This window comes from Pseudomonas sp. MYb185 (assembly GCF_002979975.1).
Lineage (GTDB): Bacteria > Pseudomonadota > Gammaproteobacteria > Pseudomonadales > Pseudomonadaceae > Halopseudomonas.
In genome coordinates this window covers 120860-351545 of record NZ_PCQD01000004.1, presented here as the reverse complement: position 1 = coordinate 351545, position 230686 = coordinate 120860, and the positions used below count along the sequence as shown (strand labels likewise).

213 protein-coding genes and 6 tRNA genes (2 of these 219 cut by a window edge) are annotated in these 230686 nt (G+C 62.0%); 85 read left to right on the top strand and 134 right to left on the bottom strand.

Translation table 11 applies throughout. The annotated features are described in order from the left end of the window. From CQ007_RS08555 to CQ007_RS08515, 9 genes are all read right to left on the bottom strand, one after another. Positions 1–795, bottom strand: partial view of an FAD:protein FMN transferase gene (locus tag CQ007_RS08555; RefSeq protein WP_105645278.1) — the 5' portion only. Its footprint begins 228 nt before the window's first position; 795 of the gene's 1023 nt are visible here — the first part of the coding sequence; its start codon is at positions 793–795; the stop codon falls past the left edge of the window. Between the two features lies 1 nt (position 796). After that, complete coding sequence (gene nqrF, locus CQ007_RS08550; protein WP_105645101.1) at positions 797–2023, bottom strand: NADH:ubiquinone reductase (Na(+)-transporting) subunit F; 1227 nt, start codon at positions 2021–2023, stop codon at positions 797–799. A gap of 10 nt (positions 2024–2033) precedes the next feature. Beyond that, a complete protein-coding gene (gene nqrE, locus CQ007_RS08545; RefSeq protein WP_105645099.1) occupies positions 2034–2642 on the bottom strand; it encodes an NADH:ubiquinone reductase (Na(+)-transporting) subunit E in 609 nt (202 codons plus the stop codon). Then, a complete protein-coding gene (locus tag CQ007_RS08540) occupies positions 2642–3316 on the bottom strand; it encodes an NADH:ubiquinone reductase (Na(+)-transporting) subunit D (protein WP_177424311.1) in 675 nt (224 codons plus the stop codon). Before CQ007_RS08540 ends, nqrE begins: the two co-directional genes overlap by 1 nt. Beyond that, complete coding sequence (locus tag CQ007_RS08535) at positions 3313–4104, bottom strand: Na(+)-translocating NADH-quinone reductase subunit C (RefSeq protein ID WP_105645095.1); 792 nt, start codon at positions 4102–4104, stop codon at positions 3313–3315. Before CQ007_RS08535 ends, CQ007_RS08540 begins: the two co-directional genes overlap by 4 nt. Further along, a complete protein-coding gene (locus CQ007_RS08530; protein WP_105645093.1) occupies positions 4097–5308 on the bottom strand; it encodes an NADH:ubiquinone reductase (Na(+)-transporting) subunit B in 1212 nt (403 codons plus the stop codon). Before CQ007_RS08530 ends, CQ007_RS08535 begins: the two co-directional genes overlap by 8 nt. A 3-nt stretch (positions 5309–5311) precedes the next feature. Then, entirely contained in the window at positions 5312–6649 is a 1338-nt protein-coding gene (locus CQ007_RS08525; protein WP_105645091.1) for a Na(+)-translocating NADH-quinone reductase subunit A, read from the bottom strand. Between the two features lie 322 nt (positions 6650–6971). After that, positions 6972–8411, bottom strand: a complete 1440-nt coding sequence (locus CQ007_RS08520; RefSeq protein WP_177424309.1) for a glyceraldehyde-3-phosphate dehydrogenase — start codon at positions 8409–8411, stop codon at positions 6972–6974. A 123-nt stretch (positions 8412–8534) separates the two neighbouring features. Further along, a complete protein-coding gene (locus CQ007_RS08515; RefSeq protein WP_105645087.1) occupies positions 8535–9515 on the bottom strand; it encodes a TerC family protein in 981 nt (326 codons plus the stop codon). Positions 9516–9739: 224 nt separating this feature from the next. On the opposite strand from CQ007_RS08515, the gene mfd reads away from it, so the two are divergent. Next, positions 9740–13225 carry a transcription-repair coupling factor gene (mfd, locus tag CQ007_RS08510; protein ID WP_105645085.1) on the top strand — a complete coding sequence of 1162 codons (3486 nt, stop codon included), beginning with the start codon at positions 9740–9742 and terminating at the stop codon, positions 13223–13225. Positions 13226–13657: 432 nt separating this feature from the next. Here the strand turns inward: mfd and nagZ are convergent, their stop codons facing one another. The 3 genes from nagZ to CQ007_RS08495 all read right to left on the bottom strand — a co-directional run bounded on the left by nagZ (position 13658) and on the right by CQ007_RS08495 (position 15923). After that, entirely contained in the window at positions 13658–14644 is a 987-nt protein-coding gene (gene nagZ / locus CQ007_RS08505) for a beta-N-acetylhexosaminidase (RefSeq protein ID WP_105645083.1), read from the bottom strand. 36 nt (positions 14645–14680) lie between these two features. Then, on the bottom strand, positions 14681–15163 hold the full coding sequence (locus tag CQ007_RS08500; protein WP_105645276.1) for a L,D-transpeptidase: 483 nt from the start codon (positions 15161–15163) through the stop codon (positions 14681–14683). A gap of 79 nt (positions 15164–15242) precedes the next feature. Beyond that, positions 15243–15923 carry a TetR/AcrR family transcriptional regulator gene (locus CQ007_RS08495; protein WP_105645081.1) on the bottom strand — a complete coding sequence of 227 codons (681 nt, stop codon included), beginning with the start codon at positions 15921–15923 and terminating at the stop codon, positions 15243–15245. A 172-nt stretch (positions 15924–16095) separates the two neighbouring features. Here CQ007_RS08495 and lexA point away from each other — a divergent pair, with 172 nt between their 5' ends. Continuing rightward, the gene (gene lexA / locus CQ007_RS08490) at positions 16096–16704 is read left to right on the top strand and encodes a transcriptional repressor LexA (RefSeq protein ID WP_105645079.1); all 609 of its coding nucleotides are present in this window, start codon (positions 16096–16098) and stop codon (positions 16702–16704) included. An 11-nt stretch (positions 16705–16715) separates the two neighbouring features. Further along, complete coding sequence (locus CQ007_RS08485) at positions 16716–17198, top strand: SulA-like leucine-rich domain-containing protein (protein ID WP_105645077.1); 483 nt, start codon at positions 16716–16718, stop codon at positions 17196–17198. A 51-nt stretch (positions 17199–17249) separates the two neighbouring features. Here the strand turns inward: CQ007_RS08485 and CQ007_RS08480 are convergent, their stop codons facing one another. The 7 genes from CQ007_RS08480 to CQ007_RS08450 form a co-directional block, all read right to left on the bottom strand. Further along, complete coding sequence (locus CQ007_RS08480; RefSeq protein WP_105645075.1) at positions 17250–17489, bottom strand: hypothetical protein; 240 nt, start codon at positions 17487–17489, stop codon at positions 17250–17252. Positions 17490–17565: 76 nt separating this feature from the next. Continuing rightward, entirely contained in the window at positions 17566–18069 is a 504-nt protein-coding gene (locus CQ007_RS08475; protein WP_105645073.1) for a DUF6586 family protein, read from the bottom strand. 11 nt (positions 18070–18080) lie between these two features. Next, positions 18081–20699 carry a type I DNA topoisomerase gene (topA, locus tag CQ007_RS08470; RefSeq protein WP_105645071.1) on the bottom strand — a complete coding sequence of 873 codons (2619 nt, stop codon included), beginning with the start codon at positions 20697–20699 and terminating at the stop codon, positions 18081–18083. A gap of 97 nt (positions 20700–20796) precedes the next feature. Beyond that, complete coding sequence (locus CQ007_RS08465; RefSeq protein ID WP_105645069.1) at positions 20797–21015, bottom strand: DUF1653 domain-containing protein; 219 nt, start codon at positions 21013–21015, stop codon at positions 20797–20799. Positions 21016–21416: 401 nt separating this feature from the next. Beyond that, positions 21417–22595, bottom strand: a complete 1179-nt coding sequence (locus CQ007_RS08460) for a VWA domain-containing protein (RefSeq protein WP_105645067.1) — start codon at positions 22593–22595, stop codon at positions 21417–21419. A gap of 14 nt (positions 22596–22609) precedes the next feature. After that, positions 22610–23455 (bottom strand): MoxR family ATPase, encoded by an 846-nt coding sequence (locus CQ007_RS08455; protein ID WP_105645065.1) that lies wholly within the window; start codon positions 23453–23455, stop codon positions 22610–22612. A gap of 124 nt (positions 23456–23579) precedes the next feature. Further along, positions 23580–24659 (bottom strand): DUF748 domain-containing protein, encoded by a 1080-nt coding sequence (locus CQ007_RS08450; protein WP_371919809.1) that lies wholly within the window; start codon positions 24657–24659, stop codon positions 23580–23582. A gap of 102 nt (positions 24660–24761) precedes the next feature. Between CQ007_RS08450 and cysK the strand changes: the two genes are divergently transcribed. The 4 genes from cysK (at position 24762) to CQ007_RS08430 (ending at position 28827) form a co-directional block, all read left to right on the top strand. Then, entirely contained in the window at positions 24762–25736 is a 975-nt protein-coding gene (gene cysK, locus CQ007_RS08445; protein ID WP_105645063.1) for a cysteine synthase A, read from the top strand. Positions 25737–25821: 85 nt separating this feature from the next. Further along, a complete protein-coding gene (gene aceK, locus CQ007_RS08440; RefSeq protein WP_105645061.1) occupies positions 25822–27567 on the top strand; it encodes a bifunctional isocitrate dehydrogenase kinase/phosphatase in 1746 nt (581 codons plus the stop codon). A 272-nt stretch (positions 27568–27839) separates the two neighbouring features. Next, positions 27840–28046 (top strand): cold-shock protein, encoded by a 207-nt coding sequence (locus CQ007_RS08435; RefSeq protein WP_105645060.1) that lies wholly within the window; start codon positions 27840–27842, stop codon positions 28044–28046. A gap of 202 nt (positions 28047–28248) precedes the next feature. Further along, positions 28249–28827, top strand: a complete 579-nt coding sequence (locus CQ007_RS08430) for a TetR/AcrR family transcriptional regulator (RefSeq protein ID WP_105645058.1) — start codon at positions 28249–28251, stop codon at positions 28825–28827. Between the two features lie 7 nt (positions 28828–28834). On the opposite strand, the gene CQ007_RS08425 is transcribed toward CQ007_RS08430, so the two are convergent. Beyond that, positions 28835–29200 carry an MFS transporter gene (locus tag CQ007_RS08425; RefSeq protein ID WP_105645056.1) on the bottom strand — a complete coding sequence of 122 codons (366 nt, stop codon included), beginning with the start codon at positions 29198–29200 and terminating at the stop codon, positions 28835–28837. Between the two features lie 66 nt (positions 29201–29266). Between CQ007_RS08425 and CQ007_RS08420 the strand changes: the two genes are divergently transcribed. After that, positions 29267–31288: a S9 family peptidase gene (locus tag CQ007_RS08420; RefSeq protein WP_105645054.1), complete on the top strand. Its 2022-nt coding sequence runs from the start codon at positions 29267–29269 to the stop codon at positions 31286–31288. An 89-nt stretch (positions 31289–31377) separates the two neighbouring features. Then, positions 31378–33777, top strand: coding sequence for an endopeptidase La (gene lon, locus CQ007_RS08415; protein ID WP_105645052.1), 2400 nt, complete (start codon positions 31378–31380; stop codon positions 33775–33777). A gap of 49 nt (positions 33778–33826) precedes the next feature. Here the strand turns inward: lon and CQ007_RS08410 are convergent, their stop codons facing one another. Continuing rightward, the gene (locus CQ007_RS08410) at positions 33827–35710 is read right to left on the bottom strand and encodes a FimV family protein (protein ID WP_105645050.1); all 1884 of its coding nucleotides are present in this window, start codon (positions 35708–35710) and stop codon (positions 33827–33829) included. A gap of 268 nt (positions 35711–35978) precedes the next feature. On the opposite strand from CQ007_RS08410, the gene cmoA reads away from it, so the two are divergent. Beyond that, a complete protein-coding gene (gene cmoA, locus CQ007_RS08405; protein ID WP_105645048.1) occupies positions 35979–36719 on the top strand; it encodes a carboxy-S-adenosyl-L-methionine synthase CmoA in 741 nt (246 codons plus the stop codon). After that, entirely contained in the window at positions 36716–37687 is a 972-nt protein-coding gene (cmoB, locus tag CQ007_RS08400; protein ID WP_105645046.1) for a tRNA 5-methoxyuridine(34)/uridine 5-oxyacetic acid(34) synthase CmoB, read from the top strand. Before cmoA ends, cmoB begins: the two co-directional genes overlap by 4 nt. Positions 37688–37693: 6 nt before the next feature. Here the strand turns inward: cmoB and CQ007_RS08395 are convergent, their stop codons facing one another. The 4 genes from CQ007_RS08395 to CQ007_RS08380 form a co-directional block, all read right to left on the bottom strand. Continuing rightward, complete coding sequence (locus tag CQ007_RS08395) at positions 37694–38488, bottom strand: acyl-CoA thioesterase II (protein ID WP_105645044.1); 795 nt, start codon at positions 38486–38488, stop codon at positions 37694–37696. A 73-nt stretch (positions 38489–38561) separates the two neighbouring features. Further along, entirely contained in the window at positions 38562–39272 is a 711-nt protein-coding gene (locus CQ007_RS08390; RefSeq protein WP_105645042.1) for a hypothetical protein, read from the bottom strand. Next, the gene (locus CQ007_RS08385; protein ID WP_105645040.1) at positions 39259–40287 is read right to left on the bottom strand and encodes a DUF697 domain-containing protein; all 1029 of its coding nucleotides are present in this window, start codon (positions 40285–40287) and stop codon (positions 39259–39261) included. The genes CQ007_RS08390 and CQ007_RS08385 overlap by 14 nt, the downstream gene beginning before the upstream one ends. Continuing rightward, positions 40284–41642: a YcjX family protein gene (locus CQ007_RS08380; protein WP_158256744.1), complete on the bottom strand. Its 1359-nt coding sequence runs from the start codon at positions 41640–41642 to the stop codon at positions 40284–40286. The genes CQ007_RS08385 and CQ007_RS08380 overlap by 4 nt, the downstream gene beginning before the upstream one ends. A gap of 67 nt (positions 41643–41709) precedes the next feature. Here CQ007_RS08380 and CQ007_RS08375 point away from each other — a divergent pair, with 67 nt between their 5' ends. Then, positions 41710–42111, top strand: coding sequence for a TM2 domain-containing protein (locus tag CQ007_RS08375; RefSeq protein WP_105645036.1), 402 nt, complete (start codon positions 41710–41712; stop codon positions 42109–42111). A 42-nt stretch (positions 42112–42153) separates the two neighbouring features. On the opposite strand, the gene CQ007_RS08370 is transcribed toward CQ007_RS08375, so the two are convergent. Both CQ007_RS08370 and rnd read right to left on the bottom strand, forming a co-directional pair. After that, positions 42154–42447, bottom strand: coding sequence for a YcgL domain-containing protein (locus CQ007_RS08370; protein WP_105645034.1), 294 nt, complete (start codon positions 42445–42447; stop codon positions 42154–42156). Then, the gene (gene rnd, locus CQ007_RS08365; RefSeq protein WP_105645032.1) at positions 42444–43598 is read right to left on the bottom strand and encodes a ribonuclease D; all 1155 of its coding nucleotides are present in this window, start codon (positions 43596–43598) and stop codon (positions 42444–42446) included. Before rnd ends, CQ007_RS08370 begins: the two co-directional genes overlap by 4 nt. A gap of 243 nt (positions 43599–43841) precedes the next feature. On the opposite strand from rnd, the gene CQ007_RS08360 reads away from it, so the two are divergent. Beyond that, positions 43842–45278, top strand: a complete 1437-nt coding sequence (locus CQ007_RS08360; protein ID WP_105645030.1) for a methyl-accepting chemotaxis protein — start codon at positions 43842–43844, stop codon at positions 45276–45278. Positions 45279–45327: 49 nt separating this feature from the next. Here the strand turns inward: CQ007_RS08360 and CQ007_RS08355 are convergent, their stop codons facing one another. Continuing rightward, positions 45328–45621, bottom strand: coding sequence for a ComEA family DNA-binding protein (locus CQ007_RS08355; RefSeq protein WP_105645028.1), 294 nt, complete (start codon positions 45619–45621; stop codon positions 45328–45330). A 249-nt stretch (positions 45622–45870) separates the two neighbouring features. Here CQ007_RS08355 and CQ007_RS08350 point away from each other — a divergent pair, with 249 nt between their 5' ends. After that, complete coding sequence (locus CQ007_RS08350) at positions 45871–46872, top strand: response regulator (protein ID WP_256582237.1); 1002 nt, start codon at positions 45871–45873, stop codon at positions 46870–46872. 27 nt (positions 46873–46899) lie between these two features. Further along, positions 46900–47883 (top strand): diguanylate cyclase, encoded by a 984-nt coding sequence (locus CQ007_RS08345; RefSeq protein WP_105645026.1) that lies wholly within the window; start codon positions 46900–46902, stop codon positions 47881–47883. Here CQ007_RS08345 and CQ007_RS08340 read toward each other — a convergent pair. From CQ007_RS08340 to leuC, 16 genes are all read right to left on the bottom strand, one after another. Then, positions 47880–49094, bottom strand: coding sequence for an O-succinylhomoserine sulfhydrylase (locus tag CQ007_RS08340; protein ID WP_105645024.1), 1215 nt, complete (start codon positions 49092–49094; stop codon positions 47880–47882). The two genes, CQ007_RS08345 and CQ007_RS08340, sit on opposite strands and share 4 nt — an antisense overlap. Before the next feature lie 18 nt (positions 49095–49112). Continuing rightward, on the bottom strand, positions 49113–50618 hold the full coding sequence (gene purF, locus CQ007_RS08335) for an amidophosphoribosyltransferase (protein ID WP_105645022.1): 1506 nt from the start codon (positions 50616–50618) through the stop codon (positions 49113–49115). Positions 50619–50677: 59 nt separating this feature from the next. After that, complete coding sequence (locus CQ007_RS08330; protein WP_105645020.1) at positions 50678–51160, bottom strand: CvpA family protein; 483 nt, start codon at positions 51158–51160, stop codon at positions 50678–50680. 151 nt (positions 51161–51311) lie between these two features. After that, positions 51312–51908 carry an SPOR domain-containing protein gene (locus CQ007_RS08325; RefSeq protein ID WP_105645018.1) on the bottom strand — a complete coding sequence of 199 codons (597 nt, stop codon included), beginning with the start codon at positions 51906–51908 and terminating at the stop codon, positions 51312–51314. Continuing rightward, entirely contained in the window at positions 51905–53185 is a 1281-nt protein-coding gene (gene folC, locus CQ007_RS08320; protein ID WP_105645016.1) for a bifunctional tetrahydrofolate synthase/dihydrofolate synthase, read from the bottom strand. Before folC ends, CQ007_RS08325 begins: the two co-directional genes overlap by 4 nt. Further along, positions 53185–54102 (bottom strand): acetyl-CoA carboxylase, carboxyltransferase subunit beta, encoded by a 918-nt coding sequence (gene accD / locus CQ007_RS08315; RefSeq protein ID WP_105645014.1) that lies wholly within the window; start codon positions 54100–54102, stop codon positions 53185–53187. Before accD ends, folC begins: the two co-directional genes overlap by 1 nt. Before the next feature lie 46 nt (positions 54103–54148). Continuing rightward, positions 54149–54952 (bottom strand): tryptophan synthase subunit alpha, encoded by an 804-nt coding sequence (trpA, locus tag CQ007_RS08310; protein ID WP_105645012.1) that lies wholly within the window; start codon positions 54950–54952, stop codon positions 54149–54151. A gap of 10 nt (positions 54953–54962) precedes the next feature. After that, positions 54963–56180 (bottom strand): tryptophan synthase subunit beta, encoded by a 1218-nt coding sequence (gene trpB / locus CQ007_RS08305; RefSeq protein WP_105645010.1) that lies wholly within the window; start codon positions 56178–56180, stop codon positions 54963–54965. Further along, positions 56173–56793 carry a phosphoribosylanthranilate isomerase gene (locus CQ007_RS08300; protein WP_105645008.1) on the bottom strand — a complete coding sequence of 207 codons (621 nt, stop codon included), beginning with the start codon at positions 56791–56793 and terminating at the stop codon, positions 56173–56175. The genes trpB and CQ007_RS08300 overlap by 8 nt, the downstream gene beginning before the upstream one ends. Before the next feature lie 56 nt (positions 56794–56849). Next, complete coding sequence (truA, locus tag CQ007_RS08295; RefSeq protein WP_105645006.1) at positions 56850–57704, bottom strand: tRNA pseudouridine(38-40) synthase TruA; 855 nt, start codon at positions 57702–57704, stop codon at positions 56850–56852. 3 nt (positions 57705–57707) lie between these two features. Then, a complete protein-coding gene (locus tag CQ007_RS08290; protein ID WP_158256743.1) occupies positions 57708–60431 on the bottom strand; it encodes a FimV/HubP family polar landmark protein in 2724 nt (907 codons plus the stop codon). A gap of 214 nt (positions 60432–60645) precedes the next feature. After that, positions 60646–61665 carry an aspartate-semialdehyde dehydrogenase gene (locus tag CQ007_RS08285; RefSeq protein WP_105645002.1) on the bottom strand — a complete coding sequence of 340 codons (1020 nt, stop codon included), beginning with the start codon at positions 61663–61665 and terminating at the stop codon, positions 60646–60648. A 94-nt stretch (positions 61666–61759) separates the two neighbouring features. Continuing rightward, on the bottom strand, positions 61760–62872 hold the full coding sequence (gene asd, locus CQ007_RS08280) for an aspartate-semialdehyde dehydrogenase (RefSeq protein ID WP_105645000.1): 1113 nt from the start codon (positions 62870–62872) through the stop codon (positions 61760–61762). A gap of 80 nt (positions 62873–62952) precedes the next feature. Beyond that, positions 62953–64032 carry a 3-isopropylmalate dehydrogenase gene (gene leuB / locus CQ007_RS08275; RefSeq protein WP_105644998.1) on the bottom strand — a complete coding sequence of 360 codons (1080 nt, stop codon included), beginning with the start codon at positions 64030–64032 and terminating at the stop codon, positions 62953–62955. Between the two features lie 22 nt (positions 64033–64054). Further along, complete coding sequence (gene leuD, locus CQ007_RS08270) at positions 64055–64702, bottom strand: 3-isopropylmalate dehydratase small subunit (protein WP_105644996.1); 648 nt, start codon at positions 64700–64702, stop codon at positions 64055–64057. Next, on the bottom strand, positions 64699–66132 hold the full coding sequence (leuC, locus tag CQ007_RS08265; protein ID WP_105644994.1) for a 3-isopropylmalate dehydratase large subunit: 1434 nt from the start codon (positions 66130–66132) through the stop codon (positions 64699–64701). Before leuC ends, leuD begins: the two co-directional genes overlap by 4 nt. Positions 66133–66280: 148 nt before the next feature. Between leuC and CQ007_RS08260 the strand changes: the two genes are divergently transcribed. Both CQ007_RS08260 and CQ007_RS08255 read left to right on the top strand, forming a co-directional pair. Then, entirely contained in the window at positions 66281–67177 is an 897-nt protein-coding gene (locus tag CQ007_RS08260; protein ID WP_105644992.1) for a LysR family transcriptional regulator, read from the top strand. Between the two features lie 88 nt (positions 67178–67265). Continuing rightward, positions 67266–67805, top strand: a complete 540-nt coding sequence (locus CQ007_RS08255; RefSeq protein ID WP_105644990.1) for a glycine zipper 2TM domain-containing protein — start codon at positions 67266–67268, stop codon at positions 67803–67805. Between the two features lie 667 nt (positions 67806–68472). On the opposite strand, the gene CQ007_RS08250 is transcribed toward CQ007_RS08255, so the two are convergent. Then, positions 68473–69369: a LysR family transcriptional regulator gene (locus CQ007_RS08250; protein ID WP_105644987.1), complete on the bottom strand. Its 897-nt coding sequence runs from the start codon at positions 69367–69369 to the stop codon at positions 68473–68475. Positions 69370–69473: 104 nt separating this feature from the next. On the opposite strand from CQ007_RS08250, the gene CQ007_RS08245 reads away from it, so the two are divergent. Further along, positions 69474–70247 carry a ferredoxin--NADP reductase gene (locus tag CQ007_RS08245; protein WP_105644985.1) on the top strand — a complete coding sequence of 258 codons (774 nt, stop codon included), beginning with the start codon at positions 69474–69476 and terminating at the stop codon, positions 70245–70247. Positions 70248–70291: 44 nt separating this feature from the next. Here the strand turns inward: CQ007_RS08245 and CQ007_RS08240 are convergent, their stop codons facing one another. From CQ007_RS08240 to aroC, 4 genes are all read right to left on the bottom strand, one after another. Next, positions 70292–71056 carry an SDR family oxidoreductase gene (locus CQ007_RS08240; RefSeq protein ID WP_105644983.1) on the bottom strand — a complete coding sequence of 255 codons (765 nt, stop codon included), beginning with the start codon at positions 71054–71056 and terminating at the stop codon, positions 70292–70294. After that, positions 71053–71238 (bottom strand): hypothetical protein, encoded by a 186-nt coding sequence (locus tag CQ007_RS08235; protein WP_105644982.1) that lies wholly within the window; start codon positions 71236–71238, stop codon positions 71053–71055. The genes CQ007_RS08240 and CQ007_RS08235 overlap by 4 nt, the downstream gene beginning before the upstream one ends. Before the next feature lie 24 nt (positions 71239–71262). Next, positions 71263–72417, bottom strand: a complete 1155-nt coding sequence (locus CQ007_RS08230) for an MFS transporter (protein WP_105644980.1) — start codon at positions 72415–72417, stop codon at positions 71263–71265. A gap of 74 nt (positions 72418–72491) precedes the next feature. Continuing rightward, positions 72492–73583, bottom strand: a complete 1092-nt coding sequence (gene aroC / locus CQ007_RS08225) for a chorismate synthase (protein WP_105644978.1) — start codon at positions 73581–73583, stop codon at positions 72492–72494. Between the two features lie 175 nt (positions 73584–73758). Between aroC and CQ007_RS08220 the strand changes: the two genes are divergently transcribed. The 3 genes from CQ007_RS08220 to CQ007_RS08210 are packed head-to-tail and all read left to right on the top strand — an operon-like array spanning position 73759 to position 75968. After that, a complete protein-coding gene (locus CQ007_RS08220) occupies positions 73759–74526 on the top strand; it encodes a sulfite exporter TauE/SafE family protein (RefSeq protein ID WP_105644976.1) in 768 nt (255 codons plus the stop codon). Positions 74527–74581: 55 nt separating this feature from the next. Then, a complete protein-coding gene (locus CQ007_RS08215) occupies positions 74582–75355 on the top strand; it encodes a hypothetical protein (protein WP_105644974.1) in 774 nt (257 codons plus the stop codon). Positions 75356–75395: 40 nt separating this feature from the next. Continuing rightward, the gene (locus CQ007_RS08210; RefSeq protein WP_105644972.1) at positions 75396–75968 is read left to right on the top strand and encodes a Smr/MutS family protein; all 573 of its coding nucleotides are present in this window, start codon (positions 75396–75398) and stop codon (positions 75966–75968) included. Between the two features lie 112 nt (positions 75969–76080). Here CQ007_RS08210 and CQ007_RS08205 read toward each other — a convergent pair whose 3' ends face one another. From CQ007_RS08205 to CQ007_RS08190, 4 genes are all read right to left on the bottom strand, one after another. Beyond that, on the bottom strand, positions 76081–76842 hold the full coding sequence (locus CQ007_RS08205) for an SDR family oxidoreductase (RefSeq protein ID WP_105644971.1): 762 nt from the start codon (positions 76840–76842) through the stop codon (positions 76081–76083). A 111-nt stretch (positions 76843–76953) separates the two neighbouring features. Next, positions 76954–78054 (bottom strand): tRNA 2-selenouridine(34) synthase MnmH, encoded by a 1101-nt coding sequence (gene mnmH / locus CQ007_RS08200; protein ID WP_105644969.1) that lies wholly within the window; start codon positions 78052–78054, stop codon positions 76954–76956. Continuing rightward, complete coding sequence (gene selD, locus CQ007_RS08195; RefSeq protein ID WP_105644968.1) at positions 78054–79091, bottom strand: selenide, water dikinase SelD; 1038 nt, start codon at positions 79089–79091, stop codon at positions 78054–78056. Before selD ends, mnmH begins: the two co-directional genes overlap by 1 nt. Before the next feature lie 80 nt (positions 79092–79171). Then, positions 79172–80188, bottom strand: coding sequence for a patatin-like phospholipase family protein (locus CQ007_RS08190; RefSeq protein ID WP_105644966.1), 1017 nt, complete (start codon positions 80186–80188; stop codon positions 79172–79174). Positions 80189–80282: 94 nt separating this feature from the next. Here CQ007_RS08190 and CQ007_RS08185 point away from each other — a divergent pair, with 94 nt between their 5' ends. Then, positions 80283–82727, top strand: a complete 2445-nt coding sequence (locus CQ007_RS08185) for a penicillin acylase family protein (RefSeq protein ID WP_158256742.1) — start codon at positions 80283–80285, stop codon at positions 82725–82727. A gap of 150 nt (positions 82728–82877) precedes the next feature. Here the strand turns inward: CQ007_RS08185 and CQ007_RS08180 are convergent, their stop codons facing one another. From CQ007_RS08180 to CQ007_RS08155, 6 genes are all read right to left on the bottom strand, one after another. Next, on the bottom strand, positions 82878–83714 hold the full coding sequence (locus CQ007_RS08180) for a DUF4892 domain-containing protein (RefSeq protein ID WP_105644962.1): 837 nt from the start codon (positions 83712–83714) through the stop codon (positions 82878–82880). A 113-nt stretch (positions 83715–83827) separates the two neighbouring features. Then, positions 83828–84688: an alpha/beta hydrolase gene (locus CQ007_RS08175; protein WP_105644960.1), complete on the bottom strand. Its 861-nt coding sequence runs from the start codon at positions 84686–84688 to the stop codon at positions 83828–83830. A 98-nt stretch (positions 84689–84786) separates the two neighbouring features. Next, a complete protein-coding gene (locus tag CQ007_RS08170; protein WP_105644958.1) occupies positions 84787–86454 on the bottom strand; it encodes an AMP-binding protein in 1668 nt (555 codons plus the stop codon). A gap of 29 nt (positions 86455–86483) precedes the next feature. Then, positions 86484–86957, bottom strand: coding sequence for a phosphohistidine phosphatase SixA (sixA, locus tag CQ007_RS08165; protein WP_105644956.1), 474 nt, complete (start codon positions 86955–86957; stop codon positions 86484–86486). Next, positions 86954–87505: a DUF4389 domain-containing protein gene (locus tag CQ007_RS08160; protein ID WP_105644954.1), complete on the bottom strand. Its 552-nt coding sequence runs from the start codon at positions 87503–87505 to the stop codon at positions 86954–86956. Before CQ007_RS08160 ends, sixA begins: the two co-directional genes overlap by 4 nt. Further along, on the bottom strand, positions 87502–88560 hold the full coding sequence (locus tag CQ007_RS08155) for an NAD(P)H-dependent glycerol-3-phosphate dehydrogenase (protein ID WP_105644952.1): 1059 nt from the start codon (positions 88558–88560) through the stop codon (positions 87502–87504). The genes CQ007_RS08160 and CQ007_RS08155 overlap by 4 nt, the downstream gene beginning before the upstream one ends. Before the next feature lie 181 nt (positions 88561–88741). Between CQ007_RS08155 and CQ007_RS08150 the strand changes: the two genes are divergently transcribed. From CQ007_RS08150 to fabB, 6 genes are all read left to right on the top strand, one after another. Next, complete coding sequence (locus CQ007_RS08150) at positions 88742–89626, top strand: hypothetical protein (protein WP_105644951.1); 885 nt, start codon at positions 88742–88744, stop codon at positions 89624–89626. Further along, positions 89623–91524 carry an ATP-binding protein gene (locus tag CQ007_RS08145; RefSeq protein WP_105644949.1) on the top strand — a complete coding sequence of 634 codons (1902 nt, stop codon included), beginning with the start codon at positions 89623–89625 and terminating at the stop codon, positions 91522–91524. The genes CQ007_RS08150 and CQ007_RS08145 overlap by 4 nt, the downstream gene beginning before the upstream one ends. 148 nt (positions 91525–91672) lie before the next feature. Next, positions 91673–92623: a class I adenylate-forming enzyme family protein gene (locus CQ007_RS08140; RefSeq protein ID WP_371919808.1), complete on the top strand. Its 951-nt coding sequence runs from the start codon at positions 91673–91675 to the stop codon at positions 92621–92623. Then, positions 92620–93249, top strand: coding sequence for a class I adenylate-forming enzyme family protein (locus CQ007_RS19360; protein WP_371919807.1), 630 nt, complete (start codon positions 92620–92622; stop codon positions 93247–93249). The genes CQ007_RS08140 and CQ007_RS19360 overlap by 4 nt, the downstream gene beginning before the upstream one ends. A 286-nt stretch (positions 93250–93535) precedes the next feature. Beyond that, positions 93536–94051 (top strand): 3-hydroxyacyl-[acyl-carrier-protein] dehydratase FabA, encoded by a 516-nt coding sequence (fabA, locus tag CQ007_RS08135; RefSeq protein ID WP_105644947.1) that lies wholly within the window; start codon positions 93536–93538, stop codon positions 94049–94051. An 11-nt stretch (positions 94052–94062) separates the two neighbouring features. Next, on the top strand, positions 94063–95280 hold the full coding sequence (gene fabB, locus CQ007_RS08130) for a beta-ketoacyl-ACP synthase I (protein WP_105644945.1): 1218 nt from the start codon (positions 94063–94065) through the stop codon (positions 95278–95280). A gap of 42 nt (positions 95281–95322) precedes the next feature. Here the strand turns inward: fabB and CQ007_RS08125 are convergent, their stop codons facing one another. Beyond that, positions 95323–96525: a Bcr/CflA family multidrug efflux MFS transporter gene (locus CQ007_RS08125; RefSeq protein WP_105644944.1), complete on the bottom strand. Its 1203-nt coding sequence runs from the start codon at positions 96523–96525 to the stop codon at positions 95323–95325. Positions 96526–96653: 128 nt separating this feature from the next. Then, positions 96654–96887 carry a DUF2789 domain-containing protein gene (locus CQ007_RS08120; RefSeq protein WP_105644942.1) on the bottom strand — a complete coding sequence of 78 codons (234 nt, stop codon included), beginning with the start codon at positions 96885–96887 and terminating at the stop codon, positions 96654–96656. A gap of 136 nt (positions 96888–97023) precedes the next feature. Here CQ007_RS08120 and CQ007_RS08115 point away from each other — a divergent pair, with 136 nt between their 5' ends. Next, positions 97024–97530: an ankyrin repeat domain-containing protein gene (locus CQ007_RS08115; protein ID WP_105644940.1), complete on the top strand. Its 507-nt coding sequence runs from the start codon at positions 97024–97026 to the stop codon at positions 97528–97530. A 9-nt stretch (positions 97531–97539) separates the two neighbouring features. On the opposite strand, the gene cadR is transcribed toward CQ007_RS08115, so the two are convergent. Then, on the bottom strand, positions 97540–98001 hold the full coding sequence (gene cadR / locus CQ007_RS08110; RefSeq protein ID WP_105644938.1) for a Cd(II)/Pb(II)-responsive transcriptional regulator: 462 nt from the start codon (positions 97999–98001) through the stop codon (positions 97540–97542). Positions 98002–98077: 76 nt separating this feature from the next. Between cadR and CQ007_RS08105 the strand changes: the two genes are divergently transcribed. From CQ007_RS08105 to CQ007_RS08095, 3 genes are all read left to right on the top strand, one after another. After that, complete coding sequence (locus CQ007_RS08105; RefSeq protein ID WP_105644936.1) at positions 98078–100261, top strand: heavy metal translocating P-type ATPase; 2184 nt, start codon at positions 98078–98080, stop codon at positions 100259–100261. Positions 100262–100329: 68 nt separating this feature from the next. Continuing rightward, on the top strand, positions 100330–101988 hold the full coding sequence (locus CQ007_RS08100) for a VRR-NUC domain-containing protein (RefSeq protein ID WP_105644934.1): 1659 nt from the start codon (positions 100330–100332) through the stop codon (positions 101986–101988). Continuing rightward, positions 101985–104294 carry an ATP-dependent DNA helicase gene (locus CQ007_RS08095; protein WP_105644932.1) on the top strand — a complete coding sequence of 770 codons (2310 nt, stop codon included), beginning with the start codon at positions 101985–101987 and terminating at the stop codon, positions 104292–104294. Before CQ007_RS08100 ends, CQ007_RS08095 begins: the two co-directional genes overlap by 4 nt. Here the strand turns inward: CQ007_RS08095 and CQ007_RS08090 are convergent. From CQ007_RS08090 to CQ007_RS08080, 3 genes are all read right to left on the bottom strand, one after another. Next, complete coding sequence (locus tag CQ007_RS08090) at positions 104273–104515, bottom strand: hypothetical protein (protein ID WP_105645270.1); 243 nt, start codon at positions 104513–104515, stop codon at positions 104273–104275. The two genes, CQ007_RS08095 and CQ007_RS08090, sit on opposite strands and share 22 nt — an antisense overlap. Positions 104516–104629: 114 nt before the next feature. Next, on the bottom strand, positions 104630–106321 hold the full coding sequence (locus tag CQ007_RS08085; protein ID WP_105644930.1) for a metallophosphoesterase family protein: 1692 nt from the start codon (positions 106319–106321) through the stop codon (positions 104630–104632). A gap of 68 nt (positions 106322–106389) precedes the next feature. Then, complete coding sequence (locus CQ007_RS08080; RefSeq protein ID WP_105644928.1) at positions 106390–107280, bottom strand: DMT family transporter; 891 nt, start codon at positions 107278–107280, stop codon at positions 106390–106392. Between the two features lie 189 nt (positions 107281–107469). On the opposite strand from CQ007_RS08080, the gene CQ007_RS08075 reads away from it, so the two are divergent. The 3 genes from CQ007_RS08075 (at position 107470) to CQ007_RS08065 (ending at position 109722) form a co-directional block, all read left to right on the top strand. Then, positions 107470–108597, top strand: a complete 1128-nt coding sequence (locus CQ007_RS08075; RefSeq protein WP_105644926.1) for a mechanosensitive ion channel family protein — start codon at positions 107470–107472, stop codon at positions 108595–108597. Positions 108598–108682: 85 nt separating this feature from the next. Continuing rightward, the gene (locus tag CQ007_RS08070; RefSeq protein ID WP_158256741.1) at positions 108683–109138 is read left to right on the top strand and encodes an META domain-containing protein; all 456 of its coding nucleotides are present in this window, start codon (positions 108683–108685) and stop codon (positions 109136–109138) included. Positions 109139–109266: 128 nt separating this feature from the next. Next, positions 109267–109722 (top strand): VOC family protein, encoded by a 456-nt coding sequence (locus tag CQ007_RS08065; RefSeq protein ID WP_105644922.1) that lies wholly within the window; start codon positions 109267–109269, stop codon positions 109720–109722. 16 nt (positions 109723–109738) lie between these two features. Here CQ007_RS08065 and CQ007_RS08060 read toward each other — a convergent pair whose 3' ends face one another. Continuing rightward, positions 109739–110359 carry a LysE family transporter gene (locus CQ007_RS08060; RefSeq protein WP_105644920.1) on the bottom strand — a complete coding sequence of 207 codons (621 nt, stop codon included), beginning with the start codon at positions 110357–110359 and terminating at the stop codon, positions 109739–109741. Positions 110360–110528: 169 nt separating this feature from the next. Here CQ007_RS08060 and CQ007_RS08055 point away from each other — a divergent pair, with 169 nt between their 5' ends. From CQ007_RS08055 to CQ007_RS08045, 3 genes are all read left to right on the top strand, one after another. After that, positions 110529–110789, top strand: coding sequence for a YebG family protein (locus CQ007_RS08055; RefSeq protein WP_105644918.1), 261 nt, complete (start codon positions 110529–110531; stop codon positions 110787–110789). A 205-nt stretch (positions 110790–110994) separates the two neighbouring features. Then, positions 110995–111546, top strand: coding sequence for an RcnB family protein (locus CQ007_RS08050; protein ID WP_105644916.1), 552 nt, complete (start codon positions 110995–110997; stop codon positions 111544–111546). 578 nt (positions 111547–112124) lie between these two features. Further along, positions 112125–113279, top strand: a complete 1155-nt coding sequence (locus tag CQ007_RS08045) for an NnrS family protein (protein ID WP_105644914.1) — start codon at positions 112125–112127, stop codon at positions 113277–113279. Positions 113280–113289: 10 nt separating this feature from the next. On the opposite strand, the gene CQ007_RS08040 is transcribed toward CQ007_RS08045, so the two are convergent. The 5 genes from CQ007_RS08040 to CQ007_RS08020 all read right to left on the bottom strand — a co-directional run bounded on the left by CQ007_RS08040 (position 113290) and on the right by CQ007_RS08020 (position 116145). After that, positions 113290–113751, bottom strand: a complete 462-nt coding sequence (locus tag CQ007_RS08040; protein WP_158256740.1) for a DUF2147 domain-containing protein — start codon at positions 113749–113751, stop codon at positions 113290–113292. 34 nt (positions 113752–113785) lie between these two features. Then, complete coding sequence (locus tag CQ007_RS08035) at positions 113786–114403, bottom strand: TPM domain-containing protein (protein WP_105644909.1); 618 nt, start codon at positions 114401–114403, stop codon at positions 113786–113788. Between the two features lie 19 nt (positions 114404–114422). After that, a complete protein-coding gene (locus CQ007_RS08030; RefSeq protein WP_105644907.1) occupies positions 114423–115154 on the bottom strand; it encodes a YgcG family protein in 732 nt (243 codons plus the stop codon). After that, positions 115151–115759 carry a LemA family protein gene (locus CQ007_RS08025; protein ID WP_105645268.1) on the bottom strand — a complete coding sequence of 203 codons (609 nt, stop codon included), beginning with the start codon at positions 115757–115759 and terminating at the stop codon, positions 115151–115153. The genes CQ007_RS08030 and CQ007_RS08025 overlap by 4 nt, the downstream gene beginning before the upstream one ends. 77 nt (positions 115760–115836) lie before the next feature. Beyond that, a complete protein-coding gene (locus tag CQ007_RS08020) occupies positions 115837–116145 on the bottom strand; it encodes an antibiotic biosynthesis monooxygenase (RefSeq protein WP_105644905.1) in 309 nt (102 codons plus the stop codon). Between the two features lie 118 nt (positions 116146–116263). Here CQ007_RS08020 and CQ007_RS08015 point away from each other — a divergent pair, with 118 nt between their 5' ends. The 13 genes from CQ007_RS08015 (at position 116264) to CQ007_RS07955 (ending at position 127500) form a co-directional block, all read left to right on the top strand. Then, positions 116264–116518, top strand: a complete 255-nt coding sequence (locus tag CQ007_RS08015; protein ID WP_105644903.1) for a GlsB/YeaQ/YmgE family stress response membrane protein — start codon at positions 116264–116266, stop codon at positions 116516–116518. 154 nt (positions 116519–116672) lie between these two features. Continuing rightward, entirely contained in the window at positions 116673–118721 is a 2049-nt protein-coding gene (gene metG, locus CQ007_RS08010) for a methionine--tRNA ligase (protein ID WP_105644901.1), read from the top strand. Between the two features lie 51 nt (positions 118722–118772). After that, positions 118773–119357: an electron transport complex subunit RsxA gene (rsxA, locus tag CQ007_RS08005; protein WP_105644899.1), complete on the top strand. Its 585-nt coding sequence runs from the start codon at positions 118773–118775 to the stop codon at positions 119355–119357. 2 nt (positions 119358–119359) lie between these two features. Then, positions 119360–119929, top strand: coding sequence for an electron transport complex subunit RsxB (gene rsxB / locus CQ007_RS08000; protein ID WP_105644897.1), 570 nt, complete (start codon positions 119360–119362; stop codon positions 119927–119929). Continuing rightward, entirely contained in the window at positions 119929–121665 is a 1737-nt protein-coding gene (rsxC, locus tag CQ007_RS07995) for an electron transport complex subunit RsxC (RefSeq protein WP_105644895.1), read from the top strand. The genes rsxB and rsxC overlap by 1 nt, the downstream gene beginning before the upstream one ends. Further along, positions 121665–122738 (top strand): electron transport complex subunit RsxD, encoded by a 1074-nt coding sequence (rsxD, locus tag CQ007_RS07990; protein WP_105644893.1) that lies wholly within the window; start codon positions 121665–121667, stop codon positions 122736–122738. Before rsxC ends, rsxD begins: the two co-directional genes overlap by 1 nt. Beyond that, positions 122735–123388 (top strand): electron transport complex subunit RsxG, encoded by a 654-nt coding sequence (rsxG, locus tag CQ007_RS07985; RefSeq protein WP_105644891.1) that lies wholly within the window; start codon positions 122735–122737, stop codon positions 123386–123388. The genes rsxD and rsxG overlap by 4 nt, the downstream gene beginning before the upstream one ends. Continuing rightward, positions 123381–124097, top strand: a complete 717-nt coding sequence (locus CQ007_RS07980) for an electron transport complex subunit E (RefSeq protein ID WP_105644889.1) — start codon at positions 123381–123383, stop codon at positions 124095–124097. The genes rsxG and CQ007_RS07980 overlap by 8 nt, the downstream gene beginning before the upstream one ends. A gap of 2 nt (positions 124098–124099) precedes the next feature. Next, the gene (gene nth / locus CQ007_RS07975) at positions 124100–124735 is read left to right on the top strand and encodes an endonuclease III (protein ID WP_105644887.1); all 636 of its coding nucleotides are present in this window, start codon (positions 124100–124102) and stop codon (positions 124733–124735) included. 107 nt (positions 124736–124842) lie between these two features. After that, positions 124843–125025 carry a PA3496 family putative envelope integrity protein gene (locus CQ007_RS07970; RefSeq protein WP_105644885.1) on the top strand — a complete coding sequence of 61 codons (183 nt, stop codon included), beginning with the start codon at positions 124843–124845 and terminating at the stop codon, positions 125023–125025. Positions 125026–125135: 110 nt separating this feature from the next. Continuing rightward, entirely contained in the window at positions 125136–125354 is a 219-nt protein-coding gene (locus CQ007_RS07965; protein ID WP_105644883.1) for a DUF2061 domain-containing protein, read from the top strand. Between the two features lie 80 nt (positions 125355–125434). Next, entirely contained in the window at positions 125435–126730 is a 1296-nt protein-coding gene (locus CQ007_RS07960; RefSeq protein WP_105644880.1) for a serine/threonine protein kinase, read from the top strand. Continuing rightward, positions 126727–127500: a VacJ family lipoprotein gene (locus tag CQ007_RS07955; RefSeq protein ID WP_256582236.1), complete on the top strand. Its 774-nt coding sequence runs from the start codon at positions 126727–126729 to the stop codon at positions 127498–127500. Before CQ007_RS07960 ends, CQ007_RS07955 begins: the two co-directional genes overlap by 4 nt. A 64-nt stretch (positions 127501–127564) precedes the next feature. Here the strand turns inward: CQ007_RS07955 and CQ007_RS07950 are convergent, their stop codons facing one another. Beyond that, positions 127565–128014: a YcgN family cysteine cluster protein gene (locus tag CQ007_RS07950; protein ID WP_256582235.1), complete on the bottom strand. Its 450-nt coding sequence runs from the start codon at positions 128012–128014 to the stop codon at positions 127565–127567. A 1-nt stretch (position 128015) separates the two neighbouring features. Next, positions 128016–128279: a glutaredoxin family protein gene (locus tag CQ007_RS07945; protein WP_256582234.1), complete on the bottom strand. Its 264-nt coding sequence runs from the start codon at positions 128277–128279 to the stop codon at positions 128016–128018. A 125-nt stretch (positions 128280–128404) separates the two neighbouring features. Between CQ007_RS07945 and CQ007_RS07940 the strand changes: the two genes are divergently transcribed. Beyond that, a complete protein-coding gene (locus CQ007_RS07940; RefSeq protein ID WP_105644876.1) occupies positions 128405–129736 on the top strand; it encodes a deoxyguanosinetriphosphate triphosphohydrolase in 1332 nt (443 codons plus the stop codon). 123 nt (positions 129737–129859) lie between these two features. Here the strand turns inward: CQ007_RS07940 and gloA are convergent, their stop codons facing one another. From gloA to CQ007_RS07910, 6 genes are all read right to left on the bottom strand, one after another. Then, complete coding sequence (gloA, locus tag CQ007_RS07935; RefSeq protein ID WP_105644874.1) at positions 129860–130252, bottom strand: lactoylglutathione lyase; 393 nt, start codon at positions 130250–130252, stop codon at positions 129860–129862. A gap of 167 nt (positions 130253–130419) precedes the next feature. Next, a complete protein-coding gene (locus CQ007_RS07930; RefSeq protein WP_105644872.1) occupies positions 130420–131637 on the bottom strand; it encodes an argininosuccinate synthase in 1218 nt (405 codons plus the stop codon). A gap of 122 nt (positions 131638–131759) precedes the next feature. After that, positions 131760–132608 carry an OmpA family protein gene (locus CQ007_RS07925; protein ID WP_146114551.1) on the bottom strand — a complete coding sequence of 283 codons (849 nt, stop codon included), beginning with the start codon at positions 132606–132608 and terminating at the stop codon, positions 131760–131762. A gap of 60 nt (positions 132609–132668) precedes the next feature. Continuing rightward, a complete protein-coding gene (locus CQ007_RS07920; protein WP_105644868.1) occupies positions 132669–133916 on the bottom strand; it encodes an FAD-binding oxidoreductase in 1248 nt (415 codons plus the stop codon). Positions 133917–134122: 206 nt separating this feature from the next. Continuing rightward, the gene (locus CQ007_RS07915; RefSeq protein WP_105644867.1) at positions 134123–134929 is read right to left on the bottom strand and encodes an AadA family aminoglycoside 3''-O-nucleotidyltransferase; all 807 of its coding nucleotides are present in this window, start codon (positions 134927–134929) and stop codon (positions 134123–134125) included. Then, complete coding sequence (locus CQ007_RS07910) at positions 134926–135798, bottom strand: PhzF family phenazine biosynthesis protein (protein ID WP_177424314.1); 873 nt, start codon at positions 135796–135798, stop codon at positions 134926–134928. The genes CQ007_RS07915 and CQ007_RS07910 overlap by 4 nt, the downstream gene beginning before the upstream one ends. Before the next feature lie 181 nt (positions 135799–135979). Between CQ007_RS07910 and pyrC the strand changes: the two genes are divergently transcribed. From pyrC to CQ007_RS18920, 7 genes are all read left to right on the top strand, one after another. Beyond that, positions 135980–137014: a dihydroorotase gene (pyrC, locus tag CQ007_RS07905; protein WP_105644865.1), complete on the top strand. Its 1035-nt coding sequence runs from the start codon at positions 135980–135982 to the stop codon at positions 137012–137014. Between the two features lie 54 nt (positions 137015–137068). After that, positions 137069–137713 carry a ribonuclease T gene (rnt, locus tag CQ007_RS07900; protein WP_105645260.1) on the top strand — a complete coding sequence of 215 codons (645 nt, stop codon included), beginning with the start codon at positions 137069–137071 and terminating at the stop codon, positions 137711–137713. Between the two features lie 137 nt (positions 137714–137850). Beyond that, complete coding sequence (locus tag CQ007_RS07895; protein WP_105644863.1) at positions 137851–138825, top strand: TAXI family TRAP transporter solute-binding subunit; 975 nt, start codon at positions 137851–137853, stop codon at positions 138823–138825. 68 nt (positions 138826–138893) lie between these two features. Further along, on the top strand, positions 138894–141482 hold the full coding sequence (locus CQ007_RS07890; protein ID WP_105644861.1) for a TRAP transporter permease: 2589 nt from the start codon (positions 138894–138896) through the stop codon (positions 141480–141482). A 14-nt stretch (positions 141483–141496) separates the two neighbouring features. Further along, positions 141497–141925 (top strand): universal stress protein, encoded by a 429-nt coding sequence (locus tag CQ007_RS07885; RefSeq protein WP_158256739.1) that lies wholly within the window; start codon positions 141497–141499, stop codon positions 141923–141925. Positions 141926–142378: 453 nt separating this feature from the next. Next, the gene (locus CQ007_RS07880; protein WP_105644857.1) at positions 142379–142609 is read left to right on the top strand and encodes a DUF2442 domain-containing protein; all 231 of its coding nucleotides are present in this window, start codon (positions 142379–142381) and stop codon (positions 142607–142609) included. A gap of 274 nt (positions 142610–142883) precedes the next feature. Continuing rightward, positions 142884–143231: a tetratricopeptide repeat protein gene (locus CQ007_RS18920; RefSeq protein ID WP_158256738.1), complete on the top strand. Its 348-nt coding sequence runs from the start codon at positions 142884–142886 to the stop codon at positions 143229–143231. A gap of 272 nt (positions 143232–143503) precedes the next feature. Here the strand turns inward: CQ007_RS18920 and CQ007_RS07870 are convergent, their stop codons facing one another. The 7 genes from CQ007_RS07870 to CQ007_RS07840 all read right to left on the bottom strand — a co-directional run bounded on the left by CQ007_RS07870 (position 143504) and on the right by CQ007_RS07840 (position 150788). Further along, entirely contained in the window at positions 143504–144826 is a 1323-nt protein-coding gene (locus CQ007_RS07870; RefSeq protein WP_105644853.1) for a DEAD/DEAH box helicase, read from the bottom strand. Positions 144827–144925: 99 nt separating this feature from the next. After that, positions 144926–145585, bottom strand: coding sequence for a methyl-accepting chemotaxis protein (locus CQ007_RS19355; protein ID WP_371919814.1), 660 nt, complete (start codon positions 145583–145585; stop codon positions 144926–144928). A gap of 1014 nt (positions 145586–146599) precedes the next feature. Then, positions 146600–147562, bottom strand: a complete 963-nt coding sequence (locus tag CQ007_RS07860; protein ID WP_146114550.1) for a hypothetical protein — start codon at positions 147560–147562, stop codon at positions 146600–146602. A 37-nt stretch (positions 147563–147599) separates the two neighbouring features. Then, positions 147600–148538 carry a hypothetical protein gene (locus CQ007_RS07855; RefSeq protein ID WP_105644847.1) on the bottom strand — a complete coding sequence of 313 codons (939 nt, stop codon included), beginning with the start codon at positions 148536–148538 and terminating at the stop codon, positions 147600–147602. A 1-nt stretch (position 148539) separates the two neighbouring features. After that, on the bottom strand, positions 148540–148989 hold the full coding sequence (locus tag CQ007_RS07850) for a hypothetical protein (protein ID WP_105644845.1): 450 nt from the start codon (positions 148987–148989) through the stop codon (positions 148540–148542). Positions 148990–149000: 11 nt separating this feature from the next. Continuing rightward, positions 149001–150164 (bottom strand): hypothetical protein, encoded by a 1164-nt coding sequence (locus CQ007_RS07845; RefSeq protein WP_105644843.1) that lies wholly within the window; start codon positions 150162–150164, stop codon positions 149001–149003. A 24-nt stretch (positions 150165–150188) separates the two neighbouring features. Continuing rightward, a complete protein-coding gene (locus CQ007_RS07840) occupies positions 150189–150788 on the bottom strand; it encodes a penicillin-binding protein activator LpoB (RefSeq protein ID WP_218278849.1) in 600 nt (199 codons plus the stop codon). A gap of 379 nt (positions 150789–151167) precedes the next feature. Between CQ007_RS07840 and dusA the strand changes: the two genes are divergently transcribed. Beyond that, positions 151168–152190 (top strand): tRNA dihydrouridine(20/20a) synthase DusA, encoded by a 1023-nt coding sequence (gene dusA, locus CQ007_RS07835; protein WP_105645258.1) that lies wholly within the window; start codon positions 151168–151170, stop codon positions 152188–152190. Positions 152191–152710: 520 nt separating this feature from the next. Further along, positions 152711–153661, top strand: a complete 951-nt coding sequence (gene tal / locus CQ007_RS07830) for a transaldolase (RefSeq protein WP_105644839.1) — start codon at positions 152711–152713, stop codon at positions 153659–153661. On the opposite strand, the gene rssC is transcribed toward tal, so the two are convergent. From rssC to CQ007_RS07815, 3 genes are all read right to left on the bottom strand, one after another. Then, on the bottom strand, positions 153650–154135 hold the full coding sequence (gene rssC / locus CQ007_RS07825) for an anti-sigma factor antagonist RssC (protein ID WP_105645256.1): 486 nt from the start codon (positions 154133–154135) through the stop codon (positions 153650–153652). The two genes, tal and rssC, sit on opposite strands and share 12 nt — an antisense overlap. After that, positions 154135–155325 (bottom strand): PP2C family protein-serine/threonine phosphatase, encoded by a 1191-nt coding sequence (locus CQ007_RS07820; RefSeq protein WP_105644837.1) that lies wholly within the window; start codon positions 155323–155325, stop codon positions 154135–154137. Before CQ007_RS07820 ends, rssC begins: the two co-directional genes overlap by 1 nt. 180 nt (positions 155326–155505) lie before the next feature. Continuing rightward, positions 155506–156231, bottom strand: coding sequence for a VacJ family lipoprotein (locus tag CQ007_RS07815; protein WP_105644835.1), 726 nt, complete (start codon positions 156229–156231; stop codon positions 155506–155508). A gap of 231 nt (positions 156232–156462) precedes the next feature. Here CQ007_RS07815 and CQ007_RS07810 point away from each other — a divergent pair, with 231 nt between their 5' ends. After that, positions 156463–156741 (top strand): DUF4404 family protein, encoded by a 279-nt coding sequence (locus tag CQ007_RS07810; RefSeq protein ID WP_105644833.1) that lies wholly within the window; start codon positions 156463–156465, stop codon positions 156739–156741. A 39-nt stretch (positions 156742–156780) separates the two neighbouring features. Here CQ007_RS07810 and queF read toward each other — a convergent pair whose 3' ends face one another. The 3 genes from queF to CQ007_RS07795 all read right to left on the bottom strand — a co-directional run bounded on the left by queF (position 156781) and on the right by CQ007_RS07795 (position 159553). Next, positions 156781–157614, bottom strand: a complete 834-nt coding sequence (queF, locus tag CQ007_RS07805) for an NADPH-dependent 7-cyano-7-deazaguanine reductase QueF (protein WP_105644831.1) — start codon at positions 157612–157614, stop codon at positions 156781–156783. Positions 157615–157841: 227 nt separating this feature from the next. Beyond that, positions 157842–158618 carry an ABC transporter permease gene (locus tag CQ007_RS07800; protein WP_371919813.1) on the bottom strand — a complete coding sequence of 259 codons (777 nt, stop codon included), beginning with the start codon at positions 158616–158618 and terminating at the stop codon, positions 157842–157844. 2 nt (positions 158619–158620) lie between these two features. Next, positions 158621–159553 carry an ABC transporter ATP-binding protein gene (locus tag CQ007_RS07795; RefSeq protein WP_105644827.1) on the bottom strand — a complete coding sequence of 311 codons (933 nt, stop codon included), beginning with the start codon at positions 159551–159553 and terminating at the stop codon, positions 158621–158623. A gap of 176 nt (positions 159554–159729) precedes the next feature. Here CQ007_RS07795 and CQ007_RS07790 point away from each other — a divergent pair, with 176 nt between their 5' ends. Together CQ007_RS07790 and CQ007_RS07785 are read left to right on the top strand one after the other, a co-directional pair. After that, positions 159730–161043, top strand: a complete 1314-nt coding sequence (locus CQ007_RS07790; protein ID WP_105644825.1) for an MFS transporter — start codon at positions 159730–159732, stop codon at positions 161041–161043. A 169-nt stretch (positions 161044–161212) separates the two neighbouring features. Continuing rightward, entirely contained in the window at positions 161213–163645 is a 2433-nt protein-coding gene (locus CQ007_RS07785) for an acyl-CoA dehydrogenase (RefSeq protein ID WP_105644823.1), read from the top strand. 306 nt (positions 163646–163951) lie between these two features. Here CQ007_RS07785 and CQ007_RS07780 read toward each other — a convergent pair whose 3' ends face one another. From CQ007_RS07780 to CQ007_RS07740, 9 genes are all read right to left on the bottom strand, one after another. Next, complete coding sequence (locus CQ007_RS07780; protein ID WP_105644821.1) at positions 163952–165745, bottom strand: ABC transporter ATP-binding protein/permease; 1794 nt, start codon at positions 165743–165745, stop codon at positions 163952–163954. A 115-nt stretch (positions 165746–165860) separates the two neighbouring features. Continuing rightward, on the bottom strand, positions 165861–167210 hold the full coding sequence (locus tag CQ007_RS07775) for a hypothetical protein (RefSeq protein WP_105644819.1): 1350 nt from the start codon (positions 167208–167210) through the stop codon (positions 165861–165863). Positions 167211–167475: 265 nt separating this feature from the next. After that, complete coding sequence (locus CQ007_RS07770; protein WP_105644817.1) at positions 167476–170589, bottom strand: efflux RND transporter permease subunit; 3114 nt, start codon at positions 170587–170589, stop codon at positions 167476–167478. After that, positions 170586–171644 (bottom strand): efflux RND transporter periplasmic adaptor subunit, encoded by a 1059-nt coding sequence (locus CQ007_RS07765; protein WP_105644815.1) that lies wholly within the window; start codon positions 171642–171644, stop codon positions 170586–170588. Before CQ007_RS07765 ends, CQ007_RS07770 begins: the two co-directional genes overlap by 4 nt. An 84-nt stretch (positions 171645–171728) precedes the next feature. Continuing rightward, positions 171729–172550: a dienelactone hydrolase family protein gene (locus tag CQ007_RS07760; RefSeq protein WP_105644813.1), complete on the bottom strand. Its 822-nt coding sequence runs from the start codon at positions 172548–172550 to the stop codon at positions 171729–171731. Between the two features lie 585 nt (positions 172551–173135). Continuing rightward, positions 173136–175040 carry a molecular chaperone HtpG gene (gene htpG, locus CQ007_RS07755; RefSeq protein WP_105644811.1) on the bottom strand — a complete coding sequence of 635 codons (1905 nt, stop codon included), beginning with the start codon at positions 175038–175040 and terminating at the stop codon, positions 173136–173138. A 104-nt stretch (positions 175041–175144) separates the two neighbouring features. Continuing rightward, complete coding sequence (locus CQ007_RS07750) at positions 175145–176137, bottom strand: hypothetical protein (protein ID WP_105644810.1); 993 nt, start codon at positions 176135–176137, stop codon at positions 175145–175147. A gap of 35 nt (positions 176138–176172) precedes the next feature. Next, positions 176173–176610, bottom strand: coding sequence for a PaaI family thioesterase (locus CQ007_RS07745; RefSeq protein ID WP_105644808.1), 438 nt, complete (start codon positions 176608–176610; stop codon positions 176173–176175). Further along, positions 176607–177071 (bottom strand): PaaI family thioesterase, encoded by a 465-nt coding sequence (locus CQ007_RS07740; RefSeq protein WP_105644806.1) that lies wholly within the window; start codon positions 177069–177071, stop codon positions 176607–176609. Before CQ007_RS07740 ends, CQ007_RS07745 begins: the two co-directional genes overlap by 4 nt. A gap of 134 nt (positions 177072–177205) precedes the next feature. Here CQ007_RS07740 and CQ007_RS07735 point away from each other — a divergent pair, with 134 nt between their 5' ends. Further along, the gene (locus CQ007_RS07735; protein WP_177424306.1) at positions 177206–177562 is read left to right on the top strand and encodes a hypothetical protein; all 357 of its coding nucleotides are present in this window, start codon (positions 177206–177208) and stop codon (positions 177560–177562) included. A gap of 69 nt (positions 177563–177631) precedes the next feature. On the opposite strand, the gene CQ007_RS07730 is transcribed toward CQ007_RS07735, so the two are convergent. The 11 genes from CQ007_RS07730 to sdhC all read right to left on the bottom strand — a co-directional run bounded on the left by CQ007_RS07730 (position 177632) and on the right by sdhC (position 191286). Then, positions 177632–178369: a DUF599 domain-containing protein gene (locus CQ007_RS07730; RefSeq protein ID WP_105644804.1), complete on the bottom strand. Its 738-nt coding sequence runs from the start codon at positions 178367–178369 to the stop codon at positions 177632–177634. 19 nt (positions 178370–178388) lie between these two features. Next, entirely contained in the window at positions 178389–179699 is a 1311-nt protein-coding gene (gene brnQ / locus CQ007_RS07725) for a branched-chain amino acid transport system II carrier protein (protein WP_105644802.1), read from the bottom strand. Positions 179700–179851: 152 nt separating this feature from the next. Further along, positions 179852–180733, bottom strand: coding sequence for a succinate--CoA ligase subunit alpha (sucD, locus tag CQ007_RS07720; protein ID WP_105644800.1), 882 nt, complete (start codon positions 180731–180733; stop codon positions 179852–179854). Beyond that, positions 180733–181899, bottom strand: a complete 1167-nt coding sequence (sucC, locus tag CQ007_RS07715; RefSeq protein ID WP_105644798.1) for an ADP-forming succinate--CoA ligase subunit beta — start codon at positions 181897–181899, stop codon at positions 180733–180735. Before sucC ends, sucD begins: the two co-directional genes overlap by 1 nt. Positions 181900–182103: 204 nt before the next feature. Continuing rightward, positions 182104–183540 carry a dihydrolipoyl dehydrogenase gene (gene lpdA / locus CQ007_RS07710; RefSeq protein WP_105644796.1) on the bottom strand — a complete coding sequence of 479 codons (1437 nt, stop codon included), beginning with the start codon at positions 183538–183540 and terminating at the stop codon, positions 182104–182106. Between the two features lie 93 nt (positions 183541–183633). Further along, complete coding sequence (gene odhB, locus CQ007_RS07705) at positions 183634–184866, bottom strand: 2-oxoglutarate dehydrogenase complex dihydrolipoyllysine-residue succinyltransferase (RefSeq protein WP_105644794.1); 1233 nt, start codon at positions 184864–184866, stop codon at positions 183634–183636. A 35-nt stretch (positions 184867–184901) separates the two neighbouring features. Then, positions 184902–187739 carry a 2-oxoglutarate dehydrogenase E1 component gene (locus CQ007_RS07700; protein WP_105644792.1) on the bottom strand — a complete coding sequence of 946 codons (2838 nt, stop codon included), beginning with the start codon at positions 187737–187739 and terminating at the stop codon, positions 184902–184904. Between the two features lie 307 nt (positions 187740–188046). After that, positions 188047–188751 (bottom strand): succinate dehydrogenase iron-sulfur subunit, encoded by a 705-nt coding sequence (locus CQ007_RS07695; RefSeq protein WP_105644790.1) that lies wholly within the window; start codon positions 188749–188751, stop codon positions 188047–188049. Between the two features lie 11 nt (positions 188752–188762). Beyond that, complete coding sequence (gene sdhA / locus CQ007_RS07690; protein ID WP_105644788.1) at positions 188763–190535, bottom strand: succinate dehydrogenase flavoprotein subunit; 1773 nt, start codon at positions 190533–190535, stop codon at positions 188763–188765. Next, positions 190535–190906, bottom strand: a complete 372-nt coding sequence (sdhD, locus tag CQ007_RS07685) for a succinate dehydrogenase, hydrophobic membrane anchor protein (protein WP_105644786.1) — start codon at positions 190904–190906, stop codon at positions 190535–190537. Before sdhD ends, sdhA begins: the two co-directional genes overlap by 1 nt. Continuing rightward, positions 190900–191286, bottom strand: a complete 387-nt coding sequence (sdhC, locus tag CQ007_RS07680) for a succinate dehydrogenase, cytochrome b556 subunit (protein WP_105645254.1) — start codon at positions 191284–191286, stop codon at positions 190900–190902. The genes sdhD and sdhC overlap by 7 nt, the downstream gene beginning before the upstream one ends. Before the next feature lie 350 nt (positions 191287–191636). On the opposite strand from sdhC, the gene gltA reads away from it, so the two are divergent. Beyond that, on the top strand, positions 191637–192911 hold the full coding sequence (gltA, locus tag CQ007_RS07675) for a citrate synthase (protein WP_105644784.1): 1275 nt from the start codon (positions 191637–191639) through the stop codon (positions 192909–192911). Between the two features lie 74 nt (positions 192912–192985). Here the strand turns inward: gltA and CQ007_RS07670 are convergent, their stop codons facing one another. After that, positions 192986–193237, bottom strand: a complete 252-nt coding sequence (locus tag CQ007_RS07670; protein ID WP_105645252.1) for a YkgJ family cysteine cluster protein — start codon at positions 193235–193237, stop codon at positions 192986–192988. Between the two features lie 82 nt (positions 193238–193319). On the opposite strand from CQ007_RS07670, the gene CQ007_RS07665 reads away from it, so the two are divergent. Further along, positions 193320–193661, top strand: coding sequence for a DMT family protein (locus tag CQ007_RS07665; RefSeq protein WP_105645250.1), 342 nt, complete (start codon positions 193320–193322; stop codon positions 193659–193661). Here the strand turns inward: CQ007_RS07665 and CQ007_RS07660 are convergent. Then, a complete protein-coding gene (locus tag CQ007_RS07660; protein WP_105644783.1) occupies positions 193645–194517 on the bottom strand; it encodes an NAD(P)-dependent oxidoreductase in 873 nt (290 codons plus the stop codon). The genes CQ007_RS07665 and CQ007_RS07660 overlap by 17 nt on opposite strands. Before the next feature lie 128 nt (positions 194518–194645). Between CQ007_RS07660 and CQ007_RS07655 the strand changes: the two genes are divergently transcribed. Next, entirely contained in the window at positions 194646–194927 is a 282-nt protein-coding gene (locus CQ007_RS07655) for a pyrimidine/purine nucleoside phosphorylase (RefSeq protein ID WP_105644781.1), read from the top strand. Between the two features lie 288 nt (positions 194928–195215). Here CQ007_RS07655 and CQ007_RS07650 read toward each other — a convergent pair whose 3' ends face one another. After that, the gene (locus CQ007_RS07650) at positions 195216–195647 is read right to left on the bottom strand and encodes a thioesterase family protein (protein ID WP_105644779.1); all 432 of its coding nucleotides are present in this window, start codon (positions 195645–195647) and stop codon (positions 195216–195218) included. A 143-nt stretch (positions 195648–195790) separates the two neighbouring features. On the opposite strand from CQ007_RS07650, the gene CQ007_RS07645 reads away from it, so the two are divergent. Beyond that, a complete protein-coding gene (locus tag CQ007_RS07645; RefSeq protein WP_105644777.1) occupies positions 195791–198043 on the top strand; it encodes an Orn/Lys/Arg decarboxylase N-terminal domain-containing protein in 2253 nt (750 codons plus the stop codon). 8 nt (positions 198044–198051) lie between these two features. Here CQ007_RS07645 and CQ007_RS07640 read toward each other — a convergent pair. From CQ007_RS07640 to CQ007_RS07615, 5 genes are all read right to left on the bottom strand, one after another. Beyond that, positions 198052–198146 (bottom strand) — tRNA-Sec (locus tag CQ007_RS07640). 14 nt (positions 198147–198160) lie between these two features. Continuing rightward, positions 198161–200020: a selenocysteine-specific translation elongation factor gene (selB, locus tag CQ007_RS07635; RefSeq protein WP_105644775.1), complete on the bottom strand. Its 1860-nt coding sequence runs from the start codon at positions 200018–200020 to the stop codon at positions 198161–198163. After that, on the bottom strand, positions 200017–201402 hold the full coding sequence (selA, locus tag CQ007_RS07630) for an L-seryl-tRNA(Sec) selenium transferase (RefSeq protein WP_105644773.1): 1386 nt from the start codon (positions 201400–201402) through the stop codon (positions 200017–200019). Before selA ends, selB begins: the two co-directional genes overlap by 4 nt. Before the next feature lie 49 nt (positions 201403–201451). Beyond that, positions 201452–201991: a UGSC family (seleno)protein gene (locus CQ007_RS19295; protein ID WP_305888512.1), complete on the bottom strand. Its 540-nt coding sequence runs from the start codon at positions 201989–201991 to the stop codon at positions 201452–201454. Further along, positions 201988–203427, bottom strand: a complete 1440-nt coding sequence (locus CQ007_RS07615; RefSeq protein WP_105644767.1) for a thioredoxin family protein — start codon at positions 203425–203427, stop codon at positions 201988–201990. The genes CQ007_RS19295 and CQ007_RS07615 overlap by 4 nt, the downstream gene beginning before the upstream one ends. A gap of 280 nt (positions 203428–203707) precedes the next feature. On the opposite strand from CQ007_RS07615, the gene CQ007_RS07610 reads away from it, so the two are divergent. From CQ007_RS07610 to CQ007_RS07600, 3 genes are all read left to right on the top strand, one after another. After that, positions 203708–204826, top strand: a complete 1119-nt coding sequence (locus CQ007_RS07610) for a helix-turn-helix transcriptional regulator (RefSeq protein ID WP_105644765.1) — start codon at positions 203708–203710, stop codon at positions 204824–204826. 173 nt (positions 204827–204999) lie between these two features. Next, positions 205000–206121, top strand: coding sequence for a DUF1624 domain-containing protein (locus CQ007_RS07605; protein ID WP_105644763.1), 1122 nt, complete (start codon positions 205000–205002; stop codon positions 206119–206121). A gap of 66 nt (positions 206122–206187) precedes the next feature. Next, positions 206188–207477, top strand: coding sequence for an OprD family porin (locus CQ007_RS07600; RefSeq protein WP_105645248.1), 1290 nt, complete (start codon positions 206188–206190; stop codon positions 207475–207477). Here the strand turns inward: CQ007_RS07600 and CQ007_RS07595 are convergent. Next, positions 207474–208895, bottom strand: coding sequence for a carotenoid oxygenase family protein (locus tag CQ007_RS07595; RefSeq protein ID WP_105644761.1), 1422 nt, complete (start codon positions 208893–208895; stop codon positions 207474–207476). The two genes, CQ007_RS07600 and CQ007_RS07595, sit on opposite strands and share 4 nt — an antisense overlap. After that, positions 208888–209406, bottom strand: a complete 519-nt coding sequence (locus tag CQ007_RS07590; protein WP_218278847.1) for a DoxX family protein — start codon at positions 209404–209406, stop codon at positions 208888–208890. Before CQ007_RS07590 ends, CQ007_RS07595 begins: the two co-directional genes overlap by 8 nt. Positions 209407–209466: 60 nt before the next feature. On the opposite strand from CQ007_RS07590, the gene CQ007_RS07585 reads away from it, so the two are divergent. Next, entirely contained in the window at positions 209467–210045 is a 579-nt protein-coding gene (locus tag CQ007_RS07585; protein WP_105644759.1) for a TetR/AcrR family transcriptional regulator, read from the top strand. 54 nt (positions 210046–210099) lie between these two features. On the opposite strand, the gene CQ007_RS07580 is transcribed toward CQ007_RS07585, so the two are convergent. The 5 genes from CQ007_RS07580 to CQ007_RS07560 form a co-directional block, all read right to left on the bottom strand. Next, positions 210100–210175, bottom strand: a tRNA-Ala gene (locus tag CQ007_RS07580). 40 nt (positions 210176–210215) lie between these two features. After that, a tRNA-Glu gene (locus CQ007_RS07575) sits at positions 210216–210291 on the bottom strand. Between the two features lie 104 nt (positions 210292–210395). Then, a tRNA-Ala gene (locus CQ007_RS07570) sits at positions 210396–210471 on the bottom strand. Positions 210472–210554: 83 nt separating this feature from the next. Next, on the bottom strand, positions 210555–212042 hold the full coding sequence (gene gltX / locus CQ007_RS07565) for a glutamate--tRNA ligase (protein WP_105644757.1): 1488 nt from the start codon (positions 212040–212042) through the stop codon (positions 210555–210557). 45 nt (positions 212043–212087) lie between these two features. Continuing rightward, complete coding sequence (locus CQ007_RS07560; RefSeq protein ID WP_105644755.1) at positions 212088–213017, bottom strand: LysR family transcriptional regulator; 930 nt, start codon at positions 213015–213017, stop codon at positions 212088–212090. Positions 213018–213119: 102 nt separating this feature from the next. On the opposite strand from CQ007_RS07560, the gene CQ007_RS07555 reads away from it, so the two are divergent. The 5 genes from CQ007_RS07555 to CQ007_RS07535 all read left to right on the top strand — a co-directional run bounded on the left by CQ007_RS07555 (position 213120) and on the right by CQ007_RS07535 (position 218532). Then, positions 213120–214151, top strand: coding sequence for an HlyD family secretion protein (locus tag CQ007_RS07555; protein WP_105644753.1), 1032 nt, complete (start codon positions 213120–213122; stop codon positions 214149–214151). Further along, positions 214144–215685 carry a DHA2 family efflux MFS transporter permease subunit gene (locus CQ007_RS07550; RefSeq protein WP_256582230.1) on the top strand — a complete coding sequence of 514 codons (1542 nt, stop codon included), beginning with the start codon at positions 214144–214146 and terminating at the stop codon, positions 215683–215685. The genes CQ007_RS07555 and CQ007_RS07550 overlap by 8 nt, the downstream gene beginning before the upstream one ends. Positions 215686–215812: 127 nt before the next feature. Beyond that, on the top strand, positions 215813–217096 hold the full coding sequence (locus tag CQ007_RS07545; protein ID WP_105644749.1) for an FAD-binding oxidoreductase: 1284 nt from the start codon (positions 215813–215815) through the stop codon (positions 217094–217096). Positions 217097–217230: 134 nt separating this feature from the next. Next, positions 217231–217602 carry a PA2779 family protein gene (locus tag CQ007_RS07540; protein WP_256582245.1) on the top strand — a complete coding sequence of 124 codons (372 nt, stop codon included), beginning with the start codon at positions 217231–217233 and terminating at the stop codon, positions 217600–217602. A gap of 3 nt (positions 217603–217605) precedes the next feature. After that, positions 217606–218532: a PA2778 family cysteine peptidase gene (locus CQ007_RS07535; RefSeq protein WP_105644745.1), complete on the top strand. Its 927-nt coding sequence runs from the start codon at positions 217606–217608 to the stop codon at positions 218530–218532. A 4-nt stretch (positions 218533–218536) separates the two neighbouring features. Here the strand turns inward: CQ007_RS07535 and CQ007_RS07530 are convergent, their stop codons facing one another. Both CQ007_RS07530 and CQ007_RS07525 read right to left on the bottom strand, forming a co-directional pair. Next, positions 218537–219196, bottom strand: coding sequence for a glutathione S-transferase family protein (locus CQ007_RS07530; RefSeq protein ID WP_105644743.1), 660 nt, complete (start codon positions 219194–219196; stop codon positions 218537–218539). A 24-nt stretch (positions 219197–219220) separates the two neighbouring features. Further along, positions 219221–219991 (bottom strand): hypothetical protein, encoded by a 771-nt coding sequence (locus CQ007_RS07525; RefSeq protein ID WP_105644741.1) that lies wholly within the window; start codon positions 219989–219991, stop codon positions 219221–219223. A gap of 329 nt (positions 219992–220320) precedes the next feature. On the opposite strand from CQ007_RS07525, the gene CQ007_RS07520 reads away from it, so the two are divergent. The 4 genes from CQ007_RS07520 to ada all read left to right on the top strand — a co-directional run bounded on the left by CQ007_RS07520 (position 220321) and on the right by ada (position 223667). Further along, a tRNA-Glu gene (locus tag CQ007_RS07520) sits at positions 220321–220396 on the top strand. Positions 220397–220412: 16 nt separating this feature from the next. Beyond that, positions 220413–220488 (top strand) — tRNA-Gly (locus tag CQ007_RS07515). 255 nt (positions 220489–220743) lie between these two features. Then, positions 220744–222492 (top strand): Na+/H+ antiporter, encoded by a 1749-nt coding sequence (locus CQ007_RS07510; protein ID WP_105644739.1) that lies wholly within the window; start codon positions 220744–220746, stop codon positions 222490–222492. 98 nt (positions 222493–222590) lie between these two features. Continuing rightward, on the top strand, positions 222591–223667 hold the full coding sequence (gene ada, locus CQ007_RS07505; protein WP_371919804.1) for a bifunctional DNA-binding transcriptional regulator/O6-methylguanine-DNA methyltransferase Ada: 1077 nt from the start codon (positions 222591–222593) through the stop codon (positions 223665–223667). A 39-nt stretch (positions 223668–223706) separates the two neighbouring features. Here the strand turns inward: ada and dsbG are convergent, their stop codons facing one another. Continuing rightward, a complete protein-coding gene (gene dsbG / locus CQ007_RS07500; protein WP_105644737.1) occupies positions 223707–224510 on the bottom strand; it encodes a thiol:disulfide interchange protein DsbG in 804 nt (267 codons plus the stop codon). Between the two features lie 2 nt (positions 224511–224512). Beyond that, complete coding sequence (locus CQ007_RS07495; protein WP_105644735.1) at positions 224513–225352, bottom strand: TlpA disulfide reductase family protein; 840 nt, start codon at positions 225350–225352, stop codon at positions 224513–224515. Positions 225353–225633: 281 nt separating this feature from the next. On the opposite strand from CQ007_RS07495, the gene CQ007_RS07490 reads away from it, so the two are divergent. The 3 genes from CQ007_RS07490 to CQ007_RS07480 all read left to right on the top strand — a co-directional run bounded on the left by CQ007_RS07490 (position 225634) and on the right by CQ007_RS07480 (position 228517). Continuing rightward, positions 225634–226215: a PadR family transcriptional regulator gene (locus CQ007_RS07490; RefSeq protein ID WP_218278845.1), complete on the top strand. Its 582-nt coding sequence runs from the start codon at positions 225634–225636 to the stop codon at positions 226213–226215. 9 nt (positions 226216–226224) lie between these two features. Then, positions 226225–227037, top strand: a complete 813-nt coding sequence (locus CQ007_RS07485; protein ID WP_105644733.1) for a siderophore-interacting protein — start codon at positions 226225–226227, stop codon at positions 227035–227037. 151 nt (positions 227038–227188) lie between these two features. Then, complete coding sequence (locus CQ007_RS07480; RefSeq protein ID WP_218278844.1) at positions 227189–228517, top strand: MATE family efflux transporter; 1329 nt, start codon at positions 227189–227191, stop codon at positions 228515–228517. A 3-nt stretch (positions 228518–228520) separates the two neighbouring features. On the opposite strand, the gene arcC is transcribed toward CQ007_RS07480, so the two are convergent. The 3 genes in view from arcC to CQ007_RS07465 are tightly spaced (at most 15 nt apart) and all read right to left on the bottom strand, a layout consistent with a single transcriptional unit that may run on beyond the window. Next, the gene (gene arcC, locus CQ007_RS07475) at positions 228521–229435 is read right to left on the bottom strand and encodes a carbamate kinase (protein ID WP_105644729.1); all 915 of its coding nucleotides are present in this window, start codon (positions 229433–229435) and stop codon (positions 228521–228523) included. Between the two features lies 1 nt (position 229436). After that, positions 229437–230438 (bottom strand): ornithine carbamoyltransferase, encoded by a 1002-nt coding sequence (argF, locus tag CQ007_RS07470; RefSeq protein ID WP_105644727.1) that lies wholly within the window; start codon positions 230436–230438, stop codon positions 229437–229439. 15 nt (positions 230439–230453) lie between these two features. Continuing rightward, on the bottom strand, positions 230454–230686 hold the final stretch of the coding sequence (locus CQ007_RS07465; protein WP_105644725.1) for an arginine deiminase. Its footprint extends 997 nt past the window's final position; only the last 233 of its 1230 coding nucleotides appear in the window; the start codon falls outside the window, past its right edge; the stop codon is at positions 230454–230456.

Sequence of the window (230686 nt, the reverse complement as noted above, 5' to 3'; positions counted from 1 at the left end):
CGGGTCGAAGGTGTGCGAGTACCGCTGCCCTTCGTGCTCGAAGTAGTTGCGGTAATCACCAGAGGTGGAAACGCCATAGCCGCGCAGGGGCAATACCAGCTGCGCGACCCGGCTTTCGTCCCGGGGCTCCTCCACGGCAATGCGCCAGGGACTCCCCCCCGGCTTCTGGCCGTCAGCCTTCAGTTCCCCGGTAAGCTCCACCATATAGTCTTTGATGCCCATGGCCATCAGACGTTCGGCTACTTCGTCGACCATATAGCCGGCAGCAATGCCACTCACATCCAGTTCCAGCTGGGTGTCCTTGCACAGTTGCCGGCCACGGATATGCAGATGCTCATGTCCGGTGCGCGCCATGGCCTCGGCCAACTGCCGCGGGTCCGGCACCTGCTGTGAGCCAATATCCCCATGAAACCCCCACAAGTGCATCAGCGGCTCCAGGGTCAGGTCAAAGCTGCCACCACTGTCCTCATGCAGCTGCTGCGCCAACAGCACCAGATCCAGGATCGGTTGCGGCATCTCCTGGCAGGTGCCCGCCGGTGCCGCATTGAAGCGCGACAGGTCCGAGTCGGGGCGCCAGGTGGAGGCGATACTTTCGAACTCCTCCAGCATTTGATCGATCAGGGTCTTGACCTCGGCTGGCGGCGGCGTTCCTTCCCCCCCCACCCATTTGATCGAATAGGTACTGCCCATGGTCGGACCGTAGATCTCGGCCACCGGCTCTGCAGAATTGAAACAGCCCGTCAGGGCTGCTGCCAAGGCAACAGCACCGACGGGCCAGAAAAGCCAACGCAACATATCAGCCGCCAAAGTCATCGAGCAGGATGTTCTCGGGTTCAACCCCCAGTTCCTCCAGCATCTTGATCACCGACGCGTTCATCATCGGCGGCCCACACATGTAGAACTCACAATCTTCCGGGGCCGGGTGGTCCTTCAGATAATTCTCGTACAGCACATTGTGGATGAAGCCGGTAGGCCCCTCCCAGTTGTCTTCGGGCAGGGCATCCGACAGCGCCAGATGCCACTCGAAGTTCTCGTGCTCGGACGCCAACTTATCGTACTCATCGACATAGAAGGCTTCTCGCAGCGAACGTGCACCATACCAGAAGGACATCTTGCGCGTGCTCTTGAGTCGCAGCAACTGATCCAATATGTGCGAGCGCATCGGTGCCATACCGGCGCCGCCGCCGATGAACACCATCTCCGCATCGGTATCCTTGGCGAAGAACTCACCGAAGGGCCCATACACGGTGATCTTGTCGCCCGGCTTGAGGCTGAATACATAGGAAGACATGATGCCCGGCGGGATATGATCCTGACCTGGCGGGGGGGTAGCCACACGTATATTGAACTTGACGATCCCCTTCTCTTCCGGGTAATTGGCCATGGAGTAGGCGCGGATCACCGACTCATCGACCTTGGACACATAGCGCCAGATATCGAACTTGTCCCAATCGGGATGAAATTCAGGCTGAATATCGAAATCCTTGTAGTGCACCGTGTGAGGCGGGCATTCCAACTGTACGTACCCACCAGCGCGGAAATCCACGTTCTCGCCTTCCGGCAGGCGCAGCGTCAGCTCCTTGATGAAGGTCGCCACGTTGGGGTTGGATTCAACCACGCACTCCCACTTCTTGACCCCGAATACCTCTTCCGGGACCTTGATCTTCATATCCTGCTTGACTGGTGTCTGGCAGGATAGACGCCAGCCCTCCCGGGCTTCGCGCTTGTTGAAGTGGCTTTCCTCAGTGGCCAGCATCTCACCGCCACCACTTTCCACCATGCATTTGCACTGGGCACAGGTACCGCCGCCACCGCAAGCCGAAGAAAGGAAGATACCATTATCCGCCAGGGTGCCCAGCAACTTGCCCCCCGCCGGCACGGTAATGGTTTTCTCGCCGTTAATTTCAATACTGACATCGCCACTGGAAACCAGCCGGGTACGGGCCAGCAGAATAATTACCACCAGCACCAGCACGATGCCAGTGAACATCGCGATGGGTAGCAATAAATCAAGAATCGACATGTCCGCTCCCTTATAGTTGCACGCCGGAGAAGGACATAAAGCCCAACGACATCAAACCCACAGTAATGAAGGTGATACCCAACCCCTGCAGCCCTGCTGGCACATCACTGTACTTGAGCTTCTCTCTGATGGCCGCCAGCAGCACGATGGCCAGTGCCCAGGAAAAACCGGAACCCACCCCATAAACGACACTTTCGCTGAAGTTATAATCGCGCTCGACCATGAACAAGGTGCCGCCCATGATGGCGCAGTTCACGGTAATCAAGGGCAGGAAGATCCCGAGCGCCCCATATAGCGCAGGAATGTACTTGTCCATGACCATTTCCATGATCTGCACAAGCGCCGCAATCAGGCCGATATAGCACAGCAGACCGAGGAAGCTCAGGTCTGCGTCTGGCAACCCGGCCCAGCTTAGAGCGCCGTCCCGAAGCAGATAGGTGTAGAGCAGGTTGTTAGCCGGTACGGTAACTACCTGAACCACCAAAACGGCAATCCCGAGCATGAGCGCTGTCTCGACTTTCTTCGAGATAGCCAGGAAGGTACACATGCCGAGGAAGAACGCCAGGGCCATGTTCTCGACGAACACGGCCTTCACGAACAGACTGATATAGTGTTCCATCAAAAGGCCTCCTTGTTGGATACCTGTGGAGCCATCTTGAAGTCCGGTTTCTCCACCTGCTCCCTCTTCCAGCTGCGCAGCGCCCAGATGAACAGGCCGATCAGGAAGAACGCCGAAGGCGGCAACAGCAACATACCATTGGGCTGATACCAGCCACCGTTATTGACCGTGCTGATGATTTCATAACCCATCAGCGTGCCGGCACCGAACAGCTCACGCACGATACCCAAGCCAATCAGCATGGCGCTGTAACCCAGGCCGTTGCCAATGCCGTCGAAGAATGACAGCACCGGCGGGTTCTGCATGGCGAAACCTTCGGCGCGCCCCATGACGATACAGTTGGTGATGATCAAGCCGACGAACACCGACAGCTGCTTGCTCAGGGCATAGGCATAGGCCTTGAGCACCTGATCCACCACGATCACCAGCGAGGCGATGATCACCACCTGGACGATCATGCGGATCGCACTGGGGATCTGGCTGCGGATCATCGAGATGAACATGCTGGAAAAACCGGTCACCAGCGTCAGTGCGATACTCATCACCAGCGCGGTCTTCAGGTTCGAGGTGACCGCCAGCGCCGAGCAGATGCCGAGGATCTGCAGGCCGATGGGGTTGTTGTTGAAAATCGGGTCCAGCAGGACCTGTTTGATTGTCGGCTGTGACATGCTCAAGCCTCCCCTGCACGCAGGTTATCGATAAAGGGACCGAAGCCATTCTCGCCCAGCCAGTACTCCAGCAGGTGGTTGACTCCGTTCACGGTCAGCGTGGCTCCCGCCAGCCCATCGACCTGATGATGGGCATTCGGACTGCCGGAATCGACACTGCTTTTGAGTATCCGGATGGCCAGCTTGCCGTCTTCGCTGAAGATCTGCTTGCCGGGCCACTGGCCACGCCAGTTCGGGTTGTCCACCTCGCCGCCGAGACCGGGGGTTTCGGCATGCTGATAGAAGCCGAAGCCCTGTACGGTATTGAGGTCGGCGCGCAGGGCCAGGAACCCATGCAGTGTGGACCACAAGCCGTAGCCGCGGACCGGCAGAATCAGGGTCTCCATCTGTCTGTCGGCATCCTCGACGATGTACGCCACGCTGTAGTTCTCGCGGCGGTTGATCGAGGCGATATCCTCGCTGCCAGACAGGTTTTTCGACAACGCCGGGTCCTTGGCAGCCCGCAGCGGATCAAAGGTATCGGCATCGAACTCATCGCTGAACCGGCCGGTTTCCAGGTCGACCAGACGAGCGACAATACGCTCATCGAACAGCGCCTTGATCTCAGCGCCGGACATCGACGCATCCCCCAGGCCTGCAATGGCCAGGATGTTGCGTTGCTTATCCAGCAATGCGTTTTCGATCTGCGTCGGGCGCAGCGCAACAGCCGCCCCTGCCACCAGTACGGAACAGACCAGGCACACCAGCAGGGCAACGACCAGCGTGCGGACGGTGGATTCTTTCTGACTAGACATGGCGTGCCAGCCTCCGCTTGATATTAGCCTGGATGATGAAATAGTCGATCAGCGGCGCACACAGGTTGGCAAACAGGATCGCCAACATCATGCCCTCGGGGAAGGCCGGGTTGACTACCCGGATCAATACCACCATGACTCCGATCAGACCACCGAAGATCCACTTGCCGAGGTTGGTCATCGACGCCGAGACCGGATCGGTTGCCATGAAGATCATGCCGAAGGCGAAGCCGCCGGTGACCATGTGCCAGTACCAGGGCATGGAGAACATGGGATTGGTCTCCGAGCCGATGGCATTGAAGACCATGCTCAGACCGATCATGCCGATCATCACCCCGGCGACGATGCGCCAGGAGGCGATCTTGGTCATCAGCAGCACCGCACCGCCGATGAAGATGGCCAGGGTGCTGGTTTCGCCGATAGAGCCCTGCATGGTGCCGATGAAGGCATCCATCCAGCTGAGCCCACCGTTGACCAGCGCATCGACGCCGCCAGCGCCAGCCATGCTCAGCGCAGTGGCGCCACTGAAACCATCCACTGCGGTCCAGACTGCATCACCGGAAATCTGCGCCGGGTAGGCGAAGAACAGGAAGGCGCGACCGGTCAGCGCCGGGTTGAGGAAGTTCTTGCCGGTACCCCCGAAGATCTCCTTGCCGATCACCACACCGAAGCTGATGCCCAGAGCCACCTGCCACAGCGGAATGCTCGGCGGCAGGATCAGGGCGAACAGTACCGAGGTGACGAAGAAGCCTTCATTGACTTCATGCCTGCGCACGGTGGCGAACAGAACTTCCCAGAAACCACCGACGACGAAGGTCACCACATAGATCGGTACGAACCAGGTCGCGCCATGGATGATATTGTCCCAGATGCTGCCCGGGTCGAAACCCGCCAGCATGCCTATGATCGCGAAGCGCCAGCCATCCTGGGCAGCCAACAGCTCCGGATTGACCGCAAGCACACTGTTGGCCTGGTAACCGACGTTCCACATGCCGAAGAACATCGCCGGGAAGGTACACAGCCAGACGGTGATCATCATGCGCTTGAGATCGATGCCGTCGCGCACGTGGGCGGTGGTCCTGGTTACGCTGGCCGGTTTGTACAGAAAGGTGTCGAGCGCCTCGTACAGCGCGTACCACTTCTCGTGCTTGCCGCCCTTTTCGAAATGGTGCTCGATCTTGTCAAGAAAACTACGCAGCCCCATTGATCAACCCTCCCTTTCGATGTGCGTGAGATTGTCACGCAGAATCGGGCCGTATTCGTATTTACCGGCACATACGTAGCTGCACAACGCCAGGTCCTCCTCGTCCAGTTCCAGACAGCCGAGCTTCTGCGCCATGTCGGTATCACCGACGATCAGCGAACGCAGCAGTTGGGTGGGCAGGATATCCAGCGGCATGATCTCTTCGTAGTTGCCGACCGGGACCATGGCGCGAGGACTGCCGTTGGTACTGGTGGTGAAGTTGAATAGCCGCGACGGTGAGAGCTTGGAAATGAAGATATTCAGGATCGAGTGCTTGTCGGTACCGGCACGCAGATAATGCAGCAGCTCACGCTGGGTGCCTTCCAACAGGACGGAGACCTGCAGGTGGTATCGGCCAAGAAATTGCGCTGCACCTCGCGCCAGGCGACCACCGAGCACCGACCCGGAGATGATGCGGTTGTTGCCCGCCTTCATCTCACCAGCAGTCAGCTCGGCCAGGTTCGCACCCAGCACGGTACGCAACAGACGTGGCCGCTCAACCTGGGGGCCACCGAGGGCGACTACCCGTTCGGCCGACAGGTGGCCGCTGGTGAACAGGCGGCCCACCGCGACGACATCCTGATAGTTGATATGCCACACCTGGCGACTCTCGCTGACCGGATCGAGCATGTGGATATGGGTACCCACCAGGCCGGCCGGATGCGGCCCGGCAAAGCTTTCAGTGCGGACACCCGGAATGCTTTCACCGGGAATCGCCGCACCCTCGGCCTTGCACAACCAGATGCCGGCCAGACGCGACAGTACCTTCAGGCCGTTTTCGAAATCAACGCCATACCCTTGCAGCACCACGGCCGGATCGGCCGACAGCGGATGCGTGTCGATGGCAGTGACGAAGATCGAGGACGGCGTGGCATCCACCGCAGGGACTTTGCTGTAAGGTCGTGTACGCAGGGCGGTCCACAATCCGGAACGGATCAGCTTGTCACGCACCAACTGGGCGTCAAGACTGTCCAGACTATCGGCGGCATGACTGCCAAAGTCGATGGAGTCACTGCCCTCGACGTCGATCACCACCGACTGCAGCACGCGCTTCTCGCCCCGGTTCAAGGCGCTGACCACACCACTGACGGGTGCGGTATAGAGCACACCGGGGGTTTTCTTGTCACTGAACAGGATCTGCCCTGCCTGTACCCGGTCGCCGACCTGCACTTCCATCGTAGGTTTCATACCTTGGTAGTCGAAACCGATGACCGCAACGCTCCTGACGGGACGTGCGTCCTCGATGCGTTGTTCAGGTGAGCCGGTGATTGGCAGATCCAAGCCCCGCTTGATCTTTATCATATGAATAGCCTGATCACATGTGGAATTTGTGAAGGGGCAATGGCGGTGCCTGGAGCACTAATGCACTCCGCTGAACTTAACAGGAGAAGAATCAGACGATGCAGCCACGACCCTGATCGAAAAATCCTGCCAAGTATAAAGATCATGGCCTTTTAAAGCTACTCGGAAGGTGCTTTTTTCGGGTTTCTACGCGGCATAGTGTCGCAGCGCCAGACAATCCCCTGGCAACATGGAAAGTGGCGTTGCAGAGCGATTCTGCCGGCAGAACTGGCGTCAACAAAAAAGGCGCCGAAGCGCCTTTTTTGATTACCACATATTACACCTACGCCGGGAATGCCGGAGGGTTGACGCCCGCCATATCTTCCAGAATGCGTACTACCTGGCAGCTGTAACCGAACTCGTTGTCATACCAGACGTACAGAATGACCCGGTTGTCGTTGCAGATGGTCGCCTCGGCATCCACTACACCAGCATGCCGCGAGCCGACGAAGTCGGTGGACACCACTTCCTGGCTGTTGGTGAAGTCGATCTGCTTGTGCAGCTCGGAGTGCAGGGCCATATAGCGCAGATAGTCGTTGACCTCCTCGCGATTGGTCGACTTCTCCAGATTCAGGTTCAGAATCGCCATGGAAACGTTTGGCGTGGGCACCCGAATGGCATTACCGCTGAGCTTGCCGGCCAGCTCCGGCAATGCCTTGGCCACCGCCTTGGCCGCACCAGTCTCGGTGATGACCATGTTCAGCGCGGCGCTACGGCCACGGCGGTTGCCCTTGTGGAAGTTGTCGATCAGGTTCTGGTCGTTGGTGTAGGAGTGAACGGTCTCCACATGCCCATTGAGGATCCCGAACTTGTCGTTGATCGCTTTCAGCACCGGCACGATGGCATTGGTGGTGCAGGAGGCGGCCGATACGATCTTGTCTTCCGGGGTGATCCAGGCATGGTTGATGCCATGCACGATGTTCTTCAGGCTGCCCTTGCCCGGCGCAGTCAGCACTACCTGGCTCACGCCCGGGCACTTGAGGTGCTGGGACAGGCCGGCTTCGTCGCGCCATACACCGGTATTGTCGACCAGAATGGCGTCCTGGATACCGTAGGCGGTGTAATCGATGCTGGCCGGATCACTGGCATAGATGAACTGGATCTGGTTGCCGTTGGCGGTCAGCGTGTTGTTCTCTTCATCGAGGGTGATGGTGCCCTGGAAGGAGCCGTGTACCGAGTCGCGGCGCAGCAGGCTGGCGCGCTTGGACAGGTCGTTCTCCGCACCCTTGCGAACCACTACCGCGCGCAGGCGCAGACCATCACCGGCGCCAGCCTTCTCGACCATGATGCGAGCCAGCAGACGACCGATGCGACCGAAGCCGTAGAGCACGACATCGCGCCCCTCCCGCTTCTCACCCTTGTGGCCGATGACACTGGCCAGTTCCCGACGCAGGAAGGCGTCAAGATCATCGCCCCCTTCCTTCTGGAACTTGACCACCAGGCGCGCCAGATCGATGGAGGCCGGCCCCAGATTCAGGTCCAGCAGCGCCTTGATCACCGGAAAGGTATCGTGCACTGACAACTCGCTGTCATCGATCTGACGGGCAAAACGATGGGACTTGAGCAGGCTGATGACGGAGCGATTGACCAGACCACGGCCATAGATGGAGGTGACCACATTGTGTTCACGGTACAGACGTCCAATCAACGGGATCATCGCTTCGGCGGTCGCTTCGCGATCGGTCCAGTTATCCAGACATTGCTCGTATTGGGCTTGAGTCACAGTTTTTCCTTCCAGGTCTTGGGAACTAAGAGGGCCGTTATTATGCGGCGAGCTGCTCTGGTAGGCAATCATCCGATGGCTAACGGAGCCCGGCGCACGGCCGGAGCTCCGCCAACCTGTCGCTCAACTGGCCGATTTGCGCGTACTGTACAGGGACAGCAGCACGCCGCCAGCCAGCAGACCGAAGGTCACTCCCAGGGACACACCGGCATGGATATTGATGTCCAGACCGTGCGCCAGGATCTTGCAGCCGATGAAGATCAGCACCAGGGCCAGGGCATATTTCAGGTAGACGAAGCGGTGCATCAGCGCAGCCAGGGCGAAGTACAGCGAGCGCAACCCGAGGATGGCGAAAATATTTGATGTATAAACGATGAACGGATCCTGGGTGATGGCGAAGATCGCCGGCACGCTGTCCACCGCAAACACCAGATCGGCCAGCTCGATCAGCACCAGTGCCAGAAACAGCGGCGTGGCGAACAGCACCACCTTGCCGGTCTTGTCCGGCAGGCGTACGAAAAAGTGCGAACCATGCAAGTCGTCGGTCACCCGGAAATGTCGACGGATAAAGCCGACCATGCGGTTCTGCGACAGGTCGGCATGCTCCTCCTGGTCCTTGCTGAGGAACATCTTGACCCCGGAGAACAACAGGAACACACCAAACAGATACAGAATCCACTCGAACTCCTGCACCAGCGCCGCACCCAGGCCGATCATGATCGCTCGCAGCACGATCACCCCGAGAATGCCCCAGAACAGCACCCGGTGCTGGTACAACCGGGGAATGCCGAAGAAGCCGAGGATCATCGCCATGACGAACACATTGTCCATGGACAGCGACTGCTCGATCAGAAAGCCGGTGTAGAACTCCAGCGCACTGGCCGACCCTCGGTCGAACCAGACCCAGACGCCGAACAGGATGCCCACGGTGAAGTAGCCGCTGTACAGCAACAGACTCTCGCGCACCTCGATCTCGTGATCCTTGCGGTGCAGTACACCCAGGTCGAAGGCGAGAATGGCCAGAACGATGGCCAGGAAGGCGAACCACTGCCAGGCGGCGGTTCCGAGAAAGGGGGTGGTCAGAAATGAGATCAGTGGCTCCATGGGGCCCTCCGGTCAAAGTTAAGAATCAACTTATGACTCCGACATCACGGTGGGACCAACCACCGCCAGAGGGGCCCGGCGTCACGCGGCAATCATGATATAGCTGCCTCATTCCTCTGACAAGCGCAGGCACGGCAAGGTCCGATAAAAACAGGGCAATCCCCACATGGATCGGTACATGGCGTTAAACTGTGCGTTTTGCGTAACAAGATAAGCTCAATTGCATGCCTGACAATTCCATTCTGTTCGCCGCCCCGCAGCACAAAGCCTCTGGCAACAAGTCCGCCTGGGGCAATCTGCCGGCGGCAGCACGCGCTCTGGCCATAGCCGAAGCGGCGTTGCAATATCCGGGCCTGAGCCTGGTCATCACCCGCGACACGGCCATGGCCGACCGCCTGGAGCAGGAACTGCGCTTCTTCGCCCCGCACCTGTCGGTCGCCAGCTTCCCGGACTGGGAAACCCTGCCCTACGATCGCTTTTCGCCGCATCAGGACATCATTTCCCAACGCCTGCAGACCCTGTACCGCCTGCCGCAGGTCGAGCGTGGCATTCTCGTGGTGCCGATGATCACCCTGCTGCACCGCATTCCACCACGCCCGTTCCTTGGCGGCTCGGTCCTGATGCTGGAAGTCGGCCAGAAGCTGGATATCGACAGCATGCGGCAGAACCTGGACGCCGCCGGCTACCGCTGCGTCGATACGGTCTACGAGCATGGCGACTATGCAGTGCGCGGCGCCCTGCTGGATCTGTTCCCCACCGGCTCACGGCTGCCCTACCGTATCGACCTGTTCGACGAAGAGATCGAAACGCTGCGCACCTTCGACCCGGAAACCCAGCGCTCCATCGACAAGGTCGAGAAGATCCATCTGCTGCCGGCGCGCGAGTTCCCCCTCGACAAGAGCGCCCTGACCGGCTTTCGTGCCCGTTTTCGCGAGCGTTTCGACGTCGACCATCGGCGCTGCCCGATCTATCAGGACCTCAGCGACGGACTGGTACCACCCGGCATAGAATACTACCTGCCGCTGTTCTTCGAGGAACTCGGCACCCTGTTCGACTACTTGCCGGACAATACCCAGCTGTTCAGCCTGCCCGGTATCGAAGACAGCGCTACCCAGTTCTGGGTCGATGTGCGCAACCGCTACGAGGAGCACGGCATCGACCCGACCCGGCCGTTGCTGTCACCAGCGGAACTGTTCCTGCCGGTGGAGGAAGGCTTCGCGCTGATCAAGCGCTACCCGCGCATCATCTGCCACGACACACCCCTGCCGACTGGCGCGGGAGTAACCAACTTCGATTGCAGTTCACCGCCGGAGCTGCCGCTGGATAACAAGCAGGAACGTCCGCTGCAGCAACTGGAGCGGTTTCTCGAGGACTTCCAGGGCCGTTCGCTATTCGTCGCCGAGACCGCCGGCCGGCGGGAAGCGCTGCTGGAGCTGCTGGCTCGGATACCGCTCAAGCCTGAACCGGTGGACAGCTGGAGCGCCTTCGTCGACAGCGATATCCGCTGCGGCATCACCATCGCACCGGTAGACCAGGGCCTGCTGAGCAACGACCCGGCCATCGCCCTGATCGCCGAAAGCCAGTTGTTCGGTCAACGGGTGATGCAGCGCCGACGCCGGGGCAAGACCACCGACCTTGGCGACACCATCATCCGCAACCTGACCGAGCTGCGTGAAGGTGCGCCGGTGGTGCATATCGATCATGGCGTGGGCCGCTATCACGGGCTGGTCAACCTGAGCGTGGAGGGTCAGCAGGCGGAGTTTCTCAAGCTCGAGTATGCCGACGAAGCGACGCTGTATGTGCCGGTCGCCAACCTGCACATGATCGCCCGTTACTCCGGGGCCGAGGATGACAACGCACCGCTGCATCGGCTGGGCTCCGAGCAGTGGCAGAAAGCCCGGCGCAAGGCGGCGGAAAAGGTCCGCGACGTCGCCGCCGAACTGCTCGACGTCTATGCCCGCCGGGCGGCACGCAAGGGTTACAGCTTCAACGATCCCGATCAGGACTACCAGACCTTCGCCGAGGCCTTTCCCTTCGAGGAAACCGCTGACCAGCAGGCTGCCATCGATGCGGTGATCAAGGACATGACCAACAGCCAGCCGATGGATCGCCTGGTGTGTGGCGATGTCGGCTTCGGCAAGACCGAGGTAGCGATGCGCGCCGCCTTCGTCGCCGTGCACAGCGGCAAGCAGGTGGCAGTGCTGGTGCCCACCACCCTGCTCGCCCAGCAGCACTACAACAGTTTCAAGGACCGCTTTGCCGACTGGCCGGTGAAGGTCGAGGTGATGTCACGCTTCAAGTCCGCCAAGGAAATCAAGCTCGCCACCCAGGAGCTGGCCGACGGCAAGGTCGACATCATGATCGGCACCCACAAGCTGCTGCAGGGTGATGTGCAGTTCCAGGACCTGGGGCTGGTCATCATCGACGAGGAACACCGTTTCGGCGTGCGTCAGAAGGAACGCCTCAAGGCGCTGCGCAGCGAGGTGGATATCCTCAACCTGACCGCGACCCCGATCCCCCGCACACTGAACATGGCCATGACCGGCATGCGCGACCTGTCGATCATCGCCACCCCACCGGCGCGGCGGCTCTCGGTCAAGACCTTCGTCATGCAACAGCAGCCGGCCGTCATCAAGGAGGCGATCCTGCGCGAGCTGCTGCGCGGCGGCCAGGTGTACTTCCTGCACAACGAAGTGGAAACCATCGAAAAATGCGCCGCTGACCTGGCCGAACTGGTGCCCGAGGCACGGATCGGCATCAGTCATGGGCAGATGCCCGAACGGGCGCTGGAGCAGGTGATGCGCGACTTCTATCACCGCCGCTTCAACATCCTGGTGACCTCCACCATCATCGAAACCGGCATCGACGTGCCCAGCGCCAACACCATTATCATCGAGCGCGCCGACAAGTTCGGCCTGGCCCAGCTGCACCAGTTGCGCGGCCGGGTCGGGCGCAGCCATCACCAGGCCTATGCCTACCTGCTGACGCCGGCCGGGCGCAAGCTCACCGGCGATGCGGAAAAGCGCCTGGAGGCTATCGCCGCAGCCCAGGACCTGGGCGCCGGCTTCACCCTGGCCACCCATGACCTGGAAATCCGCGGCGCCGGTGAACTGCTCGGCGAAGGCCAGAGCGGACAGATCCAGGCGGTCGGTTTCAGCCTGTACATGGACATGCTGGAACGGGCGATCAAGGCCATTCAGCAGGGTAAGCAACCGGAGCTGGAGAACCCCTTGAGCCGCGGCCCGGACATCAACCTGCGCTTGCCGGCACTGATCCCTGACGATTATCTGCCAGACGTGCATGCCCGCCTGACGCTGTACAAGCGCATCGCCAACGCCGGCGACGATGAAGAGCTGAAGGACCTGCAGGTGGAGATGATCGACCGCTTCGGCCTGCTGCCGGAGCCGGTGAAGAACCTGTTCCGGGTTACCTCATTGAAACTGCGCTGTACCCCCCTGGGCATCAGCAAGATCGATGCGGGACCGGAGCATGGGCGGATCGAGTTCGCCGCCGACACCAGCATCGATCCGCTGATCCTGATCCGCCTGATCCAGGACAGTCCGCAACGCTACCGCCTGGAGGGTGGCAGCACATTGCGTTTCAGCGCCCCCATGGGCGCGCCTGGTCTGCGCCTGAATACGGTCGAGGCCCTGATCGAGCGGCTGCAGCAAGCGCCCGCCGCCCCCAACGGCAAAGGAAAACGCCGATGAGGCTTTGATATGCCGGAATGTATCGTCCGATCCGCTCAACCCGGCAATGACTGGGTTGAGCGGCGGCACTTGGATTTGATTGGAGCTTGCGGCGGGTTCCGCGTAGGACCGCGCTGACCGGCAGCCATTGCAGAACGCGCACCCCGCCATCCATGGCGCTCGTCTACGGCCATCCCTGGCCGCAGACGGTTCTGCAATGGCTGCCGGCCAGCACGGCCTGCGACCTCGGAGCTGGTGCTGGTGCTGGTGCTGGTGTTATACCGAGTACAACGTCGCTGTCTTCACGCGCTCGCGCGCAACAACTCGAAACAAGGCTTCCCCAGCTTTGCACGTACCAAGGAGGGTCGAGTTCCATCTCGACCCAAGGGGGGGCGTGGGACACCGCCAGTCAGGATGAAACCCCGCACTCGAACGGCGGTGCCGGCTTTTCCGTTACAGCAGTCCGGCGCCCTGCACCAATTCGACCGACTGCCGCCAGCGCGGCTGAGCCTTGTAGTCCAGCCCCACCACACGCCGGGCCAGCATTCGCTGCGCCCGCAGCGAGGGCTGCATGCCAATGCGCTGGGCATGCAGCAGTGCCTGCTCGGCAGCCGCCCGATCATTGCAGACCAGCAGCATGTCGCAGCCCGAGGCCAGTGCCGCGTCGACCCGCTGCGCCATATCACCCACCGCGTGGGCGCCGGCCATGGTCAGGTCGTCGCTGAAGATGACACCCTCGAAGCCCAGCTCGGCACGCAGAATATCCTGCAGCCAGCGCCGGGAGAAGCCTGCCGGCAGGCTGTCCACGGCCGGATACACCACATGCGCCGGCATGATGCCATCCAGCAACGGCGCCAGCGCTGCGAACGGCTGGAGGTCCGACTGGCGGATATCCGCTTCACTGCGCTCGTCTACCGGCAGGTCGGTATGCGAATCCGCCTCGGCCCAGCCGTGGCCGGGAAAATGCTTGCCGGTGGCGGCCATGCCGGCCTGGTGCAGCCCATCGATATAGGCCCTGGCCAGGCGACTGACCTGCTGCGGGTCACCACCCAGGGAACGGTCACCGATTACCTGGCTGCGACCATGATCCAGATCCAGCACCGGCGCGAAACTGATATCGATGCCGCAGGCGAGCATTTCCGTGGCCATCAGCCAGGCGGCCGCTTCGGCAACGGCAGCGACATCTTCGGCGCCACAGCCGGCAATCCGCCCCAGTGCCGGTAGACGCAGCACCTCGCGGCGCAGGCGCTGTACACGACCGCCCTCCTGGTCGATGGCGATCAGCATTTCCGGGCGCAACGCGCGAACACTGCGTACCAGCTCACGCACCTGGGCCGGGGATTCGGTATTGCGGGCGAACAGGATGAGGCCGCCGACTTCGGGTTGTCTCAACAGCTGGCGGTCTTCCGGGGTCAGCCAGGTACCGGCCAGATCCAGCATCAATGTGCCTTGGGTCAAAGGGTGTGCTCCATCAGATTATTCGATGACCACGGCGCAGCCCGCCGGGGTCATATCAAAGAGGGTCAGCATGTCGGCATTGCGTAGACGTATGCAGCCATGGGACAGCGGAATGCCCATCGGCTGATCGTCGCCAGTGCCATGCAGATAGATATAGCGACGCTGGGAATCGCGGTCACCACCGCGATTGATCCCCGGCTCCTCGCCACAGAGCCACAGGATGCGGGTCAGAATCCAGTCCCGCTGCGGGTTGGCGGCGGCCAGTTCGGGGGTCCACAACTCACCGGTCGGACGCCGGCCAATGAACACCGTCCCCGACGGCAGGCCATCGCCGATGCGTGCACGCACCCGATGCCGCCCCCGGGGAGTGCAGCCACTGCCATTCAGCTCACCCGGCCCGTTCTTCGCTGTGGATACCGGCCAGGCACACACCTGCCGACCGGCTTGATAGCCGGTCAGCCATTGCCTATCGATGGATATGTGGATCAGGTCCAGTTGCATGCTCAGCTCCGCCGCAAAGGCCACACGATAGCGGATCAGGGGGCGCGAGGTAAGCCCCGGCTACGATCGACACTGCCGGCTATAGTGCCTGCAGCGTATCCTGGCCTTGTCTCGTGGTCTCCGGGGTGAGCGCACCGGCGCGCATACCCGCCGCCAGGAAGGGCACCATCTGCCGCAGCACTTCTTCGGTACTGGCCCGCTCGCCGCATTCAGCTTCGGCGATCGCCTTCAGCGCTTTCATGCTCGACAGGGTGAAGGCCGCGCTGCCCAACATGAAGTGCACCCGCCAGAACAGTACCGCCGGCGGCAACTCCGGCGAGCTGCGCAGCACCAGCTCCATGTAACGCTTGAACACCTTGCCATAGACTTCCGCCAGGTATTTGCGCAGATGCCCCTGACTCTGGCTGAACGCCAGCCCCAGCAGGCGCATGAAGGTAGACAGGTCATGGCCGCTGCGCGGCTTGACCGCCAGTACCAGGCGCACCAGCATTTCCAGCAGTTGTTCCAGGCTCTGCTCGGGAATGCCGGCCTGCTCGTTGCGCTCGAGCTCCTGCTCCAGGCTGCTGACGAAAGGATTGAGAAAACGGGTGAACACCGCCTGGATCAGGGACTTCTTCGAACCGAAGTGATAGTTCACCGCCGCCAGGTTAACCCCGGCCTTGCTGGTGATCAGCCGCAGCGAGGTTTCGGCGAAACCCTTTTCGGCAAACAACTGCTCTGCAGCATCCAGAATGCGCTCGACTGTTTCAGACTGTGCCACAGATAACTCCAGGAAAAACACATGTGTTTGAAACATACGTTTCAAACGGACTCACTGTCAACTCCGACGTTTTACCACACAACGGCTGCGCTGCAAACGGTAGCTGCGGGCTTGCCCTTGGCCTCAAGCTGTATATAATCACAGTCACTGTATAAAAACACAGGCAGATAAAATGCAGAAACTCACAGCACGGCAACAGCAGGTACTTTCCTTTATCAGGGAATACATGAGCAGCAATGGCTACCCACCTACGCGGGTGGATATTGCCAGGGAGCTGGGGTTCCGCTCACCCAATGCCGCAGAGGATCACCTCAAGGCGCTGGCCCGCAAGGGCGCGATCGAGATGATTCCCGGCGCATCGCGTGGCATTCGCCTGCCTGCGGACAACGAAGCGCCCGACGACGACAGCCTTCCGGTCATCGGCCAGGTCGCCGCCGGCGCCCCCATCCTGGCACTGGAAAACATCGAAAATCACTGCAAGATCGACCCGGCATTCTTCAGCCCGCGCGCCGACTACCTACTACGGGTACGCGGCATGAGCATGAAGGATATCGGCATTCTGGATGGCGACCTGCTGGCGGTGCATCGCACCAGTGAAGCCCGTAACGGCCAGGTGGTGGTCGCCCGCATCGACGACGAGGTCACCGTCAAGCGCTTCCATAAACAGGGACGCAAGGTGTCGCTGATCGCCGAGAACCCCGAGTTCGCCCCCATTGAAATCGATCTGGGTGAACAGGAATTGATTATCGAAGGTTTGAGCGTTGGCGTGATACGCCACTGAAGGAGTACGCCATGCAGTATGCGCGAAACGAAGGTTCAGCGGTGCAACCCGATCTGTTGCATCAGGCCGTGATGTCTTCCCGTCTGGGTATGCGCAAACTGGCCCCGGCCCGCCTGCCGGAATGCGAGCCGGACGAAAATGCCGGATTCAGCGAAATAAGCCTGAACGGAGCGCCCCGCCAGTGCCTGCAATGGTTGGCTCCGGTACTGCGCGATCTGAGCCAGGCCAATACCCCAGGCTGGCTGAGCCTGATCGACCCGCCCCTGCCGGTCAGCCAGAAATGGCTGCGCGCCTCGGGCCTGGACCCACAGCGCATACTCATCATCCGCCCCAAGCACGGCATGGACGCACTCAAACTCTGCTGCGAGATACTCGAACTGGGCTACAGCCATACCGTGGTCAGCTGGCTGCCGTCGTCACCACGCACCAGCCACCGGCTGGACATGGCGGCACAGAGAGGTCATTGCGCCAGCCTGAATATTCGCATGGGGTAGTCAGACACCGGCCGGGCAAAAACAGAACAGTCGGGCGAACGCCCGGCTGGATCAGTGCAATACGCGCTGCTGGTCAAACTCCAGATCCGGATCTTCATCCATGATCTGTCCGGCCATCTGCATGCCGGCGCCGATCATGGCCTTGGCCACCTCGACGTAGTTACCCTGTAGAAAGTCTCTGGCTTCCTCGGAGAATTCGATGGTCAGCAGCGGCTTGCCCTGCTCATCCGGCCGGCGCAACGCGACCGTGCCATCGGCAAGCTCTATGATCTCGAGAAAGGGTGAAGGCATTTCGCGTCTCCTGTCAGTCAAGCCGCGCAGTGTACCACAGCAACAGCGCCAAACCCGACTGCAGGGTCAGTTGCCGCTACCACTCCTGCATGGCCTGACGGTAACGCTCGATCTGCGCCGCCAACGCATCCAGCGCCGCTTGCGCCTCGTCGATGTCCCAGTGCCCCGCAGCGGCCGCAGTGCTGGCAATCAGCTCGGCACCTGCCGTTTGCACGACGCCCTCGGCGGGCGACAGCAGGTGCTGCCAGGCCCGCAGCAGGCCCGCCAGCCAACTGGCCTCATCCGCAGCCAGCTGCACCAGTTCTCCCAGCTCCGGACCCGGGAAGCGTTCGACCACATCACTGCCAAGCACCTGCTCAACGCTGCGCGCATCCAGCAATGGCCAGCGATAACCCTCGGCCACCTCATGAATCAAGGCCAGAACGGCGCGGTAGGCATGAAAGATCACATGCTCCCGGTGATAACGCTCCTGGGTGACGGAGCCCACGCCTGACGCGCCTGCTGCCGCCTCCCACGAAGCCAGGGCAAGACGGGCAAATGACAGAGCCTGGTTGGTGCGGGTATACACTTCATTCGCCATATCGCCTCCGCTCAGCGCTTGCCCTTGCGCGCGTCATCCACCACCCATCCCTTGCCGTCATGGAAAGCGCGCCAGCCGCTGGGTTTGCCGTCGATTTCACTCTGCACGTACTGTTCCTTGCTCTTGCGGCTATAGCGCACCACCGTTGGATTGCCGTCCGGATCGGCCACCGGCGCCTCCAGCAGGAAATGGTATTTGGGGTCGATCGCCTCGGCGTGGGGCAGCAGCTCCTTGACCAGTGGCGCGCGGGTCTCCCGGTTTTTCGGGAACTGACTGGCAGCGAGGAACAGACCGGATGCACCGTCGCGCAGTACATAGACGTCATCCACTTTCTCGCAGCGCAGCTCCGGCATCAATACCGGATCCATCTTCGGCGGCGCCGCCTCACCACTCTTCAGCAGCTTGCGGGTATTCTTGCAGGCACTGTTGGTGCAGCCGAAATACTTGCCAAAGCGCCCGGTCTTGAGCTGCATCTCACTGCCGCACTTGTCGCACTCAATCACCGGCCCATCGTAGCCCTTGATCTTGAACTGGCCCTCTTCCACTTCGAAGCCGCTGCAATCGGGGTTGTTACCGCAAACGTGCAGCTTGCGCTGCTCATCGACCAGATAACTGTCCATCGCCGTGGAGCAGATCGGACAACGGCGCTTGGCCCGCAATACCCGGGACTCGCCCTCCTCGTCATCGGCCGCCACCTCGTTGCCGGGTACCAGGTTCACGGTCGCCTTGCAGCGTTCCTTGGGTGGCAAGGCGTAGCCCGAGCAGCCGAGGAAGACGCCAGTGGACGCGGTGCGGATCATCATCGGGCGACCGCATTCGACGCAGGGAATGTCAGTCAGGGTCGGCTGGTTGGCGCGCATGCCCTGGCCTTCGACTGTTGCTCCGGCTGCCTCAAGCTTCTGCCTGAAATCAGCGTAGAATTTGTCCAGCACCTCTTTCCACAGCGTCTCCCCCTGGGCTACGTCGTCCAGCGACTCCTCCATGCGCGCGGTGAAGCTGTAGTCCATCAGGTTCGGGAAACTTTCGTTGAGTCGCTCGGTAACGATATCGCCCATTTTTTCGGCATAGAAGCGGCGGCTGTTCAAGGTGACGTAGCCGCGCTCCTGGATGGTGGAGATGATCGAGGCATAGGTCGAAGGCCGACCGATGCCGCGCTTTTCCAACTCCTTGACCAGGCTGGCTTCGGAGTAGCGCGCCGGCGGCTTGGTGAAGTGCTGTTTCGGATCGAGCTTGACCAGATCGAGGACATTGTCCACCTGCATATCCGGCAGCACTTCGTCCTCCCCCCCTTTGCCCAGCGGCGGCAGCACCTTGGTGAAGCCGTCGAACTGCAGGATGCGACCGCGCGCACGCAATTCGAAATCACCCGCCTGCACACTGATGGTGGTGGAAAGATACTTGGCCGGCGGCATCTGGCAGGCAACGAACTGGCGCCAGATCAGCTCGTACAGACGCTCGGCATCACGCTCCATACCCTTGAGTTCAGTGGACTTGAGCTTCACTTCTGACGGCCGGATCGCTTCGTGCGCTTCCTGGGCGTTGGCCTTGCTGCCGTACACATTCGGCGACTCGGGCAGATACTGGCTGCCGAAAGTTTTCTCGATGTAACCCCGGGCCATGCTTACGGCATCGGCAGACAGGTTGGTCGAATCGGTCCGCATATAGGTGATGTAGCCCGCTTCATACAGCCGCTGGGCCATCATCATGGTCTTCTTCACGCTGAAGCCCAGGCGCGTACTCGCTGCCTGCTGCAGAGTGGAGGTAATGAACGGGGCGCCGGGCTTGGTACTGGTCGGCCGGGCATCACGCTTGACCACCTTGTAGCTGGCACCTTGCAGTTGCGCCAGCGCCTGGTCGGTCTGCTGCTTGTTCAGCGGACGGAAGGTTTCGCCATTCTCCTTGACCACTTCGAAGCGCACCGCTTCGCTCTTGGGCGTGGTCAGGTTGGCGTGCACTTCCCAGAATTCTTCCGGAATGAAGGCGCGGATCTCGCGCTCACGATCCACTATCAGCTTGACCGCGACCGACTGCACGCGGCCAGCGGACAGGCCGCGGGCGATCTTCTGCCACAGCAGCGGTGAGACCATGTAGCCCACCACCCGATCGAGGAAGCGGCGCGCCTGCTGGGCGTTGACCCGGTTCATGTCCAACTCGCCAGGCTCGGAGAAAGCATCCTGGATGGCTTTCTTGGTGATCTCGTTGAACACCACGCGGCGATAGCGGCTATCGTCACCGCCAATGGATTCGCGCAGGTGCCAGGCGATAGCCTCCCCTTCGCGGTCCAAGTCCGTTGCGAGGTAGATGGTGTCGGCTTCCTTGGCCAGGCGGCGCAGCTCGTCGATGACCTTTTCCTTGCCCGGCAGGATCTCGTAGTGCGCCTTCCAGCCGTTTTCCGGATCAACGCCCATACGGTTGACCAGTTGCATCTTCGCCTTGGTCTGCTTGTCCACTTCCGGTGCCGCCGAGGCAGCCTTGCGTCCCTTGGGTTTACTGTCGGTCTTGCTGCTGCCGCTGGTGGGCAGGTCGCGGATATGTCCGATACTCGACTTCACCACGAAGTCATTACCAAGATACTTGTTGATTGTCTTGGCCTTGGCTGGTGACTCCACAATGACCAGTGCTTTTCCCATGGGTAAAGGTATTCCTCAATCAAAAAATCCAGTTCGCCCTGCGGGCAAAGGGGCTGGGCTGCTGCTCGAAGCGGCGGACAGCCCGGAGGGCCAGAGCCTACACGTCTTCGCTGATAAAGGTAAAGCGTGGATGTGTTTTGCCGCCTACCTCTATCTCTTCGGTAAACATGTCCAGCGGCCGCACCCACAGATCGAAATCGCCGTACAAGGTACGATAGACCACCAACTGTTCCCCGGTTTCGGAATGGCGTGCAACATCAATGACTTGGTAGTCCCTACCTTTATAGTGGCGGTAGCGGCCGGGCTTCAGGGGCATATGATTTGCTCTGTTGGTGCCTGTGTCATGCGTGGTGGAGTGTCGGCGGTTGGTGGCTGTTGGCTCAGTGCAAGGACGGCGCCTGTCGACTGGCTCTGGTGGACACGCCGCAAGTACGTCCCTGTAGGCTCGTTGATGGCATCCCTGCCATCAAACGGTCCACCAGAGCCAGTCGCCAAACTCCGCCGATGAGTCTGTGCACATTGCAGGTTTCCCCTCCGCCACACCGACATTTCCAGCAGCGTTTGCCGGGCGGGTCAGGCAGACCGTCGGTTGTCATGGATGACAACCGCGAGCCTACATGGATGTACTTGCGGCGTGTCTGCATGGCCCGACCGGCAAACGCGGCCACTCAGATCATCAGCAACAGACCAACAGCGGCGCCAGACCACCGCAACAACCTACTTGCTCAGGTACCGCATCCCCTGCTCCAGCCCCTCCAGCGTCAGCGGATACATGTGGTCCTCCATCAGATCCTGGATGATCCGCGTGGAGGTGGTATAGCCCCAGGCATCCTTGGGATAGGGGTTTATCCAGATCATCTTCGGATACTTCTCCCGCAGGCGGGTGATCCAGACATGACCGGCCTCTTCGTTCCAGTGCTCCACGCTGCCACCAGGCTGGGTGATCTCGTAGGGCGCCATGGCCGCATCGCCGACGATCACCACCTTGTAGTCGGGCCCGTACTTGTGCAGCAGATCCATGGTCGGCATGCGCTCGTTGGTGCGACGCATGTTGTCCTTCCATACCGACTCGTAGATACAGTTGTGGAAGTAGAAGTATTCCAGGTGCTTGAATTCGGTACGGCAGGCCGAGAACAGTTCCTCGCAGACCTTGATGTGCGCATCCATCGAGCCGCCGATATCGAACAGCAACAGCAGCTTCACCGCGTTGCGCCGCTCCGGTCGCATCTGGATGTTCAGCAGGCCACCGTCACGTGCGGTATGGTCGATGGTGCCATCGATATCCAGCTCTTCGGCAGCGCCGGTGCGGGCGAATTTGCGCAGGCGGCGCAGCGCCACCTTGATGTTGCGCGTGCCCAGCTCGACCTGATCATCCAGGTTCTTGTACTCGCGCTGCTCCCAGACCTTGGCCGCTCGCCCCTGGCGCTTGCCGGCATCGCCGACACGAATGCCCATCGGGTTGTAGCCGCCGGAACCGAAGGGGCTGGTGCCGCCAGTACCGATCCACTTGTTGCCGCCGGCGTGACGCTCCTTCTGCTCCTCGAGGCGCTTCTTGAACTCCTCGATCAGCTTGTCCAGCCCGCCCAGCGACTTGATCTGCTCGCGCTCCTCGTCGGTCAGCAGACGCTCGAATTCCTTGCGCAGCCAGTCCTCGGGAATCAGCGCCTCGAGCAACTCGTTGAGGTCCTGCAGGCCATTGAAGTAGGCGCCGAAGGCCCGGTCGAACTTGTCGAAGTGACGCTCGTCCTTGACCATTACCGTGCGCGCCAGGTAATAGAACTCGTCCATGTCGGCGAACACGACATGGTTCTTCAGCGCATTGATCAGGTCCAGCAGCTCGCGTACCGATACCGGTACCTTCGCAGCGCGCATTTCATTGAACAGACCCAGTAACATAGGGCGTACCCCCGTTAACGGTTCTGCCGACGCGTCATGAATGCCAGACGTTCCAGCAACTGGACGTCCTGCTCGTTCTTCACCAGTGCGCCATACAGCGGCGGAATGGCCTTGGTCGGGTCGCGATCACGCAGCACCGCCTCGGGGATCTCATCGGCCATCAGCAGCTTGAGCCAATCGACCAGCTCGGAAGTGGACGGCTTCTTCTTCAGGCCCGGCACCTTGCGCACGTCGAAGAAGATATCCATCGCCTCGCTCAGCAATTCCTTCTTGATGCCCGGATAATGCACATCGACGATGCGCTGCATGGTCTCGCGATCAGGGAAGGCGATGTAGTGGAAGAAGCAGCGGCGCAGGAAGGCGTCGGGCAATTCCTTCTCGTTGTTGGAGGTGATGATGATGATCGGGCGCTGCCTGGCCTTGATGGTCTCGTTGGTCTCGTAAACGTAGAACTCCATCTTGTCGAGTTCCTGCAGCAGATCGTTGGGGAACTCGATATCGGCCTTGTCGATTTCGTCGATCAGCAGGATGGCACGCTCCTCGGACTCGAACGCCTCCCACAGCTTGCCCTTCTTGATGTAGTTGCGCACATCATGCACCTTGTCCACGCCGAGCTGCGAGTCGCGCAGACGGCTGACCGCATCGTACTCGTACAGACCCTGGTGGGCCTTGGTGGTGGACTTGATGTGCCAGGTGATGAGCTTGGCGCCCATGGATTCGGCCAGCTGTTCGGCGAGCATGGTCTTGCCGGTGCCCGGCTCACCCTTGATCAGCAAAGGGCGTTCCAGGGTGATGGCGGCGTTTACGGCGAGCTTGAGGTCGTCTGTAGCGACGTACGACTGGGTACCTTCGAACTTCATGGGGAATTCCTTGAGCCAGACCCGGCCCGGCCGGGTATTCAAATCAATAAACAGCCCAGGACTATAGCTTGCGCCCCGATTGGGTGTAAACGCACAGGGAAGATTCAGTCAATGAATGACAAAATCATTCCTCTTCTTCCAGTTCCAGCGCGCGCTCGAAACGGGGAGTGAATGCCTCGACAAAGGCATTGCGCAGAATGGCGATAAAGGCCTGGAAAGCGCTGGTCTCGGTATTGTCCAGGCTGCCGGACAGCTCGATGCGGGTAGCGAACTGATCCTTGCGCTGGTTCTGCAGCACTTCCTGGCCACCATGCACGATGGCTTCCCACAGGCCACGGAAGAAGCCCTTGTCCTCATCGCGGATGTCCTGGTCCATATCGAAGACATCGACATTGCGCAACAGCGGCTGCACGTAACCGTCGAGCTGACGTTCACGCACCTCCAGCTCCATGGTCAGGTCACCTTCACCGGCACGAAAGTCGAACTTGCCATAGGCCGAGGCAAAGTCGTTGATCCGCGTCAGGTCCAGGCCCAGCATGCGGAACTGCAGGTCGGCGTCATCCACCCGCCCCAGCGGATCGAAATAGGCCCTGGCCTCGATCGGCGCATGGTCGAGGAAGTCCGCCGTGCCGTTCATGCTCGCACTGCGCTCGCCTTGGGCGTCCGGTGCATTGGTCAGGTTGCGCACCGTCATCTGTACCGCGCTGGCGTTGACGTTGACCTGGGGGTCACTGGAGAAATTGCGAAACGATACCGTGCCGTTGTGTACATTCACCTCGTTGAGGCGTACCGGCACCATATCCTCCAGCTGCGCGCGCCAGTCGACACCTTCACCGGTCTGTTTCTGCTCCTGGGTGTCACCATCGACGAAGTTGAGTTCCGGCTGGTGGAGGTCAACGACACCAATCAACACCCCTTCCTTCCACAGCGCCCGCATGCGGATGGCAATATCCATGCTCGGCACGCTGAGGAAAGGCACCTGAACGCTACCATCGGTCTTGGTGATCTCCAGTCCGTTGATGCGATAGGCGCCATTCCACCAGGTCATGTCCACATCTTCTATGTGGCCACGGTAGTCACCCATGTCGGCAAGCTTGTCGTTCAGGAACTCGCGCACCAGCCAGGGCAGCATCAGGTGCAGTATGATCAGCAGCAGCGCCAGCACCACCGCCGCCAGCAGGGAAATGCGCATGGTCTTGTTCATATTTAAAGGGACTGACTCACCCGGCGGTAGTTCCACCGATTGACGCCCCCTTGCGCCGGGCATAGGCTGATTCCCCGCAGGCACATTACAAGGAGCCAACCCATGAGCCATGTTTTCGCAGATTATTCGCAGTCCATCGGCAATACGCCGCTGGTGCAGATCAACCGCCTCGGCCCGCAGGGCGTGACCATCCTGGCCAAGGTCGAGGGGCGCAACCCCTCGCATTCGGTCAAGTGCCGCATCGGCGCCAACATGATCTGGAGCGCAGAGTCCCGAGGCCTGTTGAAGGAAGGCATGACGATCGTGGAACCGACCTCGGGCAATACCGGGATCGGCCTGGCCTTCGTCGCTGCCGCTCGCGGTTACAAGCTGATTCTGACCATGCCCGCTTCCATGAGTCTGGAGCGGCGCAAGGTGCTCAAGGCACTGGGTGCCGAATTGGTACTGACCGAACCGGCCAAGGGCATGAAGGGTGCGATCGAAAAGGCCACGGAAATAACCCAGGCCGCCCCCGACACGCATATTCTGCTGCAGCAGTTCGAGAATCCGGCCAACCCGGAGATCCATGAGAAGACCACTGGCCCCGAGATCTGGAACGATACCGACGGCAGCATCGATGTGCTGGTATCCGGCGTGGGTACCGGCGGCACGCTGACCGGAGTGTCGCGCTATATAAAGAACACCCGCGGCAAACCGATCACCGTGGTCGCCGTCGAGCCGGTGCTGTCGCCGGTGATTTCCCAGGCGCTGGCCGGCGAGGAACTCAAGCCGTCACCGCACAAGATTCAGGGCATCGGTGCCGGCTTCATCCCGGGCAACCTGGACCTGAGCCTGATCGACCGGGTCGAGCTGACCACCGACGAGGAAGCCAAGGATATGGCTCTGCGCATCATGCGCGAGGAAGGCATCCTCTGCGGCATTTCCTCCGGCGCGGCCATGGCTGCTGCGGTACGCATGGCCGAGGAACCGGAAATGCAGAACCGCACCATCGTCGTCATCCTCCCCGACTCCGGCGAGCGCTACCTGTCCACCATGCTGTTCAGCGACCTGTTCACCGAGCAGGAACTGGTGCCCTGAGGGTCCAACCGCCAGTACCGACCCGCCTGGTCGGTACTGGCACTTCCGTCATCCTCTCTGACTGGCTATCCTGAGCACACCCGATATGCTACAGGTTGCCCCCATGCCCGATACCGCCGCGCACGTTGCCCAACGCCTGCTGGATGCCTTCGAAGACTACCGTACGACATTCCGCGATCTGACCCAGGGCGCCCGCGCCCGGTTCGAACAGGCTCAGTGGACGGAAATACAGGAAACCTCCACTGCCCGCATCAACCTGTATGACGAACGCATCTACGAGACCAAGCACCGGCTGTCAGCCGACCCGCAATGCCGCGACATTCTCGATGCCGACCGCTGGCCAGCGATCAAGCATGCCTATATAGAGCTGATTGAGGATCGTTTTGACGACGACCTGGCGGAAACCTGGTTCAACTCGGTGTTCTTCAAGATGCACCGGCATGACCAGATCAGTGATCGCACCATGTTCGTGCACAGCACCAGGCCGCCGGTACGCAAGCCGTCGCGGGTGCAACTGACCCGTGGTTTCATTTCCGGTGGCTGCCTGACCAGCCTGGCCCGTCAGGTCCTCGACGAATATGCCTTCGATGCACCCTGGGCGGATTTCGAACGTGATTGCCAGCTGATCGTCCAGTGTCTGCGGCAGGGCCTGCCGGATTGGGCACAGCTGGATCACGGGCTCACCGTGGAACTGATCCAGCCGGTGTTCTATCGCAACAAGGGTGCCTATCTGGTGGGCCGGGTGCTGAGCCAGGGCGAGCAGTGGCCTTTCGTGCTGGCCCTGGTGCACAAGGATAATGAAGGTATCAGCGTCGATACCCTGATCACCGATGAGTCGGAAGTCTCCATCATCTTTTCCTTCACCCGCTCCTACTTCATGGTCGATGTCGTCGTGCCGGCGGAGATGATCGGCTTTCTCAAGCGCCTGCTGCCCAGCAAGCAGATTGCCGAGCTCTACACCGCCCTGGGCTTCTACAAGCAGGGCAAGTCCGAGTTCTACCGTGCGCTGATCGACTACATGGCACGCAATCCCGAGGACAGGTTCGTCATGGCCGCAGGCGTACGCGGCATGGTCATGACCGTATTCACCCTGCCGGGCTTCAATACCGTATTCAAGATCATCAAGGACAGGTTCGCGCCATCCAAGCATGTCAGCCGCGCCACGGTGATCGAAAAATATCGCCTGGTGAAACGCCATGACCGCGTCGGGCGTATGGCCGATACTCAGGATTTCGCCGACTTCCGCTTCGCCCGTGACAGTTTCGAGCCCGAGTGCCTGCAGGAGCTGCTTGAGGTGGCACCGTCCATGGTGGAACTGCAGGGCGACAGCGTGCTGATTCGCCAATGCTGGACCGAGCGGCGCATGACGCCCTTGAACATCTACCTGGAGACCGCCAGCGAGTCCCAGACCCGCGAGGCACTGCTGGACTACGGCCTGGCAATCAAGCAACTGGCGGCAGCCAACATCTTCCCCGGTGACATGCTGTTGAAGAACTTCGGTGTCACCCGCCATGGCCGGGTGGTGTTCTATGACTACGATGAGATCAGCTACCTGACCGAAGTCAACTTCCGCCATATACCGGAGGCCATGTATCCGGAACAGGAAATGGCTTCCGAGCCCTGGTATTCGGTCGGACCGAACGATGTATTTCCCGAGGAGTTCCCGGTGTTTCTGTTCGCCGACGTACGCCAGCGCCGACTGTTCGCGCAGATGCACGGCGAGCTGTTCGATGCGGACTACTGGAAGGGGCTACAGCAGCAAATCCGCGACGGCAAGGTGATCGACGTGTACCCCTACCATCGCCTGCAGGACAAGGCTGTCGAGGCCTGAAAACGGGCCTTTAAAATTATCCGACGAAAGGCGTGCTATTTCCGCAAACTGACGTATACTGAATTTCGTTCGTTTAGCTCCGGCATCGATAAAAGTATTAACTTGACTTGATCGGTATTACGGGGCAAAGTGGGCGCGTAGGTTTTCAAGAGATAGAGTAGTAGGCTGCAAGCGCACTTTCAGTACGTAAGTTTGTCATTCTCGCAATCTTTGATTCCCACGCTTTAATTGAGCATTGCTCAAGTATTTCAATTTGATAGGAATTATCTGAAATGGCAACTGGTACAGTTAAGTGGTTCAACGACACCAAAGGCTTCGGCTTCATTACTCCGGACGGCGGCGGTGACGATCTGTTCGCCCACTTCTCCGAAATCAAGGTTCAGGGCTTCAAATCCCTTGCCGAGAACCAGAAGGTGTCCTTCGACATCACTACTGGTCCTAAGGGCAAGCAAGCTGCGAACATTCAGATCATCAACTAATCCTTGATGTCTGAACAGAAAACCCGGCCTCGGCCGGGTTTTCTTGTATCTGTCCTCCTCCCAGCCCGCCCGGGGCAAAAATCACTCGCCTGCACCGCCCCGACGTCGTACCCTATGCTGCAATGACCCGAGGGCGACAGAGTCATTCCATCCATTCTGTTCGCAACCTCTATCCAGACGTCCAGATCATGAGGTTCTCGCAGTGGACAGCACCAACCAGAAACAGAGCAATTCACTTCACCTGAGCCTGTTCCGCGCCGCGGAAGCCATCGTCAGCGAACTGGGTGCTTCCCAGCTGACCTTCGCCACCCTGAGCGAGCGCACCGGCGTTGATGAAGCCACCCTGAGCACCCTGTTCCCCAACCGTGAAGCATTGCTGACAGCGATGATCGAACATCGCCTGGAGCGCTTTCGCGTGCGCTGGGGTGCCTATGAAAGCGTTCTGCCCGATGAGCCCATGCGCGAACTCAAGGCATTGCTACTGAGCAACATGAGCGAGTCCACCGAGGAGAAGAACCTGGACTCGGCGATCTTCGCCGCTGCGGCGAGCAACCCGGCGCTGCTGCAGACCACCTCGGACGATGTCCAGGGGCTGTTCGACATTCTCGAGAAATCACCACTGGGGCTGGCTCAGGCCGCCGTGCTGTTCTTCTCGGTGCGCGGCTACCGCCTGTTCGAGCAGGTCGGCATCTGCCCAATGACCGATAGCCAGCGGACCGAGTTCCAGGAGCAGATCATGCGCCTGGCGCGCATCATGTACGAACAAAAGAACGAAGAGTAAGACCCGTTCAGGCCGCGGAGCTGCTCCGGCCGCTCCGCCAGTGCCGCCAACCCAGGCGCAGGCAGGCAAAACCGATGTAGGCCAGCGCAGCCAGCGCCATCACCAGGACCAGCTCGCCCAGCAACTTGCCGGCATTCTCTCCGCTACCCAGCAGCGTATCCAACGCCAAACCGATCACCGCTGGTGCCAGCCACGGTTCGAGTGGATCGATCTGCGCCGGGGTGAACAGGATCACCGCCATCACCAGCCACAGCGGCTCCCGAATGAACCACCACCCGACCCAGCGGGTCAACTGTGTCCAGACCAACCAGCAGCAGGCTGCAGCGGCAAGGTAAATCATCCACACTGTCTGGTATTCCGCCTCGTTGAACATGCTGGTGCCCGGTTGCCAATGAACGAGCGGCTATAATAACTTTTTTGTCCCTGGAGTCCTACAACCATGCCCCCATCAACTCGCCGTGATGCGACGCCTGATCCCTATGCCTGGCTGGAACAGCGCGACCGCGACGAAGTGATCAGCCACCTGAATGCTGAAAACAGCCATACCGAACAATGGCTGAGCAGTCACAATGACCAGCGGGCACTGCTGTTCGAGGAAATCCGTGGACGTATCCGCGAAACCGATCTGTCGCTGCCCGCTGTGTGGGGACCATGGCTGTATTACCAGCGTACCGAAGCCGGCGCCGAGTATCCGCGCTCCTATCGCTGCCCGCGGCCGGAGGATGGCAGCCTCGAGACCGATCCAGACCACGAGGAATTGTTGCTGGACATGAACGAGCTGGCCGGCGACGGCTTTCTGCAGCTCGGCGACTTTGCCATCAGTCCCGACCATCAGTGGCTGGCCTACAGCCTCGACCGCCAGGGCGATGAAGTGTACTGCCTGTATCTCAAGCATCTGGCCAGCGGCAATATCAGCGAGTTGCCACTGGATCAGGCCGACGGCAGTCTGGTGTGGGCCAACGACAGCGTCACCCTGTTTGCCATCAGCATGGACGAGGCCTCACGCCCGGCCACGCTCTGGCGCCTGCAACTGGGTACCCCGCCGGTGCGTGTCTATCACGAGGCCGACCAGCGCTTCTATCTGCATGCCTACCGTAGCAGCTCGGAACAGTGGCTGATCCTGGCCAGCGACAGCAAGAACACCAGCGAGGTACGCGTGGTCTCAGCCGATCAGCCGGCGGCGGACTGGCAACTGCTCAGCCGCCGCAGCAGCGGCCACGAATACCATGTCGACCATGGCCCCCAGGGCCTGCTGATCCGCAGCAACGACCGCGGTGAGAACTTCGCCCTGTACCGCACCGACCCATGTCACCCGTTGCGACCGCACTGGGAACTGCTGATCGATGTGGACCCGCAGCGCACGCTGGAACATTTCAGCGTGCAACAGCATGGCCTGCTGCTGCATTACCGCGAGGCAGGACTGACCCGACTCGAGGTACACCCGGTCAATGGCGATGCCTATGAGGTGAGCATGCCCGATGCGGTTTACAGCCTGCACGTGCAAGGTGGAGAGGAATATGTCAGCGAGCACATCCGCCTGCGTTACGAATCGCTCAACCGCCCTGCCCAGGTGCGTGCCCTGCACCTGGCCAGCGGCACCCAGAGCATTCTCAAGCAGACCCCGGTCGAGGGGCACTTCGATGCCGACGACTATGAGGTGCGCCGCGAATGGGCCAGCGCCGCGGACGGCACGCGCATCCCCATCAGCCTGGTCGGGCGGCCGACGGCCCTGGCTTCGCCCGCCCCGCTCTACCTGTATGGCTACGGCGCCTATGGCGCCAGCATGGACCCCTGGTTCTCCCATGCGCGCCTGTCATTGCTCGACCGTGGCTGGGTGTTCGCCATCGCCCATGTGCGCGGCGGCGCGGACATGGGCGAGGCCTGGTACCAGCAAGGCAAGCTGCAGCACAAGAGCAACACCTTCAACGATTTCATCGCCTGCGCCGAGCACCTGATCGACCAGCAGTACACCGACAGCAGCAAGCTGGTGATTGCCGGCGGCAGCGCCGGTGGCCTGCTGATCGGCAACGTCATCAACCAGCGGCCCGAGCTGTTCGCCGCCGCGGTCGCCGACGTGCCCTTCGTCGATGTGTGGAACACCATGAATAACCCCTCTCTGCCGCTGACCATCGGCGAGTACGAGGAATGGGGCGACCCGAACGAGCCGGCAGTGGCCGAACGAATCAGGGCCTATGCGCCCTATGAGCAAGTGCGCGAGCAGGCCTACCCGGCGATGTTCGTGACCAGCGGCTATCACGACATGCGTGTGCAGTACTGGGAGGCGGCCAAATGGGTGGCCAAGTTGCGCCACAGCAAGACCGATGACCGTCCGCTGCTGTTGCGCACCCAGATGAGTGCCGGGCACGGCGGCGCCAGCGGCCGCTACCAGTCGATGAAGGAGCTGGCCGAAGAGTACAGTTTCCTGCTGGCAGTCATCGGAGATCACGGCCAACCACAGTAGCCAGCCGGCCCGCCGCTGTCTCAGCCATTGAAATCCCCCATCGCAGGCACCACCTTGGTATATACGACAGTTCACACAAAGGGTGCTTCATGACTGATCACGACGCCGTGCCGGACTACATTGAGCAGGACCGGACCGGCCAACCCGGAACCGGGCTGGTGCTTCCCAGCCAGCGGCTGCCGGAAAAACTGTATCTGCTGCCCATCAACAATCGCCCGTTTTTCCCCGCCCAGGTCATGCCGGTAGTGGTGAATGAGCAGCCGTGGTCGGAGACCATCGAGCGGGTCGCCAACACCCCGCATCACGCCCTGTCGCTGTTCTGGGTAGATACGCCGTTGCCAGACAGCGGCGAACTGGATCCGGCGCAATTACCGAAGACCGGCTGCGCGGTGAAGATCCACCAGGCAGTGAGGGAGGATGGCAAGATCCAGTTCATCGCCCAGGGACTCACCCGGGTACGCATCAGCCACTGGCTGAGCCGCAAACCGCCCTATCTGGTGGAGGTCGAGTACCCCGAGTCCCCCAGCGACGAGCGTGACGAGGTACGCGCCTACGCCATGGCGCTGATCAACTCGATCAAGGAGCTGTTGCCACTGAACCCGCTGTACAGCGAGGAGCTGAAGAATTATCTGAACCGGTTCAATCCGAACCAGCCTTCCCCGCTGTCGGATTTCGCCGCCGCGCTGACCTCGGCCAAGGGCAGCGAACTGCAGGATGTGCTCGACACCATTCCGGTGCTGCGACGCATGCAGAAAGTGCTGGTACTGCTCAAGCAGGAAATCGACGTGGCCCGTCTGCAGGGCGAGATCAGCGCCGAGGTCAACCGCACCATCAGCGAGCAGCAGCGCAAGTTCTTCCTCAAGGAGCAACTGAAGGTCATTCAGAAGGAACTGGGCCTGTCCAAGGACGACCGCACCGCTGACATCGAGCAGTTTCGCGAGCGCCTGGTCGGCAAGCAGCTACCCGAGGCGGCACAGAGCAAGATCGACGAGGAGCTCAACAAGCTGTCGATCCTGGAAACCGGCTCCCCCGAGTACGCCGTCACCCGCAACTACCTGGATTGGGCCACGGCGATGCCCTGGGGCCTGACCCATTCGGACAAGCTCGACATCCAACGCGCCCGTCGCATTCTCGACCGCGATCATGACGGTCTGGAGGACGTCAAACAGCGCATTCTGGAGTTCCTCGCCCTGGGTACCTTCAAGGGCTCGGTCGGCGGCTCGATCATCCTGCTGGTCGGCCCACCTGGCGTGGGCAAGACCAGTATCGGCCACTCCATCGCCGAGAGCCTGGGGCGCCCGTTCTTCCGCTTCAGTGTCGGCGGCATGCGTGACGAGGCGGAGATCAAGGGCCACCGGCGCACCTATATCGGCGCCATGCCGGGCAAGTTCGTCCAGGCCCTCAAGGAGGTCAAGGTGATGAACCCGGTGATCATGCTCGACGAGATCGACAAACTCGGCAGCAGTCACCAGGGCGACCCGGCATCGGCCCTGCTGGAAACGCTGGATCCGGAGCAGAACAGCCAGTTCCTCGACCATTACCTGGATCTGCGCCTGGATCTGTCCAAGGTGCTGTTCATCTGTACCGCCAATACCCTGGACAGCATCCCCGGCCCATTGCTCGACCGCATGGATGTAATCCGCCTGTCAGGCTACATCGCCGAGGAAAAACTGGCCATCGCCAAGCACCACCTGTGGCCACGCCAACTGGAGCGTGCCGGTTTGCGCAAGAGCCAGCTGCGCATCACCGACCGCGCCCTGCGTCAGGTGATCGAGGGCTATGCCCGGGAGGCCGGGGTGCGCAACCTGGAGAAGCAACTGGCCAAGCTGATACGTAAATCGGTAATGAAGCTGCTGCAGGAGCCAGACCAGAAGCTGGGCATCAAGCCGGAGAACCTGCCCGAACTGCTCGGCGCGCCGGCATTTCGTACCGAGAAGACCCTCAAGGGCGTCGGTGTGATCACCGGACTGGCCTGGACATCCATGGGTGGGGCGACCCTGCCGATCGAGGTCAACCGCGTGCATACGCTCAATCGCGGCTTCAAGCTCACTGGCAAGCTGGGTGAAGTGATGAAGGAGTCGGCAGAAATCGCCTACAGCTACATCTGCGCCCACCTCAAGGACTTCAAGGCCGACACCCGGTTCTTCGACGAGGCCTTCGTGCACATGCATGTGCCGGAGGGCGCCACGCCCAAGGATGGTCCCAGCGCCGGGGTCACCATGGCCAGTGCGCTGCTGTCGCTGGCGCGCAACCAGGCGCCGAAGCCAGGCATCGCCATGACCGGCGAGATCACCCTCACCGGCCAGGTTCTACCGGTGGGCGGTATACGCGAGAAAGTGATCGCCGCACGGCGCCAATCGATCTTCGAGCTGATCCTGCCGGAAGCCAACCGCGGCGACTACGAGGAATTGCCCGACTACCTGAAACAGGGCATGACCATCCATTTCGCTTCGCGCTACGGCGATGTAGCCAAGGTGCTGTTCGCCTGAACGCACGAGGGCGGCCCGCAGGCCGCCCTCGTATTTTCCCCAATAGCCATCAATTGCTGCCGCGGGAGTCCGCTGACGGGGTGAAATGGCCGGCGAACGCCTCGTCCAGCTCCCCAACCTCGGGAAAGTCATTGAGATTGCTCTCGAACGGTTCCTCCACCGCAGGTTCACCGCCAACATGGCGCTTGGTATTGTCGCTATCCAGTTGCTCGATCAGATCCCAGTCCGCATCCAGATCGAAACTGTCCAGATCCAGCGCAGCGACATCCGCAGCCTCATCCGGTATGGCCACCGACGGCTCCTGCACCGGCTCGACCTGAGCCTGCTGCCTGGTCCGGACCTGTTCCAGCTGCGGGAAGCGCGCCTTCAGTTGATCGACCCGGGCCCGGTCACCACCCAGCTCCAGCACCACCGCCTGCTGCTCGGCAAAGGCCACCGCGTCCCCCAGCTCGGCCAGTACCGCCAGTTGGCGCTGACGCAGATCGACACGCTGGGGCTCGGCACTGATGGCCTTGTCGAGCATGTCCCGCGCCTCAACCAACCGGCCATAGGTGATGTACAGCTCCACGCCTTCCAGTGGATCAGCGGTCTTGCTGCCGGGGATGGTAACCGGCTGTGGCGCCGGGCTGGCAACAGGAACCACCAGCTCTGTCTCCAGGCCACGGCGCAGCCGCAGGAGAATGGCCCCGGCCAGGACGACCAGCAATGCCAGCAACGCCGGCCACCAGTTCATGATCGAGCTGCGCGGCTCACCCGCGGCCGGTGCGGCTTCCGCTGCGGACATGCTGCTCTGGAGCGCGCCGGCAACCACTGGGCTGTCGCTGCTGGCCGCCATCACGCCTGCCTGTGGCGGCGCTACGGAGAACCGGTCGGCCTCCCCCACCTCAGTTTGGGGCGCCGCAGCTGCCAGCTGCAGCTGCGCATCGCGCGCCCGACGCATCACATCGAGCTCAGCCTGCAGGCTGGCAATCTGTCGGTCACGGGCATCGAGCTCGGTCAATAGAGTATTGAAACGCGACTCCAGCACGCCCAGGCGATTCTTCAGTTCCTCATTTTCCAGTGCCGTGGCCTGCAGCAGGGGTTCTTCGATACGCAGGCGATCCTGCTGATCCGGCAAGGCAGTTGCCGGCGCCGCATCCGGCGTGACCGCTGCGAGCCTGGTGCTGCCTGGCGTCGTCTGCCCCGCGGATGCGGCTGCCGGTGACGCACCGACCTGCTGCGCGGTGGGCAGCGTCAGCGTCTGGCCGGTGCGTAGCCGATCGATATCGCCATCGATGAAGGCCGCCGGATTGAGTGCACGGATGGCCAGCATCTGGGTGCGTACCGGCACCGAGCTGTCGGCCCGGGTCGACGCGGCGATCGCCCACAGGCTATCACCAGCGGCGGTCTGATACCGGCCCGCCCCTGGTTGCGGCTGCAACGTCGGCAGGCTCGGCTGGGGCCGTGGCTGCGCCGGCGCGGAAGACACCGGCGGCGCAACCGCCGCCGGCATGGACGCTGGAGTGACGGTGGTCGCCAGTATCGGCGTCGGCTGGTACAGGGGCGGGTCCAGCAACAGGGTGTATTCCCGCAGCAACAGGCCACCGGGGCGATGCAACTGCACCAGGAAGTTGAGGTAGGGCTCGTTGACCGGCCGGCTGGATTCGACGCGCACTGCCAGTTGCTGATTCAGCATGACCGGGGTGAAACGCAGATCGGTGAGGAAATGGGGTCGTTCGATACCCACCCGGGCAAACGCCTCGGCATCCGCCAGGGAAATACGCACATCGGCAGGTGTCAGCCCCTGGGCACCATGGAGAGTGATAACGCCTCTGAGCGGCTGGCTCAGCGCCGATTCCAGTTGCAGCTCCCCCAGCCCCAGGGCATGACTGGAGCCGGCATAGAGGGCTGCCAGTGAAGCCATTCCCGCGATTATCTGGCGATGGACGTCCATTTCAGCCTTCCTTGTGTTGATTGATGTCTGCCGCTCAGAGTTGCCGGAGCAACCTTCAGAGATCGGGCGAGCGCATTAGCCATTATTATGCCACCACAGATCAGCTGTGCGAATACGGCTCCAGCACATTATCGTCAAATAAATCACGAATTTCCTGGCAAAAGCATAACAAGGTCATTTTATTGACAAACGGTCGCCGATGCCCGAGCAACTCAAGTCCGATGCATTGATGTAAAATGACGTTTTGCCGATTCAGCTGGACCTCCCCATGACCGATGTAGACAAGCTGTTCGCAGCGCCGCTGCCGCAGGTAAGCGATTTTGTTTTCGATCACAACGTGGCGCGGGTGTTTCCCGACATGATCAAACGCTCGATTCCGGGCTACCCGACGATTGTGGAAAACATCGGTGTCATCGCCGCCCAATATGCTCAGCCGGATACGCTGATCTATGACCTGGGCTGCTCGCTGGGCGCGGCGACACAATCCATGCGCCGCCATCTGCGCAGCGAGGGCTGCCGGATCATCGCCGTGGACAATGCCGAAGCCATGGTCCAGCGTTGCCGCGAGTACCTCAGCGCCCAGGACTCGATGACCGAGGAGCTGGTACCGGCAAGCGTGGTGCAGGGGGATATTCTCGAGGTGGAATTGCAGCCGTGCTCGGTGGTGATATTGAACTTCACCCTGCAATTCATCGCCCCGCAGCATCGACTGGCAGTGCTGAGCCGCATACGCGATGCGCTGCTGCCCGGTGGTGTGCTTATCCTCTCGGAGAAATTCCGTTTCGCCGAGTCGAACGTGCAGCATCACCTGGAGCAGGTGCATTACGCCTTCAAGCGCGCCAATGGCTACAGCGACCTGGAAATCGCCCAGAAACGCAGCGCCATCGAGAATGTCATGTTGCTGGACACTCAGCAGGCGCACCTCGAACGGCTGCAGGCTGCCGGCTTCAGCCAGGCCTACACTTGGTTCCAGTGCCTCAATTTCGGTTCGATAATGGCCCACGCGTGATCGATTACTCCCCTCTCTACCGCGAGCTGAGCGGTACCCCCCTGGAACATTGGCTGGATGACCTGCCGGCCGCCCTGCAGCAGCGCCTGGAGCAGGCCCGCCGGCATGGCGACTTGCCCCGCTGGCAGGCTTGCCTGGAGCAGTTGCCGAACCAACTGCCAGGCACGCTCGATATGCGCAGCGGCGTGCACATCGGCCAGCGCGATGACCTTGATAGCCAGCAACAGCAGGATCTGCTGGCGGCACTGCAGGGACTGCATCCCTGGCGCAAGGGGCCCTTCGAGTTGTTCGGCGTGCATATCGATACCGAGTGGCGTTCGGACTGGAAGTGGCAGCGGGTGTCGCCGCATCTGGATCTTGGCGGCAAGCGGGTGCTGGATGTCGGCTGCGGCAACGGCTATCACATGTGGCGCATGTGGCAGGATGGCGCCCGGCTGGTCATCGGCGTGGACCCGAACCTGCTGTTCCTGACCCAGTTCGAAGCCATTCGCCGCTACCTGCCGGATGCACCTGTATGGCAGTTACCCTTCACTTTGGAAGATCTGCCCGAGCCCAGCGCCGGCTTCGACTGTGTATTTTCCATGGGGGTGCTGTATCACCGCCGCGCACCGCTGGACCACCTGCTGCAGTTGAAAGCCTGCCTGCGCCCTGGCGGTCAATTGGTGCTGGAAACCCTGGTGATCGAGGGCGATGAACAGCAGTGCCTGATTCCCGAGGACCGCTATGCGCAGATGCGCAACGTCTGGTTCCTGCCGTCGGTAGCCATGCTGGAGCGCTTTCTGCGCCGCTGCGGCTACACCGATGTACGCTGCGTCGATCTCAATCGTACCAGCGTAGAGGAGCAGCGCAGTACCGAATGGATGCGGTTCCAGTCATTGCCGGAGTTTCTCGATCCGGCCAATCCGGCGCTGACCTGCGAGGGATACCCAGCGCCATTGCGCGCCACCGTGCTGGCGACGCGCCCCTAGGGCCTGTCAGCCGAAGACCGTGACGGTCTGCCGGCTGATGGCCACCAGTTGGTCGGCCTGATTCCAGATCATCGCCGAGGTATGGCCGTAGCCGTCCCGGGCGTATTCCACCTCGGCGCGGTATTTCAGCCAGTCGGTGTTGGCGATGACCGGCTGGGGCTGGATGAACTCGATGGTCCAGGTCAGCGAACTGGCCGGCACACGGCGCTGCAGATGCGGCAGGATTGCCGGCGGCCAGACGTCCACCAGCCCCAGGATGTGCGCCTCATGGATTTCGCCCTCATCCCCGGCAAAGCGCATCCAGCCACCCATCTCCCGCTTGCGGCTGTTGCTGAAAGGCAGGTCGCCAATCCCCCAACGGGTTTCGAAGTGCTGCAGAAAGATCGGGAACAACCCTTCGATATAGGGGATCTGGGTGCACTCCTCCGGCGCCTTGATGAGCGGTGCCGGTTCGGCATCGACCGCCACCGCGGATTCGCGCGAAGCGCCGAAACTGCCCTGCACCACGCACATCACCTCGCCGTTCTGCGTGGCCATGCCGAGCATCTGGGTCACCGCCTTGCCCTGGCGCAGCACCCGGGCCTCGACCTGCATCTCCACCTCGGTGGCCACCGGGCCAACGAAGGTAATCGCCAGTGAGCGCACCGGGCGCTCCGCTCCGACCTTGGCACGCATGCCCTCGTATACCAGTGCCGCCACCAGACCGCCATAGCCAGCGCGCCCCTGGGCCCAGTCAGCAGGCAGGGTGACGCTATTGTCAGCGGAATCGGCAAGAGCAGCGAGAAGATCAGCGAAGGTCATGGATTTGTCTCTGAAATCAGGATGTTGCCATCATATGGCATCCACTGGGCCAGGCAAGCCCGGCACGGAAGCATCAGGACGATGAATATTCCGTCATGTTCGCGCGGTCCAGCCGCAGCCCGCAGATCCAGCCCAGCGCGAACCACCCCGGCGGGATGTCCGGCCAGTCATCCTCGCCCAACCCGGCCAGATCGAAACCGGCTACACCGGCGCGCGCCAGCAGCCGCTGCTGCCACCACCCCAGGCAGGCGCCAGCCCCCGGCGCATGCCGGTTGGCCATGTCGGTACGCAGGCGCATCGGCAGGGATTCGAACAACAGCGCGTCGATGGCCGGGAAGATTTTCCGCTCGTTGTCGAGATAGGCCGTACGGGCGGCCGGCTTCAGTTCCAGCAACTGGGCGAGGGTTTCGAGCTGCGCGGCATATTCGCGGTGGCTGTGCAGCGGATCCAGCCGCTGGCGCCAGTCGAGCTGCAGGCGCTCTACCGCCTCGGCCAGACTCAGCGCACCGGCCGCAGGTGCGTCCAGCAGCGTGCCGAGCAATTGCCGCTGCTGCAGCGGCAACTCGCCCAGCAATAGCGCCAGCTCCGCCGTACTGGAGCCTGGCTGTGGCAGCCAGCGGCTGGCGTTGCCCTCGGGCAGTTGCTGCATGCGCTGGCAGCGCGCCGGCCAGCTGGCCGGCAGCAACTGTTCGCGCAGCTCCAGCCATTGCTCCTGCAGCTTGTCCTTCTGTCCATTGAGCCAGCGCTCCAGCTGCCAGCGCCGACGCGATTTATGCCTTGTCATCCGTTACCTTGCCCAAACGATCCCTGATGCCCTGGATGATGCCACGGTTATCCTCGGCCAGCATATCCCGGTTCGCCAGAGGTGACGCACGGCACAGATCCAGGGTGAAATGGCCGAGCCGGGCGCTGTACAGGCCGACACCGACCCCCTGCCCGACCCGCGCCGCCAGTTTTTCCAGCACCCCCGACAACAGGCTGTCGCTGAGTGCACCTATGGCCATTTCGGTGCCGCCGGCCAGGGCGATATTGCGCAATACATGCCGGGCCAGGCGCCAACTGCTCAATTGGCTGATCGGCAGTCCATAACATATGGCGATGCGCTGCATCATGCGGATATTGCGCCATACCACCAGCAACAGGTCGACGGTTACCCAGGGGCTGGTCGCCACCAGCAGCCCGGTACCCACCGCATCCCGCTGCAGCAGGCGCCGCGCCTGCAGATCCAACGGCTGGTAGAACAGCAGGTTCAACCGCCGGCTGACCTCCTCAGCGGTATGTGACGCATCCAGATCGGCGCAGGCCGCAATCAGCCGCACCGCCAGCGGGGTATCCGCATACAGCGCCTGCAGACGGTCCAGCCAGTCCACTGCCAGACGCTCGCGTGGGTCGGCGAGTGCTGCCTGCATTTCCAGTCGCAGCTGTTCCAGATCGGTCAGACGGGCGCGCTGGCGGCGAATATCCCACCAGGCCTTCAATCCGGTCCCAGCCAATGCCAGTCCAGACAGTCCCACCAGCGCTCCGGCTACCGGCTGCCAATGCCAGGCCGCCAGCGTCCACTGCCCCCACTCGTGGGCCGCCGCACCCAACACCACGGCCAGCAGTAGCTTGCCCAGGCGACTCGGCCAGCGGCTGCGTGGGGGCGCATTGAGCAGCCCCGGCTCGGGCAACTCGACACTCAGCACCTGCTCATGGCCACTGAGCGTCGCTTCACCGAGAATCCGTGTACGCTGCAAGGCTTCCTCGCCCAGCGGCTCGTCCATGGTTTCCAGGATTCGGGTCTTCTGCTGCTCGCTCATAGTGTGTGGCCCTCCACCATCCAGCCGATCAGCTCATCCATACGGTAATGTGGAAACGGCTCGTTGCGATGCAGTCCGGCAGGCGGACGCAGATCCAGCAACTCCGGCCCGGCGACCTGCAGATCCAGCGGCAGGTGCTCGGGAATCCCGCCCGGCTGATAGCGAACCCAGCCGCTCTGGCCCTGCAGCCCGGCAACCAGTGCGTCACCCTCCTGGCGGGTGGCACGTACCGCCGCCAGCGGGAAGCCCCTGACCTGCACCCCGCCGTGACGCACCTCGGACAGACTATCGGTGAGCAGGTCTTCCAGGCACTGCTGCACTGCCCGCTGCTGAGCCGGCGCCACCTGGTCGACCTTGGTCGCACATACGGCCAGACGGCTGATACGCGGCTGCCAGAAGCGGCTGAGCAGACTGTTGCGCCCATGCCGGAAGCTTTGCAGAACCGACTCCAGGGCCGCTTTCAGATCCGTCAGCGCAGCCTGGCCGGCATCCATCGGTGCCAACATGTCGACCAGCAGTATCTGCCGATCCAGCCGGCTGAAGTGCTCATCATAGAAGCCCTTCACCACGTAGTCCCGGTAATAGCGAAAGCGCGCCTCACATTCACTCCACCAACTGCCGGCCTCACCCCGGGTGTGGCGGTTGGCCGAAAGCAGCGGTACGAATAGCAGCATGTCAGCGGCGATACCGCTGCCCGGCAGCAGGAAGCGCCCAGGCTGATTGCGCGACAACCCGGCCTCACTGCGGCTGCGCTGCAGAAACTCGGTCCAGGCTCCGGTCAGACGTTGCAGTTGTCCGACATCCTGGGGCGCCAGCGGATCGATCGCCGCCAGCTCGTCACGCAACGCCCCGGCAAGGCTGCGCCGCGGCTCGGCATCCAGCCAGTCACGCATCTGCTCGCACCAGTGCCCATAATCCAGGCCCAGCAGCGGTAGATCGAGCAGCCACTCGCCGGGATAATCCAGTATCTCGATCCGCAGTGCGCGAGTCTGTTGCAGTCGTTTCAGCAGACCGGTCTGGCGAAAGCGCAGGTCAATCACCACCCGCGACAGATCACGGGTGGACGCCGGCCAGCTGGCCGGCTCCCCAGCCAGCGCCTGCAGAGCCTCGATATAGGCAAACGGCTGTTCGACGCCATCGCGTTGCCAGCGCACCGCCTCCAGACGGTCGAAGGGCCTGCGGCGCGCCAGCAGCCCGCGCTGATGATTTTCCAACTGGTTGATCAGGCCGGTAATGAAGGTAGTCTTGCCCGCCCGACTGAGCCCGGTCACCCCCACCCGCACATGCTGTGTGCCCAGGCTCGTCGCCTGCTGCCGCAACTGTGCGAGCCACTGCGGGTTTTTAATTCCTGCCATGCAGGGCACTCCTGAGGTCATTCATGGTCTATGGGCAGTATTGCACAACCGGGACAGAGGATATCCAATGGCATACGCAGACACACACAGCAAGGCGGTAGGCTACCTGCTGTGGATTTTCGGTTTCATGGGTGCCCACCGTTTCTATTACGGCAAACCCTGGACCGGTACCCTGTACTTCTTCACCCTCGGACTGTTCTTCATCGGCTGGATCGTCGACCTGTTCCTGATCCCGTCCATGGACCGGCAGGCCGACCAGCGCTTTCGCAGCGGACGAATCAACTTCAACCTGACCTGGATTCTGCTGACCTTTCTCGGCGTGTTCGGTGCCCATCGCCTGTACATGGGCAAATGGATCACCGCGATCATCTATTTCTTCACCGGTGGCCTGTTCCTGCTCGGTGTGCTGTATGACTACTGGACACTGAACGAGCAGATCTCCGTGAAGAACATGGAGAAAGCCTGGTAATCAATGGCTGCGGCGGCAGCCCGAAACAGGCACCGCCGCGTCTCATACCGGATCGTTGCGGGTCAGCAGCTCATCCGGCAGATGCACGATCCAGTCTTCCGCCTGCGGCGGCATCTGCAGGTGATAGCCCTGGCTCTTCAGGTTGTCCAGCACCTGCAGAATATCTTCCCTGGCCAACTTGCGCTGCTCGGTAAGCACCATGTCCATGGCATGCTCGGGTTTGCCGAAGAGTTTCAGCAGCGCTTCCGGGACTTCGCTGACACCCTTCTCCCGGGGCACGTACAGATACATGCCCGGCTTGCGCGGGCTGCGATAGATCGAGCACAACACCTTCATGCGGACTCTCCCTTGCTGGCAAACTGGTTCGCCAGTGCCAGCAGTTCCTCACCCATCAGCTCGCGACGCCAGCCGGTCAACTCGTCCGGCAGACGGTATGGCCCGCATGGATAGCCGGTGCGGACCATGGCTTCGAGCACCTTCTTGCGCAACATGATCTCACTGGCCATACCCAGCCGGTCGGCCTGTCGCTGTCCGACCTTGCGCAGGGTCTTGAGCAGTCGATTGGCATCAGCCGGCAAAGGTTCCGGCAGGGGCTGTGGCCACTGGGCCTCCGGCACCGCCTGCCCCTGACGGATCAGGTCGAGGATGGTCTGGCCATCCTGGCGCACAGTGCGCGGGTGCATATCCTCGAACCGTGCCAGTGCCTGCAGCGAGTCGGGCTGACGCTGCGCCAGCGGGCACAGGGTCGCTTCGCGCACCAGGCGATTGCGGGCCACATCACGCTGACGTGCCGCACGCTCCCGCCAGTCACAGAGCACCTGCAGGATAGCCAGTTCGGCGGGCTTGAGTCGCCAGGCCTGCTTGACCCGACGGTAAGCCTGTGCCGGCTCCACCATTACCTGGGCGGCAGCGACCAGATCGGCGGCATCCTCCAGCAACCACTCGGTCATTCCCGCTTCCGCGAGGCGCGGTGCCAGCAGTTGGTAGATCTGCGCCAGATGCACGGTATCGTCGGCGGCATACTGCAGTTGCCTGGCGCTCAGCGGACGTTGCAACCAGTCGGAGCGGGTCTCGTCCTTTGGCAGTTCAATGCCCAGCAAACTGCTGACCAATCGTGAATAGGACATGGAAAAGTCCATGCCCAGGTAGGCGGCAGCCAGTTGAGTATCGAACAGGGGGGCGGGCAAGGCGCCACACAGATGCTGGAACACTTCCAGATCCTCACTGCAGGCATGCAGTACCTTGACCACGTTGGGGCTCTGCAGCAGCGTTACCAGCGGGGACCAGTCGGTAATCGCCAGCGGATCGATCAGGAAGGCACGCTCGCCGTCGCCGATCTGGATCAGGCCGGCGATGGGGAAAAAGGTTTCGGTACGGACGAATTCGGTATCGACCGCGACGAAGGGCAATTGCAGCCATTCGCGACAACAGTCTGCCAGAAGGGAGTTCTGGTCGATGATCAGAGGTTGGGCCTCGGGTGGCGTCATAAAATATCGGTTCCTTAACTGAGCCTGACAGGCTCCAAGGGGAAGTATAACCGAGCCGCTCACCGCCGCGAGCTGCAACTTTCGACCAATGTGCGCAACACCCGATTTTGTCCCACATGGCGGATCACCACACGGATTTCGTCGATGGGGGGTCAAGATTGATGGACGTCAACCGATACAGAGTCTGAGGACGTATAATCTGCGCGGCCGCAATACGGCTTGCGAGGCAACCTAGGAGCCCCCATGGAGTTTTTTCAGCATTTACAGCTCAAGTACAAGTTCTGGGCTGTCAACAGCGTCACCTTTGTCAGCACCGTATTGCTGGTAGTGGTCGCTCTCTGGGTGGAGCAGGACCGGATTCATCTGGTGCGCCAGGACCTGGCCCGGGACATGGTCCAACTCCTGCCCACGGATGCAGCGCCCGCGGGGTTACGCTGGCTGAATGCACCCTCTGCCGGGAATGCCGCGACCAGCTCTGCAACCTGGATTCCGGCAAGCGAGCTCGGCACTTCTGCAGCAAACGATCTGAACGGTGCCTGGGCGATCCAGCGTGAAGGCCAGGCCCGGTTGCTGGGGGTCGAACGGCAGGCATATCTGCCATTGCTGTTCGAACGCGCTCCGCTGTATGCGCTGGTAGTGCTGGTATTGATGCTCGGCGTGCTGGCCGTGTCCCAATTGCTGATCTCCTTCATCACCCGAAACATCCGCGCGCTGCGCGATGTCATGCTGACCGTCCAGGAAACCGGCGATCTGACCCTGCGCGCCAGGGCCACCTCTCGCGATGAGGTCGGCGCCATGGCCCAGGCATTCAATGCCATGCAGACCGCTCAGCAGGAGGTGGTGGGCACCGTACGCCTTGCCGCCAGCCAACTGGAACAGGGTACCGATGAAATGGCCCGACTGATGAGCGGGGTCAAGGATGGCATGGTGACCCAGCAAGGCGAGACCGATATGGTCGCCGCCGCGGTCAATGAAATGAGTGCCACCGTGCAGGACATTGCCGGCAATACCGCGGTGACCCGCGATCAGTCGTCCCAGGCCGATGCCCTGGCCCGCGAGGGCCGCGACCAGGTGGTCCAGGTCAGCCAGACCATCACCGGCCTGGCCACCAGCATCGAACGCTGTACCCAGCACATGCAGAAACTGGAAGGTCACAGCCAGGAAATCAGCGGCGTGGTTCGAGTGATCCGTGATATTGCCGAGCAGACCAACCTGCTGGCGCTCAATGCCGCCATCGAAGCGGCACGGGCAGGCGAATCGGGGCGCGGTTTCGCGGTTGTCGCTGATGAGGTCCGTGCCCTGGCCCAGCGGGTCCAGAACTCCACCGATGAAATCCAACGGATGATCGAGGCTCTGCAGGGTGGCACCCATGACGCGGTAGCGGACATGCAGGATAGCGCACGGCTGACCCATGAATCAGTCGAGCAAGTGGAACAGGCTGGGTATTCGCTGGCGGAGATTACCGCCTCGGTCAGTCAGATAAGCAACGGCAACAGCGAAATCGCATCCGCGGTCGAGCAACAGAGCGTGGCCGCCGAAGCCATCACCCAGAGCGTTATCCAGATCCGTGATGTCACCGAGCAGACGGTGATGCAAACCGTGCAGAGCGCCACCACCAGTGAGCAACTGGCAGCCCTGGCGCACCAACTCAATGCTGCCGTCGGCCGCCTGAAAACCTGAAGACAGGTCCGGGGCCCCATCCGTCTTACCGGCTGGGGCCCCATGGTCATTACTGCAGAACAATACGCTCCCGGTTTCTTTCAATGGTCGCCGGGCCGACTCCCTTGACCACGGCCAGTTGGTCAACCGATTCGAACGAGCCATTCTCCTGCCGATAGGCAACAATGGCCTCGGCCTTGGCCAGCCCGATTCCCTTCAGCGTTTCAGCGATTTCCGCAGCGCTGGCATCGTTGATATTGACGGTCACCAGCGGCTCGGCTCCAATCTCGGCAAACACCGGCGTGGCGAACCAGGCAGACAGGCTTAGCAGTACAGCGGCAACAATGGTTTTCATGGATTTCATGGTCTTTCTCCCTTTGAATGAATTGCCGCACATCAAGGGAGAAAACCTCAACCAGTCGACTGACAACGCGCTTCCCTGCGGCGTTGCCCAAGCTACCCAGAAGCTCCGCGCAACAAAAGCCTCTGCTGTCATATATGTGAAAAACGTCTCACAAAGCGGGCACACTCTGCCCATATCGAGGTGGCATCTCGGCCCGCCCAATGTCATTATGCCTTCACCTCGGATCGGGACACGAAAAGGATAGCCCCTGTGGACGATGCCATACCGCTGCTGGTATGTGACGACTCGAACATGGCCCGCAAGCAGCTGATTCGCTGCCTGCCGGCCAACTGGCCGTTCCGGGTCAGCCAGGCGGACAACGGCCTGTCCGGTCTGCAGGCGATTCGTGACGGGCGCGGCCAGATCGTCCTGCTCGACCTGACCATGCCCGAACTGGATGGCTTCGGCATGCTCGCCCGCATGCGCGAGGAAGGCCTGCAAGCCGACGTCATCGTTATCTCCGGCGACGTTCAGGAAGAAGCCATACGCCGTGCCAAGGCGTTGGGTGCAAGGACCTTCATCAAGAAGCCGGTGCAGCCGCCGGAGCTGGAAGCCGCCCTGCTCGGCCTGGGCAGAGGCTTGCCGCCAGCCTCGAGCGCAGCCCCGACACAGCATCATCCCCTGCCCTTGGTCAATTTCCGTGATGCCTTCCGCGAGGTGGCAAATATAGCCATGGGCCGCGCCGCCGAATTGCTGGGCCGGGTGCTCGATGTTTTCATCCACCTGCCGATCCCCAACGTCAACATCCTCGAAGTAGGCGAACTGCAGATGGCCCTGGCCGATGCCCAGGGAAACCAGCACGTCTCGGCCATCTGCCAGGGCTACATCGGCAGCGGCATCGCCGGTGAAGCGCTGCTGATCTTCCATGACGCCGAGATCAGCGACGTGGCCAGCCTGCTGAACAACCGACTGGACAGCAGCTCGCGCCTGGAACTACTGCTGGACCTGGCGACCATCATCATCGGCGCCTGTCTCAATGGCTTGTCCGAGCAACTTGGCATGCAGCTGTCACAGGGGCACCCGCTGGTACTCGGGCAGCATTGCACGATCGACGAGCTGATCCGACTCAATCGCCCACGCTGGAAACGGACTCTGGCGGTGGAAATCAGCTATGCACTGGAAAACCATGACATTCAGTTCGATCTGATGCTGCTGTTCACCGAAGATTCGGTACCCAGGCTGCAACAGAAGATCGAGCTCCTGATCAATTGAATGCGATGCACGAGACGATGAGCCGCCATGTCCACCCTATTTGATATCAGTGAACTGCACTGGCTGCTGGACGTGGTCCAGAGCATCGATGTCGGTGTGGTGGTACTGGATCGGGACTACCGTGTCCAGGTCTGGAACAGTTTCATGGAAAACCACTCGGGCAAGCCGGCCAGCCATGTCTCTCAGCAATCGCTGCTCGACCTGTTTCCGGAGATCGACCGCCCCTGGTTTACCCACAAGGTCGAGACTGCCCGCATGCTCGGCACCCGCGCCTTCACCATCTGGGAACAACGTCCTTATCTGGTGCGTTTCAAGAGCTATCAGCCGATCACCGGGCAGGCGGACGAGATGTACCAGAACGTTACCATACTGCCCCTGCGCACGGTCAGTAACCAGTCAGACCATGTCTGCCTGATCATCTATGACGTGACCAATGTGGCGATCAACAAACTGCAGCTGGAAACCGCCAATACCCAACTGCAGGAGCTGGCGCTGCGCGACGGGTTGACCGGGTTGCTCAACCGTCGCCACTGGGAAAGTTGCCTGGAACACGAGTTTGCCCGGCATACCCGGTATAGCAGCCCAGCCAGCCTGGTGATGTTCGACATCGATCATTTCAAGTGTCTCAATGACACCCATGGCCACCGCGCCGGTGACGAGGTCATCCGCCGGGTGGCCGGAATGACCCGGCAGATGGCGCGCGAGACCGACTATGCCGGCCGCTATGGCGGTGAGGAATTCGTCGTGCTGCTGCCTGATACCGACCTGCAGGGCGCCGGTCAGTTCGCCGAACGCCTGCGCACTGGCATCGCGCAGTTGAACATCGAGCATGAGGGGCAGACGCTGTCATGCACCATCAGCGTCGGCGTAGCCTGCCTGCACAGTGACATGCCGGGCTACAACATGCTGATCGAGGAAGCCGACCGCGCCCTGTATCAATCCAAGGCCGGTGGCCGCAACCGGACCACCCTTGGCATAGCCGGGGAGCGGGTTCCCCGGACCCAGGCCTAGCGGGTGGCGTCCAGCCCGCGCTGCAGATCGGCGCGCAGATCGTCGACCTCTTCCAGACCGACCGCCAGACGAATCAGCCCTTCGCGAATACCCGCCGCCTCGCGCGTCTCTGCGCTCAAACGGCCATGGGTAGTGCTGGCCGGATGGGTGATGGTGCTCTTGGCATCGCCCAGGTTGGCGGTGATGGATACCAGGCGCGTGGCATCGATAAAACGCCATGCCGCCTCGCGCCCACCGCGGACTTCGAAACTGACCACGGCGCCGAATGCCGACTGCTGTGACCTGGCCAGCTCATGCTGCGGGTGACTGGGCAGGCCGGCATAGTAGACGTGCTCGACCTCCGGCTGCTGCTCCAGCCATTCGGCCAGTTGCTGGGCCGATGCGCAATGCGCCGCCATGCGCAGGCGCAAGGTTTCCAACCCCTTGAGAAATACCCAGGCGTTGAACGGGCTCAGACTCGGGCCGGCGGTACGCAGAAAACCGACCACTTCCTGCATGTGTTCCTTGCGGCCAGCCACCACGCCGCCCAGGCAGCGGCCCTGACCATCGATGTACTTGGTCGCCGAATGGATGACGATATCCGCTCCCAGATCCAGCGGCTTCTGCAGCGCCGGGGTACAGAAACAGTTATCCACCGCCAGCAGCACACCCTGCTCCCTGGCTACTGCCGCCAGACCACGGATATCCACCAGCTCGGCCAGCGGATTGGACGGCGACTCGACGAAGAACAGTCGGGTGTTGGGCTTGCAGGCACCACGCCACTCATCCAGATCGGCCAGGGTGACGTAGTCCACCTCGATACCGAAGCGCTGGAAATACTTGTCGAACAGGCTGACGGTCGCACCGAATACACTGCGCGATACCAGGATATGGTCACCGGCGCTGCACAGGCTCATCACCGTAGCCAGGATCGCCGCCATGCCGGACGCCGTGGCTACCGCCTGTTCGGCATTCTCCAGCGCGGCGATCCGCTGCTCGAAGGTACGCACGGTCGGGTTCATGTAGCGGGAATAGACGTTGCCGGCACGCTCACCGGCAAAGCAGGCAGCCGCGTCAGCGGCGCTGCGGAATACATAACTGGAGGTCAGGAACAGGGCCTCGCCATGCTCGCCCTCCGGTCCGCGCTGCTGCCCGGCGCGCACCGCCAGGGTATCGAATCCGACGTCATCCAGATCGCTGTCCAGACGCCCCGCTTGCCATTCAGATGTCATCTACGCCTCCCTGGTGACTCAGTTGTTGTGCAGGCCGATGACCGCATTGTCGACATTGGTCAGCGCCTTGGCCGCATCATTGCGCGATTGCTCGATCCTGCCCAGATATGCCTCGTTGATATCGCCGGTCACGTACTCGCCGTTGAATACCGAACAGTCGAACTCGGTGATCGCCGGGTTGCCCTCGCGCACCGCCTCGACCAGGTCTTCCAGATCCTGATAGATCAGCCAGTCGGCACCGATCAGCTCGGCCACCTCGTCGGTGGTGCGGTTATGGGCGATCAGTTCGTGGGCCGATGGCATGTCGATACCATACACATTGGGGTAGCGTACCGCTGGCGCGGCCGAACAGAAATAGACGTTCTTCGCTCCGGCTTCACGGGCCATCTGGATGATCTGCCGGCAGGTAGTGCCACGGACAATGGAGTCATCCACCAGCAACACGTTCTTGCCGCGGAACTCCAGCTCGATGGCATTGAGCTTCTGGCGCACCGACTTCTTGCGGGCCGCCTGGCCGGGCATGATGAAGGTACGGCCGATATAACGGTTCTTGACGAAGCCCTCGCGGAACTTGACGCCCAGGTGGTTGGCCAGCTCGACCGCCGAAGTACGACTGGTATCCGGGATCGGAATGACCACGTCGATGCCATGTTCGGGCCGCTCGCGCAGGATCTTCTCCGCCAGCTTCTCCCCCATGCGCAGCCGCGCCTTGTACACCAGCACCCCATCGATCATCGAGTCCGGGCGAGCGAGATAGACGTGTTCGAAGATGCAGGGCGAATACTTGGGATTCTCGGCGCACTGGCGGGTGAAGAGTCTGCCATCCACGGTGATGAACACCGCTTCGCCGGGGGCCAGATCGCGAATGGTCTCAAAACCCAGTACGTCCAGCGCCACACTTTCCGACGCGATCATGTACTCGACGCCATTGTCGGTATCACGCTTGCCGTAGACGATCGGACGAATGCCGTTGGGGTCACGGAAACCGACGACGCCATGCCCGGTGACCATCGCCAGCGCGGCGTAGCCGCCGCGGCAGCGGTTGTGCACCGCGCGCACGGCCTTGAAGATATCCTCTTCGGTCGGCTTGAGTTTGCCCTCACCGGCCAGCTCGTGGGCGAAGACGTTGAGCAGCACCTCCGAGTCGGAGTTGGTGTTGACGTGACGCAGATCCGATTCGTAGATCTCCTTGGACAGCTGCTCGACGTTGGTCAGATTGCCGTTGTGCGCCAGAGTGATGCCGTAGGGGGAGTTCACGTAGAACGGCTGCGCTTCGGCCGAGGTCGACGAGCCGGCGGTCGGATAACGCACATGGCCCAGGCCCATGTTGCCGACCAGCCGCTGCATGTGGCGTTGATGAAAGACATCCCGCACCAGGCCGTTGTCCTTGCGCAGAAACAGACGATCATTATCGCAGGTCACGATGCCGGCGGCGTCCTGGCCGCGATGCTGCAGGACGGTCAAGGCATCGTAGAGCGCCTGATTGACGTTCGACTTGCCTACTATGCCAACAATGCCACACATGGCTAATCACCTTCTTTCGTTGAAATGGAAAACACCGGCAGCGGCGGAACGCACCGGCATCAGCGACCGAAGAGCCCGAGAATGAGATTCTTTGACCAATCCGCCACAAGGAGAAAATGGGGAATAAGTGTCGATTCGCGCCACCAGGTGTCTGCCTCCACGGGAGCCAGACTCAGCAGGCCGACGGCCACGACCACCAGCAGCGCACCACGCGCCGCACCGAAAACCATACCCAGAAAACGATCGGTACCGGTCAGCCCGGTCACCAGCACCAATTGCCCGATCAGATAATTGATCAGGCCACCCAGAATCAGGGTCAGCACAAACAGAATGGCGCAAGCCGTAATGACACGAATGGATGGGGTGGCGATGTAGTCGACCAGCAGGTCCGCCAGCGCACCACCGAACAGCCAGGCTACCAGCCCGGCGATGACCCAGGTCAGCAGCGACAGCGCTTCCTTGACAAAGCCCCTGGTCAGGCTGATCAGAGCGGAGACGGCAATTACAGCGATTATCGCCCAGTCAACGCCGGCTAATGTCACGGTCAGGCACCCAATAACGAAAAGCGTATTCTAACAGAGGCAAGTGCCACATCGAAACAGGCAATCTGTACCAACAGCATTACTTAACACCGTCATCCCTCGCCTTCACGAAGGGTGACGGGTATAGAGAGCGGCCAAGGCGCCGTTCGGCTCAACGTGCCCCTGTGCTGGCATCATGGGCCACGACCAGCCCCTTGCTCTTGTGCCGCCGCTCCAGTTCGTCACGCACCCGGGTGGCGCCGTCGCGACTGGCCAATGGACCGACGTAGACGCGCACGATGGTCTTGCCGCCAGACTGCGCAGAGCGGGTATAGGCGTTGTAGCCCTGCTCCGCCAGCGTCTTGCGGAAGCTGTCGGCATTTTCAGCACTGGAGAAGCTGGCCAGCTGAATCACCCAACCTCCCGCTGCTGGCACGCTGGCTGGCGGCTCGGGCTCGGCGGCTGGCGGTGGGGCTACCACTGGCTCACTGGCCAGCGGTTCTGCCGGCTCGTTCAACACAGCGGTGGCTGGCGGCGCGGTGTCTTCCAGTGCTGGTGGAGGAATCTCCGGGACCGGCGCCGGCTCGGGAAGGGTCGGCGGCAGCGCCGCAACGATGTCGGTATCATCAGGCACCGGCGTAGCGGGCACCTCCACTTCGACCTGTACGGTCTCATCCTGTCCGGATAGCAGCATCGGCAGGAAGATCACCGCCGCCACCACCAGCACCAAGGCACCAATGATGCGCTGCTTGAGGCCTTCGTCCATCATTTGTCTCCGCTGGTTTGAGCATTCAGCCAGAGTATGGCCTCAGAGACGCAGAAAAACGACCCGAAAATGACGATTTCCACGTCCGCGGGCGTATCGTCCAGCTGTCGGGCGATGGCATCGCCTATGGAGGCACAGGCCCGCGCCGGTTCGCCAGCCGCCTGGAGATCAGCGGCCAGGGACTCTGCATCACGGCTGCGCGGGGTCGGCAGGGGCGCCACCGCCCAGGAACGGAAGTGGCCGCCCAGGGGCTGGAGAATGCCCTGCAGATCCTTGTCCGACAACAGGCCGAATACCGCATGACGGTAGCCAGGCTCGCTGTGCAGGTGTGCGGCCAGGAAGGCCGCCGCCTGCGGATTGTGACCGACATCCAGCAGCAACCTGCGCGCCTGCCCCTTCCACTGCACTGTCCGACGGTCCAGGCGGCCCGGCACGAAAGCTGCCACCAGGGCAGCAAAAATCTGTTCATCGGGCATATCCAGGCCGGCGGCCCAGAAAGCCTGCACTGCCGTGCACAGGTTGTCACGCGGCAGACGCACCGGTGGCACATCGATAGACCGGCGCTGCCGCTCATCCACGCCGAACAATTGCCAGGCGCCCTGCTCGCCCTGTCGCCAGCCGTAATCCCTGCCCCGCTGCAGCATGCTGACCTCGAGCTGCTGCACCTGTGCGGCAAAGCGTGGCGGCACATCGGTTTCCGAACACACCAGCATGCCCCCGTGACGCAGTATGCCGGCCTTCTCGTAACCTACCGAATCACGCGAATCACCCAGATAGTCGCTGTGATCCAGGCCGATACTGGTGACGACCGCCACATCGGCATCGACGATATTCACCGCATCGAGACGTCCACCCAGGCCCACTTCCAGCACTACGGCATCCAGTCCGGCGCGCTTGAACAACCACAATGCGGCCAGCGTACCGAACTCGAAATAGGTCAGGGAAATATCACCACGGGCCTGGTCGATGGCGGCAAAGGCCTGGCACAGATCGGCATCACCGACCGGCTGGCCGTCGATACTGACACGTTCGTTGTAGTGCACCAGGTGCGGTGAGGAGTAACAGCCGCTGCGCCGACCGGACTGGCGCAACAGACTGTCGAGGGCGGCGCAGGTGGATCCCTTGCCGTTGGTCCCGGTCACGGTGAACACCAGCGGTGCCGGGTTGGTGATGGCCAGGCGTGAAGCCACTTCGGCCACCCGCCCCAACCCCATGTCGATTTCCGAGGGATGCAGCCCTTCGAGCCGCTGCAGCCAGGCGGCCAGATCCAGATTGCGCATCAGGCCTGGCCAGCCAGTTCCTCGCCTTCGCCCGGCACATCGGCATCGCTGACGACCGGTGACGGCTGGCTGGTCAGCATGGCCAGGATCGACGCCAGGCGGTCACGCATTTCGCTGCGCGGGATGATCATGTCCAGGGCACCGTGGTCCAGCAGGAATTCGCTGCGCTGGAAGCCCACCGGCAGTTTCTCGCGCACGGTCTGCTCGATAACTCGTGGCCCGGCGAAACCGATCAGCGCATTCGGCTCGGCCACGTTGAGATCACCGAGCATCGCCAGGCTGGCCGATACGCCACCGTATACCGGATCGGTCATGACCGAGATGAAGGGAATCCCCTCTTCCTTGAGACGCGCCAGCACCGCACTGGTCTTGGCCATCTGCATCAGCGAGAACAGCGCCTCCTGCATACGTGCACCACCGGAGGCCGGGAAGCATACATAGGGGATGCGCTCACGCAGGGCGACTTCGGCACCGCGCACGAAACGCGCACCCACCACGCTGCCCATGGAGCCGCCCATGAAATTGAACTCGAAGGCGCTGGCCACCAGCGGCATACCCTTGAGGTAGCCCTGCATCACCACCAGCGCATCCTTCTCGCCGGTTTCCTTCTGCGCGGCAGTCAGGCGGTCCTTGTATTTCTTGGTGTCGCGGAACTTGAGCTTGTCGACCGGCTCCAGTTCGGCAGCAATTTCGCTGCGCCCATCGACATCGAGGAAGATGTCCAGGCGGCGGCGCGCATTGATGCGCAGGTGATGGCTGCACTTGGGGCAGACATCCAGATTTTTTTCCAGCTCCGGACGGTACAGCACCGCGTCGCAGGAAGGACACTTGCGCCACAATCCTTCAGGCACACTGCTCTTCTGCGTCTCGGAACGCACGATGGAAGGAATCAGTTTATCCACCAGCCAGTTGCTCATTGCCAATCCTTATCTGTTGTCTGCTTTGACCAATATGTCCGATCGCTCAGCGATCCATGGCTGCCCGCATGTCGCGGATGACCGCGGTGATGCCGGCGCGGGCCTGCTCCAGGTCACCGACATGCGCGGCAATCTGACGGACCAGTACGGAGCCGACCACCACACCATCGGCCACGCCGGCTACCGCAGCGGCAGAGGCACCGTCACTGATGCCGAAACCGACGCCGATCGGCAGGTCGGTGACGCTGCGCAGCTGCTCCAGTTTTTCTGCTACCTCGGTGACGTTCAAAGCAGCCGATCCGGTCACACCTTTGAGTGAAACATAATAGACATAGCCACTGGCATGCTCGCAGATTTTGCGCGCACGCTCGAGGGTGGTGGTCGGTGCCAACAGGAAGATGCAGTCCAGACCGTGCTGGCGAAACAGCGGCGCTACCTGCTCGGCTTCTTCCGGCGGCAGGTCCACGGTCAGCACGCCATCGATACCGGCCTCGGCCGCCTGTTCGGCGAACGCCTGGTAGCCCATCCTCTCGATCGGATTCAGGTAACCCATCAGCACCACCGGCGTGGTCTGATTGGTGACGCGGAACGCACGCACCATGTCCAGCACATCGCGCAGACTGACGTTGTGCGCCAACGCCCGCTCCATGGCCAGTTGAATGACCGGGCCGTCGGCCATCGGATCGGAGAACGGCACGCCCAGCTCGATCACATCGACACCGGCCTCGACCAGTTCATGCATCAGCGGCAGCATCATTTCCGGGCTCGGGTCACCCGCGGTGACATAGGGAATCAGCGCCTTGCGGCCTTCGGCCCGCAGCGCAGCGAAACACTGTTCAATTCGGCTCATGTCTGGTCCTTTAAATGCTGATGCCATCGATGCCAGCGACGGTATGAATGTCCTTGTCACCGCGACCGGACAGGTTCACCACGATGATCTGGTCCGGGCGCATGGTCGCCGCCAGCTTCATTGCATAGGCCACCGCATGGCTGGATTCCAGTGCCGGCATGATGCCTTCTACGCGGGTCAGCTCGCGGAAGGCCGCCAGTGCTTCGGTATCGGTAGCGTCAACGTAGTTGACCCGGCCGATATCCTTCAGCCAGCTGTGCTCCGGCCCGACGCCGGGATAGTCCAGGCCGGCGGACACCGAATGGGTTTCAATGATCTGGCCATTGTCGTCGGCCATCAGGTAGGTGCGGTTGCCGTGCAACACACCCGGCTGGCCGGCGGCCAGCGGCGCTGCATGGCGGCCGGTCTCCAGGCCGTCACCGCCTGCCTCGACACCGTACATGGCGACATCCTGATCCTCGAGGAAGGGATGGAACAGGCCGATGGCATTGGAGCCACCGCCCACGCAGGCCACCAGCGCATCGGGCAGACGCCCGGCCTGGGTCAGGCACTGCTCACGGGCCTCGCGGCCGATCACGCACTGGAAGTCGCGTACCAGCTGCGGGTAAGGATGCGGGCCGGCCACGGTGCCGATGATGTAGAAGGTGTCATCGATATTGGTCACCCAGTCGCGCATGGCTTCATTCATCGCGTCCTTGAGCGTCTTCGAGCCGGATGTCACCGGAATCACCTCGGCGCCGAGCAGCTTCATCCGGTACACGTTCAGCGCCTGGCGCTTGACGTCCTCGGCCCCCATGTACACCTGGCACTTCAGACCCAGACGGGCAGCCACCGTGGCGGTGGCCACGCCATGCTGGCCGGCACCAGTCTCGGCGATGACCCGGGGCTTGCCCATGTGCTTGGCCAGCAGCGCCTGCCCAATGGTGTTGTTGACCTTGTGCGCGCCGGTATGGTTCAGGTCCTCGCGCTTGAGCCAGATCTGCGCCCCACCGATCTTGGCGCTCAGGCGCTCGGCGAAATACAGCGGCGACGGACGGCCGACATAGTGCGCCAGATCGCGATCGAACTCGGCCTGGAATGCCGGGTCCTGGCTCAGCTTGCTGTACAGCGCCTGCAGCTCTTCGAGCGCGTCCATCAGCGTCTCGGAGACGAAGCGACCGCCATAGGGGCCAAAATGGCCGTACTGGTCGGGCACGCTCGTGTAATCGATAGGGGTTGAATCAGACACGCTTCACCTCTTGAATAAAAGCGTTGATTTTGGCGACATCCTTGATTCCCCTGGCGGCCTCGACACCGCCGCTGACATCCACCGCCCAGGGCGTGGTGAGATCGATGGCCTGGCGAACATTGTCCGCTTGCAGGCCACCGGCCAGAACCAGCGTCCAGTTGCGCTGGGCAGGAATCATGGACCAGTCGAAAGTCTCTCCGGTGCCACCCGGCACACCGGGTTTATAGCTGTCCAGCAGGATGCCACTGGCTCCCGGCCAGCGGCCGGCCAGCGCGTCCAGGTCATCCCCTGCCCGCACCCGTACGGCCTTCAGATAGGGACGCACGAACCGCTGGCAGAATGCCTCCGGCTCATCGCCATGGAACTGCAGCATATCCAGCGGCACCTGCTCCAGCACCCGTCGGATGGTCTCTTCGCTGGCATCCACGAACAGCCCGACACTGGTAACGAAGGGGGGCAGCGCCTGCACGATGGCCCTTGCCTGCTCGATGCTCACTGCCCGCGGGCTGGCAGCATGGAATACCAGGCCGATGGCATCCGCCCCCGCCTGCGCAGCCGCCAGTGCATCCTCGATGCGGGTGATGCCACAGATTTTGACACGCGCCATAGACAAGCCGGACACCTTGAATAATCAAAGCAGACGATAGTAGCAGATCAGGCTGCGGGACGTCAGTCCAGCTCGTTGAGCGGCGCCAGAAAATGTGGCCCCATATAGCGCTGGGGCAGTTCGAAGTGATCAGCGTAGGTCACATCCACCAGGTACAGACCGAACGCCGGAGCGGTCAAACCGCCGGTGTGGCGATTGCGGGCGTGCAGGATTTCCGCTGCCCATTCGATCGGCCGTTCGCCACAGCCGATCTGCATCAGCACCCCGGCAATATTGCGCACCATGTGATGCAGGAAGGCATTGGCACGAATATCCAGCACGATGAACTTGCCGAAGCGAATCAGCTTGAGGTGATGGATGGTCTTGACCGGCGACTTGGCCTGGCAGGCGACCGCCCGGTAGGAGGTGAAATCGTGCTCCCCGACCAGTACCTGGGCCGCTTCCTTCATGCGTTCGATATCCAGCGGCCGGTAGTTCCAGGTGACCTCGCGCCCCAGATGCGCCGGCCGAACCGGATCGTTGTAGATCACATAGCGATAACGCCGGGCCATGGCGGAAAAGCGCGCATGAAAATCCATGCCCACCGGCTTGGCCCAGACGAAGCTGATATCGTGCGGCAGGTTGGCATTGGCGCCATGGAACCAGTTCGTCGGCTCACGCCTGGCGCTGCTGTCGAAGTGGATGATCTGGCAGGAGGCATGCACTCCGGCGTCCGTGCGCCCGGCACAGAACAGTTGAACGGGATGGTTGGCCACCCGCGACAACGCCTTCTCCACTTCCTCCTGGATACTCTTCACACCCGGTTGCTGGCGCTGCCAGCCGCGGTAGGCGGTGCCGCTGTATTCCACGCAGGCAGCCACCCTTGAAACAACAGCGGCCGCCCCGGAGGCGGCCGCATCTTCAGTCTTACTGCTCATGTATCAGCCAAGTTGCCCCATCATTTCACGCGCGTCCTGTTGCTGCTGTTCAGTCCCTTCCTCCACCACTTCGGCAAGGATATCACGCGCGCCTTCCTCATCGCCCATATCGATATAGGCGCGAGCCAGATCCAACTTGGTGGCGCATTCATCGGTATCCGACAGGAAGTCGAAATCTTCATCCAGACCATCGGCGCTCATCGGGCCCTCATTGGCGGTGGTGGCAAATCCGACATTGCCGGTATCCTGCTGCTCGAGCCCCTGCTCGGCCTGCATGGCCGTCTGCAGTTGCGCCTCGAAGCCGGCCAGGTCATCGTCGGTCAAGGTGAAGCTGTCGTCCTCTGTCGGCGCCACCGGCTCGATATCGCCAGCAGTCTCGCCCGGCTGCTGGGTATCAGCCAGGCCCATGGCCTCGAACTCGGCCAGCAGGTTATCCGCCTGCAGCTCGTCATCGAGGTTCAGGTCGAAATCATCTGTCGATGCTTCGGCCAATGGCGATACATCCAGCGGTTGCTCCGTCTCGAGCAGCTCAGGCGACGTATCGAGGGCGGCTTCCAGGTCACTCGCAGCCGGTGCGGGCAGCTCCTCGTCCAGGTCGAAATCCAGATCGAAGCCGATCTCCTCCCCGGCGTCGCCAGCCAGGGACGCAGCGGTTTCCTCTTCCAGTCCGAAGTTGCTGAAATCGAACTCTTCAGCCTCGCCATCCAGTAGCGCGGGCTCCTGCGCGCTGGCAGCCGCATCGGCAACCAGTTCCTGCGGATCGTCAAGCTCATCCTCTTCGGCGGCTACGCCGGCGTCCAGCAACGCGGCACCGGTCATCAGACCAGCCGCCATCAATGGATAGCGGGCATGCATCATTTCAACCGCAGCACCGTCCACGCCCAGACTGCGCAAGGCCTGTGCCTGCTCGGAATATCCCTGGAGGTTCTCCCGCAGCGCCTCGACTTCCATCATTTTCAGACGCAGATCAGTACGCTCTGGCTCCTGGTCGATGGCTGCCTGCAGCACCTCGGCCGCTTCATCCAGCTTGCCGTAGGCGATCAGTGCATCCGCCTCGGTCAGCGGGTCCCGGGCAATGTCCATATCCTGCGGCGCTTCGTCCTGCACGTCTGCCAGTGCCACGTTGAAATCATCGCCCTCATCGGCTGCCGTCTCCTGGATGGCCGACTCGGCCATGAAGCTATCGGCCGCCTCGGCCTCGCGCCGGGCATTGCGCCGGGCGATGGCCATCAGGATCAGCAACAGCATCAGCAGCGCGACCGCGCCGGTGCCGAACAACAGGCTCTGATTCTGCATGAATCGCTGCAGCAACGCCTCGGGCGAGTTGCCGGCGCTCTGCTCGGCACTCGGTGCGGTCGGTGTCGGCGGCACCGGAGTGGAGCCATTGTCCGCAGGTGGCGGCGGCGCTTCGCTGGCTGGAACCACAGGAGGCACTACGGCCACCTGTTCGTTATCGTCATTGGCTTCTTCGTCCCCGCCGCCGGATTCGGCATCGGAATCGGCCGCGACCTCGTCGCCAGGCAGGCTATCGGCATCCACCGGCTGCTCAGGCGAGTCGAGGGCAATGACCTCGTCAGCCGCGGGATTCTCTTCCGGTACCGGCAGGATGTCGGGCAGCTCGTCGTTGCCGCTCAATTCCTGCTGCAACGCTGCCAGTTGTGCATCCTTCAGCTCCAACAGGCGCTGCAGCGTTTCCAGCTGGCCCTGGATATCCGCCAGACGCTCGTTGAGTTCGGTTTTCTCACGTTCGGCGGAGTCCAGTTGCTCCTTGGTCCGATCCAGCGCATCGCGCAGGCCGCCGTTCTGGCCCTCGGCCGAATCGGTGTTGTTGTCGCTGGCCTCATCCGCGCCGGCCACCAGGCGCAGGGAGTCCTCGTTCCGACTCTGCGCAGGTGCCGCGCCGGCAGTACTGCGCTCACGCGCATCCAGTTGTCGCGGTGCCGGCTCGGCAGTTGGCTGGCGGTTTTGCCAGGCCGCAGTCTGGCTGCTCACTTGCGCCACCGCATCGGCGCGGTTGCGCACAGCCGCCTGCTCAGCCGTGGGCAGGGTCAGCGTCTGTCCGGCCTTGAGATTGTTGATGTTGTTGCCGATGAAGGCGTTGGGGTTCAGGTCCTGAATCGCCAGCATGGTCTGATGCACGCTGGCACCCTGCGGGCGACTTTGCAACGCGATTGCCCACAGGGTATCGGCGCGACTGGTCTGCCATTGCCCGTCTGCCGACGTGGCTGGCTGGGCGGCTGGCGCAGCCCGACGGACCGGAGCGCTGGCGGCCGGTGCCGAGGCAGGCGCGCTTGCGGAGGGACGGTTCAGCGTACCGGAGGTGGTCGAAGCCGGCGGGGTTGCCGCGGCGCTGGCGGTGATCGGGGTGGGCTGGTACAGCGGCGGGTCCAGCAGCAGAGTGAACTCGCGCAGCACCCGGCCTGAAGGCCAGCGTACCTCCATCAGGAAGTTCAGGTAGGGTTCCTTGACCGGGCGACTGGAAGTCACCTTGATGAAGGCCTTGCCGTCCGGCCTGACCATGGGGGTAAAGGTCAGGTCGGTCAGAAAGAACGAACGGTCGATGCCGGCCTTGCCGAAGTCATCAGGCGACGCCAGCACCGAGCGTATTTCACTACTGGTCAGATCGCGGACCTGCAGCAGCTCAATTTCGGCATCCAACGGCTGATTCAGGGCTGACCGCAGGTTGATTTCCCCAACCCCCAGCGCCTGGACCATATTGGATGACATCAGGGCACTAGCTGCGGCGACAGCCAAAACCAGTTTGCGAACCATAGCGAAGATCCTTTGCTTTTATCGTTTACACGCGTCCATGAACCCCATCACCGCACTACCGGCCTGGTGATATCGCCGGCAACCGGCAACCTGAAATCAGTCGAGCTCAAAATCAGTGTTTGCCCGGAAATACCTGACCTGTCTGTTACAAATCAGCAGCAAGTATCGATTACAAATAGTCTTTTATCAATAACTCGGCGACAGCAAGACTGTTAAGTGCGACACCTTTCCGAAGATTATCAGACACGACCCACAAACTGATACTGAGCGGATCAAAAGAATCCTGACGCAGGCGCCCCACCCAGACCTGGTCACTACCGGTGGCATCACTGACCGGTGTCGGATAGCCGCCAGCCGCCGGCTTGTCGAGCAATTTGACGCCCGGCGCCTTGCGCAGCAGCGTGGCGGCGCGCTTGGTGGTCAGCGGGTCACGGGTACGAATCTGCATCACCTGGGCGCTGCCGAAGAAAGTCGGTACCAGAACGCAGGTAGCCGATACCGGCAGCTGCGGCAGCGCCAGAATCCGGCGGACATCATCGGCCAGGCGGCGTTCTGCCGGGCTGCTGCCGTCCTCCTCCACCTCACCGATACGCGGAATCAGGTTGAAGGCAGCCTGCTTGTCGAATGCCCCCTTCTCCGCCGGCTGGCCATTGAGCAGACGACCGGTCTGCAATGCCAGGGCCTCGACCTCGTCATTACCCTGGGTCGACATCGACTGGTAGGTCGCCACGGTGACCGACTGCAATCCAGCCTGCTCAATCAACGGCTGCAGGGCAACCAGCGTCTGCACGACCTGGGCGTCGGGACAGGCAACGATACCGCGCTGGCGCGCGCCCTCCAGCGCCTGTGGGTTGACCTCGGCAACCACCAGCGGCACCTCCGCCTCATGGCGGAATGCACCACAGGCATCCACCACCAGGCAGCCGGCGGCAACGGCGGGCTGCGCCCAGTCAGCAGCCAGTTGCGCATCGGCGAACAGCACCAGAGCGACCCGGGAAAAGTCGAAGCGCTCGAGCACTTCCACCCGCTGGCTCTGCCCCTTGAGCATGGGCCGCCCACCAGCGCGTTCCTCGGTATCCAGCAAGTGGATCTGCCCGAAGGCAAAATCCTGCTCATCCAGCACATTGAGCAGCGCTTCCCCTACCAGGCCACTCATTCCTACCAACGCCACATCACGGGTCTTGCTCATATAGGGACTTCCCAAACGAATCTGAATCTACAAAAAGCAAGGGGCATCCCCGCCAGGCGGGGATGCCCCTCATCATGTCACCAACCGGATCGGCTCAACCCTCGAGCAGAATCCGCAGCATGCGCCGCAGCGGCTCAGCGGCACCCCACAGCAACTGGTCGCCGACGGTAAAGGCCGACAGGTACTGCGAGCCCATATTGAGCTTGCGCAGACGGCCAACCGGCACCCGCAGGGTCCCGGTCACGGCAGTCGGAGTCAGGTCACGGACGCTGGCTTCCTTCTCGTTCGGTACCACCTTGGACCAGGGATTGTGCGCATCCAGCATGGCTTCGATATCCGCCAGCGGGACATCCTTGTTCAGCTTGATGGTCAGCGCCTGGCTGTGGCAACGCATGGCACCGATACGCACGCAGATGCCATCGACCGGGATCGGACGGCCGCTGCGACCGATGATCTTGTTGGTCTCGGCCTGGGCTTTCCACTCTTCGCGGCTCTGGCCATTGGGCAGTTGCTTGTCGATCCAGGGGATCAGGCTGCCGGCCAGCGGCACACCGAAGTTCTCCGCCGGAAAGCTGTCATCCCGCAGGGTCGCTGCCACCTGGCGATCGATATCCAGGATGGCGCTGGCCGGGTCCGCCAGCGGGTCGGCAACCGAGGCGTGGATCGCGCCCATCTGATTGATCAGCTCGCGCATGTTCTGCGCACCGGCGCCACTGGCAGCCTGGTAGGTCATGGCGGTCATCCACTCGACCAGGCCGTTCTCGAACAGACCACCCAGCCCCATCAGCATCAGGCTGACGGTGCAGTTGCCGCCGACGAAGGTCTTGATGCCATCACGCACGGCCTGGTCGATATTGCGGCGGTTGACCGGGTCAAGCACGATGACCGCTTCGTCTTCCATGCGCAGCGCCGAGGCAGCGTCGATCCAGTAGCCCTTCCAGCCTTCGGCCCGCAGCTTGGGATAGACCGCATGGGTATAGTCCCCGCCCTGGCAGGTAATGATGACATCCATCAGCTTGAGGGCTTCGAGGTCGTAAGCATCCTTCAGCGCGGGAATGTCCTTGCCGATATCAGGACCGGTGCCACCCACATTGGACGTGGTGAAGAAAACCGGATCGATGGAGGCAAAGTCATTCTCCTCACGCATACGTTGCATGAGCACCGAACCCACCATGCCCCGCCAGCCGATCAAACCAACTTGTTTCATAACTGCAGACCCCCATGGGGTGAAAATTCTCGACAGACTGTACCCGGCAACGCCGGGTACAAATTAAGCAATGCGACAGACTACAGGTTTTTCAGTGCTGCTACCACGGCATCACCCATTTCCCGGGTGCTGACCTGTTGGCAACCTGTCGCCATGATATCACCGGTGCGCAGGCCCTGATCCAGCACCTGACTGACGGCCTTCTCGATGGCGTCCGCGGCGGCGGTTTCAGCGAAGCTGTAGCGCAGCATCATGGATACCGACAGGATGGTTGCCAGCGGGTTGGCGATGCCTTGCCCGGCGATATCCGGCGCGCTGCCATGGCAGGGCTCGTACATGCCCTGGTTCTGCGCATTCAGCGAGGCCGACGGCAACATGCCGATGGAACCGGTGAGCATCGAGGCCTGGTCGGACAGAATGTCGCCGAACATGTTGTCGGTGACGATCACGTCGAACTGCTTGGGCGCCCGCACCAGCTGCATGGCGGCGTTATCGACGTACATGTGCGACAGCTCGACGTCCGGGTAATCCTTCGCCACCTCTTCCACCACTTCGCGCCACAGCTGACTGGATGCCAGCACGTTGGCCTTGTCCACCGAGCACAGCTTCCTGTTGCGCAGGCGGGCCATGTCGAAACCGACGGTGGCGATACGGCGGATCTCGCTTTCGCTGTAGGGCAGCGTGTCGTAGGCCTGGCGCTCGCCATTGTCCAGCACCCGGCGCTCGCGTGGCTGGCCGAAGTAGATGCCACCGGTCAACTCACGGACGATGAGGATGTCCAGGCCGGACACCACTTCCGGCTTGAGCGTGGAGGCCTCGGCCAACTGCGGATACAGCAGCGCCGGACGCAGGTTGCCGAACAGACCCAGCTGCGAGCGGATCTTCAGCAGCCCGCGCTCGGGACGCAGCGCCGGATCAATGCTGTCCCACTTGGGACCGCCGACCGCACCCAGCAGGATGGCGTCGGCCTGACGTGCCCGCTCCAGGGTCTCATCGGCCAGCGGCACGCCATAGCGATCATAGGCGGCACCGCCGAGGTCGTCGTAGCTCAGCTCCACGCCCAGTTCAAACTTGTCGCTGGTCAGCTGCAGTACCTTGACCGCTTCGGCAACGATTTCCGGGCCAATGCCGTCACCCGGAAGAATCAGAATGTTTTTCATGGCTTTCCTTGAATAAAGGTCTTCACTTGATGGCGTCAAACAGCCAGGGCTGTACCTGGCGGTGGCGCTGCTCGAACTCGCGGATGGCATCAGCGTCCTGCAGGGTCAGGCCAATGTCGTCCAGACCGTTGAGCAGGCAATGCTTGCGAAACTCGTCGATCTCGAAGCTGTAGCTCTTGCCGTCCGGTCGGGTCACGGTCTGCGCCTGCAGATCAACGGTCAGTTGGTAGCCTTCCTGCGCTTCGGTCTGCTGGAACAGATCATCGATATCTTCTTCAGGCAAAACAATGGGTAACAGACCATTCTTGAAGCTGTTATTGAAGAAAATATCGGCAAAGCTGGGAGCCAGTACCGCGCGGAACCCATACTCCTCCAGAGCCCAGGGCGCGTGCTCACGACTGGAGCCACAACCGAAGTTCTCCCGCGCCAGCAGTACGCTGGCGCCCTGGTAGCGCGGCTGGTTGAGGACGAAATCGGGGTTCAACGGACGATTGCTGTTGTCCTGTCCCGGATAGCCTTCATCCAGATAACGCCACTCGTCAAACAGGTTGGGGCCGAAGCCGGTGCGCTTGATCGACTTGAGAAACTGCTTGGGAATGATCTGGTCGGTGTCCACGTTGGCCCGATCCAGCGGCGCTGCCAAGCCGGTGTGTGTAGTAAAGGGCTTCATGCAGTCGCCTCCTCTGTGAGCATGTCACGCACGTCTACGAAATGACCGGCGATCGCCGCCGCTGCCGCCATGGCCGGGCTCACCAGATGGGTACGCCCGCCATTGCCCTGACGACCTTCGAAGTTGCGGTTGGACGTCGAGGCGCAATGCTCGCCCGGCTGCAGACGGTCGGGGTTCATCGCCAGGCACATGGAGCAGCCCGGGTCGCGCCATTCGAAGCCGGCCGCCTTGAAGATCAGATCCAGCCCCTCACGCTCGGCCTGCTCCTTGACCAGCCCGGAGCCCGGCACCACCATCGCCTGCTTGATACTGGCCGCCACCTTGCGCCCCTTGGCCACGGCGGCCGCTGCGCGCAGATCCTCGATCCGCGAGTTGGTGCAGGAGCCGATGAACACCCGGTCCAGCGCGATCGAGGTGATCGGCTGATTGGCTTCGAGGCCCATGTACTGCAGCGCGCGCTGATAACCGCTGCGCTTGACCGCATCGACCTGTTGCTGCGGATCGGGGACGTTGGCATCCACCGCCACCACCATCTCCGGCGAAGTGCCCCAGGACACCTGCGGCTTGATCTGCGCCGCATCCAGTTCAACCACGGTGTCGAACTGCGCATCGGCGTCGGATACCAGTTCCTGCCAGGCAGCCACGGCCTTGTCCCAGTCCTCGCCCTTGGGTGCGTAGGGGCGGTCCTTGACGTAGGCGATGGTCTTCTCGTCGCAGGCCACCAGGCCAACGCGAGCGCCCGCTTCAATAGCCATGTTGCACACGGTCATGCGCCCTTCCATCGACAGGCCGCGAATCGCCGAGCCGGCGAATTCGATGGCATGGCCATTGCCGCCCGCGGTACCGATCTTGCCGATCACCGCCAGCACGATGTCCTTGGCGGTGACGCCAAAGCCGAGTTCACCTTCGACCAGGACCAGCATGTTCTTCATCTTCTTGGCCACCAGGCACTGGGTAGCCAGCACATGCTCCACTTCGGAGGTGCCGATACCGTGTGCCAGCGCACCGAAGGCACCATGGGTGGCGGTATGCGAGTCGCCACAGACGATGGTCATGCCGGGCAGAGTCGCGCCCTGCTCCGGCCCGACCACGTGGACGATACCCTGGCGGCGGTCGGTCATCTTGAACTCCAGGATGCCGAAGTCGCGGCAGTTGTCATCCAGCGTGGTGACCTGCAGTTTGGAGACCTGGTCCTCGATCCCGGCGACACCAGCGGCGCGGTTGTCGGTCGGCACGTTGTGGTCCGGCGTGGCCAGGTTGGCGTCGATGCGCCAGGGCTGACGAGCAGCCAGGCGCAAGCCTTCGAAGGCCTGCGGCGAGGTCACTTCATGCAGCAGATGGCGGTCGATGTACAACAGGGCCGAGCCATCATCCCGTTGTTTGACGAGGTGGCTATCCCAAAGCTTGTCGTAAAGCGTCTTGGCGGACATGCTTGTCTCCTGAATCGGGCTATTGGCCGTCCGTCACGGCGATATGCCGGCGGACAGCTTCTTCTGATCACGATTCGATGGTAAGAGCTGGCCAACAATAAAACAAATTCATTATATTCATGCATTGGATAACCAACAGGAATCCGACATGGATACAGCCAATTTCGATGCCTTCCTCGCCGTGGCCGCCACCGGCTCCTTCTCGCGAGCGGCGGAACAGCTGCATCTGACCCAGCCGGCGGTGAGCAAGCGCATCGCCACACTGGAGCAGCAGCTCAACGTGCGGCTGTTCGATCGCATCGGCAAGCATGTCGACCTGACCGAAGCCGGCCGCGCGCTCAAGCCCCGCGCCGAGCTGATCATCAATGCGCTGAACGACACCCGCCGGGCACTGGGCAACCTGTCGGCGACCATCCAGGGCCGTCTGCGCCTGGCGACCAGCCACCATATCGGCCTGCACCGCCTGCCACCGATATTGCGCCGTTTCACCAAGGCCTACCCCGGTGTGGTGCTGGATATCCAGTTCCTGGATTCCGAGGTGGCCTATGAAAAAGTGTTGCACGGGGAAATCGAACTGGCAGTGATCACCCTGGCTCCCGAGGTGGAAGCGCCGATCGTCGCCACCCACATCTGGGACGACCCGCTGGAGTTCGTAGTCGCGCCGGAGCATCCGCTGGCCGACGCGCAGCGTGTTCAGCTACGGCAACTGGCAGCCTATCCGGCAGTATTTCCCGGTACTACCACCTTCACCCACCGGGTGGTCAACCAGTTGTTCGAGCGGCACCAGATCAGCCCGCAGATCAGCATGAGTACCAACTATATGGAGACCATCAAGATGCTGGTCTCCATCGGCCTGGCCTGGAGCGTGCTACCGCGGACCATGGTCGATTCGCAGGTTCGCGTGCTGCAGATCCCCCGGACCCGACTGGTACGCGCACTGGGCTGCATCCACCACAGCGGACGCACCCTGTCCAATGCCGGACAGGCGCTCATCGCCCTATTGCAGGATGAGGCCGGCTACCCGGCCCTGCACATGAAAGACTGAACTTGTGCATGGCGCTGTGGTCCCAGCGTTACCACTTGCGGGTTGCCGCAGCAGATCAATACGTCACACTGGAAGTCAGGGAATCACCATGAACAAGTCAATGTTGTCAGGTATCGTCATCGGCGCAGTTGTAGCCACTGCCGGAGGGGCCATTGCCGGATACAACGCACTGTCCGACAAGACACCCACCCATGCCGAGGTGCTCAACGTTGTCGAACTCAAGGAAAACGAGCGCATTCCCCGCGAGGTCTGCGAGCAGGTTGCCGTGACCCGCCAGAAGCCGGTCCAGGATCAGCATCAGGTGCTGGGCAGCGTGGCTGGCGCAGTGATTGGCGGCGTGCTGGGTAACCAGGTCGGCGGCGGCTCGGGCAAGAAAATCGCCACGGTAGCCGGCGCAGCCGCTGGCGGCTATGCCGGTAACAAGACCCAGGAACGCATGCAGCAGAACAACACCTACACCACTACCGAACAACGCTGTAAAACCGTATATGACAGCAAGGAAAAGGTCGTCGGTTATCAGGTCGATTACAGCATCGGCGACGAAACCGGCAGCGTACGCATGGACCGCCACCCCGGTAACCGGATTCCGCTGCAGGATGGCCAGTTGGTGCTGAGCGCCAACCAGTAACGCCCCGCCCCCCAGCCGCAGCACAACGGGTTGTCGAGCGCCCGCTCGACGACTCGGCAAATCCGACAAGATCGGCATTCCCCCCGGCGTAGCGCAGGCGCGCTACACCCCGAGAGCAGGGTTGTCGAGCACCTGCTCGACGACTGCGGCCAACCCGACGATATCAGCATTCCCTCCCCGCGTAGCGCAGGCGCGCTACACCCCGGGAACCAGGTTGTCGAACGCCTACTCGACGACCGCGGCCAACCGACGAATCAGCATTCCCTCTACAGCGTAGCGCAGGCGCGCTACACCCCGAGAGCAGGGTTGTCGAGCACCTGCTCAACGACCGCGGCCAACCCGACGATATCAGCATTCCCTCTACAGCGTAGCGCAGGCGCGCTACACCCCGAGAGCAGGGTTGTCGAGCACCTGCTCAACGACCGCGGCCAACCCGACGATATCAGCATTCCCTCCCCGCGTAGCGCAGGCGCGCTACACCCCGGGAGCTGGGTTGTCGAGCGCCCGCTCGACGACCGCGGCCAACCCGACGATATCAGTCCTCCCTTCCCGGTCATTGCGAGGAGCAGGGGGCGGCCATCCGCCGACGCGGCAATCCATCCAGTACCAGCCGCAAACCCGAACCCATGGATTGCCACGCCACTGTGGCTCGCAATGACATTGGGGTTCAAAGCAGGGATTCCGGCTCCTCCTCCCGGCACAACTCCAGCCAGCGGCGCATACCGGCGCTGATGAACTTGTTGCGATGCCGCACGAAATACAACCCCCGTGTGAAATCCCTGTGCGGTACCGGCAGCGGCACCAGGGTGCCTCGACGAAAGGCGTCACCCAGCGTGATCGTCGACAGACAACCAATCCCCAGCCCCGCCTCCACCGCCCGCTTGATCGCCTCGGTATGCTGCAACTCCAGCTTGATGTTCAGCTGCGGTAACAAGCCGTGCAGCGCCCACTCGAAATTCTGCCGGGTACCCGAGCCCTGTTCCCGGACTATCCACTCCGCCTGCACCAGGTCCTCATCCGTCAGCCAGGGCTTGCCCGCCAGCTCATGATCCGGTGCACAGAACACCACCAGTTCATCATCCCGCCAGTACAGCATCTTCAGATCGGGATGGCGGGTTTCGCCCTCGACCAACCCCAGATCCAGCTCGAAATTGGCCAGTTTGCGCACGATGCTGGAGGTGTTGGCCACCTCCAGCTCGACCCGCGCCCCCGGCTGTTCCAGCATGTAGCGGGTCATGATACCGACCGCGATATAATTGCCTACGCTCATGGTCGCCCCGACCCGCAGGTGACCCAGCTCCTCATGCCCCGCCAGCGCCGCTTCCAGACCTCGGGCCTGCTCCAGCAACGCCTGGGCCTTGGGCCGAATGCCCTGACCCAGCTCGTTGAGCTGCAGGCGCTTGCCGACCCGATCGAACAACTGGACATTGAATTGCCCTTCCAGGTCGCGTAACGCACTGCTCACCGCCGACTGCGACATCGCCAGGCTCTCTGCGGCGCGGGTCAGGTTTTCATGGAACGCAGCGGCAAGAAAAACTTCCAGCTGGCGGAGGGTATATTTCATTATCGGTTTTTCCGGATATATAAATAAAAATAAATCACTTAACCGCTAGATTAGCCAAGCATTAGAATGGCCGCAATTTCGAGGATCCCGACTGGAGGGAATAGATGTCCAAATTCAAAACCGAGCGTGTTCTCAGCGTCCACCACTGGACCGACACCCTGTTCAGCTTCAAGACCACTCGTGATCCGAGCCTGCGCTTCAAGAACGGTCATTTCATCATGATCGGCCTCGAAGTCGAAGGGCGCCCGCTGATGCGTGCCTACAGCATCGCCAGCCCGAACTATGAAGACACCATGGAGTTCTACAGCATCAAGGTGCCGGACGGCCCGCTGACCTCGCGCCTGCAGCACATCAAGGAAGGCGACAACATCATCGTCAGCAGCAAGCCGACCGGCACCCTGGTGCTGGACAACGTACTGTCCGGCCGCAACCTGTACCTGCTGAGCACCGGCACCGGCCTGGCGCCCTTCATCAGCATCATCCAGGACCCGGAAACCTACGAGCGCTTCGACAAGGTCATTCTCACCCACGGCTGCCGCTGGGTCCGCGAACTGGCCTACCAGAAGCTGATCACCGAGGACCTGCCGAATCACGAATACTTCGGCGAGCAGGTGCGCGAGCAACTGATCTACTACCCGACCGTGACCCGCGAACCCTACCGCAATGAAGGCCGCCTGTCGGACCTGATGACCAGCGGCAAGCTGTTCGAGGACATCGGTCTGCCCAAGCCGAACCTGGAAGATGACCGCTTCATGCTGTGCGGCAGCCCGGCGATGCTCAAGGATCTGACCGCCATCCTGGATGGCTGGGGCTTCGAGGAATCCCGTCAGGGCATCCAGGCGCACTACGCCATCGAGCGCGCCTTCGTCGAGAAGTAAGCACTTCCCCGGGCCGGCAGCAGTTGCCGGCCCGCTGTCCTTCCCTATTCGCGATAGATCATCTGCCGGCTCATGCCCCCATCGGCGACGATATTCTGGCCGGTGATGAAGGCCGCCGCCGGGCTCAACAGAAACGCTACCAGCTCACCGACATCCTCCGGCTGCCCTACCCGACCGACCGCATGCTGTTCATGATCGATCTGGCGCAATGGGTCGCTGGCCTGCACGGTCTCGGGGCGGGTATCGATCCAGCCGGGGCTCACCGCATTGACCCGCACCTCCGGCCCGAGGCTGACCGCCATGGCATGGGTCAACGCCACCAGCCCACCCTTGCTCGCAGCGTAGGCCTCGGTATTGGACTCCGACTGCAGCGCCCGGGTCGAGGCGATATTGACGATGGCGCCGCCACTGTCACGCAGCAGACCCAGGCATTGCCGGGATACCAGAAAGGGACCGGTCAGATTGACGCCCAGCACCCGGTTCCAGCTTTCCAGCGTGAGCTGCCCCAGCGGGCCGCTGTCCGGGTCGGCCAGTCCGGCATTGTTCACCAGACCATCGAGCCGCCCGAAATCCCCCTCGATCTGTTCCAGCGCGGCCTGCACGCTGGCCTCGTCGGCGACATCCAGCGGCACGAACTCGACGGTACCCAAACGCGCCAGTTCCTCAGCGGCAAGCAGCCCCTCGGCCTCGTCCACATCCCCCAGCACCACCGACCAGCCGGCACGCAGCAGACTGGCGGCAATGCCCTTGCCGATACCCCGCGCCGCGCCGGTAATCAGCGCCACCCGAACCTCGTGCTGTTGGTTCATGTGCGCCTCGGCCCCCTGCCCAGCCAGATGGCCCAGCCGAGCAGCGGCAGCAACGCCACCAGAGCAATCCAGCGCGCCTTGGCACTGCGCGTTTCACCGCTCTGGGCAATGCTGCTGATGGCGCTCAGTGCCATCAGCAGCAGCACGAAGCCGGCGATCACGATAATGAAATTGGTATTCATTCATTTACCTCCCGGTGCAGCCCACTATAGACCATCGACGAGCCGGCCCGGCATCCGCCACACCAGCAGAAACGCAGCCAGCGAAGCGGCAAGACTGGCCAGGGCGAAGGTCCAGCCAGTGCCCAGGGCATTCCAGCTGTAGCCGGAGTACAGGGCACCCAGCGCACCGCCGCAACCGGCCAGCGTCGCATACAGCGCCTGGCCCTGCCCCTGCTGCCGCTCGCCGAAGCTGCGCTGCACGAAGTGGATTGCCACTACGTGGAAGCACCCGAAGGTGGCCGCATGCATCAGTTGGGCAAACGCCAGCAGCACCAGTTGGTCAGCCAGCAGACCCAGCAGCAGCCAGCGCACCGCCGCCAACAGGAAGCTGCCAATCAGCAGTTGCTTGAGCGAGAAGCGTGCCAGCAGCCGACTCATCAGCATGAACAGGATGATTTCCGCCACCACGCCCAGCGCCCACATCGCACCGATCAGCACCCGGCCATAGCCCAGCGCCTCCAGATGCAGGGTCAGAAAGGTGTAGTACGGGCCGTGGGACAGTTGCATCAACGCCACGCAGAGAAAGAATACCGGCACCCCGGGCCGCCACAGCTGGCCGAGAAAACCCGCTCTCAGCGCCAGCTCGGGACGCGAGGCGACCACCGGGGCCGGCGGCACCAGCAGACTGCAGAAGAAGATCCCCAGCATGATGGCCAGCATGACCTGCGGATAGATGTCCGGGCTGTATCTGTCCAGCAGCAGGCCAAGCACCACCACGGTGACGATGAAGCCCACCGAGCCCCACAACCGGATCTGACTGTAGCGCGCCGACTGCGTACCCAGGTGCGCCAGGGTGATGGTCTCGAACTGTGGCAGCACGGCATGCCAGAAGAAGCTGTGCAGGGCCATGATCAGCGCCAGCCACAGATAGTCCTGGCGCCAGAGGATGGCGCTGAAGGTCAGCGCGGTGAGCAGCGCACCGAGCCGCACGATCAGCAACCGCTGCCCGCTGCGGTCCCCCAGCCAGCCCCACAGGTTCGGCGCCAGGCAGCGCATCAGCATGGGAATGGCGATCAGCTCGCCAATCCGCGCCGCGGAGAACCCCAGGTGATGGAAATACAGCGACAGGAAAGGAGCCACACCGCCCAGCAGGGCGAAATAGCAGAAGTAGAAGCCGGAAAGACGCCAATAAGGCAGCATCTCAGCGCACCCTGCGTCGAGGGTGGCACAACAGATGTACCACCCTATCGATACCGGCGCTCACCGGAGCTGAATCAGAGCTGACCCAGTACCGGGGTATCGACCCGTACCTCAGCGTTCTGCGCACGATGACGCAGCAGGTGATCCATCAGCACCAGAGCCATCATGGCTTCGGCGATCGGCGTGGCGCGGATACCGACACAGGGATCGTGCCGACCCTTGGTCACCACCTCGACCGGATTGCCAGCCACATCGATGGAGCGGCCCGGCGTGGTGATACTGGACGTCGGCTTGAGCGCGAGATGCGCCACGATCGGCTGACCGGAGGAAATGCCGCCGAGCACGCCACCGGCGTTGTTACCGAGAAAGCCTTCGGGGGTCAGCTCGTCCCGGTGTTCGGTGCCACGCTGACTGACCGAGGCGAAGCCGGCGCCGATTTCCACGCCCTTGACCGCATTGATGTTCATCAGCGCATAGGCCAACTCGGCATCCAGTCGATCGAACACCGGCTCGCCCAGCCCCGGCGGCACACCGTCGGCAATCACGGTGATCTTCGCCCCGACCGAGTCCTGGTCACGGCGCAGCTGGTCCATGTAGGCCTCCAGCTCCGGCACCTTGTCCGGGTCAGGACTGAAGAAGGCGTTCTGACCGACCGCCTCCCAGCTCTTGAAAGGAATCTCGATCGGCCCCAACTGGCTCATGTAACCGCGCACGCTGATGCCCTGGCTGGCCAGGTACTTGCGCGCAATCGCCCCTGCCGCCACGCGCATGGCGGTCTCGCGGGCGGAGGAGCGACCGCCGCCGCGATAGTCACGGATACCGTACTTGTGGTGATAGGTGTAATCGGCATGCGCCGGGCGGAACAGATCCTTGATCGCCGAGTAATCCTTGGACTTCTGATCGGTATTGCGGATCAGCAGACCGATCGGACAACCGGTGGTACGGCCCTCGAACACACCGGACAGGATCTCCACCTCGTCCGGCTCCTGGCGCTGGGTGGTGTGCCGGCTGGTTCCGGGCTTGCGCCGGTCAAGATCGAGCTGCAGATCGGCGGCGGACAGCTCCAGCCCGGGTGGACACCCATCGACAATGGCGACCAGGGCCGGGCCATGGCTTTCGCCGGCGGTGGTGACGGTAAACAGGGTGCCAAGGGTATTTCCGGCCATGCGTGCCATCCAGTGTCAAGTAAATGAAAGCGAGCAGTATAACCGCCGACCGGCAACGGTGACAGCCCGTGGTGGCAGCGGCCAGCCCCTTGCAATGATCAGCGAGCCGCCAGCGGCATACTCATTTAGACTGGGCGCAGAGCGCAACCATGAACTGCCTACCCGGAGCTGACAGATGCAGGCATTGCTGGACCTTTTACTCCCTGCCACCCTATCACCGCTGACCGCCGCAGCACTGGTGGCGGTATCGGCACTCACCTCGGCGATCACCGCCTCGCTGGGTATCGGCGGCGGCGTGCTGCTGCTGGCGATCATGGCCGTCGCCCTGCCACCGGCGGCGATCATTCCGGTGCATGGCATGGTGCAGCTGGGCTCCAATGTCAGTCGTGCGGCACTGACCCTGCGCCACATCAATCTGCGCCTGATCGCCTGGTTCGCCCCCGGCGCGCTGCTCGGGGCCTGGCTCGGCAGCCTGTTTCTGGTCGACCTGCCACTGCCACTGATTCAATTGTGCATTGCCGGTTTCATTCTGCTGCTGTGCTGGGGACCACCTATTCCGGCCATCGCCACCGGCCCGGCGGGTACCCTGCTGGCAGCGGCGCTCACCACCTTCATCAGCCTGTTCGTCGGTGCCACCGGGCCATTGGTGGCGGCCTTCGTCAAGCAGCAGCAACGGGGCGAGCGCTTTTCCACCGTGGCTACCTTTGCCAGCGCCATGTGCCTGCAGCATGCCCCCAAGGCATTGATCTATGGCGCCGCCGGCTTCATCTTCGCCGACTGGCTGGGTTTGATTGCCGCGATGATCGCAGCGGGCGCTCTGGGCACCTGGGTCGGCCTGCGGCTGCTCAGGCGCCTGAGCGATCACCGCTTCACGCTGGTTTTCAATACCTTGCTCACCTTGCTGGCCTTGCGTCTGATCTGGCAGGCATGGCAAAGCTGGTAATATTCAAGAATTCCGGCAACCGGCCGATAACGGTGTATTCAGCAAGGATCACCCGATGAGCGAAGAACAACCCCACAGCACGACACCGGACCCGGCCCCGCCGCGGGACCCGTTCGTCCATGCGCGGCCATCTGAGTTCTACTGGATCCAGCTCAAACCGGTATTCAAGGGCCGACTGATGCTGCATGGCGAGCGGCTGGCACAGATCGCGGTGACCCATGAGCGGGTGGCCAGCCTGGAGTTGTTGCGCCTGCAACTGCGCATCGAGGACGAAAGCGTCCCGCCGGGAACCAACTTCATGGAACTGCTGATCGACCACAAGCATCAGCGCGTACGCTTCGGCCCGCTGCAGGGGCTGCGGATATTCCCACCCCAACGCGGGATCGCCGGCTTCATGCTGGCCCAGTTGATCGACTGGGCACAGCGCAAGTTCGCCAGTTACGCGGTAACGCCGATCATGCTGCAGAGCAATGAGGTACCCAGCGAGGAAGCCCGGCAGATGCGAGAACGCCTGCTCAAGCGAGCTGGCTTCCATCTGAGCTACAACGACGATGCCCGCACCGAGGGCAAGGCCCAGGCCAACCGGGTCAGCGACCTGATCGCCAGCTGGAACACCGAGCGGGTACAGCGGCTGCATGTCGGCGAAATCCTGCATCAACTGCGCGACCAGGAAACCCTCAACCGTCAGCAACAGGCACAGTTGACCACCCTGCAGGCGAGCCTCGACGAATACAAGCGCAACGACATAGGTCACCGCTTCGCCATCGGCTGCCTGATCGTGTTCTCGATCTTCCAGGCACTGATGCTGCTCTGGGTGGTACTGCGCTGATAAACTACCTGCCTGTTCAATCACGCACGACATTACACCCATGACTCAGGACAGCAACGACGCCGACGACCTGGAGCTGTTCCGCCAGGCCACCCAGGGCGCCAGACCGATCAGCCATGACCGCGCCGATACCGGCAAGCCACGCAGCGACCGCGCACAGTTGCATGCCCGGCGCCAGCGCGCCACACAAACACAGAATCAGCTGCGGGTCGATGGCCTGTCTGACCAGTTCGTCATCGATGTGCTGCCTGAAGAAGAACTGGCCTGGGCCGCCAACGGCGTGCAGGAAGGCCAACTGCGCAAGTTGAAAAGCGGACAGATAGCCTTCGATGGCAGTATCGATCTGCACGGCATGAATGTGGACAAGGCCCGCGAGCTGCTGTGGGAGTTCATCGCCGAAGCGACGCGCATCGAGGTGCGCTGCGTGCGCGTCACCCACGGCAAGGCCCAGCGCAAGGACGGACGCACGCCGATCCTCAAGAGCCACGTCAACACCTGGCTGCGCCAGCACGACAGTGTGCTGGCGTTCACCTCCTGCCTCCCGCGCCATGGCGGGACCGGCTCGGTCTATGTATTGCTGCGCAGGAACATGCTCGAAGGTCGGGACGACTAGAGACGTCTTGCCACGGCTCCCCCTTGGGGGTGTAGCGCGCCTGCGCTACGCCGGCAACGCCGCTTCCACCCAACCCTGTCGTCGCGCAGGTGCGCGACAACCCAGGCATGAATCAGTACGCGGTCTTGCCGCCATCGACCGGCAGCGCAACCCCGGTGGTGAAGGAAGCGGCCTCCGAGCACAGGTAGAGCACCGCAGCAGCGACCTCCTCCACCATGCCGATCCGCCCTACCGGATGGATGGCGACGGCGCTCGCGGCCTTGCGCGGGTCACCCGCCACCGCGCGGCGGAACATATCGGTATCGATGACGCCGGGGCAGACCGCATTGATACGCACGCCCTGCTTGCCATACCCCACCGCCGCCGACCGGGTCAGACCGAGCACCGCGTGCTTGCTGGCACTGTAGACACTCATGTTCGGCGCGGCCCCCAGCGCAGCGACCGATGCGGTGTTTACGATGGCGCCTCCGCCATGCTTGAGCATCAGCGGGATCTCGAACCGCATGCATTGCCAGACGCCCTTGACGTTGACCTCCATGATGCGGTCGAACACCGCTTCGTCACCGTCAGCCAGCCGGCCCTGCTCGATATCGATACCGGCATTGTTGAAGGCGCAGTCCAGCCGGCCATGGTCGGCCTCGATCCGTTCGATCAGCGCCTGGACCTGCGCGCTATCTGTCACATCGCAGGCAAGGAACAGGGCATCGCCACCCGAGGCCCGAATATCGCTGGCGACAGCCTCGCCACCCCCGGCATCCACATCGGAGACGATCAGGCGGGCGCCCGCCGCTGCAAAGGCCTGCGCGGTCGCTTTGCCGATCCCTGCTGCCGCGCCGGTTACCAGTACCACCTTACCGGAAAAATCATTGGCCATGCTTGCCGCTCCTGAGCCTCAACGGGGCGGTCCATTCCGCCCTGATGCCTGGAGCGTAGCAACCTGCAAAGCCGGGACTCCAGCAAAGTCAGGCCTGTTATTCACACATCATCACATTCGCTTATGCCGCAGCCAATCGATGACCGCCTGCTGGTCGCCGCTGAATACCACCCGGGCTTCCTTGCTCTGACGCTGATAGGCATACATCGGGTCGTAGTAGTGGGTCAGCAATTCCTCGATCCAGGCGCGGTGCGCCTGCACCTCGCCGCTGCGTTGCTGGATATCCAGGGCCTCACTCATCAGCCCTTGAAGCTCCTGGTGACGGTCACCACCAAGGCGCTTGTAGATCCGCTGCAGGCTTCCCAGCAGGTATTCCGAGAAAGCATCGAAGGCAGCCTGCGGGTCATCCGGGTGGATGGCATTGAACTCCGCCTGCATGTCGATCACGTAGTCGCCAAGGATGCGCGTGACCCGGTTATCCAGTGGGTCCTCCAGCCATACCAGCGGTGCGGAACGCATGGCATGGAACAACGCCAGGGGAACCGAGCAACTGCCGACCATGCGCCCTTCATCCTCCAGCACCAGTTGCCCTGTCCCTTGGGCACGCCGCCGGAGTACATCTATCGCCAGGCGATTCTCGAAGTCGATCTGGGTAGGCTGCGGCGTGGCATGGCGCCCGAAGCTCGAGCCACGATGATGGGCACAGCCCTCCAGGTCCACGCCGTTATCCAGCGCGCTGATGACCTCCGTCTTGCCGGTACCGGTCATCCCGGCCACCAGTACCAGCGGGCAGTCACGCACCGCCTCGTCGAGGCTGTCGATCAGGTAGCGCCGCATGGCCTTGTAACCGCCGATCACCCGCGGGTACTCGACCCCGGCCTCGGCCAGCCACTGCTGTACCAGCTGCGAACGCAAACCACCGCGAAAGCAGTACAGGTAACCGTCGGGATGGGCCTCGGCAAAGGCCTTCCAGGCGGCGATACGCGCCTCTTTCAACGGGCCACTGACCAGCCGGTGCCCGAGGGCGATGGCCGCCGCCTGGCCATGCTGCTTGTAGCAGGTACCGACCCGGCGCCGCTCCTCATCATCCATCAGCGGTCGGTTGATGGTCTGCGGAAACGCACCCTTGTTGAACTCGATCGGCGCCCGCACATCCATCATCGGCACACTGTTCAGGAACAGTCGGCGGTAGTCGTCGGTGTCGGGGCGCATCAAACCACCTCGACCCAATGGCCGCCCCGGTGTTCCAGCAGCTCGCCGATCGGCTGCAATTGCAGGCCCTGTTCGGCGGCGATGGCGAGGAACGCCTGTTCCCCGGCCGGGTCGACCGCGACCAGCAATCCGCCACTGGTCTGCGGGTCGCATAACAGGTTGCGCCACGGCGCCGGCATATCGGCCAGCTTGTGGCCGTAGCTGGCGAAATTGCGACCGGTGCCTCCGGGCACACAGCCGGCATCCAGATAGTGTTCGACGCCCCGCAGGCGCGGTACCGCCGCTTCCTGCAGTCGCGCCAGCACACCCGAGCCTTCAGCCATTTCCGCCAGGTGGCCGAGCAGACCGAAGCCGGTAACGTCGGTCATCGCCTGCACCGCATCGAGCTGTGCAAAACGGGCGCCGATACGGTTGAGCTGGCACATCAGGTCGCGCGCCACACCGGCATCTTCCGGGCGCAGCTTCTTCTGCTTTTCAGCGGTGGTGAAGATACCGATACCCAGCGGCTTGGTCAGGTACAGGCGTGCCCCGGCACGGGCGGTATCATTGCGCTTGAGCTGCCGGCGCGTTACCTGGCCGGTCACCGCCAGACCGAAGATCGGCTCCGGAGCGTCGATGGAATGGCCGCCGGCCAGCGGCATCCCGGCGTCGGCACAGACTGCGCGGGCACCGGCCATGACCTGCGCCGCCACCGAAGCCGGCAGCAGGTTGACTGGCCAGCCAAGGATGGCGATGGCCATCAGAGGTGCGCCACCCATGGCATAGATGTCGCTGATGGCGTTGGTCGCGGCAATACGGCCGAAATCGTAGGGGTCGTCGACGATCGGCATGAAGAAATCGGTGGTGCTGACAATGCCGCGCTCGTCATCCAGACCGAATACCGCTGCATCATCGCGACTGCCATTGCCGACCCACAACTGCGGGTACTCGGGCATCGGCTGGCTGCTGGCCAGAATCTCGTCCAGCACCTGGGGGGAAATCTTGCAACCGCAGCCTGCACCGTGGCTGTATTCGGTCAAACGCACTGTATCGGCCATGCCTGTCTCCGGGTTGAAACTCAGCCCGGCATTCTAACAGACCCGAGAGTCTGTTCCCGTTTCATCGCCCTCTATCCGTGTCATCCTTGATGCCTCTTGTTACGCCCCTCGAACCGATCCAGCGTATCACTGGCCACCATGCGGCCCAGCTCGATCAGCTCAGGGGCGCGCTGGAACTCGAAGAACCGGCACAGACGCTTGGGCACATCGAACACCACATCCGGCGGGTAGCCGGCGATCTTGTACTTGGTCAGCGAGGCCTGCATGGTTTCGAAGGACAGGTTGACCAGCTCCAGCATGCTCGCCGGGCCGACCTGGATATCCGTGCTCACCGGCTGCTCCTCATCCTCCTGGCGGTGGGCGGCTGCCTCGGCGGGTGACAATTCTTCGCTCATGTAATCCAGCTTGCGCTGCTTTTCGCCCTCTTCCTCCTCTTCGGCGTCATGCCAGCTGAGCAGGCTGCGCAGCCGCAGCGAGTCCATCCACTGTTCCAGCTGGTGACGAATCGGCGCCGGTCGCGGGATCACCGGCAGCACATAACCGTTACTGTGGTTGGCATTGAGGTTGACCGCCATGATCAGGTCACAATGCGCCGACACCACCGGGATGATCGGCAGTGGGTTCAACAACCCGCCGTCGACCAGCACCCGACTGCCCTGGCGTACCGGCGAGAACAGGCTGGGAATCGCCGCCGAGGCGCGCATCGCCTCATGCAGGCTGCCCTGCTGAAACCAGACCTCCTGCTGGTTGGTCAGGTCGGTGGCCACCGCGGTGAAGGGAATGCGCAGGTCCTCGATATTCACTTCGCCGAGAATCTCGCGGATACGCCCGAAAATCCGCTCACCGCGGATCGCCCCCAGATTGCCGAAGCCGAAATCCAGCAGGCGCAGTACATCCAGATAGGCCAGCCCGGAGACCCATTCGCGATACGCCTGCAGGCCGCCCGCGGCATAGATGCCACCGACCACCGCCCCCATCGAGCAGCCGGCGATGCATTCGATGGAATACCCGCGACGCTCGATTTCCTCGATCACACCGATGTGGGCATAGCCCCTGGCTCCACCGCTGCCAAGCACCAGCGCTACGCTTTGCGCCATTTTCACCTCTCCATATTCAATGCCGATTGACGTCGGACCGCTCTCTCAGCATGATGCCCCGGTTCAGTCATCATTCTCTGCTACAAGGCCAACCGTGATCCAGCGTCGCACCCTCTTTCGTCTGAAAATTCTCGCTGCCCTGCTCATCACCGCCATTGCCCTGGCTGCCTTGGGCCATTGGGTTCTGCATACCGCCGAAGCCCAGCGCAGCGGCACCTTGCGCCTGAAGGGCCTGCAGCAGGAGGTGGCGGTGTATTTCGACGCCTGGGGCGTGCCGCATATCGACGCGCAGAACGATACCGACGCCTACCGCGCACTCGGTTACCTGCACGCCCAGGATCGGCTGTTCCAGATGGATATCCTGCGGCGCATCGGCGGTGGCCGGCTGTCCGAACTGTTCGGCCAGGAGACCTACGCCACCGACAAGTTCTTCCGCACACTGGGCATCAGCCGCTACGCCAGGCAATATGCCGAGCATCTGGAGAACAATGCCGAGCGACCCCATGTACAGGCGCTCAAAGCCTACCAGGACGGTATCAACCAGTATATCGACCAGGGCCGCACACCGGTGGAGTATCGTCTGCTGCTGACCCGACCGGACTACTTCGCGCTGGAGGATATCGCCCATGTGATGGGCTATATGGCCTACTCCTTCGCCGAGGCATTCAAGACCGACGCGCTGGTCGACCATGTACGCGGCACGCTCGGTGAACGCTATGTGCAGGATCTGGTGCCCGGTGCCCCGGAAGCGCCGCCACCGCGCAAGTCCGCCGCGCCACAGACCACGGCGAGCCTGTTGCAACCGCTGCTGGAACAGTTGGCCCAGGTGCAGGCGCAACTGCCCGCCGGGCAGTTCCATGGCAGTAATGCCTGGGTAGTCAAGGGCGCCCTGAGCATCAGCGGCCGGCCTCTGCTGGCCAACGACCCGCATATCGGTTTCGCTGTTCCGGCGGTGTGGTATGAAGCCCACCTCCGGACGCCGGAGCATGAGGTCTATGGGCACTTCCTCGCCGGCCTGCCCTTCCCGCTGCTCGGACATACCGCGCATCACGCCTGGGGCCTGACCATGCTGATGAATGACGAGATCGACTTCTACCGCGAGCAGTTGAACCCGGACAATCCCGACCAGGTGCGGGTTGGCGAGCGCTGGCAGGATCTGACCGTGCACGAGGAAGTGATCAAGGTGCGCAATCAGGAGGACCGTCTGGTCCGGCTGCGCAGCTCACGCCACGGCCCTATCATCAACGACCACCTGGTTCTGGCACAGACCGAAGGGGAGACCCCTCCGACCCAGCCAGTCAGCCTGTTCTGGACCTTCCTGACCCCCGGCAGCGATTCCACCGAGGCATTCTACCGCTATGCCCGGGCCACCAGCATGGCCGAGTTCGAAGCTGCCGCCGCACTGCACTGGTCGCCGGGCCTGAACGTCATCTATGCCGATGTCGATGACAACATCGCGATGTGGGCCACCGGCCGGCTCAAGCGCTGGCCCACCAGCAACAACAGCTTCACTCTGCTGGATGGCAGCAACCGCCGCGATGACTTTCTCGGCTATCAGCCCTTCGCCTCCAATCCCAGGCTGATCAACCCGCGCGAAGGCTACATCTACAGCACCAACAACCCCTACCCCGGGGACAGCCTGCGACGCACCTTACCCGGCTACTATGCCCCCGGTGAGCGCGCCGATCAGCTCGCCACGCTGCTGGCGGGTCGGGACAGCTTCGACTTCTCGGTATTCAAGGCCATGCAGCTCGATAGCCACCGGCCCCGCGCGGTGCACATGGTCGAGGACGCGCTGCCACTGCTCGACAGCGCTCTGCTGCCCGAGGCCCTGCGCCCATCGGGCGAGAGCGCCCGGCAGATTCTTGCCGAATGGGACGGTCGCTTCACTCCCGACAGTATCGGCGCGGTGCTGTTCCAGCGCTGGGAAGACAATCTGATGCAGGCACTGTTCGCCGATGAACTGGCCGATCACTATGCGCACTTCCGCAATACCTTCATGGCCCGCAAATCCCTCGAAAGCCTGTACTGGAAGCCCGCCTCGCCATGGTGGGACAACCGTCAGCAGCCGATCATGGACGGCCGCCAGGCGGCCATCGAGCAGGCCTGGATCCATACCATCGAAGCACTGACCGATGAACTGGGCAGCAATCCGCAGAACTGGACCTGGGACAAGCTCGCCAGCCTGCAGCACCGACATCCGCTGGCGGACAAGTTTCCCTTCGCCGGGTATCTGAATAGCGACAGGGTCGCCGTCACCGGCACCAATGGCAGCCTCAACAACATGGTATTCAACCGGGGTGGCCCACGTTACGAGGTGATCGCCGGGCCTTCGACCCGGCGTCTGGTGGACCTGGCCGACCCAGCGATGTCATTGGGCATCAATCCGCTGGGGCAGTCCGGTAATCCCTTCGACCCGCATTACGACGACCAGGCTCAGTTGTTCGCCCAGGGCAACTACCGCGCCCAGCTGTTCGACTGGTTGGGCATCCGCGCGCTGCCGGACCAGTTGATCCTGCGACCGGGTCGGCGCAGATAAGGCCCCCCCCGCGGGGCGCCGCTCCACCAGGGCCTGCGTCGGGTTGTACGGACAGGGCCTCGGCAGGCGTAGCGCCGGCGCGCTACACCCCGGGCTGTCGAGCGCCGGCTCGACGACGGGTTTTCACGAACTCAGCAAGCTCAGGAGCGCTCAGCGCTTTTCCAGCCGCACCCCCTGCTCCGGCAGTGGCTCACCGATCTCCAGACGCTGCTGATCGATGCCCCGATCAAGCAGCCCTTGCACGAATGCCGGCGCCTGCGCGCCGTCCACCTGGATGCGTAAACGGTTATCCGAGCGCAACATGCGCGCCGCCAGGTCAAGCCAGGCGCTGGTGACCGTGCTGTCGGTATCTTCCGCCAGCACGGCGGGCAGCAGCAGCTCGCCTTCGGCATGCAGGATCTTGCCCAAGGTCGCGGGCGTCGGATACAGCATCTCGGTTACCGGCTGCGCCGGGGTCAACTGGTCCAGGTGCAGATAGGCCCGCTGGTTGCCACGGGTGATCGCATAGAGGCTGATGAAGCGTTGCGGTTGGTCGTCCAGGCGCAGGGCCAGGTACAGCTGGTTCTCTTCCGGGCCATACAGCCGGGAATAACCCAGCACCTGGTTGGCCCACAGGCTGCTGCTGCCGCATTCGCGGCCTTCGCAGAAGAACAACGTGGTATGTGGGTGCTCCTGCAACTGAGCCACGGCGTGCGCCATGGCTTCCCGGGCGCTGTGCCCCTCGGGAATGCGCCAGGACAACCGGATCAGCTCACCCACCGCCTGCACTTCCCGCTCCGCGCGCACCTGGTTGTTGATCCGCCGGATGTTGCCGATCACCACGCTGTGCTCCACATCCGTTTGCACCCGCTCGCGGGCGACCTCAGCCCGCGGGAACGGTTCGATGGCCAGATTGTCGGCAGCGCTGCTCGCTGCCGCGGCACACAGCCCCAGCACCAACAGGGCGGGACGCAGAATGTTCCGGCAATTGCTCACGTGCAGATACATCGAGACTCCTTGAACGACGGCCCGGCAAGCAACAGCTCAGCGGGACCTATGACTGAAAGCAGATTCCGGAATACCGGATAATGGTCTCAGCCTTGCCCAGCCGTCGCGCTGGGTCAAGCAAGGGTTTGGAAAAAGCTGTCGATAATTGTTGCAACGATTGGCGCCTGCTCTTCCAGGTGCAGGTGATGCCCGCCTTCCAGGCGATGAGTCTGGATATGTCCGAAGCTGTCGATCCGCTCCATCAGTAGCGGATGTTTGGCCATCACCCCCTGGTTGGCCAGCACCAGACAGGTCGGCGTGCTGATCGCCTCGGCGAAGGCGATGGCATGCTCGAAGGTCAGGCGCACCGGTGACGGCAGCATCAGCTGCGGGTCGGTACGCCAGGTCCAGCCGCCCTGCTCCGGCATCAACCCCCGCTCGACCAGCATGGCCGCCGCACCGCGGGAAATACTCGAAGTACCACCCAGCACCCTGGCACTGACCGCCTTGTCCGCGCTGTCGTAGACCGGCTTGCGCTTGCCGGCCAGGGCCTGGCTGGCCTCGAAGAAGCGCGCCATCTGGCGGGGTGCATCCTGCGCTTCGCCGGTCACCGGCAGTAGTCCATCGATCATGGCGGCACCGATCAGTCGCTGCGGCAGGGTGCCGGAGAGAATGCAACTGATAATCCCACCCATCGAATGGCCAAGTAGCGCGAAACGCTTCCACCCCAGGTCATTGGCTACCTGCAGCACCGTTGCCGCCTGCTGCCACAAGCTGTAGCCGCCGGCGGGCAGATGGTCGGACAGACCATGGCCGGGCAGGTCCAGCGCTACCAGATGAACCTTGCTCAGTTGCGGACCGATCAGATCGAAGGTCGCGGCGTTATCCAGCCAGCCGTGCAGGCCGATGACCGGCAGGCCACCCGGCTCTCCCCATACCTTGCCGGCTATCTCGATCGACGGCAGGGTGAAACGTATCTCGTGACTGCTGACCATGGTGTCCCGTTGTTTGCAGTGAATGGCCGTTGAATGTAAAGAACGCCGCGGGCCGTCGACAAGCAGCTGGCGGGCCATGAATGAAGGTATATAATGCCTCAGCCCTGCCAGACGATGGTGGTGCCGCTCACCGACCAGGCACCGAAACGCTCCTGATAGCGCGCGCGAATCATTCCACGCCGCAGCTGCATGGTCGGAGTCAGGCAACTATCATCCAATACCCAGGCATCACCGCTCACCACCAGGCAGCCCAGTTGCTCCCAGCGCGGCAACTGACCGTTGACCTCCTGCAGCAGCACTTCCAGTTGCTTCTCCACCTCATGCCTGGGCAGCATCCGCGCTTCCTCGGTCAGCACCAGCAGCGCCAGGGGCTGGGGCAGGCCCTCACCTACCACGCAGACCTGCTCGATGAAGCCATGGGTCAGCAGGCGATGCTCGATCGGCTGCGGCACGATCAGCCGTCCCTCGGCACTGTGGAACAGATCGCTGATCCGCCCGCTGAGACGGAGAAAGCCTTCCTGATCGATCTCCCCCCGGTCACCGGTGTGCAGGAAACCCTGCTCGTCGAGCTTGCGCGCGGTCCGTTGCGGATCCTTGAAGTAGCCGAGCATGGTCGCCTGGCTACGCACCAGCACCTGCTGATCCGCATCCAGCCGGCACTCGACGCCGGGGTTGGGCAGGCCACACCAGCTCGGGCGCAGCCGACCAGGACGCCCGACATGGGAATAGCCACAGTTCTCGGTCAGCCCATAGATTTCGAACAGCCTGACGCCAATGCGGTGGTACCAGTCCATCAGTTCCGCCGGTACCACATCGCAGCTGGATACGGCAAAGCGCACCTGGTCCAGGCCCAACTGCTCGAGCATGCTGGCCGCCAGGCGCTTGCCCAGCAGCGGGATCTTCAGTGCGGTATCCAGCACCCGTTGCTGGGTGCGGCGCAGCACGCCCTGGCGGATCTGCTGCCAGGTCGAAGGCGTGCCGAGAAACAGCGTCGGCCGGGCCCGACGCAGGTCATCGATGAAGGTGGAACGGCTGTGGGCGAAATACACCGTCATGCCCGACAGCAGTGATTGCATCTCGACGAACTGGCGCTCGGCCACATGGGACAAGGGCAACCATGACAGCACCCGGTCCTGCTCGGTAACCAGGAACAGCCGCAGAAAGTTGTTCGCCGCGAAATACATGCTGGCGAAGCTCAGCACACAGCCCTTGGGCAGCCCGCTGGCGCCGGCACTGTACATGATGGTGGCCGGTTGCGCCGGGTCGCGGGCCAGTATCTGCTGCACGGGTGCACAGCGCTGCACGCTCTGCCAGTCGTGCAGTTGCTCGTCGGCCTCGGCCAGCGGCAGGCCGACCCAGGGGATACCCGCCGGCAGTCCCGGGCGCACACGCTGCCAGTCATCCAGCTTGCCAACCACCACTACCCGGGACTCGGAATGCTCGATCATCTGTCGCAGGGCATCGGCCGGCAAAGTCGGTGGCAGCGGCACCGAGACATGCCCGGCCATCCAGATCGCCAGGTCGGCAATGATCCAGTGTGCGCAATTCTTCGAGAGAATCGCCACCTGGCTACGCTCGGGCAGATGCAGCTGTGACAACCAACCGGCGAAACGCCGCGCCTGCTCACCCACCTGCCGCCAACTGAGCTCCAGCGTGGTACCCCCAGCCAGGGGCTGGATCAGATAGGTCTTGTCCGGATGCTGCCGCTCATGCCGGAAGAACGCCTCCAGCACCGGGACGGCAGCCGCCCCTGTCTGATTGTCCATGCATCACTCCGTGCTACCGGTGATTGTTATTATGTGCCCGGCTCGCTGGCCGGATTGCTCAGGCTGAGCAACTGTGCCACCCCGGCAGCCGGCAAGGCCATCTCCAGGCAGGCCAGTCCAGCGGTGGGCATGGGGTAATGCGCCTGGCGATGGCCATCCACCGCCAGGCTGATCATCTGTCCCACCAGCGGTTGGTGGCTGACCAGCAGGATGTTCGCCTCCGAACGCTCGGCAAGGCGATCCAGTGCCTCCAGCGGGTCGTCGTCCGGCGTCAGCCAGTCCACCGTGGTGATGCTGCGGCGCATGTCCAGTTGTTCGCGCACCAGCTCGGCAGTCTGCTGGGCGCGCTGATAGGGACTGGCCAGGATGATATCCAGTGGCTGGCCAACCAGCCGCTGCGCCATCTGCCGCACCTGCTGCCGCCCGACCTCGGTCAGGCACCGCTGTGGATCACTGGCAGCGCTGGGCTCAGCCTGGCCGTGGCGCAGAATCCATACCTTCATGGTTTCAACCTGCTGCCATCGCCGGCTGTGGCATCCGGGTCGTCGATTGCCGACGGCTGCACTATGGGCGGCTCGGGCTGCGGCTCGTCTGCCGGCAGCGCTGCGGTCGGCGGCTCGGGCTCGGTTGCCGGCGGTACGTCAGCAACCACCGCTGGTTGTGCAGGATCGACCAGCGGCGCCGAGGTGGCTGGTGGTACCGGGGTCACCGGCGGTACCGGCGTTGTATGCGGGTCTACGGTAACCGGGCCCTCGGCCGGCTTCGGCTGCCACTCGGCATCTTCAGCCGGCCACTCGATGAACGGCCAGGGCTTCACCTCGCTGGCACCAGTGACGTAGCGGCCCATCTGCCAGGCGTACTGCGACAGGCTGTTGCCCAACCCGGCGAGCCGTGCGTGGGGCTGCCCGGTGAACAGCCGAAAGCCGATCTGCAGCACCAGGATCACTGCCAGCAGGAATTCGACCACCTGCCAGGCCAGGGCGAACAGCAGGGTATAAACCAGCCGCAACCAGAAGTCGGCACTGGTGATGTTGTCTTTGAATGCGTTCATTGCTGCTCCCTATTTTGCTTGTTCAAAGCGGTACAGGACATAAAGGCGGAAAATTCCACATCGTGCTTCTGCTCGGCGCTCATCAGTTTGCCGATCACCTCGGTCAGCGGCTGCTGCTCGAAGATAATGGCATGCAGCCCGGCTACCAGCGGCATGTACACGCCCTCCTCCTGCGACTTCTGCCGCAGTACCTTGAGCGTGTTCACCCCTTCGGCGACCTGCCCCAGCCGGGCTATGCTCTCCTCCAGGCTCAGCCCCTTGCCCAGGGCATGACCCACCTGGAAGTTGCGCGACATCGGCGAGGTGCAGGTGACGATCAGATCGCCGACCCCGGCCAGGCCGAGGAAGGTCATCGGGTTGGCGCCCATATGCACGGCGAACCGGGTCATTTCCGCCAGCGCCCGGGTAATCAGCATGCTCTTGGTATTCTCGCCCACGCCCATGGCAGCGGCCATGCCGGAGATGATCGCATAGACGTTCTTCAGCGCCCCGCCCAGCTCGACACCGTAGCGGTCCTTGCTGGCGTATACGCGCAGGCTCTTGCAACCGAGCACCGCCTGCACCTGGGCACTGAGGGTCTCATCATCGCTGGCAACCACGGTAGCGGTCAGCGCACCGGCAGCCATTTCCCGGGCCAGGTTGGGGCCGGACAACACTGCGACCCGCGCCTCGGGCACTTCCTGCTCGACGATCTGGCTCATCATCAGGAAGCCCGGCTGTTCGATGCCCTTGGTGGTGCTGATTATCCCCTTGCCGGCCAGACCCGGACCGATCTGCTGCAGCACACTGCGAAAGGCACCACTGGGGATGGCCAGGAATACCAGTTCGGCTGCCTGCAGCGACGCGGCCAGGTCACTGGTGATGGTCAATCGAGGATCGAGCCGGATACCCGGCAGATAGCGGGTATTCTCTCCCTGGCGGCGCATGTCGGCGGCCTGTTCCTCATTGCGCAGCCACAGCGTGGCGGGAACGTCATTGGCCGCCAGCAGATTGGCCAGGGTGGTGCCAAAACTGCCGCCACCCAGTACGGTTACGGGGACCTTGAGGTCGGTCATGCAGATTCCTTGAAACAGATGAACAGCCGTCAGTATATGTCCGCGAACAATAACAGCGAAGCGGTGATGAAAAAACCCGATGCCGCAGTCACCTTTATCTCAGTGCTGAGTTAAACTTCTGATCTATCGAGCTGACAAGGAATGTCGCCATGCCGCCACTTTCCAAGAACCGGAGCGGGCCATGCAACCGCTGCGCCTGACACTCCTCACTCTGCTGTGCCTGCTGAGCAATGGCGCCTGGGCGGACATCCTGCTGGTGATCAAGCCGCGGGAAACGGAGCTGACCCGCGCCTTCGTCGACGCCCTGCAGCATCAGCGTCCGGCCGACACCCTGCTTATTCAGCTGCTCGGCGAGCCGCCCAACCCCGGCGGCGCCACCATCATCACCATGGGGCCGGAGGCTCTGGACTGGCGCCTGCAGCAGACATACGTAATACCCACCATCGCCACCTATATCACCCTCGACCAGCTCGGCCCACATCCCAGCAGTGACCAGCCGCCCTTCGTGCAGATACTGCTGGCCAGCGCCAAGCCTGAACGTCAGCTGTCGCTGGCCCAATTGCTGATTCCCCGCCTGCACTCCGCCGGGCTGCTGTACAGCAGCGAGCAACGATGGCAGCTACCGCTATGGGAAGCCGCAGCGCAACGCCGCGGCCTGACCCTGCATGCCCGCTCGGTCGCCACTCAGCAGGATCTGCTGCGGCGCCTGGCCAGCGTGCTGAACGCCAGCGAAGTGCTGATCGGGCTGGATGACCCGCAGGTCTACAATGCCAACAACCTCAAGCCGCTGCTGCTCGGCAGCTATACCCGCAATCGCGTACTGATCGGCCCTTCAGCGCCATTCATCGCCGCCGGCAGCCTGAGCACCACCTACAGCTCGGCGCAGGACATGGCTGACAGCGTGCACGCAATGCTGCAGGATGACTGGCACCCTGGCGCGGTGCGCTATCCCGAGCGCTTCTCGGTATTGAGCAACCCGCAGGTAGCCCACTCGCTCGGCCTGCCACCGCCGCAGGACGCCGAGCTGCAGCAGCGGATTCATGCAGAGGAACAAGCATCGCCATGAACATTGTGCAACGCGGCAGCATTCACCGCCGCCTGATCATGATTGCCCTGCTGCCGGCCACTCTGCTGGGGGTCATCCTGCTCGCCTACTTCACCCATGTTCGTCTGGACGCACTGAACCAGGAGATGCAGACCACCGGCCAGTTGATTGCCGATCAGTTGGCACCGGCCACCGAATATGCCGTCATTACCGGCAACCTCATCCTGCTGGAGACCCTGATCAACAGCTCGATGAAGATCCCGCATGTACAGCGCATCGAAGTATTCGACAGCAAGGGCAGATCCCTGGCGATGCAGCATGCCAGCCAGATCCCGAGCACCCATCTGCGCATGTTCCGCGCCGATATCCAGCGCCAGCGTGTGCCCTTGCACTATGACCTGTTCCTGCTCAATACCGATGACAGAGCCAATGGCGCAGCGGTGAAAGTGGGCATGGTCGAGGTAGGGCTCAGCTTCCAGGCCTTCATTGAACGCCAGCGCAGCATCATGTGGCGCAGCCTGCAGCTGGGCGCGCTGGTGCTGCTCGCCGCCCTGTTGCTGTCCATGCGACTGGCCCGGGCCTTGGCCACGCCGTTGATCCAGATGCGCCAGTCAGTGCAGGCGCTGCAGGACGGCCGGCTGGATGCCCGCCTGCAGGTGAACGAAGACAGCCAGATCGGCGAGCTGATGACCAATATCAACCGGCTGGCCGCTACCTTGCAACAGGCCGAGGTACAGCACCGTGAGGCCATGGCCGAGTTGATCGCCGCACGCGAACAGGCCGAGCATGCCAACCGGGCCAAGTCCGACTTCCTGGCAATGATGAGCCATGAACTGCGCACCCCGATGAACGGCGTCATGGGCATGCTGCAGTTGCTGGAAACCACCGACCTGAGCGAAGAGCAACTGGAGTACGCGCGTATCGCCAGCGAGTCCACCGACCACCTGCTCAAGGTCATCAACGACATCCTCGACCTGTCCCGCATCGAGCGTGACGCCTTCGAGCTGGAGCAGATCCGCTTCGACCTGTCCTCACTGATCAGCCGCACCGCCATCGCCTTCGATTACGCCGCCGCGCAGAAAGGGCTGCAGCTGATCGTCGCCCAAAGTGGCGAGCCGCCCGCCCCGCTGGTGGTGGGTGACCCCACCCGACTGCGGCAGATCCTGGTCAACCTGCTGGGCAACGCGCTGAAGTTCACCGAGCAGGGCAGCATCCGCCTGCACGCGCATTGGCATCTGAATGCCAGCGGCATGCTGGAACTGGTGTGCGAGGTGGTCGACAGCGGTATCGGCATCGACAATGAGCGCCTGGAACACATGTTCGATGCCTTTCAACAGGGCGACAGCAGCACCTCGCGGCGTTTTGGCGGCACCGGGCTGGGCCTGTCGATCGCCCGCAATTTCGCGCACAAGATGGGCGGCCAGCTGCACGCCAGCAGCCAGCCCGGCGCCGGCTCCTGCTTCACCCTGAGCGTCCCCCTGGGCCTGGCTGACCAGACCGTCAGCCAGGCCCCAGCCACCTCCCCGACGGCAGCGCGGCCGGGCTCGCTGCCGGTATTGCTGGTGGAGGACAACCCGGTCAACCAGATGGTCATGGAAGGTATGTTGCGCAGCCTGTCACAGCCAGTGGTGGTGGCCGATGACGGCCATCAGGCACTGCAACTGCTGAAGGACCCGCAACAGGCGTTTTCCCTCATCCTCATGGATATCCAGTTGCCGGACATCGATGGTTTCACCGTGTATCGCTGGTATGTCCGGCACTGCACCGAGACGCATGCCGAGCCACGTCCCTGCATCGCCCTGACCGCCAGCGCTTCCCAGGAAGACCGCCAGCGCAGCGAAGAAGCGGGCATGCAGGGCTTTCTCGCCAAGCCGGTGACCCGCAAGGCGCTGCAGCAGTTGCTCGAGCGCTGGACCTGAGCATCGCGCCCGGCTCCCCGGGGAGCCTGTTCGGGGAAGCTATCATCGAGGTTGATCGGCCATTATTCCGCAACGCCGAAGGCATGGATTCACACTGATAAAACGGAGACACTGGGGCACCATCATCATTCTCAGGGGCCCATCAGGAATGAGCGTTTCAGCCGATTATCCGATAACACTCGAATCACCCTTCACCACTCTGCCTGAACTGCTGGCGCTGCATGCGCAACATCGAGCCAGTCACCCAGCCCTGATCCAGGATGATCGCCAGCTCACCTATGCCGAACTGGATGCCCAGGTGAACCGGGCCGCCGCAGCGCTCCAACGCGATGGACTGCAACCGGGCGACTCCATCGCCATCTGCGCTGCCAACTCGATCCCCTACGCCATCCTGTTCCTGGCCGCGCTGCGTGCCGGCATGGTGGTTGCGCCACTCGCTCCCTCCTCCACCCCCGACAGCCTGATCACCATGCTGGGTGACTCCGCTGCCAAGCTGTTCTTCGTCGATCAGCCGGTGGACCAGGCGCTGCAGGCGGTCGCTTCGCGGATAGAGGTGCCGCTGCTGAGTCTGGATGACAGCCGCCCGGAAGCCGGCTTCAGCCAATGGCTGGGCAATACCCCGCCAAGCCCCGTCGCGCTCACGCCGGATACGCTGTTCAATGTCATCTACTCCTCGGGCACCACCGGCGAGCCGAAAGGCATAGTGCACAACCACCTGATGCGCTGGTCGCACATCCAGCGCGGCCTGGCGTTCGGCTATGGCCCCGATTGCGTGACCCTGATGTCCACCCCGCTGTATTCCAACACCACCCTGGTGTCCTTCCTGCCCACCATCGGTCTGGGCGGCACCCTGGTGCTGATGGGCAAGTTCGATGCCCGCAAGTACCTGGAACTGGCCCAGGAACACGGCGCCACGCATACCATGCTGGTCCCGGTGCAGTATCAGCGCATCATGGCCCGCGAGGACTTCGATCAGTACGACCTGTCCTCCTTCAAGGTGAAGTTCAGTACCAGCGCGCCCTTCCATGGCGAGCTCAAGGCCGACATCCTGGCACGCTGGCACGCTGGCCTGGCGGCCTGGTGGAGTTCTATGGCATGACCGAAGGCGGTGGTTCCTGCATGCTGGTCGCCCATGAGTTCCCCGACAAGCTGAACACCGTGGGGCATCCCCTGGATGGCCATGACATGCGGGTGATCGACGAGGAAGGCAACGAGCTGCCGACCGGTGAGATCGGCGAAGTGGTCGGTCATTCGATAGCGATGATGACCGGCTACCTGAACAAGCCGGAAAAAACCGCCGAAGCCGAGTGGTACGACAGTACCGGTAAACGCTTCATCCGTACCGGTGATGTCGGTCGTTTCGATAAGGACGGCTTCCTTACTCTCATGGACCGGCGCAAGGACATGATCATCAGCGGCGGCTTCAATATCTATCCCAGCGATCTGGAAGAAGTACTGCGCCAGCACCCGGACCTGCTGGAAGTCACCGTCATCGGCGTGCAATCCACCAGTTGGGGCGAAACACCTGTCGGTTACGCCGTACTCAAACCCGGCGCTGACACCACGGCGGAAAACATTTTGCAATGGTTCAACGGCCAGGTCGGCAAGACCCAGCGCCTGAACCGCGTCATCCTTACCGACGAGCTGCCGCGCAGTGCCATCGGCAAGGTGCTCAAGCGCGAGCTGCGTGATCAGTTCCAGGAGCTGTTCGGCGTTCTCGACTGAACAGCGCCCGCGCGCGGCTCGGCAGCTGCCGGGCCGCGTGGCCTGATATCGGCCGGCCCGACAAACGGAGGGCCGCCTTCGGCGCCGGTTCGCAGCAGCGGCAAAATTTCTCCCGGAAATTTTGTCCTCGAACGGCATCGCGGGTATCCTCAACGCCTCATCTGTCCGGGTGTGACTTTCACCACGCCGCGACAGTCTGAGCTTACGCTGGCGGATTTACCGTTCATCAACCCCCGCCATGCCGATACAATAGCGCCCCACCGAACGGGGAAGAGCAGGAGCCTCTATGTCAAAACAAAATGCGTATAGCCGGGAAGAACTGCTTCAATGCAGTCGTGGCGAGTTGTTCGGCCCCGGTAACGCACAGTTGCCAGCCCCCAACATGCTGATGATCGATCGCATCACCCACATCAGCGAAACGGGCGGCCGCTTCGGCAAGGGCGAAATCGTTGCCGAATTGGATATCCATCCCGATCTGTGGTTCTTCGCCTGTCACTTTGAAGGTGATCCGGTCATGCCGGGCTGTCTGGGTCTCGACGCCATGTGGCAACTGGTCGGTTTTCACCTCGGCTGGCTGGGCTTTGAAGGCCGCGGGCGCGCACTGGGCTCCGGCGAAGTGAAGTTTTTCGGGCAGGTCTTGCCGACCGCGAAGAAAGTCACCTATACCATACATATCAAACGCACCATCAACCGCGCCCTGACACTGGGCATTGCCGATGGCACCATGGCGGTCGACGGTCGCGAGATCTATACCGCCGAAGGTCTGCGGGTGGGTCTGTTCACTTCTACTGATAGTTTCTGAGGATCATCACTATGCGTCGCGTCGTGATTACCGGTATGGGCATTGTCTCCTGCCTCGGCCAGGACCTGGAAAGCGTGGCCGCCAGCCTGAAAGAAGGCAAGTCAGGCATTTCCCACAATCCCGAATATGCAGAAATGGGCCTGCGCAGCCAGGTCTCCGGCAGCGTGAAGATCGATCTGGACGCCGCCATCGACCGCAAGGTCAAGCGTTTCATGGGCGATGCCGCGGCATTCGCCTATCTGTCCATGCAGCAGGCGATCGCCGACTCGGGTCTGAGCGAAGAGCAGATCAGCAATACCCGCACCGGTCTGATCGCCGGCAGCGGTGGTGCCTCGACCCTGAACCAGATGGAGTCGATCGACATTCTGCGCGAAAAGGGCGTGAAGAAGATCGGGCCATACCGGGTTCCACGCACCATGGGCAGCACGGTATCGGCCTGTCTGGCCACGCCGTTCAAGATCAAGGGCATCAACTACTCGATCTCCTCAGCCTGTGCCACCAGCGCGCACTGCATCGGCAGCGCCATGGAGCAGATCCAGATGGGCAAGCAGGACATCGTGTTTGCCGGCGGCGGTGAAGAAGAACACTGGAGCCAATCCATGCTGTTCGACGCCATGGGCGCCCTGTCCACCCAGTACAATGACACCCCGGAAAAAGCCTCGCGTGCCTACGACGCCAAGCGTGACGGCTTCGTCATCGCCGGCGGCGGCGGCATGGTCGTGGTTGAAGAGCTGGAGCACGCCCTGGCCCGCGGCGCCAAGATCTACGCCGAGGTGGTGGGCTACGGCGCCACTTCCGACGGTTACGACATGGTCGCACCCAGCGGCGAAGGCGCGGTGCGCTGCATGCAGCAGGCGCTGGCCACGGTCGAGGGCAGCATCGACTACCTCAACACCCACGGCACCTCCACTCCGGTGGGCGACGTGGCAGAGCTCAAGGCGATCCGTGAAGTGTTTGGCGACAAGGCACCGAAGATCAGCTCGACCAAGAGCCTCTCCGGCCACTCGCTGGGTGCTGCCGGGGTCCAGGAGGCGATCTACTGCCTGCTGATGATGCGTGACAACTTCCTAGCCGCCTCGGCCAACATCGATGAGCTGGACGAGAATGCAGCCGATCTGCCGATCCTGCGCGAGCGCCTGGACCAGGCGGTTGACCTGATGATGTCCAACAGCTTCGGCTTCGGCGGCACCAACGCCACCCTGATCCTCAAGCGCTGGTCCGGCGCCTGAGTCTGACGGCGGGCAGAGCTCCTCTGCCCGCCGCTTTCTACCCTACTCCTGCCCCACCGCCTCAGGCGCCGGCTTGCGCCGCGACACCCGCCGCGCCATCAATGCCATGCTCGCCGCCACCACCCCACACAGCGTGATCATCCCGGCCATGGGCAATGCCGTACCATCATGCAGTACTCCCACCATGGCCGAAACCACCCCGGCAATGGCGAACTGCAGGGTGCCCATCAGCGCCGAGGCGACCCCCGCCTGATGCCCGTGCCCGGCCATGGCACAGGCTGATGAATTGGGCAGTACCAGGGCCAGCAGAGCCATGCAGATGAACAGCGGCACCAGCAGAGGCCACAGTGATGCGGTCTGCAACAATGCCACCAGCGACAGGGCAATGGTGCTGCACATGAATAACAGCGTGGTGACCTTGAGCAGCTTGAGTGGAGTACGGCGGCGCAGCAGTCGGCCATTGAGCTGGGCCGCCAGCACGAAGCCGGCCGAGTTCATGCCGAAGAACCACCCGTAATGCTCCACCGGCACACCATACAGTTCGATGAACACGAAAGGTGAACCGGCGATGTAGGCGAACATGCCGGCCATGGCAACCCCCCCGGTCAACGCATGGAACATGAACTCCGGCTCCTTCAGCAATCGACCATAGCGCCCCAGGGCACTCGATAGCTGGCTGCGCGGACCGTCCGCGGAGAGGGTTTCCGGCAAGCGGAACAACACCAGGAAGCCGAACACCCCGGAAAATACCGCGAGGGCAGCGAAGATCAGCTCCCAGCCACCCAGCAGCATCAGCCAGCCTCCGGCCAGCGGCGCCAGGATGGGCGCCACCCCCATCACCAGCATCAATTGCGAGAAGGCTCTGGCCGCCTCGATGGGAGTACAGAGATCACGAACGATGGCGCGGTTGACCACCATGCCCGCACAGCCACCCAGCGCCTGGGCGAAGCGCGCAGCGATCAGCCACTCCAGCGTCGGTGCCAGGGCGCAGGCAACCGAGGCCAGGGTAAACAAGCCGATACCGAACAGCAGTGGCTTGCGCCGCCCAAAACGGTCCGCCAGCGGGCCATAGAACAGCTGCCCGAGTGCCAGACCGATAAAATAGGCCGACAGACTCAGTTGCACATGTTCGGAGTCGGTAGCGAAGCTCTGCGCGATGGCAGGAAAGGCGGGAAGATAGAGATCGATGGCCAAGGGGCCGAAAGCACTCAGACCACCCAGGATGAGCAGTAAACGAAGGGTCATGTAACATCCACGAAGACAGAGCCGAACGGCAAAGGAGTTCGGCGGAATCGGCCATCATGCCAGATTCCGCCGTAACAAAAAAATACTCATGCCAGCGCGCAGCAACTCACGGCAGAGCAGAACCCCTGCTATTGCTCATGCAGTCGCGCGTTGAGCTGGTCGACAATGGGCGCCCACTCGGCATCGTCGCGCATCTCTTCCTTGAGGAAGGCGGCCTGGGCCGGGGTCCAGAATGGCGCATCGATCAGTTTCACATCCTGCGCCAAGGCATGGGTGGCGAAAAACACATCGATATCCTCAGGCCGGGAGGACAGGCCAAGTTGGTCGAACAGTGCACCTAGATCCTGGTTCGGCAATTCCATGGGTATCTCCTCTGATGGCTGATCACCCTTTTCATTAAAGCAGACCCTGCGGTTTCAGCCTGAATCATCCATACCAGGGTGACCGGAAACCGTCGGCAGTGCACAATTGCAGCTCCCCCTTCAGGAGAACAGCATCATGGCTGACCAACCGTATCTGGATGATGAGACGCTGGCCTTCGCCGAGCGCATGTTCGATCTGGCCCGTCAGGGTGAGGCCGAGCAACTGGCCCGCATGCTCGACGCTGGCCTGCCGGCCAACCTGCGCAACAGCAAGGGCGACAGCCTGCTGATGCTGGCCAGCTACAATGGCCACCTGCAGGCCGCGCAAAGCGTGCTCGAGCATGGTGGCGACCCGGAACTGGCTAATGATCGCTGCCAGACGCCATTGGCTGGCGTGGTGTTCAAGGGTGACCTGGCCATGGTCGAGCTGCTGCTGAGCCACGGTGCCGATGTCAATGGCTGCCCAGCGGGTGGCAAGACGCCGTTGATGTACGCCGCCATGTTCAACCGCATCGACATGCTCGAGCGCCTGCTGCAGGCCGGAGCCGATCCGCAGGCCACCGATACCGAAGGCCATACCGCGCTGGATCTGGCCCGCAGCATGGGTGCCAGCGACACCCAGGCACGCCTGGAACAGGGCTGAACATCCCACTCAGTTGCGCTGGATACCGTCCTTGTGACTGCGACCGACGTGGGATACCGGCTCCTCATCGAGGTAGTTGCCGCTGGCAGTCAGTTGCTGAAGTATCTGGCAGTCGGCGATGCCCCGCCCTTCGGTACAGCGCCGGCGCAGCTCCGTCAATTGCCGTTGCAGCGCCTGCAGGATCTCGATCCTGGCTGCCACATGCTCGATATGCTCATCCACCAGTTCATTCACCCCGGTGCAATCCTGGGTCGGATGATCGCGGTAATCCAGCAACTGGCGCACCTCATCCAGGGTCATATCCAGCGCCCGGCAATTGCGGATGAATACCAGCCGCTCGGCATGTGCCGGGGTATAGACACGGTAGTTGCCCTCGCTCCGCTCGGGCGGCGGCAACAGCCCGGCACGCTCGTAGTAACGGATGGTCACCACCTGGCAATGGGTCATCTTCGCCAGTTCACCGATCTTCATCAGCTATCACCTCGTCGGGAGTTGACTCTATAGTCGCTATAGGGTGTTCACTGCACCATAGCAAAGGAGAACAGCCATGACCAACTGCTGTGGTAGCCATAACACCGACACCCATGCCGCGCCAGCGGCAGCGCCCGCCTCCCCTGCCCGGGACGGGTCCGGCATCTCGAGCACTTTCCGCATCACCGAGATGGACTGCCCGACCGAGGAGCGCCTGATCACTGACCGACTGGGCAACATGCCGGGGATCTTCGGCCTGCAATTCAACCTGCTGGACCGCACGCTCACCATCAGCCACACCCCCGCAGCCCTGGACTCCGCCCTGCAAGCCATTCGTGCGCTGGGCTTTACCCCGCAGGCAGCCGATGCCGGCGACGCCGGTGTTGCCGAGGCCCCGCCGCCGCAGACTCTCTGGTGGCGGCTGGGGTTGGCGGGTGGTACCGCCCTGGGGGCGGAGATCCTGCACTTCAGCCAGTGGGGCCCGCAGTGGCTGGTCGCGGCGCTCGCCATCGCTGCCATTGCCCTGTGCGGTATGGGCACCTATGCCAAGGGCTGGATCGCGCTGAAGAACCGCAACCTCAATATCAATGCGCTGATGAGCATCGCGGTCACCGGCGCCATGCTCATCGGCCAGTGGCCGGAAGCGGCCATGGTCATGTTCCTGTTCACGGTGGCGGAACGGATCGAGGCACGCTCGCTCGACCGCGCCCGCAACGCCATCCGCGGGTTGCTGGACCTCACCCCCGAGACCGCCACCGTCCAGCAGGACGACGGTCACTGGCACCAATGCAAAGTGGTAGAGGTCGGCATCGGCAGCCGGGTGCGGATACGCCCCGGCGAGCGTATCGGCCTCGACGGCACGGTGCTCAGGGGACATTCGGCGGTCGACCAGGCGCCCATCACCGGCGAAAGCCTGCCGGTGGAAAAGGGCCCGGGCGACGCGCTGTTCGCCGGTACCATCAACCAGGCCGGCGAACTGGAGTACCAGGTCACCGCACCAGCCGGCGAGACCACCCTGGCGCGGATCATCCACGCCGTGGAACAGGCCCAGGGCTCCCGTGCGCCGACCCAGCGCTTCGTGGATCGCTTTGCGCGCATCTATACCCCGGCGGTGTTCGCCCTCGCCCTGGCCGTCGCCATCCTGCCGCCGCTGTTGATGAGTGCCGCCTGGCTCGACTGGATCTACCGGGCGCTGGTGCTGCTGGTGGTGGCCTGTCCCTGCGCACTGGTGATATCCACCCCGGTGAGCATCGTCAGCGGCCTGGCCGCCGCGGCACGCAAGGGCATCCTGGTCAAGGGTGGCGCCTACCTGGAAAGCGGTCGCGAGATCACCCACCTGGCGCTGGACAAGACCGGTACCCTGACCCACGGCAAACCGGTGCAGACCGACTTCCTGCCGCTGGTCGAAGGGGCCCCCGAGACCTGGCAGGCGATTGCTGCCAGCCTCGCCCAGCGCTCGGACCACCCGGTATCCCAGGCCATCGCCAGGCAGGCGGCAAGCCAGTCGGTAGCATTCCGGGAGGTGGAGCGGTTCAGCGCCATCCCCGGTCGCGGCAGCCGCGGCGGCATCGATGGCAACAGCTACCACCTGGGCAACCATCGCCTGCTGGAGGAGCTCGGTCTGTGTTCGCCGGCCATCGAGGCCCGCCTCGATCCGCTGGAGCGCCAGGGCAAGAGCGTGGTCATCCTCTCCGACGCTACCCAGGCACTGGTGCTGTTCGCCGTCGCCGATACGGTGAAGGACAGCAGTCGCCAGGCCATCAACGAACTGCACAGGCTCGGGGTGAAGACCCTGATGCTGAGCGGTGACAACCCGCATACCGCCGAAGCGATCGCCGCCCAGGTGGGAATCGACGAAGCCCGCGGCAACCTGTTGCCAAGCGACAAGCTGGAGCACATCGAAGCGCTGATCGAGCAGCGCAACTGCGTGGGCATGGTCGGCGATGGCATCAACGACGCGCCGGCGCTGGCCCGGGCCGATATCGGCTTCGCCATGGGCGCGATCGGTACCGACACCGCCATCGAGACCGCCGACGTGGCCATCATGGACGATGACCTGCGCAAGATTCCGGCATTCATCCGCCTGTCCCGCCAGACCCATGCGGTGCTGGTACAGAACATCGGCCTGGCGCTGGGCATCAAGGCAGTGTTCCTGGCACTGACGGTAACTGGCCACGCGACCATGTGGATGGCGGTATTCGCCGATATGGGGGTGAGCCTGCTGGTCATCCTCAATGGCCTGCGGCTGCTGCGCAAGTAAGGCAGCCTGGGGGTGGTATTCGTCGGCGCCAGCTTGCGACGCGAGTGGTGCTACGGGCACAATACTGTATGCCCAACCAGCCCACACCCCTTGCCACCGCTCAGCCACCGCCGCTGTATTATCTGGATAACTTCCAGCAGGCGCTGGACTGGCTACGGCAGCGCTATGCCGATCTGCTCGACAGCGAAGAGCAGCACTTCATGCTGCACTTCACCCGACTGCCGGAACCGTCCCGTGCCCTGCTGGTGCGGCTGATCATGCGCAAGGGGCCGCATTACCGCAGCGACAAACTGAGCTATGCCGAGATCGGTGATATCGAGCAGGCGGCGGGGCCACTGCTGGAGCTGGGTTGGCTCAGCGATGACCAACCCATCGACGCACTGCAACTGGGTCAGCTGTTGCACAAGGACGAAATCCTCCCGTTGCTCCCCGCCAATCCCGGACTACGGGCCCTGCGCAAACCGGATCTGATCGAGCTGCTGCATGCCGCCCAGCCTGACCCCAGGCCCTTCGCGCAATGGTGCCCGGAGCACGACGCGCGCCTGTTTACCCTGCATCTCGCTGACCTCGTGGAGCGACTGCGATTGATATTCTTCGGCAATCTCGCCCAGGGTTGGGAAGAATTCGTGCTCGCCCAGCTGGGTGTGTTCCGTTATGAGCAAGTGCCCTTCACCGCCGACTCCCGGGGTTTCAGTTGCCGCGAAGACATCGAACTCTACCGGCATCTGCATCGATGCCGGCAATCGCTGGAACTGGGCCTGCCCACCGCGGAGGTAGTTGCCCTGCTGGGCGAACCGGAGTGTGGCAACCCCTGGCTGCGCAGCCGCACGGCGCGCCTGGAGTTCACCCTGGCCCGCCAGTTGGAGCGTGAAGAGCAACTCGATGCGGCGCTGGCGCTGTATCAACGCAGTGGGTGGAAAGGGGCTCGCCAGCGGCAGATACGCATTCTGGAAAAACGCCAGCAGCATCAGCATGCCTATGCCCTGGTCCAGGCCGCCCTCGCCGCTCCGGAAGACGATGCCGAGTTGCAACTGGTGCTGCGCGCCCAGCGGCGCCTGGCACGCAAGCTCGGCCAGGCGGCAGTGCCGGTGGCCGTCGAGACGGACAGTACGCGCCTTGATCTGGCCTTGCCCGGCCCGCACCCCCTGGGTGTGGAGCTGGCGGTGTGCGAGCACCTGGGCAGCGCGCAGGCGCCGGTGCATTATGTGGAAAACGCATTGGTCACCGGCCTGTTCGGCCTGCTGTGCTGGGAGGCGATCTTCGCTCCCTTGCCGGGCGCCTTCTTCCACCCGTTCCACAGCGCCCCGGCCGACCTGCACAGTCCGGACTTTCACCGCCGCCGGCACGAATTGTTCGCAGACAGCCTGGCGCAGCTCGACTCCGACCACTATCAGCATCGCATCCGCCAGACCTGGCAGCGCAAACAGGGCATCCAGTCGCCCTTCGTCAACTGGTCGCTGCTCAGTGAAGAGCTGCTCGATCAGGCCTTGCACTGCCTGCCCGCCGCGCATCTGCGGCTGTGGTTCCAGCGCCTGTTGCTGGATTTGCGTGGCAACCGCGCGGGCATGCCGGACCTGATCCAGTTCTGGCCCGAGGAACGGCGCTACCGCATGATCGAGGTCAAGGGCCCCGGTGATCGCCTGCAGGACAACCAGCGCCGCTGGCTGGCATTCTGCGCCCGGCATGGCATGCCGGTGGACGTCTGCTATGTGCACTGGACCCCATGAGCTATCGCATAGCGGTACGGGCCCTGTGCGAATTCACCGCCCGTGAAGGCGACCTGGATCTGCGCTTCACCCCCGCGCCCAGCTCCCAGGAAGGCATCGCCGGACACCAGACCGTGGTGGCCCGCCGCGGCGCGGGCTATCTCAGTGAGCTGGGGCTGGCTGGCAGCTACCAGGACCTGCTGGTGAGCGGGCGCGCCGATGGCTATGACCCGGCGCGCAACCTGCTGGAAGAGATCAAGACCCACCGCGGCGATGTCGGCCGCATCGCGCAGAACCAGCGCCTGCTGCACTGGGCCCAGGCCAAGGTCTATGGCTGGCTGCTGTGCGCCGAACGCGGTCTCGAGGAGATCGATCTGGCGCTGGTCTACTACAACGTCATCAGCCAGAAGGAAACCGCCTACCGCGAGCGCTTCACCGCAGATCAACTGCGCGCCTTCTTCGAGCTGCAATGCCAGCGGTTTCTCAGCTGGGCGCAACAGGAGAGCGCTCACCGCCAGGCGCGGGACAGCGCCCTGCAGCAGCTGCGTTTCCCCTGGCCGAACTTTCGCACCGGCCAGCGCCAGCTCGCCACCGCGGTGTACCGTGCCGCCCGCGATGGCCACACCTTGATGGCCCAGGCCACCACCGGCATCGGCAAGACCCTGGGTACACTGTTTCCCCAGCTCAAGGCGTTTCCCGAGCAGCAGCTCGATCGCCTGTTCTTTCTCACCGCCAAGACACCCGGCCGGCAACTGGCACTCGATGCCCTGGCCACGCTGCGCTCGCAACAAGCGGACATGCCCCTGCGGGTGCTGGAGCATGTCGCCCGGGACAAGGCCTGCGAATTTCCCGACCGCGCCTGCCATGGCGACTCCTGTCCGCTGGCGCGGGGCTTCTATGATCGCCTGCCGGCAGCACGCCAGGCGGCGGTGACGCGCCGCTGGCTGACGCGACAGGCACTGCGTGAAGTGGCTCTGGAGCATCAGGTGTGCCCCTACTACCTGAGCCAGGAACTGTGTCGCTGGGCCGATGTGGTGGTAGGCGACTACAACTACTATTTCGATATGAGCGCCCTGCTCTACAGCCTGACAGTGGTCAACGACTGGCGCGTGACTCTGCTGGTCGACGAGGCACACAACCTGATCGAGCGCGGGCGCGGCATGTATTCCGCCGAGCTGGGTCAGGGCCGCTTCCAGGCGCTGCGTCAGCTGGCCCCCACCGGGCTGAAGAGCGCCCTGGACCGGGTCAATCGCCACTGGAATCACCTGCACCGGGAGCAGCAGGCGGAGTATGAGGTGCATCCCGCACTGCCCGACCTGCTGATACTCGCCCTGCAGAAACTGATCGGCGCCATCACCGACCATCTGACCGATCAACCGGAGGGTAATGACCCGGCACTGCTGCGCTTCTATCTCGACGCCCTGCTGTTCTGCCGCCTGGCCGAGCAGCACGGCGCTCATTCACTGTTCGACATCAGCCTGCGGCGTGTTGGCCGGCGTCGGTTGTCGACCCTGTGCTTGCGCAATGTCCTGCCGGCGCCCTTCCTGGCCGGGCGCTTCGCCGCCGCGCACAGCACCACGCTGTTCTCCGCGACCTTGAGCCCCTGCCACTACCATGTCAACCTGCTGGGACTGCCGGAGGATACCCACTGGCTGGATGTCGAGTCGCCGTTCAGCGCCGAGCAGCTGCAGGTGCGCTTTGCCCGCAACCTGTCGACCCGCTATCAGCATCGCGCCAGCAGCCTGCGGCCGATCTGCGAACTGATTGCCCGGCAGTTCACCGAGCGTCCCGGCAACTACCTGGCGTTCTTCAGCAGCTATGCCTATCTGCAACAGGTTCTGGAGATGTTCCGCGCGGCCTGGCCCGACATACCGGTACGCGAGCAGTCACGCCAGATGGACGAAGCCGAGCGTGAAGCCTTCCTGCACGGCTTCACCGATGACACCCGATGCGTCGGTTTTGCGGTCCTGGGTGGCGCTTTCGGCGAAGGGATCGATCTACCGGGCAAACGGCTGGTGGGCGCCTTCATTGCCACATTGGGGCTGCCCCAGGTCAATCCGGTCACCGAGCAGATCAGGGAACGGATGCAGACCATGTTCGGCAGCGGCTATGACTATGCCTGCCTGTATCCCGGACTGCAGAAGGTGGTCCAGGCCGCGGGCCGGGTGATCCGCAGCCCCGAGGATGAGGGCGTGATCTGGCTGCTGGATGATCGCTTCGGTCAGCCCGCGGTACAGCAACTGCTGCCCCGCTGGTGGTCGGTGGAGGGCCATCGCCTGGAACGGCAACCGGCCCGCGGCACCACTCAGCCGCTGTTTCCCGGATAAGAATCCGCAGCGCGCTGCAACCATGACTCCAGCTCCTTGCGACTCACCTTGCTACGTTGCGCCTCGGCCAGTTGCGCCAGCATGTACTCGCGCCTGGCCTGGTCCTCACCGGCCATGGACAGGGCCAGGTCCCGATTGCTCCAGCGCCGGATGCGCACCATCAGCCACCAGTGGAAATACAGCCCACTGATCACCGCAAACGCGATGATGAAATACTCCAGCATATCTGTCCTGCTCCATCGAAAATGTGCCGCGATTCTAGCAAATGGCGGTGACGCCCATGAAAAGGCCCGCACAATAGTCTCATTGTGCGGGCCTGGGCAATCAGCTCGAAGTTAGCGCGTGATCGTCGTGCGCACCACCTTATCGTACTGACGCGGAGAGAATTCGCCGGTGGCGTTACCCTCTTCATCCATCAGCGGGAAGACATAGCGGGGCGTCATGATCACTTCGTAGTCCTGGCTGCCGCTGGGCCGCACTTCGACTTCCAGGAAACCATAGTGCTTGCCGCCATCGACCAGTTGCTTGCCATTCCACACCTCCGGGGCATCGCCATGCGCGCTCCAGTGACTGGCCTGCGCCTGGGCCGGCAACTGATCGAAGGGCACGTAGGTGGTGGTCGGCGCATAACCCGGTCCACGCAGGCCATCCCCGGCAAAGCCCACATCCCAGTAATGCACGCCATCCAGCTGCACGTATTCCAGCAGTTCGTCATGTCCTGCCAGCACCGCCGTTACCCCGTAACGCTCGAACAGTTCATGGTAGATGCGCATCGGCTGGCCGGACTGGTTGTCCTCGTTGTTGGCAATACCGGCGTTGCCGGACGGCAGGCTGTGCACGCCGGTACCGAAGGGCATGTGATGAAACTGCACGAAGATTACCTGGCCCTGGGCCTGGGCATCGGCCAGCTCATTGACGGCCCAGTCCCATTGCTCGCTGTCGCGGTTGAAGTCCGGCACCCGTGACTGGATGCCATCGATGGCCAGGTTGGTATCCTTGGCAGGATCGCGGTCATCTCCATTGGACGAGTCCAGGGTGATCAGCGTGACCGGGCCATAGTCCACCCGATAGTAGCGCTTCTCGTAACGCTCATCGGAACCGTAGTTGCGCGGCAGGTCCCAGTAGCTGTTCCACTTGTCGTAGGAGCGCATCACCGCTGGCGGCGTATAGGAGCCACCTTCCGGGTGCCAGTAGTTCTCATGGTTGCCCAGAGCCGGGAAGATCGGGGTGCTGGCGGCAAAGTTGCTCCACTCCCCGGCTGCGTGACGCCAGAACTCATCCCAATCCAGCTGGCGGCCACCCTTCTCCACCAGATCACCGGCGATCACCCAGAAATTCGGCTCGCGTTCCATGGCGTACTGGATGTTGGCCCGGTATCCGGTGGTCTGGTCCACTGGATACAAGCGGTCATAGGTGTCCGGGTCGGTATCCAGTTTGTCGCCACCCACAGCCAGCGCACTGGCACCCCAGGCCACCGGTTTCTGCGTCGATTCCGGCTCGGTTTCCATATCGGACATCGCCAGGAAGCGCACCGTGGCGCGCTCGCCGGTAACCGGCGCGGTGCTGAAGCGTGCCGCCATCACCGCCTCGCTCCCCGGCTGCTTGACCTGATACTGGTACTCGGTACCCGACTCCAGCCCTTCGATCCGCACCCTGTGCCGGTACGGCAAGGCAGGCGTCTGCCCGGCGGGCACCTCAGCGTGGATGCGGCCAAAATTGTTCTCGCTGTGGATATAGGCCACCTCGCTGTCACCATAATCCAGCGCCATGGCCTGCTCAGGCTCGGACGGGAAGCTGCCAACCCCATCGACCACTACCTCACCGGCTACCGCGGTGTCGGTGAACCAGGTGATGCTGATGGCGGTTTCAGTCGGATTCTGCAGATAGGGCGACACCAGTACCCGGGTTGCCGGGGCATTCTCGCCCGGCGGCGACACACTGTTATCGGAGCTGGAGCTGCCCAGGCAGGCCGACAGGCAGGTGGCAGACGCGACCAGGATCAACGTCGCCAGATAGGTTTTCTTCATGCATGTTCTCGTCAGGGTTGTAGTGAAGGCGCTCAGCATGACAGCGCCGCATGTCAACCCTGTTGCAGTCAGGCTTCTGCAACCCTCCTTGCCCGCGGCTGGTAGAACATCACCACATTGCCCAGCAGGATCAGCACCAGCCCGAACACCGCCGCCCCGCTCCACTGGTAACCTTCGAACAAGGTCGACATGCCCAGGGCAATCAGCGGGAACATCACCGTGGTATAGGCCGCTGGCCCGGCACCGATACGGCCGACCAGGGAGAAATAGGTGGCGAAGCCGATGATCGAGCCGATCACTGCCAGATACAGCAGCGAGCCGATATACGCGGGGGTCAGCTCGATGGCGAAGGAGGCGCCGGTCAGCAACGCCAGCGTGAGCATGATCAGCGCCCCGTAGCCCATGGCCCAGGCGTTGGTCGACAGCAGGTCCAGCCGGCGCTGCTGAAAGCGTACGCTGATCATGTTACCCAGGGAAAAACCGTAGGTTCCCAGCAGACTCAGGCCGATGCCGATCAGCGTGCCACTGGACACCTGTTCATCGGTGAGGTCGTGCCAGAACAGGCTGACGATACCGGCCAACCCCAGCAGGTTGGCCAGCATCAACCGGGTGGTAATGCGCCGGCCGAAGAAGATCACGCCATTGATCGCATTGAACACGATGGCCAGGGAGAACAGCACCGACTCCAGCCCGCTGTTGATATAGGCATTGGCGGTATAGAAACAGACGAAGTTGAAACCGAACACGCACATGCCCTGCAGCAGGCAGAAGCCATGTTCCGAGCGACTGAGGCGCTGCAGGCGACCGCTGGCAGCCAATACCAGCAACATCAGGCCGGCGGCGATGGCAAACCGGTAGAACACCGATACCAGTACCGGCACAGAGCCGGTCTGCAGGCTGATGGCAATCCAGGTAGTGCCCCATATCAGCACGGTCGCAGCATACAAAAGCGCGTTCATCAGTGGCCCCGCAGGAGGAGTTGGAAGGTATCGTACCGGCGATCTGGAAGGGTAAACCGGCGGTTCGCCGCGCACAGCATACACCTGCGCGGCGCTGAATCTGCCGGAACTAATCCAGTCAGGCACCGACAGAAATAGGGAGTATCTGCGCCATGGCGCGGCCTGCCAACCACCTGACTGGAGATTATCATGCCGTACTGGGACGTCCTCACCGATCGCTCACTCTGGCTGCAACTGGGCATTCTGGTTGTCGTGACGCTTGGCACCTACCTCATCCTGTCCGTTGCGCTGCGTGTGCTCAGCCGCCACTTCCTGCAACGGGACGCAAAGACCCGCTCGCGGGCCTACTATTTTGCGGCGGAACTGCTGCGCTCGACCAGCCAGTTGCTGCTCCTGGCGTTTGCCCTGATGCTGGGCCTGAAGAGCGTGGATCTGTCTCCACGCTGGGAAGAGGCCCTGTCCCATGGCTGGTTCATCGCCCTGGCATTCCAGATCGCGCTGTGGGCCGACCATGCCGTGCAACTCTGGACCAGCAGCCTGACCCGCGACGGCAAGGCCCGCAACCCGGTGACCACCACGCTGGTCGGGATCATGATTCGTCTGGTGATCTGGACCGTGATGCTGCTGTCGATACTCGCCAACCTGGGGGTGGATATCACCGCCATGGTTGCCAGCCTGGGCGTCGGCGGCATTGCCATCGCCCTGGCAGTGCAGACCCTGCTCAGCGATATGTTCGCCTCGATGTCGATCGGTATCGACAAGCCGTTCGAGATCGGCGATTTCGTGGTCTTCGGCGAGGTTGCCGGCACCATCGAACACATCGGCCTCAAGACCACCCGCATCCGTGCGCTGAGCGGTGAGCAGATCGTCTGCGCCAACGCCGAACTGCTGGCGCAGACCCTGCACAACTACAAACGCATGGATACCCGACGCATCGTGTTCACCTTCGGTATCAGCCCACATACGCCGACCGACAAGGTGCGCGAGGTCAGCGCCGAGGTGAAGCGCATCATCGAATCCTCCGAGCGCACCCACTTCGACCGCGCGCACTTCTTCGCCTTCAATGAAAGCCAGTTGACCTTCGAGGTGGTGCATATCATGCAGACCGCCGACTACAACCAGTACATGGATGTGCAACAGGAGATCAACCTGCAGTTGCTGCAGGCCCTGCGTGATATGGACGTGCATCTGGCCTTCCCCATCCGCCGGGTGGAGTTCAATGGCGGCAGCCTGCCGGAGATCCAGGTTGCCGGCGTGCCTCGGAGCAAGGCCCCGGCCGATCAGGCACGCTATGGCAGCAGACCGTCCAATGCCTGAGCCGTGGCGGTCCAGGTGGCCACGCCGGCTCGACCGCCGGGCCGTAGTAGTGCAGGATAGGCCCGAGCTTTCTTCTGGAGATGACATGAATACGAACATACTGCGCAGCCTGCTTCCCGCCCCTCTGGCACTGGCCCTGCTGATCGGCGGCTGCAACAGCACCGACAACGCGGTATCGGTGGACACCCTCACCCAGCACCAATGGTCCCTGGTCGAAGCGACCGATGCCGATGGCCAGGCGGCAGCGGCGCTGACCGAGGGCGACAGACCACCTATCGAGCTGAGCTTCCAGCCCGATCGCCTGGGAGTCACCAACACCTGCAACGGCATGGGCGGTAGCTACGAGCTGGAAAAGGATACCCTGAAAGTCGGCGATCTGATGCAGACCATGATGGCCTGCGAACCGGCACTCATGGCCCGCGAGAGCGCGATCAAGACCTATCTGCAACAGCCGCTGCAGGTGCAGTTCGATGACAGCAACCTGCGCCTTACCCTGAGCGGTGAGGCCGGCGTACTGGTGTTCCAGCCAGTCGCCCCCTGACTCACCGACCCACCCAGGCCCGCCAGCGGCGGGCCTGCACTACCGCCCATCCGTCAGCCTGAACTCCGCGCAGCGCCATCAATCAACAGTGGAACCCCCACCCACTGCATGCAGCGAGGGCGATACCCATGACGCAAGCATCCACCCCCAAGATACCTGCCAGCCTGGCGATTTATCTCACCTTTGACGGTCATTGCCGGGAAGCCCTGCAGTTCTATGCCCAGGAACTCGGCGGCACCCTCGGCACCATCCATAGCCACCGGGACGCACCTGAGGGCACCGGTGTGCCCGAGGCCTGGCTGGACAAGGTGCTGCATGGCGAGGTTACCATCGCCGATCGTGTGCTGATGGGCTCCGACGCGCCACCCGGTGCCTACCAGCCACCCCAGGGTGTCTTCGTGCAGATGTATTATGACGACCTGCTGAAGGCCGAGCAGGCCTACAACCGACTGTCCGACGGAGGGGTTACCCGGATGCCCTTCGGCCCCTGCTTCTGGGCGCAGGGTTTCGGCATGCTCACCGATCGCTTCGGGGTTGGCTGGATCATCACCAGTTGCTTCATCGAGCAGGACGACTGGCAATAATGCCGGCCGAGCCGGGTCAGACCCGGCGCACGGTGGCCAGCAAGCCGCTGGCGATACCATACATGACGGCGAAGCTGCGGTTGAGCAGGCGCTGCTGCCGCGGTGAATCCAGCAGTCGCATGGCCTTGGCCGCCAGCCCGGTATAGCCGGCCATTACCACCAGGTCCACCGTCACCATGGTCAGCGCCATGAGCAGGTACTGCATCAGCAGCGGCCGGCCCGGATCGATGAATTGCGGCAGTACCGCGAGGATGAAGACGATCGCCTTGGGGTTGCTGATGTTGATCACGAACCCGCGCAGCACCAGGCTCAGCGGACGGCCGATCGGTCGCGGCTCCAGACTCATTTCCCGGGTCGGTGCCCGCCATTGCCTGAACGCCAGATACAACAGATAGCCCACCCCGAACCATTTGATCAAGGCGAACGCCAGCGCCGAGGTGGCCAGCAGCGCGCCCACCCCGGCAGCGACGACAGCGATCTGCAACAGCAATGCCAGCTGCAACCCGAGCGCGTTCCAGTAGCCCCTGGCAAAGCCGTAGTTCATGCCGCTGGCCATGGACGCTACCGCCCCGGCCCCCGGTGACAGACTGATGATCCAACAGGCCACTAAGAACGCCAGCCAGGTTTCGATACTCATGAGTTCCCGCCATGGAAGAAGTGCATAACGCAGCTGCGATGGTAACAAAGCCGAAACGCGGCCAGGTGAATAAAAAACCAAAACTGTATACACATACAGTATACTGCAACCCGCATGCGGCAGCCTGCCCGCATGGACCAGGAAACCATCTTCAAGCCAGAGGTAAGAAATGGCCGTTGAAATAGTGTACCGAAGCAGCAGAGACCCGGAGCGCCTGTTCATGGATAAAGCCGAAGCCGACCGTCACGACAAGATGCTGGAGTTGGCCGAGCGGCTCGGCGAAGTGCTGCTCAAGGCAGTACCCTCCCTCACCGAGGTGCAGGCCGAAGAGGCGGGAATCTACATGGCGAAACACCGTGACCTGTTTGCCAAGGCATTCAAGAGCAGCCCCGATGTGCTGGCCGCCCTGCATGAGGAGGAGCCGGCCTGAGTGGCCTGCTGCTGAGAGCAGCCACCGCGCAATGACGGTGGCTGCTCCCGCCCTCGCTCCTCGCTGGTAAGGCATGAGTAAATCCCGGTAAAGCTCTCTTTACAAAGCCCACAACGTGGCAGCGGCCCCCTATGCTGGGCATGCGCTGTCAGGGAATTTCAGGCGCCAGTATCACTCTAACGGTCATCGCCATGAGGGTATCGCCATGAAAGCACTTCTTCGCTTCACTATCGTCATTCTTGCCGCCACGGCGTTGTTCTCCACGGCAGTCCACGCCGCCCCGGCCCGCTATGCACCGGGCCAGTCGCAGGATCACCGCAAGGCCTTCAAGCAGCATCAGCAAGAACGTGATCATCGTCGTCAGCAGATGCAGCGGCACGACTCCGACCGCTATGGCCAGCAACACCCGGGTTCCGGTTATCGTCCCAAGGATCATGCCCGCCCACCAGGCCATCGCCAGATCTACCAGCAGCGGCATCAGTTCCAGCACCGCCAGCCGCCGCATCGTGAGCAACTGCGGCGGCAGATCTACCAGAGCCGCTACAACATCGGTCGCGGGCCAGCATTGCCACCCCATGTACACCTGGTGGTCGGCCGCCCGATCCCTCATGGCTGGGGGCATCCGCTGTCCGCGAGTCATGTACGGCATCTGCCGCATTACGCCGGCTATGAGTGGCGCCGCGCCGGCAATGACCTGATCCTGGTCGCCGTCACCACCGGCCTCATCTATGCCATCGTGGACAATGTGTTGAACTGAACTGCCTCATCCTGCGTCACTGTCCACGCCTTATCAGCCGTCATTGCGAACCTGAAGGGCGTGGCGATCCATCAGTACGCGTCTGCCACCCCGTGGTCATGGATTGCTTCACCGCTTCGCGGTTCGCAATGACGAGAGAGCGGTATACCCGACCAGTTCCCCTCCTCAGCCGTCATTGCGAGCCCGAAGGGCGTGGCGATCCATCAGTACGCGTCTGCCACTCCGTGGTCATGGATTGCTTCACCGCTTCGCGGTTCGCAATGACGGGGGAGTGGGGTATCCAGGTCATTTCCAATGATTCCCATCCGTCATTGCGAGCCCGAAGGGCGTGGCAATCCATCAGTGCGCATCTGCCACTCCGTAGTCATGGATTGCTTCACCGCTTCGCGGTTCGCAATGACGAGAGAGTGGTATACCCGACCAGTTCCCCCTCCTCAGCCGTCATTGCGAGCCCGAAGGGCGTGGCAATCCATGGCGGGCCAGCCAGCATGCGAGCCAGTAGAGGACTAACATCCCGTTTTTACACCATCCCCGCACTAGGCTAGCATCTGGCTACTTCTCTCAGCTCCCATAGCCCCATGCAAGCATCTGCCAAAAAACACCCGGCCTTTACCCTGTTCTTCCCCCTGGCAGCCCTGCTGGCCAGCATCGTCGTGCCCTTATCGGTGTGGGCCACGCTCTCCGGCAGCGGCTGGCCGCCCGGGCTGGTGGGTGCCGGCCATGGCCATGAACTGATCTTCGGGTTCGCCCTGGCGCTGATCGCCGGCTATACCCTGGGACCCCAGCCGCCAAAGGTACTGTATACCCTGCTCGCTCTCTGGCTGGCCGCACGGATGGCGCACCTGCTGCTGCCAAATGCCTGGCTGGCCCTGCTGCTGCCTGCGATATTTGCCCTGGCGTTGGCCTGGCAGGTAGTGCCGCGTTTCAGCGCAGCGAAGCAGTGGCGCAACAAGATCACCGCGCCGCTGATCATGACGCTGTGCCTGCTGCCACTGCTGTGGCTGACGCTGCTACTGGCCTGGCGTTACTGGCCCGGACTGGCTCGCGGCATCAGTCTGGATATCAGCCGGTTGATGCAGGCCGGTGTACTCTGCCTGTTGCTGTTGATGAGCTTCATTGGTGGCCGCCTGATCGCTCCAGCGGCGGCCGTCACCCTGGAAAAGCGCGGCGTGGAACTGCAGGCGCGGCTGCAACCGCGCCTGGAAGCAACGCTGATCATCCTGCTGGGCCTGGCAATCATCGCCCTGCTGCTGCCCTGGCTGGGCAATGCATTCGCTTATCGCTGGTCCGGCCTGTGTCTGATCATCACCGGGCTGGTACTGACGATACGCGGTCTGCGCTGGCAATTGTGGCGCTGCACCGAACGGCCGGACCTGCTGGCCTTCGGGGTTGGTTACGCCTGGCTGGCACTGGGCAGCATTGCCTGCGGCATCGCTTTCATCCGTCTGAACGCCATCACCCCGGCGCTGCACCTGATCACCATCGGCGGGCTGGGCACCCTGTCGACCAGCGTGATGCTGCGGCTGTATTTCCAGCGCGCCAGCAGGACGCCGCCACCGACCGCCTGGGTCGTCAGCATCACCACCCTGATCGGTATCGCCAGCGTGACGCGTTTTCTCTGTGGACCGACGCCCTTCGCCCAGCCATTGCTGCTGAGCCTGTCCGCGGCTTGCTGGTCACTGGCCTATCTGTTACTGGCGATCAAGATGCTGCGGCTGACCCCACAGGTCTGATCAGCGAGCGCTACTGCACCGATTCTTCTTCCTGCACCCGGGTCCAGGTGGAGGTACGACCGAACAGCGGAGCGCCCACGAAACCGCGCAGTTTCAATACATCCGGCTCTTCCAGGGTGATCTTGCCCTGGTAGGTCTTGCCGCTTTCCGGGTCGTACACCCTGCCATCCTTCCAGGTCCTGCCATCTCCGGTCGGCTGCATATCCCAGAGAATACGCAGCCCCTGTACCGGACGGCTGCGCAAGGTCTCATCCGGATTGTGCCGATCCAGTTTCGGTTGCCCTTCCACATCCAGCGGCTCGGCCAACCAGACCAGATCGCCACACAGCTTGTCAGCGCAGTTGCTGATTTCCACCTGCCCCTGGTGCCCTTCGGTATTCCACAGCCCGGTCGGTTGTGCCAGAACCTGGCTGGAGAGCAGCGCTCCCATCATCAGGACAGCTATGGGCAGAGCCCGCGATAGACCTTTCATGACTCGATTCCTGTTCCGTTGTCGACAAACCATCCTACGGCAGAATGACCAGCCGGTTGGGCAACTCGTTACGTTCGTGGGTCGCGGGCAGTGCACCCCGGAGCTTCTCGCCGCAGGCATCGATGCAGACCAGAAAGCCCTCCAGGGTACGGCCCTGCCTGACCTGCTCGGTGAAGTCCAAAATGATCTGTTCCCATACACTGTTGTCAATACGGGTTGAAACGCCGCGATCAACCATGATCTCCACATAGCGCTCGGCTTCGGAAACGAAGATCAGCACCCCCGTCTCCCCCTGGGTGTGATGCAACCCCAACTGGACGAACTGCCGGTGCGCCAGGTTGCAGGCACGCCAATGCCTGACAGAGCGCGGAATCAGCCGGGTAGTCAGCCCCGGAATACGAAACAGCAACGCCAGCACGATGAACGTCAGCCACTGCGCCAACAGCAGCTCACCGCTGCTCGGCCAGCCGGTCAGCACCAGCACCGCTCCCGGTAACAACAGCGCAACCAGGCTGGCCCACAGCAGCGGGATGTAATGATAGTCATCGGCCCGGGCAGCCAGCACCGTGACCACCTCGGCATCGGTGTAGCGCTCGATGCGGTCGATGGCGTCGGCCACCTGTTGCTGTTCGTCCTGCGTGAGAAGCGTCATTGTCCACCCGTTATCCTGATCACCAGCCACCCGACGCACCACCGCCGCCGAAGCTGCCGCCGCCGCCACCGAAACCGCCACCACCACGGCCGCCACCGCGCCCCATGCCACCGAGCAGCACGCCGGCCAGGATCGCCCGGCCGAAGCTACCTCGCCCGCCACCACCACTGATGAGAAACAGGATGACCATGAAGAAGAACAGCAGCCCACCCAGCAGCGATGGCGGTGGGCGCTCACCCGTAGCCGCGACAGAACGCAGCGGGTCGCCGCCCAGTACCTGGAGGATGGCCTCAGTACCAGCGACGATGCCACCCTCGAAGTCACCCTGGGCAAAGGCCGGGGCGAGAATGCGGTTGATGATGATCGACGCCTGGGCATCGGTGAGCCGGCCCTCCAGCCCGTAGCCCACCTCTATACGCATGCGCCGGTCATCCCGTGCGACGATCAACAGCGCGCCGTTGTCCTCACCGCGCTGGCCAATGCCCCACTGCCGCCCAAGGCTGACGCCGAACTCCTCGATGCTGCGCCCCTGCAGATCCGGCACGGTAACCACCACCACCTGCTCACCGGTCGCCTGTTCATGACCAGCCAGCATCTGCGTCAGTTGCGCCTCCACCGAGGGGCTGAGCAGATCCGCCTGATCCACCACCCGCCCAGTGAGGGTGGGCAGGCCGGGCGTTGCCGGCTGCTGCGCACATAACGCACCGGCCCAGCACAGCAGGGCCAGCAACAGCAGCCGGCGCCATCTCATTCGAAGCGCACCTGGGGCGCCTGCTCGGCGTTATCGCTGGTGGCCTGGAAGTTCTCCCGAATTGGCATGTCGCTGTACATCAGCGTATGCCAGATGCGCCCCGGGAAGGTGCGGATCTCGGTGTTGTACTGCTGCACTGCGGCGATATAGTCGCGGCGGGCGACCGCGATGCGGTTCTCGGTACCCTCGAGTTGCGACTGCAGCGCCAGGAAGTTCTGGTTCGACTTGAGGTCGGGATAGCGCTCGGAAACCGCCATCAGGCGGCTCAGCGCACCAGTGAGTTGGGCCTGGGCCTGCTCGAAGGCGCGCATTTTCGCCGGATCGTCCAGGTCATCCACCGTGATCTGGATCGAGGTCGCCCGGGCACGGGCCTCGACCACCGCGGTCAGGGTTTCCTGCTCCTGCCGGGCAAAGCCCTTGACCGTCTCCACCAGGTTGGGAATCAGGTCCGCGCGGCGCTGGTACTGGTTTTCCACCTGGGACCAGGCGGACTTCACCTGCTCGTCATAACGTGGAATGTTGTTGATGCCACAGCCTGAGAGCAGGCTGCCCAGCAACAGCAGTACCGCCAGTTGCCGGATGATGCGAAACGACTGGGTAGGCATGAGCATGTTTCGTCCATTGATGTTGTGCATACAAGTGACCTTCTGGCCATGTTGGAGTTCAGCGCAGCAAGCCGTCATCAGCCCGGCCTGACCACCCACTCGGGGTCCTCGAACTCACCGATGGGATGGATTTCGCAGAACGGCGCGGCACTCTTGATGATCGCTGCCACCGTCGGGTCATGCTGACTTTCCATGGCATCACGCTGCGCCTTGCTGTCCCAGCTGGCGATGGCGATCAGTGTGCGCGGATCGTCGATCTTGCGGTGCAGCTCGGTGCCCCGGGCACCCGGCGCGCGCTGGATGATCTCGCTGGCCCGCACCCAGGCGTCCGCATAGTCCTCGGCGCTATGGCCTGCCTTGATGTGTACTTCGAAGATGTATTTCATGCCGGTCTCCGCTGTTGACCTGCTTCCAGTCTAGCTGAAGCTGTGCCAGCAACAGGCAGGCTGGACACTTATCTGCTTTACTGGTGCGTACCCACAACGGTTGGAAGAGGTATTACCCATGAGCTGGATCGTTTCCCTGATTATTGGCGGTATTGTCGGCTGGCTGGCCAGCATCATCATGAAGACCAACGAGCAGATGGGGCTGATCGCCAACGTGGTCGTCGGCATCGTCGGTTCCCTGCTGGGCTTCTGGCTTGCCGGAATGCTGGGCATCGCCGCTGGCGGCATGATCATTCGCTTCATCATAGCCATAGCCGGCGCCGTTCTGCTCATCTTCATCCTCCGGGCGCTGGGTGTGTTCAAGAAGGTCTGAGTCCCTGGCCGGTCATCGCCCCATTGCGGGGCGATGATGAGGCCGTCGCCGCCCACGCTGCGCCCGGCCAGATACGCCGATCTGGTGACCTGCACCGGCCAAACAGGTATGATTACCGGCTTTGATCCGTTTACCCAACAGAAGCCGAGTTTCCATGTCCAGCAACGTCAAGCAACGCCAGATCCTCGTTACCAGTGCCCTGCCCTACGCCAACGGTTCGATCCATCTGGGGCATATGCTGGAATACATTCAGACCGACATCTGGGTGCGCTTCCAGAAGCTGCGCGGCCATCAGTGCGTGTATGTCTGTGCGGACGACGCCCACGGTTCGGCAATCATGTTGCGGGCAGAGAAGGAAGGCATCACCCCGGAGCAACTGATCGATGCGGTGAAGGCTGAGCATACCGCCGACTTCGCCGATTTCCTGGTGGATTTCGATAACTATCATTCCACCCATTCCGAAGAGAACCGCGCGCTGTCCGAGCTGATCTATGAAAAGCTCAAGGCCAACGGCCATATCAGCACCCGCTCGGTGACCCAGTACTTCGACCCGGAAAAGGGCATGTTCCTGGCCGACCGCTTCATCAAGGGCACCTGCCCGAAGTGCGATGCCGAGGACCAGTACGGCGACAACTGCGAGAAGTGCGGCGCCACCTACGAGCCGACCGAACTGAAGGACCCGCGCTCGGCCATCTCCGGCGCCACGCCGGTGCTCAAGGACTCCAAGCACTTCTTCTTCACCCTGCCCGACTTCCAGGACATGCTCAAGCAGTGGACCCGCAGCGGCACCCTGCAGGAGGCGGTAGCGAACAAGATCGCCGAGTGGCTGGAATCCGGGCTGCAGGAGTGGGACATCAGTCGTGATGCGCCCTACTTCGGCTTCGAGATTCCCGGTGAGCCGGGTAAGTACTTCTACGTCTGGCTGGATGCGCCGGTGGGCTACATGGCCAGCTTCCAGAACCTCTGCGCGCGCCGCCCGGAACTGGATTTCGATACCTTCTGGGGCAAGGATTCCAGCGCTGAGCTGTACCACTTCATCGGCAAGGACATCATCAACTTCCATACCCTGTTCTGGCCCGCCATGCTTGAGGGTGCCGGCTTCCGCAAGCCGACCGGCGTCAATGTGCACGGCTACCTGACGGTCAACGGGCAGAAGATGTCCAAGTCCCGTGGCACCTTCATCAAGGCGCGCACCTACCTGGACCACCTGTCGCCGGAGTACCTGCGCTACTACTACGCCGCCAAGCTGGGTCGTGGCGTCGAAGATCTGGACCTGAACCTGGAAGACTTCGTGCAGAAGGTCAACTCGGACCTGGTCGGCAAGGTGGTGAACATCGCCAGCCGCTGTGCGGGCTTCATCCACAAGGGCAACGGCGGGGTCATGGTCGCCGCCAATCCGGCGCCAGAGCTGACCGACGCCTTCGCCACCGCCAACCCGTCGATTGCCGAAGCCTATGAGAAACGCGACTTCTCCCGCGCCATGCGCGAGATCATGGCGCTGGCCGACAAGGCCAACGCCTGGATCGCCGACAAGGCGCCCTGGGCCCTGAACAAGCAGGAGGGCAAGCAGGATGAGGTGCAGGCGATCTGCTCGCTGGGCATCAACCTGTTCCGTCAACTGATCATTCTGCTCAAGCCGGTGCTGCCGAAGCTGGCCGCCGATGCCGAGGCCTTCCTCAACCTGCCTTCGCAGCAGTGGAGCGACCTGGGTACCCTGCTGGGCGATCATCAGTTGAATGCCTTCCAACCGCTGTTGACCCGTATTGAAGCGCCGCGTATCGAAGCGATGGTGGAAGCCTCCAAGGAAGACCTGGTCGCCACCGATGGCAGCGCGCCGGCCGGTAACGGCGAACTGACGAAGGATCCGCTGGCCGAGGAAATCGATTTCAATACCTTTGCCGCCGTCGATCTGCGTGTGGCATTGATCGAGAAGGCCGAGTTCGTCGAGGGCGCGGACAAGCTGCTGCGCCTGACGCTGAATATCGGCGACGCCACCCGCAACGTGTTCTCCGGTATCAAGAGCGCCTATCCCGATCCGGGCAAGCTGGAAGGCCGCCTGACCCTGTACGTGGCCAACCTGGCAGCGCGCAAGATGAAGTTCGGCGTATCCGAAGGCATGGTGCTGGCAGCCGGCCCCGGCGGAGAGGAAATCTACCTGCTGAGCCCCGATGCGGGTGCCAAGCCAGGGCAGCGCGTCAGGTAATTATTCTGCGGGCAGCTGCCGCTGCCCGCATCCTTGCATACGGTTGGCGTGATGACTGAATTCATCCTGATTCTGATCAGCACCATCCTGGTCAACAATTTCGTGCTGGTGCAGTTTCTCGGCCTGTGCCCGTTCATGGGGGTATCCGGCAAGCTGGAGACCGCCATCGGCATGTCCATGGCCACCACCTTCGTGCTGACCCTGGCGTCGATCCTCAGTTACCTGACCTATCAGTACATCCTGCTGCCCTTCGACCTGGAGTTTCTGCGCACTATTTCCTTCATTCTGGTGATCGCGGTGGTAGTGCAGTTCACCGAGATGGTGGTGCACAAGACCAGTCCGTTGCTGTATCGCATGCTGGGCATCTTCCTGCCGCTGATCACCACCAACTGCGCGGTGCTCGGGGTGGCGCTGCTGATCACCAACCGCGCCGAACAGACTTTTCTCAGCGCCGCTACCTACGGTTTCGGTGCCGCACTGGGCTTCTCCATGGTGCTGATCCTGTTCGCCGGGCTGCGTGAGCGCATCGCCATCGCTGACGTGCCTACGCCCTTCCGTGGCGCAGCGATCGGCATGATCACCGCTGGCCTGATGTCCCTGGCGTTCATGGGTTTCACCGGACTGATCAGGATCTGAGCATGTCGATCATCCTCACTGCGGTGCTCACCCTGCTGGTTCTGGCGCTGATCTTCGGTGCCGTGCTGGGCTACGCCGCGGTGCGCTTTCGTGTCGAGGGTGATCCCATCGTCGAGCAGATCAACGCGCTGCTACCGCAGACCCAATGCGGCCAGTGCGGCCATCCCGGCTGCAAGCCCTACGCCGAAGCCATCGCCAATGGCGCGCCGATCAACAAGTGCCCGCCCGGTGGCGAAACCACCATCCAGGCGCTGGCTGACCTGCTGGACGTGGAGCCACTGCCGCTGGATGGTGAACATGGCGAGGAAAAGCCCCCCATGGTGGCCTATATCCGCGAGGCAGAATGCATCGGTTGCACCAAGTGCATCCAGGCCTGCCCGGTGGATGCCATTCTCGGCGCAGCCAGGCAGATGCATACCGTCATCGTTTCGGAATGCACCGGTTGCGACCTGTGTCTGGAGCCTTGCCCGGTAGACTGCATCGACATGCTGCCGCTGCCCGTTACCACCCAGAACTGGCGCTGGGACCTTCCCCGGCCCGTGACCGGATCTGCCCGGGGAGGTGCCGCCTGATGACCGCGCAACCTCGTATCTGGGATATTCCCGGCGGCATCCACCCACCGCAGAACAAGGCACAATCCACCGCCCGCGGGCTGGAGCAGCCGCCCCTGCCGGAACGCTTGATCCTGCCGCTGCTGCAGCATATCGGCAACCGTGCCGAGCCGCTGGTAAAGCCCGGTGATCAGGTACTCAAGGGGCAAGTGATCGCCACCGCCAGCGGCCTGTTCAGTTGCCCCGTGCATGCGCCCACCTCCGGCACCGTCAGTGCCCTTGGCCCGGCGCCCTATCCCCACGCCTCGGGACTGGCAGAACCCGCCATTATCATCGACAGCGATGGCGAAGATCGCTGGATCGAGGCACAACCTGTGGCCGACTACCGCAGCCTCGAGCCACTCGCATTGCTGGATCGCATTCGTGACGCAGGCATCAGTGGCCTGGGCGGCGCCGGCTTCCCCACTGCCCCCAAGTTGGCCGCCCGCCCTGATCACCGGATAGACACGCTGATCATCAACGGCGCCGAGTGCGAGCCCTACATCACCTCTGACGACATGACCATGCGCCATCGCGCGCCGCAGATCGTCGCCGGTATCGAAGTGCTCATGCATATCCTCCAGCCGACGCAGGTGCTGATCGGTATCGAGGACAACAAGCCCGAAGCCATTGCCGCCATGCGCGCTGCGGCCGAGCAGCACCCCATGCAGGTGGTGGTGATCCCGACCAAGTACCCCTCCGGTGGCGAGAAGCAGCTGATCCAGATTCTCACCGGCAAGGAAGTGCCCAGCGGCGGCCTGCCGGCGGATATCGGCCTGCTCTGCCACAACATAGGTACCGCGCTGGCGGTGCATGATGCGGTGCTGCTCGGCAGGCCGATGATCAGCCGCATCACCACCCTGACCGGAGCAGCGCTGACGCGGCCGACCAATGTCGAGGCGCTGATCGGCACTCCGATACAGGACCTGCTGAGCTTTGCCGGCCTGCGCCCCGAACAGCTGTATCGACTGGTGATGGGCGGCCCGATGATGGGTTTCACCCTGCCCGACAGCGCGGCGCCGATCATCAAGACCAGCAACTGCCTGCTGGCCGCCACCCATGACGAGCTGCCACCGCCACCACCGGCCCTGCCGTGCATCCGTTGCGGCCTGTGTGCCGAGGCCTGCCCCGCCGAACTGTTGCCGCAGCAACTGCACTGGTTCGCCCTGGGCAAGGATCATGAGCAGTTGCAACGACACAACCTGTTCGATTGCATCGAGTGCGGCGCCTGCGCCTATGTCTGCCCCAGCAGTATCCCGCTGGTGCAGTACTTCCGCGCCGGCAAGGCGGAGATTCGTGCCATCGAACAGCAGCACAGCCGCGCCGAACAGTCGCGGCTGCGCTTCGAACATCGGCAGCAGCGCCTGCAGCGCGAAGCCGAGCAGCGCGAACGGGAGCGCCAGGCCCGTGCCGAAAAGGCCGCCCGCGCCAAGGCTGCCCGCGAGGCCCAGGCAAGCAGGCAGCAGACCGAGGCCAGTCCGGCAGCCGCGCCGGATCTGGCACGCATCCAGTCGCGCAAGGCCAGCACCCTGAGTCCTGAGCAGAAACAACTGAAGGTCGCCGCCGCCACCGCCCGCATGGCCTTGCAGAGAGCCCAGAAGCAATTGGCCGCCAACCCCGACAATACCGACCTGCAGGCGCAGATTCCGGGGCTGGAGCAGGCCTTCGCCGAGGCGCAGCAGGCATTCGAGCAGGCGACCGCCCAGGAGGCCCCTTGATGGCAGTACGCCCACCCAGCTCACCCCACACGCTGGGCAACAACCGCACCCGCAATATCATGCTGCAGGTGTTGGCGGCCACCGTGCCCGGGATTGTATTGATGACCTGGTTCTTCGGTTGGGGCACCCTGATCAACATTCTGTTGGCCGGCAGCTTCGCCATTGCCATCGAAGCCGCCATTCTGCGCCTGCGCCAACGCCCGGTAAGCTTCTATCTCAACGATGGCAGCGCCCTGGTCACTGCCTGGCTGCTGGCCCTGGCGCTGCCGCCCTACTCGCCCTGGTGGCTGGTGCTGGTTGCCAGCGGCTTCGCCATGGTCTTCGGCAAGCACCTGTATGGCGGCCTGGGTCAGAACCCGTTCAACCCGGCAATGCTCGGTTATGCCGTGGTGCTGGTGTCCTTCCCGGTGGAGATGACCAGTTGGCCGGTATGGCGCGGTATCGAGCAATTGCAGCCGGCGCTGACACCGACCCTGGGGCTGCTCGACGGCCTGCAACGGGTGTTCGCCCCCGGCAGTCTGCCCGCCGACGGCTGGGCCAGCGCCACCGCACTGGACCTGCTGAAGAACAACACGGCGCTGACCATGGATGAACTGCGCACGGCCCAGCCCGCCTTCGGCAGCATGGCCGGTCGCGCCTGGGAGTGGGTCGCGCTGGCCTGGCTGGCCGGCGGCCTGTTCCTGCTGTACAAGCGCGTCTACAGCTGGCACGCACCGGTGGGCATGCTCGCCGCCCTGGCAGTCATGAGTCTGCTGTTCTGGAATGGCAGCGGCTCGGCGTCCAACGGGTCACCGCTGCTGCATCTGCTGGGCGGTGCGACCATGCTCGGCGCCTTCTTCATCGTCACCGACCCGGTCACCTGTGCCACCAGCCCGCGCGGGCGCCTGGTATTCGGTGCCGGCGTCGGCATCCTGGTGTATGTCATCCGTGTGTGGGGCAACTACCCGGACGCGGTGGCCTTCGCCGTGCTGCTGATGAACCTGTGCGCGCCGACCATCGACTACTACACCACACCGCGCACCTATGGGCACAGCAAGGCCAGGCGTGGCCTGGGCAAGGTGGACAAACCATGAGCACGCCCCTGACACCCAGCCGCTCGATACTGCGCAACAGTGTGATCCTCGGCCTGTTCGCCATCTTCACCGTAGGCCTGATCGCCTTCATCCAGCAGGCCACCAGCGAGCGTATCGCCGCCGAGCAGCAGCGCATGCAGATGCGCGCATTGAATGAGATCCTGCCCGAAAGCGAGCATGATAACGACCTGCTGCAGGATACCTTCAGCATCGACGACCGCCAGTATCTGCAACTGCCGGCAGCGGCCACGGGCTGGCGCGCGTGGCGCGACGGCAAGGTCACCGCGGTCATCCTGCCAGTGGTGACCCAGGACGGCTATAGCGGACGTATCGACCTGCTGGTGGGTATCCGGGCCAACGGTGAGCTGGCCGGGGTACGCGTGGTCAACCACCGGGAGACCCCCGGCCTGGGCGACAAGCTCGAAGTCGGCAAGGGCACCTGGATCTTCAGTTTCGACGGCAAGAGCCTGAGCATCCCCACACCCGAACGCTGGGCGGTACGCAAGGACGGTGGCGATTTCGACCAGTTCACCGGCGCCACCATTACCCCGCGCGCCGTGGTACAGGCGGTCCACCGGGCGCTGCGGTACTTCGAGGAGCATCGCGCGCCCCTGCTGCAACCGACTGAACAGGAACGCAACGATGGCTGACAAGAGATTCTCCGAACTCGCCGCCGACGGCCTGTGGCACAACAACCCCGGCCTGGTGCAGCTGCTCGGCCTGTGCCCGCTGCTCGGCGTCAGCAGCAGCACGGTCAACGCCCTGGGTCTCGGCCTGGCGACCATTCTGGTGCTGGTTGCCTCCAACCTTGCCGTGTCGCTGATTCGCAACGCGGTGACCGAGGCCGTGCGGCTGCCGGCCTTCGTCATGATCATCGCCGCGGTCACCACCTGCATCGAGCTGTTGATGCAGGCCTATACCTATGAACTGTTCCTGATCCTCGGCATCTTCATTCCACTGATCGTCACCAACTGCATCATCCTCGGCCGCGCCGATGCCTTCGCCGCGAAGAACCCGGTCCTGCCCGCGCTGGTGGACGGCTTCATGATGGGCCTGGGCTTCGCCCTGGTGCTGCTGGTGCTCGGCATGCTGCGCGAACTGGTCGGCCAGGGCACCCTGTTTGCCGACATGCACCTGTTGCTCGGCCCGGTTGCCGCCGACTGGACCTGGGTGGTATTCGCCAATTACAAGGAGGTGCTGTTCGTCATCCTGCCGCCCGGCGCCTTCGTGTTCATGGGCCTGCTGATCGCCCTGAAGAACGTTATCGACACTCACATCAAGGCCCGCATGGCGGCACGCGACAGCGCCCCCGTCGCGACCGGCAGCAAGCGGGTCCGCGTTACCGGAACCATCGACTGACAATGAACAAAGAAAAACGTTATGAAATCTTCCGTCGGCTGCGCGAGGACAACCCGCACCCGACCACCGAACTGAATTTCAACTCCCCCTTCGAGCTGCTGATCGCGGTGATCCTCTCGGCCCAGTCCACGGATGTCGGGGTCAACAAGGCGACCGACAGACTGTTCCCGGTGGCCAACACCCCCGAAGCGATATATGCCCTGGGGGTCGAGGGGCTGTCGGAGTACATCAAGACCATCGGCCTGTTCAACAGCAAGGCCAGGAACGTCATCGAAACCTGCCGCCTGCTGATCGAACTGCATGGCAGCCAGGTGCCGGATGACCGCGCTGCGCTCGAAGCGCTGCCCGGCGTCGGTCGCAAGACCGCCAACGTGGTGCTCAATACCGCCTTTGGCCATCCGGTGATGGCGGTGGACACCCATATTTTCCGGGTCAGCAACCGCACCGGCATCGCACCGGGCAAGAATGTGCTGGAAGTGGAGAAGAAACTGATGCGCCACGTACCCCGGGAATTCCTGGTGGATGCGCATCACTGGCTGATCCTCCACGGTCGTTATGTATGCAAGGCGCGAACCCCGCAATGCGGCAGTTGCCGGATCGAAGACCTGTGTGAATATCGACACAAGACATCGGATTGATATCACCGACAAAACCTGACCCATCCATAAAAAAATTCTATTTCCGCTTCCCCTCGACTCCCGCTATAAGGTGCGCAAATGGCAACCTTCAATAGTGGAGTGGAGTTATGGCCAAAGCGAAAACCGATATTGAACTGGATGAAGACGATTTTGTTGTGGACGACGAAGACAGCCCCGAGACCGAGGTGCTGAACAGCAAGTCCAACCTGACCAGACGTCGGCAGATTGACGACTACCTGGAAGAACGCCGGCTGCAGAAGCAGTTGTCCGACTATGATTTCGATCTCTGATTGAAAGCGCCGATCAGCTCGATTGGCAAAGACTTTTTCACCTCTGCGCATGGCGCACCTAAGATAGCAACAAACGGGAATGAATCCCATTATTGTTACCGAGGTGCGCCATGACCAAGACCTTCACTTTTGCAGTAATGCATTTCAGCATCGCCTTTGGCGTGGTGTACGCCATGACCGGCAGTCTCCTGCTCGGCGGTGCCGTTGCGCTGGTTGAGCCGGCACTCAATACTGTCGCGTTCTACTTCCACGAGAAGGTCTGGAAGCGCCTGGAGCAGCGCCGCAGCCAACAGGCAGGCTTCAACCTGCCGCCGATATTCCGTGCCTGAGTGCCGGGGGAATGCGCGCCCCTGTAAGGAACTATCCACATCATTTCGGGTATAGTTCATGAAGCCAACCGGAAGAGCCCATGAACCGATACCTGCACTACCTCTATGTCAGCCTGCTCGCACTGGCAGGCAGTCTCGCCCACGCGGATGATTCCAGCTATCCGGTAACCAACCCGTTCCTGGCGACCATTGTCGGCACACCGCCGCAACTGGCCGCCCCGGTTCCCCCGGAAACCGAGGTGCGGCAGACTGACCTGGCGGTCACGGTGCTCCCCGAACGCCATCTGCCGCCGGCGCTGTCACGCTACCATGACCTGCATTACCGGCTGGCCTGGCACAATGAGCCCGCGCCGCTGATCTTTCTCATCGCCGGCACCGGCTCCGGCTACAGCAGTCCGCGGCTGGACTACCTCAAGCGCGTATTCTGGCAAGCCGGCATGCATGTCATCATACTGTCTTCACCAACCAACCATGACTTTATCGCCGCCGCCTCGCGCAGCGGGCTGCCCGGCCTGGGCTTGAGCGACGCCCGCGATCTGCACACCGCCATGTCCATGGCGGTCGAGCATGCCCGCGACAAGAAGAATCTGCAGATCACCGAGTATCGCCTCGCCGGCTTCAGTCTCGGCGCATTGAATGCCGCTTTCGTCGCCCATCTGGACCAGAGCCTGCGGCAGTTCAACTTCACCCGCACCCTGCTGCTCAACCCGCCAGTCGACCTGTACGCCTCGATCCGGCGCCTGGATGCGCTGGCCCGTACCCAGCTCGACGGGGTCAGCAGCGGTGACAGTTTCTATGAGCATATCTTCCAGAAACTGGCACGCTATTTCGCTGAAAGCGGAGGCACCGACATCGAAGGTGGTCTGTTCTATGGCATCCAGAGCTCCGACAGTGCCCTGACCGATGCCGAAATGGCCATGCTGATCGGCGCGGTATTCCGCTTTGCCGCGGCCGACCTGAACTTCATGGCCGACCTGGTCACCGAAGGAGGACGCTATGCGCCGGCCGGCGAAAAATTGAAGGTCAGCACCTCGCTGACCCCCTACCTGCGCCGCGCGCTGTTCTGTGACTTCAGCTGCTATCTGGAAACCCAGCTGTGGCCGGTATGGAATAACGCCAATGACGGCAAGAGTATCGACGACATGGCCTGGGATACCAGCCTGTACAGCATCGCTGGCTTCCTGCGGGACAACCCGAATATCGCTGCGCTGACCAACGCCGATGACTTCATCCTCACCGCGGACAACTATCGCTTCATCACCGAGACCTTCGGCGAACGCGCCCTGCTCTACCCCCACGGAGGCCATGGCGGCAACCTGCAGCACCGGGACGTGGTCGCGACCATGCTGCACTTCATGGAGGGCGACGTCCAATGACCAAGCTGCCGATGACCCGCCTGCTGGCCGGCTGCGTTCTGCTGACCAGCATCGCAGCGCAGGGTGCCGAGGGCATCCCCGAATACCATGACCCGCTGGCCGACCTGACGATCGATACCGAAGGCAGCAATTACCAGTTCGAGCGCTCCAGCCTCGAAGCGCTCAAGGTGCATGACCCGATTGAAGGCTTCAACCGACGCGTGTACCGCTTCAATGGCCAGTTCGATGACTATGTCTACCTGCCAGTAGTCAACGCCTACGAAACGGTTACCCCGCGCTTCGTGCGCAGGGGGGTATCGAATGTGTTCGCCAACCTGGCCGATGTACCGAACCTGGCCAACAGCCTGGCCCAGGGCAAGTTCCAGAAAGGCGGACGCACCACCGCGCGATTGCTGTTCAACAGCACCCTCGGCGTGCTCGGTCTGTTCGATGTGGCCAAGGCCATGGGCCTGCCCCAGGAGTCCGAGGACTTCGGCCAGACGCTGGGCTTCTACGGCGTGCCGACCGGCCCCTACCTGGTATTACCGCTGCTCGGGCCATCGACCCTGCGCGACGCCACGGGCAAGGCGGTGGACTGGTCGATCGAGGATGCTGCGGCATTTCTCGACAACCGCCACTATATGAACGACAACCCCTGGGCCTACGGCTTGTATGCGATCAACCTGCGCTATATCAACGGCTTCCGCTACGGCTCACTGGACAGTCCGTTCGAGTATGACCAGATCCGTTATCTGTACATCAAGCTGCGGGAGTTGCAGATTCAGCAGTGACGGTTATCCCCCTCTCCCACGAGGGGAGAGGGGGAGCGAAGCAACGCTTCGCCCAGCCCAACCATCACACTCGAAAGATGATGTGCTCTTCCCAGTCCTCGTTCGCCACACTGTCTTCGGCGAGCATGCGCCCGGCCTGGGAAATACGCAGCTCGTGCACCGCCTTGGGGTCGCCGCACACCAGATGGTGCCAGGGCGGCAGGTCCTCGCCCTCGGCCACCAGGCGATAGGCGCAGGTCGGCGGCAGCCAGGCAAACTCCCCGGCCATGGTCGGGGTCAGCTGCACGCAGTCCGGCACATGCTTGCGCCGATTCTCGTAGTCGCTGCAACGACAGGTATCCAGATCCAGCAGTTTGCAGGCCACCCGCGTGTAGTAGATGGCAGTGGCATCATCCTCATCTTCCAGTTTCTGCAGGCAGCACAACCCGCAGCCATCGCACAGTGACTCCCACTCCTGGCGGTCCATCTGCTCCAGGGTCTTGCGTTTCCAGAATGCGCTGACGATCTGTGCCATATCAACCTTCCTCGCCAGCGGCATCACCCAGCCAGTCGAGCAACTGACCGAGATTGAATGGCCAGTCCAGCTCCGCGCCGGTATCTTCACGGCGCAGCACCGGGATGCGCAGTTGGTAGCGCTCGAGCAATTCAGGATCCTCGACGATATCCACCTGCCGCACCAGGATGCCGTTGCCTTGCAGTGGCTGGGTCAACATCAGGCACTCTTCGCACAGATGGCAGGCGGTAGTGCCGAACAGGGTCATGGTCAGTGAAGCGGTCATGCGAATTCCGAAGTGGACGGGACAATCGCCATTCTACCCCGGAACCCGCGCCGGCTGAATCCTGACACACCCTTGGCAGCCCGACGGCGTTGCCACATACTCGGGTGATCTGATCGGAGGACATCATGGATTGGGAAACACTGCTATGCCGCGAGCGACTCGGCAAACCTGTCGCCAGCACCGAGGAGTTGGGACGCACACCCTTTCACAAGGATCATGACCGTGTCATCTTTTCCGGCGCCTTCCGCCGGCTGGGCAAGAAGACCCAGGTGCATCCGGTGTCCAGCAATGACCATATCCATACCCGCCTGACCCACAGCCTGGAAGTCGGCTGCGTCGGCCGCTCGCTGGGCATGCGCGTCGGCGAGATGCTGCGCGGCGTGCTGCCAGCCTGGTGCGAACCGGCTGATCTCGGCGTGATCGTACAGGCAGCGTGTCTGGCCCATGATATCGGCAACCCGCCCTATGGTCATTCCGGCGAGGATGCGATCCGCCACTGGTTCCACAAGGCAGCCGGTGCCGGCTGGCTCGATCGGTTGAGCGAAGCCCAGCGCCAGGACTTTCTCAATTTCGAAGGCAACGCCCAGGGCTTTCGGGTACTGACCGAGCTGGAGTACCATCAGTTCGACGGCGGCATGCGCCTGACCTATGCCACCCTGGGTGCCTATCTGAAGTATCCCTGGACCGCCCAGCATGCCGACAGCATCGGCTACAAGAAGCACAAGTTCGGCTGCTACCAGGCCGAATACCCATTGCTGCTGCAGATCACCGACAAGCTCGGCCTGCCTCAGCAGAGCGAGCAGTGCTGGGCTCGCAGCCCCCTGGTGTACCTGGTCGAGGCAGCGGACGATATCTGCTACGCGCTGATCGATCTGGAAGACGGCATGGAGATGGAGCTGCTCAGCTATAGCGAGGTGGAGCGTCTGTTGCTGGATCTGGTCGGCGATGACCTGCCGGAGACCTACCGCCAGTTGGGGCCACGGGACTCCACCCGGCGCAAGCTGGCGATCCTGCGCGGCAAGGCCATCGAACATCTGGTCAATGCCGCCGCCGAAGCCTTTATCGCCCAGCAATCCGCGCTGCTCGCCGGCACCCTGCCAGGGGACCTGGTCAGCCATATGCCGCATGCGGCGCAGCGCTGCGTACTGGAAGCCAAGGGCATCGCCCGGGAACGCATCTTTCAGGACAAGCGCAAGACACTGCATGAGATCGGCGCCTACAGCACCCTGGAAACCTTGCTGGAAGCCTTCTGCGGCGCAGTCAACGAGCAGCAGGCCGGGCAGAATCTGAGCTTCAAGCACCGACGCATCCTTGATCTGCTGGGCAACAATGCCCCGCGTGAGGATTGGGATCTGTACTCGAGCTATATGCGGGTGATCGACTTCATCGCCGGGATGACCGACCTGTATGCGGCGGATATGGCCGCGCAGATTCGGGGCATTCATCCGACCAGGTGATGATTTCCCGGACTCGAAGCGTAGCGCAGGGCGCCCATCCCCGGTTGGCGAGCCGCCGCTCGCCGACCATCCGGCAGCGACGGCATGGCCACAGGCGTAGCGCAGGCGCGCTACACCCCGCTATCAATCCCCGCGACTGGGCGACAGCAACTCGATCTTGTAGCCATCCGGGTCTTCGACGAAGGCCAGGATGCTGGAACCGTGCATCATCGGCCCGGCTTCACGCACCACCTTGCCGCCGCTGGCCTTGATCTGCTCGCAGGCCTTGTACACGTCGTTGACCTCGATGGCGATATGGCCGTAGCCATTGCCCAGGTCATAGCTGGGCGTGTCCCAGTTGTGGGTCAGTTCCAGCACCGAGTTTTCCGCCTCGTTGCCATAACCGACGAAAGCCAGGGTAAAACGCCCGTCCGGATAGTCCTTGCGGCGCAGCAGGGTCATGCCCAGCACGTCGGTATAGAAAGCGATGGACTTGTCCAGATCACCCACACGCAACATCGTATGCAGAAGACGCATATAAACCCTCCTCAGGTAAATCACAGGATGAATTTGGAATTATCAATGCCGGGCCCTACCCGTCATTGCGAGCGAAGCGCGGCAATCCATGGTGTGCCGGGCACAATTGGTCATGGATTACCGCGTTGCTCTTCGTGGCGCGGCTACCTCTAAGAGTAGCCGAGCAATCAGATCAGCTTGCGGCCCTTGTTGGCAGCAATGCGCAGACGCAGGGCGTTGAGCTTGATGAAGCCTGCCGCATCGGCCTGGTCATAGGCGCCAGCGTCGTCTTCGAAGGTGGCGATGTTGGCATCGAACAGCGAGTCATCGGACTTGCGACCGACCACGATCACGTTGCCCTTGTACAGTTTCAGACGCACCACACCATTCACGTTCAGCTGGGAAGCGTCGATCATCTCCTGCAGCATCACACGCTCCGGGCTCCACCAGAAGCCGTTGTAGATCAGCTCGGCGTACTTGGGCATCAGGCTGTCTTTCAAGTGGGCGACTTCACGGTCCAGGGTGATGGACTCGATGGCACGGTGGCCCTTGAGCATGATGGTACCGCCGGGGGTTTCGTAGCAGCCGCGGGACTTCATGCCGACAAAACGGTTCTCGACGATGTCGGTACGGCCGATACCGTTCTCGCCACCGACCTTGTTCAGGTACGCCAGCACGTCGGCAGGGCTCATGTCCTTGCCGTCGATGGCGACGATATCGCCCTTGCGGTAGCTCAGCTCGATATAGGTGGCCACGTCCGGTGCCGCTTCCGGCGACTTGGTCCAGCGCCACATGTCCTCTTCGTGCTCGGCCCAGGTATCTTCCAGCACGCCGCCTTCATAGGAGATATGCAGCAGGTTGGCGTCCATGGAGTACGGCGACTTCTTCTTGCCATGGCGCTCGATCGGAATGTCGTGCTTGGCGGCATAATCCATCAGTTTCTCGCGGGACAGCAGATCCCATTCACGCCAGGGAGCGATGACCTTGACGCCCGGCTTGAGCGCATAGGCGCCCAGCTCGAAACGCACCTGATCGTTACCCTTGCCGGTCGCACCGTGGGAGATGGCGTCAGCGCCGGTCTCGTTGGCGATCTCGATCAGACGCTTGGCGATCAGCGGACGGGCGATGGAGGTACCGAGCAGGTACTCGCCTTCGTAGACGGTATTGGCACGGAACATGGGGAACACGAAATCACGGACAAACTCTTCGCGCAGATCATCGATGTAGATTTCCTTCACGCCCATGGCCTGAGCCTTGGCACGTGCCGGTTCAACCTCTTCGCCCTGCCCCAGGTCCGCAGTGAAGGTGACCACCTCGCAGCCGTAGGTGTCTTCCAGCCACTTGAGGATTACCGAGGTATCCAGACCGCCGGAATAGGCCAGGACGACTTTTTTCACATCAGTCATTACGCGCTCCCTTGATGAATGTTACCGGCGCAGCGAAAGGCACCAGCCAAAGGCGCCATTCTACCGCTCGGGGGCGAGTAATTACAGGGGCCGGCAGAGAAACTCTGGGGTCCTGCCGGCTGTCAGTCTTTTTCCAGACGAAGGGTGACCCGGCGGTTCTTGGCTCGACCGGCAGCCGTGTTGTTCGCTGCCACCGGATAGCGCTCACCATGGAAGCGCGTGGAGAACAGCGCCTCGTCCACGCCGCGCTCGCTCAGGTAGGCCTGCACCGACAACACCCGCTGGCGGGACAGTTCGCGGTTGCTCAGCCGGTCGCCAACACTGTCCGAATGCCCGTCCAGCTGGATACGGGTGATATCCGGGTCAGCTTCGAGATAGGCCAGCGCCACATCGAGCATCCGCCGCGCCTCGGCATCCAGCTCCGAGCCGCCATTGGGAAAGCCGATGGCGGTGCGGGATACCTGGTCGATATTCATCGGCAACAAACCGCTGGCGCAGGCCTGGAACTCGTCCCAGGCCTGCCGGTAGCCCACCGCGGACACCACCACGGTCACCTGCCCCGCATCGCTGATACTGCTGCGTTGAATGGTCGGATGCAGCCCCGCCGCCAGCCCCGCGAGCATCTGCCCCGCCTGCTGGTATGGTAGCCGGAGCACTGTCGGGCCATCCCCTATGGTGCCCTGCCCCAGCACCTGCGCGCTGGAACCGGGGCGCCATGGCGGCGCATCATTGAACAGCTGCGCCGGCCCCGGCCGCATCAGATTGCTCCAGGCGGACAGCTCGAACACCGGCCGCTCACCCGCCCGGCGCACGAACATCGCCTCGCCGTAACCCTCGACCCGCTGGCTCAAGCGACACTCGAACTGATCGCCAGCCACTGTCCACTGCACATTCTCCATGCGTGTCTGGAATGTCAGGGCCTGGGCCGGCAAGGCGAAGCCCAGCAACAGAGCTAGGGGCAGGCGTGGCAAAAGGAGGATCTCCCGAATCGACGATTACAGGAGATTGCATCGGCGGCTGAAGGGGAAACTTTAGCCGTGGAAGCGATCCGCTGCAAAGGGCGCCATATCGATTGCCGGCACCGCGCCATCCACCATCTGTGCCAACAGCTCGCCGGTCGCCGGCCCCAGGGTGAACCCCTGATGGCCATGCCCAAAGGCCAGCCACAGCCCCGGCTTGCCCGGCGCCGGACCAATGACCGGTTTCATGTCCGGCATGCAGGGGCGCGCGCCCTTCCAGGGCTCGGCTTCGCGCCGCTTGCCCAACGGGAACAGTTTGCGCGCAGCCCGCTCGGCTGCCGCCAGTTGTTTGTACTGGGGCGGCGCATTCAGATCGGCCAGCTCAGCGCCAGTCGTCAAGCGAATCCCCGCACGCATCGGCTCAAGCAGAAAACCCTTCTCGGCATCCATCACCCAGTGGTTGAGCGTCGCTCCCTGCTCCGCCGAATAGTGCATGTGATAACCGCGTTTGACGAACAGCGGCACCTTGATACCGAGACGTGACAGCATCTCGCTCGACCAGGGGCCCATGGCGATCACCACCTGCTCCGCCTCAAGCACCCCGGTGCTGGTCACCACACGCCAGCCGCGGTCCTCCTGGACAACCTCCTCGACGCTGGCCTGTACCAGGCGGCCACCCTGCTGCTCGAAGCTGCGCGCATAGGCCTGCACCAGAGCACCCGGATCCGTCACCATCCACGGCTGGGTCCAGTGAATGGCACCCACCAGCCCCTGCGCCAGGTGTGGCTCCGTGGCGTAGAGCCCTTCGGCGTCAAGTACTTCATATTCCACGCCGAAGCGACCACGGTCCTCATGCGCTTCCGCAAGCCGCTCATCAAGGGCTTTCTGCCTCCGGTACAGCTCCAGCCAGCCGCCCTTGCGGATCAGCTCCTGGGCGCCGGCTGCCTCGATCATCGGCCCGTGCGCATCCTGGCAGCGCACGATCAGCGACGCCCACTCCCGGGTAATACGCTGGTAACGCTCCCCGCCGGAATTGAGCCAATACTGCAGCAATGGGCCGGCCGCATTCAGCATGCCGGCTGGTCGATAGCGGATATCCACTTCCCGGTTGGGCAGCACGCGCAGCAAGGTACCGACATCACGGGGGAAGGCGTAGGGGCGCACCGCCTCACGCTGGATGATGCCCGCGTTGCCGAACGAGGTCTCGCGTCCCGGCTCGCGGCGATCCACCAGCGTCACGGCATGGCCACGACGCGCCAGATGCCAGGCCACGGAAACGCCGACCATACCGGCACCAAGAACGATGATACTACGCGACATGAATGTCTCCCTGCAGTGACCAAGGGGCCCTGAAATGGGCTGTCATGGCCCAGAGTCTAGCAAGGGTTTGGCTGAGATATCCGCAGCGCAGCAGCACTCAGGTGGATTCACCATATTTGCTCATTCAGCGGGATTTTCTACTGAAAAGAAGGAGCGAAACAGGGGGAAGTAAAGCCATCGCACCGCGCGGCAAAAGCCAGCCGCGATCAACTGCTCCCGGTGTGGCCGTCGAGCAACTTGATGATCTCGCCCTTGGCAAAGCCAATGAGTTCATCCAGTTGGTGCCCGCGCGAGGCCAGGCGATCCCCGCCAAGCCCGAGATAAGCCTGACGGGCTTCCAGCAACACCGGCTGAAGCTCGCCGGGCACACGCGCCAGCGCCCAGGTGGCCGCCACATCCTTCGGCACTATCCTTGCGGTTGCAGCGCTGTACCAGATTCGCGCGAGGGTAAGCAGCACATTGCGTTCATCACCCGCCCAGTCTGTCGGTGCGTTCCACTGTTTCAAAATGTCGGCCAGCGCCATACGGAAGTGGCCTGGCGGGACCGGATCGAACAGCTGCTCCGCCGCCGGGCCTGCCAGGGCAAGACTGCATTGTCTGGCTTGCGTCAGCAGGATCGCCAGATCGGCATCCACGACAGCGGGCTCGACGAGACCCGCCAGGATATCGCTGCGCAGCCACTCTCCGAACTGCAATTCCCGCCGGGCCGGATAGCGCCAGGGCAGGATGTCATCGGAGACAAGGACCGTGACCTCCAGAGCGCGAAGTTCCTCGCTTTGGCCCGGGGGTGCTGACACCTGTAGCAGATCGCGTAACAGGGCTTGCCGCACTTGGTCATCGAGCGGTGCCGCCACGGTGACCAGCAGGTCCACATCGCTGTATGGCTTCAGCCCGCCATCCAGCACCGAGCCGTACAGATGCACCGCCACCAATGTCGGTGCCAGATGCCGCTTGATGACCTCGCACGCCAGCGACACTTGCGCCGAGATGTCGGCGGGGATCAGCTCACTCATGGGCTGGATACCTGGCTCCAGGCTTCTACTCCCAGGAACTGACCTTGCACATGAGTCCGCGTCTGCCCGGCGACCCACGTCTGCCCTTGCGCATCCCGACGCACATAGATACGCCCGCTACGTCCGAGGCGGCCTCCTTGAGCGGCAATATAGGCGTTCCTGGCGTCACCCGTGTTGAACAGCCAATCGCCGACGGCAGCATTCAAGCTGCCGGTGACCGGATCCTCGATAATCGTCCCCAGGCTATCGGAAAAGAATGCCCGCAGCTCGAATGCAACATCGCTGCCTGCGGGATGCGGACCGACAACGCCAATATCGACCTGCCTGGGCCAACTACGCAACGGGTTGAGGGACAGCACCTTGTCAGCGGAGGCGAACTTGATCCCCAGCCAGCCGGGACCGTTATCCAGCCAGGCAGCATCGATCACATCGTGCGCCTCGATGCCGAGCACCTCTCGCGCCTCGGCCAGCTCCTGTGCAGATGGCGCGCCCGAACGGAGCAAAGGCGGAGCAGCAAAGGCCAATCGTCCCTGCTCGCGCCGAATGGCGATCAGCCCGGCCGCACACTCCTGGATGATTTCACTCCCATCCTTCGGCTTTCCACCGGCAGCGAGCCAGGCGTGACATGTCCCCAAGGTAGGGTGCCCGGCAAAGGGAATCTCGCCGCTTAGAGTGAAAATCCTCACCCGGTAATCCGCCTCCGGCCTGGTTGGCGGCAACAGGAAAGTGGTTTCCGAGAGATTGAACCAATGCGTTATGCGCATCATCTGTTCCGGCTCGAGATCATTCGCCTGCGCGATCACCGCAACCGGGTTGCCCGACACCGGGCCATCGCCGAACACATCGACCATCTGGAAAACGGCTGTCATGAAAATACTCCCGGCAAGGCCCTCATGGTGTTTCACTTATTGTCGCTCTGGTCTGGCGTCAAACTCTACCAAACAGGCGGCGCTTTTGCTGTTCTCTTGCCGTTGGCCAGCGCATCCAGCGTGTAAACCCCCGCCTTTTCCGGTAGCATTGCGACATTAGCAATAGCCTGGAATTCATCCCATGACCGATCGCATTACCCTGATCCGGCCTGACGACTGGCATATCCACCTGCGCGACGGTGAAGCGTTGCAACATACCGTGCCGGATGCCGCTCGCAACTTCTCCCGCGCCATCATCATGCCGAATCTGGTGCCACCGGTGCGTGATGGGCAGCAGGCAGAGGGTTACAAGTCGCGGATTCTCGCTGCACGGCCGCAGGGTAGCGTGTTCGAGCCGTTGATGGTGCTGTATCTGACCGATCAGACCTCGCCTGAGGTGATCCGTCAGGCCTGGACCCAGGGTCAGGCGATTGCCGCCAAGCTGTATCCGGCCGGTGCCACAACCAACTCCGACTCGGGTGTTACTGCGCTGGAAAAAATCTATCCGGCGCTGGAGACGATGGCCGAGGTGGGAATGCCACTGCTGGTGCATGGTGAGGTAACCCATGCCGAGGTGGACATCTTCGACCGGGAAAAGGCTTTTATCGATCAGCAGTTGGTGGCCTTGACCGAGCGTTTCACCACCTTGAAGGTGGTGTTCGAGCACATTACTACCGCCGATGCGGTGGATTTCGTGCGCAGCGCCTCGGATCGCATCGGTGCGACCATCACTGCCCATCACCTGCTGTACAACCGCAACCACATGCTGGTGGGCGGTATCCGCCCGCACTTCTACTGCCTGCCGATCCTCAAGCGCCAGCGTCACCAGCAGGCGCTGGGCGATGCCGTGGTGTCCGGCTCCAGCAAGTTCTTCCTGGGTACCGATTCGGCGCCGCATGCACGTCACGCCAAGGAAGCCGCTTGCGGCTGCGCCGGTTGCTACACTGCCCATGCGGCCATCGAGCTGTATGCCGAAGCCTTCGAGGAGCTTGGCGTTCTGGACAAGCTGGAAGGCTTCGCCAGCCTGCACGGGCCGGACTTCTATGGTCTGCCGCGCAATACCGATACCATCACCCTGGTGCGCGAACCATGGGCCGTGCCCGACACCTTTCAGTTCGGCGAGCAGCAGTTGGTACCGCTGCGTGCGGGCGAAACCATCCAATGGCGGGTCGTCTGATCCCCTCTCGAATAAGGACGCTGTGTGAGCGAGTTTGACTACGATAACGACGCGATGGATGAAGCGCCCCAGTCAGGCGGCCCCAAGCCGCCGATGGCCTATCGGTTCCGTGGCTTCCTGCCGGTGGTGGTGGATGTGGAGACCGGTGGTTTCAACTCGGCGACCGATGCCCTGCTGGAGATTGCCGCCACGCCGATCCTGATGGACGACGATGGGCAGGTGTATCCCGACCAGACGCATTTCTTCCGAGTCGAGCCCTTCGAAGGCGCGAACATCGAGCCGGCGGCGCTGGAGTTCACCGGTATCAAACTGGATCATCCGCTGCGCATGGCCGTCAGCGAGAGCCATGCACTGACCGAGATCTTCAAGCACGTACGCAAGGCGGTGAAGTCTGCCGGCTGCAAGCGCGCCGTGCTGGTCGGGCACAATGCCTTCTTCGACCTCGGTTTTCTCAATGCAGCGGTCGAACGCAGCGAGATCAAGCGCAACCCCTTCCATCCCTTCTCCTGCTTCGATACCGCTACCCTGGGCGGTCTAGCCTATGGGCAGACGGTGCTGGCCAAGGCCTGTGCCGCCGCCGATATCGAGTTCGATGGACGTGAAGCCCACTCCGCGCGCTATGACACGGAGAAGACCGCGGAGCTGTTCTGCAGCATCGTCAACCGTTGGCGTGACATGGGTGGCTGGCCCCCCGTCTGACCCTCTGCGCAGAGCCGGGCAGAAACTTTTGTCACGCTCGGCTACACTTACTCCGGTAGGCCTGCGGTGAAGCAGGCCGATGCAACAACCGGAGGCCCTGCGGCGTGCCGGTGCAAACAAGAACAAGGAGTACCTGCATGCGCGTCAAAGCACTCTCGTACATTTTCTCTGCAGCACTGGGTTACGCTTGCCTCACCGCCACGCCGGCGCTTGCCCAGCAGAACTTCATCACCATCGGCACCGGAGGACAGACCGGGGTCTACTATGTCGTCGGCCAGTCCATGTGCCGCCTGGTCAATCGCAACACCAATGATCATGGCATTCGCTGCAATGCGCCTTCCAGCGGTGGTTCGGTGGCCAACGTCAATGCCATCCGCAGTGGTGAGATGGACATGGGAGTGGTGCAGTCCGACATCCAGTACAAAGCCTATGAGGGTACCGAGAATTTTGCCAATGCCGGCGAGTTCAAGGAGATGCGTGCCATGTTCGCACTGCACGGCGAGCCGCTGACCATCGTTGCCCGGCGCGATGCGAAAATCCAACATGTCAAGGATCTCAAGGGTAAGCGCTTCAACATCGGCAACCCCGGCTCCGGTCAACGCGACACCATGGATGTAGTCATGGATGCGCTGGGCTGGACCATCAAGGACTTTGCCCTGGCCTCCCAACTGTCCGCAGCGGAACAGGCCGCCGCGCTCGGGGATAACAATATCGATGCCATGGTCTACGTAGCCGGCCATCCGAACGGCTCGATCCAGGAAGCCACAACGACGGTAGATTCGGTCATCGTGGCGGTCAATGGTCAGGAGATCGATGGCATCATCGCCGAGCAACCCTACTACGCCAAGGCCATCATCCCCGGCGGCATGTACCGCGGCAATGATCAGGACATCGAAACCTTTGGCGTGCGCGCGACCATGGTGACCTCCGTCAACGTGCCGGAAGAGACCGTATACCAGACGGTCAAGGCGGTGTTTGACAACTTCGACCGCTTCAAGCGATTGCACCCCGCCTTCGCCAACCTGGATGAGCAGGAGATGATCAAGGAGGGGTTGTCGATCCCACTGCATGATGGTGCTGTACGCTATTACCAGGAGCGCGGCTGGATGTAACGAGCCTCCATCCCGGGCGGCCGTTCTAGCCGCCCGGTGCTTCATTCGCACCGCATAAGGACCTGTCCATGAGCGAACCTGCCAAACATGACGACCTGGTGACCGAACTCGAGGACCTTGTCGCCACCAGCGACACTGGCGCGCGTAAACCCCATGGACTGACCGGAAAGCTGCTACTGAGCGTGGCCGCCTTGTGGTCACTATTCCAGCTCTGGATCGCCTCACCGTTGCCCTATATGCTCGGCTTCGGCGTTTTCAACAGTACCGAAGCACGCTCCATTCACTTGGCGCTGGCAGTATTTCTTGGCTTCATGGCTTTCCCCGCATTTCGCCGCTCGCCCCGCGAATACGTACCATTGATGGATTGGTTGATGGCCCTGGTGGCCGCCTTCTGCGCCGCCTATATCTATATTTTCTACGCTGCCCTGGCGGCACGCCCGGGTAACCCCACCAGCATGGATGTCGCTGTCGCCCTGGTGGGCCTTGCATTGCTGCTCGAAGCGACCCGCCGCGCGCTCGGCCCGCCGCTGATGATAGTCGCGCTGGTCTTCATCGTTTACTCCCTGGCCGGCCCCTACATGCCGGATATGCTTTCCCACCGTGGTGTCAGCTTCGTGTCACTGGCCAACCATCAGTGGCTGACCACCCAGGGGGTGTTCGGCATAGCAGTGGGTGTATCGACCAGCTTCGTGTTCCTGTTTGTGCTCTTTGGCTCCTTGCTGGACAAGGCAGGGGCCGGTAACTATTTCATCAAGCTGGCCTTTTCCCTGCTAGGCCACTACCGTGGCGGGCCGGCCAAGGCCGCTGTAGCCGCCTCTGGCATGACCGGACTGATCTCAGGCTCCTCTATCGCCAATACCGTCACCACCGGTACTTTCACCATCCCGATGATGAAGCGTGTTGGATATACTGCTGAGCAGGCTGGCGCAGTCGAAGTATCGGCATCGGTCAATGGACAGATCATGCCCCCGGTCATGGGGGCTGCTGCCTTCCTGATGGTCGAGTATGTAGGTATTCCCTATACCGAGATCATCAAGCATGCCTTTCTGCCGGCGGTCATTTCCTATATCGCATTGTTCTATATCGTCCACCTGGCAGCGCTGAAGGCCGGCATGCAGGGACTGCAGAGCAGCAACCCCGACCGCCCGCTGCTGCGCAAACTGTTTGGCTTCCTGACGGGTCTGATACTGATCATGGGGCTGTCCGTTGCTGTGTATTACGGATTAGGCTGGCTCAAACCCCTGCTCGGCGAGCATGCCGGCTGGGTCATTGCCCTTGGCCTTGGCATCAGCTACATCGCCTTACTGCGCGTCGGCGCCCACTATCCTGACCTCGAGCTTGACGACCCTGATTCGCCAGTAGTGATTCTGCCTCAAACCAGGCCCACCCTCATGACCGGCTTGCATTACATCCTGCCGGTGGTCGTGCTGGTCTGGTGTCTGATGGTCGAGCGGCTGTCCCCCGGTCTGTCCGCCTTCTGGGCCACAGTATTCATGATCGTTATCATGCTGACCCAGCATCCGCTGACGGCGCTGTTTCGCAAGGAACGGAATATCACCGGCACGATCCGGCGTGGTGTGGATGATCTATGGCAGGGGCTGGTCGCTGGGGCACGCAATATGATCGGTATAGGTATCGCCACGGCGACCGCCGGCATTATTGTGGGCGCCGTCTCGCAAACCGGCGTGGGACTGGTACTGGCCGACCTGGTAGAAGCACTCTCGATGGGCAACCTGCTGTTGATGCTGGCACTCACGGCAGTGCTCAGCCTGATCCTCGGCATGGGCTTGCCGACGACGGCAAACTATATCGTGGTATCGGCATTGCTCGCCCCGGTTATCGTCACCCTGGGTCAGCAGAACGGCCTGATCGTACCCTTGATCGCCGTACACATGTTCGTCTTCTATTTCGGCATCATGGCCGACGTCACGCCACCGGTGGGGCTCGCATCCTTTGCCGCCGCAGCAATCTCTGGTGGCGACCCGATCCGTACCGGATTCCAGGCGTTCTATTACAGCCTACGCACCGCAGCGCTGCCGTTTCTGTTCATTTTCAATACCGACCTGTTGCTGATCAATGTGAGCTTCGTGTACGGGGTGGTGATCTTCATCATCGCAACAATCGCCATGCTGATCTTCGCTGCCGCCACCCAGGGCTGGATGCTCACTCGCAGCCGCTGGTACGAGAGCCTGCTCCTGCTGCTGGTGGCCTTCACCCTATTCCGCCCCGGCTTCTGGATGGACCTGCTGCATGACCCCTATCAGCCTATCCCGCCGGCACAGATCGCCCAGGCACTCGACCGGACGGAGCCCGACAGCCACCTGCGCATGCAGATAAGCGGTCTGGATGACCTTGGCAGCCCCAGAACCTTTCATCTGCTGGTGCCAGTACCCGACGGAGCGACTGGCGAACAGAAACTGGACAGGCTCGGCCTGACGCTGATGCAGGAAGATGAGCGAACCCTGGTCGATATGGTGACCTACGGCAGCCTGGCATCGGAGTTGGGGTTCGATTTCGACCAGGAGATCATCGAAGTGCTGGCCCCGGTCGACCGCCGCCGCAAGGAATGGATGTGGATACCCGCGCTGATGGTATTCGCGCTGGTGGCCGGCCTGCAGTGGCGCCGCCGGCAGGTAGCGCCATTGACCTCCCGCTGACGAGGAGTGCATACATGTACAAGACGATCCTGCTACCGATTGACCTGAACCACAAGGCGTCCTGGGCCAAATCCCTGCCCTGTGCCATTCAGCTGTGCCAGACCTATGGCGCATCGCTGCACCTGCTCAGCATCATCCCCACCATCGGCATGCCGATGGTGGAAGGATTCCTCCCCAGGGAGTTCGCCGCCACGGCGAAGAAAAACCTGAAGGCAGCACTACGCGAGTTCGCCGCCAAGCAGGTGCCAGCCGACATGAAGGTGCAATTGATCGTCGCCGATGGCAAGGCTTATGCGGGCATCCTGCGCATCGCGGAGAAGATCGATGCCGACCTGATCGTCATGTCCACCCATAAACGCAAGCGCATCGAGGACTACCTGGTCGGCACCAATGCCATGCGCGTGTTGCAACAGTCGAAGGTGTCGGTGCTGGTGGTTCGCTGATGTTCAGCCGCGCCGCCTCGGTGGCACATGTATTGGCTTGAGATGGCGGGTTATGCCGGCGCCCCCTCTCCCCCGCAAGGGGCGAGGGGTGACTCGCGTATGGGATAGTGTGTTCAGCCTACAAGTAATGAGTAGATTCGCAGTTGTCGGTTTGAAAGGCGATGCTCTACAGGCCGATCGTTACCGCAGACAGCATCGGCAGGAATGATCCCTCGTCTTCCAAGAGCCCGTGAATAGCACGTTTTGCATTTGCAGGTCATGACAGGATAAGCACGGCATCGCAGGCGCGAGTCACCCCTCGCCCCTTGCGGGAGAGGGGCCGGGGGAGAGGGGGCAGCCGCCCACACCGAGAAATCCGCTTAACCCGCTCATCAAGCCAGTCCCACTCCCCCATTCCCGGCAGCCACAATATGCCCCACCTCAGCTGCCCGGGAGAGTACCATCCCCCACTAAATGAACGTTGTCATTGACGATAGCCGCCTGACAGTAGAGCTGATGGATGGCCGATTGATCGACGTGCCGTTGGCATGGTATCCGCGCCTGGCCAATGCGACCCCGGAGCAGCGTAACCATTGGGAGCTAGCCGGGGCCGGATACGGCATACACTGGCCGGATATCGATGAGGCTCTTAGCACCGAGGGCCTACTACTGGGACGCAAAGCCCCCTCTTTGCAGCGCAACTGAGTCACGCGGAAAATGGGAGGTGGCAGCGGAAATGTACCGGAGTGTAGCGCGCCTTCGCTACGCCAGCGACTCTGCCGGCTACTCCTCCTGTCGTCGAGCAGGCGCTCGACAACCCAGCCCTAGGCTCTGCCTCGCGGCTTATGTTCACCCGAACCGATCTGCGGAAAAGACACCGGGGTGTAGCGCCCCTGCGCTACGCCAGCAACTGTATTTGTGGCGTAGACTGACCGCTGGTCAGATTTCTCGTCAGGACAACGATGCACGGGGTCGAGCCATGCTCACCCTCCAAGACCTCATTCCCATGCTCTGTGTCCCGGTCGATCCGGAGGATTACGAGCTGCTTATCCAGGCCGATGTCGGCGATGCCGATGCTCAGAACGACCTGGCACAACTGTTTCTTGATGCCGATAGGCCCGATATTGCGTTGCACTGGCTGCAGTTGGCGGTGGACCAGGAGCATCCCGATGCGATTCATAATCTCGCAACGCTGCATATCAAGGGGATTGGCGTGCCGAAGGACGAGACCAAAGGGTTGATGTGGCTGGCCAAGGCGGCTACCTGTGGGCATGCCGTTGCGGCACAGCAGGTAGCGGCCCTGCATTCGCGGCAGAAGACTGAGTGAGTTGGGGCAGCCTTCCCCCTCTCCCCCAGCCCCTCTCCCGCAAGGGGCGAGGGGTGACTCGCGCCGGAGATACCGTGTATATCCTGCACGAATCAGCAGTGAATGATATTTTTCAGTTGCTGGCTCCCACCATGGAGGTTCGAGCCTCATCTTGACGGAGTACTGATGGATGTTCCGTTGCTTTACAGGATAAGCACGGCGATTCAGTCGCGAGTCACCCCTCGCCCCTTGCGGGAGAGGGGCCGGGGGAGAGGGGGAGCAGCCTTCCCGACTCAGCTACGCCGCTTCGGCGGTGCCAGACCATCACCGCCATCCAGCACAACCTGTCCCTTCGGCATCGCGGGCTTGCGTTTGGCCGCTGGTTTGGCAGTCTTGGGCCGCTTGATTTTCTTCTTGTCGTCCTTTTTCTTCTTCGCCCCCACCGGCTTGCCGGAGGCCTTGACCTTCTTCGGTCCCTTGAAGCTGCCGGCCAGTTCCTTGATCACCCGGCGTTCGAACTGCCGACGCAGGTAGCGTTCGATACTCGACATCAGGTTCCATTCGTGCGGCGCCACCAATGAGATGGCAACACCCTCGGCCCCTGCCCGCCCGGTTCTCCCTACACGGTGCAGATAGTCATCGCCGCTGCGCGGCATGTCGAAGTTGATCACCAGATCCAGTTCGCTGATATCCAGGCCGCGGGCTGCCACATCGGTTGCCACCAGCACACCGTTGCCGCCCTGCTTGAAGCGCTCGATGGCCAGCTTGCGCTCCTTCTGGTCCTTCTCGCCATGCAGCACGTACACACGCAGCCCTTCCACCGCACGCAACACGCCATTCAGGCGGTCGGCCATGACGCGGGTGTTGGTAAAGACGATGGCCTTGCCCTGGCACTCGTTGAGCAGCAGCCACTTGACCAGCGCCTCGCGGTGCGCGTTGTCGTCCACCGCGATCACCTGTTGGCGGATGGCCGGCGTATCGTCACGCACGCTGTCCAGTTCCAGCCAGCGTGGTTCGCGCAGCACCTGCTCGATGATGCGCTTGAGGCCGACGTTGCCTGTGGTGGCGGAGAACAGCATGGTCTGGCGCTCGGTCGGGCAGGCCTTGGCGATCGTCAGCACATCCTCGCTGAAGCCCATATCCAGCATACGGTCGGCTTCGTCGATCACCAGCGTCTGCACCTGCGACAGATCCAACCCGCCGGCGCCCAGTTGCTCCAGCGTACGCCCCGGCGTGGCGATGATGATATCGGGGTTCTTGCGCAGCTTGGCGGCCTGGACCTTGAAGTCCTCACCGCCAATGACCAGTTCGGACTTGAGGAAGGTGAAGCGAGCCAGGTCCTGGATATCCTTGTGGATCTGCTGCGCCAGCTCCCGGGTCGGCGACAGGATCATCGCCCGCGGCGCCACCGGCTTGCTGTCGTCAGCCAGCAGCCGCTGCAGGATCGGCAATACATAAGCCGCGGTCTTGCCGCTGCCGGTCTGGGCAATGATGTACAGGTCCTCGCCGGCGATCGCCGGGGGAATCGCCGCAGCCTGGACCGCGGTCGGCTTTTCGAAAGACAGCGCCGCCAGCGCCTTGAGCAGTCGCTCATGCAGGGATAATTCAGTGAACACGGGTTTTCCTTCTGGAAACGGGAAAAGACTAACGATCCGATATGGCGCTAGTGTATCACCGCTTTGCGCGAACCCCGGCACAATGAAGACAGCCACACATCAAACGGTGAACTTGCGTACCGACGCTTCCAACTGCCGCGCATGCTCCGATAATGCGCTGCTGACCTCGGTTACGGCATGGGCAGTCTGCTCCGTAAGCTGCAGGTTCCCCTCGATGCCGCTGACAGCTTGCTGAACCTGTTCGGCGATGAGCACCTGCTCACTGGTTGCCCTGGCGATCTGGCCGCTCAATCGATTGATCACCCCGATATCATCAGCGAAGCCATTGAGCAGTTCACCCAGTTGCTGGAACCGGGATACCGCCCGCTGGCTATATTCCCGGCTATTACCCATGCTGGTGGCTGCCTCATCCGCCGTCACACCCAGCAGTTGGATGGTCTGCTCGATCCTCTGTGCATAATCCTCGGTCTGATCAGATAACAGGCGCACCTCATCAGCAACCACAGCGAACCCGCGACCATGCTCCCCGGCCCGTGCCGCTTCGATGGAGGCGTTCAGTGCCAGCAGATTGGTTTGCCGCGCAACGCCGCGGATAAGTTCGAGGATACTGTGTATATCGTCACTTTGCGCCGTCAGGCTCTCGACATGACGAGCTGCCGCACCAATAGCCTCCTCGAGTTGACTGGAGGTCAGCAGACTCTGTTCGATCAGTTCCTGCCCCTGCCTCGCACGCCCGGCGCTGGAGGTGGAGAACTGCATCGCTTCGTCTGCTTTGTCCGCCACGGCGGTGATCGATTGACTCGAGTCTGCCACAGCAGCCTGTGCCGCCCGCACACCACCCTCCTGTTCCAGCAGAATCGCTTCCAGCCCCTTCGCACGCCGGGATAGCTCAGCGACTTCTTCATGAATATGCGCAGCAGCGCTATCGGTCCTGGAGACCAGATGGTGCAGCGTAGCCATGAACTCATTGAGGCCGATGGCAATCTCGCTACGCGCATCGGCCTTGCGGAACCGGAGATCGATACCCTCCCCGGCCTGGGCCAGATTCCCCATGAAGGCTGCGGCCTCTTCTGTCTGCACCGCTTCGCGCTTCAAGCGCACGGCCAGCCAGCACTGAAAGGCAGACTGGCAAACCACGAACATGGCGTGCAGCGCCACGATACCGAACCCATGATCTTCATGGCTGAACACGAAGACCGGAAACCCCTTGTGCTGCAGCACATGGAAACCCAGATGATGAACGGCAATGGCTACCGCGGCGATGACGATCGGCAACCAGTCACGATAGTAGACCAGGAATGCCAGCAGGACGAAGATGCTGAAATGCATTTCGATCATGCCGTGCGCCTGGTGGATAACCAGCGCCGCATACAGCATGAAGCACAGAGCGATGCTGCAGCGGCTGAGCAGACGCCCCTTGAACAGGTGTACCGCCAGGGAGGCGGCCAGCGCCAGAGGCAGTCCGATTACCAGCGCTTCCCACCAAGTGTCATGCCAGGGAGCCAGCGCCAGACTGAACAGCCACATGAACCATACCGGCACGAGCATCAGCGCATCGGCATGCTGGCGCTGTTGAAACAGGGAATACATATTACAAGGCACCACACAGGGATTATCAAAGCAGGACGTCACATCAGTGACCGTTGACCAAGCGCTTTATAATACCCCAAGCGCTCAGGCGGTATTTTGCCTGAGCGTCTATGGCTTTTGATTCAGAGGCGACCAGCGGGCGCAGCAATCCACAGCACTACCGCGCCCACTGATATATCTCGCTCAGCGCTGGGCTGACATGATGAAACTGTGGGGGTAGAGCTTGGCCAGTGTGCTGGTTTCCATCTGCACCTGGGCCATGGCCTGACGCAGCTCGGGATAGATGCCATAGGAGGCGTTCAGGACGTCCGCATACTGGGGATGGCTTGCGTTTTCATACGCCATGTAGCGTGCCAGATCTTCCACCGTATCGAAGGACATATCGCTGTTCTCGCGGATGAATTCCCAGCCGCCCATGCTCCGCAGAAATACTTCCCTGCCGATCTTTTCACCGGCAATCCCACCCACCAGGGAAAACATCAGGTTATCCGAGTTGGACATGGCCGCCAGACTGCCGAGGGCTGTGCCGACGTTGCCCGCCACGGCAGCCTGCAGTCCCTTTTCCACCCAGGGCGTCACCGTGTTGTCTTCGGTGAAGGGGCTCATGTACTTGCCTTCGGAACCGAAGATCGGCTCCGGCAACACCATCAGCTCACGTTGCGGAACTACGCCATCCAGCACCGTGACGGTATAGCCTGCCTGGTCCTGGGGCATGACCACCGCAACATAGGAGCCATCAGCATCTTCCGGCAGGGTAAAGATCAGGTGTGAATTCAGGCCGTCAGGATCTCTCATCGAGCCCACACCCATATTCAATGCCCCAACGAATGCCAGCGGCTCGGCGTTGCGCCGAAAATCGTTGGCATCTCCATGCAGGTACAGGCTGGTATCGGGACCGCTGGAGCGCACGACCACCGTCACCGTCTGACCAGGCTGGCCCTTGAACTCATAGAAGCTCTGGGGGCGACCCTCGACAGTCTTGCCCATGCCCACTTCAACAATGACCGGAGGCGGCATCATGTCCACTATCTCCTGCGACAACAATACACGTGGAGGGGCTTGATAGCCGAGATAGCCCGCCGTCATATCCGTGGCGCAACCGCCCAGCAACATGGCGCAGGCCGACAATGTCATTATTCTTTTCATGTGCTTCTCCTTGGGGTTCCAGCTTTCGAGCGAGGCGTCAGGCACCCCATTGACTACTCAACGATTGCATCAACTTGAGGGTGAGTTCCCGCGAGACCTGTTCCAGCGTCAGATAGGTGTTCGGCCGCAGGGCGTAACCGCTGGCACTGGCCAGTGCGCCGCCGTGGTGTTGCACCTGATCGCCATTGACGAAGGCGGTACCGATGATCTGACCAGTCTGGACACGCTTGGCCACCGCACGGAAGTCATAGCCGAAATCGGTTGCCGAGCGGGTGACCTTCATCTCGATAAGCACATCGGCATACTTGTCCAGTGCCGAGATTTCATTCAGCGTGGTCGACATGGAGCCATCCAGTCCCGCGGTCTGCGGCGCCTGACGGGCCATCTGTCGGAAGATCACCGCGCGGTCGACGACATTCGCGCCACCATCCAGCAACGCAGCGGTAATCGCCTCCTCGAACTGCCAATGCCAGGATTCGCGCATATCGGGACGCTTACCGGTGTCGCCGATGGCATAGCGCGATTGGCTCTCGACCGTAGCGCTGGCACTGCCCTGGGCACTGACCGGCCCGGTCTGCAGGCTGTTGAAGCTCGCCGACTGGCTGTGTGCTGTGGTCAGTTTGTGATGATCACCCGGCACCCACTCACGCACCTCATCACTGAGTTCGCGATTGAAGTAGATCGCCATGCGCGGCGCTCCACCCTGGCGATAGGCTGTACGAAAGCGCTCGACCGCGGCAATGGCGGCAGCCTGATCGAACAGGCCACCAGGCTCGGCGATATATTCCTGTTCCTCGGCCAGGGCCGGTGCCAGTGCGGAGCCTCCCAGCGGCGGCACGGCGCCAGCGGGTGTCTGCTGTTCCAGCCGGCTACCGAACCAGGGGTCATCGAAGGCGGTATTGTCCTGCGCTGCCTGCACGTCGAGCGCCAACAGCATCGCCAGGGACAGGGCGGCAGGTATATGTGCATCCTTCATCTCAACGCCCCTCCCGAATCTCGATGTAGTAATGAGCTACCTCGCCTGTGCCGGTGGACAGCTCGCGATAGCCGTTGATCGACTGGGGGTCCAGATAGAGCCGCTGCCACTGGGACGGTACGCCCAGGGGGATGCCCATGCTGTCGAAGAACTGGGTGCGGCCCTCGATCTGCAGTGGATGATCGGTGCGGTTGCGGATCACCGCGTAGGCTTCCACGGTACCGGTGGCGGTACGCCTGGCCCCGGAGTTTTCCACCGCCAGCTTGCCCGTCTTGCGGTCCTGCAGGGACTTGTCCAGAATCACCACGGTGTCCAGGTTCAACCGCTGATTGGGGGCGCGCTCGTCAACGATGCGCACCGCCGGACGGGGCCCTTCGTTCCTGTCGATACCGCTACAGCCCACGCTGGCCAGCGATGCCGCAAGTACCAGGGTCAGGGGAAACGTCTTCATCTCTTATATCCTCAAGGCCTGTCCACATCCGTGGCTCGTCGGGCTCGCGCCCACACAACGCCCCTGCCCGCGTTATCCACCTCAACACTGACAGCTTGCGTCAACTCCGGAATCACCGCTCCGTTCGCGTCCAGAAATTCGATCTGCACCTGGCGTGCCGCCGGCATCGGCAGGGTCAGTACGTGCACCTTGTCCGGCAAATTGTTCCAGAACCGATGATCGGCACGGGCCTTGACCTGTGAGGTCGCCAGCGTGGCCACCCCGGCGACCGCAGCCACACCGGCGAACACGCCACCCGCGGCGCCGAACGCCGGCGCGAGCATGGTGGCGTGGGCGGCGACACCGGAGACATCGGCCGACACGTTCTGGGTGGTCTGCTTGAACTGGACCTGGCCTTCCAGGATGCTGTCGATCGGACGCCCTCCTCGACTGGAGGCCTGCCAGAAAATACTTTCGATGGGGTTCAGATCCAGCGTCCTGCCATCCACCCGCAGACGTACCGCTTCCTCACGGAAGCGTTTGCCGGGGCGATACACCAGAATGTTGCCGCCAATGCCATCCTGCAGCTTGCGCGGCGCCTTGCCGGTTTCCACCATCACCAGCAGCCGGTGACTGTCGTCAGGCAGGCCGAAACCGGGGCGGAAGGTCAGCAATTCCTCGAAACGCTCGCTGGCCAGCCCCCGGGCGCCGAGCACATGCGAGGACCAGGCTTCCAGAAACATCAGCAACGCAAAGTCCGCCCGGTGCTGTTCCTCCTCGGCGAAGGCGTCCTGGAGCAAACCACTCTTGAAACTGGCCCGGGCGTTCTCGTAATCACCGGCATACATATCCAGCAGGCCCCGGTAGTAGAAGGCCATGGCCCGCTCGTAGGGTTCGCCCTTGAAGTCCTTCGCCCCTTCGTCGTACCACAGGCTGCGCGCACGGGCGGCCTGCTCGCTGTTGGCATACACCGTAGTGATACCGTTCAGCGCCGCATCGAACAGCTCGCCGGACTCCTCGCGATATCCCAGGTCCAGCGCCAAGGTCGCGGCCTGCAACTGGTTCAGCACCCGGTTGTTGGGTTCATCGCTGGAAATGCGCTGCACCGCCTGGGTCAGGGGTGGCGGCAGCGCAGTCGCGGACACAGCCGCAGGCAGCATCGCCCACAGCAATGCCGTCATCAGGTAATGACGCATGGCAATCTCCGTGTCGCTGACCGCCTAGCGGTAGATGATGTCGTCCTGCGCGGTCTTCTTGAACTCGTACAGCCCGCCCCAGACCACGGTGCCGTATTCCAGGTCGATCATCTCGAAGGAGATCTGCTGGTAACGGGAGGTCAGTGCGCTGCTGCTGTCCACCGCGTCGGCGGAGGTGATGCGTCCCACCAGGCGGAAGTCCGCGCCGGCGGTGCCACGGGTGCTGCGGATGGTGCCAGCGTCGGTGACGCCACTGCGCTTGAGCTCACGCTCGGCCTCGACCATGCCGGAATATTCGCGACCGATGAACACCATGCGCCCCTGGGCAGCGCGTTGCAGCTCGATGCGCAGGCGGTCGGTAATCATGTTCTTGTTGATGCGCGAGGAGCTTTCATTGGTGAAATACTGGGAATCGATGATGACCCGCGGCGCCGGGCTGCGACCGGCCAGCAACTGATTGGCCAGCATGTCGCGCATCATGCGGTCGGTTACCGCCACGATATCCTGCGACTCGATGCCTATGCCCTGCACGATGGAACTGCTGGTGCGTACATCCTCATACACGGTGGCACGCCCCGCCGAGTTGTTCACCCCGGTGGTAGCACAGGCAGACAGCAGCGCCATTGTGGAACAGATTGCCAAACCTCGGATTCCCGTCATGGGTCACCTCTACATGGAACTAAGACCGCCAGCCAGGTGCTGGCTCCATAGGTGAAGAGCAGCGAGCCTCATCGACCCGGGCTATCCCTTACCGTTCGCCTGTGCGGATCGTCAACTGAAGGCGATCCAATATCATTTCCGCAGCTTTATAGCATCATTGCGTCATTACGACATACCCATTTTTGGGGATCGAATGCAAAGAGATGCCGTTCCATCCCGATCAAAGGTTCCGCTTTTTTTGATAGACTGCGCCGTCCTGAATACAAGCCCCAGCATGACCGCCATGCTGATCGCCAGCCCCACCCGACGCCAAACGATGACCACCGAGGCCGCCGCAAAGCACATGAGTATCCTGCCCTGCCCTGTACAGCCCAGCCTTTCGCGCCCCGGCCCGTCGCGCCGCTTCAGCGTGGCGCCGATGATGGATTGGACCGACAGGCACTATCGTTACTTCGCCCGGCTGATCTCCCGGCATACCCTGCTGTACACCGAGATGGTCACCACCGGCGCGGTATTGCATGGGGATCGTTCACGCTTTCTCGGCTATCACCCGCAGGAACAGCCGCTGGCGCTGCAACTGGGCGGCAGCGACGCGCAGGAGCTGGCGCAGTGTGCGCGGCTGGCCGAAGAAGCGGGGTATGCCGAGGTGAACCTGAATGTCGGCTGCCCCAGTGACCGGGTACAGAACAACCTGATCGGCGCCTGCCTGATGGGTCATCCACAACTGGTAGTCGACGGGGTCAAGGCGATGCTCGATGCCTGCAGCGTGCCGGTCACGGTCAAGCACCGGATCGGCATCAATGGACGCGACAGCTATGAACAGCTGGTGGATTTTGTCGGCCAGGTGCATGAGGCCGGTTGCCAGACCTTTATCGTGCATGCGCGGATCGCCATTCTGGAGGGGCTGTCGCCCAAGGAGAACCGGGATATTCCACCGCTGCGCTATGAGGTGGTGCATCAGCTCAAAGCCGATTTCCCACAGCTGGAGATCATCCTCAACGGTGGACTGACCGACCTCGACGCCATGCAGCAGCACATGCAGACGCTGGACGGCGTGATGGTCGGCCGCGAGGCGTATCACAACCCCTATCTGCTGGCCGACGTGGACCGACGCTTTTATGGGGATGATGCACCGGTGCGCAGCCGTATCGAGGTGCTCGGGGCACTGCGACCCTATATTGCGGCGCATCTCGAGCAAGGAGGGGCCATGCATCATGTCACCCGGCATATCCTCGGACTGTTCCAGGGGTTGCCGGGGGCACGGCATTTCCGCCGGCGATTGAGCACCGAGATTCACCGTACCGAACAGCCGCTGGCACTATACGATGACGTAGTCGAGGACATGATTGGGCGTATGCGTGCTTGATGACTGAAGATTTGCGTTAGCCGGCAGTATGGATTGCCGCGCCCTTCGGGCTCGCAATGACGGGTAGTGCAAGAGCCTTACGCGCCCAGGAAGTCCATCACTCCGCTGTCATTGCAAGCCAAGCGCGGAAATCCATCACTCCACTGTCATTGCGAGCGAAGCGCGGCAACCTATTACTCCACTGTCATTACGAGCAAAGCCCGACAATCCATTACTCCACTGTCATTACGAGCGAAGCCTGGCAAGCCATTACTCCGCTGTCATTGCGAGCGAAGCGCGGCAACCTATCACTCCACTGTCATTACGAGCAAAGCCCGGCAATCCATCACTCCACTGTCATTGCGAGCGAAGCCCGGCAATCCATCACTCCACTGTCATTACGAGCGAAACCCGGCAATCCATTACTCCACTGTCATTGCGAGCCCGAAGGGCGCGGCAATCCATGGGGCGCCAGCATTGCCCGCTGCAACAGGCTTGAGGTAAGGTCGAAGGCCTCTCTTCGCAACCGCCTCGGGCCATCATGACAAGCAAACTGGATAGTCTCCGTCAGCACACCTTGATTGTCGCCGATACCGGCGACATCGACGCCATCCGAACCCTGCAACCAGTGGATGCCACCACCAACCCCTCGCTGCTGCTGAAGGCCGCGCAGCAGGCCGACTACGCCCCTTTGCTGGACCGGGCACTGCAGCAGGCCAGCGGCAGTTATGAACTGATCGCCGATGCCTGCGATCATTTCGCTGTGGCCGTGGGCAGCGAGATCGTCAAGCTGGTACCCGGACGCGTCTCCACCGAAGTGGACGCTCGGCTGTCCTTCGACCGTGCCGCCACTCTGGACAAGGCGCGCAAGCTGATCGAACTGTATGAACAGGGCGGTGTGACCCGGGACCGGGTGCTGATCAAGATCGCCGCCACCTGGGAAGGCATCCAGGCCGCAGCCGAGCTGGAGCGCGAAGGCATTCAGTGCAACCTGACGCTGCTGTTTTCCTTTGCCCAGGCCCAGGCCTGCGCCGATGCGGGGGTATTTCTGATCTCACCCTTCGTCGGGCGCATCCATGACTGGTACAAGCAGCGTGACGGGCGTGACTATCAGGGCGCGGATGATCCAGGCGTGCAGTCGGTGGCGCGCATATTCCGCTATTACAAGCAACACCTGTACGCCACGGTGGTGATGGGCGCCAGCTTCCGCAATATCGGTCAGATCGAGGCGCTGTGTGGTTGCGACCGGCTGACCATCAGCCCCGCTCTGCTGCAGCAACTGGCCAGCGAGCCCGGCCCGCTGGCGGCCTCGACGCTGTTGACCAGCCCGTCCGATGATCCGCGTCAGCCCCTGGATGAAATCGCGTTTCGCTGGGCGCACAATGAAGATGCGATGGCCACGGAAAAACTGGCCGAAGGCATTCGCGCCTTTGCCGCCGATCAGCGCAAGCTCGAACAGCTGCTGACGGAACGGGCGGCCTCAGCCGTTTGATTCCAGGGTGCTGACCAGGTCGGTGAAGGCGGTACGGTTATGCTCATTGAGGTCCATCAGGATACGGTGGGCCTCCAGTACCCGGTCCTTCACCTGATCCTCGGACAGCAACTGGCCAGGCAACTCCTGGAGTTCGGCGTCGGTGGGCGTGGACTCAGCCACGATATTGAAAATCTGATCGAACCCCATGCTCTGCAGCAGGCGGTTCAGGTCCTCATGGGTCGATACCAGCGTCGGCAACAGGCCGACCCGTTCCTTGGACAGGATCGACAGCTTGGCCAGCAGGCCCAGGGAGGTGCTGTCGATATTGTCGGTTTCGGTCAGGTCGATGACGATGGACTTGAAACTCAAGGCGCTGAAAATCTTCTCGATATAGGCATCCAGCGCGGCGCACAGCGTCAGGCGCACATCGCCAATGAACTTGAGGACGAAAGTACCTTCGGACTCAGCGAACTGAATCCTGCCTGTTGTCATCATTCCGGTTTCCTGCTCAACAGCAACACTGAGATATCATCCGGCATCACCTTGGCTTGCTCGAGCCCGAGCAGTTGCATGAAGGTCTGCATGTTTGCGCCCGCCTGCTCCACCAGTGCGGGCAACCGGTCTTCCTTTTCCTTCAGGGTAGTCCCTTCAACACAATCAAGCACACCGTCAGAGCATAGCGTCAGCGAAAACGTCGGCGGCAGCGGCAACTGGTGGTTCTCATACTCGGCGTCATCGAACAGCCCCACCGGTCGGCCCTTGCCCTGCAGATACTGCGCCTTGCCATCGGCCACCAGCACCGGTAGCGGCAGATGCCCACCAATGCTGTAGGTCAGCGTCTGCTGCGCCTCGTCGATGACCCCGCCGAGCATAGTCACGTGCTTGCCCAGCTTGCAACTGATCAGACTGCGATTGATGTGACCGAGCACATCGGAAGGCTGGAAGCTGATCGGCCCCTCTTCCTTCTGCTTGCGCTGCTCATACAGCAGACGGGTGGTCATGAACTTCAGCAGCACGGTGACGAAAGCGGAAGAAGCACCATGCCCTGACACATCGGCCAGATAGAAGCCCAACTGAGTGTCGGAGATACGGAAGTAGTCGACAAAGTCGCCGGAGAGATACAGCGACGGAATGATGCGGTGTTCGAAGAAGAACTCACCACTGTCCCAAGGCGTCGGCGGCAGCATGTTGAGCTGCACCTGGCGACCTGCCGCCTGGTCATCGCGCAGTTCGCGCAGATGATTTTCCAGTTCGTGGTTGGCCAGTTCCAGACGCTCGCGGATACGCTGGTTCTCGTTGCGCAGGCGAGCACGATCCAGAGAGCGGCGTACAGCATGCTCCAGTACTTCAAGATCATCCTGGGGACGGATCAGATAATCGCTGGCACCCAGACGCAGGGCTTGTACCACATCGCTCATGACCCCATCGGCGGAGAGCACGATCACCGGCATGTCCGGGCCACGCTCGCCAAGCTGCTCCAGCAACTCGAAGCCGCTCATGTCCGATATCTGCAGATCGCACAACACCAGCTCGGGATGCTGGCTCATTACCAGCGACAGCCCATCTTGAGCACGACTGGCCTGCAGAACCTCGAAACCACACTGTTCAAGGTGAATCGCGATGCTGTGACGAACCTGGTCGTCATCATCAATAACCAGCAAAGTGGTGCCGGGACGCTGCATATATTCCCTACGTCATTGCCGAAAAGCCAGGCTGAGCTTGGCGGCCACAGGGGTTTATTAGAGGTCAGAATCGAGCCTGACCCTTACCAAGGGGCAGACATTACTCCCATCCGCAGGTACAGGCAACCTCCCGACGATCAGTGCGTCGGAAGGCTATGCATGGCGCAACGGCAACAGACCCTAAAACTCGTCCTCTACCTGCCCATCCTTGACCTTGTACTCACGATTCTGTAACCACGCGTTGCGGATGAATCGGTACTTGTCACCGCGGATCAGGCGCTCCTGCGACAGCAGGCCGGCGCGGGTATCGACGATATCCAGGCCCACCGCGGTGTTGCGGGTGCGCACATGATCCGTATCTGCGTAGTTGTAAACGGTGTAGCCTTCCAGGGCGAAGGCGCTGCCATCGCGCACCGTGCTCGGACCGAACAGCGGCAGCATGACATAGGGGCCGCTCTGCACACCCCAGGCGCCCAGGGTCTGGCCAAAGTCCTCGTCGTTGCGCTGCAGGCCCATGCGGGTGGCCACGTCGAACACGCCGACCACCCCCACAGTGGTGTTCATCAGAAAGCGCGCCAGATCGATGCCGGCATCGTGGAATTTGCCCTGCAGGGTATTGTTGATCAGGTTCTTCGGCTCACCGAGGTTGTTGAATACATTGGTGACACCGTCATTCAGAAACTGCGGCATAACCCGATCGTAGCCCTTGGCTACCGGCTTGAGGGCGTAGGTATCCAGGGTATCGTTGAAACGGAATATCACCCGGTTCATCGGCTCCCAGGGATCGGGATCACGATACTCGGCCTCATAGTCATAATCGTCATCGTCTGCCGCCACGGGAGCGATCACCGACAGTGCCAGCGCCCCGGCCAGCAGACTGCAGGTGGTGGCATTCAATAGCTTCATTATTGAGAACTCTCCATTTGGGGACCAGAGCGGCAGATCGAAACGCCGGATGCCGCGCGTAGAGGCCGCCAGTGTAATCCAAAATCCTCTGTCCACTGAGCGATTTTGCGGTGATTGTCAGGGAAGCAGGGGGTTGTCGGCAACCCAGTGATGACTTGACCGAGCAGGGAGACGGCGGCAGGGTTCGGAGTCTATAGTGTAAGCAACGCGTTTTCCTACAGGAGTAGCCCAATGCCGGAAGAACAACTGAAAGCCCAGCTCGAATCCCTGCAGCAGACACTGAACGATCCGGATACCCAGCTTTCGGCCGAGGAGCGCAGTTCGCTGGAGGCACTGGCCAATACCCTCGAAGCCCGCCTGCTGGTACGTGAGGCCGATGAGGATGCCGTCAACGACCCGAGTCTGGTGGACGGGGTGAACCTGATGATCGAGGAGTTCTCCGAACGGCATCCGACCCTGGCCGCGACGCTGCAGAACGTGGTGCAAACCTTGTCGAACATGGGTATCTGAAACCCCTGCCGGTCCTGCCTCCCGGCAGGACCCTCCTCGTTACTGGCGCGCCAGTCGCAGGTTTTCCGGCATGCCAGCCTGAGTCGAACGCCAGGGGTTGATATCCAGCCCACCGCGGCGCAGATAGCGCGCATAGACTGTCAGTTCATACCCCTCGCCCAGTAGCCTGCTCAACTCCAGGAAGATGCGCTCGACACACTGCTCATGAAAGTCCGCATGCTGACGGAAGGACACCAGATAGCGCAGCAGGCTGGCCCTGTCGATCGCCGGCCCGGCGTAGTTGATCAGCACACTGCCCCAGTCCGGCTGGCCGGTCACCGGGCAATTGGACTTGAGCAGGTGGCTATGCAGGGTTTCCCGCACGTGCCGCCCCCCCGACGCCAGTTGCAGCAACTGCGGGGAGTAGTCATAGGTCTCGATCTGCACATCCAGATCATCCAGGCACTCACCAGGCAAACGGGCAATGCCGGCCTGCTGCAGGCGCGTCATGTTCAGCAGACGCACCATCACCGGAGCCTGGGCAGTCACGCTCAGGTCCGATTCGAGGGTACGCAGCACTTCGGAACGATCACTGAACACCGTCTGGTTGAAGGAGTTGAGATACAGCTTGAAGGATTTCGATTCGACGATGCGAGCCGTGGCGGTAACCGGGAAAATGAATTCCACCGCAGCCACTTCTGGCTTGCCGGACGGTGTCAGCCAGGACACCTCGTAACTGTTCCACACATCCACACCATGGAATGGCAAGCGCTCCGGGTCCAGCCCGAGCGCTTGCCAGATCGGTTGGCGCGGGATCGGATACAGCAGCGACGGAGTATAGATGTCACTGTAACTGCTGGATTTTCCGAGGGGCGACTGGTCTGCCGGATGCATTTGCGGGTCTCCTGGGTTGAGAGCCGCAAGCATACCTTGGGCGGGGCATCAGGCCTAGGGGCTGTTCCCTCGGGGAGTGCTGGCAAGCGGCAAGACAGCGTCTGCGGTCAGGCACCCAAGGCGTAGCGCCCGAACGCGGACCGGGGCGCTACACCCCTAGGCGCGGCGTCTGGGCAGGCGTGCCACACTCCCTCGGGCTGTCGAGCGCCCGCTCGACGGCAGGGTCACTACTGGCGCAGACCGGTACCGCGCACCAGCAGGCGGTAGCTGAACAGATAGAGTCCCACCACGAACACCATCATCAGTAACAGGGCGACGCCGATATTGATGTCCGATACACCCAGGATGCCGAAGCGGAAGGCATTGACCATGTGCAGGATGGGGTTGATCAGCGATACGCTCTGCCAGAACTCGGGCAGCAGGTTGATCGAGTAGAACACCCCGCCAAGATAGGTCAGCGGCGTCAGCACGAAGGTCGGCACGATGGAGATGTCATCGAAGCTGCGCGCGTATACCGCATTGATGAAACCACCGAGGGAAAACACCAGCGAGGTGAGGAACACCACGGCGATCGTCAAGCCGATGTGCTGCACCTGCAGGCGGGTGAAGAACAGCGACATCAGCGTGACGATCAGGCCTACCGCCAGCCCGCGGGCGACGCCGCCCAGGGTGTAGCCCAGCAGGATCACGTGCGGTGACACCGGTGCCACCATCAGTTCCTCGATGGAGCGCTGGAACTTGGTGCTGAAGAAGCTCGATACCACGTTGGAATAGCTGTTGGTGATCACCGCCATCATGATCAGCCCGGGCACGATGTAGTCGATGTAGGTGAACCCGCCCATGTCACCGATACGCCGGCCGATCAGGTTACCGAAGATGACGAAGTACAGGGCCATGGTGATACCCGGCGGCAGCAGCGTCTGCGGCCATATCCGGGTGAAACGACGGATTTCCTTGAACAGGATGGTGCTGAAGGCGACCCAGCTGTTGCGCCAGTAATTCATGTTCATGCCACTCCCTTCTGCGCATTGCCATCCACCAGACGCAGGAACAGTTCCTCCAGCCGGTTGCTCTTGTTGCGCAGGCTCAGTACCTCGATGTCCTGCGTGGCCAGTTCGGCGAACAGCCCGTTCATGCCCTGCTCCCTGTCCACCTGCACCTCCAGGGTGTGATCATCCACCAGCGCACAGGGATAGCCGCCGAGCGCGGGCGGCTCGACCAGTGCGTCGCGGCAGTCGAGCAGGAAGGTCTCGACCTGCAACTCCTTGAGCAGCTCACGCATGCTGGTGTTGTGGATGATCTGCCCGCCATCGATGATGGCGATGTTGCGGCACAACTGCTCGGCCTCTTCCAGGTAATGGGTGGTCAGGATGATGGTCACCCCCTGGGCGTTGATCTCCTCGAGGAATTGCCACATCGAGCGACGGATCTCGATATCCACCCCGGCAGTCGGTTCATCGAGAATCAGCAGCCGCGGCTCATGGATCAGCGCGCGGGCGATCATCAGCCGCCGCTTCATGCCACCGGACAGCATGCGCGAGGCCACATTGCGCTTGTCCCACAGGTTCAGCCGGCGCAGGAAATGCTCGGACCGCTCGCGCGCCTCGCCAGCCGGAATGCCGTAGTAGCCGGCCTGATTGACCAGGATATCCTGGCTCTTCTCGAACTGGCTGAAATTGAATTCCTGCGGCACCACGCCAATGCAGCGCTTGGCCGCCATCAGATCGGTATCCAGGTCGTGGCCGAAGATGCTGACCTTGCCAGCACTCTTGCTGACCAGCGACGACAGGATGCCGATGGTCGTGGACTTGCCGGCTCCGTTGGGACCGAGCAGAGCGAAGAAGTCACCCTGCGCCACCTCCAGATCCATCCCCTTCAGGGCGCGCATGCCATTGGGGTAGGTTTTTTCAAGCCCGCGAATCGTAATTGCAGCCGTCATGCATACATCCTTAATCCAGCGATCAGCCAGAGGATATGGGGGTGAAAATCGCGTATTCAAGCCACGCTGGCAATTACAAAAGTTCTACAAATGTGACTGGTCGGTCGATTGTGGTCACCGGTACCCAGCCGTATGCTTCAACGTGACAAGAATAACCACACATACGGAGACGCTTCATGTCCCAAGCGCCAGAAACATCGGCACCTGCCAAGGACGACTTTGCCAGTCGCATCACCCCGGCGTACCGGCGATATGCACTGTTCATTCTGGTGTTGGCCTATACCTCCAGCCACGTTGACCGCAATATCGTCGGCATCCTGATCCAGCCGCTCAAGGCCGATCTGCTGCTGTCCGATACCCAGCTCGGCTTTTTGTCCGGTATCGCCTTCGCCCTGTTCTACGCCACCCTCGGCATTCCGATCGCGATCTGGGCCGACCGCTCCAACCGCCGCAACATCATCGCCTGGGCCATCGCCATCTGGAGTCTGATGACCGCTGTCTGCGGCCTGGCACAGAATTTCTGGCAACTGGCCGCCGCCCGTATCGGCGTCGGCATCGGCGAAGCCGGCTCCAGCCCGCCCTCGCATTCCATGCTCTCGGACCTGTATCCGAAGGAAAAACGCTCCAGCGCCATGGCCCTCTACTCGCTGGGGGTGTACTTCGGCATCATGATCGGCTTCATCGTCGGCGGCTTCGTGGCCGATGCCTGGGGCTGGCGTGCGGCCTTCTTCATCGTCGGCATGCCCGGCCTGCTGATCGCCCTGCTGGTCCGCTTCACCATGATCGAGCCGCCGCGCGGCTTTGCCGACGGGGTACCGCCGCCACCGCGCGGCAAGGTCAGCGTCAAGGCCGGCATGGCAGTACTGTGGCGCGTACGTACCACCCGCCATGTGGTGATCGGTGTCACCCTGACCGCGCTGGTCGGCTACGGGACCATCGTCTGGAATCCGGCCTTCCTGATGCGCAGCCACGGCCTGACCGCCGGTCAGGTGGGTCTGCTGCTGGGGCCGATGATGGGCATCGTCGGCGGTCTGGGCGCCTGGGTCGGCGGCCTGTTGGCGGACAAGCTGGCGGCGCGCAACCAGAGCTGGAACGCGTGGATCGTCGGTCTGGCGAAGGTCTGTGCGGTTCCGTTCGTCATCGCCTTCTATACCATCGACAACACCATGTGGGCACTGGCTGCCTATATCCCGGCGGTGTTCCTGGGCGCCTTCTATCTCGGCCCCAGCTTCGCCATGATCCAGAGTCTGACGCCGCTGCGCAGCCGTGCGCTGGCCTCGGCAATCATGCTGCTGATCCTCAACCTGTTCGGCCTCGGTTTCGGCCCGCAGCTGATCGGTCTGGCCAGCGACCTGATGAGCAGTGCATATGGAATGGAAAGCCTGCGCTATGCGCTGATCGTCGCGGCATTGGCGAATATCTGGGCCTGCTTCCACTACTACCTGGCCGGCAAGACCATCAAGTACGACAGCGCGCACATCGAACCCTGAACACCAGCCCTACCGGGACAACGCCTCCGCGGCGTTGTCCCGCCCTTTCTCCCCCCTCTCCTTCCCTGTTCCGCCCCGGCGCGGTGATATTCCGTTACAGCCCAGGCCGCAACGCCCGGCCAAACCGACTATGCTAAAGGCTGTATTTCAACGCTGAAAGGAGTGCTTCATGCTCACCCTGCTCTGGCTGCTGGGTCTGATTCTCTGTATTGCCGTGCTGGCCTGGGTCCGCAGTGGCCTGCTCAATGGTTCTGTAGTGGTCGGTGCCTATCTGCTGGCGATGACCCTGCTCGGCCCGGTGCACTGGCTGCTGGACCTGATCCTCTGGGCGCTGTTTCTCGGTATCGCCATCCCCCTGAACCTCACCGATTGGCGCCGCAGAAGCATCACCACCCCACTGTTCCACTGGTTCAGGAAGGTGCTGCCGCCGATATCCGATACCGAGCAGGAAGCACTGGATGCCGGTACCGTCTGGTGGGATGGGGAGATCTTCAGTGGCCGTCCCGACTGGGACAAGCTGCACAGCTATCCCAAGCCGACCCTGACCGCCGAAGAGCAGGCATTTCTCGATGGCCCGGTGGAAGAACTGTGCCGCATGACCAACGAGTGGCAGGTCACCACCCAACTGCAGGACCTGCCGGAGCCGGTGTGGCAGTTCATCAAGAGCAACGGCTTCTTCGGCCTGATCATCCCCAGGGAATATGGTGGCAAGGGCTTTTCCGCCTATGCCCATTCGCAGGTCGCCATGAAACTGGCCAGCCGCAGCGGTGACCTGGGCTCGACCATCATGGTTCCCAACTCCCTGGGCCCCGCCGAGCTGCTGATGCAGTACGGCACCGACGCCCAGAAGCAGTATTACCTGCCACGCCTGGCCGCCGGCCAGGAAGTACCCTGTTTTGCCCTGACCTCGCCAGAGGCCGGCTCCGACGCCGGCGCCATGCCCGACCGCGGCATCGTCTGCCGCGGCCAGTGGCAGGGCCAGGAAGTGCTGGGCCTGAGCGTCACCTGGGAGAAGCGCTACATCACCCTCGGCCCGGTCGCCACCCTGCTGGGGTTGGCCTTCAAAGTCTACGACCCCGACGGCCTGCTCGGCGACCGGGAAGAACTGGGCATCAGCCTGGCTCTGATCCCTACCGATACCGACGGCGTCGAGATCGGCCGGCGCCACTTTCCGCTCAATGCAGCCTTCATGAACGGCCCGAACTCCGGCAAGGACGTGTTCATCCCGATGGATTACCTGATCGGCGGGCAGCATATGATCGGCCACGGCTGGAAGATGCTGATGAACTGCCTGGCGGTCGGGCGCTCCATTTCCCTGCCCGCCGGTGGCACCGGTGCCGCCAAGATGGCCAGCATGACCACCGGCGCCTATGCGCGGATTCGTCGCCAGTTCAACCTGCCCATCGGCGAGTTCGAGGGAGTACAGGAAGCGCTGGCGCGCATCGGTGGCAACACCTACGTGATGGACGCAGCCCGCAGCATGACCGCCGGCGCGGTGGACCTCGGCGAGAAGCCCGCAGTGCTGTCCGGCGTGGTCAAGTACCACATCACCGAACGCATGCGCCAGTGCCTGAACGATGCCATGGATGTGCATGGTGGCAAGGGCATCTGCATGGGGCCGAAGAACTATCTGGGCCGCGGCTATCAGTCGATACCGATTTCCATCACCGTGGAAGGCGCCAATATCCTCACCCGCAGCATGATGATCTTCGGTCAGGGCGCCATTCGCAGCCATCCCTATGTGCTGCAGGAAATGCTCGCCACCCAGGACCCCGACCAGGAACAGGCCATCGCCCGTTTCGATGCCCTGCTGTATGAGCATATCGGCCATGCACTGGGCAATGCCGCTGGCAGCCTGCTGCTGGGACTGACCTGCGGCGTCTTGGTCAAGACCCCGGGCAACGCCGACACCCGCGGCTATTATCGCCAGTTGTCACGTCTGTCGGCGGCATTCGCCACCCTGACCGATACCACCATGCTGATGCTCGGCGGCGAGCTGAAGCGCCGCGAGCGGCTGTCGGCGCGGCTCGGCGACGTACTCAGCTTCATCTATCTGGCCAGCGCCACGCTCAAGCACTATCACGACCAGGGCGAACCGGAGGAAGACCTGCCGCTGCTGCGCTGGGGCGTGGAGGACCTGCTGGTGAAGACCGAACAGGCCATGCATGAGATCCTGCTCAACTTCCCTGACCGCTGCGTAGGCATCGCCCTGCGCGTGCTGATCTTCCCGCTCGGCCGCCGGCTCAAGCCGCCGGCCGATATCACCGGCCGGGAAGTAGCGCGACGGCTGATGACGCCCGGCGCCTCGCGTGATCGATTGCTGGAAGGCTGCTATCGCAGCAACGACCCCGAGGATGTCACCGGCCTGCTGAACAACACGCTGGACAAGGTAATCCTGGCCGATCCCATCGAGCTGCGACTGAGCAAGGCTCAGCGTTCCGGCGAACTGCAACATGACAGCGACGCCGATCCGCTTGCGGTGGCCGCCGAAAGCGGTGTGATCAGCCCGGACGAAGCACAGAAGGTCCGCGATGCCCGGCTGGCCCGCCGCGCAGTGATCGAAGTGGATGACTTTTCCCAGGAGGAGATGACGCCGCGCTAATCCATCTCCTGGGTTGTCGAGCGCCTGCTCGACGACCGAAGCACTTTCAGGCGTAGCGCCGAACGCGGACCGGGGGCGCTACACCCCAAGGTTTGCTGCACGACAAGTGCCGAGAGTCGCAGGCCTTGGTGACCAGCAGCCGTTGCAGAACCGTCTGCGGCCAGGGACGGCCGTAGACGAGCGCCATGGATGGCGGGGTGCGCGTTCTGCAACGGCTGCTGGTCACCAAGGCCCCACTCGACAGCCCACTGCCTCCTAACCAAATCCTGGTGTGGGTCGAGCCCCGAACACGGACCGGGCGAGATGCTACCCCCTGCTGCTCTCCCCATGTCGCAGCTGCTCCGCCCATAGCCGCGCATAGGCGCCACCGGCGGCCAGCAATTGCTGGTGATTACCCTGCTCCACCACCCGCCCCTGATCCAGCACCAGGATCTGCTCGGCATGGATAATGGTCGATAACCGGTGGGCGATGGCCAGGGTCGTGCGTCGCTGCGCCACCAGGTTGAGCGCATCCAGAATACGCCGCTCGGAGTGTGTATCCAGTGAGGCAGTGGCCTCATCGAGAATCAGTATCGGTGGATTCTTGAGCAGTACCCGGGCGATGGCGATGCGCTGTTTCTCGCCACCGGAGAGCTTCAGCCCGCGCTCACCGACCTGTGTCTCCAGCCCCTCCGGCAAGCGTTTGACGAAATCTTCCAGCTGCGCCATACGCAGCGCTTTCCAGATATCCGCCTCGCTTGCCTCCGGCTTGCCGTAGGCGATGTTGTAGCCGATGGTGTCGTTGAACAGCACGGTATCCTGCGGCACCACGCCGATGTGCTGGCGCAGGCTCTGCTGGCTGACACTGCGGATATCCTGCCCGTCGATGCTGATGGCGCCAGCGTCCACATCATAGAAACGGAACAGCAGGCGCGCCAGCGTGGACTTGCCCCCGCCACTGGGGCCGACCACGGCCAGCGTCTGGCCTGCCGGAATGGTAATGCTGACACCCTGCAATATGGGTCGGTCCGCCTGATAGGCGAAGCCCACATTGTCGAAGCGCACCTGCCCACCACCGACCTGCAGCGCCGGCGCCTCCGCCGCATCGACCACCCGCACCGGCGCCTGCAACAGGCCGAACAGGCGCTCGATATTGATCAGTGCCTCGCGGATCTCCCGGTAGATGAAACCGAGAAAGTTCAGCGGAATGAACAGCTGGATCATGTAGGCATTGATCATCACCAGCTCGCCCAGGGTCATGGCGCCGGCGGACACCTGCCGCGCCGCCAGCACCATCAACAGGGTGACCGAACCGGCGATGATCAGCGCCTGCCCGGAGTTCAGCGCCGCCAGCGACAGCCGCGTCTTCATGCGCGCCGCCTCCCAGTTGGCCAGGTGCACATCGTACTGGCGGGCCTCGAACTGCTCGTTGCCGAAATACTTCACCGTTTCGTAGTTCAGCAGGCTGTCCACCGCCCGGGTATTGGAGCGGTTGTCCAGTTGATTGCTCTCACGCACGAAGCGGTTGCGCCACTCGGTGAAGACGATAGTGAACAGGGCATAGACCACCACCGAGCCGAGCACGGTCAGCGCGTAGATCGGACTGAAGTTGAGCAACAGGATGGCGGCAATCAGGCCGATCTCCAGCAACGTCGGCAGGATATTGAACACCATGAAACGCAGTAGAAAGCTGATACCGCTGGTGCCGCGCTCGATATCCCGAGCCAGCCCACCGGTGCGCCGCGACAGATGAAACCCCAGATCCAGCCGGTGCAGATGTTCGAATACCTTGAGTGAAATGCGCCGCATGGCACGCTCGGCGACCCGGGCGAATACCGCGTCACGCAGTTCGGAAAAGAATACCGAGGCGAAGCGCAGCAGCCCGTAGCCGGCCAGCAGAGCCACCGGAACCAGGATCAGCGCATCGGTAACAGTTTCATAATGCTCGACGATCAGCTTGAGCATCCAGGGCACAGCGACCCCTGCCAGCTTGGCCAGGATCAGGCAACCCAATGCCAGCAGCACACGACCACGGAATTCGCTCAGATAAGGAAGCAGACTGCGGATGATCCGCCAGTTGACCGGACCACCGGTATAGGACTTGTCGGACAGGGAACGCATGGGAGGCCTCGGCGGACAACGAAGCCAGCGAGCATAGCACAGCAGTTGGAGCTGCTCCCTGCAGGAACCGTCATACTATGGCTCCTGCAGGGGCTATGCGAGTGGAGAGAGGTACTCAGTCCTCGTGGGGAATAGGGTCGGGATTGCGGTCCCAGCCCACCAACAGCAGCGTGGTGATGATGCCGAACAGCAGGCCGATCCAGGGCTCGAAGAGCGCCAGCCCCGTGCCAATCAGTACCACCGCCCCACGCGAGGTGTTGTTCCTGGGAATCGCCATGGCGATGTAGGCGCAGGCGAAGCCAGTCAGTACCAGGGTCAGCGACAGTGCTACGCCCAGCAACGGACGCAGGCCGGTCACCAGCGGCAGCAGCACGAACAGCACCGGAATGCCCATGAGGTAATAGGACACCAGCCCGCTGTGCAGGCTGTCCATCGCCCGTCGCCCCTGCTTCCAGCGCTGCACGATGATGACATGGACCCCGGTCCACAGCGCGCCCTGGGTTGGAAAGAAGGGTGCGAACAGGCCCATCAGGCCATTACGGATAGCCAACGACAGATGCGTCCGGTTGGGGTTGATATCGATATGCTCATCCTTGCGGGTAGCCATACCCTCACGGATCATCTCGTTGCCGGTGACAATGTCGCCGAACAGGATCACATAGGTGATCAACGCCAGCGGAATACCCTTGATGAACATCTCGGCGCTCGGCCAGCCGATCGCAAATGGCGAGACCTTCAGCCACAGGTCGCCCACCGGTGGGATCAGGATGCCCCACTCGATCTCATAGCTGACCTCCCCCACCAGCGGTCCCACCAGCGCCGCCAGCAGAAAACCCGGCAGCAGCCCCATCGCACCGATAAGGGCGACCAGGTGATATTTCTCCTTCAGCCGGGCCATCGGCAAGGAAAAGGCGAATATCAGGCACACCGCACAGGCCAGCGTGGTGATGATCGGCTGCTGCAGCAGGAAGCGCTCGGCGTCATCGATGAACACTCGCTTGAGTGCAGCAATGGCCGCCCCAAGAATGATGCCGGCCTTGAGGGTATCCGGGAGCCAGAGTACGAACTTCTTGCCCAGCCCGGACACACCGAGAATAAACAGCAACAGAGCGAAGTTCAGCGATATCGCCGTCATCGCCTGAAAGCGCAGAACGGGGTCCTCGTAACTGCCCAGAACGAAGGCCAGCACCAATGGCAGGGCCGGTGTGATCCAGCCTGGCGCATAGGGCTCGCCGAAGAAGATCAGCGCCGAACCGATCAAAATCGAGTGCAGCATCGATAGCGCCACGGCTTCTTCGAAGGTCAGACCGAAGAACATAGTCATCAACGGCACCAGCGACAGGCCAGTGGCAGCGGCAACGAACAGCCCCTGCAAAGCCTCGGGCCAGTACAGTCTGGTGTGGTAGAAAGGCAGGCGAAAAATGAATGGCCCCCAGCGCCATCCGGGCAATTCGGGTTTGGACATGTCAGACTCCGTGGCTTTTTATTGGATTTATTATTCGGCCCGCCAACCTGGAAGGCGTGGGCTCAAGCCATTATGCAAGGCAGCGGGAAAGTCTGCATGAGCCATTGCTGGCAAGCGCTGCCCCAGCCGCTGCCGGGAGGGCTTCTCGGCCAGGGCAGCAGGCGCCAGTCGAGCTCCAACTCCAGACAATACATGGCTCGCACCCGCCCACGACTATCCCCACACCTTCGCCATCAATCTGGTGAATAGCCTGTTTCCAGTTGTTTCAACCGTCCAGTTCGGGCTGCGACTCCTGCTCCAGCCGCCGTCTGACCGCCAGCGGCGACCCGGTGCGACGTGCCAGAAGGCTATACAGCACCGGGATCAGTATCAGCGTCACGAACATCGATACCGTCACCCCCCATACCACCACGATACCGATCACCGCCCGGGTCTCCGCACCCGCCCCGGAGGCCATGATCAGCGGTATGGCTCCGGCCACCGTGGTCACACCGGTCATCAGGATCGGGCGCAGGCGCAGGATACTCGCCTGCACCAACGCCTCATCGAAGCTGCGCCCGGCATCACGCAGCTGGTTGGCGAACTCGACGATCAGAATACCGTTCTTGGCCGCCAGGCCGATCAACATCAGCAGCGCGATCTGGCTGTACAGATTGAGACTGTTGCCGGTCACCCACAGCCCGATCAGCCCACCACCGATGGCCATGGGTACGCCGAGCATGATCACCAGCGGATGCACGAAGCTCTCGAACAACGCAGCCAGTACCAGGAAGATCACCAGCCCGCCGAGCATGAAGACGAACATCATCGAGCCGCTGGCATTGCGCAGATCCAGCGACTGGCCCTTGTATCCGATCACCAGGGTTTCCGGCAGGTTATCCCGGGCCAGTTGCTCAACGTGGTCCAGCGCATCACCCAGAGCCAGCCCCGGCAGCATGGATGCGTCGATGGTGATGGCGCGGTTGCGGTTATAGCGGTTGAGGGTGGTGGAGCCGGCATATTCCTCGATGGTGATCAGGTTCGACAGCGGAATCAGCGCACCGCTGGTGGCCGAACGTACATAGATATTCTGCATGCTCGACGGGGTACGCTTGTCCAGCTTCTCCGCCTCGAGAATCACATCGTATTCTTCACCATCATCCAGATAGGTGGTGACCCGACGCGAACCGAGCATGGTCTCCAGAGTACGGCCGATGGTGTTGATATTGACCCCCAGCGCCGCCGCCCGGTCGTAGTCGATATGCACCTCCAGCTGTGGCTGGGTTTCCTTGTAATCGGTATCGATGTTGATCAGGCCGGGGTTATCCTGTGCCAGCTTCTCCAGCAGGATATCCCGCCATTCGGCCAGTTCCTGGTAGGTGCCAGCGCCACCGATCACCAGCTGGAACGGCTGGTCGCGCCCGGCGCCGAAGCCCTGGCGCATGATCGGGATGATGCGCACTCCGGACAGGTCGGTGAACCGCTCACGCAGCTCCTCGATGATCTCGGTGGCTGGCCGGCGATCCGCCCAGTCGTTCAGCACCACGTTGAGCATGCCGGTATTGAAGGTGGTGATGGCACCAAAGGAGCGCGGCGCGCGTACCATGATACGTGACACCTCGCCGCTCTCGACCAGGTCCATTACCCGCGACTCGATCTCATCCATGTACTCGACCATGTAGTCGAAGGTGGCCCCTTCCGGCCCATTGACCATGATCATGAACACCCCCCGGTCCTCGATCGGAGTGTACTCATTGGGTAGTTGGGTGATCAGCCAGATGCTCAGCACCGACAGCGCGGCAAAGAACAGTACCGTCAACCAGCGTATCCGCAACGCCAGCAGCAACACCGTGCTGTAGAGCTTCCGGCTGCGCTGCAGAGCCCAGTCGACGGTGCGTACCAGGCGGTGGTTGTCGTCATTGCGGCGCAGAATCTTCGACGCCAGGGCCGGCGACAGCGTCAGCGCCACGAAGCTGGAAAACACCACCGCTGCCGCCATGGTCAGGGCGAACTCGGCAAACAGCTTGCCGACGTCCCCGCTCAGAAAGGCGATCGGCACGAATACCGCAATCAGCACCAGGGTGGTGGAAACCACGGCAAAGCCGACCTGCCGGGTACCACGGAACGCGGCGACCAACGGCGTCTCGCCCTCCTCATCGATGCGCCGGCGGATGTTCTCCAGCACGATGATGGCGTCGTCCACCACCAGCGAGATGGCCAGCACCAGTGCCAGCAAGGTCAGCAGGTTGACGGTGAAGCCGAACACCATCAACGCGATGAAGGTCGCGGTCATCGATACCGGCAGGGTGACAGCCGGCACCAGCACCGCCCGCGGACTGCCAAGGAACAGGAAGATCGCCAGCACCACCAGCACCAGCGCGATGGTCAGGGTACGGTACACCTCGCCGATCGCGCCTTCGATGAAGATCGAACTATCGAAACTGGGGCTCAGGCGCATGCCCTCAGGCAGGGTCGGATTGATTTCCTCCACCAATTGCGCGGCGGAGCGAGAAATCTCCAACGTATTGGCCGTGGACTGACGCTCCAGACCGATACCGACCATGGGCACACCGTTGCCACGAAACAGGCTGCGCTGTTCTTCGGTACCGCGTTCCACCAGCGCGACATCGCGCAAACGCACCAGGTGATTGTCTGCACCCCGGGACACCACCAGCTGGGCGAAGTCCTCGGCGGTACTGAAAGCCCGCTGCACGCGCACAGTGAACTGGCGATCAACCGACTCGATGCTGCCAGCCGGCAACTCGACGTTCTCCTGGCGCAACGCCTGCTCCACGTCATCGACAGTCAGGTTGTGCGCAGCGAGCAACTCGGCATCCAGCCAGACACGCATGGCCCAGGGCTGCGCCCCGCCAATCCGCACCCGGGCCACCCCCTTGAGGTTGGAGAAACGGTCGATCAGATAACGGTCGGCATAATCGGTCAGCTCGGGCACCGATAGACGATCACTGTTGAGGTTCCACCACACCACCACGTCCTGGTTGGCATCCTGCTTCTCGATCTCGGGCGGATCGGCCTCCACCGGCAGGTCCGGCAATATTCTCGAGACCCGGTCACGCACATCGTTGGCCGCCTCGCTGACATCGCGATCGATGGAAAAACGCACGGTGATCTGCGAGCGGCCATCCTCGCTTCTCGACTCGATGTACTCGACACCTTCGATGCCGGCGATGTTCTCCTCGATGATCTGTGTCACCTGGGAATCGATGATGCTGGCCGAGGCACCACGATAGGTGGTGTCGATGGTGACGACGGGAGGGTCGATGTCGGGGTATTCGCGCAACGGCAAGGTCTGGTAGGCCACCAGGCCGAAGATGATCAGCAGCAGCGATACCACGGTGGCGAATACCGGGCGCAGTACAGCGGTGTCGGAGAGGATCACGGCAGGACTTCCTCGGGCACCTTGACCTCGATCTGCTGACCGGGGCTGACGCGGAAATTGCCATGGGTGATGACCTGCTGGTCCTTGCTCAAGCCTTCGACCACCTCGACCATCCCGGCGCTACGCTCACCAATCTTCACTTCCAGGCGTCCGGCGACGGTCTCACCATCGCGCTCGGTGACCACCATCACGAACTGCTGCTTGCCCAGGGGCAGCAAGGCGCCCTCCGGAATGACCAGCGCCTGGCGCGGCTCACCTTCCACCAGCACCTTCATCAGCATGCCCGGACGCAGCAGACCGGCGGGGTTGGGTATCAGGGCACGCACGCGAATCGAACGGGTGACCAGATCCACCTCATTGTCCAGCACCGCTACCTCGCCCTCGAACTGCTCCTCGGCAAAGGCCCGGCTGCTGGCGATGATCCGCTGCCCCGGCTGGATATCCGCCAACCTGAGCTCCGGCACAGTGAAGTCCAGCTTCATCACGCTGTCGTCATGCAGTGTCGTCACCGCCATGCCCGGCGTCAGCAGGGTTCCGACACTGACCTGGCGCAGCCCGACCACACTGTCGAACGGCGCACGGATCAGCCGATCGGCCAGCCGCGCCTCCACTGCTCGCAAGCGGGCCTTGGCGATATTGAACTCGCGGGTGCGGTCGTCCAGTTCCTGGCGCGATACATACTTGCTGGCAATCAGTTGCCTGGCCCGTTCCAACTGCTGCTCGGCATCGGCGACACCAGTGCGCGCCTCGTCCAGCTGGGCCAATTGTTCGCGATTGGTCAGCGCCACCAGGATGTCGCCAGCCTTGACCCGCTGGCCATCGGAAAAATTGATCTCGGAAATGGTTTCGGTGAGATTGGCCGCCAGCACCGCCGTCTCGTTGGCGTACAAGGTACCCAGCGCCTCGATCCGGCTGGCCACACGGATTTCCCGGACCGGCTCGGCAGAGACCTGAAATACCTCCTCCTCTGCCTGCACCGGCAGGGAAAAAAGAAGAACACAGCCGGCTGCATGACACAGCACCCTGCGCTGTGCACTCCTGATCAACTTCATCATCCAATGATTCCTTCGGGTTCAGCCTCGACTGCTGATTATCGCAGTCGGGTGTAGCCGAAGTGTGACAAACAGAGAATCAATCGGCTAGGGATTGTTTTGCTGCGGTTGTGTCGAAATAGTACCAGCTTTCAGGGTCTCATTGAAAAACATTCGCATTTGAGAAAATGCTCGCCCTGCCACCCGTGCATCGTATTGCGCCTGGCCCGGCATATTGGCGGTAGGGTCAGTGAATGAATGCACGGCACCGCCATAGCTGATCAACTGCCAGTCATTGACCTTGGCCTCACGCATCTCATTCTCGAAGGCAGCGACCTGCTCCGGCGGAACATAAGGATCATCTGCGCCGTGCAGCACCAGCAGTGGCGTGCGGATCGCACTGGCATCCTTCGGGTTCGGCGTATCCAGGTTGCCATGGAAGGACACCACGCCGCCAATTGCACTACCGGAACGGGCCAGCTCCAGCACCGTGCCGCCGCCAAAGCAGAAGCCGATCGCACCCAGGCGCTCGACATCCAGCGCGACCTTGTCGGACTGGGCCTTGAATGCCTCCAGCGCCGCATTGGCCCGCTTGCGCATCAAGGCCCGGTCGGACCGCACCAGTCCGGCAGCCTTGCCCGCCTCCTCGGCATTGGCCGGGCGGATATCCTTGCCGTACATATCGGCGACGAACACGATAAATTCCGAACCACCAGCGCGGAAGGCCTTCTTCGCCGCGTTGTCGGTAACGCCCATCCAGTTCGGCACCATCAGCAACCCGGGCCGTCTTTCAGTGACCGCGTTGTCATATACCAGCATGCCTTGATAGGTCTCACCGTCGATCTGATAGTCCACTGCCTGCGTGACCATGCCCGCCTGCACCAGCCCTGCGCTGCCGGCCATGAGCAACATACCGAGAATTCTTTTCATAGGAGGTTCCTGAGCCAAGGATGCTCAGCACAGAATAGACAAGAAGACGCAACTTGGGAAACGGCTGGCAGTCCTGTCCGGCGTAGCGCAGGCGCGCTACACCCCAGGGCTTTGCCGCCCCGAAGTCGCAGGCCGTGGTGAGCAGCCGCCATTGCAGAACCGTCTGCGGCCAGGGACGGCCGTAGACGAGCGCCATGGATGGCGGGGTGCGCGTTCTGCAATGGCGGCTGCTCACCACGGCTTTACGCGGAGCATGTCGCCGCCCATGGATTGCCACGCCCTACGGGCTCGCAATGACTGTGCTTTTGAGGCACTGGCCAGTTGCAGACGCCAACCGCCTGCCGCTCCCTGCGGGCTCGCAATGACTGTGCTTTCGAGGCGCTGGCCAGTTGCAGGCGCCAACCGACTGCCGCTCCCTGCGGGGTTCGCAATGACCGTGCCTTTGAGGCACTGGCCAGTTGCAGACGCCAACCGACTGCCGCTCCCTACGGGTTCGCAGTGACGGTGTTTATAGGGAGTGCAGGACACGCAGAAATGACAACGCCCGGTGTGAGCCTCCCCACACCGGGCGTTGTTACAGCGGTATTACTTGCTCAGCTCGACCAGCAGCGCGTTGAGCCGACGCACATAACTGCCCGGGTCCTGCAACGCTTCGCCGGCGGCCAGCGCGGCCTGGTCGAACAGGATGTGGGTCAGATCGGCGAAGCGATCCTCGTCCTGCTCCTGATCGAGCTTTTCCAGCAGCGGGTGTGCCGGATTGATCTCCAGGATCGGCTTGCTTTCCGGTGCCTTCTGCCCAGTGGCTTCGAGGATCTTGCGCATCTGCAGACCCATGCCGTCTTCGTTGATCACCAGTACCGCCGGGGAGTCGGTCAGACGATGCGAGACCTTGACCTCATCCACACTGTCGGCCAACACCTGCTTGACCCGCTCGACCAGATCGGCCTTGGCCTTGGCCGCCTCTTCCTGGGCCTGCTTGTCCTCTTCGCCTTCCAGTTTGCCCAGGTCCAGATCACCGCGAGCGACATCGACGAACTGCTTGTCCTTGTACTCGCTCAGGTGGCTCATCAGCCACTCGTCGATACGGTCGGTCAACAGCAGCACCTCGATACCCTTCTTGCGGAAGATCTCCAGATGCGGGCTGTTCTTGACCTGGTTGTAGCGCTCGCCCGTGAGGTAGTAGATCTTGTCCTGACCTTCCTGCATGCGCTCGATGTAGGCATCCAGGCTGACCACTTCACTGTCATCGCTTTGCGCGGTGGAGGCGAAACGCAGCAGGCCGGCGATCTTCTCGCGGTTGGCGAAGTCTTCCGCCGGACCTTCCTTCATCACGCTGCCGAAGGCCTTCCAGAAGGCAGCGTATTTCTCAGCATCGTTCTTCGCCAGCTTCTCCAGCATGTCCAGGACGCGCTTGGTCAGGGCCGACTTCATACTGTCGATGGCCGGGTCCTTCTGCAGGATCTCCCGGGAGACGTTCAGCGACAGGTCGTTGGAGTCCACCACCCCCTTGATGAAGCGCAGGTACAGCGGCAGGAACTGCTCGGCATCATCCATGATGAACACGCGCTGCACATAGAGCTTCAGCCCACGCGGCGCCTCGCGCTGATACAGGTCGAAGGGTGCGCGGCCGGGAACGTACAGCAGGCTGGTGTATTCCAGCTTGCCTTCGACCTTGTTATGGCTCCAGCTCAGCGGGTTCTCGAAGTCATGGGCAACGTGCTTGTAGAACTCCTGGTACTCCTCTTCCTTGACCTCGGTACGCGGGCGGGTCCACAGCGCGCTGGCGCGGTTGACGGTTTCCCATTCCGGCTCGGCCGGCTTGTCCTGCTCCTCACCGAGATGCTGCTTGGGCAGCTCGATCGGCAGGGAGATATGGTCGGAATACTTCTTGATGACGTTGCGCAGGCGCCAGCCATCGGCGAACTCGCTCTCGTCGGCCTTCAGATGCAACACAATGCGTGTGCCACGCCCGGGCTTGTCGATGTTCTCGATGGTGAAGTCGCCCTCGCCCGCCGACTCCCAGCGCACCCCCTCAGCAGCATCGGCGCCGGCACGGCGGGTGAATACCTCGACCTTGTCAGCAACGATGAAGGCACTGTAGAAGCCCACACCGAACTGGCCGATCAGACTGGCGTCCTTCTTCTGGTCACCGGTCAGCTGCTGCATGAACGCGGCGGTACCCGACTTGGCGATGGTACCCAGGTGGCTGATGACCTCCTCGCGGGACATGCCGATGCCGTTGTCCTCGATGGTCAGGGTCCTGGCCTGTTCGTCAGCGCTGATGCGGATGCGCAGGTTCGGATCATCTTCCAGCAGTTGCGGCTGGGCGATGGCTTCGAAGCGCAGCTTGTCCGAGGCGTCCGAGGCGTTGGAAATCAGCTCGCGGAGGAAGATCTCCTTGTTCGAGTACATCGAATGGATCATCAGGTGCAGCAGTTGCTTCACTTCGGTCTGAAATCCAAGCGTTTCCTTCTGGGCTTCCACGGTCATGTTTGCAGTATCTCCATGTTTCACAAAGGGCCTTCACCCGGCAGCAACCGGGCAGATGGGTCATTGATGGGGATGCGGCAGGAGAATTTCAAGGCATGACCGGATCAGCGAGCGCGCTCCTCGATCCGGCGGATATCCAGCGGGTGAAAGTGCAACTCGACCTGATGCGGCCCCCGCTCCTGTGACAGGATCAGGCGCTGCTCGGCGCTCAACTCCTTGAAACTGCCCAGGTGCGTACGCCCGGACCAGGTGGTCAGACGTACCGCTGCGCCGCTGAACAGCTGCGGCTCGTCCATCAGCGCCAGCAGACTCAGCTCCCGCCACTGCGGCGGCACAGGTGGCGCCTCGGCTGGCGCTGCGACAGCCGGTTCGCTGGTCCGGGAATACAGCACGACACGCCTGGCACGTTCGCGCTCGAGCAACCATTCCGGCGTGGAGGACAGCACGACCTGACCGGTCAACCAGGTGCTGTGGATGGTCGGCAGATGCAGGTGGATGCGTCCCTCGACCCGTCCGGCAACCGGTTGGGCGAAATCCAGGCTCAGACTGTAGTCCCCCGACACCCGGCGCAACCCCGGTTCGGACAGGGCGCCGGTGTGCCAGCGCAGGATCAGCTCCGGCCACGCGCCCTGGTCCTCGGGCAGGCGCTCGATGACCGGGGCAAGCAGCAGCTCGCGGGCATTGGCAAAGCGAATGGTCAGCGAGCGGCGAACCCGGTCGGCCGGGCCTTCCTCGAACACCAGATCCTCACCGCGCCAGAATATCCGGTTCGGCACGAACGGCTGGCCCATGATGGTGCCGCGCAGGTCGCTGGCCGCCTCGGGCTCCACCGCCCAGCGACCCGATAGCAGCGCCTGCATACGCTCAGGATGATTGACCTGCAGCAGTGCTGCACCGGCAATCGCAGCGCACAACCCGAACAACAGCAGCAGACGCGGCCACAACGGATAGCCAAGCCCGCGCAATACCAGGGTCAGCGGCGCGAACAGCAGCGCCAGCAGCATCCTGCCGACCGACAATCGCACAGCGGCGATCACCAGCCACAGCCAGCCCAGGGTCAGTAATACAGCACCGCCAAGTAACAACAAGGCTTCCATGTCCTGACATCTCCACTCGTACGGCTGTCGAAAATTCAATCCAGCTTGAAATGCGCCCGTGCCGTGGCCACCGGCTCGTCCGAGCGGGTTTGCCATGCGGTAATCGCCACATTACCCACTCGCCGCCCCTGACGCCATACCTGACAGGTCGCATAGGTATCCCGGGACAGGCCGGCCCGCAGGTAATCCACGGAAAAATCAATAATCTTGGGAAAGGTCGGGCTGTTCATGCTGACCATCAGATGCAACATGGCCGCCAGCTCCATGAAACCAGCCAGCACGCCGCCATGCAACGCGGGCAATACCGGATTGCCGATATTGTCCTTGCTGATGGGCAGGTGGAAGACCATCTCCTCCCCCAGCCGCAATACCCGCATGCCGAGCATCTGCGCATAGGGGATCTGTTCTATCAGCGGCCGGTAGTCACCGGTCTGGTGGGCATCGCGCACCAACTGTTCGATATGCTGGTTCATGCTGCGCCTCCTGCTGCGGGGCGTACCTGCCCCGACTCCAGCGTACCCTTGCCCATGCGCATGAAGGTGCCCACCACGTGGGCCAGCGGCTCCTCTCGGCTGTGCTGGTAGGCCACGCCGCGGGTGAAGATGATCGTGGGCGTTACCCGGTAGCATTCGGCAAAACCGAAGATCGGCGCCCCCGGCTCGGCCGGATGCATATAGTCGATGCGCAGGTCCAGCGTCGGGCAGATCTCGAAATCATCCAGGTAACAGACCGTGGAAATGCCACAGCAGCTGTCCATCAGGGTGGTGATTGCCCCACCGTGCACCACACCGGTCACCGGATTGCCGACAATGAGTTCACTGTAGGGCAGTTTGATGACCAGGCCGCTCTCATCGGCCTGCTCCACCGTCATGCCAAGCACCTGGCAATGGCGCAGCACGGACAGGAAGTTGCGTGCGCGTTGTTCAATACTCATATCAAGCCCACCGGATACAAAACTCCAGATTTTAACAGACCAGCATGAATCTACTACGCTTGGTGTAGCGAAGCGGGAACTCTTGCCGCTTACGCCGGACTAACCAGACAGTGAATCATCACTTGGAGAATCAGATGAAAAAGCTTTGCGCAACGGCCATCCTCATGGCCAGTCTCGGTATGCTGGCAGCCTGTCAGGACAAGCCGGAAGACAAGATGGAGTCGGCTCGCGAGTCCATGTCCGATGCGATGGACAATGTAGGTGATGCCATCGAAGATACCGGCGATGCCATCGAGCAGAAAGCCGACGAAACCTTCAATAACGAGCCGACTACCGGCGAACGCATTCAGGAGAATCTGGATGCAGCCGGCGACAGGATCAGTGAAGCCTATGATGACTCCACCGATTACCTGCAGGAAAAAGGTCAACAGGCCAAGGAAGCCGCCGCTGATGCCCGGGACGATCTGAACCAGCGCATGAACGGCGAATAACCCCCGCAGTTGCTGTATACCCCACGACAATATCGGCCGCTTATGCGGCCGATATTGTTTGTGCGTCAGTCATTGCTCTGGCGGGGGTTCGGGGAACTGCGCCGGCGTCGCCATCAGCACTTCCAGCACCGTGGATTTGAACTCCCGACGGTACAACACATATACCACGCCCGCGGTCATGCCCATGAACACCCAGGGGTTGATGAACCAGCAGAGCATCGCCAGCGCGAAGTAATAGGAACGCAAGCCCAGGTTGAAGGAGTGCGCAGCCTTGGACAGCACCTTGGCCGCCCGGGTGGCGAAGGCCTTGCGTTCGATCTCGCTGACATGCTTCTCCCCTACCAGTGGAGCCGAGCCAAACAGCACTGAAGCAAAGTTGTACTGACGCATCGCCCAGGAGAAGGTGAAGAACGCGTAGACGAAGATACCCAGCATCGCCAGCAGCTTCACCTCCGAAATTTCACGGCTGACCGAGGCCACGAATGGCAGTTCCTGCAGCAGGCTCTGGGCCCGATCCGTTGCCCCCATCACGGTGATCAACCCCGCCACGATCAGCAACGTGCTGGAGGCGAAGAACGAGGTGTTGCGCTCCAGGTTGCTGATCAGGCTGGCGTCGGCAATGCGCTGCTCACGCAGCAGCAGCCGGCTCATCCAGTCCTTGCGATACAGGTGCAGTACGCTCGCCAGGCAGGGCGTATCCCGCCCTTTGTGCCAGGCGTAGCGGGTATAGCCGATCCAGCAGAAGATGAACCAGCCAAAGGCGGTAAAATTCAGCCAGAGCGATTCGGCATGGAGAATATCGTTCATTGTGCTTCCTTCAACGAACTCATGCGCTGCGCAGCCTGCCATAGCGTAACTGGTCCACCACAATGGCGATGACCAGCATGACGATGGCCGGCACCAACCAGCCCAGCCCCAGAGAAGCAAACGGCAGGCCACTCATCCAGGCCGTATCACGGTCCATGAAACCGGCGGCCTTGAGGCCATCGATGATACCGAACAACAAGGCGACCAGCATCACCGGGCGCATGATGTTCTGCGGACGCTGCCAACCTGGCAGGAACAGGCCAAGACAGACCAGCACGATAGCCAGCGGGTACAACCCCACCAGCACCGGGATGGAAACCCGGATCAGGCTGTCCAGCCCCTGGTTGGATACCGCCATGCAGAAGATGGTGAATACCCAAACCACCTGTTCATAGCTGACCGGAAACTCGCGACTGAAAAACGCGCCACAGGCCGATATCAGCCCTACCGCGGTGGTCAGGCATGCCAGGGTGATCACCACCGCCAGCAGCAGGCTGCCCGCCGTACCGAAACGATACTGGACGAAGGCGGCCAGGATCTGCCCACCATTGGCGCCCGGCTCCACCAATGAGCTGCTGGTAGCGCCCAGCTGAAACAGCGCCAGGTAGACCAGGGCCAAACCAACGGCAGCGATCACCGATGCAGTAATCGTATAGCGGGTCACCACATGGGTTTCCTGCACCTGGCGATCACGAATGGCTCGGGTGATCACCACACCGAACACCAGCGCCCCCAGGGCGTCCATGGTCAAATAGCCTTGCAGAACACCCTCGATAAGCGGGTTTTCCCGGTAGGCCGATGCCGCCTCACTGACATCACCTGCCGGGAACAGCAGCGCCGCTATACCGAGAATCACCAATGCCAGTAGCAGCACTGGCGTGATCAGCTTGCCGATATTGTCCACCAGGCGGCCGGGCTTCAATGCCAGGCACAACACCACAGTGAAATACACCAGCGAATAGATCAGCAGCGCCTGCCAGCTGTCCTCGACCAATCCGACCACACCCACCTCATACGACACCACGGCGGTTCGTGGCGTGGCGAACAGCGGCCCGATGGAGAGATAGACCAGAATGGCCAGGATCAGGCCGGGATATTTCCCCAGCGGCGCGGTCAGCTCCTGGATACCACCACCAACCCGCGCCAGCGCAACCAGCGTCAGCAGCGGTAAACCCACCGCAGTCAGCAGGAATCCCAGCGCGGTGGGCCACATGTTCTCACCGGCCAACAGACCGGCGCTGGGCGGAAAGATGATATTGCCTGCACCCAGAAACAGGGCGAAGGTCATGAAACCGAGGGCCAGAATATTGGCCGGCGATAATGTCTTCATTGAAATTCTTCTGTCAGGGACTGCCCGGTACAGACAGCAATGCGGGCATTATAAACATGCGTATGGGCAAAAGGGCTGCTCCCGGTCATGTTGTGAACCAAAAATGACAAAACCCCGCCGAGGCGGGGTTTTGCTTGCAGATCAGCGGGGAATTACTTCATTTCCCAGCCAGTCAGTTCCGACAGCGCCTTGCCGATATCGGCCAGCGAGCGGACGGTCTTCACGCCTGCGTCTTCCAGGGCAGCGAACTTCTCGTCGGCAGTACCCTTGCCGCCGGAGATGATCGCACCGGCATGGCCCATGCGCTTGCCTGCCGGAGCAGTCACACCAGCGATGTAGGACACCACCGGCTTGGTCACATTGGCCTTGATGAAGGCAGCGGCTTCTTCTTCAGCGCTACCGCCGATCTCGCCGATCATGACGATGGCTTCGGTCTGCGGATCTTCCTGGAACAGCTTCAGGATATCGATGAAGTTGGAGCCAGGGATCGGGTCACCGCCGATACCGACGCAGCTGGACTGACCGAAACCGGCGTCAGTGGTCTGCTTGACCGCTTCGTAGGTCAGGGTGCCGGAGCGGGAAACGATGCCTACCTTGCCTGGCAGGTGGATGTGGCCGGGCATGATGCCGATCTTGCACTCGCCGGGGGTGATGACGCCCGGGCAGTTAGGCCCGATCAGGCGTACGCCCAGTTCGTCGCACTTGACCTTGGCATCCAGCATGTCGAGGGTAGCGATACCTTCGGTGATGCATACGATCAGCTTGATACCGGCGTTGGCGGCTTCCAGGATGGAATCCTTGCAGAACGGAGCCGGAACGTAGATCACGGAGGCATCAGCACCAGTAGCTTCCACTGCTTCGCGCACAGTGTTGAATACCGGCAGGCCCAGGTGCGTAGTGCCACCCTTGCCCGGGGTAACGCCACCGACCATCTGAGTACCGTAGGCAATGGCCTGTTCGGTGTGGAAGGAGCCCTGCGAGCCGGTGATGCCCTGGCAGATTACCTTGGTGTTCTTGTCGATCAGGATGCTCATTACTTGCCCTCCGCCGCTTTGACGACCTGTACTGCAGCGTCGGTCAGACTGGTTGCTGCGATGATGTTCAAACCACTTTCAGCCAGTACCTTGGCACCCAGGTCGGCGTTGTTGCCTTCCAGGCGCACCACTACCGGCACCTTGACGCCTACATCCTTGACCGCACCGATGATGCCTTCGGCGATCATGTCGCAACGCACGATGCCACCGAAGATGTTGACCAGAACCGCGGCCACATTGCTGTCGGAGAGGATGATCTTGAACGCTTCAGTCACGCGCTCCTTGGTTGCACCGCCGCCGACGTCGAGGAAGTTGGCCGGCTTGCCGCCGTGCAGGTTGACGATGTCCATGGTACCCATGGCCAGACCGGCACCGTTGACCATGCAGCCGATGTTGCCTTCCAGCGCCACGTAGTTCAGTTCGAACTGGGCAGCATGCGCTTCACGGGCATCGTCCTGGGACGGATCGTGCATGGCGCGCAGCTTGGGTTGACGGTACAGGGCGTTGGCGTCGATGTTGATCTTGGCGTCCAGGCAGTGCAGGTTGCCGTCTTTCTTGATCACCAGCGGGTTGATTTCCAGCAGCGCCAGGTCGTAGTCGGCGAACAACTTGCCCAGACCGACGAAGATATTGGTGAACTGCTTGATCTGGTCGCCCTTCAGGCCCAGCTGGAAAGCCAGGTCACGGCCCTGGTAGGGCTGCGGACCGACCAGCGGATCGATGGTGGCCTTGAGGATTTTCTCGGGAGTTTCTTCAGCGACCTTCTCGATTTCAACGCCACCTTCGGTGGATGCCATGAAAACGATACGGCGGGTGGAACGATCCACGACGGCGCCCAGATAGAGTTCCTGGTCGATATCAGTGCAGGACTCTACCAGAATCTTGGTCACCGGCTGACCGTTGGCATCGGTCTGATAGGTTACCAGACGCTGACCCAGCCACTTCTCGGCAAAGGCCTTGGCGTCTTCCTTGTTCTTGACCAGCTTGACGCCACCAGCCTTGCCGCGGCCACCAGCGTGGACCTGGGCTTTGACTACCCACTCGGAACCACCGATGGTGTCACAGGCTTCGGCAGCTGCTTCAGGAGTGTCGACAGCAATACCTTTGGAGACAGGAAGGCCGTACTCAGCGAACAGCTGCTTCCCCTGATATTCGTGAAGATTCATTCATTTGTACCGTTGTTCATATGAATTTCATAACAGTGACGGTACTGCGCCACTGTCACCGATCAGGCTGCCGGACCAGAGTCCCTGCATACCCGAGTCACCCCCGGGGGTGATGGTCGATCCTTCGACCTTGCCTTGTGAATCGGCAACCAGGCCGCCGGCACATCCGCTGTGCGGAAGTGCCGGCGGTCCGGGGAGGATTACTTAACGCTTCTTGCGGTTGGCGATGTGAATCGCGTGGCCGTTCACTGCCAGAGCAGCTTCCTTCATCGCTTCCGACATGGTCGGGTGAGCGAAGACCATCATGCCCAGGTCTTCGGCACTGGTGCCGAATTCCATGGCGATAGCGCCCTGCTGTACCAGCTCGGCAGCGCTTGGCCCGATAACGTGTACGCCCAGTACACGGTCGCTCTTGGCGCAGGCGATGATCTTGACGAAGCCGGCAGTATCGTTGGCGGCCATGGCGCGACCACTGGCAGCGAAGGGGAACACGCCGACGTTGATTTCAACGCCTTCGGTTTTCAGCTGCTGCTCGTTCTTGCCAACCCAGGCGGCTTCCGGATGGGTATAGATGACCGACGGAATCAGGTCGTAGTTCATCTGCGCCTTGTGCCCGGCGATGCGCTCGGCCACCACGACACCCTCTTCCGAGGCCTTGTGGGCCAGCATCAGGCCGCGTACCACGTCACCGATGGCGTACACGCCCGGCACCGAAGTGGCACAGTGGTCGTCAACGAATACGTAGCCACGCTCGTCCAGGGTAACACCCGAGTCAGCGGCCAGCAGATCGGTGGTCACCGGACGGCGGCCAACAGCCACGATCAGCTTGTCGAACACCAGTTCCTGATCGCCCTTGGCGTCAGTGAACTTGACGGCAACTTCCTCGCCCTTGACTTCGCTACCGGTAACACGCGCACCCAGCAGCACATTCAGGCCCTGCTTGGTGTAGATTTTCAGCGCTTCCTTGGACAATTGCTCGTCGGCAGCTGGCAGGAACTTGTCCAGTGCTTCGATAACGGTCACTTCAGCACCCAGACGCGACCATACCGAGCCCAGCTCCAGACCGATCACGCCCGCGCCAATCACACCCAGACGCTTGGGAACGGACTCGAAGTCCAGCGCGCCGGTGGAGTCAACGATGACCTTCTGATCCACCGGAGCCGGGGGAATTTCGACCGGGCGCGAACCGGAGGCCAGAATCACGTTCTCAGCGGCCAGCACTTCGCTGCTGCCGTCTTCCTTGGTGACTTCGACCTGCTTGCCAGCCAGCAGTTTGCCGTGACCCTGGTAAACAGTAACGCCGTTGGCCTTGAGCAGGCCGGCAACACCGCCGGTGAGGTTCTTGACGATCTGATCCTTGCGACCAATCATGGTCGAGACGTCCATCGTCACGTCACCGGTGGAAATGCCGTGGACCTGGAATGCATCCTTTGCTTCATGGTATTTCCAAGAGCTGTCCAGCAATGCCTTGGAAGGAATGCAACCCACGTTCAGGCAGGTGCCGCCCAGTGCCAGCTTGCCATCCTTGCCCTGGTACTTCTCGATACAGGCTGTTTTCAGACCCAGCTGGGCAGCGCGGATGGCGGCTACATAGCCCCCCGGACCGGCACCGATGACCACTACATCAAATTTGTCGCTCATAAACCAATTCCTCTGTTTGCAGCTCTATATCCCAAACTGCCGGTACGACTACCGGCAGTCTGCCGCTTGACGCGTTAAAACCAGTTGCTGCGGTCAGATGTCCAACAGCATGCGAGCCGGATCTTCCAGCAGCTCCTTGATCGCGACCAGGAAGCTGACCGCTTCCTTGCCATCGATCAGGCGGTGGTCATAGGACAGCGCCAGATACATCATCGGCCGGATCACCACCTGGCCATCAACGGCCATCGGGCGCTCCTGGATCTTGTGCATGCCCAGAATGGCGGCCTGCGGGGGGTTTACGATCGGCGAAGACAGCAGCGAACCGAATACCCCGCCGTTGGAAATGGTGAAAGTACCACCAGTCATTTCCTCCATGGACAGCTTGCCATCGCGTGCCTTGCGGCCGAAGTCGCTGATGGTGCCTTCGATCTGGGCCAGGTTCATGAACTCGGTGTTGCGCAGCACCGGCACCACCAGACCACGGTCACTGGATACGGCCACACCGATATCCTGGTAGCCGTGATAGACGATGTCCTTGCCATCGATGGAGGCGTTGACCGCGGGGAAACGCTTCAGCGCTTCGGTAGCCGCCTTGACGAAGAAGGACATGAAGCCCAGGCGTACGCCATTGTGCTTCTTCTCGAACAGGTCCTTGTACTTCTTGCGCAGGTCCATGATCGGCTTCATGTCGACTTCGTTGTAGGTCGTCAGCATGGCCATGCTCGACTGCGCCTCGACCAGACGCTCGGCAATGCGCGCACGCAGGCGGGTCATGGGCACGCGCTTCTCGACGCGGTCACCTTCGCTCAGCATGACCGAGGAGGCGCTGGCGGCAGCAGGCTTGGCGGCCGGTGCAGCGGCAGCAGCCGGAGCGGATTTCTTCGCCTCGATGGCGTTGAGCACGTCTTCCTTGGTGACGCGACCGCCCTTGCCGGTGCCCTTGATCTGGGCAGGATCCAGGCCACTTTCTTCGGCCAGCTTGCGCGCTGCCGGATTCAGCAGTTGCTCATCACCCGCTTCGGCTTCGGCGGCAGCGGCGGGAGCCGCAGTTGCTGCCGGCGCGGCCTCGGCCTTCGGTGCGGCAGTGGCGCCTTCGTTCAGCGTACCCAGTTTCTCGCCGCTGAGGACGGTATCGCCTTCGCCCTTGATGATATCGCCCAGCACGCCATCGGCTTCGGCCAGAACTTCCAGAACAACCTTGTCGGTCTCGATGTCAACGATCAGGTCATCGCGCTTGACTGCGTCGCCGGGCTGCTTGTGCCAGGTGGCAACAGTGCCGTCCGCAACCGATTCGGGGAATGTAGGGGCCTTGATTTCAATCGCCATTGTCAATCCTTAAATAAACTGTGTTGTGCAGTGGCTCAAGCGTAGAGCGCGTCCTGCAGGAGTTTCGCTTGTTCTTCTGCATGAACGGAGGGGTAGCCACCAGCAGGTGCTGCGGAAGCCTCTCGTCCAGCGTAGTCCAGATACAGATTGCTGACGCTGTGCTGTGCCAGCACGCGGCGCATGTGATGCTGGCTGCAGTACCAGGCACCCTGGTTCATGGGCTCTTCCTGACACCAGACCACTTTCTTCAGTCCGCTGTAAGGGGCAAGAACCTCGGCCAGGTCGTCTTCCGGGAACGGGTACAGCTGTTCGATACGGACGATGGCGACATTCTCGAGCTCATCGGCGCGACGCTTCTCCAGCAAATCGTAGTACACCTTGCCGCTGCACATGACCACCCGGTCCACCTTCGCCGGATCGATCGCGTCGGCTTCGGGAATCACGGTCTGGAAGGACCCTTCGGCCAGATCTTCCAGGGTGGAGATTGCCAGTTTATGACGCAGCAGGGATTTCGGCGTCAGTACCACCAGCGGCTTGCGCAGCGGGCGAATCACCTGACGGCGCAGCAGATGGTAGATCTGGGCCGGCGTGGTCGGTACGCAGACCTGGATGTTCTGCTCGGCGCACAGCTGCAGGAAGCGCTCCAGACGTGCGGAAGAGTGCTCCGGCCCCTGACCTTCATAGCCGTGCGGCAGCAGCATGGTCAGACCGCACAGGCGGCCCCACTTGTGCTCACCACTGGTGATGAACTGGTCGATCACCACCTGGGCACCGTTGGCGAAGTCGCCGAACTGCGCTTCCCAGATCACCAGCGCATTGGGCGTGGTGGTAGCGTAGCCGTATTCGAAGGCCAGCACCGCCTCTTCCGACAGCAGGGAGTCGTAGATATCCAGGCGTGGCTGGTTCTCGCTGAGGTTGGCCAGCGGAATGTAGGCGCCATCGCCTTTCTGGTTGTGCAGCACCGCATGACGGTGGGAGAAGGTACCGCGTCCCACGTCCTGGCCGGTAATACGCACCGGATGCCCTTCGTGCAGCAGGGTGGCGTAGGCCATGGTTTCGGCGAAGCCCCAGTTCAGGGCCAGGCCGCCAGCGGCCATCTTCACCCGGTCCTCGATGATCTTGGCTACCTGGCGCTGTACCACCAGACCGTCCGGCAGGTTGGTCAGGCGGTTGGCCAGCTCCTGCAGGGTCTTGAGGTCGAAGCGGGTGTCATGGCGCGCAGTCCACTGGTGGCCCAGGTAGGGTCTCCAGTCAACGAAGGAGTTGGAGTCAGGCTCCTTGACCAGGCTTTTCACCACGTGATCGCCATTGTCCAGGGCGGTACGGTACTCCTCGATTCGCTTCTGCACATCCTCTTCGGTCAGCGCGCCACCTTCGACCAGACGCTTGGCGTAGATCTCGCGGGTAGTCGGGTGCTTGCTGATCACCGCGTACATGCGCGGCTGGGTGCCGGACGGCTCGTCCGCTTCGTTGTGGCCGCGACGGCGGTAGCACACCAGGTCGATCACCACGTCACGCTTGAACTGCATGCGGTAGTCGACTGCCAACTGGGTGACGAACAGCACGGCTTCCGGATCATCCCCGTTGACGTGGAAGATCGGCGCCTGAATCATCTTGGCGATGTCGGTGCAGTACTCGGTGGAGCGGGCATCTTCCTGACGGCTGGTGGTAAAGCCGACCTGGTTGTTGACCACGATATGGATGGTGCCACCGGTCTTGTAGGCGCGGGTCTGGGACATCTGGAAGGTTTCCATGACCACGCCCTGGCCGGCAAAGGCAGCGTCGCCATGGATGCTGATCGGCAGCACCTTGTCACCGGTGGCATCCTTGCGGCGGTCCTGACGGGCACGCACCGAGCCTTCGACCACCGGAGAGACGATCTCCAGGTGCGAGGGGTTGAACGACAGCGCCAGATGCACTTCGCCGCCGGAGGTCATGACGTTGGACGAAAAGCCCTGGTGATATTTCACGTCACCGGAGCCCAGGTCGATCATCTTCTTGCCTTCGAACTCGTCGAACAGATCGCGCGGGTTCTTGCCCAGGGTGTTGACCAGCACGTTGAGACGGCCACGGTGAGCCATGCCCAGTACGACTTCGTTGACCCCATAGGAGCCGGAGCGCTGGATGATCTCGTCGAGCATGGGGATCAGGCTCTCGCCACCTTCCACACCGAAACGCTTGGTGCCGGGGTACTTGGTGCCCAGGTACTTTTCCAGGCCTTCGGCGGCGGTCAGGCGCTCGAGCAGGTGACGTTTGCTTTCGGTCGAATGCTGCGGCTTGCCGCGCACGCTCTCCAGGCGCTGCTGGAACCAGCGGCGCTGAGCAGAATCGACGATATGCATGTATTCAGCCCCGAAGGTACCGCAATAGGTCGACTTCAGTGCTTCGAGAATTTCACGCAGGGGCGCCTCTTCCTTGCCGATGTTCAGCTCACCGGTACGGAACACGGTGTCCAGATCAGCGTCGGTCAGGCCATACTCGGCCAGCGTCAGATCAGCGATTTCTTCCCGCTCCCACAACCCCAGCGGATCGAGACTGGAAGCCTGGTGGCCACGCATGCGGTAGGCCTGAATCAGGCGCAGCACACCGACCTGCTTCTTGTCACGCTCGCTGCTGACCTGGCCACCGCTTACCGCCTGCGGACGGCGGTTGTTCTGCGCGAGCGACAGGAAATGCTCGCGGATGGTGGAATGGGAAATGTCCGAGCCGGTGGAGCCGGTGATCTGGGGCAGCTTGTCGAAATAGCTGCGCCATTCTTCGGCGACACTGTTCGGATCGTGCAGATAGAGCTCATAGAGCTCTTCAACGTAGGAGGCATTCCCACCGGATAGGTGAGATGTACTCCACAGCTGCTGCATTTCGCTGTCTGGCATTCTTGGTCACCCTCTATAAGGGGACACCACCTGGCGCAAAAGACCATTAATTGGCAATCAGATTGCCATCCGTGCAGAACAGTCAGATGGGGTCTCGGCATTGTCCCTGCCAATCGCCCTGCTCTGTCACATTCCGCGAAACCGGAATATTGCCGGCCCCGACAGATAGTTCGGGTGTTACCCGTTGCCCCTGTTGGTTTAGCTACATAATACAGACCGCTGCTTTGTGAGCGGCGGTCCGAATTCAATTACTGGCCGACCCCTGATGCAGGGGCCGGCGCAGACTCGTGCTCAAACAGAGCCCTACTCAAGTCCCGCTTTGCAGCAGCATGTTGCGGATATGTCCGATTGCCCGGGTCGGATTCAGACCCTTGGGGCAGACATTCACGCAGTTCATGATGCCACGGCAGCGGAACACGCTGAACGGATCATCCAGCGCTGCCAGGCGGTTCTCGGTCTCGGTGTCGCGGCTGTCCGCCAGGAAGCGGTAAGCCTGCAACAGACCCGCAGGACCAATGAACTTGTCCGGGTTCCACCAGAACGAAGGGCAGGACGTGGAGCAGCATGCACAGAGAATGCACTCGTACAGGCCATCCAGCTTTTCCCGCTCCTCCGGCGACTGCAGGCGCTCGATAGCCGGCGCCGGCGTGTCGTTCTGCAGATAAGGCTGAACCTTCTCGTATTGCTTATAGAAGATGCTCATATCCACGACCAGGTCACGGATTACCGGCAAACCCGGCAACGGACGCAGAACCAGCTTGTTGTTCTTCACTACACTTGACAGCGGAGTGATGCAAGCGAGCCCGTTCTTGCCGTTGATGTTCATGCCATCGGAACCGCACACACCTTCACGGCAGGCGCGGCGGAAACCCAGCCCAGCGTCCTGCTCCTTGGCCAGCTGCAGAACGTCCAGCACCATCAGGTCCTTGCCCTCGGTGTCGACCTGGAAGTCCTGCATGTAGGGAGCCTTGTCGGTCTCAGGGTTGTAACGATAGATACTGACTTGCAACATATCGGATCCCCTTAATATGTGCGGACTTTGGGTTCGAACACCGGAACGGTCTTCGGCGCGAAGTTGACCGCACGCTTGGTCAGCTGCTTGGTCTGCGGATGGTACATGCTGTGGCACAGCCAGTTTTCGTCGTCACGCTCGGTGAAGTCTTCACGGGCATGCGCGCCACGGCTTTCAGTACGTGTGTCAGCGGCAATGGCGGTCGCCTCGGCCACTTCCAGCAGGTTCTGCAGTTCCAGCGCTTCGATCCGCGCGGTGTTGAACGCGTTGCTCTTGTCGTCGATCTTGACGTTGGCGATGCGCTCACGCAGGCCTTCCAGCTCCTTGATGCCCTTCTGCATGTATTCGCCGGTACGGAATACACCGAAGTAGTTCTGCATGCAGTTCTGCAGTTCCTTGCGCAGCGGAGCGACGTCTTCACCGGTAGTACGGGTGTTGATGCCGGACAGGCGGGACAGGGAGGCTTCGATGTCGGACTCGGAAGCGCCGCGGTAGTCGATACCTTCCTTCAGAGCGCTTTCCAGGTGCAGGCCGGCAGCGCGACCGAATACCACCAGGTCGAGCAGCGAGTTACCGCCCAGACGGTTGGCACCGTGTACCGATACGCAGGCCACTTCGCCAACGGCGAACAGGCCTTCGATGATCTTGTCGTTGCCTTCGGCATCCTGGGCGATCGCCTGACCATGGATGTTGGTGGCAACACCACCCATCATGTAGTGACAGGTCGGTACTACCGGCACCGGGGCAGTGACCGGGTCGACATGGGCGAAGGTCTTGGACAGCTCACAGATACCCGGCAGGCGGCTGTGCAGCACTTCCTCACCCAGGTGATCCAGCTTCAGCATGACGTGGTCGCCATCCGGGCCACAACCGTTGCCAGCCAGGATTTCCTTGACCATGGAGCGGGCCACGACGTCACGACCGGCAAGGTCCTTGGCGTTGGGAGCGTAACGCTCCATGAAGCGCTCGCCGTGCTTGTTGATCAGGTATCCACCTTCACCACGGCAACCTTCGGTAACCAGTACACCGGCACCGGCAATACCGGTCGGGTGGAACTGCCACATTTCCATATCCTGGACCGGTACGCCGGCGCGCAGCGCCATGCCGACACCGTCACCGGTATTGATCAGGGCGTTGGTGGTCGAGGCGTAGATACGGCCTGCACCACCGGTGGCCAGAACAGTGGCCTTGGAACGGATGTAGACGGTTTCGCCGGTTTCGATGCAGATGGCGATGACGCCGACGATGGCGCCGTCCTGGTTCTTGACCAGATCGACCGCATACCACTCATTGAGGAAAGTGGTGTTGTGCTTGATATTACCCTGATACAGGGTGTGCAGCAGGGCGTGACCGGTACGGTCGGCGGCAGCGCAGGTACGCGCGGCCTGGCCACCGTTGCCATAGTCCTTGGACTGACCACCGAACGGACGCTGATAGATGCGGCCCTGCTCGGTACGGGAGAATGGCAGGCCCATGTGCTCGAGTTCGAATACCGCTTCAGGACCCACGGAACACATGTACTCGATTGCGTCCTGGTCACCGATATAGTCGGACCCCTTGACGGTGTCATACATGTGCCAGCGCCAATCGTCGTTCGGGTCGGCCGAGGCGATCGCACAGGTAATACCGCCCTGGGCGGAAACGGTGTGCGAACGGGTCGGGAATACCTTGGTTACGACGGCAGTCTTGTGACCGCCCTGAGCCAGTTGCAGCGCCGCGCGCATACCGGCACCACCACCACCAACGATGATGGCGTCAAATGTCAAAGTACGAATGTTAGCCATTAGTTAAAACCCCACAGAATCTGTACACCCCAGACGAACAGCACGAACATCGCCAGACCGCAGACCACCTGGAACAGGAAGCGCAACACGGTAGCGGCTTTGCCGAAGGCCATGGGGGTGAGGTAGTCAGTGGAGATGGTCCACATGCCGACCCATGAATGCACGCTCAGCGCAACCAGCGTCAGCAGGCTGAAGATGCGCATGGCATTGTTGCTGAACAGACCCTGCCACTCGGCATAGGTCAGCCCGGGGTTGAGCAGCAGAAAGCCAAGCATAAACAGGGTATAGGCCGCCAGCAGCACAGCGGATACGCGCTGCGCCATCCAGTCATATAGACCGCTGCGCGACAGGTTGGTGACGTTGGTTACCATATCCATACCCCCAGAAGAACAATCAGAACAACGGCGATGACAATCACCAGCTTGGAACCCAGCCGGCCACTTTCCAGCCCCTCACCGATGCCGGCATCCATGATCAGATGGCGGATACCCGCTACCAGGTGATACAACAGGGCGGACAGAACACCCCAGAGCACCAGCTTGGCGAACGGATTTTGCAGGCATGCCTTGACTTGCTCGAAACCGCTTTCGGAACTCAGTGACGTGCTCAGCATCCAAAGCAGACCAGCAATGGCGATGAACAGAATGACTCCCGAAATTCGGTGAGCGATAGACGTATAGGCTGTGACAGGAAGTTTGATTGTCCTGAGATCTAGGTTGACAGGTCTTTTGCTATTCACGGCTATATTCACACTCATTACCCTGTGGACAGGGCTGGATTATAGAAAGGTGTGGTTCACACCCAAATGACGCGCGGCACAGCTTCAAGGAAGAAGCCGAATGGGTCACTTTGCCGGTCAAGGAGTATAGAGACTTGGCCGCCTGATTACAACGCGATAAAGCCCAGCCAGCAGCGCCCGCCGCCCTTGCAAGAACCCCCGCTGCGTCAAATGCGCGCATCCCGTTTTGTCAATGAAACCTTTGAATGGCAACGATTCAGAAACTCTATCGGTAGAATTGACAAACGGGTTTTTGACCTTATAGTGATGCGGGCCCTGCGTGGGGGGTCACACTTTCGATACAGCAAAATAGGAGGCCATCAATGGCTGACAAAAAAGCGCAGTTGATCATCGAGGGCGCTGCCCCCATCGAGCTGCCTGTCTATTCGGGCACCTTGGGGCCGGATGTCGTCGACGTTCGCGGCCTGACCAGCGAAGGGGTATTCACCTTCGACCCCGGTTTCATGGCGACTTCATCCTGCGAATCCAAGATCACCTACATTGATGGCGACAAGGGTGTATTGCTGCATCGGGGCTATCCGATCGAACAACTGGCAGAGAAATCCGACTTCCTGGAAACCTGCTTCCTGCTGCTCAAGGGTGAACTGCCCACCGCAGCGGAGAAAGAGAAGTTCGACAACACCATCAAGAACCACACCATGGTTCATGAGCAGTTGAAGAACTTCCTCAATGGCTTCCGCCGCGACGCCCACCCGATGGCCATCATGTGTGGCGTGGTGGGCGCCCTGTCCGCCTTCTACCACGATTCGCTGGATATCAACGACCCCCATCATCGCGAAATCTCGGCCATCCGCCTGATCGCCAAGATGCCGACCATTGCCGCCATGGTCTACAAGTATTCCGCCGGCCAGCCGATGATGTATCCGCGTAACGACCTGAGCTACTCGGAAAACTTCCTGCACATGATGTTCAATACCCCGGCCGAGATCAAACCGATCAGCCCGGTGTTGGCCCGTGCCATGGATCGCATCTTCGTGCTGCACGCCGACCACGAACAGAACGCCTCCACCTCCACCGTCCGTCTGGCCGGCTCCTCCGGCGCCAACCCGTTCGCCTGTATCGCTGCCGGTATCGCCGCCCTGTGGGGACCGGCTCACGGTGGTGCCAACGAAGCCGTACTGCGCATGCTCGATGAGATCGGCGATGTGTCCAACATCGACAGCTTCATCGCCAAGGCCAAGGACAAGGACGATCCGTTCAAGCTGATGGGCTTCGGCCACCGCGTGTACAAGAACTTCGACCCGCGCGCCCGCGTCATGAAGCAGACCTGCGACGAGGTTCTGGGTGAGCTGGGCATCAATGACCCGCAACTGGAACTGGCCATGAAGCTGGAAGAGATCGCCCTGAGCGACCCCTACTTCGCCGAACGCAACCTGTATCCGAACGTGGACTTCTACTCCGGTATCATCCTCAAGGCGCTGGGCATCCCCACCGAGATGTTCACCGTGATCTTCGCCACCGGCCGCACCCCGGGATGGATCGCGCACTGGAACGAAATGATCAGCAACCCGTACAAGATCGGCCGTCCGCGCCAGCTGTATACCGGCTACACCCAGCGCGACTACCCGAACAAGTAAGGGCAGTCCCAAAAAAACCCGCTTCGGCGGGTTTTTTATTGGCGGGTGGGGCCGAATTGCAGCCGGGCCTCCGTTCAGGCCGTGGCCTGCTCCCACCAGCTCAGTATCCGCACCGCTTCCTCAGCACTACCGCCACACACCTCCTCATCAGCCATGAACTCGGCGCAGACGCGGGGCCGCTGCGGCGAATGGAAGATCCCACAACGCCGATCCGACGTAAGATGAATACAGGCCACACCCGCCGGTTTACCGCCGGGCATGCCTGGAATGGATGAAGTGATCGAGGGCGCCACACAACAGGCGCCACAGCCTTCTCGACATTGCATATAGAAGCTAGAATTCCCGCTGAATCTGATTACGCCCGCCTGACGGGCACCTTCCACACCTTTCGAGCCCCATACCATGCACATACCCGTCTGGGCCCAGACCGCCTTGCTGTTGAGCCTGTCGAATATTTTCATGACCTTCGCCTGGTATGGGCACCTGCGTTCCCTGAACAGCAAGCCGTGGATCATCGCCGCGCTGGTCAGCTGGGGTATCGCACTGTTCGAGTATCTGCTGATGGTCCCGGCCAACCGTATCGGCTATACCGAGATGTCAGTGGCCCAGCTGAAGATAATGCAGGAAGTGATCACGCTCTGCGTGTTCGTACCCTTTGCGGTGTTCTTCCTGCATCAGCCATTGAAACTGGATTATCTCTGGGCCGGCCTGTGTCTTCTCGGCGCGGTGTATTTTATTTTCCGCTCTTGAGTCTGGCAATCAGACTTGAAGTATCCCAGCGTCCACCACCCATCTGCTGAACATCGGCGTAGAACTGGTCGACCAATGCGGTAATGGGCAGTTGCGCGCCATTGCGTCGCGACTCGTCCAGCACGATTGACAGATCCTTGCGCATCCAGTCGACCGCAAAGCCGAAATCGAACTCCCCGGCAAGCATGGTCTTGTGCCGATTTTCCATCTGCCAGGACTGCGCCGCGCCCTTGCTGATCACCGATACCGCCGCTTCGCCATCAATACCGGCACACTGGGCGAAATGCAGCGCCTCGGACAAACCCTGAACCAGCCCGGCAATGCAGATCTGGTTGACCATCTTGGTCAGCTGGCCGCTACCGATCGGCCCCATCAGCTTGAGCATCCTGGCATAGCTGTTGATCACCGGGCGCGCCAGATCGAATACCGCTTCCTCACCACCGACCATCACGGTCAACTGCCCATTCTCGGCACCCGCCTGACCACCCGACACCGGCGCATCGAGAAAGCCCACGCCACTTGCCGCGGCCAGCTCGCTCAGTTGCCGGGCCACACCGGCCGACGCGGTGGTATGGTCGACGATGACCGCGCCACTGCGCGCACCTGCCAATACCCCTTGCGAGCCGCCGATCACTTCCAGCAGGTCCTGATCGTTGCCAACGCAGACCATCACGAAGTCCTGCTCCTGCGCCGCTTCAGCCGGGGTGGCACAGGCACGTCCGCCATATTGCGCTACCCATTGCGCCGCTTTTTCAGCGGTGCGGTTGTACACGGTCACCTCATGCCCGGCACGGGCCAGATGCCCCGCCATCGGATAACCCATCACCCCCAAACCAACAAAGGCCACATTCGCCATTCCATACTCCTGATTCATGCATAGACACATCGTCGTGATCGCTGATAATAGCAGGCTTCGCGGCGCTGGCTGGCAAAAGCGGCGGCAGGCATAATGTGCACCCTTTCACGCATCCATGGAGTCACGACATGTTCAACGTCAACCAGTACTTCGAAGGAAAAGTAGCTTCCATCGCCTTCACCCAGCCCGAAGGCGCGGCCACCGTCGGTGTCATGGCACCGGGAGAGTACGAGTTCGGCACCAATCAGCTGGAGATCATGCACGTGATCAGCGGCCAACTGACCGTCAAACTTCCCGGCAGCGAGTTCTGGGAAGACTTCAAGGCTGGCAGCCAGTTTACCGTGCCGGCCAACAGTCGCTTCCAGCTGCAGGTCGCGCAGGATACCGCCTACCTGTGCGAGTATCGCTGAGCTCACCGGTCACGGGTTGTCGAGCGCCTGCTCGACGACAACACCTCAGCCGGTAAACCCGATGCGGTGGCTGCACGACTGCGCACCACTCCAAACTCGCAGGCGGTGATGAGCCGCAACAGTTGCAGAACCGTCTGCGGCCAGGGACGGCCGTAGACGAGCGCCATGGATGGCGGGGTGCGCGTTCTGCAACTGTTGCGGCTCATCACCGCCCTACTCGGTACCTCAACAAACTCCAATCAAACCCTATCAAGCAACTCAGCAATGATCGGGCTCGACATACCGCAGCTACGCCACGATCGCCCGCCCATACCCCTCGACGAACTCCGCCGGCATCCGCCGTGGACGCCCGCTACTCAGTTCGACACAGGCAAAGGTGGTGTAAGCCCGCAGCAGAGTGACTCCATCGCTCGGACGCACCAGCTGGAAGCGCCGAGTCATGCGCAGCTTGCTGTCCCAACTGACGATCCAGGTCGCCATCTGCAACTCTTCATCGACATAGGCCGCCGCCAGGTAGTCGATTTCATGGCGTACCACCACCATGGCGCGATTGAGCTGCTGATACTCGGGCAAACCCAGGCCTAGCGACTGGGAATGCCGCCATGCGCAGCGCTCCAGCCAACGCACATAGACGGCATTATTGGCATGCCCCAGCTCGTCGATATCCTCCGGCTGCACCTGCACATTGTCGATAAAGGGGGTTTGCAGATCCCATTTCACACGCTGTCTCCCGGCAAAGCAGAACAAAGAGTGCAGCATACCACCGCCGAGCCTGTGATAGACCGCGGCGATTTACCGGTGCGGACTTGCCAAGCCTGCCACCCGGCACAACACTGTGATGCAGAGCGTTCACAGGAGACAGCATGTTCAAGCATCTGCATTTCCCCATTCTGGTCATCAATCCGGACACCGGCCGCAGCAACGTCGCCGGCCAGCAACTGGCCGAACTGTTCGCCGCCCTGCAGCATGAAGGCTTCGAAGTGCTCGCCACCACCTCGCTGGATGAAGGCCGCCTGGTGGCCGAGGCGCACCGCGGTCTATCCTGCATCCTGTTCACCGCCGAGAACGACCCGGTCCACGAACTCGAGCCGGTGCGCAAGCTCTTCTTGGCGGCGCACTCGCGCTCCCCCGAGCTGCCGATCATGGCATTGAGCACCACCCAGGCACTGGATAACCAGCTGCTGAGCCGCCTGCGTGACCTGCACCAGCTGCGCGGCATCATCTATCTTTTCGAAGACACCATGCCGTTCATCGCCGGGCAGATCGCCCGTACCGCGCGCGCCTATCTCTCCCAGTTGCTGCCGCCGTTCTTCAAGGCGTTGCTCGACTACACCGGACGCGCCAGCTACTCCTGGCACTCGCCCGGTCACGGCGGTGGCGTGGCCTTTCGCAAAAGCCCGGTGGGCCGCGCCTTTCATGACTTCTTCGGGGAAAACACCCTGCGTTCGGACCTGTCGGTATCGGTCCCCGGCCTGGGCTCGCTGCTGGATCACAGCGGCCCGATCGCCGAGGCCGAAACCAATACCGCCCGCACCTTCGGTGCCGACCACAGCTTCTATGTGATCAACGGCACCTCCACCGCGAACAAGATCATCTGGCATGCCTTCGTTACCCGTGACGACGTGGTACTGGTCGACCGCAACTGCCACAAATCGATCCTCCACTCAATCATCATGACCGGTGCCATACCGGTGTACCTGACCGGCTCACGCAATGACTATGGCATCATCGGCCCGATCAGCCTGGACTCGTTTTCACCACAGAACCTGCGCCAACGCCTGGCCGAACACCCCTTGCTACAGGGCCGCAAGGCACGCATCCGGCTGGCGGTGCTGACCAATTCCACCTATGACGGCCTGTGCTACAACGCCGAGCTGATCAAGGATGAACTGGAAGATGCGGTCGATATCCTGCACTTCGACGAAGCCTGGTATGGCTACGCCGCCTTCCATGAATTCTATGCCGGGCGCCACGGCATGGGCAGCAAGCGCGGCTTCGAGCGCGCCAGGCATCCCCTGGTATTCGCCACCCAGTCGCCCCACAAGGTACTGGCAGCGTTGTCCCAGGCGTCGATCATCCTGGCCGAGAACAGCGTCGAACAGCAGCTCGATGTGGAGCGCTTCAATGAATCCTTCATGATGCACACCTCGACCTCGCCACACTACGGCATCATCGCCTCGATCGATGTAGCCACCGGCATGATGGCCGGTGAGCCCGGACGCTCGCTGGTTCAGGAAACGCTCGATGAGGCACTCTCCTTCCGCCGCGCCATGCAGCAGACCGCCGAGCGCCTGGATGAGGACCAATGGTGGTTCGACGTCTGGGAGCCCGAGCAGGCACTGGATGCAGAGCAGTTGCAGGCCAGTGACTGGACACTGGACCATCAGGCACCCTGGCACGGCTTTGGCGACATGGCAGAGGACTACGCACTGCTCGACCCGATCAAGGTCACCCTGCTCACCCCTGGCGTCGAAGAGCAGGGCCGCCTCGGCCGCACCGGCATCCCAGCGGCAGTGGTCACCCGCTTTCTGGCTGAACGCGGGCTGGTGGTGGAAAAGACCGGCCTGTATTCGTTCCTGATCCTGTTTTCGCTGGGTATCACCAAGGGCAAATGGAGCGCACTGGTGTCGGAGCTGCAGGAGTTCAAGCGCCTGTACGACTGCAACGCCCCCCTGGAGTTGACCCTGCCGGCGATCGCCCGTAGCGGTCACTACCCCGGCCTGGGCCTGCAGGATCTGTGTCATCGACTGCACCGCTTCTACATGCAACAGCACATGGTCCGTGTACTACGGCAGATCTACACCGAGTTGCCGGAGATCGTCGTACGCCCCGCCGATGCCTACCAGCAGATGGTTCGCGGCCAGGTGGAAATGGTACCGGTCGAACAACTGGCGGGCCGCATCAGCGCCGTCATGCTGGTACCCTACCCGCCCGGCATCCCGGTGATCATGCCGGGCGAACGCTTTCCCTCGGACAGCACCGCCATCGCTGACTACCTGTGCGTGGCACGGAGCCTGGATGAGCAGTTCCCGGGGTTCGAGAGCGACATCCATGGATTGCGGGTCGTAACACAGAGGGATGGCGGCATCCGCCACTATGTGGACTGCCTGGTATAGCGGGTAAATGGCGGAAGGACATGGGAGTCGAACCCACCAGACACGCGTTGCGCATCTCACCGGAGTTGAAGTCCGGGCGCCCCACCGGGGACGATGTCCTTCCCTTGTCCACCGGCGTCAGCCAGTGGTAAGGAAACGTTGTTGCCGTACGAAACGGGTCATGCCCGCCCGGTCGAGATAGTGCAATACCTGAATGGTCAGGTTGCGCCCGATACCGGACGCATCCCGGTACTCGGCGGCAGTGAAACTACCAGAGCAGGAGCCCGCCGCCAACCGTTTCGCCACCGCCAGCAGGCCATCGACCTGGGATGGCAGATAATAGCGGTTCGGCGCGACCGCAATCAGCTCGCCCGCCCGCTGCATGCGCTGCAGAAAGGCCCGCAGCGGCTCCAGTTCGATCTCCAGTGCCTGGCTCAGTTCGCCAATGATCGGCGGGCGCAGGCCCCCCCTCAGCAATAGCTCGCTGATCCTGGCAAGCAGCGCCTGGTCCTCCTCCAGCAATCGCTGCCGGTGCCCCGGCAGGTACCAGGCCCAGGCCTGACGCTGCAGTCGACCTTCGCGCAACCAGCGGCCCAGCAGGCAACTGCTCAACTCCAATGGCAACTGCAGACAGCTAGCCAGCCTCAGCTCGCCCTCGCCTGGCCCCAGCTGCTCAGGGTGCGCAGCATGCCAGGCCGTCAGGCGCTCAAACAGGACAGCCCAGGCGGTTTCCATTTGCTCTGGCAGCAGCGCCCATGCCTGCTCCGCCCCGCGCAGGACTTCGCAGTTGACCGTACCGAGCAATGCTGTCAATTCGGCTTCGGTCAGGTTGAAACGCCGGGCGAAGCCGCTTAGCTCCACCGGCTGCCATCGCAGTGCCGCCACCAGCGCCTGCTGAACCGTCGTTGCCTGCTGCCACTCGCGCAGCAGCGCCAGGCGCTGCGACTTGCTACGCCCACGCCGCAGGCCCTGCGGGTCCAGCACCCGCCCACCACCCAGCGTGGTATTGGCCGCCGGGTCGCGGATGATGAAGCGCTCTCCCCATACGGCCTGCACTGGCTGCTCCAGCATCAGCTGAGCCAGCGCCGGCCGCCCTTGTTCCAGCACGACCACCCGCACGGAATGCACCGCCGTGCCCAGATGCAGCTGCAGCAGTCCGCGATGCCAGCGACTGCCCTCCAATTGCACCAGCTCTACATCCAGCCGCTCGGAGGCGCCGAAGGCTACTGCCGTCAGCCAGTCGCCCCGGCGCGGATGAGTATCCACCGCACCTGCCAGATTCACTGCACAGCGTTGCCCAGCCTCCGCCCGCGTCGCTTCCCGACCCGCGATCTGCAGGCTGCGCACACGCAGCTCTCGTCCTTCGGCCAGCAAGCGCTGACCTACCTGCAGACTGCCGCTGACCAGGGTGCCGGTTACCACGCAGCCAGCCCCCGGCACACTGAAGCGGCGATCCACCATCAGCCGCGCATGACCGCCAGCAGCGCTCAGGCGGTGATCCCGGGCCAGCCCGAACAGGTACTCCCGCAGCACGGGTATTCCTTCGCCGGTGACAGCAGATACGCAGAATATCGGCGGTGATGCCCAGCCCTGCTGCACCAGCAGCTCGCTCAGCTCGACCTGTACCGTCTTCAACCTGGTCGGCTCTACCAGATCACAACGGCTGAAGACGATGATCAGCCGCTCTACTCCGAGCAGCCGCAATATGCTCAGGTGTTCGCGGGTTTGCGGCATTACACTATCATCCGCCGCCACCACCAGCAGCGCCGCATCCACCGCCGCGACACCGGCCAGCATGGTGGCGATGAAGCGCTCATGCCCCGGTACATCCACGAAGCCCAGCGCCTGGCCTGCTTCAGTGCCGATCCAGGCAAACCCCAGCTCGATGGTCAGGCCGCGGCGTTTCTCCTCGGCCAGTTGATCAGTGTCGATGCCAGTCAATGCCCTGACCAGCGAGGTCTTGCCATGATCCACATGTCCAGCGGTGGCAATGATCATGGCCCGGTTTCCCACTGCCCTCGCAGCACTGCCGGGTGCTCCACGCAACGGCAGTCGAGCAGCAGGCTGTCATCGGCGATACGCCCTATCACGGGTTGCGGCAATCGGCGCAAACGCTCGGCGAGCTCACGCAGGTGGCGGCTACGCTGACGCTTGTTGGGGCTGTTACTGCGCAGTCGCAGGGCCGCGCTGGGCAACCGCTCCAGCGGCAGCGAACCGGATCCGATCTGGCTGCTGACCTCACATACATCTGTGCTGAAGTCGCTACCAGTCCACGTGGCCAACGCCGGCACCAGCGCCTCAGCGGTACGGCGGATATCGTCGGTGCTGCGAGTGAGCAAGCGCAGGGTCGGGACCTTCTGCACCAAGGTGTCAGGGTCGGCATACAGACGCAGCACCGCCTCCAGGGCGGCGAGGGTCATCTTGTCGCACCGCAACGCCCGCTTGAGCGGGCTCTTGCGAATGCGCGCTACCAGGTCCGCCCGACCGGCAATGATGCCGGCCTGGGGGCCACCGAGCAGCTTGTCGCCGCTGAAGGTGACGATATCCGCCCCCTGTTCCAGTACCCGGCGCACCACCGGTTCGGCGGGCAGGCCCAGCGTCTGCATATCGATCAGCGAACCACTGCCCAGGTCCACCACCAGCGGCAACCCGTGCTCATGAGCGATGTCCGCCAACTGCGCCTCGCTCAGAGCCTTGGTAAAGCCTTCGATGCTGAAATTGCTGGTGTGCGCCTTGAGCAGTAACGCGGTACGCGGGCCAATGGCCTCGACGTAATCGTGGATGTGGGTACGGTTGGTGGCCCCCACCTCACGCAGCCTGCACCCGGCGCGGGCCATGATATCGGGCAGGCGGAACGAGCCGCCGATCTCGATCAGTTCGCCACGGGATACCACTACCTCGCGGCGCTGCGCCAGCGCATTGAGCACCAGCAGCACCGCTGCGGCGTTGTTGTTGACCACAGTCGCCGCCTCGGCACCGGTCAGCCGGCAGATCCATTGCTCGACATGGTCGTCACGATCGCCGCGCAGTCCGGTCTGCAGATCGAACTCGAGATTGCTCGCACCCAGCGCCACGGCAACCATCGCCTCGACCGCTTCTGGTGGCAGGGGCGCCCGGCCCAGATTGGTGTGCAGAACGGTGCCGGTGAGGTTATGCACCGGCTGCATCGACGGAGCGAGGATCCGCTCGACACGCTGCTGCACCGCCTGGGTAAGGCCTGCTTCGTCACTCACCGAGCCGGCCCGCCACAATTCCAGGGCTTCGCGCAGGCAATCGAGCACCAGTACCCGGCCATGACTGGCCACCAGTGCCTGCATCAACGGCCAGGCCAGTATGCGGTCAACCGATGGGGGATGCGGCGGGCTTGTCGGCTGCTTCATTGATTACCTTTTCCTGTTCTCTCTCGGTTGCCGCAACCCCTCAGCAAGCTCATCCGCTGGTGTCACCCTCCTCTGCACAGAGCAGGCGCAGGATATCCGCCAGCGCGGCATCGGCCAGGGCGCGCATTTCCTCATCGGTGCGATCCTGAATCGGATGCGGCACGAAGACCATCGCCGGATCAAAGCCCAACGCCCGCGACTGCAGCGCCGCTGCCTCGATGAATTCGCTGGAGGCAACACCTACTCCCGGAATCTGGCGAGACTCCAGATCTGCGATGTCATGCATACAGCACGACGTGCAAGATCCTCAGTCGGCCAGCCCTTCCACCAGCAGATCGACCTCGGCGGCCATTCGCTGCTTGAGTTCGGTCGGGGCGATCCGGGTAAAGGTCGGCTTGGCGTAACGCTTGACCTGGATACCCATGGCAGCCAATTGCTCCTCGATACGGTCGAGGAAGACATCGCCACGCGGCTTGGATATATCCAGCAGGCCAACCACCCTGCCCTCTACCGACGTCGGCCGGGGCAGACGCGCCCGCTGGGCCGGCGCTTGCTCGGCCGTCGGGTCCAGCACCCTGTTCTCGTTCATGTGTTTACCTCACGTGTTACCGCAGACGAGCCGACCGGGCCGGACGCAGCCCAGCCGGCAATGATGGCGGAAAACAGGCCGGCGGTACCGCCGGCCCGGACGATAAGCAGGCCGCCAGGTCGGAACTTGGGCACCTGCATATCCTTGAAACGTTCGGGAATACCCTCGGTAATGCCTCCGGCACCGGCCACCAGATCCTTGCCCGGCGCCAGCAACAGCCTGTCCAGCTCCTCACCCAGGCGCTGCTTGGACCAGCCTGCCTCGATGAACACCCGCGCATGCTCGGGCGATACAACCAGCACCGCGTCGCCCGCCATGGCCAGCTTGGCGTGATCGACGGTGCGCAGCGACAAGGCAAAGGAACGCGCCAGGGAGTCGGGATCGCGGGACTTCTGATCGACGATGCCCTGCACCCCCTCTCCGGGGAACAGCGTCACTGCCGAACGTCCAGCCTCGATGCCCCGCACCTGCGCCAACGACAGCCAATCACTGTCCTCGGCTTCGGCGAAGCAGAAACTGTATTTGCCGGGATTACCCAGGGTGGCACGATCGATCTCGCCGGGGCGACCACCGCCGACATTGCGAATGATCAGCTGCAGCGCCCGGCCAATGGTGGCATTGGCGCGATTGCCCTGCCCCAGTGCATTGACGCCCGAATTCATGCCGATGGCCTTTGCCACCGGACCATTGACGATGATCATCGGGCTACCGAACATGGTCGTGCAGATCAGCCCGTGCAGACCGAACTCATCGGTCAGCGCCGCCTCCAGCGCGGCCAGCAGCACCGGCATGTATTCCGGCTTGCAGCCAGCCAGCACCGCATTGATCGCCACCTTCTCCACTGTGCAGGGCACCAGATCCGGCGGCATCAACCCAACCACCTCATCCGGCTTGCGCTGGGTACCCTTGAGCATGCGCAGCACCCGCACCGGCGTCGGCGGCACCACCGGCAGGCCATCGCTCCAACCCCCATCGAAACAGGCCTCGAAGGGATCGTCGACGGCGGAAAAGTCGATCTCCCGGGACTGCAGGCGGACGTCACCGAAAGCCAGCTCCAGCTCCTCGGCAATACCCGGTTCCAGGGTCTTCGACCCACAACCCGGGCGCATCACCGGCAAGTCCTCACCCAGCGTCGCCACCCTGGAGATCTGTCGCCAGTCTTCCTTGTGCCAGCCATAGGTGCGTTGCACCTCGATCCCATTCTCGACGCGGATCAGCGTCGGCACGAACTCGATACCCAGGCGGTAGGAGTGTTCCAGAGTGCTGTCATGGAGGGTGCCAGACACATCAGCGGCATATTCGGAGGAGTCCTGCACATAGACCGTCAAGGGCCCGGCCTGCGCGCTCAGCTCGGCGAGCAGCGGCTCGGCCAGCCGGCAGGTGGGACAATCAGCTTTGGCCACAACGATCAGGCCATCTGGCAAGGCAGTCTTCATCGGTAGCCCTTTGGCGGGTCTTATGTCTTATCGAAAGAACAGGATAAGCAGGCAGGCGCGGGTTGTCGAACCCGGGCCGGGATCATGGGCGGGGTGATTGGTGGAACATTAGCGGTTGAGGCCCAGAACCCGAAAATTGATACGGCCACTGATCAGCCCATACAACGATATTGGCGCTCGCCCCTCTTTCCTGAATGCCATTATCGAGGCATTATCATGATCGACACAGCCAGGCTCTCTACAGGGCCTATCGCCTGGGCTTGACCGAGAAAAACAAAGAATGCTCGATACGGATGATCAGTGGATTCACGTTGCCGATAGCTTTACCGATGCGGCGTTGAATGGAGATGGCTGGTATCAGGCCCTTGAGCTGTTCGCCCAGGCCACAGGCTCGGAAGGCGGCCAGTTGATCGGTATCGGAACCGGTATCACTACACCTTTCAATACCTGGACGATAAATCCGGAGATAGCCGCCGAATTCGATGAGCTGGGCTTCTCCAGTCCCGACCTGAATCCACGGGTACGTGCCGGCATGGCGGCCGGGCCGGGGCGGGTGATATCTGAGGCGGATTTCATCACCCCAGAGCAGATCAGAACCGACGAACATTACAAGTGGAGCAGGCACCGGGATGTTCCCTACTGTTGCCTGAGCACCTTGATCGCAGGGACGGATTCCCTGATCGGGCTGGCGGTATCGCGCAGCAACAGGGATGGGCATATCACGCCCGCCCAGAAACAGATTTTCGCCTCCCTGGCTCCCCATGTGCGCACCGCTGTCCGCACCCAGATGATGCTCGAGGGCAATACCGCCAGCCTGCTTACCGGCACCATGGAGGCCATGTCCCTGGCGGCGTTCGCCTGTGACCATATCGGCCAGGTCATGGCCATGACTCCCCAGGCCGAGGCACTGCTCAGCGATGGGCGCTTTCTCAAACTGCAACTCAACTGCCTGACAGCCGAGCTATCGCAGGACAGCCAGGCACTGGATCAGGCCATCCGGGAAGCGGTTGCCGGCCTGCAGCGCCCTGGCCCACCCCTGATGAAAAGCCTGTTCATCCGCTCTCTGCAGGGCGAGCAGACGCCCGATACCATCATCGTGGATGTGATCTCACTTCCGGTCAGGCCCTTCGCCTTCAGCTTCACTCCCCGGGCACTGGTATTGGTACGCGGACTCAACCGGGATGACCAGCAACTGATTGCTGCGCTGAAAACAGCCTTCCTGCTGACCGAGGCGGAGGCGCAGGTTGCCATGCAACTGGCCAACGGCCAGAAACCCGAAGACATAGCCGATAGCAGAAGGGTCTCGGTGGCAACCATTCGCAGCCAGATCAAGAGCATCTACGAGAAGATGGGCATCAATCGCCAGGGCGAACTGGTCACCCGGCTGCGGCCACGGTAATAGCCCGGACATGAGCATTGGCTGCACAGTCATTTGCAAAGCAATAGATATAATATAACATCTGCGCCCCATGCATTCTCCTGGACACCGCGTACATGACCAACCCCGCCGCCACGACGCTTCCACCCGGCACACTTCTGTCCCCTCAAGCCAAGACGCAGGCACACACGCGAATGCTTGCAATCGACGCGTTGCGCGGGCTGGTCATGCTGTTCATGCTCGTCGATCATGTGCGGGAGACGTTTTTCCTGCATGTTCAGGTAAGTGACCCCATGGATCCGGTCAGCACACCACCGGAGCTCTTTCTCACGCGTATCAGCAGCATGGTCTGCGCGCCGGTATTCATATTCCTGACCGGCCTTTCGGCATGGCTGTACGGACAATCCCACAGCCGCAGCGAAGTATCGACGTTCTTGCTCAAGCGCGGGGTGTTCCTCGTATTCCTCGAGCTGACCCTGGTGAACTTCGCCTGGAACGCCACCTTCATACCACCTACCCTGTGGCTGCAAGTCATCTGGGCCATTGGTCTGAGCATGATCATTCTGGCTGCCCTTATCCACATGCCGCGTGCAGCCTTGGCGGTGCTGGGTTTCATTATCGTTGCCGGACACAACCTACTCGATGGTATCGTGCTGACCGCAGATTCACCCTTCTTCGAGATCTGGTCGATCCTGCACCAGCGTTCGTTCCTCGAAATCACCGAGCACACGCGCGCGCGTACCACCTACCCTATCCTGCCCTGGATCGGCGTTATCGCCCTGGGCTACTGCGCCGGACCGTGGTTCGCCCGCGATTCCGACCCAGAGCAACGGGCCCGCCGTCTCCTGACCTGGGGTATCGGTTTGCTGGTGGGCTTCGTCCTCATCCGCTATTTGAATGTCTATGGTGACAAGCCGTGGAACACCATGGAGGATGGCATACGCACCTTCATGAGCTTCATGTCACTCACCAAGTACCCACCTTCCCTGATGTTCCTGATGCCAACCATCGGCGTCGGCTTCCTGCTGCTCGCCTGGTTCCAGCAACTCGAAGGGCGTCCCACACTGAAGGTGCTTTCGCTGTATGGCGGCGCGCCGATGTTCTTCTACGTGCTGCATTTGCTGGTGCTCAAGGCCCTTTACCTGATAGCGGTGCAAATCTGGGGGCTGAACCAGGGCAACTACTACGGCTTCGATAGCCTCGCAGGTATCTGGCTTTGGGCAGTACTGTTGTCGGCCGTGCTTTACTTCCCTACCCGCTGGTTCGCGCAGCTCAAGCAGCGCCGTCGCGATATCACCTGGCTGAAGTATTTCTAAGGCCTGCTGGTGAACAGGCAGCTTGGTTACTGGATACAGGGATTGGCGCTCACCTGCCTGCCATTGATGGTGTGCGCTGGGGCTCAGGAGCATGCGGCGGGCTTCGCTGAAGACAGCACCTGGGATCTGCTGAACCGTACCGTCTACGACCGCCGCGCTTACCGTAACGGCGGGCTGAACGGAGCCGCGCGCAATGCCGTCAAACCGCGCAGCGAGCGCAGTGACCTGGCGGAAGAATGGGGCTATGGGCTGATGGGCAGCTATACCTCAGGGTTCACCCAAGGCCCGGTCGGCTTCGGTCTCGATGCCCACGCCTACCTCGGAGTGAAACTGGATAGCGGCGGCGGCCGTGCAGGCAAAGCACGCCTGCTTTCCGTGGATAACGACGGTCACCCCAAGGATGATTACGGGCGCGCCGGCGCAGCGGCGAAGCTGCGGCTGTCTTCCACTGTATTGAAGTATGGCGAGCAACGGGTGAAAACACCGGTATTCGGTTCATCCGATAGCCGCTTGCTGCCCGAAACCGCCACTGGCTGGTTGGTGACCAGCCAGGAGTGGAACAACCTGACCCTGAACGGTGGTAGCTTCACTGAAAGCACTGACCGTAATGCCAGCAGCCATAACGATGGATTCGTAGTGAACTATTCCAATGGGCGGCAGGGCAATTCGTTTCGCTTTTTTGGTGGCAGCTATGATGGCATAGAGCGCCTTGACCTGACGCTTTATAGCGCGCTGTACGAAGGGACCTGGCGGCAACATTATCTGGCTGGGGCGTACGCCTGGCCGATCGATGATAAGCAGATGCTGTCCTTCAACCTGAACCTGTATCGCACACAGGACACGGATGAAGCGCGTTCGGGGGATATCGACAACACCACCTGGAGCCTGATGAGCACCTATTCACGCGGAGCCCATAGCCTCTCGCTGGGATATCAGAAGGTGCATGGGGATACACCATTCGATTACGTTACCCGGGGTGCAATCTACCTCACCAACGCGATGGCGCTGTCTGATTTCAACGGCCCGAACGAAGCCTCATGGCAGATCCGCTACGACCTGGCTATGGCTGGCTACGGCATTCCCGGCTTGAGCTTCAACGCGGCCTATATTCGCGGCAGCGGCATCAACGGTAGCAATGTGGACCCCAACGGCGGCTATGCCTATCTGGGTTACGGCCGTAGCGGACGGCATTGGGAGCGCGACCTTGAAGCCCGTTACGTCGTGCAGAGCGGGGCGGCCAGGGGAGTGGTCATCAGTGCACGGCACGCAACGCACCGTGGCAACACCGATCAGGCGGAACTGGACACCGACCAGTTTCGCTTGGCGGTGGAATATCCCCTCAAGGGGATGTTCTAGGCCGCTGACGCAAAGAAGTTGCCATGGAAGCCAAACGGCACCGGGTGTGGCACCTCGAGCCGTGCCTGCTCTGTCCAGCTCGCCGCGTCCAGAACGATAAGAAATGATCGACCGACCTTGGCATCCAGCACCACGGACAGAATGACGCCGTCGTCTTCATCCTGGGCTTCGGGCCTGGGTACGAATACCGGCTCGCCTGGGTAACAGTCCGCTTCATGCCAGGCTGTCTCCTTCCCCGTCTCGAGGTCAATCCGGATCAACGCATCAATGAATGTTGCATTGGGACCTGTCCCCGCCGCGTACACGTAGCGGTAAGGTTGTCCCGCACGGCGACGGTAATCAAAGCGGGGCAATTCCAGTGCCGCGTCTGCCAGTGTTCGTGATACCACCTCGTCGTCATCGCCATCCAGGTCAATGGTGAAGCGGGTCAGTTTTCCCGCTACCTTCGTGGGTGCCCCGGACCTGAGGTGCTCCAGGTACAGTTCGTCGATCACCGAAGGATCGGGGAAGGCAATGATATCTACGCAGAGCTTCCCGTCCCGCTCGAAGGCATTGACGTGGTGAAAGGCAAAGAACGGTTCTGACCGGGCGGTTTTCATGACCTGACCAGTGTCCTTGTCGATCACATGGAACAGGGTGCCCCGCTCTGGCTCCCAGCGGTAATTCTGGATGAACGGCCGGTTCCTGAGCAGGAAGCGCAGGGGATTGGTGACCAGCGGGAACTCGGTCAGCACCAGATAACGCTGACTCATACCGAATGAGTGCATGTAGGCCGGGCGTTGCGTGTCGAGCGTGGCCACCAGTTGCGCCTGTGTTGCCCCGGCATCAATGCGGTAGAGGCGGTACTTGCTCACCCGCCCGAACTCCAGCAGGTAGTTGTACTGGCACTGGCGACGCGCATCGAAGTGCGGATGGGCGGTGGTGACCTGCCCCGGTAGTGATGGCAGCAGCGTGCGACTGTCCAGGGTTGCCAGGCTGGCCGGGTCGAAGGCGACTGGCTGGGGCGTTTCCGTTAATGCCACAGTGTGGGTGCCGATCCGGCTGGTATTGACGTTGGCGTTGTCGCCTGAACCCGCTCGCGCGACGAGCCGCAATCTCTGTAACAGAGTCGGCCGCGGGTTGGTGGCGAACTCAGGACTGTAGGGTGCACCGGCGGCCTTGGCCTTCAGGTAGGCGTTGCTTTGCAAATAGCGATTGGAATAGACCACGCGTCCTTCCTGAAAATGGAACCGGTACAGCATCGCAAGACCGTCAAACCAGTGCCGATAAGACGCTTTGCCTACCTCAAACTGTGCCGGTCCGGTGCGCAACAGGTCGCCTTCAAGCCACTCGGGTACCTGGCCGCGCCCATGCAGTTCGACTTCCGTCAACTCCTGACCCAGGGTTGTGAATCCAAGCGCACTTCCGGTATTAACCATGATGGTGTCTCCTATGCGTGGGTGTCGGGCGCAAGCTGAGATCCGACCCACCAGCGAAGGGCCAGCGTAAAAGTCCGGCGCTGAATAGCGCCCACCAGACTGCCAACGGCTGAAATCCAAGCCGTACCCAGTAGTACCATTCACTGGCGGGCAAGCCGTCTACGCTCAAACCCTGCAGGGCGTTATGCACATTGGCGGGGAACACCGCAATGAAGTACACCGCCAGCAGCGCACCCGCCCATCGACGTAGCCCGGGCATTAACAGCCCCAAGCCCCCGGCGATTTCGCAGATGCCGGTCAGAGCGACAACGGTGCCTGCCCAGGGCAGCCAGCTGTCAATCATCGGCAGGTAGCGCTGCGGGGTGAGCAGGTGGTCTGCGCCAAAAAACACCAATGCCACAGTGAGTGCCAATCTCATGCACGCACGCCCTTCACGCAGGGAAGTCATGCCCATACGGCCAGCTAGCCAGGCGAGGCCAGTGAGAATGAGTAAAGAAAGGAAGAAAATCATGGCCGCCTCCGGTAATGTAGACACCATAAACATTGAACCCAAAAGTAGGCACTGTCAACATTGAAAACCAAAGAATCTGATTACCATCATGGCGACCTGCGCGGGGCGCTATTGAACGCAGCCCGGGATGCCCTTGAACAGAACGGTGCAAGCGCCGTGAGCCTGCGCGAGTTGGCGCGTCGCGTCGGGGTTTCCCATGCCGCGCCCTACCGGCACTTCGCCAACCGGGAGACGTTATTGATGGCGTTGGCGACGGACGGCTTTAACGAGCTGGCCAGACGCCTGCGCGCACAGGAGGGGAAGGATGACACTCTGATGGACATGGGGCAGGCCTATGTCAGCTTTGCCATTGGCAATCCGTCGCTTTACAAACTGATGTTCAGTCCCGAGCTGGACCGGAAGAAGCCCGAGCTATTGGCTGATGCAGCCGGCGCCGCTTTCGGACTGCTGCGGAGTCAGACTGCCGCTACCGATCAGGAGCAGAGTGGCACCCTCGCCGCCTGGGCCCTGGTCCATGGGTTGTCCCAGCTGCTGATCGACCGATTGCTTCCAGAGGAGCTGATGAAACCGGACCAGCTTGGAGCACTGGTCGAATCCGTGCTTGGGCATCTGCAGGTGCATGATCGAAGCAAGACGTAGCGAAAATTGCGGACAAAAAAAAGGACCGACAACAAGTGTCGGCCCTTTAAAAAATGGTGGAGCTATGCGGGATCGAACCGCAGACCTCCTGCATGCCATGCAGGCGCTCTCCCAGCTGAGCTATAGCCCCGTGGTCTTGCGACCGTGACACATTGCTGTGTCGGTAAAGATGGCGTCCCCTAGGGGACTCGAACCCCTGTTACCGCCGTGAAAGGGCGGTGTCCTAGGCCACTAGACGAAGGGGACGCAAACCCTTCTCGAAACGATGCTGGTATCGTCTCATCACCTGATATGCACTGCTGCATACCGGCTAGTGTAAAACAGGTCACCGACAAGCGATGACCAAAAATTGGTGGAGCTATGCGGGATCGAACCGCAGACCTCCTGCATGCCATGCAGGCGCTCTCCCAGCTGAGCTATAGCCCCGTCTTCTGGACGGGGCGCATATTAGGTCTATGGCCCGAAGCTGTCAACAGAAAATTACGTAAAACAGCAACTTAAGGCCAAATTTATTGGGCGCTGGCAAAATCGGCCAGCAGCTTTTCCCAGGCTTTGACTTCCTTCTTCGAGGCGCCGCCCAGCAATTCCAGGGCCTGGCGCAAACGGAAGCGGCTCAGGTCCGGTCCCAGGTGGGCCATGGCGTCGAGCACCGAGACCGAACTGGCCTGCCCGGTGATGGCCACGAACAGCAGCGGCATCAGGTCGCGCAGCTTGAGCTGCACCCCTTCGGCTACCTGCTGGATGCTGGCGGTGATGCCCTCCTTGTCCCACTGGCGCAACGCCTCCAGCTTCCACAACAGCAGTTGTAGTACCTGACGGACCTCATCCTGAGACAGCTTCTTGTGTGCGAACTGCGCCGGGTCCAGCTCCAGCTTGCCAGTCATGAAGAAGCCAGCCAGCGGCAGCAGCTCGCTGAAGGTTTCCACGCGGCTCTGCACCAGCGGCACCAGCGGACGCAGGTAATCGCTGTTGAGCGCCCAGGTCTGCACCGCATCGACAAAATCCTGTTCCGACAGGTCGCGAATCCACTGCCCGTTCAGCCAGGCCAGCTTCTCCACATCGAAGATCGGCCCGCCGAGCGATACCCGCTGGATATCGAAATGCTCGACCATCTCGTCCAGGGAGAACTTTTCGCGCTCATCCGGCATCGACCAGCCCATGCGACCCAGGTAGTTGAGCAGCGCCTGTGGCAGATAGCCCATGCGCTGGTAGAAGATGATGCTGGTCGGGTTCTTGCGCTTGGACAGCTTGCTCTTGTCCGGGTTGCGCAGCAGCGGCATGTGGCACAGCTGCGGCATGTCCCAGCCAAAATAGCGATACAGCAGAATGTGCTTGGGCGCCGAGTTGATCCACTCCTCGCCACGCAGCACATGGGTGATCTGCATCAGATGATCATCCACCACGTTGGCCAGGTGATAGGTGGGCAGACCATCGGCCTTCATCAGCACCTGCATGTCGACCTGCTCCCACGGGATCTCGATCTCGCCGCGCAGCATGTCCTGCACCTTGCACACGCCGGTACCGGGGACTTTCATGCGCACCACATGGGGCTCGCCAGCGGCGACCCGCTGCGCCACCTCCTGCTCGCTCAGGTGCAGGCAATGGCCGTCGTAGCCGGGAGTCTGCTTGTTGGCCATCTGCTCGGCACGCAGCTTGTCCAGGCGCTCAGCGCTGCAGAAACAGCGGAAGGCATGGCCCTTGGCGATCAGTTGTTCGCTGTGCTCATGGTAGATTGCGCTACGCTCGCTCTGTCGGTACGGGCCGTGGGGGCCGCCGACATCCGGGCCTTCGTCCCAGTCCAGGCCCAGCCAGCGCAGCGAGTCGAGAATCTGCTGCTCCGACTCGGCACTGGAGCGCACCTGGTCGGTGTCCTCGATCCGCAGGACGAACTGGCCGCCATGCTGGCGGGCGAAGCACTGGTTGAACAGGGCAATATAGGCAGTGCCTACATGGGGATCTCCGGTGGGTGACGGAGCAATACGGGTACGCACGGTCATGGAATATCTCGGTAACAGCGGCCCCCAGCGGGCCAGGTAAGTAGCTCAGGTAGAAGGCAATTTTACCAGTGGATCATCATGCTCCTCCACCCCGACATTCAGCCGCTCACGCAGCTGTTCGATCATGTAGTCGATAAAGGCCTTCACCTTCATCGCCTGGAAACGCCGCGATGGATACAGCGCAAACAGCTCGGTGGAGGGTAGCACGCAATGCTCCAGTACCCGACACAGCGTGCCCTGCTCGACAAAGGCTTCGGCAATGAACGCCGGCACATTGATCACCCCGGCGCCGGACAGAGCCGCCTCACGGGCGAAGGTGATGTTGTTGATGGTCAGCACCGGGGTGATCGCCACACTCACCGCCGGTTCCAGAAAGTGCCATTTGCGCCCGTCATCCATCAGTGTGTGGATACAGCGGTGCTGCAACAGGTCCTCGGGCTTCTCCGGCACACCATGCTCGGCCAGGTATGCCGGACTGGCAAACAGCTGCCGTGGGCTCTGCATCATCGGCCGTGCCACCAGGCTGGAATCCTGTGGCCGACCACGGTGGATAACGATATCCATGCCCTCCTCGACCGGATCGACCACTCTGGTGGTCAGCTCGACCTCGACCTGGATCGCCGGGTAACGGCGCATGAAGTCGCCCACTACCCCGCCGAGAAACAGCTGGCCGAACTCGATCGGTGAGCTGATACGCAACAAACCGGTGGGCTCGCGCTGCAATTGCATGATGGCCTGCTCGGCCTCGGCAAACTCCTGCATGATCTGCCGGCAACGCTCGTAATAGGCCTGGCCGACTTCGGTCAGGCGCAGCTTGCGCGTGGTGCGGTTGAGCAGGCGCACACCAAGGCGCTCTTCCAGTTGCGCAATACGCCGACTGACGGTGGATTTCTGCATACCCAACGTCAGCGCCGCGCTGGTAAAACTGTGACACTCCACTACCCGAGTGAATATCAGGGCGTCGTCCAATCCCATCGCACTGTTCCTGTGATGCAACAAAGTTTCCAGATTCTAGCGCCATTGGCCCAGTACGGAACAGTGGTAGAGTGACCCACATAACAATCATGGGGATAAAGCATGCCGGCCCGGGTTCGCACTCGTCTGTTCGTTTTCCTGCTTCTGGTGGCCCTTGCCGTTGCCGCTTTTCTTGGTCACTGGTGGCTGATCGGACGGCATTACGAAAAGACCGACAACGCCTATGTGCATGGCGATATCACCCGCGTCAGCAGCCAGTTGGCCGCCCAGGTCACCGAGGTACTGGTGACCGACAACCAGAGCGTTGAGGCGGGCGACCTGCTGGTACGCCTGGACGATCGGGATTTCACCACCGCCCTGGCGCAGGCCCGGGCCAATCTGGCCACCCGTGAAGCCGAACACCTGCAGGCCCGCGCCCAACTGGTGCGCCAGGACAGCCTGATCGAGACCGCCCGCGCCGCAGTCGAGGCGCGCAAGGCCGAGCAGCGGCGCATCGAGCTGGATATCAAGCGCATCACTCCCCTGCGCCAATCGGGCTACGCGTCGGAGGAGCAATTGAGCAACTTCCGCGCCCAGCTGGATGTAGCCAAGGCCCAGGTGCGCGGCGCCGAGGCCGAGCTGCAGACCCAGATCCTCACCAAGGATACCCTGGGCGCGGATATCGATCGGCTGGCGGCACTGACTCAGGCGGCGCAGAGCGAGGTAGCCAAGGCCGAGCTGGACCTGTCACGCAGCGAGATCCGCGCACCGGTTCCGGGCCGGGTCGGCCAGCGTAGCGTGCGCATCGGCCTGAACGTGCAACCAGGCGACCATCTGCTGGCCATAGTGCCCGGCAAGGATCTGTGGGTGCAGGCCAACTTCAAGGAAACCCAGATCAAGCGCATGCACCAGGGGCAGCGCGCCACCCTGATATTCGATGCCTTCGATGATCAACCACTGGAAGGCACCATCGACAGCCTGTTCCCCGCCTCCGGCGCGCAGTTCAGCCTGCTGCCACCGGATAACGCCACCGGCAACTTCACCAAGGTGGTGCAGCGCATTCCGGTGAAAATCAGGATCGACAACGATCACCCACTGAGCCAGGCGGTACGTCCGGGCATGTCGGTCAGCATCAAGGTCGACCTGCGTGACTGAAGCGACATCATCGCAGCTCATTCCACCACCGACCCGCCGCGACTGGATTGCCATCCTCAGCGCCATTCTTGGCGCGTTCATGGCGATTCTGGACATCCAGATCATCAACTCGTCGCTGAAGGATATCCAGGGCGCACTGTCGGCGACCATCGAGGAAGGCTCCTGGATCTCGACCTCCTACCTGGTCGCCGAGATCATCATCATTCCGCTGGCGGCATGGCTGGCCACCATCCTGTCGCCGCGACGTTTCGCGGTAAGCATCTCGATCCTGTTCGTGACTGCCTCGCTGCTCTGCTCGATGGCCTGGAGCCTGGAAAGCATGATCGTTTTCCGGGTGCTGCAGGGCCTGGCCGGTGGCGCGCTGATTCCCTTCGCCTTCTCCCTGGTGCTGACCAAGCTGCCGCTGGATGTGCGCCCCAAGGGCATGGCGCTGTTTGCCATCACCGCCACCTTCGCGCCCTCCATCGGCCCCACCCTTGGTGGCTGGCTGACCGAGAACTATGGCTGGGAATTCATCTTCTACATCAACATCGTTCCCGGCGCGCTGATGACCCTGGGCCTGCTGTATGGGCTGGACAAGAGCGAGCCACGCTGGGAGCTGCTGAAAAAGGGCGACTATGCCGGCATCCTGACGATGGCCATCGGCCTGGGCTGTCTGCAGGTCTTCCTCGAAGAAGGCCATCGTGAAGACTGGCTGGAATCATCATGGATGGTGACACTGGCCAGCCTCGCCTTCGTCAGCCTGGTGTGCTTCGTGATCCTGCAGTTGTCACGCGATAACCACCTGGTCAACCTGCGGCTGCTCAAGCACCGAAACTTCCTGCTTGGCAGCCTGGCCAATATCGGCCTGGGGGTGGGCCTGTACGGCACCATCTTCATCCTGCCTCTGTACCTGGCCCAGATCCAGGGTTACAACGCGCTGCAGATCGGCCAGGTGATCATGTGGATGGGCTTGCCCCAGTTGCTCCTGATCCCCCTGGTGCCGATTCTCATGCGCTTCGTCGACGCCCGGCTGATCTGCGCCTGCGGCCTGATGCTGTTCGGTCTGGGCAGCTTTCTCACTGGCTCGCTCAACCTGGACTTCGCCGGGGACCAGCTCATCGGCATCCAGATCATCCGGGCCATCGGCCAACCCATGGTCATGGTACCCCTGTCGATCATCGCCACGGCCATGATCCCTCCGTCCCAGGCCGGCTCTGCCTCCAGCCTGTACAACATTCTGCGCAACCTGGGCGGCGCCATCGGCATTGCCGCACTGGCGACCATTCTCGATAGCCGGACAGCCTATTATTTCGACATCCTGCGCAGCCATGTCAGTGCCGGGAATTATGCGGTCACGGAACGGCTGACCATACTCCGCGAACAGCTGGGCGGCTCCGAGGCGGCCCTGCGCGTACTCGACATGCAGGTGCGCCAGCAGGCCCAGATCATGGCCTATAACGACGCCTTTCATCTGATCGGCATCATGCTCGCCTGTTCCGTGGTGTGCATACTGCTGACCCGTTCGCTGCCAAAGGCGCCGGCCAGGGCTTGACCCGGTTGGTCACTCCGTCCCCGGCGTAGCGCCCGAACGCGGACCGGGGCGCTACACTTCATCTGGCCTTCCCTCATCTGAACCGGTAGCATCAGGCATGTAAAAAATATCAAACAAGGTGCGCAGCATGAGCCATACGCCCTACCCGCCTTCCTACTACGCCGCCTCTGCCCTTCCGGCACCGGAACGACCACCCTTGCAGGGCGCCCATGAAACCGATGTATGCGTCATCGGTGCCGGCTATACCGGCATCTCCACGGCGTTGTTTCTGCTCGAACATGGCTTCCGGGTCACCGTGCTGGAGGCCGCCAAGGTCGGTTTTGGTGCTTCGGGACGCAACGGCGGGCAGATCGTCAACAGCTACAGCCGGGATCTGGATGTGATCGAGAAGCAGGTGCCGCCGGAGCAGGCCAGGCTACTGGGTGAGATGGCCTTCGAAGGTGGTCGCATCATTCGCGACCGGGTCCAGCGCTACGCCATCGACTGCGACCTCAAGGACGGCGGCGTCTTCGGCGCCGTGAACCACAGACAGCTCGGCCACCTGGAGCAGCAGAAAAGGCTGTGGGAGCGCTACGGGCATACCCAACTGGAACTGCTCGACGCCAAGGCCATCCGTGGTGTGGTGAATACCGAGCTGTATGTCGGCGGCATGCTGGACATGAGCGGCGGGCATATCCATCCACTCAACCTGGTGCTCGGCGAAGCCGCCGCAGTGGCGTCCCTGGGCGGCATCATTCATGAGCAGTCGCCGGTCATTCGCGTGCAGCAGGGTACATCTCCTGTTGTTTATACCGAACAAGGCCAGGTCACCGCACGCTTCGTCGTGGTCGCCGGCAATGCCTATCTGGGCGACCTGCTGCCGCCGCTGGCGGCCAAATCCATGCCCTGCGGCACCCAGGTAGTAGCTACCGAACCACTGGCCCCTGAGCTGGCCCAGGCGCTGCTGCCACAGGATTATTGCGTCGAGGATTGCAACTATCTGCTGGATTACTATCGCCTGTCCGCCGACAAGCGTCTGATCTTCGGCGGCGGTGTGGTCTATGGTGCCCGAGACCCGGCCAATATCGAGGCGATGATCCGGCCGAACCTGCTGCGCACCTTCCCTCAACTGCACGATGTGAAGATCGACTATGCCTGGACCGGCAATTTCCTGTTGACCCTGTCACGCCTGCCACAGGTGGGTCGCCTGGGCAGCAATATCTTCTACTCCCAGGGTTGCAGCGGCCATGGCGTGACCTATACTCACGTCGCCGGCAAGGTGCTCGCCGAGGTGATCCGCGGCCAGGCCGAGCGCTTCGATGCCTTCGCCGCCCTGCCCCACTACCCCTTCCCCGGCGGCAGGTTGCTGCGGGTGCCATTTACCGCCCTGGGCGCCTGGTATTATCAGTTGCGCGACCGTCTAGGATGGTAATACATGAACGGTCCCCTGTTTGCGTGGTCACAGGAAGTGTCGAAGATAATCAGCAAAAACCAAAGCCCCGACTCGAAACAAGGAGTAGTCCCATGAACCATACATCCACTGCCCGGCGCTATATATCCATCCTCATGGCTACGCTATTCATGCTCACCAGCATGGTCAGCATCCACGCCCAGGCTACCCAGGCTGCAATGGTAGGAACCCACGAGGTGATCGCCGCAGAACAACTGACTGTCGATCGTGACCAGCTCAAGGCAATGCTGGATGATGAAGCTGTGCAGGACAAGCTGGCCAGCATGGGGGTCGCTCCCGAGCAGGTCGAGCAGCGCATCAACAGCCTGACCGCCGACGAACTGGCCTACTTCAACAGCCAGCTGGATGAGGCCCCGGCAGGTGCCGGTGTGCTCGGTGTCATCGTGCTGTTCCTGGTGATCTTCATCATCACCGACATGCTCTGCGCCACCAACATCTTCCGCTTCGTCAACTGCATCAACCGCTAACCGGTGCCTCCCTTGCTGCGGCTTGCCGCCCTGCTCGGACTGACAGCCCTGCTGTCAGCCTGCGCCGGGCGCGCTCCGGTGCTGCCCGAGCCATCCACCCTGAGCCATCTGCCTGACCGGGTAATACTGGAGCAGGTGCCCTTTCATGCCCAGGACGCCTACCAATGCGGCCCCGCGTCCCTGGCAATGGTATTGAATCACCGGAATGTAGCCGCCACCCCGGACGCCCTGAAAGACCGCGTCTACCTGCCCGAGCGCAAAGGCACCCTGCAGGTGGAGATGGTCGCCGCCGCCCGCGAGCGTGATCTTCTGGTCTACCCGCTGGAGCGCAAGCTGGAGGCGATTCTTGCGGAAGTGAATGCGGGCAATCCGGTGCTGGTCATGCAGAACCTGGCCTTCGACTGGTATCCCCAATGGCACTACGCAGTGGTTATCGGCTATGACCTGCCAGCCGAGGAGATGATTCTCCACAGCGGCCTGAACCAGGCCCAGCGCGAGCCATTCAAAGTATTCATGCGCACCTGGCAACGCGCCGACCGCTGGGCCAGGGTGGTGCTGCCCCCGGATCAGTTGCCGGCCACCGCCCAGCCGCTGACCTATCTCAAGGCCGCCAGCGACTTGGAACAGACCGGCCGCCTGGATAGTGCCCTGCATGCCTACCAGGGTGCCGCGCAACAATGGCCGGAGCAACCGGCGGCACGCCTGGGCCTGGGCAATACCTACTGGGCAAAGAACGAGCGCCAGACCGCCATCGAGCAGTTCCAGCAGTTGGTCAACGACTTCCCGGAGTTCCAGCCTGGCTGGAGTAACCTGGCGACCGGTCTGGACATGCTCGGCTGCAGCGAACAGGCCACAGCTGCCCGCCAATGCAGCGAGCAACCGGACAAGCCGGCCGCCTGCCGCAGCCTGGCGTGCCGGCCCACACCATAGGGGTTTACACCCGGCCGGTCATCTTCGCCACCAACTGATGCTCGGCCGGCAACAGGCCGCTGACACTGCTGCGGGAGGTCACCCGGCTCAGCAGCGAGGATAGCCCCGGCCAGGTCATTTCATCGATCAGCTCCCCGGCATGCGCCAGGTTGATCAACTGACAGCACACTGCAATATCGGCCATGCTGAACTGCTCGCCCAGGAAGTACCGCTGGTCGCCAAGCTGGGTTTCCAGATAATCGAACAGCACCGGCAGGCCCTGCCCCAGTGCCTGCTGAATCGCCGCCTCGTCACAGACCTCGCCAACCACCGGCTTGACGATACGGTTACGGAACACCACCAGGGTCGCCAGCGCGCCAAGCTCGTAATCGGCGTACTTTTCCAGCCAGCGTACCCGCGCGGCCTGTTGCGGCGTCTCGCCATAGAGTGCCGCACCGCCGCGAGTATCCTGCAGGTACTGGCCGATGACACTGGAATCGGCCAGCGCGAAATCCCCATCCCGAAGTGCCGGAATGCGGCCAAGCGGGCTGATTTCGTAGTACCAGTCAGGCTGGTTGAATGGCGGCTGGGTCACCAGTTCATGGGCAATCTGCTGCTCAGCCAGTTGAATACGGATCTTGCGAACGAAGGGGGAGAGAATCGCCCCGTAAAGAATCAGAGACATGCGGACAGGTTCCAGGTTGAGAGATCAGTCATCGTACAACGCTTTTTTCTTCCACGCCTGATCATCCTCCTCCAGCGCCTGTACCCCTTCGCTCAGTACCGTGCCGGTATTCCCGGCACTCTGCTCCATCTGCAGCGCAGCCTGTTCCGCCTGCTCCATCAATTGGCGAAACACCACCATCTGACCGGCAGCAGCGGGATGCTGCTGCTTGCCCAGATAAGACAGCGCCCGTTCATACTGCAGTTTGGCGACACGGGGCTTGCCGCTCCGCATCGCCTCGTTGGCCAGCGCCTGGTGCATGCTCAGGGTGGTCTGCAGCAGATGCAGGCCAAGCTCCTGGTTCCACCGCTGGAAAGCGGCATTATCCAGCCCACCCTCTCGCCGCACCTGCTCCAACAGACGGATCAGATCACCCAGTTGCTGACGGGCCGTCTGCGCCGCCACCTCATTGTCGATGACCAGCGGTGCATTAGTGATACGCGGTTCACCCTGACCAAGCTGCTGACGTACCTCCGCCAGGAGTCCGGCGTGCCTGGCATTCTTGCCATCCTGCCTGACCAGACGCTCCAGCAGGCCAGCCTCGACCTGCAGCAGCAGGAGCTTGAGTTCGGCAGACATGAACTGCCCGGGCAATTCGGAGCTGATGCTGGCGCAGTGACTCCAACGCGCCTGCAGCTCCGCCAGCGCCCGCGCCCGCTCCAGGCGCGAACGCTCCACGGCCTGACTGAGAAAGCCGATACCGATCACTATCGCCAGACCACCGACAACCAGGGCCGCAATAAGCATGGTGGACACGAGATACTCTCCAATGAGATGCAGTATGTCGTTATGCCATATTAGTGAATTCAACACAATGAACCGACCGTGCCGCCACGCTTGCATTACGTCGGACCGACCTCCAGACTGCATCTGTGCGGCATCGGCCAGGCGGATCAGTGGAATGCCTCCCCCTGCAGGCCAGGATTTTCGGGAATACGAAAAAAAACCTGAAAAAAGATTGGCTTGAGGGGTTGACGCTTCCCCGGACCATGCCTAAAATGCGCGCCACTTGCAGCGAACAACGCAACACGGAGTAAGCAGCAAGTAGCCAGGGTTAACACCTCGGCACTGTGAAGACCGGATACGTCCCCTTCGTCTAGTGGCCTAGGACACCGCCCTTTCACGGCGGTAACAGGGGTTCGAGTCCCCTAGGGGACGCCACTTCGGCGTCAGTTTTGCGGGAATAGCTCAGTTGGTAGAGCACGACCTTGCCAAGGTCGGGGTCGCGAGTTCGAGTCTCGTTTCCCGCTCCAAATCCTGTCTACAGGTACTCGACCTGAAGACAACAAAAAAGGGCCTAACGGCCCTTTTTTCGTTATTGGAATTCTCCTACATCCAATCCCTGCCCCAGTCTTCGGGAAGCCCCGCCCAGCGCAACGAAGCCCGAGCTCGGCCCTGAGCCAATACCAGCTACGACAATCTCTCCTGACATGCAAGAAGCCTCTGGTTCGTTTGAAAGTAAAATGGCAATCTCTACCAGGCGTGCCCTCTGCTTTTGAGACTCATATATGCATACCGTTGAAACTGTGCTCCTGGTGCTGATGCTCGGAGCACTGACCGGCATCGTTGCTCGCTATATTCGTGCAGTTCCCTTACCCCTGATCCAGATCGGCCTGGGCGCCGCGATATCCTGGCCCCAGCAAGGGCTGCATATCGTCTTTGATCCTGAGCTGTTCCTGCTGCTGTTCATTCCCCCTTTGCTGTTCGCCGATGGCTGGCGGATTCCAAAGCGCGAGTTCTTCGCGCTCTACAAGCCGATCCTGAAACTGGCGCTCGGCCTGGTGCTGTTCACCGTGATCGGACTCGGCTACCTCATCCACTGGATGATTCCGGAAATCCCCCTGACTGTTGCTTTCGCACTCGCAGCGGTGGTGTCACCCACCGACGCAGTGGCGGTGTCTGCCATCACGCGTAATCTGGGAATGCCCTCGCAGACGATGCACGTGCTCCAGGGAGAGTCGCTGCTCAATGATGCGTCCGGCCTGGTGGCATTGAAATTCGCGGTCGCGGCCACCCTCACCGGCATGTTCTCGTGGACCGAAGTGGCGACAGACTTCTTGTGGATGGCGCTGGGCGGGCTTGGCGTGGGCGCCTTGATCGGCTGGGGCTTTGCCGTAGCACGCGACCGCGTAACGCGCAGATTGGGTGACGTGGCCGCCACCCAGATGGTGCTGCTGCTCGTGTTGTTGCCCTTCGCTGCCTACATCGCCAGCGAACAGATCGGCGTCTCGGGGATCCTCGCGGCGGTCGCCGCCGGTATCACGACCAATTTTGCCGACCTCAACCGCAGCGAGTTCATTGCCGAGCGCATGCAGACGGAAGGCACCTGGACCATGGTCGAAGCGTCCTTCAATGGTGCCATTTTCCTGCTGCTGGGCCTGCAGCTTCCCTCCATCATCGGGGTGACGCTGCAGCACGCAGGTCAGGAATGGTGGATCCTCGTAAGCTATGCGGCAGTCATCGCCCTGGCCTTGCTATTGCTCCGCTGGGTCTGGCTGACCGTTGGCGTGCAAAGCAGCCTCTGGCACGCACATGGGGAAGGCAAGATGGTCGAGAAACCTTCACGGCTGCTGACCCTGGCCACCACGCTGGCCGGGATTCGCGGTGCGGTAACGTTGGCCGGCGCGCTCTCGGTCCCGCTACTGCTGAATAACGGAAACCCCTTTCCGGGGCGCGAACAACTGATCTTCCTGGCTACCGGCACTATCCTGTTCACGCTCCTGGTCGGTAGCATCGGCCTGCCACTGGTTTTGCGCCGCTTGCCACCCAGTGGCGAACCAGCCTCGACGGCGGAGGAGCGGCATGCCAGGCTGGAAGCCTGCAAGGCTGCGATCGCTAGCATGGTGCTCGATAAGCGACAGGCAGAATCAGCCGATCCGCAATGGCTCGCCCAGTACCAGGAGTCCGCGGGACTCCTGACGCAGGAGTACCGCAAACGGATCGACCTGCTCGACGACCCGATGCCCACTGCGACCCCCGAAGCACATGCCGAAGCCCCTGATGTGATGCTCCAGCGGCGCCAACGCTATGTCGTGGAGCTGGAACTGAGGCAGAAGGCACTGCACGTCGAACGGGATACTCTCTACGCCGAAAGGCAGGCCCAGCACATCAACGACGAATCACTGCGTAGCTTGGTCGCCGAACTCGACCTGGCCGAGGTTGCGTTACGCAAACGGCTCGCGGTGGCCCGGCGGGCAGCCAGCGTGACAGCCTCCGCCGCCTCTGGCGGGCCGAACAGCGACCATCCCATCAAGTAGGCCGCGATACTGAAAATTCGATCGCAAGATACGGAGTTGTTGCGATCGAATTCCGCCCTATGCTGTCAGCCTGTACTCAAGACATCAGCAGATAGGCCATGATGATGACAGCCGCGAATCTTTCTCCCTATACCACAGACGATGCCCGCTGGCTGGCGGTGCAGACCCGCGATTCGGCTGCGGACGGCCATTTCGTCTATGCCGTGCGCACCACCGGCATATATGGCCAGCCCAGCTCACCAGCTCGCCGGCCCAAGCGCCAGAACATCGAGTTCTTCGATTCGGCCGAAGCTGCCGAAGCCGCTGGTTACCGCCCCAGCCGACGTGCCCATCGCAACGGGGGCAGCGTAATCGCCGGGCGGGCCGCGCTGGTGGCACAGGCCTGCCGGTTGATCGAATCCTCGGAGTTACCACCCAAGCTGGAGGAGCTGGCCGCCCAGGCGGGCATGAGCTCCTACCACTTCCACCGGGTATTCAAGGCCGAAACGGGGCTGACGCCGAAGGCCTATGCCTCGGCCGAGCGGGCCCGCAAGCTGCGCGAGGAGCTGAGCGCGCCGAGCGGCTCGGTGACCGACGCGATCTACGGCGCCGGCTTCAACTCCAACAGTCGGTTCTACGCAGCAGCGGACCGGTTGCTGGGTATGCGCGCACGTGAGTACCGCGCCGGAGGCGCTGGTGCGGTGATTCACTTTGCGGTCGGCCAATGTTCACTGGGTGCAATTCTCGTCGCGCAAAGTCGGCGTGGCATTTGTGCCATCCTGTTGGGCGACGATCCGGATGCACTGTTGCGCAATCTACAGGATCAGTTCCCCAAGGCAGAACTTATCGGCGGCGATGAAGGTTTCGAGCAGTTGATCGCTCAGGTGGTCGGTTTCATCGAGGCCCCGTCGATCGGGCTCAATCTGCCGCTGGATGTGCGCGGCACCGCTTTCCAGGAGCGCGTATGGCAGGCACTGCGGGAGATTCCACCCGGCGAGACGGTGAGCTATGCACAAATCGCCGAACGTATCGACGCACCCAGGGCGGTGCGTGCCGTCGCCCAGGCCTGTGGTGCCAACCGTCTCGCCGTCGCCATTCCCTGCCACCGCGTCGTACGTCGCGATGGTGATATTTCCGGCTACCGCTGGGGCGTGGAGCGCAAGCGCGAACTGCTCCGGCGCGAAGCCAGTACCTGAACAGGATTTACCCCTCAGCAACGGCGTCGGCTACCTGCATCAGCGCCCGTCCAGCACCGCCTCGGTAGTCGGACGCGGTCCCAACAGCTCCAGCAAGGCATCCGGCCGCGGTAGCCCGTTGAGTTTCTGCAACAGCCCATCACTGCCCCTTGCCACAATACCTGGCGTACCACGAAAGCCCAGACCGACCATCAGCCTCTGATTGTCATCCAGGCGCTGCTGCGTCGCGGCAGAGACCGCCTTTGCCGGTGCAATGCCTCCATCGGCAAACCGGGTCTCGTTCTGTGTCAGCGCCGCTGTACTGTCCGCCGCATCGAGAATCGCCGCGGCCTTGGTTGCGCTATCGGCGCGCAGCATGCCGACCATGACGTGGCGCAACTGTACCTTGCCAGCGTCGACCCAGGGCCGTGCAGCCTGCCAGAACTGGTTGCAGTAGGGACAGTTCGGATCGCTGAAGGCGTAGACCACCCGCGGGGCGTCCAGTTCGCCATCCTGCACCCAGGCAGCCTTATCCAACTGCGCCCAGGTGCGCTCCGCCAGCGGCTGGGCGACCAGTTCCTGCAGCCGACCATCATCGATCCGACTGCCATCCGCCGCTATCCGTGTGCCGACAATGGCGCTGCCGTCGGGTGCGACATAGATGCCGATCGGCTGATCACCTGCTGCGCCGGCAAAGCCTCGCAGGCCATTGCCCACCTCGAACTCCTGGATAATATCGATGCCCTGTTCCTGCAACGACTGCAGCGCGGCAGGCTGCGCGCTGTCTTGCGCCTGACTGCAACCGGCCATAAGCACGGCGGTGATGCCGAAAATCCACGGGTAAGGTGTTGAGCGTAACAACATGATCATTCCTGCTCTTTGGTGGGGGTTGAAGACAACTGAAAGTGGCGACGCAGGGTATTGCGCAGGCTCGGCATGGTCAGTTCGCCCATGTGCGAGTCCACCAGGCGCCCCTCTGCATCGAAAAACAGCGTGGTCGGCAGGCCACGCGAACCGACCTCATGCATCGCCCGGGAAAACGGGTCCAGCAGCACATGCTCCAGCTCCAGCCCCTGCGCCGTCAGGAAATCGCCGACCTCCCCGGCGCTTTCCCCCTGATTGACCAGGACGAAGGCCACTTCCGGGTAATCGGACTGCGCCTGCTCCAGCACTGGCATTTCGCGCCGGCAGGGAGGGCACCAGGTCGCCCACAGGTTCAGCACTACCGGCTGGCCGGTGTAGCTGTCGAGCGCCACCGATTCGGAGTAATCGACATTGGTCAGTTGCAGCTTCGGCAGTGAAGGCGCCGCATGCTGCAACAGCAGCGGCAGGCTACCCACCGCGCCCCACAGCACCACGCCGGCCAGGATGCCGGTATAGACTGGCTTGCGCATTTGCGTCTGCGTGCGGGTTTTCCACCAGACCCAGGCAATGCCTACCAGCAAACCGGTCGGCCAGTGAAAGCCGCCATCCGCCACCGCCAGCATGCTGCGGGGTGCGGCCGAATATTCTTCCCACCAGAGCAGGATGAAAGCCCCCCGGCCAGCCAGCAGGCCGACCAGCAAGGCGTCCAGGATCAGGGCGGCGGCCACCTTTGCGCTGGCATCCGGCGTGCGCCGGGCCACCGGCCAGGCAACCAGACAGGCCAGTATCGCTGCCACGCCAACCACGACAACATCGATAGAGAACGGACCGACACTGATCATGGCTCCCCCACTGTATTCTGGGCGATCAGGATGACGGTCGGCGGGCGCAGCGCCTGCCACTGTCCCAGCCCCACATATCGTCGTAACAACAAACGCTACCCCTTGAATGATCCAGTTGCCCCCAAGATGCGGGAGCCCGATTAATCGAGAGTTAAGACAGCGTGCCGGTGCTACCGACTTGAGATCCGGTCCAGGGAAAAAGGCGCTTGCTTGACAGCCTTCTGGCAAATATATATCTTACGATGCATCTTATGACATGCCAGACGGCACTGGAGCCTATTGTGAACGGTAATGACAAGGACAGTGTGCGCAGACGGGGAAGCCACTTGACGCGTGGGCGCAAATTCAATGCAGACGAGTTGCAGCTCAAGCTGCTGTGGTTCCTGCGCGACTCCCCCGCCCACGGTTATGAACTCGCCAGGCGCTTCAACGACCTGTCGCGCGGCTATTACAACCCCAGCCCCGGTGTGTTGTATCCCGCGTTGGGGCAGTTGGAGACCCTGGGGCTGGCGCAGGTGGAACTGAGCGGTAAACGCAAGAACTACCGGATTACCGCAGCCGGCCTGGCGTATCTGCAGCAACACGCAGAACGCGCCCAGACGCTTATCGACATCCTGAAACATGCAGCGAAAAAAATGCTGTGGATGAGCCAGGCCAGTGAAAGCGAGGCAGCAGCGGCGGCAGCCACCGGCTGGCTGCCTGAGTTCATTCAGGCCCGCAAGACATTGCAGGCCGCCCTGTTGGCCCGGGGGGAAGCCGACCATAACGAGCAGCGACGCATCATTGCCATCTTGCAACGCGCGGCCAGCGATATCCGCCAACAAGCACCGACAGCGAACGATGAATCTTCCAACAACACTTGAGGCCTAATCATGACAACCGATCTCTTCAAACCACAGAAAGTACAGCATCCCATCAGAACCCGTCTGCTGGAGGTGAAGCGTGTTACCGAACTGAGCCCGGCCATGCGCCGTATCACCCTGACAGGCGACGACCTGGCCGGATTTCTCTCCGCCTCGTTCGATGATCACCTCAAGCTGCTGGTACCGGAAGCTCCCGGTGCCAAGCCCAACATACCGACCGTGGGACCGGCGGGTCTGACCTTTGCCGAGGGCAAGCCCAGACCCGAGATGCGTGATTACACACCCCGCCGCTACGATCCGGTCAGCAATGAACTGGATATCGATTTCGTCCTGCACCATGACGGGCCGGCGACCGAGTGGGCCAGCCATGCCGAACCAGGTCATTGGCTGGGCATAGCCGGACCGCGCGGCTCCTTCGTCATTCCCACCGTTTTCGACTGGCACCTGTTGCTCGGTGATGAAACGGCCATACCCGCCATTGCCCGCCGGCTGGAAGAACTGCCCGCTACCAGCAAGGCTATCGTGGTGATCAAGACGGCGAGAGAGGACGCCAGGATAGAACTTCATGGCCAGTGTGAACGGGATGTGCACTGGGTGAGCGAGACCGAGAACAGCCCCGCCGGCACGGGCGTATTTGAGTCCACCCTGCGCGATCTGACCCTGCCACAGGGCGAGGGGTATGTCTGGGCTGCCGGGGAATACAGCGATATCAAAGCGGTACGCCGCTATCTGGTCGAGGAGCGCGGCATCGACAAGAGCCGTATCCGTGCGGCAAGCTACTGGCGCAAGTCGGCAGCGAACAGCCACGAGCACTTCGACTGATCAGCAGACAGCAAAGGGCTGTGCATCGCAGCGAAACAGCGGCGCAGCCCCCTTTCCCCATCTGATCAAGAACACCAGCCGAGGGCCTGGAGGGTAGCGCCATCTTCATTGCTGTTGAGAGACAGTCCACTGTCGGAAAGGTGTGATATCCGTGAAGAGAGATTTTACCCAGGGCTCCGTACCCCGGAAGCTGTTGCTGTTCTCATTTCCCATCCTGTTGACCAACCTGCTGCAGGCCGCGATGCTGCTGATCAACGGCCTGTGGGTCGGCAACCTGCTGGGGAGCGCGGCCTTCGCCGCCGTCACCGTGGGCACGACGGTCATGGTCGTGGTACTGGCCTTCGTGATGGGCATGAACAATGCGACCCTGACAGTGTTTGCGCAGCTGAAGGGAGCGGAGAACCAGCAGGGTATACACGCCTATCTGAGCGCATTCACCATCCTCTTGGGCGGACTGTCCCTGCTCATTGGCCTGGCCGGTTATGTGTTTGCCGAGTCGCTGCTGGCACTGCTCAATACGCCAGCTTTGATCGCCGACTCTGCCCGTCAGTACCTGCAGATCACCTTCATTGGCACCCTGTTCCTGGTCGGCTACAACTTTATCGGCACCGTGCTGCGGGCATTCGGCGACAGCAAGACGCCGATGTATTTCGTGTTGCTGGCCACCGTTCTGGCCGCCGCGCTGACCCCGCTGTTCATCGCCGGGTTCAACATGGGCGTGTCTGGTGCCGCCTGGGCCACGGTGCTGGCGCAAGCGATGGCCTTCCTGTACAGCCTGCGGTATCTGGCAGGCAGGTCGGTGCAGTACAGCTTCAGACTGCAACGGCCCAGGCCGGAGGAGATAAAGACCATCCTGCAGTTGGGTGTGCCATCGGGTATCCAGATGATCGTCATCTATTCCGGCATGACGGTCATTCTCTCGCTGGTGAACAGCTTTGGCGCGGAGGTGGTGGCCGGGTTCGGTGCCGCACAACGACTGGACAACATCATCCTGTTGCCAGCCATCGCCCTGGGTTCCGCTGTCACTGCCATGGCCGCACAGAATATCGGGGCGCAGCAATGGACGCGGGTAGCACAGATTTCCCGGGCCGGCATTCTCTACAACCTGGTAATCATGTCGGTGGTCGCGGCCATCTTGTTCATCTGGGCACAGCCCCTGGTCCGATTATTTATCCGGGATGAGGACAGCGTGGCGTTTGGCGTCTCCTACCTGCGCACCATCGCCCTGTTCTATCCGTTCATCGGCCTGAATTTCATCCTCAACGGGGTGGTTCGCGGGGCCGGAGCGATGTTCCAGATTCTGGCCTTGAATATCATTTCACTGTGGCTGTTACGCGTGCCCCTGGCGTACTGGATGACCACCTTGTATGGGGAGGCGGGGATTGCCCTGGGGATAGGCATCAGCTTCTTCATCAGCAGCCTTTTCTCGATTGCCTATTACCGTTGGGGAGGCTGGCGGAGCAAGCAGCTGTTTGCCTGAAGCTCAGTCCTTTGCACTGGAAACGCGCGTCCCCGCTCTCCCCTGCAGAATCGCCAGAGCATCTTCCAGTCTGCCAATACCGCTGATCCCACCACCCTCGGCGAAGTCGGCAGCGGCGTTCATCTTGGGTCCCATGGAACCGGCAGGCAGATCCAGGGCACGCGCCTGATCTACGCTCAGATGCGATAGCGCTACGGCGCTATCCTTGCCGAAATCCCGGTATACGGCATCGACATCCGTCAGCAGCAACAGGGCATCTGCCTTGAGCTCCCGCGCCAGCAAGGCACTGGCGGCATCCTTGTCGATAACCGCCTCGACACCCAGGGTACTGCCATCCTCCAGCCGCACTACCGGAATCCCGCCTCCGCCGGCACAGATCACCACCACGCCCCGGTCCAGCAGCAGCTTGATCACCCGCATATCCGGGATTTCCAGTGGCTGCGGTGAGGGCACCACCCGTCGCCATTTGTCGCCATCTGCGGCGATATGCCAGCCGACAGCCCGGGCGCGGGACTCGGCTTCAGCCCGCTCGTACACCGGCCCGACGAACTTGGTCGGGTTATCGAATGCCGGGTCGTGTTGATCCACCACCACCTGGGTCAGCAAGGTGGCCACCGGCCGGTCATGCTCCAGGGCATTTTCCAGTTCCTGCTCGATGATGTAGCCGATCATCCCTTCGGTTTCCGCTCCAAGTACATCCAGGGGATAGGCTTCATCCGGCCGGTAGGTAGCACCCTGGAGGGCCAGCAGGCCCACCTGCGGCCCATTGCCGTGGGTGACCACCAGCTCATGCCCGGCCCGCACCAGGGCGGCCAGGGACTGGGCGGCTATCCGTACATTGGCACGCTGGACACTGGCGGTCAGCGGCTCACCGCGTTTCAGCAGGGCGTTACCACCCAGGGCGACGACGATCAGCATGTCAGACTCCCAGGGTGGCGACGAGTACCGCCTTGATGGTGTGCATGCGGTTTTCCGCCTGGTCGAAGACGATGGAAGCCGGACCTTCGAACACCTCTTCGGTAACCTCCATGGCATCGATACCGAATTTCTGCTGGATCTCCTTGCCGATGCTGGTTTCGGTATTGTGAAAGGCGGGCAGACAGTGCATGAAGCGCACGCGGGGGTTACCGGTCCGGGCCATCAGCGCGGCATTGACCTGATAGGGCAACAGCAGCTTGATCCGCTGTGCCCACTTTTCCTCGGGCTCACCCATGGACAGCCAGACATCGGTGTAGACGAAATCGACCCCGGCCACGGCGCTGTCCACGTCCTCGGTGATCATGATGCGGGCACCGGTAACCTGGGCAATCCGCTCTGCCTCCTGCTGGATGCCAGCGCCGGGCCAGCAGGCCCTGGGCGCACAGAGACGTACGTCCATCCCCATCTTGGCGCCGCCGATCAGCAGGCTGTCGCCCATGTTGTTGGCCGCATCACCGACAAACACATAAGCGACGTCACGCAGCGGTTTGTCGACATGCTCCTGCATGGTAAGCAGATCGGCGAGCACCTGGGTGGGGTGGAATTCATTGGTCAAGCCGTTGTATACCGGCACGCCTGCGTGCTGCGCCAGCTCCTCGACCACCGTCTGGGCAAAGCCCCGATATTCGATGGCATCGTATACCCGACCAAGCACTCTGGCGGTGTCCTTGACCGACTCCTTGTGACCGATATGGGTGCCGGTGGGGCCCAGATAGGTGACCCGCGCGCCCTGGTCGAAGGCCGCCACCTCGAATCCGACCCGGGTGCGGGTGGAGTCCTTCTCGAAGATCAGGGCAATGTCCTTGCCGCGCAGCAGCGGCACTTCGGTGCCCGCATACTTGGCTGCCTTCAGGTCGCTGGCCAGCTTGAGCAGGAAGCCGATTTCACGCGGCGTGAAATCGCGCAGGGTAAGGAAGTGTCGATTCTTCAGATTGAAAGCCATCTCCGTACCTCCCCGTCAGATCGCATCGCGAATGGTCGGGCAGCTCATGCAACGCCCGCCGCCCCTGCCCCGTCCCAGCTCGGCACCGGGTATTTTCAGCACTTCGATACCCGCCATTTCCAGAGCGGCGTTAGTGTCATCATTACGATCATAGCCAATCACCACCCCCGGGCTCAGGGCCAGCACGTTGTTGCCGTCATTCCATTGCTCACGCTCGCGTTCGGCAGGCGTGTCCCCGCCGGTAGGAA

Bases quoted from the DNA above. Each gene is read 5' to 3' on its own strand.
- nqrF (WP_105645101.1), bottom strand. From the start codon at position 2,023: ATGTCGATTCTTGATTTATTGCTACCCATCGCGATGTTCACTGGCATC.
- nqrE (WP_105645099.1), bottom strand. From the start codon at position 2,642: ATGGAACACTATATCAGTCTGTTCGTGAAGGCCGTGTTCGTCGAGAAC.
- CQ007_RS08535 (WP_105645095.1), bottom strand. From the start codon at position 4,104: ATGTCTAGTCAGAAAGAATCCACCGTCCGCACGCTGGTCGTTGCCCTG.
- CQ007_RS08530 (WP_105645093.1), bottom strand. From the start codon at position 5,308: ATGGGGCTGCGTAGTTTTCTTGACAAGATCGAGCACCATTTCGAAAAG.
- CQ007_RS08525 (WP_105645091.1), bottom strand. From the start codon at position 6,649: ATGATAAAGATCAAGCGGGGCTTGGATCTGCCAATCACCGGCTCACCT.
- CQ007_RS08515 (WP_105645087.1), bottom strand. From the start codon at position 9,515: ATGGAGCCACTGATCTCATTTCTGACCACCCCCTTTCTCGGAACCGCC.
- mfd (WP_105645085.1), top strand. From the start codon at position 9,740: ATGCCTGACAATTCCATTCTGTTCGCCGCCCCGCAGCACAAAGCCTCT.
- nagZ (WP_105645083.1), bottom strand. From the start codon at position 14,644: ATGCTGGATCTGGCCGGTACCTGGCTGACCCCGGAAGACCGCCAGCTG.
- CQ007_RS08500 (WP_105645276.1), bottom strand. From the start codon at position 15,163: ATGCAACTGGACCTGATCCACATATCCATCGATAGGCAATGGCTGACC.
- lexA (WP_105645079.1), top strand. From the start codon at position 16,096: ATGCAGAAACTCACAGCACGGCAACAGCAGGTACTTTCCTTTATCAGG.
- CQ007_RS08485 (WP_105645077.1), top strand. From the start codon at position 16,716: ATGCAGTATGCGCGAAACGAAGGTTCAGCGGTGCAACCCGATCTGTTG.
- CQ007_RS08480 (WP_105645075.1), bottom strand. From the start codon at position 17,489: ATGCCTTCACCCTTTCTCGAGATCATAGAGCTTGCCGATGGCACGGTC.
- CQ007_RS08475 (WP_105645073.1), bottom strand. From the start codon at position 18,069: ATGGCGAATGAAGTGTATACCCGCACCAACCAGGCTCTGTCATTTGCC.
- topA (WP_105645071.1), bottom strand. From the start codon at position 20,699: ATGGGAAAAGCACTGGTCATTGTGGAGTCACCAGCCAAGGCCAAGACA.
- CQ007_RS08465 (WP_105645069.1), bottom strand. From the start codon at position 21,015: ATGCCCCTGAAGCCCGGCCGCTACCGCCACTATAAAGGTAGGGACTAC.
- CQ007_RS08460 (WP_105645067.1), bottom strand. From the start codon at position 22,595: ATGTTACTGGGTCTGTTCAATGAAATGCGCGCTGCGAAGGTACCGGTA.
- CQ007_RS08455 (WP_105645065.1), bottom strand. From the start codon at position 23,455: ATGAAGTTCGAAGGTACCCAGTCGTACGTCGCTACAGACGACCTCAAG.
- CQ007_RS08450 (WP_371919809.1), bottom strand. From the start codon at position 24,659: ATGAACAAGACCATGCGCATTTCCCTGCTGGCGGCGGTGGTGCTGGCG.
- cysK (WP_105645063.1), top strand. From the start codon at position 24,762: ATGAGCCATGTTTTCGCAGATTATTCGCAGTCCATCGGCAATACGCCG.
- aceK (WP_105645061.1), top strand. From the start codon at position 25,822: ATGCTACAGGTTGCCCCCATGCCCGATACCGCCGCGCACGTTGCCCAA.
- CQ007_RS08435 (WP_105645060.1), top strand. From the start codon at position 27,840: ATGGCAACTGGTACAGTTAAGTGGTTCAACGACACCAAAGGCTTCGGC.
- CQ007_RS08425 (WP_105645056.1), bottom strand. From the start codon at position 29,200: ATGTTCAACGAGGCGGAATACCAGACAGTGTGGATGATTTACCTTGCC.
- CQ007_RS08420 (WP_105645054.1), top strand. From the start codon at position 29,267: ATGCCCCCATCAACTCGCCGTGATGCGACGCCTGATCCCTATGCCTGG.
- lon (WP_105645052.1), top strand. From the start codon at position 31,378: ATGACTGATCACGACGCCGTGCCGGACTACATTGAGCAGGACCGGACC.
- CQ007_RS08410 (WP_105645050.1), bottom strand. From the start codon at position 35,710: ATGGACGTCCATCGCCAGATAATCGCGGGAATGGCTTCACTGGCAGCC.
- cmoA (WP_105645048.1), top strand. From the start codon at position 35,979: ATGACCGATGTAGACAAGCTGTTCGCAGCGCCGCTGCCGCAGGTAAGC.
- CQ007_RS08395 (WP_105645044.1), bottom strand. From the start codon at position 38,488: ATGACCTTCGCTGATCTTCTCGCTGCTCTTGCCGATTCCGCTGACAAT.
- CQ007_RS08390 (WP_105645042.1), bottom strand. From the start codon at position 39,272: ATGACAAGGCATAAATCGCGTCGGCGCTGGCAGCTGGAGCGCTGGCTC.
- CQ007_RS08385 (WP_105645040.1), bottom strand. From the start codon at position 40,287: ATGAGCGAGCAGCAGAAGACCCGAATCCTGGAAACCATGGACGAGCCG.
- CQ007_RS08380 (WP_158256744.1), bottom strand. From the start codon at position 41,642: ATGGCAGGAATTAAAAACCCGCAGTGGCTCGCACAGTTGCGGCAGCAG.
- CQ007_RS08375 (WP_105645036.1), top strand. From the start codon at position 41,710: ATGGCATACGCAGACACACACAGCAAGGCGGTAGGCTACCTGCTGTGG.
- CQ007_RS08370 (WP_105645034.1), bottom strand. From the start codon at position 42,447: ATGAAGGTGTTGTGCTCGATCTATCGCAGCCCGCGCAAGCCGGGCATG.
- rnd (WP_105645032.1), bottom strand. From the start codon at position 43,598: ATGACGCCACCCGAGGCCCAACCTCTGATCATCGACCAGAACTCCCTT.
- CQ007_RS08360 (WP_105645030.1), top strand. From the start codon at position 43,842: ATGGAGTTTTTTCAGCATTTACAGCTCAAGTACAAGTTCTGGGCTGTC.
- CQ007_RS08355 (WP_105645028.1), bottom strand. From the start codon at position 45,621: ATGAAATCCATGAAAACCATTGTTGCCGCTGTACTGCTAAGCCTGTCT.
- CQ007_RS08345 (WP_105645026.1), top strand. From the start codon at position 46,900: ATGTCCACCCTATTTGATATCAGTGAACTGCACTGGCTGCTGGACGTG.
- CQ007_RS08340 (WP_105645024.1), bottom strand. From the start codon at position 49,094: ATGACATCTGAATGGCAAGCGGGGCGTCTGGACAGCGATCTGGATGAC.
- purF (WP_105645022.1), bottom strand. From the start codon at position 50,618: ATGTGTGGCATTGTTGGCATAGTAGGCAAGTCGAACGTCAATCAGGCG.
- CQ007_RS08325 (WP_105645018.1), bottom strand. From the start codon at position 51,908: ATGATGGACGAAGGCCTCAAGCAGCGCATCATTGGTGCCTTGGTGCTG.
- folC (WP_105645016.1), bottom strand. From the start codon at position 53,185: ATGCGCAATCTGGATCTGGCCGCCTGGCTGCAGCGGCTCGAAGGGCTG.
- accD (WP_105645014.1), bottom strand. From the start codon at position 54,102: ATGAGCAACTGGCTGGTGGATAAACTGATTCCTTCCATCGTGCGTTCC.
- trpA (WP_105645012.1), bottom strand. From the start codon at position 54,952: ATGAGCCGAATTGAACAGTGTTTCGCTGCGCTGCGGGCCGAAGGCCGC.
- truA (WP_105645006.1), bottom strand. From the start codon at position 57,704: ATGAGCAGTAAGACTGAAGATGCGGCCGCCTCCGGGGCGGCCGCTGTT.
- CQ007_RS08290 (WP_158256743.1), bottom strand. From the start codon at position 60,431: ATGTCATCCAATATGGTCCAGGCGCTGGGGGTTGGGGAAATCAACCTG.
- CQ007_RS08285 (WP_105645002.1), bottom strand. From the start codon at position 61,665: ATGAGCAAGACCCGTGATGTGGCGTTGGTAGGAATGAGTGGCCTGGTA.
- asd (WP_105645000.1), bottom strand. From the start codon at position 62,872: ATGAAACAAGTTGGTTTGATCGGCTGGCGGGGCATGGTGGGTTCGGTG.
- leuB (WP_105644998.1), bottom strand. From the start codon at position 64,032: ATGAAAAACATTCTGATTCTTCCGGGTGACGGCATTGGCCCGGAAATC.
- leuD (WP_105644996.1), bottom strand. From the start codon at position 64,702: ATGAAGCCCTTTACTACACACACCGGCTTGGCAGCGCCGCTGGATCGG.
- leuC (WP_105644994.1), bottom strand. From the start codon at position 66,132: ATGTCCGCCAAGACGCTTTACGACAAGCTTTGGGATAGCCACCTCGTC.
- CQ007_RS08260 (WP_105644992.1), top strand. From the start codon at position 66,281: ATGGATACAGCCAATTTCGATGCCTTCCTCGCCGTGGCCGCCACCGGC.
- CQ007_RS08255 (WP_105644990.1), top strand. From the start codon at position 67,266: ATGAACAAGTCAATGTTGTCAGGTATCGTCATCGGCGCAGTTGTAGCC.
- CQ007_RS08250 (WP_105644987.1), bottom strand. From the start codon at position 69,369: ATGAAATATACCCTCCGCCAGCTGGAAGTTTTTCTTGCCGCTGCGTTC.
- CQ007_RS08245 (WP_105644985.1), top strand. From the start codon at position 69,474: ATGTCCAAATTCAAAACCGAGCGTGTTCTCAGCGTCCACCACTGGACC.
- CQ007_RS08240 (WP_105644983.1), bottom strand. From the start codon at position 71,056: ATGAACCAACAGCACGAGGTTCGGGTGGCGCTGATTACCGGCGCGGCG.
- CQ007_RS08235 (WP_105644982.1), bottom strand. From the start codon at position 71,238: ATGAATACCAATTTCATTATCGTGATCGCCGGCTTCGTGCTGCTGCTG.
- CQ007_RS08230 (WP_105644980.1), bottom strand. From the start codon at position 72,417: ATGCTGCCTTATTGGCGTCTTTCCGGCTTCTACTTCTGCTATTTCGCC.
- aroC (WP_105644978.1), bottom strand. From the start codon at position 73,583: ATGGCCGGAAATACCCTTGGCACCCTGTTTACCGTCACCACCGCCGGC.
- CQ007_RS08220 (WP_105644976.1), top strand. From the start codon at position 73,759: ATGCAGGCATTGCTGGACCTTTTACTCCCTGCCACCCTATCACCGCTG.
- CQ007_RS08215 (WP_105644974.1), top strand. From the start codon at position 74,582: ATGAGCGAAGAACAACCCCACAGCACGACACCGGACCCGGCCCCGCCG.
- CQ007_RS08210 (WP_105644972.1), top strand. From the start codon at position 75,396: ATGACTCAGGACAGCAACGACGCCGACGACCTGGAGCTGTTCCGCCAG.
- CQ007_RS08205 (WP_105644971.1), bottom strand. From the start codon at position 76,842: ATGGCCAATGATTTTTCCGGTAAGGTGGTACTGGTAACCGGCGCGGCA.
- mnmH (WP_105644969.1), bottom strand. From the start codon at position 78,054: ATGCGCCCCGACACCGACGACTACCGCCGACTGTTCCTGAACAGTGTG.
- selD (WP_105644968.1), bottom strand. From the start codon at position 79,091: ATGGCCGATACAGTGCGTTTGACCGAATACAGCCACGGTGCAGGCTGC.
- CQ007_RS08190 (WP_105644966.1), bottom strand. From the start codon at position 80,188: ATGGCGCAAAGCGTAGCGCTGGTGCTTGGCAGCGGTGGAGCCAGGGGC.
- CQ007_RS08180 (WP_105644962.1), bottom strand. From the start codon at position 83,714: ATGTATCTGCACGTGAGCAATTGCCGGAACATTCTGCGTCCCGCCCTG.
- CQ007_RS08175 (WP_105644960.1), bottom strand. From the start codon at position 84,688: ATGGTCAGCAGTCACGAGATACGTTTCACCCTGCCGTCGATCGAGATA.
- CQ007_RS08170 (WP_105644958.1), bottom strand. From the start codon at position 86,454: ATGGACAATCAGACAGGGGCGGCTGCCGTCCCGGTGCTGGAGGCGTTC.
- sixA (WP_105644956.1), bottom strand. From the start codon at position 86,957: ATGAAGGTATGGATTCTGCGCCACGGCCAGGCTGAGCCCAGCGCTGCC.
- CQ007_RS08160 (WP_105644954.1), bottom strand. From the start codon at position 87,505: ATGAACGCATTCAAAGACAACATCACCAGTGCCGACTTCTGGTTGCGG.
- CQ007_RS08155 (WP_105644952.1), bottom strand. From the start codon at position 88,560: ATGACCGACCTCAAGGTCCCCGTAACCGTACTGGGTGGCGGCAGTTTT.
- CQ007_RS08150 (WP_105644951.1), top strand. From the start codon at position 88,742: ATGCAACCGCTGCGCCTGACACTCCTCACTCTGCTGTGCCTGCTGAGC.
- CQ007_RS08145 (WP_105644949.1), top strand. From the start codon at position 89,623: ATGAACATTGTGCAACGCGGCAGCATTCACCGCCGCCTGATCATGATT.
- CQ007_RS08140 (WP_371919808.1), top strand. From the start codon at position 91,673: ATGAGCGTTTCAGCCGATTATCCGATAACACTCGAATCACCCTTCACC.
- CQ007_RS19360 (WP_371919807.1), top strand. From the start codon at position 92,620: ATGACCGAAGGCGGTGGTTCCTGCATGCTGGTCGCCCATGAGTTCCCC.
- fabA (WP_105644947.1), top strand. From the start codon at position 93,536: ATGTCAAAACAAAATGCGTATAGCCGGGAAGAACTGCTTCAATGCAGT.
- fabB (WP_105644945.1), top strand. From the start codon at position 94,063: ATGCGTCGCGTCGTGATTACCGGTATGGGCATTGTCTCCTGCCTCGGC.
- CQ007_RS08125 (WP_105644944.1), bottom strand. From the start codon at position 96,525: ATGACCCTTCGTTTACTGCTCATCCTGGGTGGTCTGAGTGCTTTCGGC.
- CQ007_RS08120 (WP_105644942.1), bottom strand. From the start codon at position 96,887: ATGGAATTGCCGAACCAGGATCTAGGTGCACTGTTCGACCAACTTGGC.
- CQ007_RS08115 (WP_105644940.1), top strand. From the start codon at position 97,024: ATGGCTGACCAACCGTATCTGGATGATGAGACGCTGGCCTTCGCCGAG.
- cadR (WP_105644938.1), bottom strand. From the start codon at position 98,001: ATGAAGATCGGTGAACTGGCGAAGATGACCCATTGCCAGGTGGTGACC.
- CQ007_RS08105 (WP_105644936.1), top strand. From the start codon at position 98,078: ATGACCAACTGCTGTGGTAGCCATAACACCGACACCCATGCCGCGCCA.
- CQ007_RS08100 (WP_105644934.1), top strand. From the start codon at position 100,330: ATGCCCAACCAGCCCACACCCCTTGCCACCGCTCAGCCACCGCCGCTG.
- CQ007_RS08095 (WP_105644932.1), top strand. From the start codon at position 101,985: ATGAGCTATCGCATAGCGGTACGGGCCCTGTGCGAATTCACCGCCCGT.
- CQ007_RS08085 (WP_105644930.1), bottom strand. From the start codon at position 106,321: ATGAAGAAAACCTATCTGGCGACGTTGATCCTGGTCGCGTCTGCCACC.
- CQ007_RS08080 (WP_105644928.1), bottom strand. From the start codon at position 107,280: ATGAACGCGCTTTTGTATGCTGCGACCGTGCTGATATGGGGCACTACC.
- CQ007_RS08075 (WP_105644926.1), top strand. From the start codon at position 107,470: ATGCCGTACTGGGACGTCCTCACCGATCGCTCACTCTGGCTGCAACTG.
- CQ007_RS08070 (WP_158256741.1), top strand. From the start codon at position 108,683: ATGAATACGAACATACTGCGCAGCCTGCTTCCCGCCCCTCTGGCACTG.
- CQ007_RS08065 (WP_105644922.1), top strand. From the start codon at position 109,267: ATGACGCAAGCATCCACCCCCAAGATACCTGCCAGCCTGGCGATTTAT.
- CQ007_RS08060 (WP_105644920.1), bottom strand. From the start codon at position 110,359: ATGAGTATCGAAACCTGGCTGGCGTTCTTAGTGGCCTGTTGGATCATC.
- CQ007_RS08055 (WP_105644918.1), top strand. From the start codon at position 110,529: ATGGCCGTTGAAATAGTGTACCGAAGCAGCAGAGACCCGGAGCGCCTG.
- CQ007_RS08050 (WP_105644916.1), top strand. From the start codon at position 110,995: ATGAAAGCACTTCTTCGCTTCACTATCGTCATTCTTGCCGCCACGGCG.
- CQ007_RS08045 (WP_105644914.1), top strand. From the start codon at position 112,125: ATGCAAGCATCTGCCAAAAAACACCCGGCCTTTACCCTGTTCTTCCCC.
- CQ007_RS08040 (WP_158256740.1), bottom strand. From the start codon at position 113,751: ATGAAAGGTCTATCGCGGGCTCTGCCCATAGCTGTCCTGATGATGGGA.
- CQ007_RS08035 (WP_105644909.1), bottom strand. From the start codon at position 114,403: ATGACGCTTCTCACGCAGGACGAACAGCAACAGGTGGCCGACGCCATC.
- CQ007_RS08030 (WP_105644907.1), bottom strand. From the start codon at position 115,154: ATGAGATGGCGCCGGCTGCTGTTGCTGGCCCTGCTGTGCTGGGCCGGT.
- CQ007_RS08025 (WP_105645268.1), bottom strand. From the start codon at position 115,759: ATGCCTACCCAGTCGTTTCGCATCATCCGGCAACTGGCGGTACTGCTG.
- CQ007_RS08020 (WP_105644905.1), bottom strand. From the start codon at position 116,145: ATGAAATACATCTTCGAAGTACACATCAAGGCAGGCCATAGCGCCGAG.
- CQ007_RS08015 (WP_105644903.1), top strand. From the start codon at position 116,264: ATGAGCTGGATCGTTTCCCTGATTATTGGCGGTATTGTCGGCTGGCTG.
- metG (WP_105644901.1), top strand. From the start codon at position 116,673: ATGTCCAGCAACGTCAAGCAACGCCAGATCCTCGTTACCAGTGCCCTG.
- rsxA (WP_105644899.1), top strand. From the start codon at position 118,773: ATGACTGAATTCATCCTGATTCTGATCAGCACCATCCTGGTCAACAAT.
- rsxB (WP_105644897.1), top strand. From the start codon at position 119,360: ATGTCGATCATCCTCACTGCGGTGCTCACCCTGCTGGTTCTGGCGCTG.
- rsxC (WP_105644895.1), top strand. From the start codon at position 119,929: ATGACCGCGCAACCTCGTATCTGGGATATTCCCGGCGGCATCCACCCA.
- rsxD (WP_105644893.1), top strand. From the start codon at position 121,665: ATGGCAGTACGCCCACCCAGCTCACCCCACACGCTGGGCAACAACCGC.
- rsxG (WP_105644891.1), top strand. From the start codon at position 122,735: ATGAGCACGCCCCTGACACCCAGCCGCTCGATACTGCGCAACAGTGTG.
- CQ007_RS07980 (WP_105644889.1), top strand. From the start codon at position 123,381: ATGGCTGACAAGAGATTCTCCGAACTCGCCGCCGACGGCCTGTGGCAC.
- nth (WP_105644887.1), top strand. From the start codon at position 124,100: ATGAACAAAGAAAAACGTTATGAAATCTTCCGTCGGCTGCGCGAGGAC.
- CQ007_RS07970 (WP_105644885.1), top strand. From the start codon at position 124,843: ATGGCCAAAGCGAAAACCGATATTGAACTGGATGAAGACGATTTTGTT.
- CQ007_RS07965 (WP_105644883.1), top strand. From the start codon at position 125,136: ATGACCAAGACCTTCACTTTTGCAGTAATGCATTTCAGCATCGCCTTT.
- CQ007_RS07960 (WP_105644880.1), top strand. From the start codon at position 125,435: ATGAACCGATACCTGCACTACCTCTATGTCAGCCTGCTCGCACTGGCA.
- CQ007_RS07955 (WP_256582236.1), top strand. From the start codon at position 126,727: ATGACCAAGCTGCCGATGACCCGCCTGCTGGCCGGCTGCGTTCTGCTG.
- CQ007_RS07950 (WP_256582235.1), bottom strand. From the start codon at position 128,014: ATGGCACAGATCGTCAGCGCATTCTGGAAACGCAAGACCCTGGAGCAG.
- CQ007_RS07945 (WP_256582234.1), bottom strand. From the start codon at position 128,279: ATGACCGCTTCACTGACCATGACCCTGTTCGGCACTACCGCCTGCCAT.
- CQ007_RS07940 (WP_105644876.1), top strand. From the start codon at position 128,405: ATGGATTGGGAAACACTGCTATGCCGCGAGCGACTCGGCAAACCTGTC.
- gloA (WP_105644874.1), bottom strand. From the start codon at position 130,252: ATGCGTCTTCTGCATACGATGTTGCGTGTGGGTGATCTGGACAAGTCC.
- CQ007_RS07930 (WP_105644872.1), bottom strand. From the start codon at position 131,637: ATGACTGATGTGAAAAAAGTCGTCCTGGCCTATTCCGGCGGTCTGGAT.
- CQ007_RS07920 (WP_105644868.1), bottom strand. From the start codon at position 133,916: ATGTCGCGTAGTATCATCGTTCTTGGTGCCGGTATGGTCGGCGTTTCC.
- CQ007_RS07915 (WP_105644867.1), bottom strand. From the start codon at position 134,929: ATGAGTGAGCTGATCCCCGCCGACATCTCGGCGCAAGTGTCGCTGGCG.
- CQ007_RS07910 (WP_177424314.1), bottom strand. From the start codon at position 135,798: ATGACAGCCGTTTTCCAGATGGTCGATGTGTTCGGCGATGGCCCGGTG.
- pyrC (WP_105644865.1), top strand. From the start codon at position 135,980: ATGACCGATCGCATTACCCTGATCCGGCCTGACGACTGGCATATCCAC.
- rnt (WP_105645260.1), top strand. From the start codon at position 137,069: ATGGATGAAGCGCCCCAGTCAGGCGGCCCCAAGCCGCCGATGGCCTAT.
- CQ007_RS07895 (WP_105644863.1), top strand. From the start codon at position 137,851: ATGCGCGTCAAAGCACTCTCGTACATTTTCTCTGCAGCACTGGGTTAC.
- CQ007_RS07890 (WP_105644861.1), top strand. From the start codon at position 138,894: ATGAGCGAACCTGCCAAACATGACGACCTGGTGACCGAACTCGAGGAC.
- CQ007_RS07885 (WP_158256739.1), top strand. From the start codon at position 141,497: ATGTACAAGACGATCCTGCTACCGATTGACCTGAACCACAAGGCGTCC.
- CQ007_RS07880 (WP_105644857.1), top strand. From the start codon at position 142,379: ATGAACGTTGTCATTGACGATAGCCGCCTGACAGTAGAGCTGATGGAT.
- CQ007_RS18920 (WP_158256738.1), top strand. From the start codon at position 142,884: ATGCTCACCCTCCAAGACCTCATTCCCATGCTCTGTGTCCCGGTCGAT.
- CQ007_RS19355 (WP_371919814.1), bottom strand. From the start codon at position 145,585: ATGCAGTTCTCCACCTCCAGCGCCGGGCGTGCGAGGCAGGGGCAGGAA.
- CQ007_RS07860 (WP_146114550.1), bottom strand. From the start codon at position 147,562: ATGAAAAGAATAATGACATTGTCGGCCTGCGCCATGTTGCTGGGCGGT.
- CQ007_RS07855 (WP_105644847.1), bottom strand. From the start codon at position 148,538: ATGAAGGATGCACATATACCTGCCGCCCTGTCCCTGGCGATGCTGTTG.
- CQ007_RS07850 (WP_105644845.1), bottom strand. From the start codon at position 148,989: ATGAAGACGTTTCCCCTGACCCTGGTACTTGCGGCATCGCTGGCCAGC.
- CQ007_RS07845 (WP_105644843.1), bottom strand. From the start codon at position 150,164: ATGCGTCATTACCTGATGACGGCATTGCTGTGGGCGATGCTGCCTGCG.
- CQ007_RS07840 (WP_218278849.1), bottom strand. From the start codon at position 150,788: ATGGCGCTGCTGTCTGCCTGTGCTACCACCGGGGTGAACAACTCGGCG.
- dusA (WP_105645258.1), top strand. From the start codon at position 151,168: ATGAGTATCCTGCCCTGCCCTGTACAGCCCAGCCTTTCGCGCCCCGGC.
- tal (WP_105644839.1), top strand. From the start codon at position 152,711: ATGACAAGCAAACTGGATAGTCTCCGTCAGCACACCTTGATTGTCGCC.
- rssC (WP_105645256.1), bottom strand. From the start codon at position 154,135: ATGACAACAGGCAGGATTCAGTTCGCTGAGTCCGAAGGTACTTTCGTC.
- CQ007_RS07820 (WP_105644837.1), bottom strand. From the start codon at position 155,325: ATGCAGCGTCCCGGCACCACTTTGCTGGTTATTGATGATGACGACCAG.
- CQ007_RS07815 (WP_105644835.1), bottom strand. From the start codon at position 156,231: ATGAAGCTATTGAATGCCACCACCTGCAGTCTGCTGGCCGGGGCGCTG.
- CQ007_RS07810 (WP_105644833.1), top strand. From the start codon at position 156,463: ATGCCGGAAGAACAACTGAAAGCCCAGCTCGAATCCCTGCAGCAGACA.
- queF (WP_105644831.1), bottom strand. From the start codon at position 157,614: ATGCATCCGGCAGACCAGTCGCCCCTCGGAAAATCCAGCAGTTACAGT.
- CQ007_RS07800 (WP_371919813.1), bottom strand. From the start codon at position 158,618: ATGAATTACTGGCGCAACAGCTGGGTCGCCTTCAGCACCATCCTGTTC.
- CQ007_RS07795 (WP_105644827.1), bottom strand. From the start codon at position 159,553: ATGACGGCTGCAATTACGATTCGCGGGCTTGAAAAAACCTACCCCAAT.
- CQ007_RS07790 (WP_105644825.1), top strand. From the start codon at position 159,730: ATGTCCCAAGCGCCAGAAACATCGGCACCTGCCAAGGACGACTTTGCC.
- CQ007_RS07785 (WP_105644823.1), top strand. From the start codon at position 161,213: ATGCTCACCCTGCTCTGGCTGCTGGGTCTGATTCTCTGTATTGCCGTG.
- CQ007_RS07780 (WP_105644821.1), bottom strand. From the start codon at position 165,745: ATGCGTTCCCTGTCCGACAAGTCCTATACCGGTGGTCCGGTCAACTGG.
- CQ007_RS07775 (WP_105644819.1), bottom strand. From the start codon at position 167,210: ATGTCCAAACCCGAATTGCCCGGATGGCGCTGGGGGCCATTCATTTTT.
- CQ007_RS07765 (WP_105644815.1), bottom strand. From the start codon at position 171,644: ATGATGAAGTTGATCAGGAGTGCACAGCGCAGGGTGCTGTGTCATGCA.
- CQ007_RS07760 (WP_105644813.1), bottom strand. From the start codon at position 172,550: ATGAAAAGAATTCTCGGTATGTTGCTCATGGCCGGCAGCGCAGGGCTG.
- htpG (WP_105644811.1), bottom strand. From the start codon at position 175,040: ATGACCGTGGAAGCCCAGAAGGAAACGCTTGGATTTCAGACCGAAGTG.
- CQ007_RS07750 (WP_105644810.1), bottom strand. From the start codon at position 176,137: ATGGAAGCCTTGTTGTTACTTGGCGGTGCTGTATTACTGACCCTGGGC.
- CQ007_RS07745 (WP_105644808.1), bottom strand. From the start codon at position 176,610: ATGAACCAGCATATCGAACAGTTGGTGCGCGATGCCCACCAGACCGGT.
- CQ007_RS07740 (WP_105644806.1), bottom strand. From the start codon at position 177,071: ATGAGTATTGAACAACGCGCACGCAACTTCCTGTCCGTGCTGCGCCAT.
- CQ007_RS07735 (WP_177424306.1), top strand. From the start codon at position 177,206: ATGAAAAAGCTTTGCGCAACGGCCATCCTCATGGCCAGTCTCGGTATG.
- CQ007_RS07730 (WP_105644804.1), bottom strand. From the start codon at position 178,369: ATGAACGATATTCTCCATGCCGAATCGCTCTGGCTGAATTTTACCGCC.
- brnQ (WP_105644802.1), bottom strand. From the start codon at position 179,699: ATGAAGACATTATCGCCGGCCAATATTCTGGCCCTCGGTTTCATGACC.
- sucD (WP_105644800.1), bottom strand. From the start codon at position 180,733: ATGAGCATCCTGATCGACAAGAACACCAAGGTAATCTGCCAGGGCATC.
- sucC (WP_105644798.1), bottom strand. From the start codon at position 181,899: ATGAATCTTCACGAATATCAGGGGAAGCAGCTGTTCGCTGAGTACGGC.
- lpdA (WP_105644796.1), bottom strand. From the start codon at position 183,540: ATGAGCGACAAATTTGATGTAGTGGTCATCGGTGCCGGTCCGGGGGGC.
- odhB (WP_105644794.1), bottom strand. From the start codon at position 184,866: ATGGCGATTGAAATCAAGGCCCCTACATTCCCCGAATCGGTTGCGGAC.
- CQ007_RS07700 (WP_105644792.1), bottom strand. From the start codon at position 187,739: ATGCCAGACAGCGAAATGCAGCAGCTGTGGAGTACATCTCACCTATCC.
- CQ007_RS07695 (WP_105644790.1), bottom strand. From the start codon at position 188,751: ATGTTGCAAGTCAGTATCTATCGTTACAACCCTGAGACCGACAAGGCT.
- sdhA (WP_105644788.1), bottom strand. From the start codon at position 190,535: ATGGCTAACATTCGTACTTTGACATTTGACGCCATCATCGTTGGTGGT.
- sdhD (WP_105644786.1), bottom strand. From the start codon at position 190,906: ATGGTAACCAACGTCACCAACCTGTCGCGCAGCGGTCTATATGACTGG.
- gltA (WP_105644784.1), top strand. From the start codon at position 191,637: ATGGCTGACAAAAAAGCGCAGTTGATCATCGAGGGCGCTGCCCCCATC.
- CQ007_RS07670 (WP_105645252.1), bottom strand. From the start codon at position 193,237: ATGCAATGTCGAGAAGGCTGTGGCGCCTGTTGTGTGGCGCCCTCGATC.
- CQ007_RS07660 (WP_105644783.1), bottom strand. From the start codon at position 194,517: ATGGCGAATGTGGCCTTTGTTGGTTTGGGGGTGATGGGTTATCCGATG.
- CQ007_RS07655 (WP_105644781.1), top strand. From the start codon at position 194,646: ATGTTCAACGTCAACCAGTACTTCGAAGGAAAAGTAGCTTCCATCGCC.
- CQ007_RS07645 (WP_105644777.1), top strand. From the start codon at position 195,791: ATGTTCAAGCATCTGCATTTCCCCATTCTGGTCATCAATCCGGACACC.
- selB (WP_105644775.1), bottom strand. From the start codon at position 200,020: ATGATCATTGCCACCGCTGGACATGTGGATCATGGCAAGACCTCGCTG.
- selA (WP_105644773.1), bottom strand. From the start codon at position 201,402: ATGAAGCAGCCGACAAGCCCGCCGCATCCCCCATCGGTTGACCGCATA.
- CQ007_RS07615 (WP_105644767.1), bottom strand. From the start codon at position 203,427: ATGAAGACTGCCTTGCCAGATGGCCTGATCGTTGTGGCCAAAGCTGAT.
- CQ007_RS07610 (WP_105644765.1), top strand. From the start codon at position 203,708: ATGCTCGATACGGATGATCAGTGGATTCACGTTGCCGATAGCTTTACC.
- CQ007_RS07605 (WP_105644763.1), top strand. From the start codon at position 205,000: ATGCTTGCAATCGACGCGTTGCGCGGGCTGGTCATGCTGTTCATGCTC.
- CQ007_RS07600 (WP_105645248.1), top strand. From the start codon at position 206,188: ATGGTGTGCGCTGGGGCTCAGGAGCATGCGGCGGGCTTCGCTGAAGAC.
- CQ007_RS07595 (WP_105644761.1), bottom strand. From the start codon at position 208,895: ATGGTTAATACCGGAAGTGCGCTTGGATTCACAACCCTGGGTCAGGAG.
- CQ007_RS07590 (WP_218278847.1), bottom strand. From the start codon at position 209,406: ATGATTTTCTTCCTTTCTTTACTCATTCTCACTGGCCTCGCCTGGCTA.
- gltX (WP_105644757.1), bottom strand. From the start codon at position 212,042: ATGACCGTGCGTACCCGTATTGCTCCGTCACCCACCGGAGATCCCCAT.
- CQ007_RS07560 (WP_105644755.1), bottom strand. From the start codon at position 213,017: ATGGGATTGGACGACGCCCTGATATTCACTCGGGTAGTGGAGTGTCAC.
- CQ007_RS07555 (WP_105644753.1), top strand. From the start codon at position 213,120: ATGCCGGCCCGGGTTCGCACTCGTCTGTTCGTTTTCCTGCTTCTGGTG.
- CQ007_RS07545 (WP_105644749.1), top strand. From the start codon at position 215,813: ATGAGCCATACGCCCTACCCGCCTTCCTACTACGCCGCCTCTGCCCTT.
- CQ007_RS07540 (WP_256582245.1), top strand. From the start codon at position 217,231: ATGGCTACGCTATTCATGCTCACCAGCATGGTCAGCATCCACGCCCAG.
- CQ007_RS07530 (WP_105644743.1), bottom strand. From the start codon at position 219,196: ATGTCTCTGATTCTTTACGGGGCGATTCTCTCCCCCTTCGTTCGCAAG.
- CQ007_RS07510 (WP_105644739.1), top strand. From the start codon at position 220,744: ATGCATACCGTTGAAACTGTGCTCCTGGTGCTGATGCTCGGAGCACTG.
- ada (WP_371919804.1), top strand. From the start codon at position 222,591: ATGATGATGACAGCCGCGAATCTTTCTCCCTATACCACAGACGATGCC.
- dsbG (WP_105644737.1), bottom strand. From the start codon at position 224,510: ATGTTGTTACGCTCAACACCTTACCCGTGGATTTTCGGCATCACCGCC.
- CQ007_RS07495 (WP_105644735.1), bottom strand. From the start codon at position 225,352: ATGATCAGTGTCGGTCCGTTCTCTATCGATGTTGTCGTGGTTGGCGTG.
- CQ007_RS07485 (WP_105644733.1), top strand. From the start codon at position 226,225: ATGACAACCGATCTCTTCAAACCACAGAAAGTACAGCATCCCATCAGA.
- arcC (WP_105644729.1), bottom strand. From the start codon at position 229,435: ATGCTGATCGTCGTCGCCCTGGGTGGTAACGCCCTGCTGAAACGCGGT.
- argF (WP_105644727.1), bottom strand. From the start codon at position 230,438: ATGGCTTTCAATCTGAAGAATCGACACTTCCTTACCCTGCGCGATTTC.